The sequence below is a fragment of the Kutzneria sp. CA-103260 genome (assembly GCF_018263855.1).
GTDB lineage: Bacteria > Actinomycetota > Actinomycetes > Mycobacteriales > Pseudonocardiaceae > Kutzneria.
Genome location: NZ_CP073318.1, coordinates 748,694 through 977,355, shown reverse-complemented (window position 1 = coordinate 977,355; position 228,662 = coordinate 748,694). Strand labels below are relative to the sequence as shown.

Here is a 228,662-nt window from a genome sequence, read left to right as displayed (position 1 = left end):
TGTGCCGCAGCAGATCCAGCCGCCGGCGCACGGTCGACTCGGACAGCCGGGTCCGCGCCGCGAGTTCCGCATACGGCACGCGGCCGTCAACCGCAAGCAGCTCCAACAACGCCCGGTCGGCGGCGTCGACTTCAACCCGAGCACTCCTCGGTTCCTCCGGTCGCAGCCGCCCCACCTGATCGTCGGACAACCATCGCAGACCGGACCAGTCGGGCGGCAACGTGAAGGCGTGCAACACGGAATGCGCGCTGACATCCAGCACCCGGCCGGCCCGCGGCAGCTTCTCCAGCAGCACCGATTCCTCACCCTGCGGCAACTGGGCGTGGCACGAGATCTCCGCACCACCGGACATCACGTGCACCCACGACACATCCGACCGCTTCGCCAAGGCCTTGGCCAGCGGCAATCCGACATCGGGCGTGCAGCGCAGGCGCAGCGTCCATGCCGTCCGCCCGAACAGCACGCCGTTGACCACGCCGACCACCCGCAGCGAAGCGACGGACCGAAGCCGCTTGTACCGGCGGGCGACGGTCGTCTCCGACACGCCCAGCACGTCGGCGACCCGGGCGAACGGAACCCGGCCGTCGAGCTGCAACGCGTGCAGGAGTCCGCGATCCATGTCGTCCAGGACGACTGATTCCGTCACATCGAGCAGACTAACGCCGGAATACGCCGTCTCCCTAGGCCCCGACGCCGGCGCGAACGCAGACTGGGTGGCATGCGCAACGACTTCGACGCCTTCTACCGCGGCGCCCCGCTGGCCGCCGGCCTCAAGCACAACGGCATCCCCTGGGACATCGGGCAACCGCAGCCGGCGATCGCCGACCTCGACTACCGCGGCGACGTGCTCGACGTCGGCTGCGGCCTCGGCGACAACGCCGTTCACCTCGAGAGCCGGGGACTGACCGTCACCGCCGTCGACTGCAGCCCGACCGCGATCGCCCAGGCCCGCCAGCGCTTTCCGGACAGCGGCGTCCGCTTCGCCGTGGCCGACGCGGCCGACCTCGGCGAATTCCCCGCCTCCTTCGACACGGTGCTGAGCTGTTCGCTGTTCCACTGCCTGGTCGGGAACGACCGGATCCGCCACCTCCAGGCGCTGCACCGGGCCACCCGCCGGGACGCCGTGCTGCACCTGATCACCTTCTCCGACCGACTGTTCGACGGCCTGCCGTCGCCGTTCCCACTGTCCGAACAGGACGTGCGCAAACCGTTGTCCGACAACGGATGGATCATCACCGAGTTCGAGGAGACGACGCTGGTGGCGGCCGGCGCGACGATGGTGGCGCTGTTCGAGGCGGCCGACGTGGCGCCGCGCGACCGAGCGGAACTGGCCTGCTGGCGGGTCCGCGCGACCCGGGAGTGACCCAGGACACCGAAACTTTCCGAATGGGTCGACCGCGGGATGCGGGCTGGCACCGGGGTCCCGATAGCGTTTAAGTGGACCTTGTCGAACCGTGAGGAGCCCCCGTTGACCGACCTGAACATTCTCGGCATCTCCGGCAGCCTGCGCGCCGGCTCGTTCAACACGGCGCTGCTGCGCAACGCGCAGAAGCACGCGCCGGCCGGGATGACCGTCTCCCGGTACGAAGGGCTCGCGGACCTGCCGCACTACAACCAGGACCTGGACAACGAGGAGAGCCGGCCGGAGTCGGTGACCCGGCTGCGACAGGCCGTCGCCGACGCGGACGGGCTGCTCATCGCCAGCCCGGAGTACAACTACTCCATTCCCGGCGGCCTGAAGGACCTGCTGGACTGGGCCTCACGGCCGGCGGCCGACTCGGTGCTGCGGCACAAGCACGTCGCCGTCATGAGCTCGTCGCCGGGCGCGTTCGGCGGCGTCCGGGGTCTGCTCTCGCTGCGTCAGATGCTGCTCGCGACCCACTCGCACGTCGTCGCCAAGCCGGAGGTGATGGTGTTCGGCGTGGCCCAGCGGTTCGACGACGGCGGCAACGTCACCGACGAGATGACCATCAACCTGCTGCGCGAGCTGCTGTCCGCGCTGCACGACCAGATCCGAGGCTGAACCATGACGCGCGGTTTCGTGCACTCCCCCAGTCCCACCAGGGTCGTCTTCGGCGCCGGCACGGTCGCCGCGGTCGCCGAGGAGGTGCGGCGCGTCGGCGGTTCCCGGGTGCTGCTGCTGGCCCGGCCGCGGCACGCCGAGCGGGTCGCCGCGGCGCTCGGTGAGCTGGTCGTCGCACAGTTCGACGGGGCCCGCATGCACACCCCCGTCGAGGTGACCGCGCAGGCGCTGGACGTGTTGAAGTCGGCCGCCGCTGACTGCGTGGTCGCGGTCGGCGGCGGCTCCACCACCGGGCTGGCCAAGGCGCTGGCGGCCCGAACCGGTGTGCCGCAGGTGATCCTGCCCACGACCTATGCCGGCTCCGAGGTGACGCCGGTGCTCGGCGAGACCGAGAACGGCCGCAAGACCACCCGCCGGTCGCCGGACGTGCTGCCGGAGACCGTGATCTACGACGTGGACCTCACGCTGGGCCTGCCGGTACCGACCACGGTGACCAGCGGGATCAACGCCCTGGCGCACGCGGTCGAGGCGCTCTACTCCCCCGAGGCCAACCCCCAGGTCGATGCCGTTGCGCTGCAAGCGATCCGGAGCATCACGCACGCGCTGCCGCTGGTCGCCGCGAATCCGTCCGATGTGGACGCGCGGGCCGAGCTGCTGGAGTCGGCGTGGCTCGCCGGCACCTGCCTGTCGGTGAGCATGGGCCTGCACCACAGGCTGTGCCACCTGCTCGGCGGCCAGTTCGACCTGCCGCACGCCGAGACCCACACCGTGATGCTGCCGCAGGTCATGGCCTATATGGAAAAAGAGGCGCCGGCGGCGCTGGCCCGCGTGGCCGAGGTGTTGGACGTGCCGGACGCCGCAGCGGCGGTGTTCGACCTCGTGGTCTCGCTCGGTGGTCCGACCTCGTTGCGGGAACTGGGCTTGACTGAGTCCTCTTTGGACGGAATCGAGCCGGCGACAGTGCTGCGCGCAGCCTGGGAGGGCCGGCGGCCCGAGGGCGCGCCGGAGCTGAGCGCCCTGACCGCACAGGTGATCGGCAGCTTCGACGAGACCCCGGACCCGCGGCTCAAGCGGCTGCTCACCGACCTGGTGCGGCACCTGCACCACTTCGCCGTGCACAACGACCTCACCGAGGAGGAGTGGCTGTTCGCCATCGACTTCCTCACCCGCACCGGGCAGATCAGCGACGACAAGCGCAAGGAGTTCGTGCTGCTGTCGGACACGCTCGGCGTTTCGTCCATTGTGGACGCCCTGACCAACTCACGCAGCCCGCTGACCACGCCGTCGGCGGTGCTCGGGCCGTTCTACGTGGAGGGTCCGCCGGCCATGGAGCACGGCGCGGACATCTCCGGCGGGCTGGACGGCGAGCCGCTGTGGGTGTCGACGGCGATCACCGACGTGGACGGGACCCCGGTGCCGGGCGCGGTGGTGGACGTCTGGCAGTCCAACAAGGACGGCTTCTACGACGTGCAGCTGCCCGACCTGGACGGCCCGGTGCTGCGGGCCCGGTTCGTCGCCGACGACCAGGGCAGGTTGGAGTTCTGGACCATCCTGCCCAAGGAGTACCCGGTGCCGGAGGACGGTCCGGTGGGGCAGATGCTGGGCGGCACCAACCGGCATCCGTACCGGGCCCCGCACGTGCACTTCATGATCATGGCGCCCGGCCACCACAAGCTGGTCACCCAGCTGTTCGTGAAGGGCGGGCGGTACCTGGACTCCGACACGGTGTTCGGCGTCAAGGACGGGCTGATCGTGGACTTCCCGGTGGCCGAGGGCGCGCCGCCCGCCGGACGCGAGGTGACGGGCGGCTGGCGCCGGCTGGACTACACGTTCCGCATCGGCCGCTGACCGACGAGTTCCTTCTCCTCGCGGGGATTGAGCGCGGAGGCGAACACCACGGTCAGCACGCAGAGGATGATCGGCAGCGCGAAGGCCACGTTGAGCGGCATCAGCCGGGTCAGGCCGCCGATGACGGCCGGCCCGGCCAGCAGGCCGACGTAGCCGAGGCCGACGACCCGGGCCATCAGGGCCCCGGCCGAGCGGTGGTCGAGGTTGCCGGCGGCGGTGAACAGCTGCGGCACGCCGCCGGCCAGTCCGATGCCGAACAGCGCCCATCCCACCAGCGCCAACGGAATCCACGGGCTGACCGACGCCACGGTCAGCCCGATGGCGGCGATGGCCGCGCCGTAGCGGACGACCCGGGTCGCGCCGATCGCCGCGGCGACCCGGTCGGTGGCGAACCGGCCGATGGTCATCGCCACCGCGAACGCGCCGTAGCCGAGCGCGGCCTCGCTGGCCGAGGCGTTGAGGATGCCCTTGAGCTCCAGCGCGGCCCAGTCGTTGGCCACGCCCTCGGCCAGCATCAGCGCCAGCGCCAGGCCGCCGAGAATCCACACCAGGCTCTTCGGCGGGGCCGGCTTCGCTTCCGTGTCAACGGTTTCCTCGGTGCGGCCGTGGTGGTCGGCGTCGATGGTGAACCGCAGGGCGACCAGTGACAGCGCGGCGACGAACAGTCCGGTGATGGTCATTGTGAGGCCGGTGGGCACGTTGGCGTTCAGCACCACCGCGCCGATCAGCGCGGCGAACGCGCCGCCGATCGACCACATCGCGTGGAACGCCGCCATGATCGGCCGGTCGTAACCCCGTTCCACCACCACGGCGTGGGCATTCATCGACACGTCCAGCGCGCCGTTGGCGAAGCCCATCACGATCAGGATCAGGCCCAGCGACCACCACGACGTCAGCCAGCCGGGCACGGTCAGCGAGAGCCCGAACGCCGCCGCGGCGGCCGGGGTGAGCCGGCGCGGGCCGATCCGGTCCACCAGCGGGCCGACCACCTGCATGCCGATCAGGGCCGCGCCGCCCAGCACCAGCAGCAGCAGGCCCAGCACGCTGTGCGGGACGCCGATGTTGTGCTCGACGTTGGGCAGGTGCACCAGCCACATGCCGAGGCCGAAACCGTTGAGGCAGAAGATGAGGAAGGTGGCGAACCGGGCGGTGCGGGGCGGGGAAGTCAGGCGGTCGCTCATTGCGGCTCCTCGGCGACGACGTGCACCAGCACGCCGCGGTCGGCCAGCGCGCGGCGCTGGTCTTCGGGGGCGGTCGGGTCCGTGACGACGACGTCGGGGCGGTCGGCGGCGCAGACGTGGGCCAGCGCAGCGCGGTCCCACTTCGCGCCGTCCACCAGCACGACACTGCGGGCTGACACCGCGAGGGCCTGCTGCTTGACCTCGGCGTCGTGCAGATCGAAGGCGGTGAGGCCGGCCTCCAGGTCGAACGCGCAGGGGCTGAGCACCGCGACGTCGAACCGCAGCTTCTGCAACGACGCCAGCGTGAGCGGTCCGACCATGGCCAGCTCGCCCGGCCTCGGCTCACCGCCCGGGACCAGCAGCCGAACCCTTGGCGCGTCAAGGAGTTCGGTGACCGCGTGCAGAGATAACGGCATCACCGTTACCGCACGGTCGCGCAGCAGCCGGGCCACCTCCAGCGCCGTCGTGCCACTGTCCAGCACGATCGTCTCGCCGTCCCGGATCAGTTCCACCGCAGCCCGGGCGATCGCCTTCTTGGCCGCCGGTGCCGACACCGCGCGGGCCGCGAACGGCGGCTCCACCCCGGATGGTGTCGCCGGCACCGCGCCACCGTGCACGCGGCGCAGCACGCCGTGCGCCGCCAACACGTCCAGGTCGCGCCGCACGGTCATCTCCGACGCGCCCGTCACCTCAGCCAGCTCAGCCACGGTGACCTGTTGAGCGCCCTTGAGCCGCTCGACGATCACCCGCTGACGCTCGTTTCCCCGCACCCCTGGGATGTTTCCACCTCCCCGCTCGTTCGCACAACTTGTTTGTTCGTTCTATCACGCCGTTTGTGCCTTTCCGGCTGCGGCATGATGGATTCATGCGCGCCGTCGACACCGGGGGCTACCTGAAGGGCCGGATCCGCCGGGAGGACATCCTCTCCGCGGCGGCCGCCGCCTACGGCGAGGTCGGCTACCACGGGGCGTCGATGCGGGAGATCGCCAAGCGGGTCGGCATGTCCCACGCCGGGCTGCTGTACTACTTCCCCACCAAGGAGGCCCTGCTCGCCGCCGTGCTCGAACGCCGCGACGCCGAGGACGCCGAACGCGAGCAGCTCTCCTCCCCGCCCGGGCTCGAGGTGCTGCGCCACTACCTCGCCCTGGCCTCGCACAACGTCCGCCACCCCGGCATCGTCGACCTCTACTCCCGCCTCGCCGCCGAGGCCGTCGCCCCCGACCACCCGGCCCACGAGTACTTCCGCCGCCACTACGACGAGGCCCGCGCCGGCATCCGCGACACCTTCCGGGCCCTCGCCGAGCGGGGCCAGCTCCGGGCCGACATCGACCCCGAGCTGGCCACCGTCACCTTCATCGCACTGATGGACGGCCTCCAGGTCCAGTGGCTCACCACCCCCGACACCGTGGACCTGGTCGCCTCCCTGCGCTTCTACCTCCAGTCCCTGCTGACCGTTCCCCTCGACTAACCGCGAGTCCCGCTCTGGGGCAACCATGTGTCGAGTTCGGAACTCGACATTCAGTTGCCTGAGAGCGGGACTCGCGGGGGCTTAGAGGGTGGCGGCGTAGGGGTCCCAGTCGGCGGGGAGAGCGGGCGGGACCTCGACGGTGCTGGTGACCTCCACCGGATGCCGAGAAGTGATCGACTCCTCCACCGCCAGCATCGCGTCGAGCACGTGGAAGGCCATCTCCCCGGACGCCCGTTCCGGCACGCCGGCTCGGACGGCCCGGGCCAGCTCCAGGGCGCCGGTGCCGCGTTCGGCGGAAGGGCCTTGCGCGGCAAGGGTTTCGGCTTCGCTGCCGCGGCGGTGCAGGACGGTGTCGCCGGTGAACTGGTTGGGGTCGGGCAGGACGGCGGTGCCGCCCGGGCCGGTGACCTCGATCAGGAAGCGCCGGACGCCGGAGTCGAAGCTGAACACGGCCTGGGCGAAGCCGCCGCGTTCGAACTCGATCAGGGCGTTGACGGTGGTGGGCACGTCCACCGGGAACTCGGTGCCGGCCTTGGGGCCGCTGCCGATCACCCGCCGGTCCCGGGCCCGGCCACCGACGCCGGTGACCCGGTGGATCGGCCCGAACAGCTGGATCAGCTCGGTCAGGTAGTACGGCCCCATGTCCAGCAACGGCCCGGCGCCCGGCTGGAACAGGAACTCCGGCGATGGATGCCAGTCCTCCGGCCCGGGCGTCTGAAGCAGGGCCAGCGCCGACATCGGGGTGCCGATGGCTCCGGCGTCGATGGCCCGCCGAGCCGTCTGGAGGGCGGCGCCGAGGACGGTGTCGGGGGCGCTGGCGACCCGCAGGCCACGTTCACGGGCCCGGTCGAGCAGCTTGCGGCCGGTCTGACGGTCCATGGCCAACGGCTTCTCGGCCCACACGTGCTTGCCGGACTCCAGCGCCGCCAGGCCGACGTCGACGTGCGCGGTGGGCACGGTCAGGTTGATCACGAGCTCGATCGCCGGATTGACCAGCAGCTCGGCGACCGTGCCGGCGCCGGGCACCCCGTACTTGGCGGCCTGGCCGGCGGCACGGGTCGTGTCCAGGTCGGCGACGACCAGCACCCGCAGGTCGGGGAAGCTGGTGAGGCTGGTCAGGTACTTGTCGCTGATGACGCCGGCGCCAATCACGCCGACGCCCATCGGCCCGGTCACGGCTCCAGGCCCAGCACGAAGGCGCGGCTGGCGGCGATGCCCTCGTAGATGTCGCCGGCGTACTGGTCGAACTCGACCACCCGCAGCGCCTGCGGCGCGGCCGCGAGCACGTCGGCCACCGGGACCTGGCCCTGGCCCGCCGGCACCTGCCCGGTGGCGTTGGTCTCCAGGCCGCCGTCCTTGACGTGGATCGCGTGCACCCGGCCGCCCAGCCGGCGCAGCAGCTCCGGCGCGTTTTCCCCGCCGGCCGTCGCCCAGTAGGTGTCGACCTCCAGCACCAGCTCGGGGTCCAGCTGATCGGCGAACACCTCGAAGGCGCTGCGGCCGTCGAGCCGGGACCGCAGCTCCCACCAGTGGTTGTGGTAGCCCACGCGCACGCCGTGCTCGGCGGCCAGCTTCGCCGCCGCGTTGAGTGCGTCCGCCGTCGCGCCGATGTCGCCGGCGTTCTGCCAGTGCTCGTCGCCGACATACGGGTCGATCACCACGTCGATGCCCAGCTCCGCCGCCGCGGCGAAGACCGCCTGCTGGTCCGCCCCGATCAACCGGGCGTGCGCCGTCGGCGCGCTCAGGCCGTTGCCCGGCAGCCCGGCGCGCAGCGTCTCCAGGTTCTCCAGCACGCCGTACGGCTCGACGTGCTTGAACCCCATCTCGGCCAGCCGCGCCAACACCGCCCCGGGGTCCTCGGCGAACTTGTCCCGGACCGAGTACAGCTGCACGGAAAGCTCGCTCATCCCAACTCCTCGAGGTCGGTGACCGGCGTCACCCAAATCTCTACCACCCGGTAGAAATCTGCGCCAGGGGTTATGGAGAGACGAACCGGTTCGTATCGTGAGAGCGTGTTCACGCTGACAGGCGGCCGACTGGTCGACGCCCAGGGGCGGCCGTTCCGGTCGATCGGGATCTCCCACGCCGACGACACCAACCTGCGGTACCCGCACAACGAGGCCATCTGGCGGGAGCGGTACGGCGGGTCGCGGCGCCGGTGGCTGCGCGAGGGCCTGGCCCGGGACCTGCGGGCGTGGGGCTTCAACACCATCGGCTGGACGCCGGAGTACGTCAGCGGCACCGGGCTGGGCACCTCGGGAGTCCCGGTGGACCTGCCGCATTCGGGCGGCATCCCGGGCGAGGAGTTGGCCGAGGCGGGTATGCCGTACACATTGGCCCTGCGGGTGGCGGAGATCGAGAGCTGGAACGGACATCCGGCCTACCGGGACCCGAGGTCGAGGGATTTCGCCGAGTACTGCGACCACCTGGCTCGCACGATCTGCCGGCCGGCGGATCCGTTGCTGCTGGGCTACTTCCTGGTCGACGGCCCGGCCTGGACCGGTCACCACACGGGAAAGGGCTGGGAGGGACCGCTGGCAGAGGTCGCCGAGGCTTACTACCGGGTGGCCACGGAGGCGATCCGCCGGCACGATCCGCACCACCTGATCCTCGGCGACCGCTACGGAACCAGGGCCGGCGCGCCCGAACCGGTGCTGGACGCGATGGCGGAGCACGTGGATGTCCTTTCGGTGCAGACGTTTCCGGGACGCAAGGTGGACGAGGCGATGACGAGGATCACCCGGTGGCGCGAGCGGACCGGGCTGCCGGTGCTCATCGCCGACACGGGCAACTGGTGCCCGACGGTGATGAGTCCACATCGGACCGGAAGCGAACCGGACCAGCAAAGCCGCGCCGACGGGTACGAGCTGCTGGCCGGCACCTTTGCCGCCGAGGACTGGATTCTCGGCTGGCACTGGTGCAGCTATGTGGAGAATCCCCAGCGGGGCTTCGGATTGAAGGATCCCTGGGACGAGCCGTACGCGGAGCTTGTCGAGCGGGTCGCGGCGGTGAACCGCCGTGCCTGACGCCTCCCGCCGCAATCCCCAGTCACACCAGGCGATCCTGGACGCCACGTGGAGCCTGCTGGTCGCCGGCGGCTGGTCGGCCGTGACCGTCGACGCCATCGCGGCCAAGGCCGGCGTCGGCAAGCGGACCATCTACCGGTGGTGGACCAACAAGAACGCCGTTGCCCTGGAAGCGTTTCTGGCTCGGGCCTGGGCCACCCCGCCGCCAGGAACCACGACCGGCCTGGCCGAGACGCTACGGGCCCACGCCCGGCACTTCGTCGACCTGTACGTCGGCACGAAGCTCGGGGCCCTGCTCCGCGAACTGATCGGCGCTGCCCAAACCGATCCGGAGCTCGCCGCCGCGCTGCGGGAGCACTGGTTCCTCCCCCGGCGCGAGCCGTTGCGGGCGCTCATCGCCGACGACGACCCGGACTTGTTGCTGGACCTGGTCTTCGCGCCACTGCACTACCGTCTACTCACCGGCCACGCCCCCATCGACCACGACTTCGCGGACAAGGTCGTGGCGGCGGCTCTCCAGGCGCGCTAGTGGCCTAACGGGTCGACCGAACCGCCTGACTCAGGCCCGCAGCGCCATCGCCACCGCCTGGTCGATGGAAAGCTTGACACCACTGGAAAACGCCAGATCGTACGGCCGCTCGCCGAGCGCCTTGCGGGCCAGGGACTCGCACTGGTCGTGCGGTGCGGCGAAGTTCCGGGAGCCGAACAGCGGAACACCGACGCGGGGCCAGATGGCGGAGACAGCACCGAGCAGGGTGGCGGCCCGGGCACAATCACCGCCGAGGGCGGCGAGCAGGGCCAGCAGCTCGACGGAGACAGCGATGCCGAGCAGGTCGTTGAAGGTCTGCTTGACGGTCAGGCACTGCCGGGCGTGTGCGGCGGCCTGATCCAGGGCGCCCTCAAGACACGCGGCGAAAGCCAGGACGTAGTGGGCGTAAGCGAGGGCCCACTGCTCGCCGTGGTGTTCGGCGACGGCATGGGCCTCCTGCGCCAGGGTGACGGCGGCGGGCAGGTTCCCGGCGAAGGCGTCGGTGATGGCCAGGGCGACCTTGGTCATGATGACGTTGCTGTTGAGCTCGCCGAGCTCGGTCAGGGAGTGGCTGGCCTCGGCCAGAAACACCGAACCGGCGTCGAGGTCGTCGTCGAAGACAGCGGCGGCGCCACGGACGAAAGTGGCGTACGCCAAGGCGACACGGTCCTCGATCTGGGCGCGGCACTCGTCCAGCAGCAGCACGGCCCCGGCGGTGTCGCCCTGCAAGGTGGCGACGTATCCGTTGACCCACAAGGCCTTGTTCCGCTCCGCACCGCGATGGGGCAGCCGCAGCAACGCGTCCAGCCACCGCCGGCCCTCGGCGAACACACCGCAGCCGATCCAGTAGAACCACAGGGTCCCGGCCAGCCGCAGCCCGGCGGCCGGATCGGACTCCAGGCAGAACTCCAGGGCGGCCCGCAGGTTCAGGCGGTCGGCGTGGATGCGGGCGAAGACCCTGGCCTGGTTGGGCCCGAACCACTCCCGCTCGCCCCACTCGGCCAGCCGCTGGCACCACTCAAGGTGCCTGCGCCGCAAGGATTCCTCGGCCACCAGCTGCTCGGCGCCGAACTGGCGGAGGGTTTCCAGCAGCCGATAGCGGACGACCCCGCGCACGGTCTGGGAGGACAGCACCGACTTGTCGACGAGCCGGGCCACCAGGGCCAGGGAGTCGCCGCACACGTGCTCGACCGCCTCGATGTCGAAACTGCCGGCGAACACCGACAGTCGACTCCACAGCAGGCGTTCGTCCGGCGTGCACAGCTCGAAGCTCCACTCCACCGCGGCCCGCATGGTCTGGTGCCGGGCCATCACGCCCCGCCGGGCCCCGCTCAGCAACGCGAACCGATCGTCCAGACGGGACAGGATCTGCTGGGGTGTCAACGTCCGCAACACCAGCGTGGCCAGCTCGATGGCCAGCGGGATGCCGTCCAGCCGCCGGCACAGCTTCTCCACGACCCGCACGTTGTCGGCGGTCACGGCGAAGTCGACAACCACGGCCCGGGCCCGGTCGGCGAACAGCCGCATCGCCGCGTGCTCGACGGGCATCGGCGACACGATCAGCACCTGCTCCCCCGCCACGCCAAGGGGTTGCCGACTGGTCACGAGCATCAGCAGCCGCGGGCAGCCCCGCAACAGCGCGGCCACGAAGTCGGCGCAGGCGTCCAACAGGTGCTCGCAGTTGTCCAGCACGACCAGAACATCCTGATCCCGCAACACATCGACCAGAACGGCCAACGGGGACCGACCGGACTGGTCCCGCACGCCCAGCGCCTCGGCCACGGCGTGCGGGACCAGGGCCCGGTCGCGCAGGCCGGCCAGCTCCACCAGCCGCACCCCGCCCTGCACGGACGCCGCCAGCTGACCGGCCGACCGCAGCGCCAGCCGGCTCTTGCCCACGCCGCCGGTGCCGACCAGCGTCACCAGCCGTCCGCCGGCGAACATGCCGCCCAGCTTGGCCAATTCCTGCTCACGGCCGATGAAACTCGTCATCTCCGCCGGCAGGCCGGACACCACGGCCTGCACCGACACGGGCGGCTCGTGCACCACCGGTTCCTCGGCCAGAATGGCGCTCTCCAGTCGGCGCAGCCGCGTGCCCGGCTCAACCCCGAGCTGTTCCACCAGAGTGGACCGGGCCCGCCGGAACGCGGCCAGTGCCTCGGCCTGCCGCCCGGACCGGTACAGAGCCAGCATCAGCAGTTCCCACAGGCGTTCCCGGAACGGGTGCGACACGACCAGTCCGGACAGCTCCCCCACCGTCTCGGCGTGCCGGCCGAGGGACAGCTCCGCGGCGAACAGGTCCTCCCGCGCGTCCAGCCGGGCATCGGCCAGCCGGGCGGACTCCTGCCGGACCCACTGCCCCGGCCGGCAGTTGTCCAGGGCGTCGCCCCGCCACAGCGTCAGCGCGGCCTGCAACTGGTCGGCGGCGGCCCGGTGATCGCCGACCGACAGCGACTGGCGGCCCCGCCGGGCCAGCGACTCGAAGCGCACGACGTCCACCGAGAACGGCGGGACGCGCAGCAGATACCCGGGATCCCTGGTGACGATCATGTTCAGCACGTCGGCGGCGCGCAGGTCGCGGCGGATGTGCGCGACGTGGCTGCGCAGCGTCTTGGGCGCGGTCGGCGGCGCCTGGTCCCACAGCGCGTCGATCAACGCGGACGACGCGACGGGCTGCCCGGGACGCAGCGCCAGCCGGGCCAACAGGGTTCGGTGCCCCCTGCCCCGTAGCGCGACCGGCCCGTGCGGGCCGGCGATCTCCACGGGGCCGAGCACCCGCATTCTGATGTCGTCGGACACGAAGGCACAGATCGACGCCACGACGCGGGCACTCCATCGGCCAGCCGGGTGTAATCACCACACGTGCAGGTGATTTAGCCCGGCCGGCCGACGGATATGGTCACTCCTGGTCGATCCAGATGGCCGACGAGGGGCACACGTTGACCGCCTGCCGCACGGCCGGCTGGTCCCCCTCGCCCGGATCCACCGTGAGCGGCGCGACCAGACCGTCGTCGTCCTGGTCGAAGACGGCGGGGGCGGCCAGCACACACTGGCCGGCGCCGACGCACCGATCCCTGTCCGCGGTGATGTGCATTGGTGTTGCCTCTTCCCTCAGAAATTCACCGGCACGTGATAGATACCGTAGATGCCGGCGTCGTTCTTGTACGGCAGGTCGTCGGCCGGCACGGCCAGCGACAGGTTCGGCACCCGACGGAACAACGTCTCGAAGACGATCTCGAGTTCCAGCCGGGCCAGGTTCTGCCCGAGGCACTGGTGCACGCCGTAGCCGAAGGCCACGTGGTGCCGCGCGCCGCGGTGGAAGTCCAGCTGGTCGGGGTTCTCGAAGACGGTGTCGTCCCAGTCGGCGGCCAGGCCGGACACGATGACGCCCTCGTCCTTGCGGATGGTCACGTCACCGAGCTCGATGTCCTCGGTGGCCACCCGGGCGGTGGCGCTCTCGACGATGCTGAAGTAGCGCAGCATCTCCTCGATGGCCGAGGGCAGCAGCGAGGAGTCGGCCACGATCTGGGCCTTCTGCTCCGGGTTCTCCACCAGCGCCACGGTGCCCAGCGAGATCATGTTGGCGGTGGTCTCGTGGCCGGCGATCAGCAGCAGGATCGCGGTGCCGACGATCTCGTCGTGTGTCATCACCGGGGTCTCCCGGTTACGCGCGATGAGCCGGCCGATCACGTCGTCGGTGGGCTCGCCGGCCTCCTTCTCGGTGACCAGCCCCTGCAGGAAGTCGTTGAGGGAGTCGGCCGCCTCCATCCGCTCCTGCGGCGCGGTGGCCCGGCTGATCAGCTTGCGGGTCCACTCGTGGAAGCCGTGCCGCTGCTCGTAGGGCACGCCCAGCAGCTCGCAGATCACCAGCGAGGGCACCGCCAGCGACACGTGCTCGACCAGGTCGGCGCCCTGCCCCGCGGCCAGCAGGTCGTCGATGCTCTGGTCGACGATCTCCTGGATGCGCGGGCGCAGCGCGGCGATCCGGCGCACGGAGAACTCGCTGATCAGCATCTTGCGGTGGGCGCCGTGCTCGGGCGCGTCCAGGCCGATCATGGACCGGCGGATGCTGAGCCGGTTGTTGCGCTGGAACACCTGGCGCTGGTCGGCGGTCAGCGCCAGCGGGAACGCCGGGTGCTGCCGGTCGGAGCTGACCCGCGGGTCGGCGAGGACCTTGCGCCCCTCCTCGTGGCCGGTGACCAGCCACGCCAGCTGGCCGTCGGGCATCCTGACCCGGCTGACCGGCTCCTGCTTGCGAATCTCCCGGTACTCGGCCGGCGGGTGCATGGGGCACTCCCGCGCCATCGGGAACGACGGAACTTCGTGTTCGAGCATCTCGGTCATTGGACCCGCTCCCCAGCGTCACCTGCTACCGGCGCGTCGCCAGTTGCCTGTCACAACCAACGGTAGCGAAGCGGAGGAAAATCGTCCACATACTTCGCTACAGCCAGTCGGCAGTCCGTGACCAGGTGAGCAGATTGTCCAGTTCACCATCGACCTCGTACCGATCGACGGACCCTTGGGAGCCGGTGGCCGCGTACGCCCCGCGATAGAACAGCAGCGGCTGACCGTCCCGACACTCGCCGAGCTCGGTCACCCGGCCGACCACCACATGATGGTCACCGGCGTCGTGCACGTCCTCCACCTTGCAATCGATCCAGGTCAACACCCCTTCCAACACCGGACATCCGCTCGGTGACGGCCGCCAGCCGGTGCCGCTGAACCGGTCCGCGCCCCGGGTTCCGAACCGTCGGGAGACCGCACGCTGGTCCTCGGCGAGGACGTTCACGCAGAACAGACCGTTTTCCCTGATGGCAGGCCAGGTTCCGGACCGCTTGTCGGGGCAGAACAGCACCAGCGGCGGATCCAGGGACAGCGCCGCGAACGACTGGCAGGCGAAGCCCACCGGCGCGTCCCCGGCCATCGTGGTGACAACCGTCACACCGGTGCAGAAGTGGCCGAGGACGTGCCGGAAGCGGTCCATCTACCGGTTGCCCACGCCGAAGTCGTGCCCCCACAGGCTGACCGCCGTGCTCTCCCGGGCGATCCAGCTCTCGTCCTCGACCTGCCGGCCCTCGGTGCCGAACTCGACGTCGAAGCCGCCGGGGGTCTTCATGTAGAAGCTCAGCATCAGGTCGTTGACGTGCCGGCCCAGCGTCGCCGACATCGGCACCTTGCGCCGGGCCGCCCGGTCCATGGCCAGGCCCACGTCGTCGGCGTTGCCAACCTCGATCATCAGGTGCACGATGCCGCTCGGCGTGGGCATCGGCAGGAAGGCCAGGCTGTGGTGGCGGGGGTTGCAGCCGAAGAACCGCAGCCAGGCCGGCGGTCCGTCGGCCGGGCGGCCGACCAGCTGCGGTGGCAGGCGCATCGAGTCGCGCAGCTTGAAGCCCAGCACGTCCCGGTAGAAGTGCAGCGCCTCCTCGTCGTCCCGAGTGCTCAGCACGACGTGCCCCAGCCCCTGCTCGCTCGTCACGAAGGTGTGCCCGTAGGGGCTGACGACGCGTCGGTGTTGCAGGGCCGCGCCGTGGAAGACCTCCAGCGTGTTGCCGGACGGGTCGTCGAACCGGATCAGCCCGGCCACCCGACGGTCGGCCAGGTCGGCGTCGCTGGCCTTCTCCACCGCCACCCCGGCGGCGTCCAGCGCGGCGGCGACCTCGGCCAGCTCACCCTCGTTGGCGACCTCCCAACCCGCCTGCGCGAGGCGGTCGCGCTCGCCGGGGAAGATCACCAGGCGGGCCGGGAAGTCGTCCATGCGCAGGTAGAGCGCCTCTGGGTCGCTGCCCTGGCCCTCCACCATGCCCAGCACCCTGAGGCCGTACTCGCGCCACGCCGGCACGTCGGTGGCCTCGATCCGCAGGTACCCCAGCGACCTGATGCCCATCTCTAACCCTCGCTCAGGAAGTCGATCGCGAGCCGGTTGAACTCGTCGAACTTCTCCAGCTGCGCCCAGTGTCCGCAGCCGCCGAACACGTGCAGCTGCGCGCGCCTGATCACCTTCAGCGCGATCAGCGCGCCGTCCAGGGGGTTGACCCGGTCCTCGCGGCCCCAGACCAGCAGCACCCGCTGCCGCAGGCGGTGCGCCTCGCGCCAGAGCATGCCTTCCTCGAACGTCTCCGGCCGCGAGAAGGACGCCCCCATGGCCGCCATGGCCTGCAACGACTCCGGCTGCTTGGCGACCTCGAAGCGCTCGTCCACCAGCTCGTCGGTGACCAGCGACTGGTTGAACACCAGCGTGCGCAGGAAGGCCTTGAGCGCTTCCTTCGACGGCGCCATGCCGAAGGCGCCCAAGCGTTTCACGCCTTCGGTCGGGTCGGGGGCGAACACGTTCAGACCCAAACCACCCGGGGCCATCAGCACCAGCCGGCCGGCACGGTCGGGGTAGCGCAGCGCGAACCGCACGGCCGTGCCGCCGCCGAGGGAGTTCCCCAGCAGGTCGGCCTTTTCCACGTTCAGCTCGTCCAGCAGCGCCTTCAGGGCGTCGGCGCTGTGGGTGAAGTACTGGCCGTGCTCGGTCGGCTTGTCCGACAGCCCGAAGCCCGGCTGGTCCGGCGCGATCACCCGGAAGTGCTTGGCGAACACCGGGATGTTGCGGCCGAAGTTGCTCCACGCCGACGCACCCGGGCCGCCGCCGTGCAGCAACACCACGGGCTTTCCCTCGCCCGCGTCGTGGAAGTGCAGGCGGATCTCGGCTTTCTCGGTGTACGTCGCCTTTTCGTTGGTGGTCATAGCATCGCGTCCTGGACCGGGAGGCCGAACTCGCCGTTGCCGTACATCATCAGCGCCCGCTCCGGGTCGTTGATCGCGTGCACGCGGCCGGCGTGGGCGTCCCGCCAGAACCGCTGGATCGGCGTGCCCACGCGCAGCGCGCGGCCGCCGGAGTTCTCGAACAGCAGGTCGATCGCCTCGATCGCCCGGCCGGTGCCGCGGACCTGGTCCCGCCGGACCCGCAGCCGCAGCGGCAGCGGAATGCGCTCGCCGCGGTTCACGTGGCCCATCAGCTCGGTGATGTTGTGCTTGAGCTGCAACCAGGCCGCGTCGATCTCGCTGGCCGCCGTCGCGATGCGGACCTTGGCGAACGGGTCCTCGTTGGAGCGTTCTCCCTTGTAGGACACCCGAACCCGGGCCGCCATGTGCTGCACGTGGGCCTCGTAGGCGCCGGTGGCCATGCCGATGATCGGCGTCGTGATGGTGTAGGAGAACAGCGACCCGAAGGGCAGCTTGTACAGCGGCGAGGTGTTCACCTCCTGGCCCGGGCACACGCACTTGGCCGTGTCGGCGAAGCTCAGCGCCCGGTGCTTGGGCACGAACACCGTGTCCACGATGACGTCGTTGCTGCCGGTCCCGCGCAGGCCGACCGTGTCCCACACGTCCTCGATGACGTAGTCCTTGCGCGGCAACAGGAACGTGCAGAAGTCGACCTGCTTGCCGTCGGCGTCGGTGACGATGCCGCCGAGGAAGACCCAACTGGCGTGGTCGCAGCCGGAGGAGAAGCTCCAGCGGCCGGTCAGCTCGTAGCCGCCGTCGACCAGCTTGGCCCGGCCGGTCGGCGCGTACGAGGAGGAGATGCGGCTGTCCGGGTCCTCGCCCCAGACCTCGCGCTGGGCCTCGTCCGGGAACAGGCCCAACTGCCAGGGGTGGATGCCCACCACGGAGCTGACCCAGCCGGTGGACCCGCAGGCCCCCGCGATCAGCCGGACTGTCTCGTAGAACGTGACCGGATCGGCCTCCAGCCCGCCGTAGCGGGCCGGTTGCAGCAGCTTGAACACGCCGGCCAGCTGCAAGGCCTTGATCGACTCATCCGGCACCCGCCTGCGGTCCTCGGCCTCCTGGGCCCGCTCGCGCAGCGCCGGCAGGACATCCCGGACCGCCGCGGTCACCTGCTCGCTCATGGGGCCTAGACTAGAACGTGTTCTCGTTTGTGTCGACCGCTGACGGTAGCCATCCGCCGCCGCGAAACTATAACCTGTTCCAGTAGTCGCCTCTGGAGGTGTGATGGGTACCGACGTCCGCACGATCGAGGCCGGCGCGCCGCCGTCCCGGTTCGCCCGGGGCTGGCACTGCCTGGGGCTCGTGGACCAGTTCACCGACGGGCAGCCGCACGCCGTGCACGCCTTCGGCACCAAACTCGTGGTGTTCCAGGGCTCCGACGGCGAGCTCAACGTGCTCGACGCCTACTGCCGGCATATGGGCGGGGATCTCACGCAGGGCACCATCAAGGGCTCCGAGGTCGCCTGCCCGTTCCACGACTGGCGGTGGGGCGGGGACGGCCGCTGCAAGTCGATCCCGTACGCCAAGCGGGTGCCGCTGCGGGCCCGCACCCGGGCCTGGACCACGTGCCAGCAGAACAAGCAGCTGTTCGTCTGGAACGACCCGCAGGGTAATCCGCCGCCGCCGGAGCTGGCCATCCCCCGCATCGAGGGGGCCTTCTCCGACGAGTGGAGCGACTGGACCTGGGACTCGGTCCTGATCGAGGGGGCCAACTGCCGCGAGATCGTGGACAACGTGGTGGACATGGCCCACTTCTTCTACGTGCACTTCGCCTTCCCCACCTACTTCAAGAACGTCTTCGACGGCCACACGGCCACTCAGTACCTCAACTCCAAGGCCCGGCCGGACGTGCACGCCAACTCCAGCTACTCCGGAGCCGACGACCTGGCCACCCGCTCGGAGGCGTCCTACTACGGGCCGTCGTACATGATCGACTACCTGTGGAACGACTTCCGCGGCGCGACCGTGGAGACGGTGCTGATCAACTGCCACTACCCGGTCACGCCCAACTCCTTCGTGCTCCAGTGGGGCGCGATCGTGAAGAAGTTCCCCGGCATCGACGACGAGCAGGCCAACAAGATCGCCGCCCGGTTCGCCAAGAACACCGGCGTGGGTTTCCTGCAGGACGTGGAGATCTGGAAGAACAAGTCCAGGGTGGACAATCCCCTGCTGTGCGAGGAGGACGGTCCGGTCTACCAGCTGCGCCGGTGGTACGAGCAGTTCTACGTGGACGTGGAGGACGTCCAGGAGGACATGGTGCGGCGGTTCGAGTTCGAGGTGGACACCACGCGGGCCAACGAGGTGTGGCAGGCGGAAGTCGCCGAGAACCTGGCCCGGCGCGGCGGATGACCGTGCGCGAATCCGCCCGGTACCTGACCAAGGGGCTGCGGCCGCACGTGTGCGACGGCTGCGGGACCACAGTGCTGGTCAAGAAGAACAGCCTCCAGCACACCAGCGTGCAGTGGCAGTCCGACACCTCCGCGTGCCCCCGGCTGGGGCCGCTGGTGTCGGGTTGCACACTGCTGCGGGACAGCATCGAGCGGGCCGTGCGGGACGGCTCGATCGAGGTGCCGGCCGATGACTGAACTCCGCGTGGCCGAGGTCATCGAGGAGACGCCCGATGCCGTGTCCCTGGTGCTGGACGCCGAGCTCGACTACGCGCCCGGGCAGTTCCTCACCTTCCGGCTGCCCAACGGGCTGGAGCGCTGCTACTCCCTGTCCAGTTCCCCTTACACCGGCGAGAAACCGACCGTTACCGTCAAGCGCATGCCCGGCGGCGAGTGCTCCACGTGGATCTGCTCCTCCGTCGTCGCCGGCACTGTGCTGGAGGCCCGCCCGCCCGCCGGCCTGTTCACCCCGTCCTCTTTGGACCATGACCTGGTCCTGTTCGCCGGCGGCAGCGGCATCACCCCGGTGATGTCCGTCATCAAGTCCGCGCTGGCCGCCGGCTCGGGCCGGCTGGTCCTGTTCTACGCCAACCGCGATCCGTCCAGCGTGATCTTCGCCGCCGAGCTGCGCCGGCTGGCTTCTGACCACCCCGACCGGCTCCAGGTGACCCACTGGCTCGAATGCCTCCAGGGCATCCCCTCCCGCGCCCAACTCGCCGCCTGGGCCGCACCGTTCGCCGGTCGCGAGGCATTCGTATGCGGGCCCGGTCCGTTCATGGACGCCGTGGTCTCGGTCCTGCCGTCGGCTCGGGTCGAGCGCTTCGACGTCGTGCAGGAGACCATCACGGACGACGGCTCATCGTCCACTGTGGAGGTCTCCCTGGACGGCACGCGCAAACGCTTGACCTGGCCCTCACATCGCCGGTTGCTCGATGTGTTGCTGGACAACGGCTTGGACGCACCGTACTCGTGCCGGCAGGGCCAGTGCAGTGCTTGCGCGTGCCGCATCGTCCGGGGCGAGGTCCGTTTGCTGCACAACGAGGTGCTCGACGATGACGACCTGGCCGAGGGGTATGCCCTGGCCTGTCAGGCGCTGCCGGTGAGTGACGAGGTCGAGATCACGTACGAGGGTTAGGTTGTGTTTCGTGTGTCCGCGCCGCGCGGTTGCCGTTCGGTGGGGTGGGGGTGGTGGGTTGCGGGCCTGCGTGGACGGTTGGCCAGTTTGCTTGAGTTGGGTGGGTGGTGGCGTTGGGTGGTTTGCCGGCGGTTTGGGTGTGGGGTTGCGTTTAGGGAGGGCTGTGGACTGGGGTGAGGGGCGGGCTCGGGTGGTTATGTTGCGGTGGGGTGGGTTGCCTGGGGCGGTTGTGGTTCGGGTGTCCGCACCGCGCAGTCACAATTCACTCGGCACGGGCGTGGTTCGCGTGTCCGTACCGCGCGGTTGCCGTTGGTCGGTATGCCATTTCCCTGCCCTCGGCCCCGGGCCGCCGACCACCGGTTGCCGCCAGACTGGAAAGCGCTTGCCTAATTTTGTCACCCACACAGGTAGTCCTTGCCCCACAACAGGAATCGATCACATTAGGACGGTAGAATCGGGGGCATGGAAGCGACCCTGACCGTCGACGCCCAGTGGTGGCGCATGGTCGAGGGATCGCTGTGGGCCGCCGGCCAGCAGAGCCAGGACCGGCAGCGCGCGGAGTACGTGCGGCAGGTCGAGCTGGTCGGTGAGCTGTGGGACCGCACGGCACAAGGCAAAGACGACCAGCGGGCGCTGGTGGCGGACCTGGCGGCGCGGTGGAAGATCACTCGGGCGGAGGCGCGGGACCTGCTGCGGCACGCCCAGTTGTTCCGGCGCGAGGCGGTTCGTGAGGCGGCGCGGGCGGGGGTGCTCAGCAAGCAGCATCTGACCGTGCTGGACAAGACACTGGCCGAGGCACCTGAGCCTGACCGGGACAAGGTCGAGGCCGAGTTGCTGGACAAGGCGCGCCTGTTCGACGGGGCGGCGCTGCGAATGCTCGGACAGCGCATCCTGCAACTACTCGACCAAGACGGCAAAGAACCCAACGACCCCGACCTGGCCGAACCCGACCGAGAATTCCACTACACCAACCGGTGCGACGGCTCCATGGTGTTCCGGGGCAAGCTCGACCCGGAAAGCGGCGCACAGCTGGAAGCGATGCTCAGCCCCCTGGCCAAGCCCACCTCCGCCGACGACACCCGCACCACCGCGCAACGTCAGGGCGACGCCCTCGCCGAGATCATCGACCTGGCGGCCGGCAGCGACAGCCTGCCGGATGAGGGCGGCGAGAAGCCCCACCTGGCTCTGACCATGCCGCTGGCGGACTTCCTGGCCCAGCGCGGCACGGCCGAGATGGACGGGTCCGGGCCGCTCAACGCCGCCTCCACCCGCCGCCTCGCCTGCGACAGCACCGTTCTGCGCGTGGTCCTGGGTGCCCAGTCCCAGCCCCTGGACATCGGCCGGGCCTCCCGCACGATTCCCAATCAGATCCGCCGGGCGTTGATCATCCGAGACCGGGGATGCGCCTTCCCCGGCTGCCATCGAAGACCACGCCAATGTCACGCACACCACGTGATCCACTGGGCAGACGGCGGACCCACCAGCATGGACAACCTCGTCCTGCTCTGCGGACAGCATCATCGACTGATCCACCACAGCCACTGGTCAGTCACGATCAACGATGGTGCACCGGAGTTCGGGTGGTCAGAGGATCCAGAACGCCCGGTCGGAGATGCGGGCGCACGGCAGGAGTGAGGTGCCGGAGCCGTCGTCCTCGGTGCTGCCGCGGCGGACGGACAGGCGGTCGGCGCCGTCCACGGAGTCGACGTTCTCCAACTCGGTGGCGCGGCCGCCCAGGGCGCTGTCCCGGGGTCCGCCACTGCTGGCCGAGGCTGAAACCGCACTTCTGCTGCTCCATCAGGGACATCGCGCGGACGCCGGTGTTCGGGTCGGGGGTCAGGCAGAGGCCGTCGCTGTTCTCGATGAGGTAGTTGCCGTCCGGCTGCTTCAGGAACTCCCACCGCTGCGGAGCGTCGTACAGAGCGCATGCCCGTCGGGGGCCGGGGTGAGGGCCTCGATCTCGTTGAAGCCGGTGGGCACCGGAATGGCGTCGGCGGCGAACCCGGGTTACAGCGACTCGCGAGCTGCGGCCAGCAGCTCCACCTGCTTGAACCAGTCGCCGCCGGCGAAGCTGACCACCAGCTCCTCGGCCCCGGCGGCGAAATGGCCGGCCATGCGATCCGCCGCCTCGCGGCCGGCGCCGGTGATCGGAATGGCCTCGGCCTGCTCGACCGGCATCTTGAAACCGTTGGCGAGACTGGAAACCAGGGCCTGCCGGCTGGGCGCGCCGTCGCCGAGAGAAGCGACCACGCCGGTGGTGATGCCCGGCGTCGGACGGCCGCGCTGCTCGGCGCCCTCGCGTAGGATCTGACGGACGGCGGCCACGGAGGTCGGCGTCACCATGGACGGGAACCAGGCGTCGCCGTACTGCAACGTGCGGCGGATAGCCACCCGGCCCGCACCCCCGACGATCACGGGCGGCATGGGCGAACCGGGAGCCAGGGTGATCGTCGGTGTGCCCGGCAGGTGGCTGAGCTTGGTCGGCTTCCCAGTGACCAGGCCCGGCAGGACGGCCAACGTCGCGTCGGTCAGCCGGCCACGATCGCCCTGCGGCACGCCCACGGCCTGCCACGAGGAGACCCCGTGCGGCGTGCCGCCGGAGCCCACGCCCAGCAGCACCCGGTTGCCAGAGATCTGTTGCAGCGCGGTGATCTGCTTGGCCACCGCCGCCACCGGCCGCAGCGGCAGGATCAACACTCCGAAGCCGACCCGTAGACGCTCGGTCACGGCCGCGGCGGTGGTCAGCACGACCATGGCGTCCAACATCGGCGTGCCCGACCCGACCACGATCTGGTCGCCGGCCCACACCGCGTCCAACCCATGCTGCTCCGCGTGCCGCGCGAACGCGACCACGTCGCCAGCACTGCCGCCCCGACCCACGGTCGGCAGGAACACACCGACCCGCACGATTCACATGGTAATCCACTCCTGCCGGCGGTCACGGTCACGTACAGTCCCGCCATCCCTGCGAGCAAGGAGTCCCAGATGGGCATCTACGAGCGCAAACTGCTGACCAAGGCCAGACCGATGATGGCCGAGGACGAGCAGGTCGAGGTGGTCGCCATGGCCAAGCTCGGCTCGGTGCGGGCCAACGCCGGCCGCAGCCTGGCCGCCGGCGTGGCGGTGGCCGTGGCGACCGGCGGCGCCGGCTTCGCCCTGACGGTGCAGGCCGAGGCCTACTTCATCCTGACCGACCGGCAGGTGCTGGTGTTCCAGTCGGACCAGGGCGCGCCCGGCAAGCACCTGGCGACCATCCCCCGGCACCTCGCCCACCCCGTTGACGTCAAGGACGGGACCCTGTTCATCAAGTTCTTCCTGCACGTCGACGGCTGGCAGGACATGCTGAAGCTGACCGTGCCGCCGCTGCCCCCGCGCCTGCGCAAGCGCGCCCGGCTGTTCATCAAATCGCTGGGCGGCTAAGGAATCCGCGACGTGACCGCCACCGTCGCGTAGGGCAGGGTGAATCCGTCCTTTATGGCCGGTTCCACGCCGGCCAGGATCTCGGCCCGCCGGTCCGCGTCGAGCATGGTCATGCCGCCGTGGGTGGATAGCAGCTCCAGCCACTCGTCCCCGGTGTAGAACCGTTCCCAGTCGTACCGCCACTGCTCGGGCTCGGCGAAGCCGGCCGCGCGCAGGCCGTCGGCGGTGCGGTCGAACTGGCCCTGGTAGAGCTCCAACATGGACTTGGCGTTGTCCAGGTCGAACGGGGAGTCGGGCACGACCCGCCGATAGACGGCGGCGTACGCCCGGGCGATCGGCTTGGGCAGGTCGAAGATGTGCCAGAACGTCGCGACGCGGCCGTTGGGGCGCAACACCTCGGCCGCTTTCGCCGCGCCCTTGACCGGGTCGACCCAGTGCCAGGCGGTGCCGGAGACCACGGCGTCGAACCGGCGGCCCCGCGCGTCCCAGTCCTCAAACCTCGACACCTCGGTCTCGACGCCGGTGCCGCGGGCGAACTCGGCCATCCGGACGTCCGGCTCGACACCGAGGACCGTGCAGCCGACGGCCTGGAACTGCCGGGCCTCGATGCCCGTGCCGCATCCGACGTTCACCACCGTCCGACCGGGACTGCCGGCCACGATCCGGCTGATCAAAGCCTCGGGATAGGGCGGCCGGTTGCGGTCGTAGCGGGCCGGGTCAACGCCGAACGACTCCGCCACGGCCCGATGACTCTCAGGAGTGGGCATGCGCCCACTCTAGTGGGCGGATGCCCACTTGGATAGGGTTGCCCCGATGCCGACCGGAGTGCACATCCAGGACGCTCGCGCGCAGCTGTTCGACGCCGCCGAGCGGGTCCTGCTGCGCGACGGGCCGCACGCGCTGACCAGCCGGGCCGTCACCACCGAGGCCGGCGTGGCCAAGGGCGTGCTGCACCGGCACTTCGAGGACTTCGACGCCTTCCTCACCCAGCTCGTGCTGGACCGCATCGCCCAGCTCGCCTCGCTGGCCCCCATCCCCGGTGTCGGCGACGTCGTCGACAACCTCACCGAGACCCTGACCCGCCTGTTCTCCTCGGTCGCCGTCGCCATCGTCGCCCTGATCACCTTCCGCGACGACCTGCGGCACCGCCTGCGCCAGGCCCGCGGCACCGGCGGCGTCCCGCTGGCCACCGAAGCCGCCGCCATGATCGGCGACTACCTCCGGGCCGAACGCGACCACGGCCGCATCGCCTTCGACGCCGACGTCGACACCCTCGCCCCCACACTGATCGGCGCCGGCCACCTGCTCTTCGCCGACCGCCATGCCGGCCCACCCGACCCGGAAGCCGTGCGCCGCATGGTCGTCACAGTTCTGGCGACAGCACTCCCGTGATCTGGGCTCCCGTGACCTGACGAACCAGCTCAGCGGCCTGGTCGAGCTCGGCGAGCTCCCGCTCGGTCATGGACGGGTTGGCCCGCCGCAACCGCAGCGCCTCGGCCAGCTCGGTCACCGCGTCGACCGCCGGGCCGAACGCCCGCAACAGATCGTCGGCCAGACCGGCCAGCTCGGTGCCGCCTACCGCGACCTGGGCCAGGATCAGCGCCGACACCGCCGTGTCCAGCGCGGGCGATCCCTCGACGCTGTTGGTCCAGTCGATCACCACCGGCCCGTCCGGCCCGAGCAACACGTTGTCCGGGTGCAGGTCCAGGTGCAGGATTCGTTCTGCGCCAACGGGAATCTCGTGCAGTCGATGATGAAGATCCGCCAGTGTGGCGGCCGCATCGGCGACGTCCATGTCGCCGGCGCACAGGGCCGTGAGCATGCTCGGCCCCGCTACCCGCTGCATGATCAGGTCGGGTCCGGTGGCCTCGTAGACGGCGGGCACCGGGAAGCCGTGCCGGGCCAGCCGCACCATCACCTCGGCTTCGGCCGTGGTGTCGGCGGTGTGGCGGCTGCGGCGCAGCACCCGGCCGGAACCGAGGTCGTAGACGTCGGCTTCACGGCCGGATGCCAGCAGCTGCACGAACGGATGGTACGGGTCAATGGATCAGTTCCCGCGGCTGTCGCGCCGGAACGGTCACGTCTTCATTCACCTCAGGCAGGCCGTGGCGGTCCCACCAGCGGGCGAGCGGGGCCGGCGACCACCAGGCCCACTTGCCCAGCAGCTTCATGGTCGCCGGCACGAGAAGCCCACGGACAACGGTGGCGTCCACGATGACGGCGATGATCAGACCGACGCCGAGCATCTTCATGAAGGTGATGCCGGAGATCAGGAACCCGCCGACCACGACGACCAGCAGCAGGGCGGCGCTGGTGATGATGCGGGCGGTGCGTTGCAGCCCGACCGCCACCGACTCGGTGGTGTCGCCGCTGCAGACCCACTCCTCCCGGACCCTGGACAACAGGAAAACCTCGTAGTCCATGGACAAACCGAAGGCGATGGCGATCACCAGCACCGGGAAGTTGACGTCGACCGCCCCCACCGGCACGAAGTTCAGCGGCCCGGACAGCCACCCGTCCTGGAAGATCAGCTTGATCGCACCGAACGACGCCGACAACGACAACAGGTTCATCACCAACGACTTCAACGGCAGAACCACCGACCCGAAGGCCAGGAACATCACCACGAACGACACCAGGGCGACAAAAAGGGCCATCCACGGCATGCGGTCGCCGATCATCTGCACGATGTCCACCCGCGACGCCGGCATGCCGGTGAACGAGGCCTGAGCGCCGGGCGGCGCGGCGACGGCGCGGATGCCGTGGATCATGTCGGACGCGGCCACGGACATCGGATCAACCTTGTACCCCAAGGAGATCCGGGCCAGGTCGCCGGACGTGCCGGTGACGGCGGAGCTAGTCACGCCGGGCACCTCGGCCAGCCGCTGGGCGAAGGCCGCGGCCTGCCCGGAATCCGCCGCGCCGGGGAACTCGACCACACCGGTGACGACCTTGGCCGGATCGGCCGGGAACTGGCCGGCCATGATCTGCGTGACTTCCCGGGCGTCGGCGTTGACGGGCAGCACCCAGTCGCCGGGACGGGCCCAGTTGACGCCGAAGAACGGCGATCCCAGCAGCAGCAACACAATCACGATGCCGACCGTGGAAGCGATCGGCCGCCGCATCACGCCCTGCGCGACCCGGTACCACCGCCCCCGCCGCACATCGCCGGCCGGCCGCAACTTGCGTACCCGCAGGGCATTCACCCGAGGGCCGAGCACCCGCAACAGCGCCGGCAGCACGGTGATCGAGCTGAACGCCGCGAACAGCACGGTCGAAGCGCCGGCCCACCCCATCGACTGGAGGAACTTGGACGGGAAGACCACCAGGCCCAGCAACGAGATCGCCACCGTCACGCCGGAGAACGCCACGGTCCGCCCGGCGGTGGCGACGGTCCGCCGCACGGCGTCGTCCACCGACCGCCCGGCGGCCAGCTCCTCGCGGAACCGGTTGACCAGCAACAGCGAATAGTCGATGGCCAGGCCGAGGCCGAGGATCGACACCACGTTGATGGCGAACGTGGACAGATCGGTCACGAGCGTGACACCACGGACCACGGCCAGCGAGCCGACCGCCGCCAGGATGCCGATCACCAGCGGCAGCCCGGCCGCCACGGCGCTGCCGAAGATCACCACCAGCAGGATCAGCAACACCGGGATGGACAGCAGCTCAGCCCGGGCGATGTCCTGCCCCACCTGTTGGTTGACCTGCTGGGTCATCGGCGTCATGCCGCCGAACTTCACGGTCAGCCCGGGCGCGGCGAAGCTGCCCTGGATCGCCTTGAACTGGGTGACGCGGGTCTGGTCGTCGGCGGAGGCCAGCTGCACGCCGACGTAGGTGGAGTGCCGGTCGGCCGAGACGAAGTTCGCCGATCCGGTGCTCCAGAACGTCTCCAGCCGCGTCACGTTGGTCCGCGGCACGTGCGCGGCCGCCGCCTGCACGGCCTGGGCGAAGGCCGGGTCGTCCACCGTGGCGGTGTCGCTGTGGTAGACGGCGACCACGTCGGTGACCTGCCGGCCGAGCTGGCCGGCCAGCAGCGTGTCGGCGTGGCTGGACTGGCCGCCCGGGTCGTCGAACCCGCCGCCGCCGGTCAGCGAGCCCGGCGCTCCCGCGCCCCAGGCCCCTCCGACCAGGAGAAACGCGAGCGCGAGCAGCAGGACGAGGCGACGTCGGCGGGCGGCGAACGCGCCCAGTGCGGCGAACATGGGCATCCCCCAGGAAAGGCGATATGTCTGATAGCTGCACTATCCAGTATTCGTAGCAACACTATCCACTACCGAAAGCGGTGATGGCAAGTAAACTGTGCGGTAACCGAAGGATGGGAGCGCGCCGTGCGGATGACGGAGCTGAGCCGCGAGTCCGGCGTGCCGGTCCCGACCATCAAGTACTACATGCGTGAGGGCCTGGTCCCGCCCGGCGAGCGGACCAGCCCCAACCAGGCCCAGTACGAGCAGTCGCACGTGCGGCGGCTCAAGCTGGTGCGGGCCCTCATCGACGTCGGCGGGCTGTCCGTCGCCGCCGCCCGCGAGGTGCTGGACAAGATGGGCGCCGGCGGCGGCAATCCGCTCTACGCCGTGGGCAAGGCCCAGTACTCCACCACCACGCTGCGCGAGCACGTCGAGGACGACGCCTGGCACGAGGCCGTGGAGCGGGTCAACAAGCTCATCGCCGACCACGGCTGGCGGGTCGGCCCGACCAACCCGGCCCGCCGGGCCCTGGCCGACGTCCTGGCCACCCTGGCCCGCCTCGGCCAGGCCGACCTGTTCGGCGTGCTCGACACCTACGCCGACGCCGCCAGCCGCCTCGCCGTCGACGAGGTCGGCATGGTGCAGGGCCTGGCCGACGCCGACAGCATGGCCGAGACCGTGGTGATCTGGACCCTGCTCGGCGACGCCATCATGGCCTCGATGCGCCGCCTGGCCCAGGAAAGCGTGGCTACCAGCCCCCGGGCGGAGTGACAGCGGTGTCCTGGGCCGAGTGGATCACCGACGACTTCGCCGTCCCGCGAGAACTTCAGACCGAGCGGTTCCGCCTGGAACCCCTTGGGCCGCAGCACAACGAGCGTGACCACGCGGCGTGGACGAGCAGCATCGAGCACGTGCGGGCGACACCGGGCTTCGCGGACTGGAAGTGGCCCCCGGCCGAGGGGATGTCCTTGGCGGACAACCTCTCCGACCTGCGCCGGCACGCCGATCACTTCGCCCAGCGGGTCGGGTTCACCTACTCGGTCATCGAGACACCGGGCGACGACGTGATCGGCTGCGTGTACATCTACCCGACCCGCGACGACACCGCCGCGCGCGTGCACTCCTGGGTCCGGGCCGACCGCGCCGACCTGGACCGCCCCCTGTACGAGGCGGTGTCCGCCTGGCTGGCCACCGACTGGCCCTTCACCGCGGTGCGCTACGCGCCGCGGCTCGCCGACTGAACAGCGCTCGGCGGCAAGGGAATCCGCCGAGCGCCGAAGGAGGTTGGCGGCGGCCGTCGAGGGGGTGAAGGGACGGCCGCCGCCCGCAGGCGACCGCGCTACCGCCGCCGGCGCGCCGGGTCGCTGAGTGCCGGGTCCGCCCAGCCGGCGTCGGCGGCGTTGAGGGTGACGCCGGGCGGCACGATCTCGTCGATCCGGTCGAGCACGTCGGACGGCAGCCGGACGTCGGCGCCGACGAGCTGGCTGTCCAGGTGCTCCATGGTGCGCGGTCCGATGATCACCGAGGTGACGGCCGGATGGGCCAGCACGAAGCCGAGGGAGAGCTCGATGAGCGTGAGCCCGGACTCCTCGGCCAGCTTGGCCAGGGCGTCGGCGGCGGCAAGCTTGCGCTGGTTGCCCTCGACGGTCATGTCGTAGCGGTCGGGCAGCATGACCGACCGCCGGCTCTCGGGCACGTCGCCGATCCGGTAGCGCCCGGTCAGCCAGCCGCCGGCCAGCGGACTCCAGGTGAGCACGCCGAGGCCGTAGCGCTGGGCCACGGGAAGCACCTCGGCCTCGACGCCGCGAGCCAGGATGGAGTACGGCGGCTGCTCGGTGGTGAACCGCTCGTACCCCCGCCGCTCGGCGGCCCACTGCGCCTCGACGAGCATCGACGCGGGGAACGTGGAGGTGCCGATCTGCCGGACCTTGCCGGACCGCACGAGGTCGCTCATGGCGCTGAGCGTCTCCTCGATGTCGGTCTCGGGATCGGGCCGGTGCACCTGGTACACGTCGATCCAGTCGGTGCGCAGCCGCCGCAGGCTGTTCTCGACCGCCTTCATGATCCAGCGCCGTGAGTTGCCACGCTGGTTGGGGTCCTCCCCCATCGGGTTGTGGAACTTGCTGGCCAGCACCACCCGGTCCCGGGCGCCGGACTTCTCCAGCACCTGCCCGACGATCTCCTCGGAGCCGCCCCAGGAGTAGACGTCGGCGGTGTCGATGAAGTTGACGCCGGCGTCGAGCGCGCGGCCGACCATGGCCGCGGACTCGTCCAGTTCGGTGCCGCCCCAGGGGCCGAACATCATGGCCCCCAGGCAGATCGGGCTGACCTTGATGCCGGTCCGGCCCATGCAGCGGTAGTCCATCTCGCGGAAGTCCTTTCAGCGCAATGCAGTGTCGGACGGTGACCGGGTCAGACGGCGACCGGCTCGCGGGCGGCGACCGGGTCCGGCTCGTCGTCCTCGCGGATGCCGTGGCGCTGCCACCAGCGGGCCATCGGCGCGGGCGCCCACCAGGCCCACTTGCCCAGCAGCCGCATGGTCGCCGGCACGAGCAGGCCGCGCACAATGGTCGCGTCGACCACGATGGCGATGACCAGGCCGACGCCGATCATCTTCATCAGCGTCACCTGGGAGAGCACGAAGCCGCCGGTGACCACGACCAGCAGCAGCGCCGCACTGGTGATGATCTTCGCTGTGCGCTGCAGGCCGAGTGCCATCGACTCGGTGGTGTCGCCGGTGCGAGCGTACTGCTCCCGCACCCGGGAGAGCAGGAAAACCTCGTAGTCCATGGAAAGCGCGAAGGCGACGGCCACGATGAGCACCGGGAAGTTGATGTCCACCGCCCCCACCGGCACGAAGTTCAGCGGCCCGGACAGCCACCCGTCCTGGAAGATCAGCTTGATCGCACCGAACGACGCCGACAACGACAACAGGTTCATCACCAACGACTTCAACGGCAGAACCACCGACCCGAAGGCCAGGAACATCACCACGAACGACACCAACGCGACGAACAGGGCCAGCCAGGGCAGCCGGGAGACGATCATCTGCTGAATGTCCACACGGGACGCCGGCATGCCGGTGAACAGGGCCTGCGTGCCGGCCGGTGGCGACACCGACCGGATGTCGCGCACCATGGTCTCGGCCTGCGGCGACATCGGGTCCATCCGGTAGCCCAAGGTCACCCGGGCCAGGTTTCCGTTGCTGCCGGTGACCTTCGCGCTCGTCACGCCGTCGACCGCGCCGAGCCGCTGCGCGAAGTCAGCCGCCTGCGAGGTGTCCGCCGCACCCGAGAACGTCACGACGCCGGTGACGGTCTTGGACGGGTCGACGGTGAACTGGCTGCCCAGCACCTGCGTCACCGCGCGGGCGTCGGAGTTGACCGGCAGCACCCAGTCGCCGGGACGGGCCCAGTTGACGCCCAGGAACGGCGTGCCCAGCAGCACCAGCACCACCACGATGCCGACCGTGCTGACCAGCGGACGGCGCATCACCGCCTGGGCGATCTTGTACCAGCGGCCCTGGCGCTCGTCGGTCAGCGCGGCAGCGGAACGCCGGCGTGGCAACGGAATCCGCAGCGAGTTGACCCGCGTGCCGACGACCCTCAGCAACGCCGGCAACACGGTCAACGAGCTGATCACCGCGAACAGCACCGTGGCCACGCCGGCGTAGCCCATGGACTCCAGGAAGCGGGACGGGAACAGGGCCAGGCCGATGAACGAGATCGCCACCGCGAGGCCGGAGAACACCACGGTCCGACCGGCGGTCGACACCGTGCGCCGCACCGCCGCCTCGACCGTGCGCCCGGCGGCCAGTTCCTCCCGGAACCGGTTGACCATCAACAGCGCGTAGTCGATGGCCAGACCGAGGCCGAGGATCGTGACCACGTTGATGGCGAACGTGTAGAGGTCGACGAAGTACATGACACCGCGCAGCACGGCCAGCGAGCCGACGGCCGCGGTGATGCCGACGGCCAGCGGCAGCGAGGCAGCGACCAGGCTGCGGAACATCAGGATCAGCAGCAGGAACAGGATCGGCAGGGACACGCCCTCGGCCAGCCCGATGTCCCGCGAGGTCTGGGCGTTGATCTGGTCGATCATCGCGGTGTAGCCGCCGAACCTGACCTGGAAGCCGGGCGCCGCGAAGGAGCTCTTGATCTGGCGCAGCGCGGTGATCCGGGTCGGGTCGTCGGTGGTCCTGAACTGCACCTCGACGTAGGTGGAGTGCTTGTCGGCCGAGACGTAGGCCGGATCGTGCGTGGTCCAGTAGCTGTCCAGCCGGGCCACCCCGGCCCGCGGCACACTGGCCAGCGCCTTCTGGACCGGCGCGGCGAACTGTGGGTCGTCCACCGTCTGGTTCGGGTTCTGGTACAGCACGACGACATCGGTGCCGCCGGTGCCCAGCGGGCCGGCCAACAGGGCGTCGGCCTGGCTGGACTGGCTGCCCGGGTCGTCGAAGCCGGCCGACCCGGAGAAGCCGGAGAACGCGCCGGCGCCCCAGACCCCGGCGAACACCAGGAAGATCAGGGTACCGATCAGCACCCAGCGCCGCCTGGCGACGACAAACGCACCCAGCGCAGAGAACATGATCTCCCCTTTGCCCATCGCTGGTAGTTAACATATCCACTATCGGTACCTATACTATCCACATTGCCCGCGGGGGTGCGCAAGGTTCCGAAGACGTCCGTTTCGACGAGTTCACGCGGACGGCGCAGGCGTGAAGCGGGCACCGACACCTGGAGGAGCGATGTCCAAGCGGGGAGCCGGGCTGCCGACCTTCCTGATCACCGGCGTGGCCGCGTTCATGGCCTCGCTGGACAACCTGGTGGTGACCACCGCGTTACCCACGATCCAGCGGGATTTCCACAGCTCGCTGTCGAATCTGGAGTGGACGGTCAACGCCTACACCCTGACCTACGCGGTGTTCCTGCTGACCGCGGCGCTGCTGGGCGACAGATTCGGCCGGCGGGCCACCTTCGTCGCCGGCCTGACCGTGTTCACGCTGGCCAGCGCGCTGGCCGCGACCGCCGGCTCGATCGGCACGCTGGTGGCGGCCCGGGCGCTGCAGGGCGCCGGCGGCTCGGTGATCTTCCCGCTGGCGCTGACCCTGCTGGTCAACGCCGTGCCGGAGCGCCGCCGCGGCATGTCCATCGCCGGCCTGTCCGGCATGAGCGGCCTGGCCATCGCGCTCGGCCCGGTGGTCGGCGGCCTGATCGTGCAGTTCGGCGACTGGCACTGGATCTTCTGGGTCAACGTGCCGATCGGCGTGCTGCTGGTGCCGCTGGCCATGCTGTGGCTCAGGGAAAGCCATGGCCCGCACGCCAAACTCGACGTGCCGGGCACGCTGTTGGTCACCGGCGGCCTGCTCGGCGTGGTGTACGGCCTGATCGGCGCCGGCGAGAACGGCTGGGGCGACCCGCTGGTGGTCGTCTCGGCGGTGGGCGGGGTGGCGCTGCTGGTGGCGTTCGCGCTGTGGGAGAACCGGGCCCGCTTCCCGGTCGTGCCGCCGATGCTGTTCCGCACCAGGGGTTTCAGCTTCACCAACCTGGTCGGGCTGCTGCAGCAGGGCGGCATGTTCGGGGCGGTGTTCCTGCTCATGCAGTACCTGCAGAACGTGCTGCACTACTCCCCCCTGACCGCCGGGGCCCGCACGCTGCCGTGGACGATCATGCCGCTGGTGGTGGCCCCGCTGGCCGGCATGCTGGCCGAACGGCTTGGCGTGCACCGGCTGATGGTGTTCAGCGGCGCGGTGCAGGCGGTGGCGCTGGCGTGGCTGGCACTGGTCAGCGGCGCGACCATGAACTACCTGGCGGCGCTGCCGGCGCTGCTGCTGGCCGGCGTCGGCATGGGCATCTTCTTCGCGCTCAACGCCCGGCAGACACTGGACTTCACACCGTCGGCCTTCGACGGCGTGGCCGCCGGTGTGAACAGCTCGATGCGACAGGTCGGCGTGGTGCTGGGAATCGGTGTGCTGGCCGCGGTTTTCGCCAGCGTCGGCGGTTACGGCTCGACCCCGGCGTTCGTCGCCGGGCTACACGCCGCGCTGTGGGTCGGCGTGGCGATCCTCGTGACCGCGACGGTTCTCTCCGTGATGACGCCCAGGGTGGGCACTCGCAAGGCGGCACCGGTCGCCGAGCCGATCCCGGCCTAGAAACCAGAAAATGCCGCCAGGACACCGTCCTGGCGGCATTTCGCTATCGCTTCACACGAGCAGGACGCAGGCCGGGTGCGGCACCGCCACCGGCTCCCCCGCCGTCTCCAGGCCCGCCCCGTCCACCCGCAGCGTCACCAGCGTGCCGGCCAGCTGGTTCACCGCGAACAGCAGATCACCGGCCGGATCCAGGGCCAGATCCCACGGCAGCGTCGTCACCGGCACGCCCAACTGCTGATGCCCCACCAGGTCCAGGCCCCCAGGCCGGACGGAGAACACCGCGATGCTCTCGTGTCCGCGGTTGCCGACGAACACCTGCCGGCCGTCCGACGACACGACCAGCGCCGACGGGGCGTTCCACGACTGCGTGTTGGGCGGCAGCGTCGACACCGTGGACAGTACCGAGAGCGTGCCGGTCTCGGCCTCCCAGCGGCACACTGTGATGGTGTTGTCCAGCTCCCCCACCACATACGCGTGCTCGCCGTCCGGGTGGAACACCAGCGCGCGCGGGCCGACGCCGGAGCCGACCCTGTACTGTCCCTGCGCCACCAGCTTTCCGGTCGTCACGTCGAGCTGGTAGACGTGCACGTGGTCGTCACCCTTGTCCGGCACCAGCAGCCACTGGCCGGTCGGGTCGGCCACCACGGCGTGCGGATGCGGCCCGGCCTGCCCCATCGGGTTCGGACCGGATCCCTTGTGCTGCACGACATCCGTCACCGCGCCGACGGTCTCGTCGTCGCCGATCTCGAACACCGCCACCGTGCCCGAGTCGTGGTTGGCGACCAGCAGGTGCCGGCCGGCCGGGTGCACGGCCACGTGCACCGGCCCGGCGCCCTCGGTGGACCGGGTCCCCATCCGGGTCACCGAGCCGCCCGCGCCCAGCCGCAGCACGTGCACCTGGCCCTCGGCGACGTTGCTGGCGGCGTACACGGTCCGGCCGCTCGGCGAGGCCACGAGGTGGAACGCGTTGGGCACGTCGGCGACCGGCTCGGCCGTGCCGAGCAGGCCGGTGTCGTGGTCCAGCGCGACGCCGTGCACGGCGGCCGACGGGGTGTCGGTGCCCGCGTAGCCGCCGACGAGCAGCCGCGTCGGGCGGCGCAGATCAGTCATCGCTTTTTCCTCCTGTGGAGACCAGGGCAACCACCGCCCTGGATCTGGTCAGAACCTTCTGTCCCTGGCAGGTCACGGTGAGGTCGACACGGACCCGCCCGCCGGGCAGCACTTCGGCGACCACGGCCCGCACCACCAGCTCCGCGCCGTCCTCGTCGTCGGGCACCACCACCGGGCGGGCGAATCGGCCGGCGCACTCGACAACGCCGCCGTGGCCGCCGGCCCAGTCGGTGACCGCGCGCATGGCCACCGCGAGGGTGAGCATGCCGTGGGCGATCACGTCGGGCAGGCCGGCCGCGGCGGCGGCACGGTCACTCCAGTGGATGCGGTTGAAGTCGCCGGCCGCGGCGGCGTAACGGATCAGGTCGAGCCGGGTGATCCGGTGCCGCAGCTCGGGCAGCGCCTGCCCGACGGCCACGGCGCTCACGACGCGGCCCGCGGGCAGACGATCACCGACGTGCCGGTGCAGACCGCCTCGGCGTCCACAGTGGACACCTCGCTGGACAGCGTGAGCACGTCGTTGCCGCCGACGTCGTCGACGCCGGCCACCCGCACCGTCACGGTGAGCACGTCGCCGGGCACGATCGGCCGGTGGTGCTCGAACCGCTGGTCGCGGTGCAGCAGCCGGCCGGCGTCCAGGCCCAGCTCCGGGTCGAACATCACCCGGAACTCGGCGTTCATGGTGAGCAGCACGGCAAAGGTCGGCGGGGCGGTGAGATCGTCCGCGGGCGTGCCGCCGGTGGCGCGCACGAACTCGCGGATCTTCTCCCGGCCCACCTCGTACGGCTCGGTGGCCGGGAAGACCCGGCCGAGGAAATCGGTGTTGAGCGGCATCGGGTCCTCCCGGTCGGGCCGCTAGTCGATGAACGGCACGCCGCACGTGCCGTCGATCAGGGGCATGAAGCCGTGATCGGCCACCTGGGCCTTGGCCCACGGGTCCCTGCACAGCCAGCTGTCCTGGCCCACGAACAGGTTCTTGGTCCTGGCCGGCAGCGAGCCGTCGGCGTCGCGGTCCACCACGACGTACTGGTGGGTGTGCACCGGGAAGGTCGGGATGCCCGGCGCCTGGCCGATGTTCAGCTCCACCCGGTGGCTCTTTGGGTTGTACACGGTCGGCGGCACGCCGGCGATATCCCGCAGCGTCAGCGAACCGTGGTCGTCCTGGTGGTGGTACTCGGTCTGGGCCAGGTACTTGCCGATGGAGTAGAAGACGACGGCGTTCGGGTCGCCGGCCACCTGCGGGTCGGTGCCGCTGTCCTGCTGCACGCCCTCGCCCACGCATGGCCCCGGCTGGTCGATGCCCAGGCCGGTCTTGAGGAAGCCGAGAATGCCGACACCCACGTCGGGCAGCAGCGGCTTGATGACGGCGTGACTGGTCCCGCCGACCTGGTCCCAGGTGCTGACCTTGCAGGTGAGGATGGCCGCCATCTGCTGCGGCGTCATGGACTGCGGCGCGTTGCCATGCGCGTTGGCGGCCCACGTGATGCCGTCGCTGGCGAACGGCAGGAACTCCAGGGACTTCGGGTCGGTCGGCTGCTTGTCCCGCGTGCCGCGGGCGTAGTCCAGGCACGGCTGGCCGCTGGGCAGCGTCTGCCGGGCGGCCAGCGCGGCGATGCCGGCTGACGAGCCGTCCGGGCGGGCGATCGGCGCGCAGCCACGCTTCGGGGTCAGCGGGCTCGGGCCGCTGGAGGCGTAGCTGTAGAACCGGCTGCCGCCAGGGTGTTCGGCGTTGTAGACGTCGCCGAGGCCGTCGAACAGGGTCTCGGACATGTCGCCGCCGACGCCGACGATGTCGGTCGCCCGCGGCGCCGGCCGGTGCTCGGTGTGCGCGTCCGCAGGGGCGGCGGTGGCGACCGCGGCGGCCAGCGCCGCGGCGCAGGCCAGCGCCCTGGAGGTGGTGTGCACGGGAGAGATTTCCTTTCAGTGGGCCGGAATTACATTTCCCTTGGGCAGAAGATCCCCGGGCCGGGGGTGAGGATGTTGTGCGGGTCGTAGCGGCGCTTGCGGCGGACCAGCTCCGGCCACATCGGGCCGTAGTGCCGCTGCCAGTCCTGCCGGTCGAACTCCAGCGAGCCGATCGGGTACCGCACGCCGCCCAGCTCCCGGGCCCGGTCGAACAGCCGCCGGTTGCGGTCCAGCATCCGGCGGGCGAAGGCCGGGTCCGGGCCGGGCTTCGCCGACGAGGTCAGGATGTCGAACAGGTAGACCCAGTCGCTGCCGTCCGGCGCCGGCACCCGGAAGAACGGCCGGGTCAGGTCGGAGCGGCGGATCCGGAACACGAAGCCGACGCCGGTGGCGCCGAAGTCCTCCGGCGTCATGGTCGGCATCACCTCGCCGACGTAGCGCTCCACCGTGGAGTCCGGCATGATCACGTCCTGCCACGGCTTGATCAGGTTGTCCCAGTCGTCGGTGTCGCGCCAGCGCTGGATGATCGGGTCGTAGCGCTCGGCCCACTCCTGGTAGGTGCAGTTGACCACGGTGGCCTTGGACAGCGGCTGGCTGATGCCCCGCAGCAGGTGCGCGTCGTCGGGCTGCGCGCCGTCGTCGTAGAACGTCATCGCGTTGAGCTGGTAGGGAATCGTGCCGTTGGTCAGCGTGAACAGGTTGTAGACGCCGTCCAGCTCGCCGCGGTCCACCAGCAGCCGCAGGTCGGCGAAGAACTGCGTGTTGTCGCGGTAGAAGAACTGGTAGATCCGGGCGTGCTGGTGGGCCCGCACGGTGCGCACCGTGGCCCGCACGATCAGGCCGCACTGACCGAGGCCGGCCAGCGCCGCCTCGAACAGGTCCCGGTGCTGCGTGGCCGAGCACTCGACGAGCTCGCCGGTTCCGGTCACCACCTGGAGCTTCGACACGGTGTCGACCTGCACGCCGGTGTCGTTGCGGGCGCCGAAGCCGCCCATCGACAGCGTGCCACCGACCGACAGGCCGACGTAGGTGGTGGTCAGCGGCACGGTCAGGCCCTGCGGCAGGCCGGCCCGCACGATCTCCCGCCACAGCACGCCGCAGTCCACGTCCGCGCCCTGCGGGCCGACCGAGTGGATGGTGGCCAGCGAACGGCTCTCGATCAGCAGACCCGAGGTCAGGCCCTGGCCCTGGGTGCTGTGGCCCTGGCCGCGCATGGCCACCTTGATGCCGTGCTGGCCGCAGAACCGGACCATCTTCTGGATGTCCGCCACCGAGCCCGGCTTGAGCACGGCCAGCGGCAGCTGCTTGGCGACCCGGCCCAGGTCGACCGAGTCGGCCATCCTGGTGTCCACGTCGAAGTGCAGCGAGCCGTCCAGCCGGGGCAGCCGGTCGAACGGGGTCGCCGCGTCGGCTTCGGCCGTGCTGACCCACATTCCGGTCGCCGAGGAGAATCCCACGATCGCCACGCCCGAGCCGAGTCTGGCGAGAAAAGTTCGTCGAGTGACCATGTTTCGAACCGTAATCCCCGAATTCCGTTGCCACACCGGACCATTAGTGACATTGCGCGGCCCCCCCTTGGGGGCATCCCCCGTGACCACGGAAAAGCACGGAGAATCCGGCGGGACGCCCACGACCCGCCGGATTTCCTCGCCGGCCACGCTAAGCCAGTGACACGAGCACTCTCGGCATGGTGAGCACCCGGGCCTCGCCCAGCCGCACCGAGACCGACACGCGGACCAAGGGCGCGTCCAACACCTCCACCACGGCCGCCGACGCGACGATTTCGGCCCCCTCGCCGGTGTTCGGCATCGGCACCTGTCTCGGGAACCGGCCGCCGAAGTCCACGACCGCCGCCGGATCGCCGGCCCAGTCCGTGACCAGGGTCAGCGCCAACCCCATGGTGAACATGCCCTGCACGATCGGCGTCGCCAGGCCGGCCGCGCGGGCCATCGTGTCGTCGTAGTGGATCGGGTTGTAGTCGCAGGAGGAACCGGCGTAGCGCACCAGGTCCCGACGGTGCAGCGTGAACGAACGGTCGGCCAGGATCGGTCCGACCTCGACGCCGGCGTGCCGACGGCGGCCGGTGACGGTGGCGGTCATGCGCGCTCCTCGGGGAAGGACACGAAGGTGGAGGTGGCGACGGAGACCAGTTCGCCGTCGGCGTCGGTGATCCGGTCCTCGAAGTGCAGCACCTCGTTGTCCCCCAGGTACTCCACGTCCGTGACCTGGATCGCCACGGTCAGCCGGTCGCCGGCGTGGGCCGGGCGGCGGTGGGCGAAGCGCTGCTCCCGGTGCACCAGCCGGCGCGGGTCCCCGATGCCGAAAGAGGGGTCGTAGACCAGCTTGCGCTCGGCCTCCAACGAGATGATCATCAGGAAGCTGGGCGGGGCGATCACGTCCGGGTGGCCGAGCGCCCGCGCCGCGTCGGGGTCGTGGTAGGCCGGGTTGTCGTCCCGCAGCGCCGCCGCGAACTCCCGGATCTTCTCCCGGCTCACCTCGTACGGTAAGGCGGCGAACACCTCGCCGACCATGCTCGGGTTGATGGCCATCCCGGTTCCCCTCTCTGTGTCCCCCGATTCTCGCGTCGGCGGGACCGGCCGCGCTGTGCCACTTCGAACCCGGTCCGTACCTCCTTGGACACATGCGACACGTCCCTTGGGGACAAGCCCGTTGTCCACTGTTCTGTCGCATTGCTACAAAAGCTGCGTTGATCCGGGAGCAAGTCTCGTGGGGGGACGTCGCCCGGACGACACCAACCGGAGTGGGGGCTCTACCATGTTCGGCTTCACCGTTCTCGGACCACTGGCCATGCGCGGCGGGCAGGACCCGCACGCGCCGCGGGGCCCCAAGGTCCGTAAACTCCTTGCCCTGCTGCTGTTACGTCCCGGCAACGCGGTGGACATGTCCACAGTGGCCGAGGAGCTGTGGGACGGCAACCCGCCGCGCACCGAGCTCGCGACCATCCGCACGCACGTCTACCACCTGCGCACCCTGTTGGAGCAGCAGGGATCCGGCACCGAACGGGTCGAGTTGCTGACCACCCTGCCCGGCGGCGGATACGCGCTGCGGATCGATCCGTCCCAATTGGACGCCACCGTGTTCACCCAGCTGCTCGACCGCGGCCGCGGCCTGCTGTCCGAGGGCCGGGCCGAACGGGCCGCGCAGACCCTGCGCTCCGCGCTCGCCCTGTGGCAGGGGCCCGCACTGGCCAACGTCGTCCCCGGTCGCGTGCTCTCCCGGTACGTCGCCCACCTGGACGAACTGCGTATCCGTGCCCTGGAACTTCGCGTCGAGGCCGACATGCGCCTGGGCCGGCACCGCGAACTGGTCGCCGAGCTGCGTGGTTTGGTGTCGGTGGACCCGCTGAACGAGTGGCTGCACGCCCAGCTCATCGACGCCCTCCGCCGCTGCGGCCGCCGCGGCGAAGCCCTCGACGCCTACCGCAACCTGCACACCGTGCTCGACCGCGAGCTCGGCATCGAGCCCTCCGTCGAACTCAAGCGCCTCCAGTACGAAATCCTCGCCGCCGGCAGCCTGAGCCGGATCCCCCGGCCCGCCTTCGCCGAGACCCTCGGCGCCCAGGCCGGCTGACCCCGATGCCGCACAACCAGAAGGAGGCCCAGTGAGAGTCGACTTCCACGGCGTGACCACACCGCCCGACGTGTTCGCCGGATGGGCTCGGGAAGTCGAGGAGGCCGGCTACGACTCCCTGTGGATGTCCGAGACCCGCCACGACCCGTTCATCGGCCTCACCGCGGCCGCCCTGCAGACCGAGCGGGTGGCCATCCGCACCGGGCTGGCGGTGGTGTTCGCCCGCAATCCGATGACCACCGCGATGCTGTCCAACGACCTGCAGTTGGTCTCCGGTGGCCGGTTCAGCCTGGGTATCGGGTCCCAGTTGAAGACCCACATCACCCGCAGGTTCAGCATGCCGTGGGACAAGCCCGCGGCGCGGATGCGGGAATATGTTCGGGCCCTGCACGCCATCTGGGACTGCTTCGAGACCGGTGGCCGGTTGCGGTTTCGCGGGGAGTTCTACCGGCACACGGTCATGAGCCCCTTCTTCAACCCCGGTCCCAATCCCTACGGTCGGCCTCGGATCTTGGTGGCCGGTGTCGGGCCGTTGATGACCGAGTTGGCCGGTGAGCTGGGTGACGGCTTCCTCGCACACATCATCAGCACTCGGCGGCTGTTGGAGGAGCAGACGCTGCCGGCGTTGCGGACCGCTCGGGAGAAGGCTGGGCGGTCGATGGAGGGGTATGAGCTTCATGCCACTCCGATCGTGGCCACCGGGAGCACCGAGGAAGAGCTGCGAGCCGAAGTGGAGCGGGCCAAGGTGGAGATCGCCTACTACGCTTCGATTCCCAGCTATGCGCCGGTGTTGGAGCTGCACGGGTTGGAGGATCTGCGGGACGAACTGCACCGGTTGGCCCACCTGGGGCGCGGCGACGAAGTCGTCGACGTCATCGACGACGAGGTCGTGGAGACGTTCGCGATTGTGGGCGAGCCGGCGGTGGCGGCAAAGAAGATCCACGAGCGGTTCGACGGGATCGCCACCAGCTTGGCGTTCTTCCGGCAGCAAGGCGGGACTCCCGAGGCTTGGCGGCCGCTGTATGAGGAACTGCGGAAACTCCAGGCTTCGGCGGGGTGATCTGCTGCTGGTCGGGTGGTGTGACAGCCCCCGTGCTCGCGAAATGCGGGCGCGGGGGCTGTTTTGTCGGGTGGGTGGTCGAGGAGGAGGGGTGCGCTTCGTGTCAGGTCCGCTTCCCTTGTGTCGTGGTGGGTTGCGGGCCTGCGTGGACGGTTGGCAAGTTCGCGTGCGTCAGGTGGGTGGTGGGGTGAGGTGGGTTGCCGGCGGTGGCGTGGAGGGTGCGTTCAGGGAGGGCTTGGGACGTGGGTGGGGCGTGGGTTTCGTGGGTTGGTTGCGGTTGTGCGGGGCGTGCGTTCCTGGTTGTGCCGTGAAGGATCTGGTCGTTTGTGCGGTTGTTGCGGAAATCGCTTTCCAGCGTGTCACCCACATGGGTATTCGTTGACGTGTAAGGTAAATCGATCTCCAAGGGGAGGTAGAATGGGGGTATGACAGCAACGTTGGATCGGTCTGCCGACGCCGGGTGGCGGCGGCTGGACGAGACAGCGCTGTGGGCTACCGGGAAAGAAGCTGAAGCCTGTCGTCGGGCTGATTATGTGCGGCAGGTGGAAGTGGTGGCCGAGTTGTGGTCACGGACTGCCCGCGCCAAGGATGATCAGGCGACGATGGTGGCGGATCTGGTGGCGCGGTGGGGGATCACCCGGGCGGAGGCTCGGGATCTGCTCCGGCACGCGGAGTTGTTCGGACGTGAGGCGATCCGTGAGGCGGCGCGGGAGGGGTTGCTGAGCAAGCAGCATCTGGTCGTGATCGACAAGACACTGACGGAAGCGCCTGAAGAGCAGCGGGACGAGGTTGAGGCTGCGCTGCTGGAGAATGCCCACGAGTTTGACGGGGCGACGTTGCGGGTGATCGGCCGGCATATCCTGCAGTTGCTGGATCAGGATGGGAAAGCGCCGGATGATCGGGAGTTGGCGGAGCCGAGGCGGGAGTTGCATCTGGCCAGCCGTAAGGACGGGTCGGTGGTGTTCCGTGGGAAGATCGATCAGGAGTCGGGGGCGAAGCTGACGGCATTGCTCAGCCCGTTGGCGAAGCCGACCTCCGCCGGCGACACGCGCACTACGGCGGAGCGTCAACGGGATGCGTTCGCGGAGATCATCGAGATGGCCGCGAACAGTGCGGACCTGCCGGCGGAAGGCGGGGAGCGGCCGCATCTGGCGCTGACCATGTCGCTGAAGGACTTTCAGGAGCAGCGGGGCACGGCTGATGTGGAGGGTGTGGGGCCGATGGATGCGGCCTCGGCGCGGAGGATTGGCTGTGACAGCAAGGTGATGCGGGTGGTGTTGGGGGCGAAGTCCGAGGTGCTGGACATCGGGCGGGCCAGCCGGACGATTCCCACCAGCATCCGGAAGGCGTTGATCATCCGGGACAAGGGGTGCGCGTTCCCGGGATGTGGACGCAGACCCAGACAATGTCACGCCCATCATGTGATCCACTGGGCAAACGGCGGGCCGACGAGTCTGGACAATCTGGTGTTGCTGTGCGGAAGTCACCATAGGCTGGCGCATCACAGCCACTGGACGGTGAAGATCATCCAGGGGAGGCCGGAGTTCCAGGGATGAGACGCCGGCCGCCACCGGAGAGGGGATCAGGCGTCGGGGAAGACGATGTCGGCCTGGACGCCGTCGGGCAGGAGGAAATAGCCGAGGAAGGTCACGCCGTCGGGGCCAGCGTCGAAGCGGGCGATGCGGACGCCCTCGGGCTCGTAGAAGACGTCGCCGGGACGCAGGACCGACTCGGGGTGGCCCTCGATCTGGTAGACGGCGGAGCCGGACTCGATGCTGCCGAAGACAGGGCCGTTGTGGACGTGCAGGCCGGCGGCGAAGGAGGGGGCGATGGTGATGCGGCGGATCTCGACACGGTGGGTGGCCAGCGGGACGGGAAGCTGCTGGTCCATGACGACGACCCGGCTCAAGGGCGGCTCGGGGTGGGAAGAGCTCATGGTGGCGACCCTGCCATAAGGGAGGGCGAGATGTCCCTCCCTTATGGCAGAAGCGGTCAGCCCTCGGCGACGCCGGCGTCGGCGGGAGTGGCGTGCTCCGGAGTGAACAAGCCGATCTGGCGCAGCAGAGCGAGCTCGTCACGGGCGCCCCAGTGCTCGGCGGCCTGGCCGTCCTGCACACGATAGAAATGCAGATGCTGGACCTTGACCTCCTTGCCGGTAGGAGCGATGCCCAGGAAATCGCCGGTGTGCACGCCGCTGAACGTGACGCGGACGGCGAACTTGTCGCCGGCGGCCACGAAATCATCGGCCTGCCAGCGGGCGTCGGAGAAAGCGGAGCGCATGTAGCGGGCAGTGGACAAGTAGCCGGCGGGGCCGGTGGCGACGCCGGGAGACGCCTCGTGGTCGATGAAGTCCGCGGCGATATAACGATGCGCGGCCTCCTCGTCCAGCTCGCCGAACACGCGGGCGACACCCAGCGCCACCTCGAACAAGCCGGGCGCGACAGCGGGCTGCTCGGTGCCGATCTGCTCGGAGACCGGGGCCAGCATCTGGTCAACCTCGGACATGTGGAAACCCCTTCTAATCTTGGACGTCAGTGGCCGAGGCCCTGGCCACCGCTGACCGGCACCAGCGCACCGGTCATGAAACTCGCCTCGTCGCTGGCCAAGAAGCGCACCACCGGGGCGACCTCCTCGGGCGAGCCGGAACGGCGCAGGGCGGTGATGCTGAGCAGGTAGGCACGGTGCTCGGGAGACAGGCCGGAAATCATGTCGGTGTCGATCAAGCCGGGGTAGACGACATTGACCGTCACCTTGCGCTGGCCCACCTCCCACGCCAGCGAACGGGCGAAACCGGCCAGGCCGGCCTTGGAAGCGGCATAGTTGGTCACGCCGGGAGAACCCCACATCGCCTGCGTGGAGCCGATCAGGATGATCCGACCCCAGCGGGCCCGCACCATGTTGTGCAGACACGCCTTCACGGCCCGCATCGCGCCCAGCAGATTGGTGTCGATCACGGCGGTGAAGTCCTCTTCGGACATCGCGGCCAACAGGCTGTCCCGAGTGATGCCGGCGTTGCACACCAACACCTGCGGAGCGCCCTGCTGCGCGACCACCTCGTCGTACGCGCGCTGCACCGACTCGGAATCGGTGACGTCGCACTGCACGCCGAACAAGCCCTCCGGCGGCTCGCCGGAACGATAGGTGACGGCGACCTTGTCGCCCGCGTCGGCGAACGAACGGGCGATGGCCAGCCCGATGCCCCGGTTCCCGCCGGTGACAAGGACGGAACGGCTCACTTCGACACCTCGCTAGCGCTCGGTGTCCGCGTTCGCGGACGCTCTGCGTTGAATGGTTCGCTCGCAAGCTCGCTCACGTGGCTTCTCCCTCGATGTCGGGGCCCAGCAGGGCCGCCAGCCGCTCGACGGCGGACTCGGTGTCGGTGAACTGGATCACGTGCCAGCCGGCTGCCCTTGCCCCGTCACAGTTCTTGGGCAGGTCATCGACAAAAACGCTGTGCTCGGCGGCGATCCCGGTGCGCTGCACGGCCAGGTCGAACATGCGCCGGTCCGGCTTGCGGAAACCGACCTCGAACGACAGCAGCACCTCGTCGAACAGGCCCACGGGATCGACCATGCGGCGCCAGTGCTGGTCCCAGGCCGGCGGCATGTTGGAGATCAGCCCCACGAACAGGCCGCTCTCCCGCAACTCGCGCAGGCGATCCAGCCAGTCCTGGTTGGCCGGGCGGTCGCCGAACCAGGCGGCGGCGAAGTTGTCGATGTCGGCCTCGACGCCGTGCTCCTCGCGCAGCACGGCCCGCACCTGGGCCAGCCACTCGTCCTCGGAGACGAGCGGAGTGTCCAGCGGCAGCATGATGTCGTCGGTGCCGTAGCGGGCGGTGACCTTCATGGTGGCCGCCATCAGCGGGGCCGGGTCGAGACCCGTCTTGGTGCAGAAAGCGTTGAACGTCACCGAAAGCGGCGGGGTCAGCACACCGCCGAAGTCGGTCCACACCGCCTTGACGGTCACCGCGCCACCTCCACGGCCAGCTCGGCGATCACGTCGCCGCCCTGGTGGAACGCCACCAGCACGTCCCCGTCCAAGGCGACCTCGGCGGCCGCGGTCAACGGGGCGTCCAACTCGGCGAAGCGGTGGAACCGGCCCCGGATCCCGGCGACCACCGACGAGGCAGCGACCGCGCCGGTGCCGTCATCCACGGCCACCAACGCGAGCTGGCGGGCTGCCTCGGTAAGGGTCATGGCCGGGATGTGGTCGTAGTCGTGGTCGAACAGCGCGTGGTTGTCGTACCGAGGCGTGACAGCCGCGGTCACGAACTCGTCCGAGCGGTCCACATCGGACAGAACCACGTTCAGCGGATTGACCCGGGCCACCAGGTGCGGCGCGAGCTGCGACGCCGGCACGGCGGTGCTCACGTCCCTTGTGGACGGTGCCGGGGTGCCGCGCATGGTGTGCCGCAACGCCTCCAGCTCCGCGTACGTCACGAGCTGGCACTCCATGGTGTGGGTGCCGACCGGCATGCCGTCCAGCTCCAGCACCTGGCGGACCAGACCGCGGCGGACCCGGCCGCCGCGCTTGCGGGTCGGCTCGGTGACGGTGTCCACGACCAGCCGACCCGGCTTGCGGCCGACCAGCAGGCCACGGGGATCGTGCAGCCGCAACGAGAACTCGCCGACCAGCATCACCACGTCGTTCGGAATGCCGACCAGGTGCGCGCCGGCGATGCCGACCTGGCGGCCGACCTCCAGCAGCAGCACCGGATCGAACACCGCCGGCCGGCGGGCGTGGTCGCTGTAGTAGCCGTGGCTGAGCGGCAGCTGGGCCGCGGCCACGTGGTCGAGCTCGCCGACCACCTGGATGTCGGTGACAAAAACCTCGGCCACCGACGCGCGGTGCACCAACGCCCGGTCGATGGTGCGGTCGACGGCCAGTTCGGGCGGCCGGGCCCGGTCGGTCGGTTGTGCGACTCCGGCGGTCATGACGGAACCCCATTCCGGCAAGCATCGGCAGTTCTTTTCGTTCAGCACGCTCGCACGACGTCGTAAATCGACGATAAATGACGTCTCAAAAAGGTGAATCCACCCTCATATCCGCAGGTCAGAGGCCAGTTCACCTATTTTTAACCAGGGCCGGTACCACTTTGGAGGAATGGGGATGTTCCGTTGGCGCAGCATACCTTGAACACGACCGTGACCGGTTCGTACGGTCGAGCAACCGTTATTCGGATCGAGGGGAAGCAGACATGACTCAGGAGATCGTGGGCGGCGCCGACCTGCGGGGGCGGATCCGGGACATCATCAGCAACGAGCTGGAGCTGGCCCCCGGGGAGCTGACCGAGACCGGCAGCTTCATCGACGAGTACGACGCCGACTCGCTGTCGCTGATCACCATCATCACCCGCTTCGAGAAGGAGCTGGGCATCGTGCTGCCCAAGGACGAGGTCGCCCAGCTGGTCGACCTGAACAGCGTCTACGCCCTGGTGCAGCAGTACGCCGCCGGGGAGCCCCAGAGTGTCTGAGACGGGCCTGCGGCGCGTCGTGATCACCGGTCTCGGCGCGGTCAGCTGCGTCGGGATCGGGGTCGACGCGTTCACCGAGGCGATCAAGCAGGGCCGCAACGGGGCGTCGCCGATCCGCAGCTTCGACACCACGGAGTACCCGTACGTCACAGCGGCGGAGGTGCACGACTTCGACCCGGCGGCGCTGACCGAGGTCGTGGACCCGAGCCGGTGGGGGCGGTCGGCGCAGTTCGCCGCGTCGGCCGCCCGGCTCGCGGTCCGCGACGCCGGCATCGACCCGGCGCTGCTGGCCGGGCCGCACGCCGGCACGATCATGGGCACCACGGCCAGCGAGTCGCAGACGTTGCAGAGCCTGGTGGAGACGTGGGTCAACGACGGCCTCGCGGCCGCCGACCCGCACCTGATCCGGCAGGCGCCGGCCGGGCAGATCGCCAACGCGGTGGCGGTGGAGCTGGGCCTGGGCGGCGACGTGCAGACCATTCCGACGGCCTGCTCGGCCAGCAACTTCGCGCTGGGCTACGCCTACGACCTGGTCCGCACCGGACAGGCCGACTACATGATCGCCGGCGGCGCGGACGCGGTGAACAAGTCCTGCCACGGCGGCTTCTACCAGCTCGGCGCGCTGGCCGAGGAGGTGTGCCGGCCGTTCGACGTGGACCGGGCCGGCATCATCACCGGCGAGGGCGGCGCGGCGCTGCTGCTGGAGCCGCTGGAGGCGGCGCTGGCCCGCGGCGCCACGATCTACGCCGAGGTGCTGGGCTACGGCGTCAACTGCGACGCCAAGCACATGGTCAACCCGGACGCGACCAGCATCGCCGAGTGCATCCGGCAGGCCCACCAGGCGGCCGGGGTCAAGCCGGAGGAGATCGACTACATCTGCGCCCACGGCACCGGGACCCGGACCAACGACGTCACCGAGATCGGGGCCGTCCGAGAGGTGTTCGGCGAGCGGGTGCCGCCGGTCAGCTCGATCAAGTCGATGATCGGCCACACCATGGGCGCGGCCAGCGCGTTCGGCGCGATCATCTGCTGCCAGGCGCTGCGGCAGGGTTTCCTGCCGCCGACCGCGAACGTCACCACCGTCGACCCCGACCTGGGGCCGGGCATCGACGTGGTGCCGGGGGTGGCCCGGCCGGCCACGCCGCGGATCGTGCAGAACCAGGGTCTGGCCTTCGGCGGCAACAACGTCGTCACGGTGCTGGGGAGGGTGGCATGACCACAGCAGTCGCCACGGCGAGCCTGGCCGTGACCGGGTGCGGGGTGGTGTCCAGCGCGGGCCTCGGCCTGGACGCGCTGGGCGACCGGCTGCTCGACGGCAAGCCGGGGCACACGGTGCCGACCGCGGACATCGTGGCCGAGTTCCCGCCCCGGCCGCTGCGGGTGGTGTCGGACGAGGAAGTGCTCGGCGAGCTGGGCCGGCGCGGCCTGCGCTACGTCGACCGGCTCACCACGCTCGGCATGGTGGCCTCGGGCATGGCGCTGTCCGGTTTGGACGAGGGCGACCCGAGCGACACCGGGGTCGTGCTCGGCACCGCGACCGGCAGCATCCGCAGCATCACCGAGGTCGCGCGGGACACCCTGGTGCAGGACAAGCCGTACCTGATCCACCCGGGACGGTTCCCGAACACTGTGCTCAACAGCGCGGCCGGCCAGATCGCCATCCGCAACAAGCTGCGGGGCGTGAACGCCACGGTGGCCAGCGGCAAGCTGTCCACGCTCAGCGCGGTCCGCTACGCCGACACCGCGATCCGGCTGGGCCGCGTGAGCCGGCTGGTGGTCGGCGGCGTGGAGGAGCTCAGCCCGCCGATGGCGTGGGCCTGGCACCTGGCCGGCGAACTCGGCGAGCAGACCGCGGTCGGCGAGGGCTGCGCGATGTTCGTGCTGGAGGACGCCGCGCGGACGAGCAACCGGGTGCTGGCCGAGATCCTGGCCTGCGAGGTCGGTTTCCACGGCCGCGGCCTGGCCGACGGCCTCGCGGTCAGCGTGAGTCGAGCGCTGGACAAGGCCGGCGTGGACGCCGCGGACGTGGCGACGGTCAGTGTCAGCGCGCCGGCCGCCGACTCGGCGCTGAGCCGGGCCGAACAGCGGGGTGTCGAGGCGGCGCTGGGCCGGACCCCGGCCACCGTGAACGTGGTGGACGTGGTCGGCGAGTGCTACAGCGCCAGCGGCGCGTTGCAGCTGGCCGGGCTGCTCGCGCTGTGGCGGCGCTGGACCCCCGGGGACGGCGCGGTCGGCCTGGTCACCTCGGTGGGTCGGGACGGCAACGTCGGTTGCCTGGTGGTGCGCGACCGTCGTGGCTGAGGGTGTGGCGGGGTGTGCCGGGTTCGCGTGAACCCGGCACACCCCGCTGTTCACCGCACGGACCGGATGATCGACGCGGAGACGGCCTTGTTCACCGCGTCGATCCGGGACACCGCGTCCAGCTTGCCGAAGATGTTGCGCAGGTGGCGTTTCACCGTGCCCTCGGTGATGCACAGCTTGCCGGCGATCTGCCGGTTGCTCATGGCGCTGGCCACCAGGGTCAGCACCTCCTGCTCCCGATAGGACAGTCCGCCGGTGGTCACCGGCGCCTGGCTGAACGCGCCCTGCGAGACCAGCACGGTGACCCGTTTCAGGTCGCCGCAGGCGCTCCGGATGGCCGCGACGAGGTCCCGTCTGCTCACGCTCTTGTGCAGGTAGCCGCAGATGCCGGTCTCCAGCAGCTCCTTCACCAGCCTCGGGTCGTCGTACATGCTGAGCACGATCACCCTGGTCCGGGGCGAGGCGGCCAGCAGCTCCTGCACCGTGTTCACCGGGTGGTGTCGGGGCATCTCCACGTCCAGCAGCACGACGTCCGGCTGGGTCCGGGCCGCGACCTCGACCACCGACTCGCCGTCGGCGGCCTCCCCGACGACCCGGAAGTCGTCCTCGGCCAGCAGGACGTCCCGCATCGCCTCACGCAACAGGGTGTGGTCGTCAGCGATGAGGATGCCCACGGTCTGTGTCTCGCCCACGATCCGCGTCTGAACTGTCGTCGACATAGTTCCGCTCCAAGAGTGGTACTCGGATCTCCAGTCGGGTGCCTTGTCCGGGCGCGCTGGTCAGCGCGAAGGTCCCGCCGAGCAGCTCGGTGCGCTCGCGCATGGACACGAGGCCGTAGCCGCGGCCGCCGGCGGCGACCGCGCCGACGTCGAAGCCGACGCCGTGGTCCTCGACGACCGCGTGGACCTGACCGGGGATGGTGTTCACGAGCACAACCACACTGTTGGCCCTCGAATGGCTCAGGGTGTTGCGCAGAGCCTCCCTGATCACCAGGAACAGCTCCTGCCTGGTGCTGTCGGGCATGAGGTCGGCCGGTCCGGCGACCTCGACGCGGACAGTGATGGACGGCGGATAGGCCGCGCGCACGAAGGCCCCGATGGCGGTCGCCAGATCGGTCACCGGCGGCTGCGGTCGCAGGTCCGCGACCAGCCGCCTCGCCTCTGCGAGCACTTCGCCGAGCACCGTGCGGGCCTGCGCCACCTCATGGCCGGCGCGCGGACTGCCGGTGCCCTGGTAGATCTCGTACAGCTCCAGATGTCGGACGGCCAGGCTGATGTGGTTGCCCAGCCAGTCGTGGATCTCGCGGGCCAGGCGGCCACGGTCGGCCGCGTGGATCTCGCGGACCCGGTGCAGCGCCACGTATTCCGTGGGCACCCCGGTGACGGCCCTGGCCGCCACACAGCGGTGCAGCACGGCCGTGACCAGGCCGAGTCGTTCCGCCGCGCCCGGTTCACGACCGTGGCGCTCGCTCAGCGTCCGGACCGCGGCGGCCTGCAGCTCCGCCCAGAGTCGGGTGGTCTGCTGGCGGCCCCACAGCATGGCCAGCCGCGTCGCCTGAGCCGCTTGTTCCTCGTCAGCGGCCACCTGTCCCAGGCGCAGTCCCCGCCCGCAGTCAGCGAGCACGAAGCCGGCCTGCCGCCGGCATTCCGACCAGGCTTCCTGGTCGGCGGCCAACGGACTGTCCCACATCGCCGCCTCGAAGCGGCGCAGGATCTCGCCGACGCAGCCGTCAAGCTCATCTGCGGCGGCCGTCGGCTCCGGATTGGACATGCCCACCCCCCGTGGACCTGGTGCCGAAGCCTGTGATGGCACATATTTTCACGGACAGCAACGGAACTCTCCCCCTGAGTGATGATGTGACCGTCGCGCACGTGGCCCCCCGTCGTCGCCCCCAGCGTCGACAAGCCTCATAGCATTTCCGGTATTCGGACTCTAACACCAATTCCTGCGGCCGGGAACATCATTGAAGCATAGGACAAAAGCTCGCCCAAACGGCAGAGTGACCTCAATCTGCCATTGTTCACGTATCGCTTTCAGTCGGTTACAACGCGTATATCGGTGACCTGTTGTGATCGCGCGGATTGCCCCAGTGACCGTGCACGAAAGGGCAATGAGGGTGGTCAACGACGTGAACTACCTGGTCAGCGCGCGTTGACGTGATCGTTACGAGGTGGTCCACGGACACTGCGGCGAACGGCCCAAGGATTGCCGGCACCCGCGCGGGGACAATGACGAAAACAACTCACAATGCGAGACGTCAACGTCTTGTCGAACATAGCCGACCAGCCGGCGGCAAGAATTATGAAAGCACGGCAATGCCCATGCCAGCGGACTCCGACGCCGAGGGCTCGTCACCCGACGCGGGACGCTCCGCCGCCCCGGCCGGTCGACGGCTTGCCCCGGCCTGGTGGATAGTAGATAGTGTAGCTACGGATACTTCAGTTGTCCATTCCGGGAGGGGTGGGGCGATGTCGTCCCCAGCAGGCACGGTGGTGCGTCGGGCGCTCGGCTGGCATCCGCCGCTGATGGTGCTGTCGGCGCTGATGGTCGTGATGGCCGGCGGGTGCGCGGTCGGCGTGGCGGTGGACCCGCAGGTGCTGGTCGGCGCGCCGATCTGGCTCAAGCCGTTCAAGTTCGCGGTGTCCATCGCCGTCTACTCGGTGAGCTGGGCCTGGCTGCTGTCCCGGATGGGCCCGGCCAACCGCCGCCGGGCCGGCCTGCTGGCCACCGGCCTGGTCGGGCTGTTCACGCTGGAGTACGTGATCATCGTCGGCCAGGTGCTGCGCGGGCAGCTGAGCCACTTCAACGAGACCACCCCGTTCAACGCGTCCCTGTTCGGTCTCATGGGGACGTCCATCGTGGTCATCTGGGTCGGCACCCTGGTGCTGTCGGTGATGCTGCTGTCCGAGCGGGTCGGCGACCGCGCCACCACCCGGGCCGTCCAACTGGGAGCCCTGCTCTCCGTGCTCGGGGCCGGCCTCGGCGCCCTCATGGTCGGGCCCACCGCGGCCCAGCGCGCCGCCATGGCCAACGGCACGTTCGACGGCGTCATGGGCGCACACAGCGTCGGCGCCCCCGACGGCGGGCCGGTCATGCCCATCACCGGCTGGAACCTCGACGTCGGCGACCTGCGCGTGCCCCACTTCTTCGGCCTGCACGCCCTGCAGGCCCTGCCGCTGATCCTGCTCGCCCTGACGCTGCTCGGCCGCCGGTTCCCGCTGCTGGCCGACGTCGACGTCCGGGCCCGCCTGGTCTGGGTTGCCGCCGGCGGCTACCTCGCCGTGATCGGGCTGCTGGTCTGGCAGGCCGAACGCGGCCAGTCCGTGGCCCAGCCCGACTCCCTCACCCTGGCCGCGCTGGCGTGCATCGTGGTCGCCGTGGGCGTCGTCGCCGCCGTCACGCTCCGCCGCCAGCCGGCCCGGGCGGTGCTGACGTGACCCAGTTCCTGTTCCAGCTCGCCTTCCTGCTGGCCGTGCCGTTCTGGGCCCTGATGATCCTGGCCCCCACGTGGTCGGTCACCCACCGGGTGATCTCCTCCCCGTGGATCATCGTGCCGCCGCTGGTCGTCTACCTGTGCCTGGCCCTGCCGATCTTCGGCGACCTCTGGACCGCCGTCAGCCGCCCCTCCCTGGCCGTGTTCCAGGCCTTCCTGGCCAACCCCGCCGGCGCCGCCGCCCTGTGGGCCCAGGTCATCGCCTGGGACCTGTTCATCGGCCGCTGGATGTACCTCGACTCCCGGGAACGGGGCCTGCACCCGCTGCTGATGGCCCCGATCCTCGTGCTCACGATCCTGCTCTCCCCCATCGGCGCCCTGCTCTACCTCGGCGTCCGCTCGACCGTCCGGGTGCCTACGGCGGCGTGACGCCGCCTTCGAGCGACTGGAGGAACAGGTACATGCCGGAAGACGGATTGTCGTCGGGGAACCGGGTTCCCTCGCACTCGTGTCGCTTGGCGAGGAGCTCGGTCCGCCGGATCGCGTCCTTGCGCAGGGGCAGATAGCGGGAGGCGTCGACGCTCTTGCCGGCGCGTCCGTCTAGCGACCGGCTCAGGCTCTCCATCGCCGCCGTGTGATCGAACCTGGTGTGATCCCGGTGGTGCAGGACCAGCCAGAGTTCGAAGCACGGGTTGGAGATCGCCAGCCGGATGCCGTTCTCCTGGGCCAACGAGACCGCCGCAGCCAGGTTGGGATGATTCTTCGGCCACTCGACGTCGAAGACGCACCAGCACTCGTCGACCTCGGGATCACGGCTGCGCTCCACGGCCATCCGCACCAGCGTCAGCGGGACCCGGTGCTCGGGGTGGATCTCCACCCGCAGGGCGACATTGCCCCTGATGTGCGGCAGGCGCCTCAGGCCGTTGACGTAGTCGGGCTCGGACAGGCTGCCTTCCGTGAACACCACTATCGTCCGCAGTTCGGTGCGGTGGGCGAACGATCGCCCCAGCGGCTTGGGATGTCGCCGTCGCACGGACATCAGCCGGCCAGCCCCAGTTCGCGCAGCAGCTCGGCGCGGTCCGGCTGCGGCAACGCGCCGAAACGGCCGTGCAGGTAGGCGGTCTCCAGGTTCTGCGACTTGCGGACCCGCTCGCCGGCGAAGTCCGCGAGCGCCCCGAGTCTGGTCGAGCCGTCGGGATTCTTCTCCGTCAGCCACACCTCGTCCCGGTTAAGGTGGTTGAGCAGGCTCGTGTCGTGCGAGGTGAACACCAGCTGCGCGCCACGAGGATTGATCACGGGATCGTGGAACAGGTCGATCAGCTGGGCCGATAGGGTCGGATGCAGGCTGGCGTCCAACTCGTCGCACAGCAGCAGCGACCCGTGCCGCAACGCGGTCAGCACGGGACCGATCAGCCGGAACCAGGCCAGGGTGCCCTTGGACTCCTCGATGATGTTCAATGGCGCGCTGCCGGCTGCGGTGTTGTGCACGAACCAGATCCGCCGGAGCCCGCGCTCGGGCGCGTCGAGCACGACGTCGTCGATGCCCAGGTCGGCCAGCCTGAGCAGGGCGAGGCTCTGGCTGCGGTCGTCCCCCGCCTCGAACCACTCCACCGTGCGCTGGTGCCAGGTCTTGGGCTGGGCGAACAGTCCCTCGACGGCGATCCTGATCAGCTCGTCGGCGAAGCTGCTCACCAGCGGCTCGTCGAACCGGCGGGCGACCGACAGCGCGAGCGTGCGGTCCGTGAGCAGTTCCCTGGTTCCGGACAGCGCTCCCAGCCCGCGCTGGAGCTTCAGCTCGGTGCCCACCCGCTCGAAGATCCGACGGCGCTTCTTCTCCGGGTAGTGGAACAACGCCTCGAACTCGACCCGCCTGGCGTTGAGTTCGAGCAGGTACTCGAAGCGGACGCCGTCGATCACCGCCTCGTAGGCGAACTCGGTGGGCCGGCTCGGCCACGGCCCGAAGGCGAACGGCTCGGTCGGAATGTCCTCCTCCCAGGTCCGCAACGAGTGCGCGACGGCGTCCCGGAGCCAGCGCAGCGCGGCGGCGACGTTCGACTTGCCGGACGCGTTCGGCCCGTAGACGGCCGCCACCGGCAGCAGGCTCTCGCCGAGCATCGGCTGGTCCCGAGCGGCGGGGCGATCCCGGTCGACGGCGACCATCGACAGCTCCACGGGAGCCGCGATAGATCGGAAGTTCGTCACCTCGAAGCGGACCAACATGACCCAATGCTACACCGATGACGTCGACAGCCCCCAAATTTCGTCGAGACTCGACAAAATCACAGCCCTGTCGACACTCCCAGTGCAAGCAGCTTGAGGATGTCGTCCAGCGGCAGGTCGGGGCGGTCCTTGGCGGGGTCCCAGCGGCGCATGGTGTCGGCGGAGCCGAGGGCGAGGCCGTCGGGGAGGCCGGCGGCACGGAGGGTGGCGGCGGCTTCGAGCATCTCGGGGGCCCAGCGCCAGCCGCGGGCAGCCATGTCGGGATAGGCGTCGGTCTGCAGCAGGGGGCGGGCGTGCAGGCGCTCGGCCTCCACCAGCAGGTGGGAGCCGACGCCGTGGGCGGCGGCGAGGGCATGGGAGACGGCGGCCAGGGCCCACGTGGTCTTCTGGTACGCGGCGTAGGCGATCTTCAAGGCGGAGGCGACGCCGACCTCGCCGGGCAGGACGATGACGTCGAGGGCGGTGCCGGCGAACAGGTCGGGCACGCCGGCGGCGTCGCCGGAGAGGTAGAGGCGGGTGCTGCCGGCCCGCTGGGGCGGACCGCCGATGATGCCGCCGTCGACGACCCGGGCCGACGGCAGCAGCCCGGCGATCCGCCGCGACCGCTCGGGGGCGATGGCGTTGGCCTCGACGTAGACGCCGGTGAAGCCGGCGACCTCCCGAGCCACGTCCTCGGCGTACGCGGGCGGGCAGATGGACAGCACGACCTCGGACTCGGCGAGGGCGGAGGCGAGGTCGGGACGCTCGGCCAGCCCGGCATCGACGGCCCGCCGGCGGGTGGCCTCGCTCCGCCCGGAACCGACCCACAGCACGGTGTTCCCGGCGGACACGGCCTGCCGGCCGACGGCGGCGCCCATCGCGCCGGGATGCAGCAAGGTCATGACGGTCATGGTCGGCAGTGTGGCATTGTGGCGACATGACTGCGCGGGGGATGGCCATCGTCGGCGGGTGTGCGCTGCTGGCGGCGGTGCTGGTCTACGGCTGGGGCGCCGAGCACATGTTCACCTGGGATGTCGCACAGGCCTGCGGTTACCGCCAGAGCTACGAGATGCCGGTGCAGTACGGCAACCCCGAGTTTCTGCCGCTCAGCCTGAAGTGCAGCGCTACCAAGGATCTGGTGCCGGCCTACGTCAATCCGACCGTGCTGGCGCTGCTGGTGGTCACGGTGGCGTGCGGCGTGGGCAGCGCGTTCACCGCCCACGTCGCACGCCGCTCAGCGCGTGGCCTGACGGGCCGCTAGCTGGCGCGACCGGCGGAGCCGGTCGGGCGCGTTCGGGTCGGGCATCAGACCGGCCAGACCGCTCACGGCTGCGGCGACGCGGTGCAGCGCCGGGTCGCCGGGACGGACGTCGATCTGGAAATGTCCTTGCGCGGCAGCGGTCTTGTCGTCGCCGCCCCAGCGGACCACGCCGTCGCAGTCGGCGAGGATGTCTCGCACGACCGCGACCTGGAACGGGAACAGGCCCTCCGCGCCCGGCGGGAACAGGTCGGGCCGGATGGCGATCGCCGTGCCGGACAGGTAGTTCGACGCGGTCGGCGTGGCCACCGCCCGATCGGTGCGGTAGCCGGCGATCTGGCCGGCGGCCAGGCTCTCGATCTCGTAGTGGAACCGCCGGGCCACGTGTTCGAGGATCACAGCGACATCGCCGGCCACCACGGTCATCGTCGCGGCCGATCCCTGCACCCGCACCGTTTTCGGCGCCTGGTCCAGCACCGGCCAGCCGTTCTGCGTGAGCGCGCCGGTCCAGCGCCCGTCGGCCGCCGCCGCGGCGCCGGCATCGTTCAGGCCGATCGTGCCGGCGACCGCGACCACCGCCATGCCGGCGAGGAAATGCCGCCGCTGCAACGGGTTCTCAACGCTTGGCACGGGCGTTCTCCTGTCCGACCAGGGCCTGGATGGTGTCGGCGTATCCCTGCAGGAACGGGTCGAGCTTGTCGGCCGGCATCAGGGCCGGCAGCAGCACGTCCCAGCCGCCGGTGGACCGGATCGCCGCGGTGCGCAGCGCCTCCAGCTCGACGTCGCCGAGATCGCCTTCGAGAATGCTGTCGGCGGTCGCCTTCGCGTTGGCCACGCTGCCGCCGTAGCGCCGGTCGTAGAACTGCTTGAACCGGCTGAGATGCCCGCCGCCGGCCAGGTGCGCCCGCATGGCCTGGTTGATCGGGGTGCCGCCGCTCACCGCGGTGCCGATCAGGTAGCCGTCGACGTCCTCGATCATGTCGTCGAACGGGAACGAGGACGACACGTTCAGCTTGGCCAGCCGGTCCATGCAGAACGCGTAGCCGGAGGCGTAGGCGTCGGCGTTGTTGCGCCAGTCCCCGTAGAACGTGCAGATGTCGCCGCCCCAGCCGCCGAAGTCGCCGCGGTTGGCCACGGTGCCGGAGCCGCCGCCCTTGAGGTACACGGCGTTCGTGGTGGCGCCGAAGTGCTCCAGGTCGACGTTCACACCGTAGGACGGGTCCGGAAAACTCGACAGCCGCACCGGACCGTGCAGGTCGGCGTAGGCGATCCAGTCCCGGTCCACGTCGCCGATCAGGGTCTGCCACCCCTTGTAGAGGTCGACGTACTTGGGGTAGCGGAGGTACTCCATCACCCGCAGGCTCGGGTCGCCCTTGTTGTAGCTCTGGGCGGTGGCGTAGAGCCGGTCGATGTAGGTCAGCACCTCGTCCACCGGCGAACTCGTGCCGTTGACGTTCTCCCGGCCGACGCCGTTGTCGGCGTTCGGCCGGATGACGTCGTTGTCCAGGTCGAACGGGCCGCTGCTGGCCGCGGTGAAGGAGAACTCCTTGATCTGGGTGAACGACCAGTTGTCCGGCATCGGGAAGCCGAGGTTGCCGGAGAAGCCGTAGGACATGCCGGACACGAACGAGAAGCGCGCGAACGCCTGGTCGGTCGCGCGCGAGCACACGTTGCGCGAGCCGTAGACGCCGGCCACGTAGCGCTTGCCCTGACTGGCCAACCCGGCCTGCACGCCGTGGAAGTAGGGCAAGATGTTGCTGTCGATGTCGTCGTTGGTGGCGTCGTAGTCGACCGCGAAGTAGATCACCGTGCCGGCGTTGAAGCCGTAGCCGACGGCCCGCTGGTGGGCCAGCAGCGCATGCTGGTAGCCGGCGGTGTAGGTGAAGTCGCCCAGCTCGCGGGCGCCGTACTGCCAGATCGGAAACATTCGCAGGCCCGCGTTGAAGATGTCGTTCAGCTCGCCGGGCTGGATCTTCTTGTTCAGCGTGCTGTCCGGCGGGTCGTCCAGGTAGCGGCCGACGTGGGAGTAGCCGGCGGCGTGCATGGCCGCGCCCCGGTCCGGCGTGATCTGGAACCGGGTGTCCGAGCCGGTCGCCCGCCGGTCCGGATCGCCACACGACACCAGCAGCTGGCACCACGTCGCGTAGTCGCCGGTCGAGGTCACGGGCAGCGCCGAGAACTCCTGGAAGGCGTGCACGTACTGGCCGAGCTTGTCGTCGAAGGTGTCCTTGAACGCCGTGGTGAACGTCTCACCGTTGTTGTCGTGCACGGACCCGTTGAACACGCAGGCGGCGCTGAACAGCTGCACGAACACGCCGCTGTCGCCCTGCCCGACGGGATGGGCCCGCAGCCCGGCCTGCGTCACCGGGCCGAAGTTCCCGGTCGCGTCCCCGTCGGCGACGCCGAACTGGTACTGCAGGGCCCGCATCAGCGCCTTCTGCACGTCCCGTGAGTAATGCCCGTCACACGGGATGACGGCGAAGCTGGAGTGGTTGAGGTAGTTGCCGTTGAACCATTGCTGGATGGTGCGCACCGCGTCGCTGCCGCCGGACAGCAGCACGTAGGCGTCCATGTTGAGGATCGCTTGCGCCACCTTGGGTTGGATGGCGCTGCCGCCGGTGGTGATGCCGGCGTCACTCTTCAGGCCGAGCACCGCCTCGCCGGTGAACGAGTCGTAGACGCCGTACTCGTCCGCGCCCCAGTAGCCCTTGCAGAACAGGCCGTGCTGGAGAATCCGGATGATGTTGGCGTTGTCGTAGCCCGGCCCGATGTCGCCCTTGGCGGTGAGCTTGGCCAACGTGGTCGGCCCGAAACTCGCGGCCAGCTCGGTGATGCCCAGCTCGTGCTGCAGGCCCATGGTGAGGGCGTACATCGTGCTCCAGCCGGTGTGGCCGTCCTCGGGACAGGCCACGTAGCCGGGCACGGCGCGGTAGGTCGCGTTGACCCACTGCTGTGCGTCCAGAACCTTCTGGTCCACTCTCCGTTTCCCCCCTTGAGTGATCACTGACAGGGGGATCTTCAGCGATCACCGGGCGGCGTGGAGGGCTTTTCGCGAAGTTCGACCCAACGGCCCAGCGGCGGTCACCGTCCGCGAAGTTCGAGGGCGATGTCGATGAGCTGGTCCTCCTGACCGCCGACAAGCCGGCGTTGGCCGGCCCGCACCAGGATCTCGGGGCCGGAGACACCGTAGCGCTCGGCCTGGCGGTAGGCGTGGCGCAGGAAGCTGGAGTAGACGCCGGCGTAGCCCATGAGCAGGGCCATCCGGTCGAGCAGGCACTCCTGGTCCATCACCGGGGCGACGACGTCCTCGGCGGCGTCGAGCATCTTGAAGAAGTCGATGCCGGTCTCGATGCCGAGTTTGTCGCAGACGCCGACGAAGGCCTCGACCGGGGTGTTGCCGGCACCGGCGCCGAATCGCCTTGCGCTGCCGTCGATCTGCCTGGCGCCGGCGCGGTAGGCGATGACGGAGTTGGCCACGCCGAGACCCAGGTTCTCGTGGCCGTGGAAGCCGACCTGGGCGTCGGAGCCGAGTTCGGCGACCAGGGCGGAGACCCGGTCGCCGACCTGGTCCATGATCAGGGCGCCGGCCGAGTCCACCACGTAGACGCACTGGCAGCCGGCGTCGGCCATGATCCGAGCCTGTTGAGCCAGTTTCTCCGGCGGCTGGGAGTGAGCCATCATCAGGAAGCCGACGGTCTCCAGGCCCCGCTCGCGGGCCAGCCCGAAGTGCTGCACGGAGATGTCGGCCTCGGTGCAGTGGGTGGCGATGCGGCAGATCCGGGCCCCGTTGTCGGCGGCGATGAGAATGTCGTCCTTGACGCCGACGCCGGGCAGCATCAGGAACGCGATCTTGGCGTTTTTCGCCGTGGCCACCGCGGTTTTGATGAGCTCCTGCTCGGGGGTGTGGCTGAAGCCGTAGATGAACGACGAGCCGCCGAGCCCGTCGCCATGGGTCACCTCGATCACCGGCACGCCGGCGTCGTCCAGTGCGCCGACGATGTTGCGCACATCGTCCACAGTGAACTGGTGCCGCTTGGCGTGCGAGCCGTCCCGCAGCGAGGTGTCGGTGACACGGACGTCCATCGCTCAGCCCTTCGCCAGTTGCTCGCCGACCCGGGTGGCGGCGGCGGTCATGATGTCCAGGTTTCCCGAGTACGGCGGGAGAAAGTCGCCGGCCCCCTCGACCTCCACGAACACGCTGACCCGGGCCATGCCGCCGGTGGCGGCCGAGGGCGGGTCGAACTGGGGCTCGTCGAGCAGCCGGTAGCCGGGCACGTAGCCGGCGACCTCGGCGACCATGTCCCGAATGGACACTGCAACCAGCGCGGTGTCGGCGTCCTCAGGAATGGCGCAGAAGATGGTGTCCCGCATGACCATCGGCGGCTCGGCCGGGTTCAGCACGATGATCGCCTTGCCTCGTCGAGCCCCGCCGATCACCTCGATGCCGTGGCTGGTGGTCCGGGTGAACTCGTCGATGTTGGCCCGGGTGCCCGGGCCCGCCGACCGCGAGGACACGGTGGCGACGATTTCCGCGTAGCTGACCGGAACCGCACGGGAGACGGCCTTGACGATCGGGATGGTCGCCTGCCCGCCGCAGGTGATCAGGTTGACGTTGGGGGCGTTGAGGTGTTCGCCGAGGTTGACCGGCGGCACCACGTAGGGACCGATGGCCGCGGGGGTCAGGTCGATCGCCTTGATGCCGGCCGCCTCGTAGCGCGGGGCATTGGCGCGGTGCACGGCGGCCGAGGTCGCCTCGAACACCAGGTCCGGCCGCTCATCCTGGTCCAGCAGCCAGTCCACGCCGTCGGTGGACGTCTGGAGCCCGTGTTCCCGGGCCTGTTTGAGTCCTTCGCTGGCCGGGTCGATGCCAACCATCCACAGTGGATCGACGAGGTCGGAGCGGAGCAGCTTGTGCATCAGGTCGGTGCCGATGTTGCCGGAGCCGACGATCGCGGCCGTCGCGGTCACTGAGCGCCTCCGTTGAAGTTGAGGGAAACCCTTCCCAGCCCGGTGAAGTCGGCCTGGAAGCGGTCGTTCGGCCGGGCGTCGAAGGCCTTGGTGCACGAACCGGGCAGCACGATGTTGCCGGCCTTCAGGCGAACGCCGAAGTCGGCGACCTTGCGGGCCAGCCAGGCGACCGCGGTGACGGGATTGCCCAGCACAGCGTCGGATCGGCCCTCGGCCACCACTTCCCCGTTGCGTCTGAGCGTCGCCTCGATCTTGCGGATGTCCGGCGCCCCCGGCGGAACCCGGGCCGCGCCGAGCACGAAGCCGGCCGAGGACGCGTTGTCGGCGATGGTGTCGGCCAGGCCGATCTTCCAGTCGGCGATCCGGCTGTCGATCAGCTCGATCGCCGGCGCCAGGGCCGCGGTCGCCCGCAGCACGTCGTCCTCGGTGCAGCCCGCGCCCGGCAGGTCCGCGCCCAGCACGAAGCCGACCTCGACCTCCACCCGCGGCTGGCAGTACTTCAGCGTGGGCACGGAATTCCGCTCGTCCAGGGCCATGTCGTCGAGCAGGTGCCCGTAGTCCGGCTCGTCCACGCCCATCATCTGCTGCATGACCAGCGACGACAGCCCCACCTTGTGGCCCAGCACCGGCCGCCCGCGCCGGCGGATGTTGAGCAGCTGGATCTCGTAGGCGTCCACCACGTCGATGTCCGGCCAGCTCTCGGTGAGCGGCGGGATCGGCGCGCGGTCCCGCTCGGCGGCCCGCAGCCGGTCGGCCGCGTCGGCACGCTGGTCAGCGCTGAGCACCACGGGACCTCCTCGCCGCGGCGACGTGCCGGCCGGCCCGTCGACCCGAGTACACACAGTCGGCCAGCGACAAGCCGCTCACATACGAGTTGGAGCAGATGCCGACCGCGTTGCGGCCGGCGGCGTACAGACCGGCCACGGCATGGCCGTCGGCGGTCAGCACCTCGCCGCTGCCCTCGTCGACGACCAGGCCGCCGAGCGTGAGCATCGGGCACGGGTAGCCGATGGAACGCTTGATCGACACGTCGATCAGCGAAAACGGTGCTGTGCCGGCGAAATCGCCGATGGTGACGCCGGTGCGCCGGCTCAGCTCAGCCAAGGTCGGCGCGGTTGTTCGGGCCCGACCGAATAGGTAGTGGGTCTGCAACCGCTGGAACCACGTGGTCTGCCCGGGGATCTGCCGCTTGGCCTCGGCGAGGGTGGGCCCGTCGACCAGCAGCCAGCCCTTGCCGCCGTGCTCGGTGATCATGGCGTGCCCGACGGCCGCGCCGTAGCGGTGCAGGTCGCAGATCTCCTCGCCCCGCTCGTTGATGAGCCGGCCCTCCATCAGGGCGCTCGGCGGCGTGACGAACCGCCAGGCCGACACGTGGTCCAGTTTGGCTGTGGCGGCCCCGATCTCCGAGCCGAGGCGGATGCCGCTGCCGTCGTCGCCGAGGGTGCCCAGCGGCAGGCCACGCCGGTACGCGGGCGCGTGTTCCCGCATCATCACGGGATTGGCGACGAAGCCGCCGGCGCAGAGGATCACGCCGTCACGGGCGGAGACGGTGATCTCGGTGCCGTGCCGATTCTCGATACGGCGGATCGAGCGGTGCAGCCGTCGCCGCAGCGCCGGCACGTACAGGCCGGGCTTGGCGGCCAGCTTGCCCAGGAACTTGTGCAGCCGCGCGGGAAAACCGGTCAGCTGCCGGCAGACCACGCCGGTCACGCGGCCGTTCGGGTCGGTGACCAGCCGCTGCGCGGTGGTCTGCCGCATGATCCGCACGCCCCGGTCGACGGCCGCCCGCTCCAGCCGCTGGAACAGGAGTTTGCCCGAGGTGCCACGGCCGGCGGTGCGATGCCCACGGGGAGCCGGCTTGTCGTACAGGGTCTCGCTGCCGGAGTAGTAGAGGTAATGCCGGTCGGTCGGGTACGACGTCTTGTACGGGCAGACGCTGGCGGCGAAGGGCACGCCCTTGTCCTCCAGCCAAGCCAGCATGTCGGCGCTGTCGTCGCAGAAGGCGAGCAGGGTCTGGGCCGTGACGGCGTCGCCGACCTCGTGCGCGAGGTAGTCGTACATGGCGTCGGGTGTGTCGGTAATGCCGGCCTTGGCCTGCTGGGCGGTGCCGCCGCCGGCGTACACCACGCCGCCGGACAGCGCGGTCGCCCCGCCGCCGTCGAACCGGTCGAGCACGAGCACGTCCGCCCCAGCCTCGGCGGCCTCGATCGCGGCGCACGCGCCGGCCGCCCCGAATCCGACCACCACGACCCCGGCGAGCACCCGACCTCCCGAGTGGAACGTGTTTCAGTTTCTACCGGTCTCAACCATAGCGTTCTGGGCGTCCTTGTCTATAACCTGTTCTACATGCCAGAGTTCGACACCGTTGTCGTCGGCAGCGGGGCCGCCGGCATGACGGCCGCGCTGACCGCGGCCAAACGCGGCCTGAGCGCCGTCGTCCTGGAGAAGGCCGACCGGTTCGGCGGCTCGACCGCCCGCTCCGGCGGCGGCATCTGGATCCCCAACAACGAGGTGATCGCCCGGGACGGCGTGCGGGACAGCGCCGACGACGCCCGCGCCTACCTCGCGTCGATCGTCGGCACGGCCGCCTCGGCCGAGCGGCAGCGCGCCTACCTCGACCACGGTCCGGAGATGCTGTCGTTCGTGCTGGCCAACAGCCCGCTGCGGCTGCGCTGGGTCACCGGCTACAGCGACTACTACCCCGAGCAGCCCGGCGGCCGGCCACGCGGGCGGTCGGTCGAGCCGCGCCCGTTCGACGGGAACCTGCTCGGCGAGGACCTCCGACTGCTGGAGCAGCCGTACCTGCCGAGTCCGCTGCCGATCACCCAAGCCGACTACAAGTGGCTGACGCTGATCGCGCGCAACGTCCGCGGTCCCGTCCGCGCGGCCCGGGTCGGCGTGCGCGGGATCATCGGACGCCTGCGTGGGCAGCGGCTGTTGACGATGGGGCAAGCGCTTGCGGCCGGGCTGCGGGTGGGACTCCGCCAGGCCGGGGTGACCGTGGAGCTCGGCACGCCGATGGTGTCGCTGCTGACCGAGGACGACCGGGTCGTCGGCGTTGTCACGCCATCGGGCACCTACCGCGCGCGCTACGGGGTGCTGCTGGCCAGCGGCGGCTTCGAGCACAACGCGGCCATGCGGTCGAAGTGGCAGGACATCGGTACGGAGTGGACAGTCGGCGCGGCGTCGAACGAGGGCGACGGAATCCTGGCCGGGCAGGAACTCGGCGCGGACGTCGACCTGATGGATGACGCCTGGTGGGGACCGTCGATCCCGCTCAACCGCGGCCCGTACTTCTGCCTGTCGGAACGCACCCTGCCCGGCTGCATCCTCGTCAACGGCGAGGGGCAACGCTTCGTCAACGAGGCCGCGCCGTACGTCGACGCCGTGCATGCCATGCGGGACACCGGAAGCGTGCCGGCCTGGCTGATCTCCGACCAGCGCTACCGCGATCGCTACGTCTTCGCCAGCATTCCGCCGCGGCGGCCACTGCCCGGCAAGTGGTACAAGCACGGCGTCGTGCACAAGGCGGAGACATTGGCGGAGCTGGCATCGGCGATCTCCGTGCCCGAACAGGCCCTGCGAGACACCGTGTCCACCTTCAACGGCTACGCCAGAACCGGCAAGGACAAGGACTTCGGCCGCGGCGACAGCGCGTACGACCACTACTACGGCGATCCCCGGGTGCACCCCAACCCCAGTCTCGCCGAGCTGGTGAAGCCGCCGTTCTACGCGGTCCGGATCGTGCCCGGCGACCTCGGCACCAAGGGCGGTCTGTGCACCGACACCGAAGGCCGGGTGCTGCGGCCCGACGGTTCGGCGATTCCCGGCCTGTACGCTGCCGGCAACGCCAGCGCGTCGGTGATGGGCCACACCTACGCCGGCCCGGGCGCGACCATCGGCCCGGCGATGACCTTCGGTTACCTCGCGGCGCTGGCCATGTCGGCGGTGAAGGAGCAGCCCGGTGTCCATTGATCCCGAGATCGCCGTCGGCGCGTCCCTGGGCGTCCGCGAGTTCGAGTGGTCGTCGTCGGACGTGATCCTCTACCACCTGGCCATCGGTGCCACCGAGCTTCGCTACGCCTTCGAGCCGCAGCTCACCGTGCTGCCCACGTTCGGCATCGTCGCGCCCACGTTCCACATGACCGAGCCGCCGGCCGTGGTGTTCCCCGGCATCGACATCGACCTCGCGGACACCCTGCACGGCTCGCAGCAGATCACCGTGCACAACCTGCTTCCCGTTGCCGGCAAGGCCCGCGCCACCGGTCGGATCGCCGACGTCTACGACAAGGGCTCGGCGGCCGTGATCGTCACCGAGTACGAGGTCGCCGACCTCGCCGGCACCCCGCTCTACACCATGCGGTCGGAAATCTTCGCCCGCGGCCACGGCGGCTTCGGCGGCCAGCGCGGCCCGTCGGCCCGCACCACTGCCCCCGACGGCCCGCCGGACATCGTGCTCGTCACGAGCACCCTGCCGCAGCAGGCGTTGTGGTACCAGCTCTGCGGCGACCGCAACCCCCTGCACGTGGACCCCGACTTCGCCGCTCGCGCCGGCTTCCCCCGCCCCATCCTGCACGGCCTGTGCACCTACGGCATGGTGTACAAGTCCATTGTGGACCATTTCGGCACAGCGGTCCCCGAGTTCCAGGCTCGCTTCGCCGGCGCCGTCTTCCCCGGCGACACCCTCCGCACGCGCTTGTGGCACAACCGGTTCGAGACCTACGTCGATGACCGCCTGGTCCTCACCGGCGCCCACACCCCCGCGAGTCCCGCTCTCAGGCAGTCATGAACTCAACACATGGTTGCCTGAGAGCGGGACTCGCGAGAATCACCGGTCCCGGGTGAGCACGAGGCCGCTGGTGGGCACGCCGGTGCCGGCGGTGACCACGACGTTGTCCACGCCCCGGACCTGGTTGACGGAGCTGCCCCTGATCTGCCGGGTGGCCTCGGCGATGCCGTTCATGCCGTGAATGTAGGCCTCGCCGAGCTGGCCGCCGTGCGGATTCAGTGGAAGGGTGCCGGTGAGGCCGATGCGGCCGTCGGCGATGAACTCCTTGGCCTCGCCGCGGCCGCAGAAGCCCAGCTCCTCCAGCTGGATCAGCACGTACGGGGTGAAGTGGTCGTAGAGCACGGCGACGTCGATCTCGTCCGGCCCGAAGCCGGCCTGCCGCCACAGCTGCCGGCCGACCAGGCCCATCTCCGGCAGCCGGCTCATCTCGTCCCGGTAGTAGCTGCTCATCACGTACTGGTCGGCGGAACTTCCCTGCGCGGCGGCGGAGATCAGGGCCGGCGGCTGGGCGAGGTCCCGGGCCCGCTCGCGGCTGGTCACCACGATGGCGACGGCGCCGTCGCTCTCCTGGCAGCAGTCCAGCAGGTGCAGCGGCTCGGTGATCCAGCGCGAGGCCTGGTGGTCGGCCAGGGTGATCGGCCGGCCGTGGAACCACGCCTTCGGGTTGGTGGCGGCGTGTTCCCGCATGGTCACGGCGACGCGGCCGAAATCCTCGCTGGTGGCCCCGAATTCATGCATGTACCGCCGCGCGACCATCGCCACGGTCGAGGCCGGCGTGCCCAAACCCATGGGATACGACCAGCTGTTGTCCACCCCGGACGAGGTCGGCATGGTGGCGGCGGCCGTGGCGAACTGGCCGAACCGGTGGCCGGACCGCTCGTTGAAGGCCCGATAGCAGATCACGACCTCGGCGATGCCGCTGGTGACGGCCATGGCCGCCTGCTGCACGGTCGCGCAGGCCGCGCCGCCGCCGTAGTTGATGCGGCTGAAGAAAGTCAACTCCGGCACGCCGAGTTCCCGCGCGACGGCGATCTCGGCGTTGCTGTCCATGGTGAACGACACGAGACCGTCCACTTCGGACGGCTTGAGCCCGGCGTCGGCCAGCGCCGCCAGGGACGCCTCGGCCGCGAGGCGAAGTTCGCTGCGGCCGGAGTCCTTGGAGAACTCGGTGGCCCCGATGCCCACGATCGCGGCGGTCATGGCAGCACCACCCGGACCGTGCCGGTGACGTGGTCGCCGAGGCTGTTGCGGCCGACGACCGCGACAGTGGCCTCGGATCCCTGCTGCTCGGTGACATGCCCGCTGAGGGTCAGCGTCTCCCCGGCGTAGCAGGGGACGCCTAGCTTGATCGACACGTTGCGGACGAAGGCGTCCGGCCCGGCCCAGTCGGTGACGAACCGCTGCACCAGCCCGGTGGTGGTGAGGATGTTGAGGAAGATGTCCTGGGAACCCCGCTGCACGGCCTTGTCCCGGTCGTGGTGCACGTCCTGGAAGTCCCGGGTGGCCAGCGCGGTGCTGATCACGAACGTGGGCGTCACGTCGATGGTGAGCTCCGGTAGCTGGGTCATCGCACCTCCCAGGCCGGCAGCGTGAACTCGCCGGACGGCACGAACCGGACCCGCACCGGCAGCCCGACCTTGACCTGTTCGGGGTCGATGTCCATCAGCTCGCCCAGCATCCGCACGCCCTCCTCCAGCCCCACCAGGGCGATGACAAACGGCGTGCGCTTGCCCGGCACCTGCGGATGGTGGTGCACGACGTAGCTGTACACCTCGCCGAGTCCACTTGAGACGATGTGCGTCGGGCCCAAAGCGTTGCAGCGCGGGCACATCGGGCCCGGGGGATGTCGCAATGCCCCGCAGGCCGAGCACTTCTGGATCCGCAGCTCGCCGATCTTGGCGCCGGCCCAGAAGAACTCGGTGTCCCGGCTGACCATCGGCGGCACCGACACGCCGGCCGCCGGCTTCGGCTTGAACTTCAGCACCCGGAACATCATCTCGCCCACCGGCTCGTCGCCGGACCACCAGGTGCTGCGGGTGGTGACGAACCAGCCCTCGCCCAGCCCGGTCCGCTTGGGGCCGACGACGTCCTCCAGCCGACTGGTCACCGCCAGCCGCTCCCCCGGCTTCAGCAGCCGGTGGTAGGTCTGCTCGCTGTTGGTGGCGACCACGGAGGTGTAGCCGGCGGCGTCGAGCACGTCGATCATCCGGCCCAGCGGGTCGTCCGCGCTGCGGCCCGGGTGCAGGCCGCCCATGGTCCACACCTGGATCATCGCCGGCGGCGCGACAGCCGGGTACGACGGGTTGGCGTCGCCGAGTGCCTCGGTCCAGTTGTTGATCATCGGCTCGTTCACCGGGTCGCGGGCCAGCCGCGGCGTGCACTCGCCCTGCTCGGCCAGTTCCCGTGCGGTGGCCAGAATCTCCTGGGCGCCGGTCATCGCGGCACCCGGGGCAGCCCGAGCCCGGCGGTGGCGATCAGTTCCCGCTGCACCTCGTCCACGCCTCCTCCGAAGGTCAGCACCAGGTTGCGCTTGGCCTGCACGTCCAGCCAGCGCACCAGGTCCGCGGTGTCCCGGTCGGCCGGGTCGCCGTGCCGGCCGACGATCTCCTCCAGCTCGGCGGTGATCGTCTGGGTCCGGCCGGAGGCGAACACCTTGGTCGCCGACGCGTCCGCGACCCGGTCCATGCCGGTCGACCGGGAGCCGGCGACCTGCCAGTTCAGCAGCTCGTTGACCCGCACGACCGCCCGGACCCGGGCCAGTGTGGTGGCGACGTCCACATGGGACAGCAGGTCGTGCTTGGCCGCCCAGTCGTACACGCGGTCGTGCAAGGCGGCCATCCGCCCGGCCGGGCCGAGCATCACCCGCTCATGGTTGAGCTGCGTGGTGATCAGCCGCCAGCCGGCGTTCTCCTCCCCCACCAACCGGTTCGCCGGCACCCGGACATCGTTGTAGTAGCTGGCGTTCACGTGGTGCGCGCCGTCGCAGGTGATGATCGGCGTCCACGAGAACCCGGGGTCGGCGGTGTCCACGATCAGGATGGAGATGCCCTTGTGCTTGGGCGCAGCCGGATCCGTCCGGCAGGCCAGCCACACGAAGTCGGCGTCGTGCGCGCCGGTGGTGAATATCTTCTGCCCGTTGACGACGTACTGGTCGCCGTCGCGGACCGCCCTGGTGCGCAACGAGGCCAGGTCGGTGCCCGCGCCGGGCTCGGTGTAGCCGATGGCGAAGTGCAGGTCGCCGGACAGGATTCGGGGCAGGAAAAAGGCTTTCTGCTCGTCGGTGCCAAACGCTTGCAGCGTCGGGCCGACGGTCTGGAGCGTCACGTACGGCAGCGGCACGTCGGCCCGTGCCGCCTCGTTGACGAAGACCTGCTGCTCGATCTCGCCGAAGCCGCGGCCGCCGTACTCGACCGGCCAGCCGACACCGAGCCAGCCGTCGCGGCCCATGCGCTTGACCACGTCCCGGTAGATCTCGCCGTGCCGGACGGTCAGCATTGTCTCGCGTTCGGCCGGCGTCAACAAGCCGGAGAAGTAGGCGCGCAGCTCGTCGCGGAGCTTCCGTTGCGCGGCGGTCAGTTCGATGTGCACAGCGCCTCCAGACGGTGGCGTGCGCCGCCGATCGAGCGCACCAGGTCCTTGGCGAGCGAGTAGTAGCGGTGCAGTGGGTAGGTGACGTCGAGGCCGAGGCCACCGTGCAGGTGGTGGCAGGTCCTGATGGCCGGCAACAGTTCCTCGGCCACCCAGTGCGCGGCGATGTCCACATCGGACTCGGCGTCGAGCCCTTCGGACAGCCGCCAGCACGCGGACCAGGTGGCCAGGTGCAGGGTTCGGGCCGAGATGTAGACGTCGGCGATCTGCTGGGCCACGGCCTGGAAGGTGGCCAGCGGCCGGCCGAACTGCTCGCGGGTCGCGACGTGCTTCCTGGTCAGCTCCAACACCGCCGCCAGCAGGCCGTCGGCGGTGGCACAGGCGCCGGCCAGGGCGAATCGGTGCAGGTCGGTCAGCCCGTCGAAGGTCCGCTCGTACGGCACGTCGACCAGGTGCAGGCTGAACTCGGGGTGGCCGCTGGAAGTGGGGGCGGGATGTGGCGTGACGCCGGGCGAGGCCGGGTCGACGAGTGCGACGGCGGTACCCTCGTCGGTGGACACCGGCACCAGGATCCGGTGCGTGGCAACGGCATCCGGCACCCCGATCTTCACCCCGTTGACCACACCGCCACGTGCCGTGGTGCGCGGCCGTGACGTCATGGGATCGGACGGTTCGTGCAGCGCGGCGGTCACCAGGGCGCCCTCCGGCACCTCGATGCCGTGCCGGGCCAGCGGCAGCACGCCCAGGGCCAGGCCGGGCAGCGACACGGCGGCGCGGCCGGCCTCGGCCAGCACGACCATCGCGCTGAGCACGTCCATGTCCGGCGTGACCAACGTGGACCAGGCGGCCTCAGGGGCGTCGCGGAACACGTCGGCGGCCACCTCGCGGAGGGTGACCCGCGTGTCGTCGAGCGTGAAGTCCACCCGCACCCCCTAAACTGGAACGTGTTCTAGTTCTAGCGCAGTGTCAGCCCCTGGGCAAGCCCAGCAGCCGTTCTCCGGCCAGCGTGAGCAGCACCTGCTCGGTGCCGCCGGCGATGCTCAGGCACCGGGTGAGCAGGAACTCGTGGCTGCGGCCGCCGGTGACCGCGCCCAGCGGCCCGTCGAGATCCAGGGCCGTCTCGGCCACGTTCTGCCGGTGCCGGACGCCGACCAGCTTGTGCACGCTGGAGGCCGCGCCGGGGTCCAGGTCGGCCAGCCGGCGCAGCGTGGACCGCAGGTCGAGCACCGACAGCGCCAGGCCCTCGGCGACCAGCGCGCCGACTCGTTCCGACGGCTCGACGGCGGCCAGAACGCGTTCCACTTCCTCGCCGATGGACGAGCCGCGGCTCATCGCCACCCGCTCGTTGGCCAGAGTGGTCCGGGCCAGCTTCCAGCCGCCGTCGACCGGGCCGACCACGCACTCGTCCGGCACCACCACGCCGTCCAGGAACACCTCGTTGAACCGGGCCTCGCCGGTGATCTCCCGCAGCGGCCGGATGTCGATGCCGGGGGTGCGCATGTCGACCAGGAAGTACGTGATGCCACGGTGTTTGGGCACGTCAGGATTGGTGCGGGCGAGGCAGATGGCCCAGTCCGCCGCGTCGGCCAGCGAGGTCCAGACCTTCTGTCCGGTGAGCCGCCAGCCGCCGTCGACCCGCTCCGCCCTGGTGCGCAGCGAAGCCAGGTCGGAGCCGGCGCCGGGCTCGCTGAACAGCTGGCACCAGCTGATCTCGCCACGCAGCGTCGGCCCGGCGAACCGGTCGCGCTGGGCCTCGGTGCCGTGGGCGAGGATCGTCGGCACCGCCCACCAGCCGATCACCAGGTCCGGCCGGACCACGCCGGCCTTGTCCAGCTCCTCGTCGATGATCAGCTGCTCGGTCGGGCCGGCGTCGAGACCGTGCGGGCGGGGCCAGTGCGGGGCCAGGAACCCGCTGTCCGCCAACTGCTTCCGCTGGTCCTCGGCTTCGGCGATGACTCGGACGGCCTGTTGGACGTCGGTGCGGTCGGCGTCGATGTCGAGCCGGAGGGTCCGCCGGTGGCCGGCCTTGGCCAGCTCGGCGACCCGCAGCCGCCAGCGGGCCGTGCCGCCGAGGAGCTGGCGGGTCGAGACGGCGCGGCGCAGGTAGCGGTGGGCGTCGTGCTCCCAGGTGAAGCCGATGCCGCCGAGCACCTGGATGCAGTCCTTGGCGTTGGCCACCGCGGCGTCGATCGCGATCGCGGCGGCGGTCGCCGCGGCCAGTGGGAACTCGGCCGGCTCCTGGTCGTAGGCGCGGGCCGCGTCCCAGGCCACGGCGGCGGCCCGCTCGGACCGGCACAGCATCTCCACACACAGGTGCTTCACCGCCTGGAAAGCCCCGATGGGCTGGTCGAACTGGGTGCGGATCTTGGCGTAGTCGACGGCTGTGCGCAGGCACCAGTCGGCGATGCCGGCCGCCTCGGCGGCGGCCAGCGTGGCCAGGATGTCCTCGACCGGCAGTGGTCCCAGCCGCTGATCGTCAGTGATCGTGCCCACCCGCGGAAAGCCCAGCGGGCGGTGGAGATCCACCGGGTCGGCGGGGTCGATCACGACGTGTTGCAGGGCCCAGTCGTCACCGTCCCTGACCAGCATGGGTCCGGTTTCCCCCAGGGCAAGAGGTCCACAGTGGACCGCCACGGAGACGCTGCCGTCGGCGATACCGGGCAACAGCTTCGCGGCCAGTGGGTGGTCGGGGACTCTGGCCAGGGCGACGGCGGCGGCGAGGGTGGGCAGGACCGGGCCTTCGGCCAACAGCTCCGCGGTCGCCTCGACGGCGACGGCCAGGTCGGCGACCGGGTTGCCGAGGCCGCCGGCCTCCTCGGGCAGGGCCAGGCCGAACAGGCCCAGCGCGGCCAGCTCCGGCCAGCTCGGGCCGGCCTTGAGCACCGCGTCGCGCAGCTGTCGCCCAGCGTCATCGATGACCATCGACATCGGCCGATAATAGAACGTGTTCCAGTTGACTGGACTGCTCCAGCCGGGCGACGGGCGTCCGGGTGAGGGTCCCAGTCAGGCCGGTGAGTGGGTGACGTCACGAGAACGTGAAAATGAAACACGTTCCGATCGTGTAAGTTGAGTGCGACAACGAGTGCTGCAGGGGGCTTGATGGCTGCGACGCCACGCCAGATCGCCGAGGAGGAACTCGGCTCGTCGGCCCAGCGGGACCGGCGGCGGCGGATCATCGACGCGACGATCGCCCTGGCCTCCAAGGGCGGCTTCGAGGCCGTGCAGATGCGGGCCGTGGCCGAGCGGGCCGACGTCGCGCTGGGCACGCTGTACCGGTACTTCCCGTCCAAGATCCACCTGCTGGTCTCCGGCCTGGGCGCGCAGCTGGACCGGGCCCTGGACCGGATGCGCCGGGCCCCCATCCCCGGCGACACGCGGGGAGAGCGCATGCTGCACGTGCTCAGCCGGATCACCCGGAACATGCAGCGGGACCCGCACCTGGCCGAGGCCATGACCCGGGCCTTCATGTTCGCCGACACCTCCGCGGCCACCGAGGTCGACCACGTCGCCCACCAGCTCGAGGAACTGTTCACGCTGGCCCTGGGCAAGGACGAGCCCTCCGAGGAGGACAAGGCCATCGCCCGGGTGATCGGCGACGTGTGGCTGTCCAACCTGGTCGCCTGGGTGACCCGGCGCGCCTCGGCGACCGACGTGACCAACCGTCTGGAGCTGACGGTTCGGCTACTGATGCGCGACTGACCGGGCCGCTAGCCTTCGTCATGTGACGCGCACGCTGCTCCGCTCCGCCGCCTTCCTTGACGTCGCCGCCGGCGAGATCGTGCACGACGACGTGCTGATCGACGGGGACGTCATCGGGTCGGGGACCCAGGCCGACGAGACGGTGGACTGTCGGGGAACGCTGTTGGTCCCCGGCTTCATCGACTGCCACACCCACGTCGCCCTCACCCAGGCCCTGGGCAACGACTCGATCGACCTGCCCCGCTCCGTTCGCCCCCTGTCGGCGGTGCCCGTGCTCCGCACGCTGCTGGGCCTCGGCGTCACCACGGTCCGCGACGCCTGGGGCGCGGACGCCGGGCTTCGACTGGCCGTGGAGCGGGGCTGGATCGACGGGCCGCAGCTGCTCATCTCGCTGCGCCAGGTCTGCACCACCGGCGGCATCGGCGATCACTGGACGCCGGCGACCGGACCGTACAACGGCTACAGCGACCCGTCCATGCCCAATCCCGTGTTCGACGGCCCCGACGGCGCGCGGGCCGCCGTCCGCCGCATGGTGCAGGCCGGGGCCGACTGGATCAAGGCCACCATCACCGGCTCCATCGTCGCCGGCACCGGCGTGCACGACGTGCAGTTCACTCCGGAGGAGATGCAGGCCCTGGTCTCGGAAGCCGCCAGCCGACGGCGAAACGTCATGGTGCACGCCCATGGGGCCCGCGGCGCCGAGCTCGCCGCCCGCTGTGGGGCTCGCAGCATCGAGCACGGCGTCTACCTCGACGAAGCGGCCGTGGCCGCCATGGTCGAACACGACACCTACTACGTGCCAACGCTTTCCGCCAAGGGCAGCCCCGAGCACCTGCGGTCGGTGCGGCTGGCGCTGGAGGCCGGCGTGCCGATCGCCATGGGCTCCGACAATCCCGTCACCCCGCATGCCAACGTCCTCAACGAGATCACCTTGCTGGCCCAGGCCGGCCTCGGCTCCGTCGGCGCCCTGCGCGCCGCCACCCTCAACGCCGCCCAGCTGCTCCAACTCGACGACCGCGGCGAGATCGCCGTCGGCAAACGGGCCGACCTCGTTCTGCTCGACGGCGACGACCTCGCCGTCGACAACCTGGCCTCCCGCATCAAAGCTGTGTGGCGCAACGGAAAGAGGTTCCGCTGACCATGGCCGCCATCAAGGACCTCGTCGTCGACTGCCGCCATCCCGCCTCGTTGGCCCGGTTCTGGGCCGCCGTCCTCGATGACCACGCCGTCGCCCCGTACGACGAGGCCGCCCTGGCCCAACTGCGCGTCCAGGGCATCACCTCCCCCGAGGACGATCCCACCGTCCTGCTGACCGGTTTCCCGCGCATCTGGTTCCAGCTCGTGCCCGAGTCCAAGGTCGTCAAGAACCGCATGCACCTCGACCTCCGCACCGACGACCCCACCGAGCTCGACCGCCTCACCTCCCTCGGGGCCACCATCACCGCTCGCCGCCCGGACTGGGTGGAGCTGACCGACCCCGAGGGCAACGAGTTCTGCCTGTTCACGGACCGGTGGCTCGGCTCGGTGGGTTGACCCGGTAATTGATCCTCGCTGGTGGGTCGGGCTGGCCCCGCGGTTCAACTGTGTGTGGGCTTGTCGATCCGAGGTGTTGGTCATCCGTGAGCGGATCTGCCTGATCGCCCGGGCGTCCCCCGTCGACTGGGGTATCACCGCGTTCGCCACGTGGTCGCTGTCCACGCCAGTTCAGCACCTACTCGACCGCGGCAGCGGGTTGGCCCGTGCCACGATCGGGAACCACCGCGAAGAACCTTCCGCCGGGCAGGACCTCCACTGAGCTGCCGCGCATGGGGGCTGAGCTTTCCTCGGAGGATCAATCCAGTCTTGTTGTCCCCGGCGGTGAGGGATTTCCCCCGGTTCGGCGGTCGCGGTAAATCGGGTTGCCCGTTTCGCCTTCCCTCGGGGCTGATCGTGCAAGATCCGTTTCGAAGTCCATCGACATGAGGTACTAGTGTCATGTGGACAGTGGAAGCCGATCGTCCACATGACACAGAGGTAACTTGGAGACATGGAGGCGTTACCCGTGAAAATGGGCAAGATCAGGACTGCTTTGGTGGTTGGGGTCGCCGGGGTCAGCATTTCGCTGCTGACCGCTGGTACCGCGTCCGCCGTGGAGGTGCCGATCGCGGGTCCGTACCCCACCTTCGACGCGTGCGTACTGGCCTTGCGAGCTTTGCCGCCGGTGCAGGGTGAGCAAGGTCGGGAGTGCGACACCGGCAACGACGGCTGGTACGTGCTGTCCGACATCCCGGTGAAGTGAGTCCCATCGCTGGGTTCGCGCTACGAGCCCGTTCCTGAACCGTAGGCATCGATCGCGCGTTCCGCTCGCCGTGACTGCGGTGGTCGGTGCCGTTGAGGGCGAAGTACCGCAGTGCCACGAACTTCGGTGCGGGGAGAAGTTGTCGGCGATGACGTGCAAGCTTCTCCCCAAGCCACCGGGCGCACAGGCTCTTGGGCAGGTCGAGGAACTCCCGGTGGCGTTTGCGGTCGCGGATGTGGGCGCGCCGGCACCTAGTGGCTCGTCATGCAACCATGGTCGGGTAACGCGCCCAGGTCCGGATCGGTGAGTCAGTGGCGAACCCGGTCTTGGCCTGGGCGCGTGCGTTGCGCCAGCGGACGTAGGCCGCGATTGCGGCGTTCTGCTCGGCGTGGCTGCGATGGTCGGTCCCGTTGAGCGCGAAGTACCGCAGCGCGGCGAACTCGGCCTCGATCCAGTTCAACCACGACCCGTAGGTCGGCAGGAACACCAACTCGGCCCGGGTCACCCGTTGCAGCTTGCGGCCTTCCTCCATCGACAGCGCCCGGACGAACACCTCGGGTCGACGAGCCACAACCACCTCCCGCACTTGGCCAGCGGGACCAGCCTCGCCTACCGACGGCGAAGATCAATTAGCGGGTCGAGGTTCCGAGACGAGGCACTAGCCAGCTGCCGCCCACCCGAATTCCGGTGCACCATCGTTGATCTTCACCGACCAGTGGCTGTGGTGGATCAGCCTATGGTGCTGCCCGCAGAGCAGCACGAGGTTGTCGACGCTGGTGGGTCCGCCGTCTGCCCAGTGGATCACGTGGTGTGCGTGACATTGGCGTGGTCTTCGATGACACCCGGGGAAGGCGCATCCCCGGTCTCGGATGATCAACGCCCGGCGGATCTGGGTAGGGATCGTTCGGGTGGCACGGCCGATGTCCAGGGGCTGTGACTGGGCTCCCAGGATCACGCGGAGGACGGTGCTGTCGCAGGCGAGGCGGCGGGTGGAGGCGGCGTTGAGCGGCCCGGACCCGTCCATCTCGGCCGTGCCCCGCTGAGCGAAGAAGTCTTTGAGCGGCATGGTCAGCGCGAGGTGGGGCTTCTCGCCGCCCTCATCGGGCAGGCTGTCGCTGCCGGCCGCGAGGTCGATGATCTCGGCGAGGGCATCGCCCTGACGCTGCGCGGTGGTGCGAGTGTCGTCAGCGGAGGCGGGCTTGGCCAGGGGGCTGAGCATCGCTTCCAGCGTCGCGCCGCTTTCCGGGTCGAGCTTGCCCCGGAACACCATGGAGCCGTCGCGCCGGTTGGTGTAGTGGAATTCCCTGGCGGGCTCGGCCAGGTCTGGGTCGTCGGGTTCTTTGCCGTCCTGGTCGAGCAGTTGCAGAATCCGCTGCCCGAGCATCCGCAGCACCGCCCCATCGAACACGCGCGCCTTGTCCAGCAGTTCCGCCTCGACCTTGTCCCGGTCAGGCTCGGGCGCTTCAGCCAGAGTCTTGTCCAGCACGGTCAGGTGCTGCTTGCTGAGCACCCCCGCCCGCGCCGCGTCGTGGATGCCTTGACGTCGGAACAGCAACGCGTGCCGCAGCAGATCCCGCGCCTCCGCCCGAGTGATCTTCCACCGCGCCGCCAGATCCGCCACCAGCGCCCGCTGGTCATCCTTGCCTTGTGCGGTGCGGTTCCATAGCTCTGATACCAGTTCGACCTGCCGCACGTACTCCGCGCGCAGCCGGTCCTGGCTCTGTCGGCCGGCGGCCCACAGCGATCCCTCGTCCATGCGCCACCACTCGGTGTCGGCGGTCAGGGTCGCTTCCATACCCCCGATTCTACCGCCTCACAGTGATCGATTTCTGTTGTGGGGCAAGGATTACCTGTGTGGGTGACAAAACCAGACAAGCGCTTTCCCGCCTAGCTGCGGCGGGCTGGTAACCATTCCCGGCCAACGGTGACTGCGCGGTGCGGACGCCCGAACCACACCCCACAACAGGCAACCCACCCCACAGCAAGGCGAACAACCAAGCCCGACCCCCACCCAGTCCACAGCCATCCCTAGACGCAACCCCACAACCAACCGCCGGCAAACCGTCCAACGCCACCACCCGCCAACGGCAACCGCGCGGTGCGGACACCCGACCCACACCCACCCACTCCCCCAGGGAACAGAACCAAACGTTTGACAGACCCCGTATACCTAGGAGCGGCGGGCGAGGGTGGCCATGTCGGCAGCTATTCCTTCCAGGTACTGGGTTTCGCCGGTGGAGGCGAACCAGTCCCAGAGCTCCAGGGCGTGGTAGAGGGTGTACAGGGGCATGCGGTCGTCGGGGGTGGAGCCGTAGCCGGAGAGCAGGGCGGAAAGCTTGGTGGGATCGGAGCGGACGGCGTAGTAGTCGGCCTTGGCCAGATCGAGCCAAGGGTCGCCGGCGAGGGCGTTCTCGATGTCGATGAGGCCGGTGATGGCGCCGTCCTGGACGAGGAGGTTGCCCTCGTGGATGTCGTTGTGGCAGAGGACGGGTGCCGGGCAGCGGGCGAAAAGGTCGCAGTGGCGGGCTACATGGGTCTGGACGAGGTCGTGCAGTGCGGGATCGCCGCCCAGTTCGAGGAACTCGCTGAGCTTCCTGGCGAACTGGCGGCCCATGTAGGAAGTGTTGTCGGGAACGGGATCCAGGACACGGGTGGTGAGGTAGCCGAAGGCGGGTTGGGGAATGGCGTGGATGGACGAGAGCAGGCGGCCCAGTTGGTGGTAGATGGAGGCGATATCGGGAACGGGGGTCTCGGAAAGAGGGGTGCCGGGCAGGCGGGTCATGACGGTGAACGCACGGCCGATGAGAGACGTGGACGGCTCGATGCGGAGGATGGTGGGGACAGGAGTGATGCCATGGGCGGACAGGAGGCGGTAGACGTGGGCCTCCTTGGCCTGTTTCCAGCGCCACTTCTCGTCGTAGACCTTGACGATGGCGGACAGGTCGCCGGCCTGGACCTCGAACACCGAGCTGAGCTGACCGCCGGTCCGGGGCACGACGGCGGTGATGTCGGCATCGGGCCACAGGGGACGAAGCATCTGGTTGGCCTGGAAGAGATCCACCATCAGGTCAGGGTGGCACGGGGCGGCAAGCGAATATCAGCGCAGAGTGGGGACCTCGGCGTTGGGGTGCCAAGTAAGGGTGGCGCCGGCGGACCAGGGGGCGGCCAGCTCGGCGGCGAACCGCACGGTCGCGTCCCACGACAGGCAACGGTCCCCGGCCCACACCGAGAAGGCGTAGAACCAGCTGTCCAGACGGTCGTAGGGCACGGAATGGCGGGCGTACATGTTCTCGCCGCACACCCGCCACCCCGCCGGGATCGCGCTCGCCACCTTGCCGTGCAACGACTTCACCCACGCCCGCGACGGGTGGTGGGCCGAGTCGAGCGACCGGGCGTGCAGACCGTCCCGGTACAGCGTGGTGTTCTCGCCGTCCAGCTTCTCCGTCACGACGACCTCACGACCCGCGAACCCCGACAGGTCGGTGGTCCGCAGGTCGTCGGCGGCCGCGCCCGGCGACCACGGCAGGTGCGGCGTGCGCGGATAGTGGATCCTCACCCGGTGAGAAAACCACACCGGGGCCGGTCGGCCCCACCGAAAATCCTCAGCCCACCTTGAAACCCGGGGTGAGCACCAGGCTGGCCAGCTGGTCGCCGGTCAGCGGCGGCGTGGCCAGCCCGGGCAGGTTGGAGCTGAAATAGTCCTTGCTCTGGGCCAGGTACACCACGGTGCCGTCGGAATAACGGTATGCGGCAACGGAGTCGATGCGCTTGTCGGCGGTGTGGGCGATGAGGCCGACGGCCTTGTCCCCCACCTGCTTGACGGCGCAGTCGCCGCCCACCCCCCAAAAGGCCTGTGCCGCCTTGCAGATGTCGGTGGGAATGTCGTTGCCCGGGGCGTACACCTCGACGAGCACCCGACCGACGCCGGCCCCGCCGTTGACCGACGCGACCGGCTCGATCCCCTCGTAGCTCCAGGTGTTGGTGTCCCAGTTCTCGACCTGCGCCTGGTGCGTGCGCAGCGCGAACGCCGCCCCGCGCAGCTGCTGGTCGGTCGCCGGCGCGACGGTGGACGGCAGGACGCCGTCCAGGGTGGTCAGCAGCTGCACGCTCTTGTCGTTCTGCGGCCCGTTGGCCTGGGTGCGGTCGCCGTGCTCGGTCGACGACGTCGGCGCGGGGGTGGTGGACGTGGGCGTGGCCTGCGCGGCCATCCCCACCAGCGTCCGCGGCGCGTTGATTGTGAACGCTCCCGCCACCAGCGCGATCACGGCCACCCCGACACCGAGACCAGCCAGGTTGGCCCGACGCGCGCGACGGGCCTGCTGGGCCTTGGTCAACGCCGCGTCCGCGGTCACGGGTCGCGGCGGCACAGCGTCGGTCATCGCGTCCCGGAGTGCTTCCCGCAGGTCCTGCTCGTTCACGCGCCCCTCCTCGAACTCAGTGGTGTGACGTTCAGCAGTGCGCGCAGGGCCTGTAGCCCGCGCGCGGCCTGGCTCTTGACCGTGCCCTCGGAGCACTCCAGCAGCCGGGCCGTGTCCTCGACGGACAGGTCCTCCCAGTACCGGAGCACCAGCACCGTCCGCTGCCCGGCCGGCACCTTGGCCAGGGCCGCCAACAGGACCAGCCGGTCCTCCGGCGCGGTCCCCGGGCCGGGCCGGTCGTCGTGCTCGGCGGTGACGTGCTCGCGGCGGAACCAGCCCAGCCGACGCTCCGACAGGAACGCCCGGACCAGCACCTGGCGGGCGTAGCCGTCCAGCGCGTCCAGGTCGGTCAGCCGGTGCCACCGCCGGTACAGCTTGGTGAAGGTCACCTGGGTGAGGTCCTCGGCACGGTGCCAGTCGCCGCACAGCAGGTACGCGGTCCGCTGCAGGCTGTCGGCCTTGGCCGTGACGAACTGCGCGAACGCGATGTCACGATCGGCCATGTCCCCCTCCGTGTCGTCGGTTCCACCCATGAACACGCTCGTGGAGCCGGGCGGGGTTGCATCGCCACGGACGGGCTGGGTCAGCCGGCGATCAGGATCAGCAGCCCGAGGCCGGCGAGGATCACGCCGAGGGGGCGGCGGCCGCGCCAGAAGGCGAGCGCGCCGATGGCCAGCGGCACCAGCCCGGCGAAGCGGATCGCCTCGGGCGGGGCAAGGCCGGCCACGATGCCGCCGAGAATGCCGGCGGTCACGACGCCTCCAGGTGCATTCCCGCACCCTAGCCCGGCTGACCGGAGGGGTACAAAACTCGACCCGAATCCGACCGCCGGCGTGCCGGGGCCGCCCGGCGCTGCCTACCGTGATCACGGGGATCCACCCGTGAGAGAGGCAATTCGAGTTGAGACGTGTGCTGTCCGCCGCCGCGATCGTCGCGGCCGCCGTGGTCACCTTGGGGAACGCAGCCGCCGTCGGCGCGGCCCTCCCGCACCAGACCATCGTCTGGGGCTCCTGTTCGGGCACCACGCTGGACAACGCCGGCGCACAGTGCGGCACCCTGCAGGTGCCGCTTGACCACGCCAATCCCGGCGGCGCGAAGCTGACGCTGGCGCTGTCCCGGTTGACGCACAAGGCTTCCAGTCCGTACCAGGGCGTGATGATGGTGGCGCCGAACATGCTCGGCGGCACCGGCTACGAACAGGCCGCGCTCGGGCAGCAGCTCCCCGGCGCGGACGGCTATGACTGGGTCGGCTTCGCCCGCCGTGGCCTCGCGCCGAGTGTGCCGGCGCTGTCCTGCGAGCCGAACTACCAGGACTTCAACCGGCCGCCGTACAAGCCGACCGCACCGGCCTTCGAGGTCGACTGGCTCAACCGGGTGCAGGGCTACGCCGACGCCTGCGGCCAGGCCCAGCCGGATCTGTTGCAGCACATGAAGACCACCGACGTGGCGGCCGACATGGAGGACATCCGGCAGGCGCTGGGCGTGAGCCAGCTCAGCCTGTACGGGCAGTCCTACGGCACCTACGTCGGCGAGGTGTACAGCACGCTGCACCCGCTGACCGTGCAGCGGATGGTGCTCGACAGCCCGATCAACCCGGACGAGGTCTGGTACCGGGCGGCCAACTTCGACCAGAACCCGGGGCTGGAGCGGAACTTCCTGCTCTGGTTCGACTACCTGGCCGCCAATGACGGCACGTACCACCTCGGCGCCACGCGGGCGGCGATCCAGCAGGTGTGGGCCGACCAGATCGCCAAGGTGACGGCCCACCCGGCCAACGGCCTGATCGGCCCCTCGGAGTTCGCCGACACCTTCCTGGTGACGCCGTACTTCCAGGCCACCTGGCCGCTGTTCGCCGGCATCTTCGCCCGGTACGTGGCCAGTGGCGACGCGACCGAGATCCAGGCCACCTACTCGCAGTTCTTCCAGCACGGCAACGACAACGTGTTCGCCACGCTGCTCGCGCAGACCTGCACCGACGCGCCGTGGCCGAGCGACTGGGCGAAGTGGCGGGCCGACACGGTGGCCAGCGACGCGCAGGCGCCCGACACCACGTGGGGCAACACCTGGGCCAACGCGCCGTGCCGGGTGTGGCCGGCCAGGGCCGGCAACCCCGTGCCGGTGCTGGGTTTCGCGGTGCGCAGCGTGCTGGTGCTGGAGAACTCGCTGGACGCTGTCACTCCGCTGTCCGGCGCATTGACGGTGCGCCAGCGGTATCCGCACTCGGCGCTGGCCACCGTGAACGGGGCCATCACCAACGGCGTCGTGCCAGGCACGAATGTCTGCGTGAACACGGTGCTGGGCAACTACCTCAGCAGCGGAACCCTGCCGACCCGCAAGGCCGGCAACGTCTCCGACACGGAGTGCGCCGCCTGACCTGTTCGGCCTAGAACGCCGCCTCGATCTCGGTCGGGGCGGCGTTTTCCGTTCTGGTCTAGACCAAATCTGTCAAGGGTGAACGCTTCGCGCGAGGATCGTTCACTGTCACGATGGGCGGACGCCGCCACGGCCGATCACGTCATTACCCCTGCGATGACTGTGAGGAAAGATCATGGCGAAGACACCCCTGCGCCTGGCCGGATTATCCGCACTGGTGCTGAGTGGGCTGCTCGTCGCGGCCCCGCTGGCCACCGCCGGCACCCGGCCGGCCGACGCGCCGATGAGCCCGTCCGCGACCTGCACGCAGAAGAGCACGCTGGCCGGCACCCACCTGTCCGACCTGCAGATCGCCCAGTACGCCCGCAACAACGGCGGACTGCACGGCAACGGCCTGGTCATCTCCATCGCGGTGGCGCTGGCCGAGAGCCAGGGCTGGACCAAGGCGGTGCTGATCAACACCGACTGCAGCCACGACCGCGGCGTGTGGCAGATCAACTCGCGGTGGCACAGCGAGGTCTCGGACGCCCAGGCGTTCAACCCGGTGACCTGCGCCCAGGCCGCGGCCCGGATCTCGTCCAACGGCAGCGACTGGACGCCGTGGACCACCTACAACAACGGCGCCTACAACCAGTTCATGTCCCGGGCTCGGACGGCCGCGTCCCAGGCCGGCGGCTGAGCCGCCAGCCGCGCGCCGGCCGTCAATGACGACGGCCGGCGCGCACCCGGTCAACGCCAGTCGAACCGGTAGGCGCGGTAGGTGTTCACGCCGGTCGGGAACTTGGCGTTGAACACGACGGCCCCGTTCCGGTCGAACTCGGACAGGTAGGGCAGCGCGCCCCAGCCTACGAACGTCCGTCCGCCCGGCTCCGGCTGCGCGTTGCCCTGCGACGTGGCCTGCAATCCGGCTGGCTGGTTCTCCGTGCGCACCAGGGTCGCCGTGTGCTTCTGGAAGTCCAGCTTCACCAGGACAACCCGACTGTAGGGGTACTCGGAGACGACCCCCGTGCCGGTGTTGGCCGTGCCGGCGGCCTCGTTGTCGAAGAAGGTGTAGTACCCGTTGCCGAGCGGCTCGGGATCGTGCTGCCAGGAGACGAGAGCCCCAGCGCTGTTGAGTTCCTGTCCGGTCACGGCGAACGAGCTCGCCTTTCCGCCCAGCTGCCACCGGATTCGGCCGTCGTGGCGCGAAACCTCGTAGGCGGCCCAGGTGTCGCGGGCGTCGATCAGCAGGTTGTCGCCGTCCTGCTTGACGGCGTTGATGTGGAACCAGTCCCACGGCGTGTTCGGCGAGGCCGGCAGCGGCTGCTCGCTCTGCGAGTACGGCACGTGGTCGGCGGCGTTCCACTGGAACAGCACCTTGCCGGTGGCGATGTCGATCTCCTGCACCACGCCGTCGACGACCTGCTGGCTGGCCGGCCCGCCGATCGAGGTGAGGTCGGCGGTGGACTGCCGGTAGGCCAGGATCAGCGCTGTGTTCCTTGGTGTGATGACGAATTCGTGCCCGTCGGCCTGATAGCCGTTGCCGGCCCGGACCTCGCCGATCTTGTGGTAGCCGGCGTCATAGATCTCGTCGACGCCGACCGCGAGGCCGCCCAGTCCGGTGCCCTGCCACCAGGTCAGCACCGGCATGCCGTGGAGGGTCTGCTTGCGGAAGTCCGTCGCCGCCTGCCCGGTCGGCACGGTGTGCGACCACACCACCCTCTTGCCGTCAGGGCTGAGGATCTCCACGCCGTTGGCGTAGGTGCTGGACGTCGGCGTGATGAAGATGTCGCCGTGTCCGGCGCCGGGGGCGTCGGTGAGCACGGCGAGGGGCGGCAGCTGCGGGTCTGCGGCCGCGGGTGCGGCGGGCACGACGACCGCGGCGGTGAGGACGGCCGCCGCGAGGATGTACTGGCGCATGGCTGGCGACGGTAGAACGCGTTGTCCAGCAACGAAAGCGCGTTCAGAGTGTGGGAACTAGCGGGAATGCCTGGACAACATGGTGCTGTGCAGCACCTCGACGTGCCGGCAGATGACCGCCACCGCGGCGACGGCGTCCCGCCGCTCGATGGCCGTCACGAGTTCACCGTGCTCCCGGTTGGACTCGTGCAGGTATTCCATGGGATACGGCAGGTAGTAGCGGTAGAGCTCGCGCACGACCGCCGCGTACCGGCCGACGCCGACGGCCAGGCCGCTGGCCTCGACGACCGCCAGGTGGAACCGCGCGTCCAGCTCGTGGAACTCGGCCCAGCCGGAGGCCTTGTCCATCAACGAGACCAGGTCTCGCAGCTCCGCGACGGCGAGGTCGTCCCGGCTCACGGCGGCGAGATGCACCAGGCCTGTCTCCAACGCCAGCCGGTGGTCGATCAGCTCGTGCATCTCGGCCGCGCCGCCGGTGTAGGCGGCGATCTCGGCCACCACGCCCATAGCCGGCTCGGGGGCGACCAGGGTGCCGCCGCCGCGGCCGCGCCGGCGCTCCAGCACGCCGGCGAAGCACAGCGACTCCAGCGCCCGCCGGACGGTGATCTCCCCGACCCCGAGCGCGACGGCGATCTCCGGGCCGGGCGGCAGCGGCTCGCCCGGAGCGAGCAGGCCCAGCTCCACCGCCAGCGCGATCCGCGCCCGCACCGTGTCCAGCGCGGACAGCCGGCGGATGCCGGTCAGTGCGGGGCCGGTCAGCGCCGGGGCGCTCAGGCGGTCCATGCCGGCCACCATACCGGCTAAAACCGCTCATAATGAGCAGTTCTTGTGAAAGTGTTCAGCTTGGACTATTTTGCGCCTACCGTCACCGGCGGAAGGAGTCCCCAGTGCACCCGGGAATGTCCCTGCCCGTCGTGTTGGCGCAGGCGGAGCCGGTGCCGTTCGACCGGCCGCTGGAGGTCTTCGCCGCCGAGGTCGAAGCCCTGCTCACCGAGCATCCGGGCACTCGCCTGGTGATGTACCCCGAGCTGCACCTGTGCCGGGCCGAGCAGCCCGCCGACGCCGCCGAGCCGCTGGACGGCCCGCGCACGCGGCAACTCGCCCAGATCGCCGGCGACCTCGGCGTCTGGCTGGCCCCCGGCAGCCTGTGCGAACGCGGCCCGGCCGGCGAGCTGTTCAACACGGCGGTGGCCTTCTCCCCCGGCGGCGAGCTCGTCGCCTCGTACCGCAAGGTCTTCCCATGGCGGCCGTACGAGCCGTACGACCCCGGCGACCGCTTTGTGGTCTTCGATCTGCCGGAGGGTCGGGTCGGCTTCGCCATCTGCTACGACGCGTGGTTCCCGGAGATCACCCGGCACCTGGCCTGGATGGGGGCCGAGCTGGTGCTCAACCCGGTGCAGACCACCACCCGGGACCGGGCCCAGGAGCTGGTGCTGGCCCGGGCCAACGCGATCGTCAACCAGGTGTTCGTGGCCAGCCTCAACGTGGCCGGGCCGTTCGGCATGGGATGCAGTCTGGTCGTCGGGCCCGAGGGGCAGGTGCTGGCCGAGACGCCGGGCGCCGAGCCGGCGGTGCTCGCGCTGGAGCTGGACCTGACCGAGGTGGCGCGGGTGCGCGAGCACGGCACCGCCGGGCTGAACCGGATGTGGGACCAGTTCACCGAATCCGACGCGCCCATCGAACTTCCGCTGTACCAGGGACGAATCGAACCCGGCCGGTGGCGGCCGGGCGGAGGTGACCCGCGATGACCGCGACGAATACCACCGCGAAGCTCACGCCGCACCTGCGGCTGCGCGGCGTTGTCCTGTTCGGACTCGCCTACATGGCGCCGCTGATCGTGCTCGGCACGTACGGCATCGTCGCCGACAACACCAGCGGCACGGTGCCGACCGCGTACCTGCTGGCCACGGTGGCGATGCTGTTCACCGCGGCCAGCTACGGCCGGATGGCGTCGGTCTACCCGGTCGCCGGCTCCGCGTACACCTACGTGCGCAAGTCGATCGACTCCCGGGTCGGCTTCCTGGTCGGCTGGGCGGTGCTGCTGGACTACTTCTTCCTGCCGATGGTGATCTGGCTGATCGGCGCGGCCTACATGTCCGCCGAGTTCCCGGCCGTGCCGAGCTGGGTGTGGGTGCTGGCCTTCATCGTGCTCACCACGGTGTTGAACGTGCTGGGCATCCGGGTCGCCGTCACCGCCAACTTCCTGCTGATGGCCTTCCAGCTGCTGGTGATCCTGTTCTTCGTGATCCTGTCGCTGCGCCAGGTCGGGGCCGGCGGGCACAGCCTGTTCAGCACGATTCCCTTCTACCACAACGGTTCCTCGTTCAGCGGCATCTCCGCCGGGGCGGCCCTGGCGGCGTACGCCTTCCTCGGCTTCGACGCCGTGACCACGCTGACCGAGGAGACCTTCGAGCCACGCAAGACGATTCCCCGGGCCATCCTGCTGACCGCGCTGCTCGGCGGCGTGCTGTTCGTGATCCTGTCCTACGCCACGCAGCTCGTGCACCCCGGCTCGACCTTCCACGACACGTCGTCGGCGGCGTTCGAGATCGCCACCGACATCGGCGGCGACTTCTTCGCCGCGGTGTTCCTGGCCGGGCTGATGGTCGCCCAGTTCGCGTCCGGCATCGCCGCGCAGGCCGGCGCGTCCCGGCTGATGTTCGCCATGGGCCGGGACGGCGTGCTGCCCAAGCGCCTGTTCGCTTACCTGCAGCCGAAGTTCGAGACGCCGGTGTTCGGCATCGTCCTCATCGGACTGGTCGGCCTCGGCGCGCTGGCCCTGGACGTCACCACCTCCACGTCGTTCATCAACTTCGGGGCGTTCACCGCCTTCACCTTCGTCAACATCTCGGTCATCGCGCTGTGGCTGCGGGAACGGGGATCCGTGCTGCGGAACCTGGTGTTCCCGGTCATCGGCGCCGCCGTCGACATCTGGCTGCTCGTGCACCTGGACGGCGTCGCCGTCACCCTCGGCCTGATCTGGCTGGCCCTGGGCGTCTGCTACCTCGCCTACCTCACCCGCGGCTTCCGCCGCCCGCCGCCCGAGGTCTCCTTCGAGGAGTGATCGAGTCGCGACGGAAACGCCGGCGACAAATCCACACGTAATTAATTTACAACGAAAAAAGGGTCCGTTACCTTGGCCACATGACAATCGTCCGGGCGACCGAAGAACTGATTCCCGAACTCCTGGCGTCCGTGGGCGCGCTGTTCGCCGAGGACGGCGGCCGGCACGACCCGGTGATGGACGCCGACTGGCCACGGCGGCACGGCGCCGTCTACTACCGCGAACTGCTCGGCGACGACGCCGCGCTGATCCTGCTGGCCAGGGCCGATGCCGGGCCGGCGGGCCACCTGGTCGGCCGGCTGCGCACCAGCGAGCTCCGGCCCGGCGCGCGGGTCGCCGTGCTGGAGAGCATGCGGGTGGCCGAGCGGAGTCGCCGCGCCGGCGTTGGTTCGGCACTGGTCGCCGAATTCACCGAATGGGCCGCCGAGAACAGCGCCACCGAATTCCGGGTGACGGCTTTCGCGGCGAACGAGGCGGCGATCGCGTTCTACCGTTCGCACGGGTTCACGCCGTTCGAACTGACCCTGCGCCGGGGTTAGCCCATGGAGCGGAGCACGTCGGCCAACACCGCGGCGTGGCTGATGTCGACCGCGGTGGTGGCTGTCAGCAGCGTGACGGCGCCGGGCAGCGCACACAGGCCGTCCAGCGCGGCCCGGCGCTCGGGGTCGGCAAGCTCGGCTCGATAGCGCTCGGCGAACTCGGCGTAGCGCTCGGGATCGTGGCCGTACCAGACGCGAAGCTCGGTGGACGGGGCGACCTGCCGGCACCAGCTGTCCAACCGGGCCAGTTCCTTGCGCAGGCCCCTTGGCCACAGCCGGTCGACAAGCACCCGGGTCCCGTCCTCGGGACCGGGCTCGTCGTACACCCGAGCGACCCGCACCGTCCGCACGAGCCGGACGATAGCCCCACATCGGTGGCTTCGCCGGGGCGACATGCCCGCGAGCGGCGCGCGGAACTGGCGGTATAAGCCCAGTTACACTCGCCCAATGCTGCTCGTAAAGCTCCTGGGCGCGCTGCACGCGGAAGTCGACGGACGCGAACTGGAGTTGGGGCCGCCCAAGCAGCGGGCCCTGTTCGCGCAGCTCGCGGTCCGCCGCAACCAGGTGGTCTCCCGCACCGAGCTGATCGACGGCGTGTGGGGTGAGGAGCCGCCGGACAGCGTCCGGGGCATCATCCACACCTACGTCTCCAAACTGCGCCAAGCCCTGGCCGGGGAGCGCAAGGCGGCGGCCCGCGAGTCGCTGCTGGCCAGTGTGGGCTCGGGCTACCGGCTGACGCTGGAGCCGGACGACCTGGACCTCTGGCATTTCGAGCACGCCTTCCAACAGGCGGCGCAGGCTCGCACCGCGAACGACGTGGAGCGGGCGATCGAGCACTGGGACCGGGGCCTGCGGCTGTGGCAGGGCGAGCCGCTGCCGGGCGTGCCGGGTCCCTTCGCGGAGAGCGAGCGCCTGCATCTGGCCGAGTTGCGGCTGGCGGCGATCGAGGACCGGGCGGAGACCCTGCTGTCGCTGGGCCGCGAGTCCGAAGTGGTCGTCGACCTGCGCACCTACGTCGAGGATCACCCGCTGCGGGAGCGGTTGCGAGCCCTGCACATGATCGCCCTGTACCGGGGCGGGCGACAGGCCGAGGCGCTGGAGCACCATGATCGGCTGCGCCGCATGCTGGTGGCGGAGCTGGGCGTGGACCCGGGGGCCGAGGTGCAAGCGGTCTACCAGCAGATCCTGGCCAACGACCCGGCGCTGGGCCGGCCGAAGCCGAGGGTCACGGTGACGCTGCCGACGGAGGAGCCGCCGACACCGGCACGGGAAGGCCGCAGCCCGTATCCGGGTCTGTTGTCCTTCTCGGTCAGCAACGCGCAGTACTTCTTCGGACGTGAGCAGCTGACGGCGGCCCTGGTCGACCGGCTCGGCGATCCGCGCCGGGACGGCCCGGTGGCGGTGGTCGGGGCGTCCGGCTCGGGCAAGTCATCGCTGCTGCGAGCCGGTCTGGTGCCGACGATCGAGGGCATGGACCTGGCCACCCGCCGCTGGACGTGGCTGCTGTTCACGCCGGGCAACAAGCCGGTGGAGGCGCTGGCCTCGGCCCTGGCCCAGGGCACCGGCCAGCCGCCGTCGGAGCTGCTGGCGATCATCCGCGAGGATCCGGGCGAGCTGGCCGGCGTGCTGGACGGCTCGGAGCGCCTGGTGGTGGTGATCGACCAGTTCGAGGAGCTGTTCACGCTCTGCGAGGACGAGGCCGAGCGCCGGATGTTCGTCGAGGCGATCACCGCTTTGAACGCCGCCGTGGTGTACGGCGTGCGGGCCGACTTCTACGGCCACTGCGCCCGCTTCCCGGAGCTGGTGCCGTCGCTGGAGCAGGCAGTGGTGGTGGGTCCGATGACGGCCGCCTCGCTGCGGGAGGCGATCGAGCGGCCGGCGGCGCTGGCCGGGCTGGAGCTGGAGCCGGGGCTGAGCGACGTGCTGCTGCGCGATCTCGGCGCCGAGGAGGACACCGGCGGCGTGCTGCCGCTGCTCGCCCACACGCTGCTGGCGACGTGGCAGGTTCGCGAGGGCAATCGCCTGACGTTGCAGGGATACGCCGAGGTCGGCGGCATCCATCGGGCCATCGCCACCACCGCCGACGCGACGTATGCCCGGTTCGACCCGGTCGGCCGGGATCTGGTGCGCCGGCTGCTGCTGCGCCTGGTGCACGTGGGCGAGGGCGTGGAGGTGACGCGGGCGCGGGCCGACCGGACCGGTCTGATCGAGGGCTCGTCCGACCCGGAGACGGCGGCGGCGGTGTTGGACGCGCTGGCCCGTGCGCGCCTGGTGACGTTGGACGAGAACACCGCGGAGATCAGCCACGAGGCGCTGCTGCGATCGTGGCCACGGCTGCGCGAGTGGGTGTCGGCCAACCGCGAAGGCCTGCGACTGCACCAGCAACTGGCCCAGGACGCGCGGTCGTGGCAGCAGGCCGGCAAGGACGATTCGGGGCTGTACCGGGGCGCGAAGCTGGCGATCGCCCGCGAGTGGGCCGACGACGACGCGCTGGCCCCGATCGAACGTGAACTGCTGGACGTCAGCGCCGAGCGGGAGGCGGCGGAGCAGCAGTCGACGGTGCGCCGGACCCGGCGGCTGCGGCAGCTGGTGGCGGCGTTGACGGCGCTGCTCCTGGTGGCCGTGGGCTCCATGGTGTTCGCCCTGATCGAGTGGAACACGGCGTTGCAGCAGCGGGCCGACGCGCTGTCCAGACAGGTGGCGCTGCGGTCGAATTCCCTGCTGTCCGCCGATCCCGCGCTGGCGGCGCAGCTGAGCCTCGTGGCGTACCGGACCTCGCCGACCACCGAGGCCAGGGGCAGCCTGCTGACCTCGTCCGGCGTGCCGGCGGCGACTCGGCTGCTCGGGCACACCGACGGCGTGACCTCCTTGTCGTACGGGGGAAATCTGCTGGCGAGCGCCAGCAAGGACAAGTCGGTGCGGCTGTGGGACGCGACCTCCCGCACCGAGCTGGCCGCGGTGACGGTGTCGAGCGCCGCCTACGGCGTTGCGCTGAGCCGGGACGGCAAGCTGCTGGCCGCCGGCATCGCCGACGGCTCGGTAATCCTCTGGGATGTCAGCAATCCCCGCAGTCCGGCGCAGCTCGCGGTGGGCAAGGGCCACACCGACAGCGTGTTCTCGCTGGCCTTCAGTCCGGACGGCAAGCAGCTCGCGACCGGCAGCGGGGACAAGACGGTTCGACTGTGGCATGTGGACGGTCACCAGCTGACGTCGGCGGCAACCCTTGCCGGGCATGAGAAATCCGTCACCTCGATCGCGTACAGCCCGGACGGCAAGCTGGTCGCCAGCGGCGCCTACGACAACACCGTGCGACTGTGGAACGCCAGCACCGGTGCCCCGGCGGGCGTGCTCACCGGCCACACCAACGCCGTGACCGGTGTGGCGTTCAGCCCCGACGGGAGCCGCCTGGCCAGCGCCAGCTACGACGAGTCGGTGCGGATCTGGGATCCGGCGACCGGCGCGACCGTGTCGACCCTGCCCGGCGCCACCAGTTTCCTGGAGGCCGTCGCGTTCAGCCCGGACGGCCGGACGGTCGCGGCCGGCGGCGACGACCACATCACCCGGGTCTGGGACATCAGCGCCGGCACGCAGGTCGCCTCCTTCACCGCGCCGGCCACGATCCGCGCGGTCGCCTTCAGCCCGGACGGCACCTCGGTGGCCACCGGCGCGGCCAACTGGGCCGTGACGATGTGGGACGTCAGCTCGGCCGAGGTGCTGGGGCACGCGCAGTCCGGCTGGGGCATCGCGTACGACAAGACCGGCAAGGTCCTGGCCAGCGGCCACTACGACGGCACCGTCCGGCTGTGGGGCATGGGCGATCCGCGGCGGCCGACGGCGCTGGCCACGCTGACCGGACACAGCGGCCCGGTGACCTCGGTGGCGTTCAGCCCGGACGGCAAGACCCTGGCCAGTGTGAGCTACGACCACACGGCCAAGCTCTGGGACGTCTCCGACCCGGCCCACCCGGCGCTGCTGTCGACCGTGGCCGCCTCCACCGGGCAGTTGGAGTCGGTGGTGTTCGACCCGTCCGAGAAAGTGATAGTCACGAGTGGTGACGATCACCTGATCAGACTGTGGAACGTGACCGACCCCCGGCACGTCACGCCGATCGGGCAGCCGCTGACCGAGCACACCGACGGCGTGAGCTCGCTGGCCTTCAGCGCCGACGGCAAGACCATGGCCAGCGGCAGCTACGACGGCACCGCGCGCATCTGGGACGTCTCCGATCCGGTGCACCCGGTCAGCAAGTACCGCGTCTCCGCCGCCCGGCCGGCCGCCATCCGCGGCATCGCGCTGTCGGCCGACGGCACGCTGCTGGCCACCGGCGGCGAGGACCACGCCGTGGAGCTGTGGGACGTCAGCGGCACTCCGTCGCAGCTCAGCGCGTTGACCGACCACACCAACACGGTCACCTCGGTCGCCCTGAGCGCCGACGGCAAGTCCCTGGCCAGCGCCAGCTGGGACCGCACCGTGTCCACCTGGGACATCAGCGATCCCCGCAACCCGAAGGTGACGGCATCGCTGTCCGGGCCGACCGGCAACGTCACCGCGGTGGCGTTCGACCCGCGCGGTGGGAGCGTCGCCGCCGGTGTCGCGGACGCGCCGATCTCCTTGTGGCAGACCGATCCCGACGCGGTGGCCAAGCAGGTGTGCGCGGTGCGCGGCACCCCGGTCAGCGACGCCGAGTGGCACACCTACGTGAGCGAGGACGCGCCGACCGACCCCTGCTGATCCGCTCTCCCCCGCCCACCGTTGTGAGCGACAACTCTCCCACGGCCGCCACCGGCCGTGGAATACTCTCCCCAGCCAGGTAGTTGAGTGTTCAAGTACAGGGCGGATCGAGAGGAGCAGCGGACATGCAGTTCGGAGTGTTCACGGTCGGCGACGTGACCACCGACCCCACCACCGGCGTGACGCCGACGGAGGCCGAGCGGATCAAGGCGATGGTCACGATCGCGCTCAAGGCCGAGGAGGTCGGGTTGGACGTGTTCGCCACCGGCGAGCACCACAACCCGCCGTTCGTGCCCTCCTCGCCCACCACCATGCTCGGCTACGTGGCGGCGAGGACCGACAAGATCATCCTGTCCACCTCGACCACGCTGATCACCACCAACGACCCGGTGAAGATCGCCGAGGACTTCGCCATGCTGCAGCACCTGGCCGACGGCCGGGTGGACCTGATGATGGGCCGCGGCAACACCGGCCCGGTGTACCCGTGGTTCGGCCAGGACATCCGCCAGGGCATCCCGCTGGCGGTGGAGAACTACGCGCTGCTGCACAAGCTGTGGCGCGAGGATGTGGTGAACTGGTCGGGCAAGTTCCGCACCCCGTTGCAGGAGTTCACCTCCACGCCCCGGCCGCTGGACGGCGTGCCGCCGTTCGTGTGGCACGGCTCGATCCGCAGCCCGGAGATCGCCGAGCAGGCCGCGTACTACGGCGACGGCTTCTTCGCCAACCACATCTTCTGGCCCACCTACCACTTCCAGCAGCTGATCCAGCTGTATCGGCAGCGGTTCGAGCACTACGGCCACGGCAGCGCCGACCAGGCCATTGTCGGCCTCGGCGGACAGGTGTTCATGCGCCGCAACTCGCAGGACGCGGTGCGCGAGTTCCGGCCGTACTTCGACAACGCCCCGGTCTACGGGCACGGGCCGTCGCTGGAGGACTTCACCTCGCAGACGCCGCTGACCGTCGGCAGCCCGCAGGAGGTCATCGACAAGACGCTGACCTTCCGCGAGCACTTCGGCGACTACCAGCGCCAGCTGTTCCTGATGGACCACGCCGGCCTGCCGCTGAAGACCGTGCTGGAGCAGCTGGACCTGCTCGGCGAGATCGTTCCGGTGCTGCGCAAGGAACTCGACGCCAAGCGGCCGGCCACCGTGCCCGACGCCCCCACCCACGAATCGCTGAAGCAGAAGAAGGTGTCCGCGTGACTGCCATCGCGGTCGTGACGGCCGGCCTGAGCCAGCCGTCCTCCACGCGGCTGCTGGCCGACCAGCTGGCCGCCGCCACCCGGGAGGCTCTGGGCGGCGATGCCGAAGTGACGGTGATCGAGCTGCGGGACATCGCCGTGGACGTCACCAACAACATGCTGACCGGCTTCCCCAGCCCGAAGCTGTCCGCCGCCATCGAGACCGTGACCGCCGCCGACGCGCTGATCGCCGTCACGCCGGTGTTCACCGCCTCCTACAGCGGACTGTTCAAGTCGTTCTTCGACGTGCTGGACAAGGACTCCCTGGTCGGCAAGCCGGTGCTGATCGCCGCCACCGGCGGAACCGAGCGGCATTCGCTGGTGCTCGACTACCAGCTGCGGCCGATGTTCGCCTACCTGCGGGCCGAGGTCACCCCGACCGGCGTCTACGCCGCCTCGTCGGACTTCGGCAGCCCCTCGCTGCACGACCGGGTCCGCCGGGCCGGGGCCGAACTCGCCGACCGGGCCACTGGCCTCCGCACCACCGAGAAGCCCGCCGACACCTTCACCCCCTTCGAACAACTGCTGGCCCAGTAACCTCGCGAGTCCCGCTCTCAGGCAAGCGAATGTCGATTTCCGGCAGCGTTCGACAAAAGTAGTACGCCGCCGACCACCGTCAGATCGATGCCCGCGCACCCGGGCGGCCCCTAGCTTCGTGGCATGTCACACCTCGCACAGGCGATGAGCATCAGCCAGGACACGGCCGCCCAGGGCATCGGCATCCTCATGATGGTGGTGCTGGTGGCCGTCGGCCTGTTCCTGATCGTCTTCTTCCTGGCGGCGCTGTTCAGCATCCTCGGCGCCGACATCGGCTGCGGCGCCAAGATCCTCTGGTTCTTCGTGATCCTCTGCCTGCCGTTCCTGGGCAGCCTGCTCTGGTTCGTCGCCGGCCGCCCCCGGCCCCGCCAGGACTACTAGATTCATCAGAAGTCCGCGCCCGCGCCGCGGGAGGCGCGGGCCGCGGCGTGACCATGGCATATGGCCAACATCGCTTATCTGAGCCTGCCTCTGTACGGCCACGTCTACCCGACCCTGAACTTCGCCGAGGAGCTGGTGCGGCGCGGGCATCACGTCACCTATGCCACGAGCGAGTCGCACGCGGAAGCGGTGGCGCGAACCGGCGCCCGGCTGCTCGCCTACCCGGAGGCGATGGCCCGCAACGCCACCTTCGCCGGTATGGATGAGGTGACCACGGTCAAGGCGACCCTGATGGGCCTGCGGTTCGTGGAGCAGAGTCTGCTGCTGGTCGACGACCTGGCGGCCGGGCTGGCGGAGGAACGGCCGGACCTGGTCGTCGCCGACGCGCTGATGTTCGACGTGGCCTCCGTCCTGGCCCGGCGCTGGCAGGTGCCGGCGGTGGTGACCCACCTGCACTTCGCGTTCGACCGGAACGTGGACTGGCGGCCGCAGCGGCTGGCGCGGGCCTTCCCCGACCTGGGCGATCCGGAGCTGCTCGACCTGGCCGGCCGGCTGGGCAAGGCCAAGGCGGAGCTCGGTTTGGGCGAGGACGAGGCCGCCGCCACTCGTGAGCTGGGGTTGGCCTTCCTGCCGCCCAGCTTCCAGCCCGACCGCGAGAAGTTCGGGCCCCATCTCCAGTTCGTCGGGCCCGCGGTCGACGGTCGATCGTATGCGGGCGACTGGCAACCGCCGACCGACGGCAAGCCGGTCCTGCTTGCGTCGCTGGGATCCATGGTCCGGCAGGACGGCGACTTCATCACGTTGTGCATCGAGGCCTTCGGCGATCTCGACTGGCACATCGTGCTCTCCCTCGGCGGCGAGGACGACGGCGGCCGGGAGTACCCGCCGAACTTCGAGGTGCGCTCCTGGGTTCCGCAGCGCCCGGTGCTGTCCCGTGCCGCTGTGTACCTGAACAACGGCGGCATGGGGTCGATCATGACCGCGGTCCGCGAGGGCACTCCCCTGCTGTTGGCGCCGGAGCTGATCGACCACCAGGACGTGACGGCCGCGGCGGTCGACGCCGGCGTGGCCCGGCGGATCGACCTCAGCCAGGCCACCGCCGCCGAGCTCCAGCAAGCGGTATTGGACGTGGCCGCCGACGAGCAGATGCGGGCGGCGGTGGCCGTGCTGCGGCAGGAGATCCTCGACATGCGGGGCGCGGAACGGGCGGCCGACATCGTGGAGGACCGGCTGCGCGAGCTGGCTGCCCTGTCGGAGGTCGGTTCGACGGCGCTGGGCGTGGCCATGGCGCGGGCCGAGGAGAGCATGCGGCCCGATCGGCTCTTCGACGACGAGCTGGCCGCCGACTTCGTGCGGGCTTCCGGGATCTGGCAGGCGCAGCGGTACGACGAGGACAACACCGTGGTCCGGTCGGCGATGGGCGACTACGTCGCGCTGCGGACCCGGCTGTTCGACGACTTCCTGCTGGCCGCCGGCTGTCCCCAGGTGGTCGTGGTGGCCGCCGGCCTGGACAGCCGGGCGTTCCGGCTGCCGTGGGCCGACGGCGTGCGAGTGTTCGAAGTGGACCGGGCCGATGTGTTGCAGGTCAAGGAATCCGTATTGGGCCGGCTGGGTGCGCGTCCGTCGTGCGACCGGGTCGTGGTGACGGCCGACCTGCGGGGCAACTGGGCGCAGAGCCTGCTGGACGACGGCTTCGACCCGACGCTGCCCACCGCCTGGCTGGTCGAGGGACTGGTGGTGTACCTGACCGAGCAGGACACCGACCGGATGCTGGCGAAGATCACCAAGCTGAGCGCGCCCGGCAGCCGGATCGCCGTCGAGGCGCTGACCCGGCACATGCTGCTCACCGAGCCGGCCCGGCAGGTCCTGGCCACCGGCCAGGACGAGGCCCTGGCCACGCTGGTCTCGTTGTGGCGCAACGAGTCCACCGCCGAGCCGACCGAGTGGATCACCACTCACGGCTGGCGGGCCCACACCCGCGACCTGGCTGAGGTCGCCGCTGAGCACGACCGCCCCATGCCGCCGACCTTCGATCCCCGGCAGCCCGACACGTCCCGCGTGGTCCTGCTGTTCGGGGAGCGCTGAACCAGCGAGGGGAGCACCCGCCGGGCGCTCCCCTCGCTCGACCTAGAAGGCCAAGGACAATCGGGCTGGTCCGCGCAGGTTGATGTGCGGCCGGTAGCGCAGGGAACTCTCGTCGACCTCGACGCGGGCCACCCGCTCGGCGAAGCGGCGGAAGACGATGGACGCCTCCAACCGGGCCAGGCCGGCGCCGACGCAGTAGTGGTGGCCGCCGGAGAACGCCAGGTGCGTGGTGTCGTTGCGTTCCAACGAAAACACGTCCGGGTCGCGGTGCAGTTCGGGGTCGCGGTTGGCGGCGGCCAGCATGAGCGCGACCAGGCAGCCGCGCGGCACGTCGACGCCGCCGACGGTGGTGTCCTCGGCGGCGGTCCGGTGGGTCAGCTGCACGGGGGCGTCGAACCGCAGCGTCTCCTCGACGGCCCGACCGGCCAACGACGGGTCAGCCCGCAGACGGGACAGCTCGGCCGGATTCCGGGCCAGGGCCAGGATTCCGTTGGCGATCAGGCTGGTGGTGGTCTCGTGCCCGGCGATCAGCAGTGAACCGATGGTGGCCAGCAGCTCGCCGGTGGTCAGCTTGTCGCCCCGCTCCTCGACGTGCAGCAGCCGCGACAGCAGGTCGGAGCCCTCCTGGCGGGACCGGTCGGCGATGAGCGCGCCGAAGTAGGCGGCCAGCTCGGCGCTTGCCTGCTGGCTGGCCAGCACGGTGGGCTCGTCGGCGGCGCCGAGCGGGTCCAGGGCCCGGGTGCACGCCTCCGACCAGCCGCGCAGCAGCCGGCCGTCCTCGATCGGCACGCCGAGCCACTCGCTGATGATGAGGATCGGCAGCGGCGCGGCCAGTTCCTCGACCAGCTCCATGCCGCCCCGGTCGAGGGCGACGTCCAGGGCGGCGTCGACGATCTCGGAGATCCGCGGGGCCAGCCCGGTGACCGCCCGGGGCGTGAAGGCCTTGGTCACCAGCGTGCGCAGCCGGGTGTGGTCGGGCGGGTCGAGGAACAGGAACGACTGCGGCTCATCGGGCGGCGGCGGCTCCAGGTTCGGCCGGCTGCTCATCACCGGATTGTGCAGCGCGGCGCGGCAGTCCTGGTACGAGCCGACGGCGGCGAGCGTGCCGTCGGGAGTGACCAGCGTGCCCTGCGCGCGCAGCATGCCGTAGAGCGGGTACGGGTCGGCCCGCACCTCGGGGTCGAACAGCGCGGCCAGCGGATTGGCCGGCGCCTCGGCGATCGTCATGTCTCACTCCACATCTTGTTGGCCGGCCAGGGCTTTGTCCCGGTCGCAGGGCACGCCCTGGCGCCAGACGGCGGCGATGTCCCTGGTGGCGGTGATCTCCTCGGTCGGGTCGCCCGCGACGAGCAACAGGTCGGCCCGCCGCCCCGGCCGGATCAGTCCACGGTCTTCGAGTCCGAAGTGGACAGCCGGGCCGGCGGTGGCCGCGGTCAATGCCTGCACCGGGTTGAGGCCGGCCATGACCAACAGTTCGAGCTCACGGTGGATGCTCGCCCCGTGCACCACCGGGGCCGGCCTGAGCGGCGCGTCGTCGGCGTCGGTGCCGACCAGCAGCACCACGCCGGCTTCGTGCAGGCGTCGTACACTCTCCAGGGCGTTGGCGAAGTCGGCGTCCGGTCCCAAGTGGACACCCGCCAGGCTGTCGTGGCTCTCCCCGATCGCCGCCCGCAACCGCTCCGGCAGGTTCAGCCGTGGATCACGGGCCAGGTCGCGGCCGCCCGGTGCGCCGACGGTCATTTCCATGGTGGCCAACGTCGGGATGAACACGTGACTGCTGGCCAGGCGCACGATGTCGTCATCGAGAACTTCGGACAGCGGCACGTGGGTAACGGCATCCACCCCGGCTCTCAGGGCCAACCGCACCCCGACCGCGTCGTGGATGTGCGCGACGGTCCGTCTGCCTCGGGCCCGCGCGGCGTCGGCGACGGCCTTGATCGTGTCCAGATCCAGTGTGGGCACGGAGATGCCATGGTTCGCGCCGTTGTCGATGACGACTTTGACGTAGCGCGAGCCCTCGGCAATCCGGGCGGCGACAAAGGCTTCGGCGTCGTGGGGACCGGCCAGGGTGGGCATGTCCGGCATGACCACGCTGCCGTAGCCGCCGGGCGGGCTGACCACGGTGCCGGCGCTGAACAGCTCGGCCATGTCGGTGGCTTTCTCCGACGCGCCGCAGAGCTCGTTGGCCAGCGACGGCGGGTAGGCGAACATGTCCAGCTCGGTGGTGACGCCGTAGGCCAGCGCCTGCCGGAGGTTGTCCGCCCAGCCGAAGACGTGGGTGTGGGCGTCGATCAGCCCCGGCAGCAGGGTGTGGGTCGGCGCCCCGGGCCGCTCGGCCACCTTAGTGATCACGCCGTCGCGCACCCGCACCCGGCCGTTGCCGATCACCCGCTCGCCGTCGAAGATCCGGACGTCGTCCAGCTCGAAGTTCACCGTGTCTCCTCCGCGAGTGCGCACACCGCGGCCAGCGTCGGCGCGGCGATGATCTCGGGCAGCCGGCGCATGAACGCCGGCTCGCCGGCCGGCCCGACCACCTCGGCGCACACCGCCGCGACCATCTGGATCATGGCCACGGAGGTGCCGCCGAGCTGCGTGAAGTCGGAGTCGCCGGCGATGGCGGACGGGTCGAGGTCGAGCACCCGGGCCCAGATCCCGGCCACCGCGGCGGTGTCACCGACAGCCACGGCCTCGCCGCCGCCTTTAACCCGCTCGCTCGCGAAGGGATCCGGCAGTGCGCCGACATCCACCTTCCCGTTCCGGCTGACCGGCAGCTCCGGCAGCACGGTGATCACCGCCGGCACCATGTGCGCGGGCAACAAGCCGGCCAGGAACTCCCGTAGCAGCACGGGATCCGCCTCGGCGACGGCGTACCCGCACAGCACCTGTCCCCGCCCGCGCCGCACCCCGGTGACCACGGCCGCCCGGACGCCGGGATGGCGTTCCAGAGCGCGGGCGACCTCGTCCGGTTCGACGCGGAAGCCGTTGACCTTGATCTGGCGGTCGACCCGGCCCAGGCACTCCAGGGTGCCGTCAGGCCGGAGGCGGCCGAGGTCGCCGGTGCGGTAGGCACGAGTGCCGTCGGCGAGGCAGACGAAGCGGTCGCGGGTGAGGTCGGGCCGGCGGTGGTAGCCGCGGGCGAGTTGGGTCCCGGCCAGGAAGATCTCGCCGATGTCGCCCGGGGCCACGTGCCGGCGGTGCCCGTCGAGCAGGAAGACCTGGGTGTTGTCGCCGGGTACACCGATGGTGAGGTTGCCGGGCCCGGTCTCGCCCCGGTAGACGGCGGCGGTGCAGGCGACGGTGGCCTCGGTGGGCCCGTAGGCGTTGATGACCCGGCAGCCGAACAACTCCTGGACCCGTGCGGCGAGATCGACGGACAGCGCCTCGCCGCAGGAGACCACGAACTTGTAGCCGGACGGTTTTACGTCCATTGTGGACAGTAGGTCCAGGTGCACGGGGGTCAGCGAGGCCGCGTTCGCGCCGGACTCGGTGAGCATGCGGCGCAGCACAACGTGATCGGGCTCCTCGGGCACCAGCACCACCGTCGCCCCGGCCAGCAGCGGCGGGAACAGGGTGTTGCACATCCAGTCGAACGACATCGGCGCGATCAGCGGAATCCGGATGGTGTGGTCGAAGCCATAGGCCCGCGCGGCCCAGAGGCTGTAGTTGACGATGCCGCGGTGCTCGATCTGCACGCCCTTGGGCCGCCCGGTCGAACCGGAGGTGTAGATCAGGTACGCCAAGTCACCGGGCTCGACACTGTCCGGCGGCGCGGGCGCGTCGGGCACCGAGTCGAGGACGACCACGTCGAAGCCGGCGACCCGGTCGGCATTGCCTTGCGAAGCCAGGCAGAACCGGGCGTCGGCATCGACAAGGAGCTCGTGGAGCCGGCTGTCCGGGTGACGGGGATCCAGCGGGAGAAAGGCAGCCCCAGCCTTCAACACGCCCCAGATGGCGGCGATGGTGGACGGGGTTCGGTCGGCGACGATGCCGACCACGGTGTCCGGCCGCACGCCGCCTGCGAGCAGCACCGCCGCCACGGAGGCAGCTTGGCGATCCAGCTCCGCGTAGGTCATGGGCCCCTGCGGGCCGTCGAGCGCCACCGCGTCCGGAGTCCGCGCCACCTGCTCGGCGAACAGGGTGGTCAGCGTTGGCGACGCCGGCAGGTCGCGCTGGGTGTTGTTGCCGGGCCACTGTCGGAAAGCAGCTGGGGCCAAGGCTTCGGCGATGGCGTCGAGCAACGAGTCGACCCGGTCCGTCAGGCCGGGCCCGTCGTACCAGGTGGCCACGATCTCGGTGCGGCCGTCGAACTCGGTGATGTCGAACAGCGGGAAACCGGCGTAACCCTGGCTCGGTAGACCGTACACAGTCGTCGCCTCGAACGACTCGGTGGACACCTCGGCCGTCGTGTACCGGCCCACGTGCGAGACCGCGGCGCTGCCGCCGTAGCGGTCCGCGGTGATCCGGACGGCCTCCTGCTCGTTGCTGTCGAAGAACTCCAGGACTGCCGCCAGCGGGGCCGCGGCCAGGTCGTCGAAGTCCAGTTGCTGAAGCAGCTCGCAGTTGTCGGACAGCGTGGCCAACAACCGGTCCTGCACCTGTTCCCAGCTCTCACCCCACCAGGTCCGCAGCGGGACGATCCGGACCAGGTTGGCTGTCGACCGCAGCCCCGGCACGTGCCGGCGCAGGTCCACCGGCACCCAGAACACACCCTGCTCCACGCCGCCAAAGGCGGTGAGCGCGGCGGCGACCTTGGCTACCGCGGCGGGGTGGTTGCCGGGAACGGTGCGCCGACGCCAGAAGTGCCGGCGCTCGGTGAACTCGGCCGGCCGGGGCAGCAGGGACGGCTCCGGCTCCAGCGGCTCCGGTTCACCGTCGGGCACGGGCAGTTCGGCCACCAGCTCGTCGATGTTGCGCGCATCGTCGGCTCCGACGGGAGATTCCCCGCGCAGGGCCCGGAACACGTCGAGAATCCAGGTCCGGACGCCGATCCCGTCGGCGACGGCGTGGTGTGCCCGGAACAGCACTGTCGGGTCAGGACCGTCGATCAGCACGACCTCAGACGTGGGACCGCCTTCCGTCACCAGGCCCTCGCTGACCCAGGGCGCGTCCAAGGTGAACGACGCGGCGTTCACGACCCGAACCTGGGGCGCGACACCGGTGTCTCGCCACACCGGCTCCTCCGGAGTCAGCGCCAGCCGCATTCCGGGACACGCCTGCGCGGCAAGGGAAACGGCCTCGGACAGCCGGGCCAGGTCGATTCGGCCGACACCCTCGACGAAGGTGTTGACCATGGCGGTCATCCGCGGCGGCAGCACGAGGTGGCTCAGCTTGTCGCTGACGGCGAGCCGCCGCGCGAAGGCGGTTTCCGTGGTTGTCATGACCGTCCAAGGGAAATCCGCGCGCCCGCGGCCTCGACCGGAATGGCCGAGCAGCCACGGATGTTGCGGGTCTGCTTGTAGCGCACGGTCCCCGCCGGGGCCAGGTCGGGCCGCCGCCGGAACAAGCCGTCCAGGGCGGCAGTGGCGGTGATCCGGGCCAGGCCGGCGCCGAGGCAGTAGTGCGCGCCGACGGAGAAGGCGAGGTGTTCCCGCACATTCGCCCGGGTCGGGTCGAAGCGTGTGGGATCAGGGAACATCAGCGGATCGCGGTTCGCGCCAGCGAGCAGCACCACGAGCATCGCGCCCGGGGCCAACTCCTGCCCGGCCACCTCCACCGGCTCCAAAGCCTTACGTAGGGTGAACTGGACCGGCGGCTCCAGCCGCAGCGTCTCCTCGACGATCGGCGCCGCCAGCTCCGAGTCGTCCAGCAAAGCGGCCCGCAGCTCGGTGTCACCCATCAGCCGCAACGCACCGCTGCCGATAGCGTTCACGGTGGTCTCGAAGCCGGCGACCAGCAACAAGCCGACCAGCGCGACCAACTCCCGCACGCCACCCTCGCCGGGCTCGGTGTGGGCCAACCTGCTCACTAAGTCGTCACCGTGGCCGATTCGGCGGCGGGCCAACAGATAGCTCAGGAACTCCGTCATCTCGGAGACGGTCCGGTGCACCGCGCGGCGCTCGCTCAGGGTGCGGATGCCGTCGAGGGTGCCGGCCAGCACGCTGCCCCAGCGCGCGAACTGGAACCGGTCGGCGGCGGGGATGTCCAGCAGGGCGCTGATCACCTCGACCGGCACTCGGCTGGCGTAGTCGGTGACCAGGTCGAACCGGGGCCGCGCGACCAGGTCGTCCAGCGCGTTGTCGACGATCTCCTGCGCTCGCGGGGTGAACTCGCGCAGCGCCGACGCCGTGAACCACGGGGCGACCAGGCGCCGCAACCTGGTGTGCTCGGGCGGGTTCATGGTGAGGATGGACTGCTCCATCGGGTGGGCCAGCCGTTCGGCGTCGCCCGCGTCGATGTTCCAGTCCACGCCGACGTGATCGACCGCCGGCTCGACGCCGAACCGGGGATCACGCAGCACCGACTTGGCGGTGCCGTGCCCGGCCGTGAGGTAGAGGCCGACCAGGTGCCGGCTCACCTCGCCGCGCGCCCGAATCCGTTCATAGTGCGGGTAAGGATCAGCCAGCGCGGTGCGGCCGAGGACCGTGGCCACCGGGTCGCGGGTCAGCGTGAGCCCGCGCACGAAGGACCGCATGGCCAGCGTCTTGAGGCCGATCTTCAGTTCCCGCAGGGGATTCATCGCGACTCCTCGGTGGTCCGCACGAGCCGTTCCACGGCGGCGACCACCCGGCCCGCGCCGTCCTCGGCCCGCAACTGACCGGCGAGCTCCAGCGCCCGGTCGCGGTAGGGCCGGTGTTCGACGGCAGCACGGATGGCCGCACCCAGGCGCTCGGCGGTGAGCTTGCGGTGCGGCACCGGCCGGGGGCCGACGCCGAGCATCGCCAGCCGCCCGGCCCAGAACGGCTGGTCGGCGACTACGGGCACGCCGACGGTGGGGCGACCGGCGAGCACCCCGGCGGCGGTCGTGCCGGCGCCGGCGTGGTGCACCAGCGCGGACATCTTGGGGAACAGCCAGGAATGTGGGGCCTCGCCGATGGTGATCGACCGGTTCGACCGGGCCCGCAGGTCCGACCAGCCGGCCTGGATCACCCCGCGCACACCGGCCATCGCCAGGGCGTCGTCGACCAGGCGGCTCAGGCGCGGCGCGTCGCCGAACACCCGACTGCCGAAACCCACGTACACCGGCGGCGGCCCGTCGTCGAGGAAAGCCGTCAGCTCGGCTGACGGTTGCCAGCCGGGATCCACCGCAGGCCACAGGAATCCGGCCACGTCCAGCTCCGGCCGCCAGTCCCGGGGCCGCGGCAGCAGGGTCGGGCTGTACCCGTGCTGCACCGGCCACGCCGACATCACCCGGGTCACCTCGGCCGAGCTCAGCGCCGGCAAGCCCAACCGGGCCCGCACGGTTCTGATGGCCCGGGCGAAGATCAGGCCCATCGTGCCGACCACGACCTGGCCGGCCACCCGGTTGCCCACCGGGCCCAGCGACCGGCCGAACCCCAGCAGGGACGGCGGGTGCTCGGCGGTTGGGAAGGCCGGTTGCAGGAAGACACCCATGCTGGGTCGGTCCAGGTGCTCGGCGACGTGGTAGCCCAGCGTCGCCGGCATGGACAGCAGCAGCACGTCGGCGCCGAAGTCGTTGGCGGACCGGCGAATCGCCTCGGCCAGCGCCACCATCTCGTCGGTCATCATGGACATCAGCCGGGCCAGCCCGAACGGCCCGGTGCCGACCTTGCCGCCGTGCTGGAGCTGGGCCCAGGAGTTGGCGTCCCGCGGATCGCCCGGCAGCGCCAGGAACTCGGCCCCGGCGGTGGTGACCAGCTCGGCGAACGGGCCGTAGGCAGCGATCGCCACCTCGTGCCCCCGCGCGGCGAACGGCGCGGCCAGACCGGTGTAGGGGGCGACGTCGCCGCGCGTCCCCACGGCCACCACCAATACCCGCATAAGGACCCCAGTCAGTCTCGTATTGGGTGAATATTCCCCCGAAACACATCCAGTCGTACCACCGGATCCGGACCGGCGACAACTAGGTCTTTCCCTAGGCAAAGGTATGGCAAACAGGTTTAACACCGGTTGACGAGACGCCCTCGCGCACCCACTGGAAAGAGCATCCGTGATCACTTCACACAGCAGTAGCGACGAGGCCGGGCGACTGGCCGGCGGCAAGGGCCGCAGCCTGCACGTGCTCAGCGAAAACGGCCTGCCCGTGCCGGAGTGGGCGGTGCTGGGATCGGACCTGTTCGCCCGAATGCTCGAATCCGGACTGCGGCAAACCATACACGAACGATTGCAGGATGTCTCGATAAACACCGTTGACCAGGTCAGCTCCGACATATCCGAACTGATTTTCGACACACGGCTGGACGCCGACGTCGAGGCCGAGATCGAGCGGGCGTACCGGGCCGTCGGCGGCGGCCGGGTCGCGGTGCGGTCCTCCGGCGTGGACGAGGACGGCGACTCGATGTCGTTCGCCGGGCAGTTCGCCACCCGCCTCAACGTGCGGGGATCGGCCGCGGTCCGGGAGGCGGTGCTGGCCTGCTGGGCGTCGGCCTTCAGCGCCCGTTCGCTGACCTACCGGCTGGCCAACGGCGGTCCGGTCGAGGTCGGGGCGATGGCCGTGGTGGTGCAGCGCATGGTCGACGCCGAGCGCAGCGGGGTGCTGTTCACGATCAACCCGCTCACCGGCGACCAGGACGAATGCGTGGTCAGCGCGGTGTACGGGCTGGGCGAGTCGCTGGTGTCGGGCGCGGTCGACGCCGACACCGTGACCCTGCGCAAGGACACCGGCCAGGTCCTCGACACCGTCATCGGGGACAAGGCTCAGCGGCTGGACGCGGACGGCGTCCACGAGGTGCCCGAACAACTGCGGGCCCGGCCCGCGCTGGCCGAGGCCGATCTCGCCGGGCTGCGCGACCTCGCACTGCACGTCGAGCACGTGTACGGCGCGCCGCAGGACGTGGAGTGGGCGATCGACGCCGACGGCCGCCTGTGGCTGCTGCAGAGCCGGCCGGTCACCGCCAGCGCTGCCGCCTTCACCGGGGGCGAGCTGCGGATCTGGGACAACTCCAACATCATCGAGAGCTTCAGCGGCATCACCTCGCCGCTGACCTACTCGTTCGCCGCCGACGCCTACGCCAAGGTCTACCGCGGCTACGCCAAGGCGCTGCGGGTGCCGGCCGCGCAGCTGCGCCAGATGGACGACTGGCTGCCGTCGATGCTCGGATATTTCCATGGCCGGGTCTATTACAACCTGCTGCACTGGTACCGAATGGTGCGACTGGCGCCGGCCTACCCGCTGACCCGGCGGGTTCTGGAAGTATCACTAGGCGTCGAGGAGTCGGTGGACCCGGAGTTGGCCGACACCCTGTATCCGTTCACATTCCGCACAAAAACGGGCCGACGACTGTCCAGTATTGTTCAGAAATGTGAATTCACCCGCCGGTTCTTCACCATGGGCCGCGCGGTCGACCGGTTCATTGCCGACTTCTACCGGGCCTACGAGGTATTCGACAACGAGGACTACGACGCGATGACAGGAGCGGCGACGTATCGCCGATTCCGGGAGCTGGAACGGGACCTGCTGGAGAAGTGGGGCCCGATGATGACACTGGACGCGACCATCCTGCTGTCGTTCGGCGGACTGTACCTCTTGACCCGGAAATGGTTGCCCGATGCGCCGGAGTGGTTCAACTGGGCGGTGGTCAACCCGGGGGCCGGCATCGAGTCGGCCGAGCCGGCGCTGGCCCTGGCCGAGCTGGCCGCGACCGTGCGGGCCGACCCGGCGCTGACCGAGCTGGTCACCACCACGCCGCCGGAGCGGACCCGGAAGGCCCTGGAGGACGACGGACACCGCCAACTCCTGGCCGAGATCGACCGGTACGTGGCCAAGTACGGCTACCGCAGCCCGGACGAGCTGAAGCTGGAGGTGCCGGACCTGCGCGAGGACCCGGCGATGCTGTTCACGATGCTGCGCGACGCGCTGCCGGAAAGCGTTTCCCCGCAGGCGGACAGCGCCCAGGAGTACCTGGACGCGCACCTGCGCGGCCCGCGCCGCTGGGTCTACGAGCTGGTGCGCCGCAAGACGCGGACCAGCCTGGCCAACCGGGAACGCCTGCGGTTCTGCCGCACCCGCGCCTTCGGCTCGGCCAAGCGCATGCTGCGGGCCATGGGCCGGGACCTGGCGGCCATGGGCGCGATCAACGAGTGGACCGACGTGTTCCAGCTGCGCATGGAAGAGGTGCGCGGCGCGTTCGAGGGCACGATCTCGCACACCGAACTGCCCGAACTGGTGGCGATGCGCAAGGCGCAGCGCCAGGCCGACGAGCGTCTACGCGCGCCGTCCCGGTTCACCACGCGCGGCGCGGCCTACTGGAACGGCAACCTGCCGGCCGGCGGCTGGGTGCTGGACAGCGACGACCGCAAGGGGCGCAAGCACTTCCGGGGCACGCCGTCGTGCCCGGGAATCGCCGAGGGCGAGGCCGTCGTCACCGACAAGCCGGAGCAGGTCAACGGCGGCATCCTCGTCGCCTACCGCACCGACCCCGGCTGGGTGGCCGCGCTCGCGTCGTCGGCCGGGCTGGTGATCGAGCGCGGCAGCCCGCTGACCCACGTGGCGATCGTGGCCCGGGAACTGCGGGTGCCGACCGTGGTGCAGATCAAGGACATCACCCGTGAGCTGCGCAGCGGCATGCGGGTGCGGATCGACGGCTCCACCGGCGAAGTGCTGGTGCTGAGCGACGAGCGCGAACAGGAACCCGTGTCGTGACGGCGAAAGAACTGACCGGCTGGCTGAGCGAGCCACGGGCCGGCCGCGGCGTGCGGATCGCCGGCGCCGACTGGGAACTGCGGGAGTACCCGGAGATCGCCCGCTCGGCGCGGCGGGTGGCTGCCGCGCTGATCGAGGACGGCGTGCGGCCGGGCGATGTGGTCTGCGTGCTCGTGCCGACCGGATTCGACGCCCTGGCGGCGTTTTTCGGGGTGTGGGTGGCCGGCGCGACGCCGTGCCTGATCAGCCCGCCCACGTTCACCGCCGAGGACGGCTACGCCGCGCACGTCGCCGCCGTGCTGGCCCAGGCCGCGCCGCGGCTGGCCGTGACCTCGCCCGACCTGGCCCCGATCACCGCGCGGGCCATGACCGAGGCCGGGTTGGCCGGCGAGCCGTGGACGCTGCGCGAGGCGGAAACCGAGGCGGCGCAGGTGGAACCGGGCGAGCTGGCGCTGTTGCAGTTCACCTCCGGCTCCAGCGGCTCGCCGCGCGGGGCCCGGGTGACCTGGGCCAACCTGGCTGCGAACATCGCATTGATCCGGGACTGGCTGGACTGGCGGGACGGCGACGTCACGGCGTCGTGGCTGCCGCTCTACCACGACATGGGACTGATCGGCTGCCTGCTGACGCCGATCACCGCCCAGTGCGACCTGTGGCTGATGCGGCCCAACCAGTTCATCCGGGAACCGTTGCGGTGGCTGGAATGCATGGCCGTCGCCCAGCACACCGCCGCCCCGCCGTTCGCGCTGGACTACACGGTGCGGCGGGTGCGGCCCGAGCAGATCGAACACCTTGACCTGTCCGGCTGGCGCAACCTGATCGTCGGCGCGGAGCTGATCGACCCCGAGGTGCTGGCCCACTTCGCGCGACTGACCGAACCTGCCGGTTTCCGACGCGGCGCGTATCGCACCGCCTACGGGCTGGCCGAGGCAACCCTGGCGGTGACGGCCCACTGCGGAGACATCGCGCCCCTGGCCGTGCGGCCGGAGGTGGCCACGCTCGGCGCGGGCCAGCCGGTGACGATCACCGGGCTGGGTCGCGTCGGCGAGGAGCTGCCGGGCGACCGTGCCGGCTGGGTGGTCGGCTGCGGCCGGCCGCGCGACGGCTTCGCCGTGCGGATCCTGGACGACGAGGGCAACCCGTTGCCGGCCCGGTATCTCGGGGAGATCGCCGTCACCGGACCATCCGTTGTGGACGGATACCACGCCGGCCGGGCCGGTGGCTCGACCCGGTTCGCCGGGGCCGAGCTGCGCACCGGGGACGCCGGTTTCCTGCACGACGGCCAACTGTTCGTGCTGGGACGGATGGGCGACAGCCTCAAAGTGCGCGGACGCAGCGTCTACGTCGAGGACCTGGAGGCGGCCGTGGCGCAGGAAACAGGCTTGGCCCGCAACCGATTCGCGGTGGTCAGCGCCCCGACAGCCGGCGGCGCGCGGGTCGCGCTGCTGGCCGAGTCCGCGCCGGGCGACTGGGTGCCGACGGCCCGCAAGGCGCTGACGGCGCGGCTGGGCCAGGACGTCGCGGTCACCGTGGTCAGCGGGCGCAGCGGACTGGTCGCCCGGACCACCAGCGGCAAGCCGCGGCGGGCGCTGCTCGGCTCGCTGCTGGCCGGCGGGCTGCCCAAGGACGCACAAGTGCTGCTGCCGGAACACGAAGCGGCTGGAGGAAGTCGATGATTCTGTCCGAGGACCAGCTGCGGCGGATCGCCGAGCAGACCCTGGAGCAGGTGGCCGCCGCGCCGGACTGGGCGATGGTGCTGGAGGGCTCGATCGCCGAGTGCTTCGGCAACCCGTCCTCGGACGTCGACTTCCTGCTGATCGCCGAGGACGACGGCGAGCTGCCGACCATGCCGTCGATCCTGTTCGTGGACGGCCGCCGGGTCGAGGTGCGCACCCGCACCACCGGCCAGATCGCCGCCCAGTTCGCCGAGCTGCGGGCCAAGGCCGCGCGGCGGGTGTCCACGCTGCACGAGGATCTGCTCAACCGGTGCCAGCGGCTGCTCGGCAGCCACGTGATCCGCGGCGATGCCTTGGTGGCCAAGGTGAAGGCCATGCTGCCGGCCGACGAGTTCGCCGGGGTGATGGCCCGCTGGTGGGGGCACTACGCCCGGCAGTCGGCGCGGCAGGCCATCGCGCTGGGGGCGCTGGGCCAGCACGAGGAGGCCGCCGCGTGGGCCCGGTCCGGGCTGGTGCAGGCGGTCAAGGCGTGGGCGGCCCGGCAGGGCGAGACGTACCTGGAGCCCAAGTGGCTGTCGATGCAGCTGGATCGGATCGGCGACGCGGAGACGGCCGCGCGCTACTGGTCACTTTCGGAAGGATCCGGCCAGCAGTATCTGAGCGACTGCATACAGTTGACCGACGACCTCGGCGTCACGGGCTGTGCCGGCGGCGTCGGCCAGCTCAGCGTGGAGCGGGTCGCCGGCGTCACCACCTGGCAGACCGGCGATCGCGTGCACGTGGTGCGGGACAAGCGGGACGTCTTCGCATTGGGCTCGACGGCCGGCCGGATGTGGCGCTCGATCGTGTTCGGCCGCTCGCTGCCGGACACCCTCGCCGCGGTGACTGCCGTGGACGACCCCGGTGAGCTGGTCGCCGACTTCCTGCGGCTGGGCCTGGTCCGGCTGGCCTGGCGGGGCGGCGGCACGGTCTCCCCCGCCCTGCCGCTCGGCGCGCCCACCGGCCCGATCAGCCCGCCGCCCAGCCGGGCACGGCCGTCGGTCCAGCTGCACGGGGCCGAGGTCGGGGATGACCGCGCGGTGGAGCTGGTGCCGCTGCCGGCGACCCGGTTCGGGGCCGCCGCGATGAACCTGATGTGGTCCAACGTGCTGATCGAGAACGTGCTGGAAGACCTGTCCGGCGCGGTCGCCCGCGGCCAGTGGCGGGTTGCGCAGCTGTCGGCCCACCGGGTGCTGCTGGTGTGCGCCCGCGGCCTGCTCAGCGCGTACGGCGTGAACCCGCTGCCGCCCGACTCCGACGTCGTGCGGCGGCTGCGGCTGCTGCCCGAAGAAGTGCAGCCGATCCGCGCCCTGGCGGCGTCCATCGACACTTCCGAGCTGGGCAGCCCCGAGCAGGCGAAGTCGTTGCTGGCGGACCTGAAACGGCTGGTCGCCCTCACCCGCACGGCCACCGGCTCGCTGGTGTTCCCCTCCTCGTTCGACTCCACGCGGGCCTGGGAGCAGACCCTGGCCATCGGCTACGACTGGCTGCGGCTGGGCGCCTACCTGGACGCCGACCTGCCCATCGACGAGGCCCGCGACCTGTTGACCAGCGGCGGCCGCCAGCCGCACGTGGCCTGAAGGGGATCGACATGACCAACACCGAGGTGCACGCCATCGTGGCCGCGATGGCGCCGAGCCCGCGCGCCGAGCTGCGCGCCGACACCCGCCTGGTCGCCGACCTCGCCTACGACTCGGTGCGGCTGATCGAGCTGTCCATCGCGCTGGAGCGGCACTTCGCCCTGGCCGCCCTGGACGAGAGCCGGCTGGCCGCGGTGACCACCGTCGGCGACGTCGTCGACCTGGTGGCCGAACAACTGGCGGCCGGGGATCTGGGGGCCGGGGATTTGGGGGCGGTCCGATGACCGTCCTGGTGACCGGGGCGTCCGGCCTGGTCGGGGCCGAGGTGGTGGCGCGGCTGCTGGCCGCCGGGCACGACGTGCTCGGGGTCGTGCACCGCGTTCCGGAGCTGATCGGCAACAACGGCCGCCCGCTGCGTGCGCCCAAGGACCGCCTGCGGCTGGTCAACGGCGATGTCACGAAGCCGGGGCTCGGCCTGGAACTGCCCGGCCGCGTCGACCACATCGTGCACTGCGCGGCGATCACCGACTTCGGCCGGCCCGAGGCGCTGTACCAGCAGGTCAATGTGGACGGCACGCGGCACGTGATCGAGCTGGCCCGTACGCACGCCACTCCCCTGGTGCACGTGGGCACGGCCTACGTGTGCGGCGAGCGCTCGGGCACCATCGCCGAGAGCGAGCTGGACGTCGGGCAACGGATGGGCAACCACTACGAAGAGAGCAAGCTGCGTGCGGAAACGTTGGTGCGCAAGGCTTCTGCCGACGGCTTGCCGGTGGCGGCGGTGCGTCCGAGCATCGTCGTCGGCGCGGCCCGCACCGGCGTGGTCCGCGACTTCAAGAACATCTACGTGGTGCTGAAACTGACCACCCAGGGCCGGGTCCGGTCCGTTCCCGGCCACTTCGACGCCATGCTGGACCTGGTGCCGGTCGATCACGTCGCCGACGTGGTCACCGCGACGGTCGACCGGTTCGGCGAGGCCGAGGGGCGGACCTTCCACGCCGTCGGCGGCGGCCTGAGCCTGCGTGATTTTTCCGATGTGCTGGCCGAGTTCCCGTCCTTCCACGTACCCCGGTTCGTCTCGCCCACAGCGTTCGACCCGCAGCGGCTGCCGGCCAGCGAACGGGCCTACCACGACAAGGTGGTCGTGCTCTACGAGAGCTACTTCCGCCGGCGGATCACCTTTGACCGCAAGGAAACCGAACGCTTCATGACGACAAAGCCGCCCGCCACCGGCCAGGCCTTCCTGCGCCGGCTGCTGGAGCACGCGGTGAAGGCTGGTTATCTCGGCACGCCGCTGCCGGACGTGGACCAGGTGCTGGCCGGGCTGAGGGGGAACTGATGCGGGGCATGCACGGCCCGGTGCTGTCGGAGTCGTTGAGCCGCAACGACCGCAAGCGCGAGCTGTTCGGTGCCGACACGTACTTCCAGGAATCCCTGGATCAGCTGGCCGAACTGACCACCGACCCGGAGGACTTCGCTTACCGGCACGGTTTGCTGCTACTCAAGCCGGACGCGGTGGTGTCGCGCCAGCTGCTGACCACAGTGGACTGGTTGGCCCGCAGCGGTTTCACCGTCGTGGCGGCGACCAAGGCACCGCTGACACCAACCGTGGTCCGGTCCCTGTGGTACTTTCAGTGGAACCTGGCCACGGCCTATCGCCGCCGCATCGCCGACCTGTTCACGATGACGGTTCCCGCGCTGCTGCTGGTGATCCGCAAAGACGGCACCGACCGGCCGGTGTCCACGCTGCTGACCGAGCTCAAGGGGCCGACCGACCCCGACCGCCGCCGGCCCGGCGAACTCCGTTACGAACTGGGCAAGTTCTCCTTCCTGCTCAACCTCGTGCACACCGCCGACGAGCCGGCCGACGTGATCCGAGAACTCGGCGTGCACCTGGACTATGCGACGCGCGGCGAGGTGCTGCGGGAAGCGCTGGCCGGCGTGGACAACAGCGCGCGGGCCCGGGCGCTGGCCGAGAAGCTGTACGCCGCCGCGCCGGCGCGGGACCTGTCGTTCGAGCCGGCCGCGGAACGGCTGCGGGCGCAGGCCGGGCGGGTGACCGGGCCGGCGCAGGGTGAGTTGCAGACTTCCCTTGCCGTACCAGGAGATGAGGGACTTCGTGCGCTGCTCAGAACGGTGTGGCGACACGGGCTCGCGCTCGATCCCTGGGACGTGACCGTCGTGGGATCGACCGTGTTCCCGATGAAGGACAAGACCTTTGAGCCGGTGATCGCCGCGGTGACCGCGGCCGACTGGCAGCCGGCCGCCGCCGGTCGCTGAACGGAAGGACCGACCATGGATTTCTCGCGCACGCTGGACAAGGCCGTGGTGCACCGGGTCGCGGTGGCCGAGGTGTTCACCACCGCGGCCGAGCCGGTGTCGGCCGACGAGTTCCGGATCGCGGTGCAGGTGCCCCGCCACCACGGCCTGTACAGCGATGTCCGGCGGCCGACCGGCGGGCACGACCCGATGTTCTTCCTGGAGGCCTGCCGGCAGTCCTACTACGTGGTGGCCCACCTGTTCCACGACGTGCCGATGGGCCGCAACTTCATCCTGCGCGACGTGAACCTGCGGGTGGCCGACGCCGACCGGCTGGCCTTCGGCGAGACGCCGACCGAGGCCGTGGTGCACGCGACCGTGAAACGGCGGCTACGCAATCGGGAGCGGGCGCTGGCCGGGATGCTGATGGCCTTCCAGGTGGTGATCGACGGCGGCATCGCGGTGGAGTGCGAGATCAACGCCTCCTGGATCACCGCCGCGGAACACGAGGCGCTGCGCACGAAGTCCCGGGAGAGCCTCGGTCTCAGGCCGACGCCGACCGCCTGCCCGGTTCCGCCGCGAGCGGCCGCCGAGCTGGTCAACCGCCGGTCGCCGCTGAACGTCGTGATCTCCGAGCCGCGCATGGACGAGGAGGGCGGCCCGCTGGCGGTGCTGATCGCCGACACCACCCACCCCAGCCTGTTCGACCATCCGCTGGACCACCTGCCCGGCATGCTGGAGGTGGAGGCGTGCCGGCAGCTGGCGCTGGCGACGCTGGGCGCGGGCTGGCGGCTGGACACGCTGTCGGCGCGGTTCCGGGAGTTCGCCGAGTTCGACCTGCCCGCGCACTGCGTCACCGACTTCTCCGGCCCCCGGCCGGTGGAGGCGGTGCGGGTGCCCGCGAAGGTCGTGCAGGCCGGCCGGTGCGTGCTGGAAGCCCAGCTGGGCCTGGTGGCCGTGCCGGCCGACTCGGCCGAGTTCGACCAGGTTCCGATGGCCCTGGTGGCCTCGGCGTGACCGACTCGCTGCACGAGGTCCTGACCACGACGCGCACGGTGCGGCGTGGTCTGGACTTCTCCCGGCCGGTCGACCCGGCGCTGCTGATGGAATGCCTGGACCTCGCCTGTCACGCCCCGAACGGCGCCAACCGGCAGAACTGGCGCTTCCTGCTGCTCGACGATCCCGCCGTGAAGGCCGGGGTCGCCGAGCACTACCGGCGGGCGTTCCGGGAATACCTGGCCGGCAGCGACCTGGCCGACACCCCGATGGGTCGGTCGGGGACGGCGCTGGCCGAGCGGTTGCACGAGGCCCCAGCGCTGGTGTTGGCCTGCCAGCTGGGGCGGCTGGGCCCGGATGCCTTGCCGGCCAAGCAGTCCAGCTTCTTCGGGTCGGTCTATCCGGCGCTGTGGGGATTCATGCTGGCCGCCCGCGGCCGCGGCCTGGGCACCGCGCTGACCACCGTGCACCTGGCGTACGAGCGGGAAGTGGCCCAGCTGCTGGGCATTCCGTACGACCGGGTGACCCAGGTGGCGCTGGTGGTCGTCGGCCACCTGAGCTCGCCGCCGAAGCCGCCCAAGCGCGGGCCGGTGGCTGACGTGATCGCGCACAACACGTGGCGGTGGGAGTGATCGGGCGGCTGGCACGGTTCGTACAGGTGATGTTCCCGCTGGGACTGCACCTGACCTACGGTCTACTGTGGACGGTGTCGTTCGAGGGAACCGCTGTGCTGCTGGCCGGTTCCGGCCCGTGGTCGCCCTCCTGGGCCACGGCCGCGCGGTTCGCGACCGTGGTGCTGACGCTGCTGTTCATGCGGATGCTGGACGAGCAGAAGGACTTCGACTACGACGTCGTGCACAACCCGGACCGACCGCTGGTCACCGGCGCGATCACCACCGGCGAGCTACGGACGGCCATGACCGTGATCGCCGCGGTGTTGTTGGGGCTCAACGCTTTGGTGTCGCCGCTTTCGGCGGTGGCGGTGGCCGTGGTGCTGGCGTACGGCTTGGTGCTGTGGGCAGCCGAGACGGCGTTTCCGGCCGTGCGCGAGGACATCCTGCTCAACCTGGCCGCCGCCCTGCCGATCCAGGCGCTGATCAACGTCTACCTGTGCGTGTCCCTGTACGGCACCGGACAGGTGCGGCCGAATGCCGTGTTGATCGGACTGCTCGTGTTGTACGCCTGCGTTTTCGTACACCTGGAGTTTGCCCGAAAGACCAGACAGGGTGGGACCGACGAGCGGCTGTACTCGCAAGTCCTTGGTGTGCACGGCAGTGCGGCCTGGACGCTGGCGCTGGCCCTGGTGGCCGTCGGACTGGATCTCGCGCTGGTGCTGCCGCTCCTACCCGTTCCGGTGGCACTACTTCCCACCCTGGCCGCAGTGTTCCCGCTGGTCGGCGCGTGGCGGTACTGGGGTCCGGGCCGCCGGAACTGGCCCAGGGGCACCGCCGTCGGCTTCGTGGTCGTGCTGTGCGCTGGACTGACCGTGCAGGCCGTCGTGGGTTTCTAGCCGTCGCAGCGCGTGCCTCAGCTCGGCGATCTCGCTGTCGTAGCGGACCATTCGCCGACTCAGGCTCGCTACCTGCGACTCCAGGATCTCGATGCGCCCGACCGGTTCCACCAGCTCGCGCTGGCGTTCGAACTCTTCCCGGAGATGCGCGTACGTGGTGTACAGCGCGCCCCGACCGACCTGAGCGACCCTCGCCAACGTTCGGACGTCGCACTTGCCGCCGAGCGGCAGGTCACCGGCCAGCAGCGCCGCCATGGCCGTGCGGATCCGCTCCTCGGTCTGACGCCGCTGTTCCTGCGTGATCCTCACGTGTGGTTACCCCCGGTGCGCTCGAAGGGCTCCTGCCGTTTCGAGCGTACCGGGGGTGCCACAAGAATCGGTTAAACGTGCAGTCTGGCCGAAACTGTGGGTTCAGTTGATGCAGGGCACGCCGTCGGCGGTGATCGTCGAGCTGGACGAGGACGACGTCGGCGCCGCGGCGGCGTAGGTGTTGAGCTGCATCTGGGCATTGCCGGTGAAGCCGTACTTGGTGTTGTAGTCGGTGCCCAGGTACACCCGCACGTGCCCGGCGGTGAGCGAGTCGTCGGCGATCAGCGGCACCCCGCCCAGGGCAGTGGAGACGGCCTGCGCGGCCGCCTTCGCGCTGGACGGGTAGTTGATCGAGGAAGCCTTGCGGGCGGTGGCGGTTCCGACGTCGCCGCGGCCGAATCCCTTGGCCACCAACTTGTCCAGCACGCTGGCGGCCAGGCCGGAGACGCTGGAGGCGTTGCGAACGTCCACAGTGGTCGCCGAGTAGTCCACCGAGTTCGGGCTGGCGGCGCCGGACGACGGGGCGCCGCCGGAGGTGGTCGCGCCGATGGTCTGCTGCACGAACTGCTGCACCTGCTGGGGATCGACCTCGACGGCGTCGCCGTCGTTGGGGGTCTGCAGGGTGATGCTGACGATCGGGATGGTGACGAACTTGATGTTGCCGGTGCTCATGCCCTGCAACTGCTCGGCGAACTGGAGCACGTCCCAGCCCTGGTCGATGATCACGGCCTTCTTCACCGCGGCGATCAGGTCGTTGAGCTTGCCGGGGTTGGCCAGCGTGCCGGCCGACAGCACCGTCTTGGCCATGCTGGACATGAAGGCCTGCTGCCGGCGGATCCGGTCCAGGTCGCCGTTGGGCAGCCCGTGCCGCTGCCGCACGAAGGCCAGTGCGGCCGAGCCCTCCACGGTCTGCTGGCCGGCCTGGAAGTTGGCGCCGGAGAAGGAGTCCTTGACCGGGTTGATCAGGCACACCGGCACGCCGCCGATGGCCTGGCTGATGAAGTAGAAGCCGGCCAGGTTGACCGCGGCGTAGTGGGTGATGGTCAGCCCGGTGAACTGCTGGACGGTCGCGATGGAGACCTTGGCCCCGGCCTCGGCCGCCTTGTTCTCCCGGTCGGCCCCGGTGACGCCCTGCTTGGTCAGCGTCGAGTAGGCGTCGTTGCGGCCGTAGCTGTAGGCCGAGTTGATCTTGTGCTTGCCGTAGCTCGTGCCGTCGCTGCCGATGACCTGCACGTAGGAGTCGCGCGGGATGGAGATCGCCGACGCGGCCCCGCCGCCGGCCGGGATGTGGATCACGATCATGGTGTCGGTGGTGTCGCCGCCGTCGTCGCCACCGCCGGCGTGCAGCTGGTTGAGCACGTCCGCGGGCAGCGGCTGGCCCTGCGCGTCGGTGCGGGTGTCCAGGCCGACCATCAGGATGTTCTGCTCGGCCAGCGGGGACACCGTCTTGCCGATCACGTTGGCCGTGGTCAGGCCGTTCAGCTTGGCCAGCTGCGACCACGCGTACCAGGTGCCCCCGAAGACCACCATCGACACCACGACCAGCAGCACCTGGAAGGTGCGCAGGGCCGGTCGGGTGCGGCCCGCGGCGGCGGGCCGGGGGTGTCCGGCCGGCTGCGGCGTCCGCCGCACGTCGAGGCGCTCCGGCATCGGGCGACCTCCCCCTTCACGTTCAAATACGGCCTGGTCATACGCTGGTCAAACGCTGGTCGCCCGGTGGTGCGACCACTGTCCTTAGGACGTCCATAGTGCCTTGCCGTTGCCCGGCCGGTGGTGGGGACCGCCCATCCGTGGGCACGACACCGACAGAACTCCCGAATCACCGTCACACAATGTGACGAAGTCACCTCATCGAGTCAGTGGCAGGCCGAAGTGCACCGGCACGCCCGGTGACCAGAGCACGCTCACCGGCGGCTCGGCCGGCCGGGGCACGCCGGCGGCGGCCAGCAGGCCGTCCTCGATGTCCAGCAGCTCGGCGCGGTGCAGCGGCCAGGCCGGGTGCTCGTTGGGCAGGTAGATGGTGCGCCCGTGCCAGGACACGTGCAGGCCCCAGCGGGCGGTCAGGAAGTGTTCCAGCTCACTCGGCTCGTCGATGGGCGCGCCCGACAGCACCCGGATCCGGCTGCTCGGGCCGCCGCCGCGCCGTCGGCAGACATAGGTGACGACGTCGCCGTCGCGCTCGATCCGCATCGACGCCCACCGGTACGGCAGGCAGAAGCCGAGCCGGGCGATCAGCACCGGCAGCAGCCGGGCCGCGTCCAGCGAGCGGAACACCACGCCGCGGCGGCCATGACCGTCCACTGAGTACAGTCGCACGTTCGTCTCCGGAAACGTGCCCAGATAAGGCGTCCGGAGCACCTTGCTCATCCGGAACGGCACGAGTCCCACATAGGTGACGCCGTCGAGGGTGTCCGGCACTGTGCCGGCCGGCAGCAGCGGGGCGATGAGGTCCGGCTCCATCGGCCAGTGCAGGAAGGTCAGCTCGCGCCAGGACTGGGTGAGCAGCGCCCGCCGCAGCGGCCGCGGCGTGGTGACGGTGACCGGCTCGACATCCACTCCCCCAGCATAAGCCGGTTGCCCGAACCTACCTGGTCGACGGAGACTCAGGGGCAACCAGTGTGGACCGGACAGCCTTGTGTCGCAACGAATCCTGGCCGTTCTACGTAGATGTGCGTATACGCCTGGTCGGGTCGGCCGCCACAGGATGGCGTGGTGGGTCAGAAGGCAAGCAGATACCTGGTCGTCAGCGAAGCGGCCTACACCGACGGCGGCGGCCAACCGGTCCGGCTCGTGCTCAACACACGCACCTCGCGGGTCAGCACGGTTGACGACGCGGTGGCTCGAACGCTGGGCCGTGAAACGCTGCCGGCCGCCATCGCCGAACAGCTGTCCGACCCGAGCATCCTGGTGCCGTCGGACCGGGACGAGCTGACCGACGTGCTCGACGAGCAGCGGGCCCGGGCGCGGTCGCTGGCGTCGCTGAACTACGTGCTGGTGCCGGCCGGGTTCTGCAACATGGGCTGCGAGTACTGCGGCCAGGTGCACGTGCGGGGCAAGTCCACGGCCAATCACCGCGACGCGGTGCGGGATCGGGTGCTGCGGGGCATCAACCGGCCGAGCACCGAGGAGGTGCGGATCGGCTGGTTCGGCAACGAACCCCTGCTGTCGTACGCCATCGTGCGTGAGCTGGCCGCCCAGTTCGTCGAGGCCGCCGACGCCGGCGGCGTGCGCTACACGTCAACGCTGAGCACCGGCGGCTCGCTGCTGACCCTGCGTCGGCTTCGTGCTCTGTACGAGGAATGCCGCATCCACACCCTGCGGATCACCATCGACCCGCAGCGGCCTTACCACCGGATCCTGTCGACGCTGTCCGAGCTGGCATCGGACGAGTTTCCCTTGCTCCGTTTGATGATCCACAGCGATCTGGCCGACGTCGACCAGGGGGACGCGTTCCTCGACGCCGCCGTGGCCGCCGGGCTGAACCGCCCGATGTTCGAGTTCGACCTGCGCGAGGCCCCGGCCTGGCGTCGTGGCGAGCAGCGGTTCGCCGCCGCCGAACCCCGGTGGCTGCGCCGGATGCACGAAGTCGGCCTGGTCACCGGAAACCTGATCCCCGCACAGCTGACCGGGCCGCTCTGCCCGGCGGTCACCCGCACCGCCGAAGTGATCAGCAGCAGCGGCGGCATCTTCTCGTGCACCGAACATCCGCTGGTGTCCACGCACGAGCAGGACGATGTGCTGGAACTCGTCGAGCAGGCCGACCACGATCGGCAGCGGCCGGCCGGGCGCTACGACGACTGGCACGACCGGGTCAACCGTGGCGAGCAGAAGTGCTCCGGCTGCGTTTTTCTGCCGGTGTGCGGCGGCAGCTGCCCCAAGCGGTGGGGCGAGGGCACTTCGGCATGCCCCAGCTACACGCACAACATCCAGCAGCGGCTCGACCTGGTGGCCGCTCGATCCGGCCTCGTGCCGTGCTCTTGACGCCGCCCGGTCCGCCTCGGTACTGAGGTAGGCATGGCCATTGAGGGACATGCCGCGTTCGGCGATCACCAGACCTGGTACCGGATCACGGGTGAGCTCGGCTCGGGTGGCGTGCCCCTGGTCGTGCTGCACGGCGGGCCGGGCTGCACACACGACTACCTGCTCCGGCTGGCCGACCTGGCCGGTGACCGGGCCGTGGTGCACTACGACCAGCTCGGCAACGGCAAGTCCACCCACCTGCCGGACGCGTCACCCGACTTCTGGACGGTTGAGCTCTTCCTGGCGGAGCTGGACAATCTGCTGCGGACGCTGGGCATCGCCGACCGCTACGCGCTGCTCGGCCAGTCGTGGGGCGGCATGCTGGCCGCCGAGCACGCCGCGCGCCGGCCGGCGGGCCTGCGCGGGCTGGTGATCGCCAACTCGCCCGCGTCCATGTCGCTGTGGCTGGCCGCCGCGGACCGGCTGCGCGCGGAACTCCCGCCGGAGGTGGAGAAGACACTGCGGGCCCACGAAGCCGACGGCACCACCGACAGCCAGGCGTACAAGGACGCCGTGCAGGTGTTCTACGAGCGGCACCTGTGCCGGGTGGTGCCGATGCCGGCGGAAGTGGCCTTCGCGCTGGCGGAGATCGACCGCGATCCGACCGTGTACCACGCGATGAACGGGCCCAGCGAGTTCCACGTGATCGGCAGCATTCGCGACTGGTCGATCATCGACCGGGTCGACGCGGTGTCGGCGCCCACCTTGCTGGTCAGCGGCCGGCACGACGAGGCGACGCCGGAGACCGTGCAGCCGTACTTCGACCGGATTCCCGACGTGCGCTGGGAGATCTTCGAGGAGTCCAGCCACATGCCGCACGTCGAGGAGCCCGCCCGGTTCACCGAGGTCGTCGGCGGCTTCCTGCGGACGCTGTCATGAGCGAGCTCTCCGACTTCGGCTACCGGCAGGAGCTGCGGCGTTCGCTGCGGCTGCGGGACCTGTTGGTGTACGGGCTGATCTTCATGGTGCCGATCGCCCCGTTCGCCATCTTCGGCGTGGTGTTCAACGCCGCCAAGGGCATGGTGCCGCTCACCTACGTCATCGGCCTGGTGGCCATGGTGTTCACCGCGCTGAGCTATCGGGAGATGAGCCGCGCCTTCCCGGTCGCCGGCTCCGTTTACGCCTATGCCGGCCGGGGTATCGCGCCGTGGGTCGGTTTCCTGGCCGGGTGGGCGATTCTGCTCGACTACCTGCTCGTGCCGACCCTGCTCTACGTCACCGGCGCCGCCGCCCTCGGCACCGTGCTGCCGGCCGTGCCGCAGTGGCTGTGGGTGGTGTTTTTTGTCGTGCTCAACACCGTGGTCAACCTGGCCGGCATCGAGACCACCGCCCGGGTCAACCGCTGGTTCCTCCTCGGCCAACTGCTGGTGCTGGCCATCTTCGTGGTCGCCGCCGTGATCGCCGTGTCCGCTCGCGGCGGCTGGTCGTTCACGCCGTTCTTCAACCCCGCGGAGTTCTCCCCCAGCCTGGTGTTCGGCGCTCTGTCGGTGGCGGTGCTGTCCTTCCTCGGCTTCGACGCCATTTCCACCCAGTCCGAGGAGGTCCAGGGCGGGCCTCGGGTCGTCGGCCGGGCCACCGTGCTGTCGCTGTGTCTGGTGGCCGTGCTGTTCATCGTGCAGACCTGGCTCGCCGCGCTGCTGGTGCCGCCCGGCACCACCGAGTTCGTCGGTCAGGACGCCACCAACCAGGCCTTCTACCAGGTCGCCGGCCTCGCCGCCGGGCCGTGGCTCACCGTGCTCGTGGCCGTCACCTCCGCGCTGGCCGCCGCCGTCGCCAACAGCCTCGTCGCCCAGAACGCCACCGCCCGCCTGCTGTTCTCCATGGCCCGCGACCGCACGCTGCCGCCCTTCCTGGCCCACGTCAACGAAAAGCGCCGCGTCCCCGAACGCGCCGTCCTCCTCGTGGCCGCCGTCAGCCTCGTCCTCGGCCTCTTCTTCGTCGGCCAGATCGAGTTCCTCTCCACCCTCGTCAACTTCGGCGCCCTGTTCGCCTTCCTCATGCTGCACGTCTCGGTGTCCGTCTACCACCTCGTCAAACGCCGCCAGCGCAGCTACGGCATGCACCTCGCCGTCCCCCTCGTCGGCTTCGTCATCATCGGCTACGTCCTGTGGAACGCCGACCCCGACGCCAAGATCGGCGGCCTCGTCTGGCTCGCCATCGGCATCGTGGTCATCGTCGTCCGCAAGCTCACCGGCCGAGAGATCACCCTCAACCTCAACGAAACCACCCGCGCGGACTAGCTGTCGCCGGTCATGACGTTGTCGGCGGCGTTCCGATGGCTGCGAAGCCGCTCTCGCCGGCTGGGGTGAGTCGGACGCTGCGGGGAACGGTCCCGCGGCTGATCCAGCCGAGTTCGAAGAGCCGGTTGGTGATGGCGGTGCCGAGTGGTCCGGCGAGGTGGTGGGCTTGTTCGGTCCAGTCGACGCAGTAGCGCAGGGACCGTTCTTGGCTGAGCACGCCGGCCGGGAGGCCCCATCGGCTCAGTGCTGTCGCACCGCGACTGGTGAGCCGGTATCGGGTGCTTTTGCCGGGGGCCGAGAGTCGATCGCCGGCGATCGTGGGGTCGTGGCGCGCATCGCCGCCGGTGATCCAGTCGGCGTGGAGCAGCTGGCGGAAGAGGCGGACGCCGAGTTGTCCTGCGAGGTGGCGGTAGCAGGTGCGTGCGTTGCGGAGGGCTGCCGCCTTGGTGTGTTCGCGTAGCGAGGTGATCGGGGTCCGGGGCGCGAGCCGTGCGAGGGCTTCGAGAACGCCTTCGACCTCGGTGCCGGCCAGGCGGTAGTACCGGTGTCGTCCCTGCTGCTCGACGGTGACGAGTTGGTGTTCGAGCAGGATCGCCAGGTGGTTGCTGATCGTGGACGCGGCCACCCCGGCTTCCTCGGCCAGCCGCCCGGCGGGTAGGGCTCGGCCGTCGGCCAGCGCCATGAGCACCCGTGCGCGCCTGGCGTCGGCGAACGCACTGGCCAGGTGGGCGATATCGGGGTCGCCTGCCTCCGCTCGAGGGTCGTTGCCCATGTCCCGATGGTAGGCGCGATTCGTTTCGACGCTGGCTGAAGCTTTTCGGCGCGAGGATCAACGCATGCGGCACAACGGCGACGAGGTGACCACCCAGCGAAGTGACAGCACCAGAACGACTTGGCTGCTGCCCCTCGGACTGTGCGCGGGCTACTTCCTGGTGCTGTTGGACGTGACCGTGGTCAACGTGGCGCTCCCGCGACTCGACACGGACCTGCACGCCGGTGCCGGGCTGGCGTGGGTGGTCGACGCCTACACAGTGCCGCTGGCCGCGTTGCTTCTTGCCGCTGGCGCGGTGGGCGACCGGATCGGCCACCGCCGCATGGTCCTGACCGGATTCGCCGGGTTCGGGGTCGCCTCGATCGTGTGCGCGCTCTCCCCCACCAGCGGTGTCCTCATCGCCGGTAGGGCGCTGCAGGGCACCGCGGCAGCATTGATGCTGCCCGGCACGCTGGCGATGCTGTCGCAGGCAGCACCCAGTGAGAAAGCCCGCGCCAGCGCAATCGGCCGGTGGGCCGCGGTGGGCGGTGCGGCGCTGCCGGCGGGTCCGGTGTTCGGTGGACTGCTGGTGCAGGCCGCAGGCTGGCGCGCGGTGTTCTGGCTCGGCGTCCCGGTCATCATCGCGGTCCTGGCTGCCGTGCTCACCTCGACAACCGGATCACCCCGGCCGGCGCGGCACCCGTCCGAGCGATCGTCCTCGCCACCCAACCGCATTCTCGGGAGAACTGTCGACTGGCCCGGCGCGATCCTTCTCACCGTCTTATTGGGGTGCGCGGTCACCGCGATCATCCAGGGGCCCAGCAACACCGCGCTGGGCGGTGCCATGGTTGCCACCGCGGCCTGTGCCGGGTCCGCGCTGTGGCTCGTCGAGCGACGCGCCCCGCAACCGCTGCTGCGGGTTCCTACGGTGGCCCGTCAACCGCTGGTGCGTGCGTGTGGGGTCGCTGCGGTGATGAACCTGTGCGCTCAGGGTGCGCTGTTCGTGCTCACGCAGGTCTTCCAGGCCGTGCACGGGCTCAGCCCCCTCGTGGCGGGCATGGTGATGCTGCCTGCGATGGTCCCGCTACCTCTGCTCGGTACGACCTCCGGCAGGCGCACGAACAAGGTCGGTCCCTGGCGAACCAGCGCGCTCGGGCTCCTGATCGCCGTTGTCGGATTCGGCGGCTTGGCACTCAGCCTCCGCGCCGGGAACGGCCCCGTGGACTACCCGATACTGCTGTGCTCTCTTGCGGTGTGGGGCTGCGGAATCGGTGTCCTGACACCGGGGATCGTCACGGCCGCGATGCGCGCCGTTCCGGACTCGCCGGGGACCGCGTCCGGTGCCAGCAACACCTCCCGCCAAGCAGGCGGAGCGATCGGGGTGGCGCTCTTCGGTGCCATCGCAGGAACACCGACAGGGGCCGGGTTCGCCGACCATGTCTCAGCCCTCATGTGGGGAGGCGCAGCCGCGTTCCTCCTCGCCGCTGTGCCGTGCGTTCTCCCGATCCGCTCGCCGGGGCACGACCAGGGATGACGGCCGAGGGATCTGGCCGATGATGACGTCCTGCGCGCTGGGCAGCTGCTGCATGACCCCGACGACGACCCGCTGTTTACGCATGTGAACCGCCCTTCGCCGGTCTAGGGGATGGGACGAGGCCGGGGCGTAACCGGTTCAGGAGGCCCGTTGCGAACGGCCTATTGAAACAGGCTGTAAACGTTTGTAGCCTCCGAGCCATGGACCGGGTGAGTCGACGTCGCATCGTCACGCTGGGGGCCGCGGGCGCGGCCGCTATGGCACTGCCGCTGGCCGGCACCGCCGCCGCAGAGCCGGCCGCACCGACCGGTCCGGCCGGGAAACTGTTCGACGTCACGGAGTTCGGCGCCCGTGGCGACGGCGTCACGATCGACACCGCGGCGATCAACCGCGCCATCGACGCGGCGTCCAGGCACGGTGGCACCGTGTTCTTCCCGGCCGGCACCTACGCCAGCTACTCCGTGCACCTCAAGAGCAACGTCGCCCTGTACCTGGGCCACAACGCGACCCTGCTGGCGGCCGCGCCGGCCAACGGCAAGGGCTACGACCCGGCCGAGCAGCCCGGCGCCGGCAACAGCTACCAGGACTTCGGCCACAGCCACTGGCACAACAGCCTGATCTGGGGCGAGAACCTGGTCAACGTGACCATCGGCGGCCCGGGCACGATCGACGGCAAGGGCCTGGTCAGCGGGGGCAGCCAGGAGTCCCAGCCGCTGCAGGGCAACAAGGCGATCGCGCTCAAGCTGTGCCGCAACGTGGTGATCAGGGACGTCACCATGGTCAACGGCGGGCACTTCTGCATCCTGCCCACCGGCGTGGACAACTTCCGCATCGACAACGTCGTCATGGACACCAACCGCGACGGCATCGACATCGACTGCTGCAAGAACGTCCGCATCTCCAACACCACCGTCAACTCCCCCAACGACGACGCGATCGTGCTCAAGGCCTCCTACGCCCTGGGCTACGCGCGCGACACCGAGAACGTCACCATCGACAACTGCTTCGTCAGCGGCTACGACCTGGGCACGCTGGTCGACGGCACGTACAAGACGGCGGCGTTCGGCCGCACCGGCCGGGTCAAGTGCGGCACCGAGTCCAACGGCGGCTTCAAGAACATCGCCATCTCCAACGTCGTCTTCGAGCACTGTCGGGGCCTGGCCTTCGAGACGGTGGACGGCGGCGGCCTGGAGGACATCACGGTCAGCAACATCACCATGCGCGACGTGCAGATGCCGATCTTCTTCCGGCTCGGCTCGCGGATGCGCGGACCGGCCGGCGTCCCGGTCGGCACGCTGCGCCGGGTCAGCATCGCCAACCTGATCGCGCACAACGCCGACCCGCGCTACCCGTCGGCGATCGCCGGCATCCCGGGCCACCGCATCGAGGACGTGCGGATCAGCAACGTGCGCCACCACATGGTCGGCGGGCTGTCCATGAACGGCGTGCCGGAGAACCCGCCCGAGGTGGAGAACGCTTACCCGGAGCCGACCATGTTCGGCACACTGCCGGCCTACGGCTTCTTCATCCGGCACGTCCAGGGCGTCACGCTGGACAACGTCGAGGTGCGCTACGAGCAGCAGGACACCCGGCCCGCGTTCGCGCTGCGGGACGTGGTCGACGCCGACTTCCACCACGTCAAGGCGGACAAGGCGCCGACCGCGCCGACCTTCGTGCTGGACGACGTGTCCGACTTCCGGGTGACCACCAGCCGCCCGGTGGCCGACACGCAGGTGGACCAGACCGGTCACACAGAGCTCTGACAGGGCGAAACGACCGGTCACGGCCTATCGTGACCGGTCGTGGACCTTCCAGTGATGCCACCGGTGCGGCCGATGCTCGCCAAGGCCGTGCACGAGGTGCCGACGGCGGACGGGCTGCTGTACGAGCCCAAGTGGGACGGCTTCCGCTGCATCGTGTTCCGTGACGGGGACGAGATCGAGCTCGGCTCCCGCAACGACCGGCCGCTGACCCGGTACTTCCCGGAGCTGGCCGAGCTGCTGCTCGAGGTGCTGCCGCCGCGGTGCGTGGTGGACGGCGAGATCGTCGTGGTCACCGGCGACGGCCTGGACTTCGACACGCTGCAGAACCGGCTGCACCCGGCCGCGTCGCGGGTGCGGAAGCTGGCGGTGGAGACCCCGGCCAGCTTCGTCGCCTTCGATCTGCTGGCCCTCGGCGACGACAGCCTGATGGACGAGCCGTTCACCCGGCGGCGTGAACTGCTGGAGGGCGTGCTCGGCGGGGATCTGGCGCGGATCCACATCACGCCGCTGACCCGGGACCCGGCGGTCGCCGCCGACTGGTTCACCCGGTTCGAGGGGGCCGGTTTCGACGGCGTCATGGCCAAGCCCGGCGACCTACCGTACGAGCAGGACAAGCGGGTGATGTGGAAGGTCAAGCACGAGCGGACCGCGGACTGTGTGGTCGCCGGTTTCCGCTGGCACAAGGACGGCAACGGGGTCGGGTCGCTGCTGCTCGGCCTGTACGACGACGACGGCACCCTGCACCACGTCGGCGTGGCCAGCAGCATGACCGCGGCCCGGCGCAAGGAACTCGTCGACGAACTGGCGCCGTGGCGCGAGAACGCCCTGGCCACGCATCCGTGGCGGCAGTGGGCCGAGGCGCAGTCCGAGGCCGGCGGTCGGATGCCCGGCGGACAGAGCCGGTGGAGCGCCGGCAAGGATCTCAGCTGGGAGCCGCTGCGGCCGGAGCTGGTGGCCGAGGTGCGGTACGAGCACGTGATGGCCGGGCGGCTCCGGCACGGCGGGCGGCTGGTGCGGTTCCGGCCCGACCGGACTCCCGAGTCGTGCACCTACGGCCAGCTCGACCAGATCGCGCCGGCCGAGTTGAAGGCGATCTTCCGGACATGAGCTCGGTCGAGGTCGAGGGCGTCACCATCACGCACCCGGAGAAGGTGTTCTTCGGCAGGATCGGGGCCACCAAACTGGACCTGGTGCGGTACTACCAGGCCGTCGCCGAGCCGTTCCTGGCCACCGTGCGCGGCCGGCCGCTGCTGATGGAGCGCTATCCCGAAGGCGCGGGCGGCAAGTCCTTCTTCCAGAAGCGGGTCCCCAAGTCCGCGCCGGACTGGCTGCAGACCACGGTGGTGTCCACGCCGAACGGCACCACCAGCGACGCCCTCGTCGCCGCCGACCTGGCCCATGTGCTGTGGGCCGTGAACATGGGCTGTCTCGGTTTTCACGTGTGGCCCGTCCATGCCGCCAACCCCGAGGTCACCGACGAGCTGCGGATCGATCTCGACCCGTCGCCCGGCATCGGCTTCCCCCAGATCCAGGAGGCCGCGCTGCTGGTGCGGGACTTCCTGGCCGAGGACGGCATCAAGGCGTACCTGAAGACCACCGGCTCCCGGGGCCTGCACATCTACGTGCGCCTTGCGGAACGCTGGGACGGCTACCAGGTCCGGGCCGCTGCGGTAGCTCTGGCCCGGGAGTTGGAGCGCCGGCATCCTGCTCTGATCACCGCCCAGTGGTGGAAGGAGGAGCGCGGCACTCGGGTGTTCGTCGACTTCAACCAGAACGCCCCGCACAAGACCGTGTTCGGGGCTTGGTGCGCACGGCCCCGGGTCGGCGGGCAGGTGTCCACGCCGATCTCCTGGGACCAGCTTTCGGCCGTGGATCCCGATTCCCTCACCATCCGGACCATTCCGTCCTTTGTGGACGAACACGGGGACGCCTGGGCGGGCATGAACGCGGAGCCGCAGTCGCTGGAGCCGTTGTTGGCACGGTCGGAACGGGACATGGCCGCCGGAATGATGGACGCGCCCTGGCCGCCGGTGTATCCGAAGATGCCGAACGAGCCGCCACGGGTCGCCCCCAGCCGCGCCCGCGCCGCCGACACCTGAGCCACCCCGCAGCTCCCCCGGGATTTGCCACATGCGCTTCCCACTTGGCATCTGAACGCAAATGGGAAGCGCATGTGGCACAAGGTCGGGTGCCTCAGCGGCGGCCGGCGAGCGAGTTGCGACCCGCGTACTCGGCCTGCGAGCCCAGTTCCTGTTCGATGCGGATGAGCTGGTTGTACTTGGCGGTCCGGTCGGACCGGGACAGCGAGCCGGTCTTGATCTGGCCGCAGTTCACCGCCACCGCGAGGTCGGCGATGGTGGCGTCCTCGGTCTCCCCGGAGCGGTGCGACATGACCACCGAGTAGCCGGCCTTGAAGGCGGTGTTCACGGTCAGCAGCGTCTCGGTGAGCGTGCCGATCTGGTTGACCTTGACCAGGATCGAGTTGGTGATGCCCAGATCGATGCCCTTGCGCAGCAGCTCGACGTTGGTGCAGTACAGGTCGTCGCCGACCAGCTGGCAGCGGTCGCCGATGGCGTCGGTGATCTGCTTCCAGCCGTCGAAGTCGTCCTGGGCCATCGCGTCCTCGATGGACACGATGGGGAACTTGTTGACCAGATCGGTCAGGTAGGCGACATGTTCCTCGATGGAGCGCTTGCGGCCCTCGCCCTTGTAGTCGTACACGCCGTCGGCGTAGAACTCCGACGCGGCCGGGTCCAGCAGCAGCGCGACGTCCTCGCCCGGGGTGTAGCCGGACTTCTCGATCGCGCCGACGACGAACTCCAGCGCCTCGTCCGCGGAGTTCAGGTTCGGCGCGAAGCCGCCCTCGTCACCGACGTTGGTGTTGTGGCCGGCGTCGTGCAGGGTCTTGCGCAGGGTGTGGAACACCTCCGAGCCGATCCGCACGGCCTCCTCGACGTTCTCCGCGCCGACCGGTGCGATCATGAACTCCTGGAAGTCGATGGCGTTGTCGGCGTGGGCGCCGCCGTTGATGATGTTCATCATCGGCATCGGCAGCACGTGCGCGAACACGCCGCCGACGTAGCGGTACAGCGGCTGGCGGTGCGCGGCGGCGGCCGCCTTGGCCACCGCCAGCGAGACGCCGAGGGTGGCGTTGGCCCCGAGGCGGCCCTTGTTGGGCGTGCCGTCCAGCTCGATCATGGTCCGGTCGACCACGGCCTGGTCCTCGGCGTCGAGGCCGCGCACGGCGTCGGCGATCTCGCCGTTGACCGCGTCGACCGCCTTGCGCACGCCCTTGCCGTGGTACCTGGCCTTGTCGCCGTCACGCAGCTCGACGGCCTCGTTGACGCCGGTCGACGCGCCAGAGGGCACCGCGGCGCGGCCGAACGAGCCGTCCTGGAGCTGGACATCGACTTCGACAGTCGGGTTGCCGCGGCTGTCCAGGACCTGCCGTCCCACAACGCGCTCGATCGCGGTCATCTCACTCCTCGGGTGGGGTGTATCGGTCAAGAACCATGGTGGCACCTGCCCGGCGCAACAAGCCAGCACCGTCTCCACACTCGCCCGCTTCAGCGATCGAGGGCGGGTCCGCCTACCGTGAGAACGGACAACAAGCGGCGGGCGTTCGCCACATGCGCTTCCTAGGCGGCGGACCGTTTGGTGGCACACATTCGGCGCTATGGGCGCGGAACTGCGTGACGAGTTTCGTGACATCGCGGGCACGCCCGATCATCTGCTCTGCTGCCCAGGAGTGCCGGCCTGGCCGCGATGGGTAGAGTGCCGCTAATCAGCAGGGGTGACGAGGATATGGACGAGCAGCAGCCCAACCCAGCCACTGACGGCGGTCCGCGTAGGCGTTCGGCACGGCTGCTACCAGTCGTAGTTGCTCTGGTTTGCGCCGGCTGCGTGTTGGTCGCGCTCGCGCCGACCACGACCACCAAGACGACCACAGCGACGACGACGCAGCGCCCCGAGGGGCCGGTCAAGCTCGACCTGTTCATGCAGATGCTGAACGCGTCCAGTTCCGCCACCTTGCGCGGACTCGGCCCCGACAACGCGGTCATGTTCGCCGGCATGGTCTGCGGTGCCGAGACACCAACACGCGACGGCCGGGCCGCGCTGCTGATGGGCAGCAGCTCGCTGGACCCGACCGACGCATACGCTTTCGTGGACGCCGCCGTCGGGGCCTACTGCTAACGGGGCTGACGTGCGGCCCCTGGCACCCCTTCCCTCTGGTGCCAGGGGCCGCCTCATCCGCGAAAGTCAGGACCCCACAGAAACGAACGCGCTGCGCTCACAGGTGGGTGGGCCCCTGGGCTACTGCACCGCGCCGGCAGTGGTGACCATGGTCTGGTACCAGGCGGCCCAGGGGGTGTTGGAGGCCGGGTAGTTGGCCAGGGGTGTGGTGGCCAGGTTGGCGGAGTCGAAGTCCCAGCCGCGGACGATGTGGCCCGACTGCCGGGCGGAGACGATGAACGACGAGTCGGTGGCGGGGGCGGCGTAGAACAGGGCGCCTTGCTGGAGCTGGGCGCTGTCGCCGTTCTGGTACTCGTCGAAGGCGGTCTGCTGGTAGCGGATGCGGCCGCCGCTGACGGTGGAAGTGTTGTAGCGCAGGGTCTGCGCCTCGGTGGGACCGTCGGAGGCGTTGTAGACGGTGACGCTCCGGCCGGCGGACGAAGCCGACGACTTGTTCAGCAGAGCGTTGCTGGTCTTGGCGTTGCCGGTCCACGAGACGGTGGCCCCGGACAGGGTGCCGTTCCAGGTCCAGTTCTGGCTGTTGCTCTGGCTCTTGTGGATCTCGACCAGGGTGTTGGCGCCGGTGAAGGCGACGGTGGGGGTGACGCCGGAGTCGTACTGGTGGCTGTCCTGCCAGGTGATCTCGCCGTCCGACCCGAGCTGCCCGACGTGGTACCAGAGCGTGGTGGCGACCGGCGCCTGGTGCACCTCGACGACCTGCCCGGCGTCGTTCAACGCCACGGCCGGAGTGGTGCCGGTGTCGAACTTGCCGTGACGAAGCCAGGTCACGGTGCCGTCCGAAGCGACGACACCGGTCCAGTACCACAGGGCGCCGGCGCCGGAGTCGTGCACTTCGACGATCTGGCCCCGGCTGTTGATGGCGACGGCCGGGTGGTAGCCGACGTCCCGCTTGTACTCGGTGCGAGTGCCGGCGTCGCCGGACAGCAGGGGCAGCACCCGGCCCCGCAGCGAATCGACCGACGGCGAGCCGACGTAGTCGGCGGGGTGCAGCAGGCTGGCCCCGAACGCGGTCTGGAGCTCCTGGTTCAGGGCGGTCAGGTTGCCGGCGGCGAAGTTGGGGTTGTCGGTGAGGTCGTCCTTGAGGTCGAGCATGACGACCAGCGGCGCGTGCGTGGGATGCGCGTCGGACCAGCCGGCGATCATGGCCAGCCAGTCGTGCAGCAGGTTGGACGCTGGGTTGCCGGCGTGGTCGACCAGGTCGCCGGGGCTGCTGTGGCCGATGGAGTAGTCGTGGTTGGCGGCGTAGTCGTTGTCGTGCACGTCCAGTTCGACGAACCGGACGCCGTGGTCGAGCTGGTACGGGATGGAGTTCTTGGCCCCGTCGACGTTGCCGGAGTAGCTGTTGTGGGTGGCCAGGAACACGGAGTTCACGAACGGTTGGCTTGCCTGTGGGCTGGCGGTCAACGCGGCGGCTGCGGTCAGTGCGGTCAGGTACGCGCCGAGGCGGTTCATCCTGCGTCCTCGCTGGTCCGAATGGTCATGGCGAGGCCAATCCTGGGGCGTGACCGGCGGCGGCAGCCAGGGGCCTGCCTGAAGAGGCGGCCCCCCGCTGCCGTCGTGAGCGGACCTCAGGAGAGGAACTTCAGCACCTCCGGGTAGAACACCTCGGGTCGCTCGACGTGGGCCAGGTGGCCGCAGTTCTCGATCACCCGCAGCCGCGAGGTCGGCATCGCCTGGTGTAGCTGCCGGGCCCACTTGGGTCCGCAGATGAAGTCCTGCTCCCCCACGATGATCAGCGCCGGGTCGGTGAGCCGGGGCAGTTCGGCCCGCACGTCGAACGGGGCGTCCTGGCCGCGGGAGGGGGCGCTCCAGATGCGCAGGGCCGCCCGGAGCGGCTCGAACTCCACCCGCCAGTCGGCGAAGTAGGCCGGCATGATGGTGCGCAGCACGGCGGTCAGCTCGTCGTCGGTCATCGACGGGTGCTGCGCGGTGAAGGCGGCCAGGATCTCCGGGCCGGCCTGCTGGATGTTGGCCACGGCCTCGCCGAAGAACTCGGCGCCGGTGACGGGCGAGGTGTCGTACAGCACGAGCGCGTCGACCGGGTGGGCCAGCGCGTACTTCTGCGCGGCGAAGCCGCCGTGCGAGTGGCCGAGCAGGGCGATCGGGCCGGCGCCCAGGTCCTCGACGACGGCGTGCAGGTAGCGGACGTAGGTGTCCAGGGTGTAGTCGGCGTCGTCGGCCAGCCGCCCGGACTCGCCGGTGCCGACCGGCTCGACGTACACCATGGTCAGGTGCTCCTCGAGCGGCCGCATCCGCAGGTACTCCCAGCCGATGCCGGGCCCGCCGGAGTGGGCGACGCAGATCGGGCCGTTGCCGGCGACGTGGTAGCGCTGCTGGACGCCGTCCAGCTCAACGGTGTGCGTGTTCATGCCGGCAAGATGCGGTCCCGGCCGGAAAGTTCGATCCGACGGAAGTGACCGTGGTCACGCCGGATGGAACAGTCGGAGCTTGGCCACCCGGCCCTGCCGACGGGTCATCACCCACACCACGCCCGGCGGGCAGTGCTCGGGGTCGTCCGGCGGGTTGACCAGGTCCATGGTCCAGATCGTCACGTCCCGGCTCGCCACCGCCTGCACCAGGCGCTGCCGCACGCCGGCGGTCAGGTCGCTGTCCATGCCGTACAGGGCGAGGTCCCGGCCGCCGCGGATCACGCCGTTGCCGGCGACGAACTCGAACTCCGGCAGCCAGCGATCGGCGACCAGGGCCGGGAACTCGCCGCGCTCGGCGACGGCCAGCGTCTCGACGGCCTCACGCGCGCTGGCGGCGTTGACCGCGCCGGCGTCGGCATGCGCTTGGTCGGCGGTGGCCCGCAACGCCTCGGCCAGCTTGCCGCGAGCCTGGCTGAGCCGGCTGCGCACGGTGCCGACCGGCACCTCCAGCACTTCGGCGATCTGCTCGTACGAGTTGACGTCGGTGAAGTAGCGCAGCAGCACGGTTTGGCGCAGCGTCGGCGACAGCTCGTCGATGGAGTGCCAGATCCAGTCACGGGAGGCGTGCGAGTCGAGGACGCGATCCGGCGACAGCAGATCGGCCGGCGTGGCCGGCTCGGCCACCGGCACCACACCCTGGGCCGCGCGCAGCCGCTGCCGGCAGGCGTTGCGCACGATCATCCGTAGCCACGGCCCGACCGACTCGGGGTCCCGCAAGTCGCCGATCCGCCGCAGGGCCGCCAGCGAGGCGTCCTGCACGGCGTCCTCGGCGTCGGGGCCGTAGCCGAGCAGACTCAGCGCGACCGCCCGCATGCCGGCCTCGTGCCGCGCCAGCACCAGCCCGAGGGCGCCGACGTCGCCGCCACGCGCCGCCCGAACCAGTTCCACGTCAGAGAGCACTCGCCATCCTGTCCACCGCCAACTCCAACACCTCGGTGCTGGTGCCGAAGTTCAACCGCACGTAGCCACTGGTCTCACCGAACCTCGTTCCGCCCTCCAACGCCACCCCGGTGGCCAGGAACCGGTCGCGCGGCTCGTTTCCGCTGCCCAAGCTGCGGCAGTCCAGCCAGGCCAGGTACGTCGCCTCCGGCGGCCGCCAGCTCAGCGCGGGCAGCCGGTCGCGGATCAGCTTGCCCAGCAGGGTGCGGCGGTCGTCGAGGGTGACCAGCAAGCGGTCCAGCCACTCGTCGCCCTCGTTGTAGGCGGCGATCGAGGCGATGACGCCGAAGTGGCCGCTGCGCCAGCGGATGTCGTGCGGCAGCCTCGACACCACGTCCTGCATGCGCGGCGACGCCGTGACGACGGTGGCGCACTTGAGGCCGGCGAGGTTGAAGGCCTTGCTGGTGGACACCACCGAGACGCCGACCTCGCCGGCGCCGGGCACCGTCAGGAACGGCGTGTAGGTCGCCCCGGGCAGCACCAACGCGGCGTGGATCTCGTCGCTGACCACCGGGACCCCGTGCCGGGCGGCCAGCTCGACGACCGCGGCCAGTTCCTCGGGCGTGTGCACCCGGCCGACCGGGTTGTGCGGGTTGCAGAGCACGTAGGCCGCCGGCTTGGTGGCGAACGCCCGGTCCAGCGCCGGCAGGTCGAGCCGCCCCTCCCGCAGCGGCACGGCCTGCAGTTCGGTGCGGGCCTCCTGGAGCCAGTCGAAGAACGGCGCGTACACCGGCGGGTTGATCACGACCCGGTCCCCGGGGTTGGTGAACAGCCGCAGCATCTCGACCACGCCGGCACTGACGTCGGTGGCGGCGGTGACCGCGGCCGGGTCGATCCGCCAGCCCCAGCGCCGCTCCGCGAACCCGGCCAACGCCTCGCCCAGGCCCTCGGTGGGCATCGCATAGCCGGTGTCGGAGCGCTCGACCGCGTCGGCCAGGGCGTCTTTCACGGTGTCGGGCAGGGCGAAGTCCATCTCGGCGATGGTCAGGGGCAGCACCTCGGGGCCGAAGGCCCGCCACTTGGTGCTGCGGCGGGCCCGCAGTCGGTGCAGCGGCTCATCGGGCAGCAGGTCGGTCATGGCCTCATTCTCACGGGCCGTTTGACAGCCATAAGACGACTAGTCATATTGATGACATGCCACGTCACAGCGTCCGCGACGTCATCGTCGAGACCGCGCTCGGCGAGTTCCACCGCACCGGCTACAGCGCCTGCTCGGTGGACACCATCACGCGGGCCGCGGGCGTGCCCAAGGGCTCGTTCTACAACCACTTCAAGAGCAAGGAAGAGCTGGCCGTCGAGGTCGTGGCCAAGTACACGGCCGAGGCCGAGTGGAGCAGTGTCACCGACCCGGCGCTGACGCCGCTGGCCAAGCTGCGGGCCCAGTTCCAGGTGATGGCCGACGTGTTCGCCGGCTACGGTCACAGCCGGGGCTGCATGATCGGCAACATGGCCGAGGAGCTGGCCGACCACAGCGAGCCGATGCGGGCCCAGGTGCGGGCCTGCCTGGGCGGCTGGAGCGAGGGCATCGGTGCGACGCTGCGGGCGGCCCGGGAGGCCGGCGAGCTGACCACCGACGCGGATCCGGACACGCTCGGCCGGTTCGTGCTCGACGCCTGGGAGGGCGCGCTGCTGCGGGCCAAGGCGCTCAAGAACGACGAGCCCGTCAAGGACTTCTTCACCATGGTGTTCGGGCACTTGTTGCACTGAGTTTTGTTCACCATCGCGTTGTCCACGTGGTGTCCCCGACACCGAACACCGGAGTTCGGCTAGAAATACCGGGTTCGCACCAATCCGTGGGGAGAGCAACGTGACCTTGTTCCGAGGACGGCGCGCGGCCGCGACCGCCCTGGCGGTGACCGCGGTGCTGTTCGGCGGCGTCGCCGCGCAGGCGGCGCCCGCCGGCGGCAGCCCGCTGGCCGACGCGCTGCGGCAGGCCGTGGACAACCAGAACTTCAAGGACGTCATCGACCTGACACCGCCCGAGCAGGGCCGGTCCATGCACGCGCCGGCGGTGGAGAAGTACGACCCGACCGACATGCCCAGGGCGCCACGGGTGTTCGGGCCGATGACGCCGGCGCCGATCCACCAGACGCCCAACATGGACGCCGCGGTGATCGAGCTGGACGGCTCCGGCCGGCCGACCTCGATGGCCGACGTGCTGCTCAGCCCCCAGTACCCGCACGGCGTCGTGGTGCCGGTGAACCAGAAGCAGCTGGGCACCGACCAGATCCGCTACCGCTGGTGGGACGACGACGAGTGGGACCGCAACGGCGGCCAGGGCACCCGGGACGTGCTGGCCGGGCGGGAGCAGGCCGCGCTGGACTTCAGCTCGCCCTATCCGGCCTCGGTGCTCAAGCTGATGGTCGGCTTCGGCCTCATGCGGCTGGCCGACCAGCACCGGATCAACCTGGACGCGACCTACGACTACCGGCCGGTGACGATCAACCCGACCTGCGGGGACGCCACCAGCAAGCCGATCCGGCAGTACTTCGACGAGATGATCACCGTGTCGAAGAACGAGTCGACCTGCGCGCTGATCAAGCTGCTGCACGACCAGAACTACATCGACACCCTCAACGCCACGTTCACCCAGCTGGGCATGCCGACGCTGATGATCACCGGCACCGACGCGGGCAACGGCGGGCACTGGATCGGCTCCAACATGAGCTCGATCGACACCGCCAAGCTGCTGCTGATCGTCAACGGCGGCCCCGGCACGCTGTGGACCAACCCCGACGGCTCGCGCGTCACCCGTGACGTGCTCAGCGCCTCGTCCCGGCAGCTGTTCCTCAAGACGCTGGGCGACCAGGGGCACAACGAGATGCTGTCCACCACCAACTGGTGCGGCCGCGCCTATCCCGCGCCGGGCATCCCGCAGGTGACGCCGCAGCGCTGGATCGACCCGAACGACGGCACCATGACCGTGGACGGGCTGTACTACGGCCAGGACGTGCGGCCGTGCAACGCCGCCGCCGAGGTCACCATGTCGCACAAGACCGGCTGGGTCGACACCACCGGCAGCGACGCGGCCATCGTGCATTCGCTGCCGGGCAAGAACAAGCGCAACTACATCGTCGTGGTGTTCTGCAACCTCGGCACCGACTACGTGGACGTCAACCGCCCCGCCGACCCGCCGGGCGTCTACCCGGTGCCGTACACCCAGAAGTACGGCCAGCTGGGCAAGGCGATCGACCAGATCGTGACGGGCCTGCAGCGCTGAGCCCGGGCGGCCCGGCCGAGCGTTATTCGCTTTGCCGGGCCGCATTTCCCCGATATTCTCGTCCGCCGCGAATTCGGACGAGGGGGAAGCTGTGACCGCCGAGCAGGAGCTGCAGTCCGAACGGGACTATCTGGACCACGCCCACGTCTGCCTGAAACAGAGCCGCGAACAACTTCGGGAACTGGCCGAGCGGGCCCGCAACCGGGCCGGCGACGAATTGATGGTCGAGTGGCTGGAATGGCGGGCCGACCAGCTGCGCGACGCCAACTCCTCGCCCCTGTTCTTCGGCCGGATCGACGGCCCGGAGCCGAAGCCCTGCTACATCGGCCGCCGCTACGTCAGCGACGAGCGGGACGAGCCGGTGGTCATCGACTGGCGCACCGACATGGCCTCCCGGTTCTACCGGGCCAGTCCGTCGAACCGGATGGAGGTGACGCTGCGGCGTCGCTTCGGCTTCGACGGCACGGTGCTGACCAGCTTCGACGACGAGCCGCTGACCGAGGACACCGTCGAGGCCGGGCTGAGCCGGCTGGTGATCGCCGAGATCGAGCGCAGCCACTACGGCCCGATGCGCGACATCGTGGCGACCATCCAGCCCGACCAGGACGAGATCGTCCGCACCGAGCTGGCCAGCACGCTGATCGTGCAGGGCGGCCCGGGCACCGGGAAGACGGCGGTCGGCCTGCACCGGGCCGCCTACCTGCTCTACGAACACAGCCGGCTGCGCCGCGAGGGCGTGCTGGTGGTCGGCCCGAACGACACCTTCGTCCGCTACATCTCCCGCGTGCTGCCGACCCTCGGTGAGAGCCACGTGGTGCACAGCTCGGTCGACGGCCTGGTGGCCGACGGCAAGAAGCCCGGCGCGGACGAGCCGGAAGTGGCGACGTTGAAGGGCGACGCGCGGATGGCCGAGGTGCTGCGCCGCGCGGTCTGGGGCGGGCTGGCGCTGCCGGCCGAGGACGTGGTGGTCCGCGAGACCAGCCCGTACGTGCGGATCCCGCCGTACGTGGTGGCCGAGCTGTGCGAGGACCTGGTGGCCCGGCAGGTGCCGCTGACCCGGGCCCGTGAGCACCTGACCGAGCGGGCCGTCAGCTATGTCCGGCGCAACCTGGAGGAACGCGGCCACGCCCTCACCGACGGCGAGGCGCGGCGGCTGATCCGGGCGAAGTCGTTGCGGGACTTGGTCAGTTCGGTGTGGCCGGTGGTCAAACCGGCCCAGGTGCTGTTCACGCTGCTGACCGACGCCGACGCCCTCAACCGGGCGGCCGACGGCGTGCTGACCGCCGAGGAACAGTCACTTCTGCTGTGGCCGACCATCCCGGCGTCGGCGGGCCGGGCCAGGTGGTCGCCGGCCGACCGGTTCCTGATCGACGAGATCACCGGCCTGATGACCCCGCCGGACCGCTACGGCCACGTGGTGATCGACGAGGCCCAGGACCTGTCGCCGATCCAGCTGCGGTCGATCATGCGCCGCTGTCTCGGCTCCGCGACCCTGTTGGGCGACATGGCCCAGCGCACCACGCCGTGGGCGGTCGGCAGCTGGGAGGCGGTGGCCGCGCACCTGGGGTCGACGACCGACCTGGTCCGGCTGACCACCAGCTTCCGGGTGCCGCGGGAGATCATCGCGGTGGCCAACGCCCTGCTGCCGTTCATCGCCGACGACCTGCCGCCGACCGTCTCCGGCCGGCATGTGCCCGGCGCTCTGGTCACGGTGGAGTGCGAGGACGTGCTGGCCGAACTGGTGTACGTGCTGCGGGCCGCCGAGCAGCTGCCCGACAGCGTCGGCGTCGTGCTCGACGACAGGCGTTTCACGGCCGTGCGCAAGCACTTGGCCAAGGCCGGCATCGACACCGGGCTGCCGCACGAGGACGATGCCGACCACAAGGTGTCCCTGGTGCCGGTGGGGCTGGCCAAGGGGCTCGAGTTCGACCACGTCGTCGTGCTGGAGCCGGCCGAGATCACCGCCATCGGCGAGGACGGCCTGCGCCTGCTCTACATCGCCCTGACCCGAGCCATCTCCCGCCTCACCGTCCTCCACGCCGACCCCCTCCCCACCCAGCTGAACCCCGGCGAGTCACGCTCTCCGGCACACCGAATGTCGGTTTGAGGCAGAAGCGGCGCGCCGGGAGACGGCGCGCCGCCGGAACATCAGTTGGCCAGCACGTAGGCCTGGGAGCCGCCGCCGATCACGGCGGTGACCCGGGCGCCGTCCAGGCCGGGCACCCTGGTCGGCGTGTACTTGATCGACATGCCGGGCGCGATGACCTGGCCGGCGGAGTAGGAGCCCCACATCCACACCGCGCCGTCGCCGGTCAGGGCCAGCCCGTACTGCCAGCCGCCACCGGCCACGTCGGTGACATTGGCCAGGCCTGGCACCCGGGTCGGGACGCGCACTTCGTACGGACCGCCGCTCGGCATGTCCTGGCCGGTCAGGAACGCGCTGCCCCATGACCACAGCGTGCCGTCGGACTTGATCGCGTAGGCGGCCCCCGACCGGGCGGCGACCAGCTTGGTCACCGAGCCGAGACCGCTGACCTGAGTGGGTTGGACGATCACGTTCTGGTCGGAGCCGACGCCCAGCTCGCCGTCGTAGTTGGAGCCCCAAGCCCACACTGTGCCGTCGTCGCGGACGGCGTAGCCGGACTGGCTGCCGCCGGCAATGGACACGATCCGGCCCGGCACCGGCACCTGGATCGGGTTCGGCGCGGACTGCGCCGGCGTGCCCAGCGCGCCGTTGGTGCCGTCGCCCCAGGCCCAGACCGTGCCATCGCTGCGCAGCGCGTAGTGCGTGCGGGAACCGCTGGCCACCTGCGTGATCCCCGACAGGCCGCCGACCTGGGTCGCGGTCAGCGAGTCGCCCCACGTCCAGACCGAGCCGTCGGACCGCACGGCGAAGCCTTCACGCCAGCCGGCCGCGATGGAGCCGACCCCGTCCAGGCCGCGGATCTGCGTCGGCTGCGGGCTGTGCTGGTTGGTCTCGCCGGTGCGACCGACCACCCACACGGTGCCGTCGGCACGCAGCACGTAACCGGCGTCCATGGCGCTGGCGGCCTGCTTCACCGAGGCGATGCCGGCCACCTGGCCGACGACGCGGGAGCCGTGGGTGACGGTGGTTCCGTCACCGAGCTGGCCGTAGTCGTTGCCGCCCCACGCGTACAGGCACGACTGACCGTCGCACGGCGTGGGCGCGGGGCCGAAGTAGCCGGCGATGTCGGTGATCAGGTCGACCCGGCCGGCGTTGTTGCGCAGCGCCAGCCGGCCGCCCGCGCCGAGCGGGGTGACGGCCAGGTTGGGCGCGGTCTGCCCGGCGACCAGGTTGAGGTTGGAGGTGTTCGGCACCGACGTGCCGGCCGGGTAGCCGGTGACGAAGGTGGCCGACGTCGGGTTGGTGGCGGTCAGGTTGTAGACCACGGTCTTGGCCGAGGCCGGCAGCCACGGCGACAGGTCCAGCGCCCGGGACTCGCCGGGGCCGAACGACGGGCCGGTGCGGCTGTCCATGGTCCGCACCGGTGACACCGTGAAGAACGGGTCGCCACGGTCGGTCGCGTAGTAGCCGGCCACGTCCACGATCAGGTTCACGTCGCCGACGTGGTTGTTCAGGTCCACCTTGCGGTCCGGGCCGACGGCCACGGTGACCAGGTTGGGCCGGGTGTCGCCGGGCTCCAGGTTGAGGTTGGACGCCGTCGGCTGCGGGGTGCCGTGTGGCCAGGCGGTGACCACGGTGGAGCCGGTGGTGTCGGTGCCGGTCAGGTTGAACGTGACCGCCGTGGCCGTGGCCGGCAGCACGCCCGACAGGTCGACGGTGATCGTTCCGTTCGGGCCGACCAGGCCGCCCTGGGTCCGAGTGTCCAGCACCCGCTGCGGCGTGCCCGCCGTGAACCGCGAGCCCGAGGTGTCGTTGACGTAGTAGCCGGCCAGGTCGGCGACCAGGTCCACGTTGCCGTTGTGGTTGACCAGCTCCACCCCGCCCTGCCACGGCTCGCTCTGGCCGAGCGCCACCGTGACCAGGTTGGCGCGGGTCTCCCCCGGCGCCAGGTTCAGGTTGGACGACCCGCTGGAGTCGCCCGTGAGCGTGGGCGTGGCCCGAACCGAGGTGGCCTCGGTCGGGTTGGTGCCGGTCAGGTTGAACACCACCGCCGACGCGTTGGCCGGCACCAGGTTCTTGAAGTCCAGCGAGACGAACTTCTCCGGACCCACCGGCCCGTGGCCCTCACGGGTGTCGAGCAGCCGCTTCGGCGTCACCGGCACGAAGGTCGCCCCCGCCGGCACCGGTGGCGCCGTGGCCGCCGCCGCGACCCCCGGCAGCAGCGTCGCCGCCGTCGCGGCGGTGACGCCGGCGACCGCGAGCATACGAAACACAGTCACTGTCCCCCCTGATGGAGCATGCGTGCGAAACGCCCAAACCGTACCTCACGCCCCCGACAGTTTTCGCACGTCAGACCGGGTCAGATAATTCCCGGCCGCTCGGCCCGGGGACCGACGGTCAGCGCCGGACCGCGGCGGCCGCGTAGGCGCTCGCCGGCCAGCGAGGCGGCCTCCGTGCGGGTGCGGGCGGGCAGCTTGACCAGGATGTTGGAGACGTGGTTGCGGACGGTCTTCACGGTGATGCCGAGGTGCCGGGCGATGGCGGCGTTGCCGGCGTTGCGCACCAGGAGTTCCAGCACGTCTTGTTCACGCGCCGTCAATTGCGGGAAGAACGAGTCGGCCCGGGCGGCGCGGCGGCGGCCACGGACGAGGGCGGCGATGTCGGCTGGGGCATAGAGCTCGCCTCGGGCGACGACGCGGATGGCGGTGAGGACGTCCTCGGGGCGGGACTGCCGGGTCACGTAGCCGGCGGCGCCGGCGGCCATCGCGACGACGATGTCGGCTTCCCGGGTGGAGCCGCCGAGCACCAGCACGGCGGCGTTGGCGGCGGCGCTCTCCACGAGATCGAGTCCGATGCCGAGCACCACCACGTCGGCGCGGGCGATCCGGAGCCGGTCGACGAGTTCCGCCCGGGTGCCGGCGATGGCCACGATGTCGAGGTCCGGGGTGCTGGCCACGTGCCGGCACAGCATGTCGACCACCACCGGTTGGCTGTCGGCCAGCAAGATTCTTGTCATACTGGAAAGGCGTGACACGGCGTGTGCCGCGGGGCGTCACGTATCCCGGTGTATCCCGTGGTCTCATCTATACGCGTGGACCGATTCGTCGGCAGGACAACGGAGTTGCGCCGTTTGGAGTACGCGTGGCGCAGCGCCGCCAGGGGGCGGCTGGTGACGGTGACCGGCCCGGCCGGGGTGGGCAAGACCAGGCTGTGCGAAGAGGCGTCGGACCGGGCGCGGGCGGCCGGGCTGCGGGTGCTGTGGGGCCGTTGCTGGTCGGACGGCGGCGCGCCGGCGCTGTGGCCGTGGCAGCCGATGCTGGCCGAGCTGTGCGGCCCGGAGACCGCGCAGCTGCTCAGCAGCGAGGCGGAAACCGTTCACCCGGCCCGTTTCTCACGGTTCCAGGCCGTCGCCGACCGGCTGGCCCGTGCGGTCGCGGAGACGCCGACCATGCTGGTGATCGACGACCTGCACGCGGCCGATCCGGGGGCGCTGCTGCTGACCCGGTTCATCGCCCGGGCCCGGCTGCCGCTGACCATGGTGATCACGCAGCGGACGCCGTCGCCGCTCGGCGAGGCCAGCGACGAGATCGCGCTACGGCCGTTCGACCCGGCCGAGACGCGGGACTACCTTGCCACCAACGGGATCGAGCGGCTGGAGGCGCCGCTGACCGACACCATCCACCGGCTGACCGACGGCAGCCCGCTGTTCCTGCGCCGGCTGGTCGCGCTGGGCGAGGCCGACTTCGTGGGCGGGCTGCGGGAGGCGATCGACCAGTCGTTCGCCCGGATCGCCCCGGAAACCGCGCGGCTGCTGGCGATCGGCGCGACGCTGGGCGACTCGGTGTCCTGGGCCGAGGCGGCGGCGCTGCTGAACATGCCGGCGGCCCGAGTCATCGACACCATGGATGGCGCGGTGCAGGCCGGGCTGGTGACCGCAAACGGCACGGAATCGTTCGCCTACAGCCATGATCTCGTCCGGCGGGCGGCACTGGCCCGGCTCACCGCGGCCGAGTTGCTGGACGCCCACGCCCGCGCGGTGGACATCGTCGGGCACAGCGCCCGCAAGGCCCATCACGCGGTCAACGCGGCGCCGCGGTCGCCGGAGGATGCCCGGCGGGCGATCGAGGTGTGCCGGGCGGCGGCGGCGAAGATGGTGCGGCGCTTCTCGTACGAGCAGGCGGCTTCCCTGTTGGCGCAGGCCGTCAGTTTCGGCGAGCCGTCGGCCGAGCTGATGTTGGAGTGGTCGGACGCGGTGCTGGCCTCGGGCCGGCTGGCCGAGGCGCGGGTGTTGTACGACCAGGCCGCCGATGCCGCGTGGGACGAGCAGGATCCATTGCGGTACGCCCGGGCGGCGCTGGGAATGGGCGGCATCTGGCTCAACGAACGCCGTGATCAGGTGGAGCGGCACCGAATTCTCGGCAAACAACGCAAGGCGCTGGCGTGGCTGCCCGAGAGCGAAGCGGCGCTGCGGCTGCGCTTGGAGCTGCGGCTCGCGGCCGAGCAGGTGTACGGCGGCGGCCCGGTCGCCGACGTGCTCAAGACCTTGGAGGAGATCCGGCTGCTGGGCGACCACGGCGCGCTGGCCGAGGCGCTGTCGCTGAGCCACCACGCGATGCTGACGCCCGAGTACGTCCGGGAGCGGCTGGCCATCGCCCGGGAGCTGATCTCGGTGGCCGCCGCGGCCGGCATCGACATCCTTGCCCTGCAGGGACTGTGCTGGCAGACCGTGGACCTGTTCCACCTCGGCGACCCGCGGGCCGACCGGTCGCTGGCCGAGCTGCGGGTCCGGGCCGACCTGATGGAGAGCCACAGCGTCCGGTTCATCGTCGCCGAGATCGACGTGATGCTGCTGATCAGGGCCGGGCGGCTGGCCGAGGCCGAGGAGCAGGCGGCGCGGTGTCTGGCCATGGGCGAGGAGGTCGGCGACGCGGATGCAGCCGCCTACTACGGCGGGCACCTGCTGGCGATCCGGTGGTTGCAGGGTCGAGGGGCCGATCTCCTCGACTTCGCCGTGGAAGTCGCCAACTCGCCGCTGCTGGCCGAGGGCGAGTTCGCGTTCCGGGCCATGGTGGCGAATCTGGCCGCCGAAGCCGGCCGGCACGAACTGGCCCGGTCGACGCTGGCCCAGCTGGCGGCGGCCGGCCTGGACGCGCTGCCCCAGTCGAGCACATGGCTGTCCGGCCTGCTGGCGATCGTCGAGGCGACCGTCTCGCTCGGCGACGCCCAGCTGGCCCGGGAGGCCTACGAGCTGATGCTGCCGTTCGCCGAGCTGCCCACGACGCCCTCGCTGGCCATCGTGTGTTTCGGCTCCACCGAACGGGGTCTGGGCCTGGCCGCCGCCACCTTCGGCGACCTGGACCGGGCCGAGGCGCACCTGCGGCGGGCCGTGGCGGCGAACCTGCGGCTGGGCCATCTGCCGATGGCCGCGTGCAGCAAGGCCAATCTGGCGACCGTGCTGCGCCGGCGCGGCGAGCACCGGGCGGCCGAGGAGCTGTTGGACAGCGCGGTGAACGACGCCAACGCCATGGGGATGGAGGCGCGGGCCCGGGCCTGGGCCGCCGACCTGGTGTCCCGGCACATCACCCTGCGGCGGCGGGAAAACCGTTGGCTGGTCGGGTTTCCCGGGCGGGAAGTACTCGTCGAGGATCTGATCGGGATGCGGCACCTGGCCCAGCTGCTGGCCCATCCCGACGTGCCGATCCCGGCCGTGTCGCTGGCCCACGGCGGGGCCGAGGCCATGTCGGAGCAGTCCATTCTGGACGATCAGGCTCGGGCCGCCTACACCGCCCGGGCCCGCGAGATCGCCCACCTGATCCCCGAGTCCTCGCCCGCGCGGGCCGAGGAGCTGCGGCGGGAGCTGGACGCCCTGGCCGCCGAACTGGGCGCCACCACCGGGTTGGGCGGCCGTGGCCGCACGTTCGCCGGTCCGGCCGAGCGGGCCCGCACCTCGGTGCGCAAGGCCATCAAGCGCGCGATCGACGTGGTCCGCGCGGCCGACCCGGCGGTGGCAGCCGTGTTGGACAGCACGATTTCGACCGGCTACCAATGCGTCTACACGCCGGACCGCTGACCCATGGGGGTGGCCAGCGGTCCGGCGCGGCTCAGCCGATCTTCGTCGCGAACACGTGCAGCCGGGCGTTGTTGGGCAGGCTCACCGACACCACCTGCTTGCCGGCCGTCAACGGGACCGACGTGGCGTAGAGGCTGACCGCGTGGTCGGCCGGCAAAGTGCTGCCGGCCGGTCGGTTCCAGTGCGAGGCGGTCACGACCAGCGTGCAACCGGGCACGGCGGCGTTGCTGTACCAGTCGGCGAGGGTGATGGTCCCGGTGGAAGTGGTGCCGTCAGCGTAGGTGACCGTCACTGATCCGGACTGTGTGCCGTTGGTTCCGGTGCCGAGGAACGACAGTGTGCCGCCGGCGCCGGATACCTGCACCAACTGACCGCCGGTAGTGACGGTGTTCGGTTGTCCGGCCGGCATATTCGGCCAGGTGAAGCCGCCCACGGTGGCACCTGGCGTGACGCCGACGGCGGCCAGGGCCTGGGCCGAATAGCTGTAGCCGGAGCCGTCCAGGTTGCCGACGGCCGGGTTGGCGTCGTCGCTCACGCCGACATCGGTGTAGGCGGCGGCGAGGTTCTGGTACGCCACCTGCACTGTGGCCGTGCCGTCGCCGGGTGAAGTGCGGCCGGAGCCCTGATACCGGGTGCTGCCCTTGAGCGTGGTCGCGCCGGCGGTGGCGCCGGTCGGCACGGTGACAGCCCAGGTCGTGGACACGGACTGTCCGGAGTGGACAACACGGAAGCTGGCAGACGACTTCGCAGTGGCCTTCCAGCCGGCTGGCACGGTCAGCGAGGTGACGGCGTCCCGAACGTCCTCGGTGGCCCCGTTGGTGAACGTCGTGGTCACCGACAGGGTCGTGCCACCGAGGGCGGTGGCCGGCGCGGCAACCTTGGTGTAGCGCGGGCCGGTGGTGCGGTCGACCCGAAAGTCACCGGACAGCGGGAGATTCCGCGACGAGTCTCCGATGCGGACGGTGTACCTGCCGGCACCCAGCGTCCAGGCCTGGGCGTCGGAGTTCCAGTACGAGGCGTCCTGGGCGGTGATGTCGAAGGTCACCCGCTTGGTCTGGTGCGCCTGGAGGTCAACCTTCTGGAAGCCCTTGAGCTGGCTGGCCGGCTCGCCTGTGGCGGCCGGGGCGCCCAGGTACAGCTGCGCCACCTCGGCCCCGGCCCGGCTGCCGGTGTTGGTGACGTCGGCGCTGACCCGGATCTTCCCGTTCTCCCGCAGGGTGTTCCCGTCGACTCGCAGGTGCGAGAACCGGAAGGTGGTGTAGGACAGGCCGTAGCCGAACGGGTAGACCGGCGTCAGGTTCTTCGCGTCGTACCAGCGATATCCGACGTCCAGCCCTTCCGAGTACTGCACCTGCCCGTTCACGCCGGGCCACTGTGCGGCGGTCGAGGCCGGCACCTGGTCCAGCGAGGTCGGGAAGGTCACCGGCAGCTTGCCGGACGGGTTCACGTCGCCGTAGAGCAGCCGGGCGATGGCGTTGCCCGATTCCTGGCCCGGATACCAGGCCTCGAACACGCCCTTCACCTTGTCCAGCCACGGCATCACGACGGCGGACCCGGTGTTGAGCACGACGACGGTGTTGGGGTTGACTGCGGCGACCGCCTCGATCAGCTGGTTCTGCGTGCCGGGCAGATCGATGTTCGCCAGGTCGCCGCCCTCGGCCTCATAGTCGTTGGCGTACACGACAGCCACGTCCGACTTGGCCGCCAGTGCGACGGCCTGGCCCTGAAGGTCCTGGTTCGGCACCGCCCAGCCGAGGTTGACGGTGGCGTCGCCGCCGGCCTGGTAGTAGTCCACCTCGATCTGCGCGGGCGTGCCGGCGGTCAGGTCGACCGTGGCGGTCTCGGTGTGGCTGGCCTGGTCCCGCCAGTTGTCGATGACCTGCTGGCCGTTGACGAACAGCCGGCTGCCGTCGTCACTGGTCAGGCCGAACGTGTAGGTGCCGGTGTCGGGCGGCGTGAGCGTGCCGGTCCAGCGCACCGAATAGTTCGTTGTGGACAGTCCGGACGCCGGCGACTTCCCGGTCCAGTCAAAGGACACGGTCGGATCGGTCCGGGTGGCGACGGGCGTGCCGGACAGGGTGGTGTTGTTGAAGTACTCGCCCTTCAGGCCGCCGCCGAAGTACGCGGGGTCGACGGTCGGCAGCTGGCCGTTGGGGCTCAGGTTGCCTTGCGCGTACTGGACGTCGACGCCGGAACCGGCACGGGTCTTGATGCCGTCGAACGGCGTGACGGTCCCCGTGCCGGCGACGGCCGCGCTGCCGCCGCCACCGGTGACGGCGTGCTCGCCGGCCCCGTCGCCGATCACGGCGATCGAGTGCACCTTCTTGGCGTCCAACGGAAGCAGGCTGTCCTGGTTCTTCAGCAGCACCGCGCCGTCCTCGGCGATCTTCCGCGCGGTGGCCACATTGGCCGGCGTCGACGCGACCGCGCCCGGGGTGTCCGGCGACGGGTGGTCGAACAGCCCGAACCGGAACTCCTCGCGCATGATCCGCGCGACCATGTCGTCCACCCGGGACTGCGGCACCTTTCCGTTCTGCACGGCGGTCTTCAGCGCCGCGCCGAAGTAGGTGTCGTCGGGCATCTCCATGTCCATGCCGGCGTTGGCCGAGGCGGCCGTGCTGTGCGTGCCGCCCCAGTCGGAGGTGATGAAGCCGTCGAAGCCGAACTGGTTCTTCAGGATGTTGTTCAGATACGTGTTCTCACAGGCGTAGACGCCGTTGATCGACGAGTAGGAGCACATCGCCGACGAGGGCCGGGCCTGGTCGATGATCGCGCCGAAGGCGGCGGTGTAGACCTCGTGCACGGTCCGGTCGTCGACGATCGCGTTGTCGGACACGGTGTTGCGGTTGGTCTCCTGGTTGTAGACGGCGTAGTGCTTGACCTGCGCCATCACCCCCTGGGACTGCACGCCCTGGATGTCGGCGGCGCCGATCTGGCCGGTGAGGTACGGATCCTCGCTGTAGCTCTCGAAAGCCCGGCCCCAGCGCGGGTCGCGGACGATGTTCACGGTCGGCCCGAGGTCGACGTCGACGCCCTTGGCCTTGTCCTCCGACCCGATCACCTTGCCGTAGCTGTGCGCCAGCGAGGGGTCGAAGGTCGCCGCGAGGTCGCTGGCGGCGGGCAGCTGGGTGGTGTCGGGCATTCGGACGCCGACCGGCCCGTCCTGCATCTTCAGCGCGGGAATGCACAGCCGGGCGTCGCCGGGCACGTAGCCGACGTAGGCGGAGCCGGCCGCCCCGTGCACCATGGCGATCTTCTCGTCGAGGGTCATCTGTCCGAGCACCTGCGCCACCTTGGCGCCGATCGGCGCGTGCGAGCCCACCCAGGGGCACGCCGGGTTCGGACCATTCGCCGGCGCGGCCGCCGCCGCGCCCGGGACGGCCGTGCCGAGCACGAGCACAGCGCCGACCGCCAACACTCTTCGCAGTTTCCGCATGAGGCCCCCTTGCCTGCCGCGACCACGTCAAACCAGTGGTACGACGTGGTCACGCGCCAGACAAGAGGGTCGGGGCGACTTGTCTGGAACCGGTCACGGAACCGGTGCCGGCCAAGGTGTGGCCATCGGGTGGGCAATCCCACCGTTTTCGGTCAGGTGCAGGACCGATCACCGGTTCATCGTCACCACGACGCGTGGCGTGCGGGCCTCGACCGACCAGGCGTCCCCAACCTCGGTGAGCGAAAAAGCTCGTGTGGCGACGTGAAAACCGGCAGCCGGCGCCGCGTTCATCAGCCTGCCCAGAATGCCCATGATCGCGGTGGGGTGGACGCTGCCGACGCCGCTTCCCATGATCTCGATGGCGGAGGAATGCAGCAGGTCACCGGGCACGGTGATGGTGCGCGCGCTGGCAGTTCCGATCTGGATGAACCGCATCGGGCGATCGGCGCGACCGGCGCCTGCCGCGGCGAGGATGCTTTCGGCGCTGCCGCCCCACAGGTAGTCGAGCACGATGTCCACGCCGCGTTGAAAGGCGGCGCGCAAGGCCGCGTGCAGCGGTTCACCCTCGGCCAGTTCGATGATCTCGTCGGCACCGTGGTCGAGCAGGGGCTCCAACGCGTCGCGGCGTCGGCCGGTGACGATGACCGTGCTGGCTCCCAGGTGCTTGGCGATCTGCACCGCGAGCCCGCCGGCCGTCCCGGTGGCGCCGTTGATCAGGACGGTTTCACCGGGTGTCAGTTTCGCGCGCACCTCCAGTGCAGCCCACGACGACATCCCGGGGTCCGCGATCGCCGCCAGCGTGATGTCATCGACCCCGTCGGGGACCGGGACACACCGGGACGATGGGACGACCGCAGCCTCGGCCAGGCCGCCAAACGGTGCGCGGGGGAACAGGAAGTAGACACGGCGTCCGTCCTCGCTTCGCCCGATGCCGTCGATCCCCGGGATGAACGGGGGCGGGGTGGCGGCGCTGTAGTGCTTTCCGGCCGCGCGCAGCTTGGTGAAGTTGGTCAGTGCCGAGGCCGTCACCGCGACCCGGACCTCGCCTTCGCCTGCTTCAGGGGTCTCGAAGTCCTCCAGGACTGGAGTGTGCCCCCACTCGTGGACCACGGCTGCCTTCATCTCGATGGCCTTCCTGTTCGCGGCACCCCGACGAGGCGCCTAAACTTATGTCTAGCATAAGTTTATGTCGGATCAAGATCAGCAGTAGGATGTGCCCATGGCGAGTGGGCTACGTCACCAGCGCAAGCAGCGAACCCGGGACACCCTGTCCACGGCCGCGATGACCCTGTTCGCGGAGCGAGGCTTCGACGAGGTCACGATCCCGCAGATCGCCGACGCGGCCGGGGTGTCGAAGATGACCGTGACGAACTACTTCCCACGCAAGGAGGACCTGGTCTTCGACCAGGCCGAGGCGACCATCCGCAGCCTCGCCGACGCCGTCGCCGCGCGTGCTCGCGGGGAGAGCATGCTGACCGCGATCCGCCGTGACTGCACGCACCGGATCGCCGCGGGCGATGTCACGCTCGGCCCGCCCGGCGCCGTCTTCGCCCGGATCGTCGACGACAGCCGGGTACTGACCCATCGCGCCCGCGAGATCGCCGACCTGCGAGAGCGCGCCCTGGGCGATGCCATCGCGGCCGAGACCGGCGAAGACAGTCTCCGGCTGCGGGTCATCGCCACTCAGCTCGCGTCGGTGCATCGCGCGTTGTTCACCGAAACCAGCAGGCGCGTGCTGGCCGGTGAACCACGCGACGCGGTCTTCGCCGAACTGGCCACGACCGCCCCACGAATCTTCGATCTCATGGAGCCGTCACTGGGCGAGTTCTGCCGCAGACGTGACCTGCCGCCAGGTCCAGCGGAACAGGCATGACCCGCTAGCGTCAGGGGTTTCCCGCACTGCGGGGCCGTCCCTCCGACACTGCCCGCGCGAGCAGGTCGAGTGCCGCCTGTGATGGTGAGTCCGGCTCCGCGGTGACGATCGTCAACGTGTGCTCCGGGGCGTGGGCGAGCAGGAGCGGCTGCTGGTTCACCGTGAGGTCTCCGACCAGCGGATGACGCATCCGGTGCCCGGCGGTGCTGCACGTGCGCACCCGGTGATCCGCCCACATGGTCGCGAACTCGGGGCTGCTGGTGACCAGTTCGCCGATGAGCGTGTTGAGTTCACGGTCCTCCGGGTGACGGCCGGCGACCAGCCGGAGGTTGCCGACCACCGCGCGGGCCTTGGCTGTCCATTGTGGATAGAGCTCGCGGGTGTGCGCGTCGCGGAAGACCAGCCGGGCCATGTTCGGACGTTCCTGCGGGCGCGAGGGAGAGTCGGGGTCGAGATGTCCGGCGAACAGGGCATGGCCGAGCGGATTCCAGGCGAGCACGTCGTTGCGCCGCCCCAGCAGGACCGCCGGCACGTCGCCCAGGGCGGCCATCAGTTCCGCCGTGGCGGGCGCGACCCGTTCGGCCGGCGGCCGTGGCGCGGCCGATTGTCGCGGCGGCCGGGCCAGGGCGCGCAGGTGCTCGTGCTCGTCGGGGTCGAGCCGCAGTGCCCGGGCAATGCCGTCGATGACCTCGGTCGAGGCGTTCAACGACTGGCCCTGCTCCAGCCGGACGTAGTACGACGTGCTGACCCCGGCGAGGCCCGCGACCTCCTCGCGGCGCAGTCCGGGCACCCGGCGCCGCTCGCCGTAGGTGCCGAGGCCGACGTCCTCCGGCCGCAGACGCGACCGGCATGCCTGTAGGTACTCGGCCAGCCGACCCGTTCCGCTCATGACGTCCAGTATGCGACGCGTGGCCGAGGCCGAGCCTGACCATGCCGGTGGTAGGACAACGCTGGTCTGGCTGGGCCCGAGCATCCGGGACGAGGGTGGACGAGTCCGCTGCCGCGGGCTTTTCCCACCGTTCAGAAAGAAGCAGAACTCGCCCATGTCACCGATCGATCTTGGCTCCGTCACCCTCACCCGTGTCCCGGAGTTCTTCGGCTCCGTGGAGCTCACGCCCGAGACGTTCTTCCCCGACAGCACCCCGTCGATGTGGCAGGACAACGAAAGCTGGCTCGTGCCGCACTTCCTCGACAACGACGCGGGCATGGTGCGGTCCGCGATCCAGACGTGGGTGCTGCGCAGCCAGGGCCGGACGATTCTCATCGACACCGGGGTCGGCAACGGCAAGGAGCGGCCGTACGTCCCGTTGTGGGGGCACCGCCGCTCGAACTTCCTCGCCGACCTGGCCGCGGCCGGGGTGCGCCCGGAGGAGGTGGACATCGTCGTCAACACCCACCTGCACAACGACCACGTCGGGTGGAACACCGTGCTGGCGGGGCGGGAGTGGGTACCGACCTTCCCCAACGCCCGCTATCTCATGCCGGCGCGGGACTTCGAGTACTGGAACCCGGCCGGCGGGCACGTCCCGGCCGGCGGCTCGCACAACCAGAACGTCTTCGAGGACAGCGTCGCACCGGTGCACCGGGCCGGGTTGGTCGACCTGTGGGAGGGCGAGCACGTGATCGATGACGGCATTCGGTTGGCCGCGGCGCCCGGGCACACGCCGGGCTCGTCGGTCGTCCTGGTCGAGTCGGCGGGAACCCGGGCCATGTTCGTGGGTGATCTGGTGCACAGCCCGCTGCAGTTCCTCCACCCGGACGTGAACAGCTGCTTCTGCGAAGACCCCGAGCAGGCGCGGGCGACGCGCCGGGATCTGCTGGCCCGTGCGGCCGACGAGCATTCACTGGTCTTTCCCGCGCACCTCGGCGGTGGCGGCGGGGTACGCGTGCGTGCGGAAGGCGCGGGGTTCGCCTTGCGGGACTGGGCACCGTTCTCAGCGCCGGAGCGGACCGGGGACGAGTGATGTCCTTGTCCCACTGGGAAGTCGCCCTCGACTCGGGCGCAGTGCGCGGGCGTGTGTCCGACGATGTCGCCGTGTTCCACGCGATTCCGTATGCCGCCGCACCTCAGGGGCCCGGCCGGTTCGCGGCACCGCAACCGCCGGCACGCTGGCCAGACGTCCGGGATGCCACGGTGCCGGGACCCACCGCACCGCAACCACAACGCGGCGCGTTCGGTGAGCTCGACATGTCGCCGTACTTCGGGTCGGGTTGGGTTCCGGGCGAGGAGTACCTGTCCGTCGATGTATGGACGCCGGCCGGCCGTCACGCTGACCTGCCCGTGATGGTTTTCGTGCACGGGGGCGGGTTTTCCGCCGGTTCGACGCGCAGCCCACTCTACGACGGAACCGCCTTCGCCCGGGACGGCGTCGTGCTGGTCACCGTCAACTACCGGCTGAACGTGGCCGGGTTCCTGCACCTGCCCGACGCACCCGACAATCGCGGCCTGCTCGACGTGCTGGCGGCGCTGCGATGGGTCAGCCGCAACATCACCGCGTTCGGCGGCGACCCCACGAACGTCACGGTGTTCGGCCAGTCCGCGGGGGCGACCCTGATCGCCGCACTGCTGGCCGATCCTCGGGTGGACGGCCTCGTTCGCCGCGCGATCCTGCAAAGCGGCAGCGGCACCGGGGCGTTCAGCCGGAACCAGGCGAAGCTCGTCACGCGACAACTCGCACTGCGGCTCGGCGTGCCCGGCACCGCCACCGCCCTCGCCGCGATGTCGGACGCCGATCTGGTGTCGGCCTGTTCGGCACTGGCCGGACTCGATCTGACCGTCGACGGCACGCCGGACCCGCTGATGGGACTCAGCCCGTTCAGCGTTGTCGCCGACGAGCAGCCGGCGGCCGCCTTGGCCCGTGGCCGGGCCGAGGGGGTCGATCTCCTGCTCGGCACCAACAGCGACGAGGGCAGGCTCTACGTGATTTCCGGTGCCACCACTTGGAAGGACGTGCATGACACCGCCGCGATGATGTCTCCCGAGCCGGCGAAGACGGTCGCCGCGCACCGGCAGACGCGGCCGGACGCGTCGGCGAGGGAGATCCGGGCCGCCCTGCTGACCGAGGGACTGTTCGGTTCGGGCACCCGGGCCCTGGCACGGGCCCACCCGCCGCACAACACCTACCGGTACGAGTTCACCTGGCAGTCCTCGGAGCTCGGGGCCGCACACGTCATGGAGCTGCCATTCGTGTTCGACCTCCCGCACCTGCCCACGTTGTCCGGCCACGGCAAGCTCTTCGGCACCGCCGTGCCGCCCCCGGACCTCGCCCGGCGGATGCACGGCGCATGGGTCCGATTCGCGATGACCGGCGCCCCCGGCTGGCCGGCGTACGGCGAGCACGGCGTCGGGATGCGAATCGGCGACACCTGGCAGGAGGCAACCGACTCCGCCTGATCTAGTCTCGGCGGCCCACGTCGGGCCGCCGAGACTCAATCCCTATGGCTGATCCGCGCGCTGCCCAGCGGCGGGCGGATCGGCAGGGTGGCGGGATCCGCCCGGTCGACCGGAAGGGTGAGCGTTGCACAGTCCGCAATGGAGTCTTCTTCGCAGGGATGCCAGGAAAGCGCTCCCACCCCGGCGACCGCCGGGGTCCGACCCCGCACGAGCAGCGCCGCGACAAAGGCGAGCAGCACTCCGTTCACCCGATTGCCCGTCTTGACCGATTCAAGGTCAAAGTCACGTCTTGTCAGACATCGGTGACTGCTCCTACAGTCAGCTGCTAGTTAGGAAAGTTTCTTAACCGTTTACCCGAAGTTCATCTGCGTCGTCCGCCGCCCGCCCCCGCCAAGGCCCCTGAAGGAGCGCGACGTGTCGTCCACCCGCCTACGGCCACTCGGCCGGTTAGCCCCTGTCCTCGCCGCGGTGTTGCTGTTACCCGCGGCCTTCGTCGCGGCCGGCGCCAGCCCGTCCGCCGATGTGCTGCTCTCCCAGGGAAAACCGGTCGCCACCTCGACCGTGGAGAGTTCCTCGTACGCCGGCTCGAAGGCCGTCGACGGCAACACCACCGGCACCCGCTGGGCCAGCGTCGCGGGCGCCGACCCGCAGTGGCTGCGCGTCGACCTGGGCCAGGCCGCCACCGTGCACCGCGTGGTGATCAACTGGGAAGCCGCCTACGCCAAGCAGTACCGGATCGAGGTCTCCGACGACGGCACCAACTTCACCACTGTCACCGCCGTCGACAGTGGCGACGGCAAGACCGACGACCTCACCGGTCTGTCCGGCCACGGCCGCTACGTGCGCTTCGTCGGCCTGGCCCGGGCCACCAGCTACGGCTACTCCTTCTACGAGATGCAGGTCTTCGGCGTCGCCGACTCCGCCGGCGACACCCAGGCGCCGACCACGCCGACCGGCCTCACCGCCGGCCAGACCAGCGCCACCAGCGTCGCCCTGTCCTGGAACGCCGCCACCGACAACGTCGCCGTCGCGGGCTACGACATCCTGCGCAACGGCGCGGTCGTGGCCAGCAGCGAGGACCCGACCTACAGCGACATCGCGCTGGCGTCCGACACGACGTACACCTACGCCGTGCGGTCCCGGGACACCGCCGGCAACGTGTCGCCGGCCAGCGCGCCGATCACGGTGCGGACCAAGGCCGGCGGCAGCGGGGCGTTCGTCCTCGCCGCGGCCGGCGACATCGCCGAGCAGTGCACCGCCAGCGACTCGAACTGCGTGCACGTCAAGACGGCCAAGCTGGTCGACCAGATGAGGCCGGCGGCGCTGATCACCATGGGCGACAACCAGTACGACGACGCGCACCTGTCGGACTACCGGAACTACTACGACAAGACGTGGGGCAAGTTCAGGAGCATCACCCATCCCGTGCCCGGCAACCACGACACCTACGACGAGCCGAAGTACAACGGCTACGACACGTACTTCGGGTCCGTCGCCAAGCCGAACGGCCAGCGCTACTACAGCTGGGACATGGGCAACTGGCACTTCATCGCGCTGGACTCCACCGCCTACATGACGCACGACGACTTCGCCCCGGACGACAGCGGAGCCGACCAGATCGCCTGGCTGAAGCAGGACCTGGCCAAGAACACCAAGGGCTGTGTGGCCGCCTACTACCACCACCCGAGGTGGAGCTCCGGCGACCACGGCGACAACAAGGACAGCGTCCAGCTGTGGAACATCATGGTGGACAACAAGGTCGACCTGGTGCTCAACGGCCACGACCACGACTACGAGCGGTTCGTCCCGCAGAACGCCAGCGGCAAGGCCGACGCGGCAGGCCCGGTCGAGATCGTCGGCGGCTCCGGCGGCGCCAACCTCTACGACCTCAGCGCCAAGCACCCGACCACCGCGAAGCTGCTGAAGACCTACGGCGTCCTGAAGCTGTCGATGACGGACTCCACGTTCCAGACGCAGCTGATCGGCGTCGACGGCAAGACGCTGGACAGCAGCCCGACCTACACCTGCCACTAGGGAGGAGCCGGCATGTACATCGCGACAAGCCGTGCCTCGGACCTGGCGGCCGGGACGGAGCGGAAACCGGCGCTGCGGCGGGTCGCCGCCAACGTGGTGGCGCTCGGGCTGGTCAGTCTGGTCACCGACGTGTCGTCGGAGATGGTCACCGCCGTCCTCCCGCTCTACCTGGTGCTGGGCCTGGGTTTGAACCCGTTGCAGTTCGGGTTGCTGGACGGGCTCTACGCCGGCGCGACCGCGGTCGTGCGGGTGCTCGGCGGCCATCTCGCCGACCGGTGGCGCCGGCTCAAGGCGGTCGCCGGGTTCGGGTACGGCTTGTCCGCGGTGTGCAAGCTCGGGCTGATCGCGGCCGGCTCCTCGGTCGCGGCGATCGGCGTCGTGCTCGCCGCCGACCGCACCGGCAAGGGACTCCGCACCGCGCCGAGGGATGCGCTGATCTCGCTCAGCAGTGAGCCCGGGACGCTCGGGCGGTCGTTCGGGGTGCACCGCGCCCTGGACACCGTTGGCGCGTTCCTCGGGCCACTGGTGGCGATGGCGGTGCTGGCGCTGAGTTTCGGCGACTACAGCTCGGTGTTCTTCACCAGCTTCTGCGTCGCCGGGATCGCGGTGCTGCTGCTGGCGCTGTTCGTCCGCGACCGCCCCGGCTCGATGGACCGGGCCGCGGTGTCGCTGCGGGCGGCAGCCAACCTGTTACGGGCCAAGGACTTCCGGCGCGTCACGTGGTGGGCGGCGCTGCTGGGCCTGGTCACGGTCGGCGACTCGTTCGTCTACCTCGTCCTGCAGCGACAGTGGGACGTGGCGGCGACGTACTTCCCGCTCCTGCCATTGGGAACGGCCGGGGTCTACCTGCTGCTGGCCGTGCCGCTCGGCCGGCTGGCCGACCGGATCGGCCGGTGGCCGGTGTTCCTCGGCGGCCACGCCGCCCTGTGTCTGGCGCTGGTTCTGTTGTGTGGTCCCCAGGCCGGCTTCTGGCTCGCCGTGCTCGCCCTAGGCCTGCACGGGGTGTTCTACGCGGCCACCGATGGCGTGCTCATGGCCGCGGCCGGACCCCTTGTGCCGCAAGACCTGCGGGCCACCGGACTGGCCGTGGTCCAGACCGGGCAGGCGGTGGCGCGCATGCTCTCGTCCGTCCTGTTCGGACTTTCCTGGACGCTGTGGGACCTGAAGCCCGCTGTGCTCGTCGCCGCGGCCGGCCTGGCCGCGGTTGCCCTCGCCGCCGCATTCGTGAGGCCGGTGCGCACATCATGAAGAAGATCATCCTTGCCGTCGCCGGCACCGTGCTCCTGGTCGTCGCGGCCGTCGTGTACACGGTCAGCGCCCGGCCCCACACCGCGGATGCGGTGCCGGCCGCGCAGCTCACCCTGGCCCCCGGCCAACTCCTGTACCGCGACGTCTCCACCGGCCGCATCGCCGCCGCCCCGCTGGCCAACCCCGGGGCGAAGCCCCAGGTCAGCGGCCTGAAGTGCGATCGGTTCGCGGTGGCGGCGCGGACCGCGGTGTGCCTGGCCGTGCGGCCGGGCACGCTCCCGGCGCTGACCGACGTGATCGTCCTGGACGACCACCTCAACGTCCGCCACACCGAGACCCTGCCCGGCACGCCGAGCCGCGCCCGCGTGTCCCCGGACGGCAAGCTCGTCTACTGGACGCTGTTCGTCACCGGGGACTCCTACGCGGCAACGGGTTTCTCCACTCGGGCCGGGATATACGAGGTGGCGACCGGCACCCTGGTCAAGACGGTCGAGGAACTGGCGGTGTTCGTCGACGGCAGCCGGTACACCGCCTCCGACGTCAACTACTGGGGCCTCACCTTCGCCCCGGACGGCAACCGGTTCTACGCCACCCTCGGCAGCCGGGGCAAGACCTATCTGATCGAGGGCGACTACGCCCACTACCGTGGGAAAGCCCTGCGGGAGAACGTCGAATGCCCGTCGCTGTCCCCGGACGGCTCGCGGGTGGCGTTCAAGAAGAAGATCAGCGACGGCGTCTGGCGGCTGTCCGTCCTCGACCTGGCCACGCTGCGCGAGACCGAGCTCGCCGAGACCCGCAGCGTGGACGACCAAGCCCTCTGGCAGGACGACCACACCGTCCTCTATGGACTGGACAACGCGGTGTGGGCGGTCCCGGCGGACGGCTCCGGCCCGCCCCGACGGCTGGCCGCCGGCGCGTCCTCGCCGGCCGTGACGGGGTGAGGCCGGTGGCCCTCGGCCCGCCAGCCGAGGGCCACCGGGGCTGATCAGGCCTTCCGGCGGCCCGCGAAATGCGCGGCGTCGATCAGCGACTCACGCCCGGATGCCGCCATCGGCGCCTCGTACAGGGCCTCGACCGCCTCGGTCACCAGGGCGTCGATGGTGTACTCCAGCTCGTCCACGGCCCCGGTGCGGGTCAGCAGCGAACGCATCGTGGCCAGGTCGACCGGCTGGTCCGCCAACCGGTTCAGCAGCTCGCGGTCGCGGCCGACGGCGCGGGTGCGGGCGATGTCCAGCAGGCGCGTCGCCTTGTGGTGCGTGATGTCGCCGCCCACCGGCTTGCCGGTCTCGGCCTCCTCGCCGAACACGTCCAGCAGGTCGTCACACAGCTGGAAGGCCTGGCCCACCGCCCGGCCGTAAACCTCAAGCGCGGACTGGATTTCCCGGCCCCGCGGGGCCAGCGCGGCGCCAATCAGCAGCGGGCCCTCCACGGTGTAGCTACCGGTCTTCAGCCGCGCGGTGCGGGCCGCGGTCTCGCCGTCGAACTCGCCGGTGGCGGTCGTCTCCAGGTCCAGGTACTGGCCGTGCATCAGCTGGGTGGCGGCCCGGTAGAAGGTGCGCATGGCCGGCCGGGGCAGCATCGCGGCCAGCTCCGTGCACAGCAGGAAAGCGAAGTCCCCCAACAGGATCGCCATGTTCTCGCCGTAGCGCTCGGGGCAGCCGCGCATCCCCAGGGCGCGGTGCCGGTCGGCAAACGTGACCTGCAGCGTCGGCAGGCCGCGGCGGGTCGGCGACTCGTCCATCACGTCGTCGTGCACGAGCGCGAAGACGTGCAGCAGCTCCAGCACCGAGCCGGCGTCGATGGCGCGGTTGTCGTCGGGATCCCCGCCGCCGGCGACGAAGGCCCAGTGCACGAAGGCCGGTCGGATCCGTTTGCCGCCGGCCAGGGCCATGCCTCGTAACTCGGACAGCCCGTACCGGCTGGGTCCGGATTCCTCGGCGATGGCGCGATCGAACAGCGCGGACAACTGCCGGTCGGCCCGGCGGCGGACGCGGTCGAGGTCGGTCCGGAAACGGTCGAGCGTGCTGACCTGGTTCACCCTTGCCTCCACGACTAGAGACTGGCTACACCGGCGCGGGCACATCCGGGGACGACCGCCCCCGCGTTCGTGACATCTGGTCAAGCCACCCCAGTGCTTGTGCGTGCCCATGGTTGCCTACCCGCGATCACTCATACGCCATCCAGACTGGGTAAACGCATAGTTCCCGCGAGTCCCGCTCTCAGGCAGCCATGTGTCGACTTCCGGAACTCGACATTCAGTTGCCCGAGAGCGGGACTCGCCGGGGTGCCCGGGCGTCGGGTCTGTGCCTAAGATCGCGAGCATGGCGAGTGCGGAGCCGCAGGCAGTGCTGACGCCGCTGACCGAGGCGGCCATCTTCCTGGTGGCCACGGTCGGCGACGGCGGCGAGGAGGCGGTCCGCGACCTGCTCGCCGACGTCGCCGGCCTCACCCGGTCGGTGGGTTTCCGGATCGCCGACGGCGGGCTCACCTGCGTGGTGGGCGTCGGCTCGTCGGCCTGGGACCGGATCTACCCGGGCGTCGGGCGGCCCGCCGGCCTGCACCCGTTCACCGAACTCGTCGGCGACCGGCACACCGCGCCGTCCACACCCGGCGACCTGCTGTTCCACATCCGGGCCATGCGCATGGACCTGTGCTTCGAGCTGGCCGAGCACCTGACCACCCGGCTCGACGGGGCGATCACCGTGGTCGACGAGGTGCACGGCTTCAAGTACTGGGACCGGCGCGACCTGCTGGGCTTCGTCGACGGCACCGAGAACCCGACCGGCGGCGCGGCCGCGGCGGCGGTGACGATCGGCGACGAGGACCCGGACTTCGCCGGCGGCAGCTACGTGATCGTGCAGAAGTACCTGCACGACATGACCTCCTGGAACCGGCTGTCGATCGAGGAGCAGGAGCGGGTGATCGGCCGCACCAAGCTGGCCGACCTGGAACTGGCCGACGACGTGAAGCCGGCCGACTCCCACGTCGCGCTGAACACCGTCACCGACGACAACGGCGAGGAACGGCAGATCCTGCGGGACAACATGCCGTTCGGGCGGGTCGGCAGCGCCGAGTACGGCACCTACTTCATCGGCTACGCCGCCGATCCCGGCGTGATCGAGCAGATGCTGCGCAACATGTTCATCGGCCGGCCCGAGGGCAACACCGACCGGGTGCTGGACTTCTCCACCGCCGTCACCGGCACGCTGTTCTTCGTGCCCACGGCCGATTTCCTCGAGGACCCGCCGGAATCCGAGCAAGCACAGGACGAGGAGCCCGCTGAACGTGTGACAGTCTCGCTCCGCGTCGGCAGCCTGAAAGGAACACCGTGAACAACCTGCACCGGGAGCTCGCGCCGATCTCCGAGTCGGCGTGGGCCGACATCGAGGCCGAGGCGCGCCGCACGTTCACCCGGCACGTGGCCGGCCGCCGCGTGGTCGACCTGTCCGGGCCGGCCGGCGAGACCCTGTCCGCGGTCGGCACCGGTCACCTGAGTGAGCTGGAGTCGGCGGCCGAGGGCGTGCGGCTGCGCCGCCGTGAGGTGCAGCCGATCGTGGAGATCCGGGTGCCGTTCACGGTCAGCCGGGCCGCCGTGGACGACGTGGAGCGCGGGGCCAAGGACGCCGACTGGGATCCGGTGAAGGAGGCGGCCAAGCGGATCGCCTTCGTCGAGGACCGGGCCATCTTCGAGGGCCTGTCCGGCGCGGGCATCGACGGCGTGCGGGCCGCCACCACCAACGAGGCGCTGGCGCTGCCCTCGGACGTCCGCGAGTACCCGAACGTCGTCGCGCAGGCGCTGAGCGCGCTGCGGCTGGCCGGCGTCGATGGGCCGTACAGCCTGCTGCTGTCGGCCGACGCCTACACCGCCGTCGAGGAGACCACCGACCACGGCTACCCGATCCGGGAGCACCTGTCGCGGGTCATCCACGGCGGCGACATCATCTGGGCCCCGGCCATCGACGGCGCGTTCCTGCTGTCGGCCCGCGGCGGCGACTACGAGCTGCACCTCGGGCAGGACCTGTCCATCGGCTACTCCTCGCACGACGCCCAGAGCATCGAGCTGTACTTCCAGGAGTCGCTGACGTTCCAGGTGCACACCGGCGAGGCCGGCATCGCCTTGCGCGTTTAGATCCTTTTGTGGCGGTGCAGGTCGTCCACGATGGCGTGGACGACCGGCGCCGTCTCGGCCATCGCCGTGTACTCGGCGTACGTGTAGTAGCCGCACTCCTCGATCTCCGAGCAGGCCGCCGGCTCGCCGTCGAACTCCCCCTCGTAGCAGTTGATCTGCACCTGCGTGCCCGGCGGCTGGTCGTGGGCGTCGCCCTCGAAGACGCCGTGCCGGCGCACCGTCTCCGGCCGCAGCCGGCAGCCGATCTCCTCGGCCACTTCCCGGGTCAGCGCGGCCAGGTCCGTCTCCCCCGGCTCGTACTTGCCGCCGGGCAGGTAGAACGCCTTGCGCCCGTGCGAGCGGACCAGCAGCACCGTCGAGTTCCTGACGTGCACCAACGCCACGGTCTTGATCACGCCTGGCACGCTACCGGGCCGAATAATCAGTACCGCGCCCGCGCGATCCAGCTCCGGTAGTACAACACTAATCTACGCATGATCGTTGAAAGTTTGCGCATCTCTATGCATATCTTGCTCTCCCCTGTCGTTCTGCCTACAGTTCGAGGTCCCTGCCCATCTCGTGCAATGACGGACGAGAGGAACACCCGTGACCATCTCCCGCAGGACGTTCCTAGGCTCCACCGCCGCGGTCACCGCGCTGGCGGCCCTCCCCCTGAGCACCAGCCAGGCCGGCGCGGCCAGCCCGGCCGGTGATGTCGTCGGCAAGATAACCGTCGGCTACCAGGGCTGGTACGCCTGCATCGGCGACGGCGCGCCGATCAACACCTGGTGGCACTGGAGCCAGGACGCCAGTCAGACCCCGTCGCCGACGAACAACAACAACATCAAGGCCTGGCCGGACATGCGCGAGTTCAGCAAGGGCTACCAGACGGCGTACTCGAACCTCGGCAACGGTCAGCCGGCCACCCTGTTCTCCCAGTACGACGCGCAGACCGTGGACACCCACTTCGCCTGGATGAGCCAGTACGGCTGCGACACCGCGGCGCTGCAACGCTTCAACCCCAACGGCAGCGAGGGCCCGACCCGCGACGCGGTGACCGCCAAGGTGCGCACGTCGGCCGAGGCCCACGGCGTGAAGTTCTACATCATGTACGACGCCACCGGCTGGACGAACATGCAGTCGGAGATGAAGGCCGACTGGACCGCCAAGATGTCCGCGTACACGGCGTCGCCGATGTACGCGCGGCAGAACGGCAAGCCGGTGGTCGGCATCTGGGGCTTCGGCTTCAACGACAACAACCACACCTGGGACGCCGCGACCTGCCTGGACGTCATCAACTGGTTCAAGGGCCAGGGTTGTTACGTGATGGGCGGCGTGCCAAGGGAATGGCGGGTCGGCGGGGCCGGCACCCGGACCGGGTTCATCGACACCTACCACGCGTTCAACATGATCTCGCCGTGGATGGTCGGCGCCATCGGCAACATCGGCGACTCCGACAACATCTACAACACCATCAACGTCGGCGACCAAGCCGACTGCAATAGCCACGGCATCGACTACCAGCCCTGCGTGCTGCCCGGCGACGTGTCCGGTCGGCAGCGGGCGCACGGCGACTTCATGTGGCACCAGTTCTACAACATGGTCCGCGTCGGTGCGCAGGGCATCTACATCTCCATGTTCGACGAGTTCACCGAGGGCAACCAGATCGCCAAGTCGGCCGAGAGCTCCGCGACCACACCGACCAACTCCGGCATGCTCGCCCTGGACGAGGACGGCACCCCGTGCTCGTCCGACTACTACCTGCGGCTCACCGGCGACGGCGGCCGCATGCTCAAGGGCCAGATCGCTTTGACGGCAACCCGTCCGACCCCGCCGATGGTCGGCGGCGGCGACACCCAGGCCCCGTCCGTCCCCAGTGGACTGCACGCCACCGCGCACACCGCCACCTCGGCCACCCTGGCCTGGACCGCCGCCACCGACAACGTCGGCGTCACCGGCTACCGGATCTTCGCCAACGGCTCCCAGGTCGGCACCACGGCGTCAACGTCCTTCACCGCCAACGGCCTGACACCGTCCACAACGTACAGTTTCACCGTCACCGCCCAGGACGCCGCCGGCAACTCCTCCCCCGCCTCGGCCGCCGCCTCCGTCACCACCGACGCCGGCGGAAGCACCAACCTGGCGCTGAACCGGCCCACCGCCGAGTCCAGCCACACCCAGGTCTACGCCTCCGGCAACGCCGTCGACGGCAACTCCGGGACCTACTGGGAAAGCGCTAACAACGCGTTCCCGCAATGGCTTCAGGTCGACCTCGGCGCATCGACCCCGGTGAGCCGCATCGTGCTCGCCCTGCCGCCACTGTCCGCCTGGGGCGCTCGCACCCAGACCCTCACCGTCGCCGGCTCCACCGACGGCAGCACCTTCAGCACGCTCGTCGGCTCCGCCGGCTACACCTTCGACTCCAACACCGGCAACACCGTCACCATCCCCGTGCCCGCGGGCAGCCGGCGCTACCTGCGGCTGACCTTCACCGCCAACACCGGCTGGCCCGCCGGCCAGGTCTCGGAGTTCCAGGTCTACGCCTGAGCCCCCCGCGGGAACCGCCGGGTTTGATCCCGGCGGTTCCCGCGTGGCCCCGCACGTTTCGCACACCCGTTCGCCCGGGCCGCCTCGTTCACTGTGGCGCTGGCCGTTGAGATCGCTCACCATGGGGTACACGCAGGTCACCGGGCCTGGGAGGGGTGAGCGCCATGCGGGCGATGTGGAAGGGCACGGTGGCCTTCGGGCTGGTCGCCATCCCGATCAACCTGTACGCCGCGACCGAGAACAAGGGCGTCACGCTGCGGCAGGTGCACGAGGCCGACGGCGGACGGATCCAGTACAAGCGGTACTGCTCCGTTGAGGACGCCGAAGTGCCGTACGCCGAGATCGCCAAGGGCTACGAGCTCGACGACGGGCGCATGGTCGTGCTCACCGACGCTGAGCTGTCCAGCCTGCCGCTGCCCACCCAGAAGACCATCGACGTGCTCGAATTCGTGCCGCTGGCCGCGATCGACCCGCTGTTCTTCGACAAGGCCTACTACCTGGAACCGCAGAAGTCCGCCGTCAAACCCTACGTGCTGCTGCGGGACGCCCTGCACAAGTCCGGGCACGTCGCCATCGCCAAGGTCGCACTGCGGCAGCGGGAAGTGCTGGCCGTGCTCCGGGTGCACGCCGACGTGCTCACCATGTCGACGATGCTGTGGCCCGACGAGGTCCGGACTCCCGATTTCTCGTTCCTGCAACAGGATCCGCCCCAGGTGCGGGAGCAGGAGCTGACCATGGCCGGGCAGTTGATCGACTCCCTGGCCGAGCCGGTGTTCGAGCCCGACCGGTACCAGGACAGCTACCGCCAGGCCCTGGAAAACCTGATCGACGCCAAGATCGAAGGGGATGAGGTCGCCACGCCGCCGGGGGCTGAGCCGACGGCGGAGGTGGTGGATCTGATCAGCGCGTTGCAGGCGAGCGTGAAGGCTGCGGGGAAGGCGAAGACGCCGGCCCCCAAGGCCCGCAGTACGCGCAAGCCGGCCGAGAAACCGGTCGAGAAGCCGGCGGAGAAGAAGGTTCCGGCCAAGCGGCGGTCGAGTCGGAGTGCGTGAGTTCGGGGTAATGAGTGGCGGGCGGCTTGGCGTTCGGGGGTAGATTTCTGGGTTGCTCCGGGTGGATTTTGCGTGGAGCCTCTGGGCGATGGCATCGAGGCAAAGAACCGGGCAGGCTGCGCCTGCCTCGATCGCCGACAGCTTATGCCATCGCCCCCCTCCACACAAAATCCACCCTCCGAGGTAAGGGGCGGGCGTCCTTGGGGTAGGCCGGTTAAGCCTTCCGAATTCACCCATTAGTGAGTCGAGTTCGATCATGTGTGCGAGTATTCTGGAGGCATGAAGGAAATCACCCGAGAGCTGGAGTCCATGGAACCCTCAGGGGTCATGATGGACCTGCTCCTGGGTGTGGACGTGGAGAGCCTTACCGATGACCAGAAGCTCACCCTGCTCATTCTGACCCGCAAGGCCATGGCGGCTCTCCACTACGTTGAACTCAGCCTCGTACACGGGATCGAGGACACCGCCGAGATCGCCATGGCCGTTCGTGAGCCGGAGCAGTCGGTAGTCCGTCAGAAAGAATACAGCGACGTCCTAGACCGGCTACCCCAGTGCGCGGAGCTACTGAGGCGTGGGGAGATCGACCCCCGCCGGCTCAAGACCGTGGATGATCGAGTGGTTCACCTGACCGACCCCGAGCTGGTCGCCCAGGTGGATGAGGCCCTGGCGGAAGTAGCCCCTGAGCTGACCCGCACTCAACTGGCTCGCCGCGCTACCAAAGCAGTCGCTGAGGCCGACCCTCTCGGCTACGACCAGCGCCGCCTGAAGGCCCGCGAGGACCGGCGGGTCGAGTTCACCCCGCTACCCGACGGCATGGCCCAGCTCAGCATCATCCTGCCCGCCATCGACGCCCGCCAGGCCTACGACCTCCTGACTCAGGATGCCCGAGCCCTGGCCAAGGACGACCGCACCACCGACCAGAAACGAGCCGACGCCTTCCTCGACCGGTTCCTGGGCTACGGCGTCGACCGCAAGGTCCAGGTGCATGTGACCATCCCGGTGGAGACCTTGATGGGATTGACCGAGGACCCCGGCCTGCTGGACGGCTACGGGCCCATCGCCGCCGACTCCGCCCGCGAACTGGCCATGCACGGCCCCTGGCGCGGCCTCCTCCTGGACAACCGCCGCCACGCCGACTCCATGACCACCCACAAATACCGGGCCGACGCCCCCACCCGCGAGTTCATCAAAGTCCGCGACGGCGGCACGTGCACCGCCCCCGGCTGCACCACCCCCATCCAAGAACTCGACCACACCGTTCCCTGGCCGGTCGGCAAAACCACCGCCACCCAACTCAAGGGCTACTGCGCCCACCATCACCACCTCAAACACCGCGACTACACCGCCACCCTCGACCCCGACGGAACCCTCCACTGGCACACCCCACAAGGCCGCCACTACACCACCCACCCCCACCAATACTGACCACCCGTTCCTTGACAACTCCACAGCGAAACCGCACCCGAAAAAGCAGAAGAACTGGCCAACGAAGGGTGAGGCCGGAAGGCCGGGTTTGAAGTGAAGGCCAGCAAGAGGGTGGCGAGAAGGCAGCCCGAGTGAAGAGCGGGAAATGGATGCGACAGAGGCCGGTAAAAGGTGAAGTGGATCCAAATCCAGCCAAAGCGCCAGCACTGAAAAGCGCGACCGCCCAAGCAACCCCCACTCCAAACCTCGGAGGGTGGATTTTGCGTGGAGGGGGGCGATGGCATAAGCTGTCGGCGATCGAGGCAGGCGCAGCCTGCCCGCTTCTTTGCCTCGACTGCCATCGCCCAGAGGCTCCACGCAAAATCCACCCGGAGAAACCAAGAAATCCCACCCAGAGCCACCCAACAATAATCACGCCACCCCGGCGCATCGACTCGAAGACTGCTCAATCCCCCGCCGCCAACCAAACGACCCACCCACACGTCCCGCCCGCCCCTCATACACCCTCCGCCCCGCCGCCACCCGCCCTCCCCCTGGCACGACACGCCGGGCGGTTGTGCGAGACTCTCCGGCCTCGCGGTGGTAGCAAGAGTCACCGGGAGAGTCAATCGCACGGAGGATGTAACGATGGAGTGCGGGAACTGCACTCGGGGTCTGGACCACTGTCACGGCACGCTGATCGTGCACACCACCGAGTTCACGGAGTGCACCGAGCCGATGTGCGAGGACCTGGACGAGGTCCGCCACTTGGCGATCGTGGACTGCAGCGCGGTGGACGGCGGCTGCGACTGCGTGTCGATCATGGACGAGCAGATCGTCCACGACAACGTGGCCTAAAGACGACGTGGCCTAAAACCTGACGACCCGAACAGCAGCGAGGCCGGACCGGGGACCGGCCTCCGAACTGGGGATCACGAAGCGCGCTGGTAGCTGTGCACGATAACGCCGTGCGGCAGCATGAGGGTGTCGACCAGCTTGAGGGCCCGTCGCGGCCCGGGCTGGAACAGCGGGAGCTGGCCGTCGCCCAGGATCACCGGGAAGATCATGAAGCGGTACTCGTCGATCAGGTCGTGCTGGGCCAGCAGCTTGAAGACCTGACCGCTGCCGGCCAGCAGCAGGTCGCCGCCCTGGCCGTCGACCAGCTTGCGGATGCCGTCGAGGCCGTCGACGAGCGTGGAGTTCCAGGTCAGCGTGGTCAGCGTGCGGGAGAGCACGTGCTTGGGCATCGAGTTCATGCGCTCGCCGAACTCGCCGGTGTCGGTCATGGTCGGCCATGCCGCCGCGAAGCCCTCGTAGGTGTGCCGGCCCAGCAGCATCGCCTCGGACTCCTGGAGCTCCTGCCATTTGAACGCGCCGGCCTCGTCGGAGAAGTACGGCATCGACCAGGCGCCGGGCTCGTCCATGAAGCCGTCCAGGCTCACGTACTCGGTGGCGACGATCCTGCGGGCCATCTCGGTTCCTCCTCGTTCGGCGTGTTCCTGCCTACGCGTCGAGCGGCCCGCGAACCGCTCGACACACCGGGGATGTGACGCCGGTCACTCTGAAAGGATGCCCCGAACGAACAGGGCCTGGCCGGCGTGCTGGATGTCGTCGTCGAGCACGCTGACCAGCCGCACGCCGAGCGTCACCGCCGGATTCCAGCGGCGGTCGACGACACGGTCGAGGTCGGGGTCGGTCAGCGTGGCGACGTAGGCAATGGTCCGTGCGTAGACGGCGTCGAAGTAGCCGGCGAGCAGGTCGCCCTCGGCCCGCACGGCGGCGACGTCGTCGGAGTCATGGCCGTAGCCGGTGGCGTCCTCGGCGAAGGGCAGCGCGAACCGGCCGACCCAGCCGTCCTCGATCCACGTCTGCGCCACGCCGGCGACCTCGGAGACATGGTCGTCCTGCACACGCGTGAGGTGCCACACCAGCCAGGCGATGGAGTTGGCCTCGGGGGTGACCCGCCACGCCAGCTGGTCGGCGCTCAAGCCGCCCAACGCCTCGTGCACCTCGCCGTGCACCCGGTCGAAGCCGTCGGTGAGCAGCTCGGCGATGTTCACTGCGCCTCCCCGTGAGCCTTGAAGACGGCGGCCATGTCGCTGGAGCCGTGCCCGGCCTCGGCGGCTGCGCCGTACTGCTGGTGCAGGGCGGTCATCAGCCGGTCATCGGCGCCGGCGGCCCGCAGCGCGGCGGCGATGAGCCCGGCGTCCTTGACCGCGCCGTCCAGGCTGAACGAGGCCGGGAACTCGTCGGCGATCATGGCCCGGCCCTTGAGCTGCGCGTACGGGTTGTCCAGCCCGCCGCCGGCGATGAGGTCGAGGAACAGCTGCGGGTCGAGCCCCTGGTTGCGGGTCAGGGCCAGGGCCTGCGCGGTGCCGGCGGTCAGGGACAGCACCCACGAGTTGGCGGCCAGCTTGAGCCGGTGCCCGTCGCCGATGCGCGGCCCGACCCACAGGGTGCGGGCGCCGATGGCTTCGAACACCGGGTCCACCGACGGGCGCAGCGCCGGGTCGCCGCCGGCGAGCACGATCAGCTTGCCCTCCTCGGCCGGCTGCCGGGTGCCCAGCACCGGCGCGTCCAGGAACGGCACATTGTGCTTGGCTGCCAACGCGGCGAGAGCTTCCACGCCGTCAAGGCCGACGGTGGCGCTCTGCACCCACACCGCTCCAGGCTTGAGGGATCCGATCGCCTCGGCCATCACCTCTTCGACCGATTCGGCGTCGAACAGCATGGTCACGACGACGTCGGCGCCGGCCACGGCGGACACCGGGTCGGCCGCGACGGTCGCGCCGTCGTCGGCCAGCGGCCGGGCCTTGTCCGCGCTGCGGTTCCACACCGTCACGGCCAGGCCGGCCCGGAGCAGGCTGCGGGCCATGCCGGCCCCCATCAGCCCGGTGCCGAGCAGCGTCACTGCCTTGGTCACGACCAGGACTCCTTCCCCACGCGAGCGGTACAGCTGTACCGCAGCGCCGGCGTCACGGGCAAGATCGTTGCAGCGCTGGGGCCGCGCCGCACGCGGCGCGAGCGTAGGCCCGTGAGGTGTCGGCGGCCACCCGTTCCCACGAATACCGCGCACAGGCCCGGTCCCGCCCGGCCGCGCCGAAAGCCTCGCGCAGAGCCGAATCGACCAGGAGGTGACGAACAGCACGGGCCAGTTCGGCCGGCCGCAGCGGCGGCACCAGCAGCCCGGTCACCTCGTTGACGACGGTGTCGGACAGCCCGCCGACGGCGGCGGCGATCACCGGCACACCGCTGGCCATCGCCTCCAGGGCGATGGTGCCGAAGGTGCTGCGGGCCGGGGTGCACACGACGATGTCGGCGGAGCGGTACAGCGCGGGCATGTCGTCGACCGGGCCGAGCAGGTGCATCCGGTCCTCGACGCCGTAGTGCCGGGCGCAGCGGATCAGCCGGTCGGCTTCGGGGTTGTCCTCGATAGGGCCGCCGGCCAGCACGAACTCGGTGTCCCCGAACGCGGCGAGCACGCTGATCGGGAGATCGAACCGGTGGTGCGTGACGACGTCACCCACGCCGAGCAGCCGATACCGGGCGCCCTTGCGCGGGCGCGCCCCGCACGGCGCGAACAGCTGGTGGTCCACGCCGTGCGGCACGACGGTGATCTGGCTGCGCGGCACGCCCAGCGCGGCGATCCGGCGCACCTGGGTGCTGCCGGCCGCCAGCACCCGGTGCACCCGCCGCCACACCAGCCGTTCCAGCCGCTGCACGTCCGGGTCGACGTTCGTGGTGGTCGGCACGGACAGCACCTTGGCGATCGGCCGGTCGCCGACGGCCAGCGCGGTCGCCATGCCCGACAGCCACGAATGCGCGTGCACCACCTCGGGCGGCTCGTTCCGCCAGGCGGCACGCAGCCGATCCACGAGGTCGCCGTCGACCTCGTCGTGCGCGTGCACGACCACTTCATGCCCCAACGCGGCCAGTGCCTCCGTCAACGCGCCAAGTGGCCGCGACGGCTGGCCGACCATAGCCACTCTCACTTGTTCGGGCTTTCCGTTATTCCTTCGGCCAAAACATCACTGGTCCATTCGGGACAGGTGTGGCCTGGTGCTGCCGGGGTAGTCTCCCGCCGCGAACGCAGGAGGTGACCAGGCAATCGCCATGACCAGCCCGAAACTCACGGTAGAGGTGGCGCGCCGTGGGCACGCCGCCATCGTCCGGCTCACCGGCGAACTCGGGCTGCACACTGTCGACGAGGTCCGGTCCGCGGTGCTGCGGTGTCTGGCCGACGAACCCTCGGGACTGGTCGTCGAGCTGGCGGAGACAACCGTGGCCGCGCCGATCGCGCTGGGCGTCTTCGGCACGCTGGCCCGCCGGGCGGCCGCGTGGCCGGGGGTGCTGGTGGTGCTGGTGGTGCCGGCTGGACCGGTGCGGGAACTGTTGCGCCGCATGGCTTTGGACCAGGTGGTGCCGACGTTCGGCTCGGTGGCCGAGGCCGTCCGGTCGCTGGGCGGGGTGTTGCCGCGTCAACACGACTCGGTGGAGCTGCCGGCCGAGGTCGGCAGCGCCGCGCTGGCCCGCCGCTTCGTCACGGACACGTGCACCGACTGGGGCGTGGGCGATCTGGCCGAGGACGCGTGCATCATCGCCTCGGAACTGGTGGAGAACGCTGTGCTGCACGGGCATTCGCACGCGCGGCTGGGTCTGGAGCTGCGCCGCGGGATCCTCACCATCGCCGTCCGCGACGACAATCCCGAACGGCCGGAGTGCCGCACCGTGGGCACCGCGCCGACCGGCGGCCGCGGCGTGTTCCTGGTGGACGCCATCGCCCGGGCCTGGGGTTATGCGCCGACCTGGGCCGGCGGCAAGGTGGTCTGGGCGGTGCTGGCCACCACTGCTTGCGCCGACAATCACCCGTAAGGGTGGATTGGACCGGCGCTCCCCGGTCCAATTCGGACAGTGGTGCGACGCTGGTGATCCACGCGGAGGAGGTCGCCCATGCGAATCGGCCGCATCCTGTCCCTGGTCACGGTGCTGGTGGTGACGGTGGCGGTCCCGGTCGTCCGGGCCGGCGCCGACCAGGCCCTGCCCGAGCCGGGCGTCGCCGCGCCGCTGCCGGCGGACCCCACGACCACCGCCGCCGGCGCCACCTCATCCGCAGCCGCCGCGCCGACGACCTCCCCCACGCCCAGCACCCCGGCGCCACCCACGGATCCCGTGCCGCCCACCACAACTCCGTCGCCCACGGCCGAACCCGGGCCGCCGCCCCCGGTCGCCGGCGGCTCCAACTACGACTTCTACTACCTCAACGGCTGCTACCGCGAGCCGTACAACGTGATCAACGGCTTCGCCAAGGCCCCGGACCTGATCAAGTACCAGCTGGGCCGGATGCGGGCCGCCGGGCAGGACCGGCTGACCATCGGCGTGTTCCACCAGCACGGGGCCGAGAGCGGCGCGGTGATGGACTCCACCGGCGGCACACTGTCCGAGGCCGACCTGCGCAACTTCGCCGACCTGCTGGCCGCGGTCAAGGCCGCCGGCTTCGCCGAGGTGACGGTGGCGTTCAACCCCATCTTCGCCAACAGCCCCAGCGGCTGGCGCAGCTGGCAGCAGAGCCTGTACGACGAGAACTGGCAGCTCGTGCAGAAGGTGCACGACGTGGTGACCGCCGCGAACCTGCCGTACCGGATCGATCTGGGCAACGAGCTGACGCCGTCCACCGGCCAGAGCCTGGTGGTGCGCTACGACCAGCAGCTGTGGAAGGCCTACACCGCCAAGTACGGCCGGACCGACACGGTCGGATTCTCGGTCAACAGCAACGATCCCGGCCAGATCCCCAACGTGGCCAAGGTCTACGGCAGCACTCCGCCGCCGGTGTTCGACATCCACGTCTACGGCGACGAGTACAACCAGTTCGTCGGCGACGACCAGCAGCTGCGCCGGCAGGGCTACACCACCCAGCCGGTGATCATCGGCGAGTCCTACTACAACGACCCGGCCGCCGCCGACGGCTTCGCCCGGGGCAGCAAGGACAGCGGCCGGCGCATCCTCTACCTGACCCAGTGGCCCAAGACCCGGGCCAACGCCCCGCAGTGCGACCAGGTCGACGTGGCCCCGCCGCTGGACTTCTCCGCCTACCGCTCAGCCGGTTTCTGATTCTTCGTATAGTCGACACCGTGCCCAACCGTCTCGGCGACTACCTGCGGGCCCGGCGGGAGCAGATCCGCCCGGCCGACGTCGGCCTGCCCGCGGGCGGCGGGCGGCGGCGGGTGCAGGGGCTGCGCCGGGAGGAGCTGGCCCTGCTGGCCGGCATCAGCAGCGACTACTACATGCGGCTGGAGCAGGGTCGCGACCAGCACCCGTCCGGCCAGGTGCTGGACGCCCTGGCCACGGTGCTGCGGCTGGACCCGGAGGCCACCGCCTACCTGCACGAACTGGCCCGGCCGGTGGCGCCGAGGCGCAGCGAGCAGGTGCCGGCCAGCATCCTGCAACTGATCGACAGCTGGCCGGCCACGCCGGCGTACGTGGTGGACCGGCTGACCAACGTGGTCGCCGCCAACAAGGCCATCGCCGTGCTGTCGCCGTGCTACGCGGTCGGCGAGAACCTGCTGCGGTCGGTGTTCCTGGACCCGGCCGAGTGGGCGCTGCGGCCGGACTGGGACGAGACCGTCGCCGAGGGCGTGGCCATCCTGCGCGGCGAGTTCGGCGCCGACCTGGACGACCCGGACCTGGTGGAGCTGGTCGCCTGCCTGTCCGAGGGCAGCGAGCGGTTCCGGGAGCTGTGGGCCCGGCACGACGTGAAGTCCCGCTCCGGCCACATGATCCGGTTCGCGCACCCGGTCGCCGGCCGGCTGGAGCTGCACAGCGAGAAGCTGCCGATCGGCGGCACCGCGCTGACCCTGGTGGTGTTCCACGCCGAGGCCGGCTCGCCCAGCGCCGACGCGGTGGCCCGGCTCACCCAGTCGTTGCCGGCACAGGCCTAGAAGGCTTGTGTCGCAGGGCCGGCCGCTCCACGAACCGCCAGCTGAGCGCGGCCAGCGCCAGCACGATCACCGCCGTCAGGGCCGCGTTCGCGGCGGCCGGCAGCCCGGACAGCAGTTGCTGCAGGGGAAACGCCAGCAGATAGGTGCCGTACGACAGGTCGTAGCCGCCGGTCGGGCGCTGCACTGCCGCCGGGGCACGGAAAGCGATCGTGTACGTGAGGGCGGCGACGAACGGGATCGCCCCGACCGGGGCCGCCGGCGTGATCCACAGGGCCGCCCAGACGAACGCCGTCACCGGCAGCGTCCACCACGGCGGCGGCTGGGCGCCGATGAACTCCCGGTACGCCATGCCCACGCCAAAGTACGCGATCGGCACCGCCGCCTGGTAGTCGAGCAGCCCCGGCAGCAGCAGGCCGTGATAGCCGGACACCTCGACGACGGTGGCCACCAGCATCAGCGCCGCCGCGACCGAGAGCAGAATCCAGCGGCAGCGCAGGAAACCCAGCAGGCCCAGCGCCGCGACGCCGACGTAGCACAGCACCTCGACCCGGATCGTCCACAGCGATCCGTCGACCGCGTTCGGATACGGGTTGCCGGCGAACACCCCGGGCAGGTCGAACTGCACGTGGAAGACCGACAGGTTGCCGAGCAGAAACTGCCAGGTCCCGCCGCCGAACAGGTACTCCCCCGTGGTCAGCGTCGTGACCAGCGGCCCCAGCAGAAACGTCAGCACCAGCACCACCAGCGCGTACGCCGGGTAGATGCGCAGCGCCCGGCGGGCGGCGAACCGCTTCAGCGAGGGGTCGCTCAGCCAGCTCGACGACACCAGATAGCCGCTGAGCAGGAAGAACACCCCGACGCCGAGGTCGCCGGCGTTGGTGCCGGACAGGAACGTGAGCGGGTCCACGTGACCGGTCAGGACCCAGCTGTGGCCGACCACCACCAGCAACGCCGCGGCCAGTCGCAGCAGGTCGAAGGCGTTGCCCCGGTGGCTGTTCACCGGGGCACATTAGCGATTGCCCTTCGTTGACCGATCGGGTGATGCAGAGTGAGGCCATGCGGAAGTGGGGGGTGGCCGCCGGCCTCGGGTTCGCGCACACGTGCGTCCTGGTGGCGGTCAGCATGCTGGTGCCGGCGATCTGGGCTGCCGCTGTGGCGCTGTGGCAGTGGTGGGGCGGCAATCCGTGGTCGTGGATCGCCCCGTTCGTGTGGGCCGCCATCGGCACGTTCGCGCTGGCCCGCCCGGTGGGCCAGCTGTTCCGCCACCTGGTCTCGCGGTGGACGGGCGTCGAGATCGCGGACGGGTACCGGGAGCTCGGGACCGTGACGCAGCTGTCGACCGGGCACTGGTGGAACGGCTACTCCTACTCGAAGACGCGCCGGGACGCCCGCCAGGAACTCTGGTGGCGCACTCGGTTCCGGGATCCCGCCGGCTGGCGCGACCTGCGGTTCGTGGCGATCGCCCCGTTCACGGTGGGCCTGGTCGCAGCCGTGCCGCTGGGCGGCATCGCGCTGGCCGTCCTGGTCAATCCGGTGCTGGGCGTCGTCGTGACGATCGCCAGTTCTCCCTACGCCTGGCGGATCATCGTGCCGATGGCGGCCCTGCTGCGGCCGCCGACGACGACGGCTCGGGTCGAGGAGCTGACCGTCCAGCGCGCCGACCTGACCGTCACCCAGGCCGCCGAGCTCCGACGGATCGAACGGGATCTGCACGACGGGGCGCAGGCCCGGCTGGTCGCGCTCGGCATGTCCCTGGCCACCGCCGAACGGCTGCTGAAGACCAACCCGGAGCAGGCCGTGGAGCTGTTGCGCGAGGCTCGGGCCGGCGCCGCCGCGTCGCTGACCGAACTCCGCGACCTGGTGCGGGGAATCAGCCCGCCGGTGCTCACCGAACGCGGTCTGGTCGACGCCGTCCGGGAACTCGCCCTGGACTGCCCGCTCGACGCGTCCGTCGAGGCGGAGCTCGGACCGCGGCCGGAGCCGCCGATCGAGGCCGCTCTCTACTTCGGGGTCGCCGAGCTGCTGACCAACGCCGCCAAGCACGCGCACGCCTCGCGGGTGCGGATCCGCATCGCCCGCGAGGGCGTTCTCCTCGTCGTCGACGTCGAGGACGACGGCCGGGGCGGGATCGCCGAGACCGGAGCCGGCGGGCTGGCCGGCCTACGCCGCCGGCTGGCGGTGTTCGACGGCCGCCTGGACATCACCAGCCCCGCCGGCGGCCCCACCCTCATCCGTCTCACGCTCCCGGCCTAGTCCCAACATGAAGGGCCCCTTCCTCTCGTTCAACGTCATGAAGGACCCCTTCACGACGTTGAGCGTCGTCGTGAAGGGGTCCTTCATGACATTTCCCGTCGCCGAGGGTCAGCGGTATTCCTCCGGATCGTCCGGTACCGGCGGCTCCAGCTCCTCCGGCGCGTCCGGGTCGTCCGGCGGGACCGGGCCTGAGCCGTGCCCCGGCCGGGGGTCGCCGATGGGTCGGTACTCATCCGGCTGGGGCTCGGGGTCGATGGGCGGGATGGTCACGGGTGAATCCAAGGGCTCGTCGGGCCCGGCATGCCCGGGAAGACGGGGCGGACGTCGTCCACCGCCGGGTCGTGCTCAGGCGATGGGTGCGGCGTCGGGGTCTGGGGCGGGGCGTCGATGTTGCCGCGCCAGGCGCCGGTCTCGTGGCCCTGCTCCTCGATGTACTCCTTGAACCGGTGCAGATCGCCGTTGACCCGGCCGCTGACCAGGCCCAGCGCCACGCCGGCCGCCTCGGCCAGCCCCGAGGGCTCGAACTCCATCCGCAGGCTCACCCGGGTGGAGTGCTCGTCGAGCCGGTGGAAGGTGACCACGCCGCCGTGCGAGGGGCCTTCGGTGGTGTGCCAGGCGACCCGCTCGTCCGGGTGCTGCTCGGTGATCTCGGCGTCGAACTCGCGGTGCGCGCCGGCCACGGTCGTCTCCCAGTGCGTGGTCCGGTCGTCGAGCTGGATGACTCGGTCCACGCCCTCCATGAAGTACGGGAACGACTCGAACTGGGTCCACTGGTTGTACGCGGTGCGCACCGGCACCCGCACGTCGATGGTTCGCTCGATGGTGGTCATCGTTCACGCGCTCCTTCCGTCGTACAGTCGGGGTACCACGGGTCGCCGCCGCTCAATCGTCGGGCGTTTCCGCCGGTCGGGAACGCGGTATCCGGACGCTGGCGGTCCGGGCGACCCGGACCCGGCGGGTTGAAGTGGAGCGGTCGATGCTGAGCAACGACGAACGCCGCGAACTGGAGCAGATCGAGCAGCGGCTGACCAGAGACGATCCCTTGTTAGCGCAGAAGCTGGGGCGGGACTGGGTGGCTCGGCACCGGTGGCTGGTGCTCGCCACGGGTATTCTCGGCCTCGCCCTGTTCGTGCTGGGCTGTGTCTGCGCGAGCGGCACGCTGGCCATCTGGGGGTTCGTGATGGCCGTGGCGTGCACCGGGCTGCTGTACCGGTACCACAGGCGTAGCCGACGGGAGTGACCCCATGCTCGGTGTCCCGGAGTCCATCAGGGCTCTGCTGTTCGACATGGACGGAGTGCTGACCAAGACCGCGGTGGTGCACGCGAAGGCCTGGCAGCGGGCCTTCGACGAGTTCCTGGCGTCGCGGGGCGACCCCTACGAGCCGTTCGACCCGGTCGTGGACTACGACGAGTACGTGGACGGCAAGCCGCGAGCCGACGGCGTGCGCTCCTTCCTGGCCGCCCGGGGCATCGAGTACGACGAGGACCTGGTCCGCCGGATCGGCGACCACAAGAACGACCTGGTGCAGGAGCTGATCCACAAAGACGGCGTGGAGGCCTACGAGGGCACTCGGCGCTACCTGGACGCGGCGGTGGCGGCCGGCCTGCCCCGAGCAGTGGTCTCCTCCAGCGCCAACACCAGCGAGGTCCTGCAGGCCGCCGGCCTGGACGGCTACTTCCAGGCCCAGGTGGACGGCATCGTCGCGGCGGTGCGGCGGCTGAAGGGCAAGCCCGCGCCGGACACGTTCCTGGCCGCGGCCAAGGAGCTCGGGGTGGAGCCGTCGCAGGCCGTGGTGTTCGAGGACGCGCTGGCCGGCGTCGAGGCCGGCCACGCCGGGAAGTTCGGCTTCGTGGTCGGCGTCGACCGGGTCGGGCAGGCCGAGGCGTTGCGCCAACACGGAGCCGACATCGTCGTGAAGGACTTGGCGGACCTGCTGTGATCCCGAACCCCGACTTCCTGGTCGAGCCCTGGCGGCTGCGCGAGTCCACGCTGAACCTGGACCTGCTCGCGCAGAGCGAGTCCCTGTTCGCGCTGTCCAACGGCCACATCGGCTGGCGCGGCAACCTCGACGAAGGCGAGCCGCACTCGCTGCCCGGCAGCTACCTCAACGGCGTGCACGAGGTGCGGCCGCTGCCCTACGCCGAGCGCGGCTACGGCAACCCCGAATCCAGTCAGACCGTCATCAACGTGACCAACGGCAAGGCGATCCGGCTGCTCGTCGACGACGAGCCGCTGGACGTGCGCTACGGCACGCTGGTCAGCCACGAGCGGACGCTGGACTTCCGCACCGGCACCCTGACCCGCGAACTGCACTGGGTGTCGCCGGCCGGCAAGGCGGTGAAGGTCCGCTCCACCCGGCTCGTCTCGTTCACCCAACGGGCCGTGGCCGCCATCGGCTACGAGGTGGAGGCGGTCGACCAGCCGGTCCGGGTGGTGATCCAGTCGGAGCTGATCGCCAACGAGGAGATGCCGGCGGCCCAGGACGACGACCCGCGGGCCTCGGCCGTGCTGGAGCGGCCGATGAACGCCGTCGTGCACGCGGCCAGCAACGCCAAAGCCGTGCTGGTGCACCGGGTCGAGAACAGCGGCCTCGGGGTGGCGGCGGCGATGGACCACATCGTGTTCGGCGACGAGGACCCGCCGAGCCTGACCGAGGTCGAGCCCGACCTGGGCCGGTTCACCGTCGGCACCCTGCTGGCCCCGGGCAAGCGGCTCGGTTTCGCCAAGTACGTGGCCTACGGCTGGTCCAGCACCCGGTCCGTGCCGGCGTTGCGGGACCAGGTGGAGGCGGCGCTGTCGGCGGCCAAGCAGACCGGCTGGGACGGCCTGCTGGCCGAGCAGCGCGACTTCCTGGACGCGTTCTGGCGGGACGCCGACGTGGAACTGGACGGCGACGCCGAGGTGCAGCAGGCGGTCCGGTTCGCCCTGTTCCACGTGTTGCAGGCCGGGGCGCGGGGCGAGCGGCGGGCCATCGCCGCCAAGGGTCTGACCGGTCCCGGTTATGACGGGCACGCGTTCTGGGACACCGAGATGCTGGTGCTGCCGGTGCTCACCTACACGTATCCGGAATCGGTCGCGCACGCGTTGCGGTGGCGGCAGGACACCCTGCCGCTGGCCCAGGAACGGGCCGCACAGCTGGGTTTCGAGGGCTCGGCGTTCCCGTGGCGGACGATCACCGGCGCGGAGTGCTCGGGCTACTGGCCCGCCGGCACCGCCGCGTTCCATCTCAACGCCGCCATCGCCGCCGCCGTCACCCGGTACGTGCGGGCCACCGGGGACGAGGAATTCGCCGCCACCGCGGGGATCGAGCTGCTGGTGCAGACCGCGCGGCTGTGGCGGTCGCTGGGGCACCACAACAGCGAGGGCCGGTTCTGCATCGACGGCGTGACCGGTCCCGACGAGTACAGCGCCATCGCCGACAACAACGTCTACACCAACCTGATGGCCAAGCGGAACCTGATCGCCGCCTACGAGTACGTGCACCGGTTCCCGGACCGGGCCCGCGAGCTCGGCGTCGACGAGGAGGAGGCCGCGGCCTGGCACGACGCCGCCAAGGCCGTCATGATCCCGTACGACTCGGCGCTGGGCGTGCACCCGCAGTCCGAGGGCTTCACCCGGCACCAGGTGTGGGACTTCGAGCACTCGAAGTACCCGCTGCTGCTGCACCACCCGTACTTCGACATCTACCGCAAGCAGGTGGTCAAGCAGGCCGACCTGGTGCTGGCGATCATGCAGTGCCCGGAGGAGTTCACGCCCGAGCAGAAGACCAGGGACTTCGACTACTACGAGCGCATCACCGTCCGGGACTCGTCCCTGTCGGCGTGCGTGCAGGCCGTGGTGGCCGCCGAGGTCGGCCAGCTCCAGCTGGCCCACGACTACCTGGCCGAGGCCGCCCTGATGGACATCGCCGACCTGGAGCACAACACCGCCGACGGCCTGCACATCGCGTCCCTGGCCGGCGCGTGGATCGCCCTGGTCATGGGCCTGGGCGGCCTGCGCCAGGACGGCGGCGACCTGTCCTTCACGCCCCGGCTGCCGCCGGGCCTGTCCCGGCTGCGTTTCACCGTGCGGCAACGGGAATCGCGGCTGCGGGTGACCATCACGCCCGGTTCGGCCCGGTACGAGGTGGACGGTCCCGACACCCTCACCATCGTCCACCATGGACGGACCGTGCACCTCGGTTCCCCGCAGGAGCTGCCCATTCCGCCCGTTCCGCGGGTCCGTCCCAGCGAGCAGCCGCCCGGCCGGGCGCCACGTCGCCGCGACCAGGCCACAGCCGAGGAGTAGCCATGGCGCGGTGGAACGACCTGAGCCCGCACCGGCGGCGGCAGCTGGTCGCCCTCGGCTTCGTTCAGATCGTGCTGGCCCTGGCCGCCTGGCTGGATCTCGCGATCCGCCCGGCGGCCCGGGTCCGCGGCCCCAAGTGGGCGTGGACGCTGGCGATCGGCGTCAACTTCTTCGGCCCGGTGGCCTACTTCGGCTGGGGCCGCCGGCGCTCCGCACAACGCGATCTTCACGACGGTGAGGTCGGCTTTACTGATCAGTGACGGCTTGGTCACTACCTGTCCCGTCCACCCCTGCTCCACTGTGACGCGCACAACGGCGAACGAACGGAGCAGTCCGCTCCGTCCGCCGGGCGGCAGCGGGGAGCGGACACGTGTACTCCTTACGGCGCGAGCATGTGGTGGCGGCGAGCCTGGTCGGCTCGGTGGTCGTGGTCCTGGGATTCGCCTCCGGCCTCGGCCTGCACCACACCAGCACCACCGTGGCGGCGCCGCCGGTCACCACCGGCACTCCCCCGCCGCCGGCCACCGAGGCCGGCGGCGGCGTTGATCAGACCGGAGACGGGCAGCAGTCCGCGGGCTCTTCGGGCCCCGTCGACAACCCTTACGTGGCAACGACAACCTCGACACCCGCGCCCACCGTGACCGGCACGGCGGCACCCACCACCCCCACCACGACAACGCCGGGCGCCACGACGAGCACCACCGGGCCGACCTGCACGCCCGGCCTGGCGCCGTTGGTCGTCGACTCGCTCACCACTGGTGTGCAAGGACTTCCGCTGCTCGGCCCGGTGGTGTCGGGCATCGGCCTGCCGCCGCTGGTGGACACGCTGCTGGGCTCGTGCCCGACGGTCACGACGACCACCACCGCTCGGTGAACGTCGACGCGGCACGGTCCTGGTACGTGCTGGCCAGGCTCGTCGACTACCTCGGCATCGCGCTTTTCCTCGGTGGCAGTGGTTTTGTCGCCCTGCTGTGGCCGACCGGCAGCGCGGTGCGCGCCGTCCGGCGCGTGATCACCATCGGCTGGCTGCTCGGCGTCGCCGGCGCGGCCGCGACCATCGTGCTGGAGGGCGTGTGGGCCGGCGGCGGCCCGATCGGCTGGCCGCTGGTGGCGGGCGTGCTGGCCACCGACTTCGGCCGGGCGTGGCTGGCCATCGCGCTGCTGTGGCTGCTCGGCGGCGTGGTGCTGGCGGACCTGTTGCAGCGCAAGGAAACCGCTGCTCGATCGCCGGCGTGGCGGATCGGCGCGCTGGCCGTCGGGCTGGGCCTGCTGCGAGCGGTCGGCCTGACCGGGCACACGTCCGACGCCGGCACCGTGCTGGTGGAACTCGCCGACCTCGTGCACCTGCTCGGCATGGCGCTGTGGATCGGCGGTCTGGCGGTGCTGCTGTTCGGCGTGCTGCCCCGCCGGCGTCCGGACGAGCTGGCCCGGGTGGTGCCCCGCTACTCCCGGCTGGCGATGGTCAGCGTGGCCGCGGTCGTGGTGGCCGGTGTCGTGCTGGCCTGGCACTCGCTCGGGTCGGTGGATGCCTTGCTGCGCACCGACTACGGCCGGATCCTGCTGATCAAGATCGGTGTGCTGGCCGTGGTGCTGGCCGCGGCCCAGGCCAGCAAGAGCTGGGTCGGCCGGCGGCTGGACTTCGCCGTGGTGCTGCGCGGCGATGTGCGCACGGTCCGGCCGTTCATCTACTCCGTCACCGCGGAGACCGTGCTCGTGGTGTTCGTGCTGGTCGCCGCGAGCGTTCTCGTCACGGCCAGTCCCGGCCGCTGACGCCCCACCGGGAAAGGAAAACCGAAGTGGACCAACCACCCCTGCCGGCGCGCCGACGCGGCCTGCTGCTGCCCGCGCTCGCCCTGCTCGCCGTCGCCGGATCGGTCTTCGCGCTCACCTCGCTGCGCGCCGACGACCAGCGCACCACCAGCCCGGAGCCGGCCGCGCAGACCGCGACCCTGCCCGCCTCCGTCGTGGACGCGCAGAAAGCCGCCGTCGCCCAGTACTCGCCGGCCGCCGAATCCTCGGCGATCGCCGTGGACATCAAGAACTACACCTTCACTCCGGCCAGCATCACGGTGGCGCCCGGGAACACCGTGACCTGGACCAACGAGGACACCGCCCCGCACACCGTCACCGTGTCCAGCGGTCCGGTCATGTTCGCCTCGCCGACCCTGCAACAGGGTCAGACGTTCAGCTACACCTTCACCCAGGCCGGCACGTACTCGTACTACTGCGCCGTGCATCCCGACATGAAGGCCAGCGTCACCGTCCAGGGCGCCACTCCCCCGCCCACCACCACGACAACGCCGCCGCCGACGACCACCGCGCCCACGACCACGATGACCATGCCGACTTCCACGCCGGGCAGCGGTTGCGCGGTGAAGGAGGCGCTGGCCCCGTTCATCGCCCACCTCAAGGCCGCGCACCTGGAGGAGTCGCTCGGCCAGCAGGTCAGCGACGCGCTCGACCTCGACCAGTACATCAAGACCCACACCGTGCTGATCGAGAACATGCTCACCCCCATCCTCAACGGTGACGCCGACCAGACGGTCAAGGACGTGCTCACGCCGTTCCTGGCCCACCTGAAGGCGGCCCACCTCGACGAGTCGCTCGGGCAGCAGGTCAGCGACCTGCTCAACGTCGACCAGTACGTCAAGACGCACACCGTGCTCGTGGAGAACATGCTCGAGCCGGTGTTCAACCAGCTGACCTGCTGATTCCGGTCCGCAGCGGCCAGCGTCGCCCGCTGCGGTCCATCTCGTCGAAAGGACCCGTCCATGCCCGACACCGCAGTGCTGCCGGTCGGCGACGCGACGCTGCCGCCGACCGGCACGTACCGCCTCGCCGGCTGCGTCCTCGAACGGACGCCGTTTCCCCTGCTGCACCGCCGGATCCCCACCCACGGCGGTTCCCTGTCCATCGGCGACGAGACCACGCTGACGCTGACCGACCTGATCACCGCCACTGTCACCGTGGAACGGCGGCGCCGGATGCGCGTCACCGGCTGGCTCGACCTGCGCGGCCGGCGGCACACCCTTCGGCTGACGGCTCGCGTCGTGCACGTGGACGACGACGGCCTGGTGGTCGCCGCCACCGGCACGGCGGTGGCGTCCGGCCGCCGCCGGCTCCGGATCGAGACCGCGATGGAGTTCACCCGATGACCCGCAGACTCCTCTCCGTGCTGCTGGTGCTTCCCCTGCTCACGCTGCTGGCGCCGATATCGGCCGCCGCCGGTCAGGCCGTCACCATGGCCCAGTACGCCTTCGCCCCCGCCGCGCTCACCGTGCACGTCGGCGACACCATCACCTGGACCAACCAGGATCAGGCGCCGCACGACGTCACCACCACCAGCGGCCCCGTCTCGGTGCACTCGCCGACGCTGTCCACCGGCCAGTCGTGGACCTACACCTTCACCCAACCCGGCGCCTACTCCTACATCTGCTCCATCCACCCCGACATGAAGGCCCAGATCACCGTCCTCGCCCCAGCCCCGACGACGACGCGGCCCACCACCGCCGCCGCCACCACCGCGGCGCGGCGGCCGGCCACCGCGGGCGCGCCCGTCGAGGTCATCCGGCCGACCACGGCAGTCGCGCCGCCCACCACCACCGCGCCGGCTACTTCCGACTCCCCGCAGGCGATGCAGGCCATGGCCCCGACCGAACAGTCCACATTGGATCCGATGCTGCTGGTGGCCGGCCTCGTCGCCGCGGTGGCGACACTGTGCCTGCTGCTGATCGCCTCACGTCCGGCTGAGTAGCTGATGAGTTCCCGTGGCGAGCTCCCGGCACAGTTCCCGCACGCTCTCGATCCCGGTGTCCGCGTCCGGCGCGTCCAGCATCCGACGCACGATCGCCGAGCCCACGATCACGCCGTCGGCGAAACTGGCCACTTCCTTGGCCTGCTTGCCGCTCGACACGCCCAATCCCACGTACACCGGCAGCTCGGTCACCGCCCGGATCCTGGCCACCAGGTCCGATCCGCCCACGCCCGACCGCATCCCCGTCACGCCCAAGGTCGACGCCGCGTACACGAATCCGGTGCTGGCCTCGGCGATTTCCCGCACCCGCCGGTCCGTCGAGCTCGGCGCGGCGATGAACACGCTGTCCAGGCCCCGACTTCCGGCCGCCTGCCGCCACGGCTGCGAGTGCTGCACCGGCAGGTCCGGCAACACACAGCCCGCCCCGCCAGCGTCGTGGAGCCGATCCGCGAACCGCTCGATCCCGTACTGCTCAACGGGATTCCAGTACGTCATCACCAGCACCGGCACCCCGGTCCTGGCCGCAACCCGCTCGACGACCCGCAGCACGTCCTCGGTCCGGGTCCCGTTGCGCAGCGCCGCCGTGCTGGCCGCCTGGATCGCCGGCCCGTCCATCACCGGGTCGGTGTAGGGCAGTCCGATTTCCAGGACGTCGCAACCACTCTCGGCCATCGCGATCAGCGCCCGGGCGCTGTCGTCCACGGTCGGGAAGCCGGCGGTGAGATAGCCGACGAGAGTCTTCACTTCTCCCCCACCAACTCGAAGTAGCTCGCCGCCGTGTCCATGTCCTTGTCCCCACGGCCGGACAGGTTGATCAGCACCACTTCACCCAGTTCGGCCCCCAGCTTGATGGCGCCGGCCAGGGCGTGGCTGGATTCGATGGCGGGGATGATGCCCTCGGTGCGGGCGAGCAGCCGCATCGCGTCCATGGCCTCGGCGTCGGTGACCGGCACGTACTCGGCACGGCCGGCGTCCCGAAGATGTGAATGCTCGGGGCCGACGCCGGGATAGTCGAGCCCGGCGGAAATGGAGTGGGTCTCGGCGGTCTGACCGTCGACATCCTGCAGGAAGTACGAGCGGGAGCCGTGCAGCACACCGATTCGTCCACCGGCGAGGGCGGCGGCATGGCGGCCGGTCGCGACGCCGTCGCCGCCGGCCTCGCAGCCGATCAACCGGGTGGGATCGTCCAGGAACGGGTGGAAAGCGCCGATGGCGTTGGAGCCGCCGCCGACGCAGGCCAGCACGGTGTCAGGCAGCCGGCCGGTGCGGCGCAGGATCTGCTCCCGCGCCTCGACGCCGACAACCCGTTGCAGGTCACGGACAATCGTCGGGAACGGGTGCGGCCCGGCGGCGGTGCCGAACAGGTAGTGCGTGGTGTCCACATTGGCCACCCAGTCCCGGAACGCCTCGTTGGTGGCGTCCTTGAGGGTGCCGGCCCCGGTCGGCACGGCGACGACCTCGGCCCCGAGCATGCGCATGCGGGCCACGTTCAGCGCCTGTCGTTCGGTGTCGAACGTTCCCATGTAGACGGTGCATTCGATGTCCAGCAGCGCGCACGCGGTCGCGGTGGCCACACCGTGCTGGCCGGCCCCGGTCTCGGCAATGATCCGCGGTTTTCCCATGCGCTGGGCCAACAACGCCTGCCCGAGCGCGTTGTTCAGCTTGTGCGAGCCGGTGTGGTTGAGGTCCTCCCGCTTGAGGAAGACCCGCGCGCCACCGACCGCCTCGGCGAAGCGCGGGACCTCGGTCAGCGGCGTTGGCCGGCCCGCGTAGTCGGCAAGCAGGCTGTTCAGGTCCGCGGCGAAGTCCTCGTCGGTGCGGGCCTTGTCGTAGGCGGCGGCGAGCTCGTCGATGGCGGCGACCAGGGCCTCGGGCACGTACTGGCCGCCGAAGCGGCCGAAGACGCCCGTCCCGTCGCCTTCGGCGGGGTGGAAGAAGGTGTCCATATGGGGTTTGTCCTTACGGGTGAACGAAAGCGGGCCGACGATTGGTCAGCCGTGCCATCGCATCCCGCGGACCTGCCCCGGTTCGCAGCCGATGTGGTACCGCACCCGGCGGCCCTTGATCCGACGCGCGGGCGAGCGCGAGCCCCGCGGGGCCCCGCCGAAGCGCACGTCGTTCGTCACGAGGCGGAGGGTAATACGGCGACCGACAGCGACACAACCGGTCACGGGTTGCCGGGGCGGGCCGACGCGGGGATCGTGGTGCCATGGAACGGGACGGTGTCGCGCTGACCAATCTCGACCAACCCCTGTTCGACGGGGCCGACGCCACCAAGGGCGACCTGGTCGACTACCTCGACGCCGTGCACACCCGGCTGGTGCCGGTGCTCGCCGACCGGCCGCTGTCGGTGATCCGGGCGCTGCGCGACCAGCCGTCGTTCATGCAGAAGAACCTGCCGAAGTACACCCCGCCGTGGGTGCGGCGGCAGCCGATCTGGGCCGAGGCGTCCAAGCGTGAGATCTCGTACGCGCTGTGCAACGACCGGCGGACCCTGCTGTGGTTCGCCAACCAGCGGGCCGTCGAGTACCACCCCACACTGTTCCAGCTGGACCAGTGGGCCCGTCCCACCCACATGGTGCTCGACCTCGACCCGCCCGCCGGCGATTCGTTCGGTCTCGTCGTGCGGGCCGCCCACCTCATCCGCCAGGCCCTCACCGACTGCGGGCTCAGCGGCGCTGTGAAGACCAGTGGCTCCAAGGGGGTGCACATCTTCGTGCCAGTCGACTCTTCGGCTGGCGGCGAGGATGTCGCCGCCGCCACCCGGGCCGTCGCCGCCCGCGCCGAACGCCTCGATCCCCAGCTCGCCACCACCGCCTTCATCGTCGAGGACCGACACGGCAAGGTCTTCCTCGACTCCACCCGGGCTGGCGGCGCCACCGTCGCCGCCACCTACAGTCCCCGCCTGCGCCCCGGCGTGCCGGTGTCGTTCCCCGTCTCCTGGGACGCCCTCGACGACGTCACCCCCGCCGACTTCACCATCCGCACCGCCCCCGACCTGCTCGGCTCATCCGATCCTTGGGCCGATTCCATGCCCGCGCCCCAAACCCTGCCCGCCGATCTCATCGCCGAGGGCCACACCATCCCCGTCGCCCGCGTCCAGGCCATGCACGAGGGCAAACGCCGCGCCCGCGCCCGCCGCCCCTAACCCCCGCGAGTCCCGCTCTCCGTCACACCGAACCCCGCTTTCCGCCACATCCGAAAGCCACATGTGGACCACATTCGACTCCCAGAGCCACATGTGGACCACATGTGGCAGTAAATCGTGGCGGCGGGGGCTGCCAGGTTCGCCGCGTAGGCTTGATTCGGGGGCCTGCTCAGGCCGGCAGCACCAGGGTCAGGTAGACCATGCCCAGCACGCCGCGCCAGCCCTTGAGTCGCCACTCGCGCTGCTGGTCGGCGCGTTGCCGTACCTCCGTGTCCTCGGGATGGGCGAGCAGCCAGCGCTCCCGGGCGACGGCGTGGGCGGACTCGAACTCGTCCCACTCGTCCTGGTTGGCCTGCGACAGCCACAGCAGGCGATAACCGTGCTCCATCGCCAGATCCACGAGCTCGGCGACGGTGCCGTACTGCTCAAGCGGAACCGGCATGGCGGCCAGCTGGGCGGCGGTGGGCTCGCGTTCCCAGAAACCTTCGCCGAGCAGCAGACGGCCACCGGGGCGCAGGAAGCGGCGGCCGGCTTCGAGGGCGTTCGCGGTGTGGGTCAGGGGATCGCCGCCGAAGACCTGGGTGGAGCCGTTGACGATCAGCACGTCGGCCTTCCCCGACCACGCGCCGGCGTCGCCGACCTCCAGGGTCACCCGGTCGGTGAGCCCGCGTTCGGAGGCCAGCTTCCGGCCGTGGGCGATGGCCTCGGCGTCCAGGTCGACACCGTGGCCGCTGGCGCCGGCGGTGACGGTGCGTAGCAGGAGTTCGGCCCAGCCGCAGCCGAGGTCGACGACGTGCTGGCCGGCGAGCCGCCCCAGCGAGCGAACAAGCAGGTCGGCGCGGGAGGAGGACATCGGCCCGTGGAAGACCAGGTCCTCGTGCAGTGGAGGCAGCGTCACCCTCACAGCGTCCCGACGACCGCAACCGGATTTCAGCCGGTCACGACGGCGACGACGGCGCTGCCCTCGGGGAATTCGCCGGCGTCGACCCGGGTGAACACGCCGTGCAGCATCTTCGCCACGTACACCCAGTCCAGCGCGACGTCGTGCCGTTCCCGGAAATCGGCGACAAACGTGTCCAACTCGGGGGTGCGTTTCGCGTAACCGCCGAAATGGGAGCCGAAATCGATGGACCAGTTGCCGGTCTCGGCCCCGAACGCCTCGATCTGCAGCCGCCGGACGTCGTTGGCCAGGAATTCGCCGCCCTTCAACGCCGAGAACCCGAGCGCACGCTGGCCGGGCCGCAGGCCGGCGGCCAGGCCGGCCAGCGTGCCGCCAGTGCCGCAGGCGCAGCACAGCACGTCGAAATCGGGGGCGATCTCGGCCGGCAGCTCCATGCAACCCCGTAACGCCAACGTGTTCGTGCCGCCCTCGGGCAGCAGGTAGAAGTCGCCGAACTCGGCGGCAAGCGTGTCGAGAACGTCGGGATCGGTCTTGCGACGATAGGTGGCACGGTCCATATAGGTCAGTCGCATGCCGTGCGAAACGGCCTGGGACAGCGACCCGTTGAGCGGCCGGTGTTCCTCGCCGCGAATGACGCCGATGGTCGCGAACCCGAACCGCGCGCCGGCCGCGGCGGTGGCCCGGATGTGGTTGGAGTAGGCGCCGCCGAAGGTGAGCAGCGTGTCGTGTCCCCGCTCGCGGGCGGCGATCAGGTTGTACTTGAGCTTGCGCCACTTGTTGCCCGGCAGGTCGGGGCTGATCAGGTCGTCCCGTTTGAGATAGAGGCGGACGGCCCTGGCCCGAAGCCGCTCGTCGCGCAGCTCGGTCAGCGGGGAGGGAACCTGCACGGTGCGACTCTACGACCACCCGCTCGTGTCGTCGGCAGGCGAAATGTCAGACCCCGCTGCGACGATGCTCACGTGTCGGGACGGCCCCCGCCGCCCCGCTGATCATGAGGAGCCACGCATCATGAGCGCAGCAGCACCGGGCGTGCCCGGCTGGATCGACCTCGGCTCGCCCGACCTGGACGCCACCAGATCCTTCTACACCCAGCTGTTCGGCTGGACCGCCCACACCGGCGGCCCGGAGTTCGGCGGCTACACCATCTTCAACCTCGGCGACGACCCGGTCGCCGGGGCGGGCCCGCTGTTCAGCCCGGACCAGCCGACCGTGTGGACCACCTACGTCATCACCGAGAGCGCGGACGAGACCGCGGCCAAGGTCGAGGCCAACGGCGGCAAGGTGCTGATGGCCCCCGGCGACGTCGGCGAGAACGGCCGCATGGGCATGTTCATGGACTCCGGCGGCGCGGTGTTCGCGGTGTGGCAGCCGGGCACCATGCCCGGCGCGACGGTGTTCAACACGGCGGGCGCGCTGAGCTGGAACGAGCTGCTGACCCGCGACGCGGCCGGCGCGAAGTCCTTCTACGAGGGCGTTTTCGGCTGGGGTCACGACGACAGCGACAACGGCGGCGTCACGTACACCTCGTGGATGCTGAACGACGCGCCCGTCGGCGGCATGATGCAGATGGACAGCGACAATTTCCCGGCCGAGCTGCCGGCGCACTGGATGGTGTACTTCGCCGTCGAGGACACCGACGCCACCGTGGCCAAGTGCACCGAGCTCGGCGGCTCGGTCGCGGTGCCGCCGACCGACATCCCGCAGGGCCGGTTCGCCGTGCTCATGGACCCGCACGGCGCGGCCTTCTCGGTCATCAAGCTCACGATGTGACGGTGTGCCAGGGCGCTTCGCCCCGGCTGCGGACGGCGCTCACCGCCGCGACCAGTCCGATCAGGACGATCGCGGCGGCCAGCGCCCACGCCGCGCGGGTGAGCAGCACCAGCGTCGCCCCGACGAGCGCGCCCAGGAACATCGCGAACACCGCCAGCGCCCGCCGGGCCGCCGCGACCCGGCCCTGACGTCGACTGTCCGCGGCGAACCCGGACAGCGTCGACGTGAGCACCGTGGTCGTCAGGTCCGGCACCGCCAGCCGCCGGGCCGTCGAGTTCTGCAGGCCCATCGCGATCGCCAGCAACGCGGCCTGCGCCGTCGTCGAGGCGTCGCCGACGGTCAGCAACGAGAGGAGGAACGCCACTGTCGCCAACCCCAACTCAACAAGCGCGACGTTGCGCAGCAACCGACCCCGGTGCGTGTGCCGCCGGGCCAGCCGGCCGCTGAGGAACGCGCCGGCCAGAAAGCCCAGCAACGCCAGCACCGACGCCGCCAGCGCGAAGTCCGGCACCCCGGCCAGCGCGAACGCCACGAACACGACGTTGCCCGTCATGTTGGCGACGAACACCCGGCCGAGGGCCAGCACACTCACCGCGTCCACCACACCGGTCGCCACCGTCAGCAGGATCAGCAGCACCGGCAACGGCCCATGCTTGTCGCCGCGGGCGAGTTCGTTCCACACGCGCTGGGGCACCCGCCGATCCTGGCAGACGACTACGCGGGACCGCCGTACAGCAGCACCGTGCCACCGGCCGTGCTCGCCGTGATGCCGCACTGGATCTTGTGGCTCGCCAGGTCGGCGGTGACCGCCAGCGTCGGTGTGGTCGTGCCGTCGACCGGCAGGTACAGCTCGAAGCCGTCGGGCTCGACCTTGTTCTGGTACCAGGCGTAGTCGACCTTGTCCGGCGTGCCGGCCGTCCACTTCGGCGACTGGCAGGTCAGCGTCGAGCCGGCGGCCTTCGTCCCGGCGATCGTCGGCTCCGCCGCCGGCATCGGGGCCAGTGTCGGATGCGGCTGGGTGGCGAACGGCCGCAACGCCGCGGCGTCGGCGAAGCCGTCCGCGTAGCCGTCCTGGCCGCACTGCTTGCCGAGGACCTCGCCGGCGAAGCTGACGATGCCGACCAGTCGTGGCCCGTAGGCGGTCCGCTCCACCAGCGGCCCGCCGCTGTCGCCCGAGCACACCGTGGTCGTGGCCCGCGTGCACAGCACCGACGGGGCATCGACCATGCCGGGCATCGCCGCCTGGCACGCCTGGTCGTCGATGACCTTGAGGTCGCCGCGCTGGAGCACGTCGCCGATCGACGCCTGCGGGTTGGCCGGGTCGACCGGCTTGATCAGGCCGTGCCCGTACACGCTGACCGCGGCCCCGATCTTGGGCGCCTCGGTCGCCACCGGCAGCACCGGCACACCGTGCACCGGCTGGGCCAGCTGGATCACCGCGATGTCGTTGGCCACGCTGGACCGCTCGAAGTCGCCCGGCGCGTCCGGCGACGAGATCAGCCGGTAGCCGGGGTCGATGGACCAGCCCTTGAACGGCAGCACGCGGCCCGGATCGGCGGACAGCGTCGCCGCGCCCAGGTGCAGCTCCAGGTGCGTCGGGTCGACGTGGTCCAGGCAGTGGCCGGCGGTCGCCACCCGGTCCGGGGCGATCAGCGCCCCGCCGCACTCCTCGCGCTGCGGCAGCGGCCCGTCGCCCTTCACCGCGATGGTCACCATCCACGGCGCCGCCACCGGATCGGGCGTCGGCTGGCCGCCGTACACCGCGAACGCCGGCGCGGCCGCCACCGTGCTCGCCGCCGCGGCGACGACCAGCACGGTCAGGGTCTTGCGTATCAAGGGAAACCTCCTAGCGTCGGACCGCTCCGAGGCTAGGAATGGGCCGTGTGCGCGGACATCGGACCGTGGTGGGCCCGCTCCTACGCCTTTCGGCTAGTCCGGCGGTGAGGGGGCGGCCAGCGCGTGCCGGACGGTCGGCTCGCCCTCGGCCAGGCGGCGGGCCCGCTCCAGCACGTCGTGGTCGGCGCCGGTGTAGCGGGAGTGGTGCTGGGCGAGGTGCTCCGACCAGGAGGGCACCTGGAACGTCTCCAGGAACAGGGCCGGGTCGGCGATGTCGCGGTGCAGGCCCCAGCTGGTCGCGCCGGTGCGCCGGCGGGAGCGTTCGACCACGGTCATGGCCTGGGTGAAGTCGTCCACGTTCTCGTCGGGCACCCGGTACTCGATCTGCACCAGCACCGGCCCGTCGGTCGGCCGGAGTTCTAAAACCAGCGAGGGGTCGGCCCAGCTGGCGGCGACCGAGCGGTCCAGGTTGCCGCCGTCGTAGAGCGGCCACCACCAGCCGGTGGCGGCGCCGAGCAGCAGCAGCCCGGCCGCGACGAACATGGTGATCGGCAGGCCCACGTAGCCGGCGACGACACCCCAGATCGCCGCGCCGAAGGCCTGGCCGCCCATGAACACGATCAGGTAGAAGGCCAGGCCGCGGGCGCGCACCCAGCCGGCCAGGGTCAGCTGCATCGCGGCGTTCAACGTCGACAGCACGCCGATCCAGGCTGCCCCGGCCAAGATCAGCGGGCCGGCCGCGACCAGGCCGTTCGGGCAGAACGGCAGCACCGCTGTGACGGCGGCGAACACCGCCCCGGAGACCATCAGCATCGCCGTGCCGCTGACGCGTTGTGCTGCTGCCGGCAGGCCCAGCGCGCCGGCGACCGCCCCGACACCGAGGGCACCGAGCATCAGGCCGTAGCCGCTGGAGTCGAGGTGCAGGACCTTGGCCGAGACCGTCGGCAGCAGCGCCCACAGCGCCGACGCCGCCGGCACGAACAGCAGTGAGCGGAACAGGATCCGCCGAATACCCGGGGCGTGCCGTAGGTAGCGCACGCCGGCCCGCACCGCCGCGACCGCGTGTTCGCGCTCGGTCTCGTTCGGCCGGGCCTGCGGGGGCCGCCGCCACAGCAGCAGCGCCAGCAGGATCACCACGAACGACACGGCGTTCAACGCGAACGTCCAGCCGACGCCGGCCAGCGACACCAGCACGCCGCCCAGCGCCGGGCCGACCGCGCGGGCGATGTTCATGTTCACCGCGCCCAGCGCCGACGCCTGCTTGAGCTGCTCACGGGGCACCAGCTCGGGCTGGATCGCCTGCCAGGCCGGGCCCACCAGCGCGCTGCCGCAGCCCAGCAGGAACGTCAGCGTCAGCAGCAGTCCCGGCGTCATGCCGCCGGTGAACGTCGCCACCGCCTGCAACGCCGCCACGACCGCCATGCCCAGCTGCGCCCACATCAGCAGGCGCTTGCGGTCGGCCAGGTCGGCCAGCACCCCAGCCGGCAGCGCGAACAGGAACACCGGCAGCGAGCCCGCCGTCTGGACCAGCGCCACCACCGTCGGCCCGTGGTCGAGCAGCAGCCACTGCGCGCCCACCGACTGCACCCAGGTGCCCATGTTCGACGCGAACTGCGCCAGCCACAGCGCTCGGAACGTTCGGGCGGCCAGCGGCGCCCAGGGGGACGTGGTGCTGCTCGGTGCGGCCAAGGTCGGCTCATTTCGCCTGCGGTCGGGGCGGGGCCACCAACCTACTGGTCGCCGCCCCCGCCCGACCGGATCACGCGCCGTCACCCCCGGCGAGTCCCGCCCACAGTCACACCGAATGCGTGAAACGGATTCATACATTTCGCTGTGACGCTGAGCGGGACTCGCCGGGGTTCAGGGGCGGTAGCCGGGGCCGGGTTCGGGGGTGACGGCGGTGGTGGTGATCTCGCCGCCGCAGTGCCGGCAGGCCAGGAACGGGTCGGCGTGGTGACCGCAGTCGTTGTGGCGCAACACGATCGGCGGCCCCGCGGGGGCGGGCAGGTAGGTGTCACCCCAGTTCATCAGGGCGACGACGGCCGGGAACAGGCCCTTGCCGGCGTCGGTGAGCCGGTACTCGTGCTTGTCCTCCTCGTAGGCGACCTTCTCCAGCAGCCCGGCCTCGACGAGCCGCTTGAGCCGGGTGGACAGGGTCGGCCGGGGAATGCCGAGGTTGCGGGCGAGCTGCCCGTACCGCCGCACGCCGAAGAAGGCCTCGCGCAGGATGAGCAGGGTCCACCGCTCTCCGACGAGCTCCAGCGCGCGGCCGACGGACTCGGCGGTGAACCGGTGCCGGAACTCCTGCTCGGCGGTCATCGGCGGCCCAGTTCCGCGAGCAACCGGGCGCCGCAGGGGTCCTCCGCGGTGGGCGGGACGATGCCGACGTGGTCGGCGCCGGCGGCGTGGAACTCGGCGATGCGGGCCAGCACCTCGGTCTTGGAGCCGACAGCGCCGACGGCCGCGATGAGCGAGGTGGGGATGTCGGCGGCGAGGGTCTTGCGTGGCTCGCCGGCCCGGGCACGCTCCACGAGCGAGGAGTAGCCGAGGGCACTGAACATCTCGCCATAGCCGGGTGGACTCAGGTAGACGGCGGTCTGGGCGGCGGCCTGGCGCAGAGTCGCGGGACCGGGTTCCAGAGCGGCGAGAATCCAGACGGCGAGCCGGGGCGGGGTGCGGCCGACAGCGGCGGCATGGGCGTCCACGGTTCGACGCACGGAGGCGACGTGCTCGGGCGACACGAGGTTGAGCACGACCTCGTCGGCCACCTCGGCGGCCACCCGGGTCATGGCCGGACCGAACGCGGCGACGGTGATGGGCAGCCCGGGCAGCGGCCGTCGCAGCCGGAATCCCTTGCTACGGATATGTTCGCCGGCGAAGTCGGCCCGACCACCGTCCAGAATGGACCGAAGGACGCCGACGGCCTCCCGCATCCGGCCGGCGGCGTGCTGCCAGGGACGATCGTGCCAGCCGCTGACGATGAACGGGCTGGAGCCGCCGAGTCCAATGCCGGCGATCGGCCGTGCGAGGTCGGCGACGGACGAAGCGCCGAGGGCCACGGACACCGGCGTGCGAACGGAAATCGGCAGCGGACCGATGCGCAGGCCGATCCGCTCGGTGCGCAGACCCACTGCGGTGGCCAGGGAAAAGGCGTCGTAGGTGGCCATCTCGCCGAGCCACATGGTGCCGAAACCGTTGCGCTCAGCCTCAAGCGCGATGCCGACGACCTCGGTGTCCGGACGGTCCAGCCAGTACGGCGCGACGACGCCGATGTCGTTCACAGCTGGGCCGTCTCGGTCGGCAGGCCCAGCAGCAGGCGGCCGGTCAGCTCGAAAGTGGCCGGGTTGACCTGGAAGTGCGCGGTGGCGGTGTGCGCGTCCCGGAAACGGCGCTGTAGTGGGGAATCCTCGTAGATGGCGGAGCCGCCACCCAGGTCGTACACGGCACCGACGACCTCGGCGGCGGTGCGCACGGCGTGCGTGCAGGCCAGCCGCAGCGAGGTCCGCAGCTCGACGGACACGGGCTCGTCCAACGCGGCTGCGGCCCAGGCGTCGTCGATGGCTTGGTAGTACAGGCCTCGCGCGGCCCGCAACGACGCCTCGGCGGCGGCGAAGGCGCTCTGCGTGGCCGACCGCTCGGCGGTGCTGCGGCTGGATCCGGACGGCTTGCGCACGGTCGCCAGCTCGGTGAACTCGGTCATCGCGCCACGGGCGTTGCCCAGCGCGGCGGCGGCGATCGAGGCGGCGAAGAAGCCGAACAACGGGAACCGTTGCAGCGTGCGGGATCCGGGCGGTGGGCCGTCGAGCACGGAGAAGACGCGGTGATCCGGGACGAAGACATCCCTGGCGACGCAGTCGGTGCTGCCGGTGCCACGCAGGCCGGACGTCTTCCACGTGTCCAGGACTTCCAGCTCCGACACCGGGAACGCGGCGGTGCGGATCCGGCCGTCCTGGACGAAGCCGAAGAAGATCCAGTCGGAGTGGCGGACGCCGCTGCAGAACGACCACCGGCCGCTGACCCGCACGCCGCCGTCGACCGCCTCGCCCTTGGCCCGCGGGGCCCACACGCCCGCGGCCACCGAGCCGGGGTCGCCGAACACCTCCCGCCCGCCTTCGGCCGGCAGGTACGCGCCGAGCAGGCTGCTGGTCGCGGCGATGGACACGCACCAGCCGGCCGACGCGTCGCCCTCGGCGATGGTCTCGGCCGTCTCCAGGATCTCGTGGGCGGTCGGCTCGGCCCCGCCGAGGTCGGCGGTCAGCCCGATGCGCAGCAGGTCCTGGGCCCGCAGCTCGGCGACGAGGCCGGGGGCCAGCTGCCGGCCCCGCTCGGTCTCCTCGGCCAGGCCCCGCGCGACGGCGGCGACCTTCCGGGCAGTCGACAGCATGCGCCCTCCAACCGGTTCAGTTCCGTTACCGGTTCAATATTGTTACCGACGACCGTCGGTGTCAACCATCGAGACCGGTTGGCCGAGACCAGTTGGCACATGGCAGATCAGCGGTACGGTGCGTAACGGGAGACCACTGCGGGCGAGGGAGTGGGCTGATGACCACACATGTCGACGTCCTGATCGTCGGCGCCGGCCTGTCGGGGGTGAACGCGGCCTACCGGCTGCGCACCCAGGCGCCGCGCCGGACGTACACGATTCTCGAGGCACGGGACGCGATCGGCGGCACCTGGGACCTGTTCCGCTATCCCGGCATCCGCTCCGACTCCGACATGTTCACACTGGGCTATCCGTTCCGCCCGTGGCCGAATCCGCAGGCCATCGCCGACGGCCCGTCGATCCTGAAGTACGTGCGCGACACCGCGGCCATGAACGGCATCGACCGCAAGATCCGGTTCCGCCACAGGGCAGTCGCCGCGTCATGGTCCACAAAGGACGGACAATGGACCGTCGAGGCCACGCACGACGGCGAGCCGGTGACCTTCACCTGCAACTTCCTCTACCTGTGCAGCGGCTACTACAGCTACGACCGCGGGCACGTCGTCGACTTCCCCGGCCAGGGCACCTTCCGCGGCACGGTCGTGCATCCGCAGTCCTGGCCCGAGGATCTGGACTACACCGACAAGAACGTGGTCGTGATCGGCAGCGGCGCGACCGCCGTGACCCTGGTGCCGGCGATGGCCGACAAGGCCGCGCACGTCACCATGGTGCAGCGCTCCCCCAGTTATGTGGTGTCCCGGCCGGAGCGGGACGAGTGGGCCAACCGGATCCGCGAGGTGCTGCCGGAACAGCTCGCGCACCGCCTGGCCCGTACGAAGAACGTGGTGCGGGGCGCCATCTTCTACCAGCTCATGCGCCGTTTCCCGGACCGGGCGGCCAAGACGCTGCGGGAGGCGGCCGCCGCCGAGCTGGGCGAGGCCGTGCCGGTCGACCCGCATTTCGTGCCCAGCTACAACGTCTGGGACCAGCGGCTGTGCCTGGTGCCGGACGGCGACCTGTTCAAGGCGTTGCGGCACAAGCGGGCCAGCATCGTCACCGACCACATCGAGACGTTCACCCCGGACGGCCTGCGCCTGCGCTCCGGCCGCGAGCTGCGGGCCGACGTCATCGTCACCGCCACCGGCCTCAAGATGGTCGCCCTGGGCGGGCTGCGGATCAGCGTCGACGGCCGCGACGTCGACCCGAGCCGGACGACCGTCTACAAGGGAATGATGTTCGGCGGCGTGCCCAACCTGGCGTGGTGTGTGGGCTACACCAACAACTCCTGGACGCTGCGCGCCGACCTGACCTCGCGCTACGTCTGCCGGCTGCTCAACCACATGGACCGCGGCCGGTACACCGTGTGCACACCCACCCTGTCCGCCGGCGACACCGGCCACGGCCGGCCGATCCTGGACCTCACCTCCGGCTACATCAAACGCGCCGAGAACGTCCTGCCCAAGCAGGGCTCGCGCCGCCCGTGGCGGACGCGCCAGAACTACATCCTCGACTACCTCGACCTGAGCCTCACCCCGGTGGCCGACCGCGCCATGCGCTTCGGCCGGGTCTGATCCCCCGCGGGGAGGGGGGCTTTCCCGGCATTCAACGCAAGGAAAGCCCCCTTCCCAGCATCCCCGGCCCTAGCGCTGCTTCCGTCCGGGTGGGGAGGGCTGGTCGCGCAGGCGGTCCACGTGCCGGCGCTGGATGTCGGTGACGGTGCGCAGGAAGTCGACCACCAGCGCGAGCTGTTCGGCGCTGTACTTCGCCGCCACCTCGCGGCCGCCTTCCTCGATCAGCGGCGTCATCAGGTCGAGGGCACGCCGAGCGCCGCACTCGGTGACGCGCACCGTCACCTTGCGCCGGTCGGTGGGGTGCGGCGCACGGGCCAGCAGGTCCAGCTTCTCCAGCCGGTCGAGCATCACCGTGACGCTGCCGGTGGTCAGGTTGAGCTGCCGCGCTAGCTCACGCGGGGTGAGCTCGCCGGCGGTGATGAGCAGTTCCAGGCAGCGCTGGTCGGTGCCGTTGACGCCGAGCAGCCGCGCCGCTTCCCGGTCGAAGTCCTCGACCGCGGCCTGATATGCCTGCGTGGCCTGGCCCAGCTCGGCGAGCACGTCATCCGACATACCGCCACCCTAGCCGGTCGCTTGACAATCAAGCTACTTCACGGGCATTCGGCGGCCGCCTCCGCGAACACCGACAGTGCCACGTCCGGCCGGTAGGCGGTCACGATGCGGCTCGACCGCCGGAGGGCTTCGACGGCGTGCCGACGGCAGGCCGGCACCGCCGGATGTCCGGCATCGAGCAGTTCGACGATCGGCTCCGAGGGGCAGTCGCGGGTGCCACAGGCCTTGACGGCCGGGCTGATCAGGGCTGAATGGCCGTTGGTCGCGGCATACGAGTCAGCGGTAAGCGCGGCGAGGAGGCCGACCAGGCCCGGGTCGGCGGGGGCGTTCAGCGCGACGGCATGGGCGTCGATCATCATCAGGTCGAGCACGTCGAGACGCAGGGTCGAGGCGGCATCGATCTCGGCCAGTCGTACGCGAAGGCTGTCCAGCCACGGAAGTTCCGCCTGTCCCCCAAGGCTTTCGACCACGGCCCGGACGCAGTCCACGAACTCGTCACCGTGGGCGGCCCACCAGGTCAGCTTGCGCTGGCGACCGTCGGACAGACCGGCAAGGCCGGGCCACTTGCGGCGGGCCCCCTGCCTGGTCATGCCGGCGGCCGCGCCGATGGCCGGATAGTCGGCGCCGTGTTCGGCAGCCGAGAGCGCGGCGGAGGCGGCCAACCGCTCGGCACTGTCCCGGATGGCCAGCAGTGAGCCGAGCGTGGCCAGCCACAGCTGCCGAGGCTCGGCATCTGTTTCGGAGCCAAGGGTTTCCCGCGCCGTGGCCCACGCCAGTCGCTCGACGGCGCCAGCCAGGTCGGCGCGTTGCTCGTTGGACAGATCCGACACCGGCGGCTCCTTGACAACATCTGTTTACGACCCGACCATGGTCGTCCTCGACAACATCTGTTGTCAACCAGGGGAGGAAACCATGAGACTGCTGGTCATCGGCGGCACGTCCTTCGTCGGACGCGCGATCGTCGGCGACGCCCTCGGCCGCGGGCACCGGGTCACGACCTTCAACCGCGGACTGACCGGCCCCGATGTCGACGGAGTGGAGGCGCTGCGCGGCGACCGGTCCACCGACGACGGGCTCAGGCCGCTGGCCGGCCGGACCTTCGACGCCGTCCTCGACCCGGGCGGCCAGGTGCCGGCTCACCTGCTGCGCACCGCGCGGGCCATGACCGGGGCCGCCCCGTTCTACGCGTTCGTCTCCACCACCGCCGTCTACCAGGCCTTGACCACACCGGGGACGGACGAGTCGGCGGCGACCTGGCCGGGCGTGGCCGACGAGGACAGCGACCCGGCCGACCTGGCACGGCTCGGTGCGCGCAAACGGGGCTGCGAACTGGCGGTCACGCAGGCTTTCGGACCGGAGGCCAGTCTGGTCGTGCGGGCCGGCATGATCGTCGGCCCGCACGACAACGTGGGCCAGTTGCCCTGGTGGCTCAACCGAATCGCCCGGGGCGGCCGGGTGCTCGCGCCCGGCGATCCCGACCGCGGCCTGCAACTGATCGACGCGCGCGACCTGGCCGCGTTCGTGCTGGACCAGGTCGAGGCCCGGGCCGGCGGCCTCCACAACGCAGTCCCGGACGAGCCGAACACCACCATGGGCCAGCTGGTCGACGCCTGCGCGCAAGCCACCGGATCGGCCGTCACTCCGGTGTGGACGGACGAGAGTTTCCTTTTGTCCCAAGGCGTCCATCCCTGGGCCGAGCTTCCGCTGTGGATCCCGGACGGCCCGGGCACCACCGGCTTCTGGGCAGTGTCGGGGGCCAGCGCGAAGGCCGCCGGCCTACGCATCCGACCGTTCACCGACTCCGTCCGGGACACCTGGGACTGGCTGCGTTCCGGCGGCCGGGTCCACGCTGTCGCCGGTGCCTTGCCGTTCGGCCTCGCAGCGGCGAAGGAACGGCAGGTGCTCAAGGCGTGGGACTCGGCCGCCTGATCACCAGCGGTCGATGTGCAGGACCTCGTCGAGGGGCTGGCGCGGGGCGGGCTTGAAGCCGTCGCCGGTGTAGTAGGCGGTGGGGATCAGCGCGGCCTGGTGCACGTCGGACGGCAGGCCGAGGATGTCGGCGACCTCGGACTCGTAGCTCAGGTGCAGGGTGGTCCAGGCGGTGCCGAGGCCGCGGGTGCGGGCGGCGAGCATGTAGCTCCAGGCGGCGGGGAGCAGAGAGCCCCACAGGCCAGCCTGGTTGCCGGAGGACAGTTTGGCGGCGCGCAGGCAGGGCAGCACGAGCACGGGGACCTGCCCCATGGTGTCGGCGAGGGCTGCGACGGAGGAGTGCACCCGCTGCTGCACGGCGGACCGCTCGAGGTCGTCGGCGAACAGCTTGCCGGCGGCGGCCTCGGAGGCCAGGTATTCGTTGCAGGCCTTGCGGTACACCTCGCCGATCGCGGCCCGCTGGGCCTGGTCGGTGACGACGATCCACTGCCACTGCTGGCGGTTGGAGCCGCTGGGGGCCTGCAACGCGATGGTGAGGCAGTCCCGCACCACGGCCAGGTCCACCGGCCGGGTCAGGTCCAGCCGCTTGCGCACGGACCTGGTCGTGGTGAGGACGGTCTCCGCCGACATTTCGCTCATGCCCCCATGACTACCAGCGGCGTCCAGGCACCGCTGCTTCACGTGGCCTGTAGCCGGCCTTCACAGCAGCTTGTCGAGGGTGATGGGCAGGTCGCGGACCCGCTTGCCGGTGGCGTTGTGCACGGCGTTGGCGACGGCCCCGGCCACGCCGACGATGCCCAGTTCGCCGATGCCGCGGGCGCCGAGCGGGCTGAAGACGGTGTCGGGGTAGTTGAGGAACCGGACGTCGACGGGCGGGATGTCGGCGTTGACCGGCACCAGGTAGGCGGCCATGTTGGCGCCGGCGTAGCGGCCGGTGTCGGGCTCGACCCGGCTGTCCTCCAGCAGCGCGCCGCCGATGCCCATCACCACGGCCCCGAGGATCTGGCTGCGGGCGGTCTTCTCGTTGACGATCGTGCCGCCGTCGACCACGGTCAGCCACCGCGACACCCGCGGCTCGCCGGTCCAGCGGTTGACCCGAACCTCGCAGAAGTGGGCCCCGAACGACAGGTAGCCGTAGCCCTTGGGGGTGCCGCTGGGCAATGCGGCGGTGCCCTCGACAGCCGGGCTGTCCATGGCGGTCAGCAGGCTGCCGAAGGTCATCGACACGCCGTCGGCGCTGACCTGGCCGGCGTTGTAGGTCGGGGTTTTGCCGTAGAACGGCGACTGCGGATTCTGCGCGGCTTGCGTCAGCAAGGCGGACTTCGCCGCGTCGACGGCGGCTAGCACGGCCGGGCCGTTGCTGGACGTCGAGGTGGAGCCGCCGGCCGGAGTTGCCGGCGGCAGCGAGGAATCACCCAGCTCCGGGACTATCGACGCCACGGGAATGCCGAGGGCCTGGGAGCCGAGGATGGCGAAGACAGTGAACTGGCCGGTGCCGAGGTCGGCGCCGGTGCCGGAGATGACGGCGGTGCCGTCGGCCTGCAACCGGACCTTCATCGTCGACTTGGAGCGCCCGGCCGGATAGGTGGCGGTGGCCACGCCGAGGCCGACGAACCAGTCGCCGTCACGGACCGATCCCGGCACGGGATTGCGCTTGCCCCAACCGAAAGCGTCCGCCCCGGCCTGGTAACACTCGTCGAGATGCTTGCTGGACCAGGGATTGCCGGTGTTGGGCACTTTGGTCGCATAGTTCTTCTGCCGAAGCGCCAACGGATCCACGCCGAGTTTGAACGCCAACTCGTCCATGGCGCTCTCCAGCGCGAACGCCCCGTGCGTCTCGCCGGGAGCCCGCATCGGGGTCATCGCCGACACGTCCAGCGGCACGAAGGACCGGGTCACGTGGATGTTCGGCGAGGCGTAGGTGGTCAGCGACTGGTTGGCCACGTTCTCCATGGACGGCCCGGACTGCGACTTGCCGGACACGCCCTCGTGCTTGATCGCCACGAGCGTGCCGTCCTGGGCCGACCCCAGTGTCACGGTCTGGTACGACGGCGGCCGGTGTCCCGACACGGCGAACGTCTGCTCGCGGGTCATCGCCACCTTCACCGGCCGGCTCAGCGCCCGCGCCGCGGCGGCGGCCAGCGGGACATGGGCCCAGTTGCCGATCTTGCCGCCGAAAGCGCCGCCCACATAGGGATTGACGACGTGCACTTTGGACTGATCGACACCGAGGGCCCGCGCCACATGGGTGAGCACGTTCATCACGCCCTGGGTGGCCGTGTACAGGGTCAGCCGGTCGTCGGTCCACACCGCGACGGCCGCGTGCGGCTCCATCGGATTGTGGTGCTGGTGCGGGGTTGTGTAGGTGGCCGACACCGTCACCGCGCTCGCCGCCAGGGCAGCGTCGATGGAGGTGACACCAGGGGCCAGCACCTCGGCCACGGGACTGCTGGTCGGGGTCGCGGTGGGGACACCGGCGGCGAAGTCCACCTTGGCCGGCTGGGCCGAGTACACCGGCGAGACCAGCGAGGCGGCGTCGCGGGCGTGCTCGAAGGTGTCGGCGACGACCAGACCGATCACCTGGCCGTGATAGCGAACGTTGTTGTCCTGCAACACCGGCGCGGTCTCGTCGGTGGAGTTGTCGCCGTAGCCGAAGAGCTTCAGCGGATTGAACGGCGTGTACACCGCGAGCACACCCGGCGCGGCCAACGCCGCGGCAGTGTCCATAGTGGTCACGGTGCCGAACGCGATGGTGCCGGTCAGCAGATGTCCGTAGGCGGTGGCGGTGTTGTCGGCCGCGTAGACCGCGCCACCGGTGACCTTGAGGTGGGACTCCACTCGGGACAGTGACACAGTCATCGCGCACCTGCCAGCGCTCGCGCGATGGTGCGCTGCACCAACGGCACCTTGAACCCGTTGTCCGCCAACGGCTTTGCCCCCACCACCGCCAACTTCGCCGCCTCCAGGTAACTGTTCTCGGTCGCCGGCCGACCGCGCAGGGCCTGCTCCACCGACTGCAACCGCCACGGCCGGGTGCCGACGCCGCCGACGGCGATCCGGGCGTCCCGCACCACTCCGCGGTGCACGTCCACCGCCACGGCCGCCGAGGCCAGCGCGAACTCGTAGGATGACCGGTCCCGCACCTTGACATAGGTCTGCGGCCAGTCGCAGGCCGGCACGATCACCTCGGTGATCAGCTCGCCCGGCCGCAGCTGGTTCTCCACTGCCGGCGTGTCGCCGGGCAGCCGGTAGAAGTCGGCGAGCCGCACGACCCGCTCGCCGTGCCAGTCCTGCAACCGGATCGAGGCGTCCAGCGCCATCAGCGCCACGGCCAGGTCGCTGGCGTGGGTGGCCACGCACGAGGCGCTGGTGCCGAGGATGGCGTGCATCCGGTTGTCCCCGTTGACCGCCGGACAGCCGCTGCCCGGTTTGCGCTTGTTGCACGGCATGCGCACGTCACGGAAGTAGTCGCAGCGGGTGCGCTGCAACAGGTTGCCGCCGATGCTGGCCATGTTGCGCAGCTGCGGCGAGGCACTCAGCTGCAACGCCGTGGACACCATGGACCAGCGCGAGGCCACCTCATGGTGCACAGCGACGTCGGCCATCCGCTCCAGTGCGCCGATCCGCAGACCCTGCGGCGTGCACTGGATGCCGCGCAGTGGCAGGGAGTTGATGTCGACGACGTGGGCCGGCGTCATCACCTCCAGCTTCATCAGGTCCACCAGCGTGGTGCCGCCGGCCAGGAAAGAGGTGCCGTCGCCGCCTGCGGAAAGCGCTTGCCGTAAACTGGACACCGAGGCGAATCCGTATGTCTTCACCGGTGGCCTCCCTGGCACTGCTTGATGGCGTCCACGATGTTGGAGTAGGCCCCGCACCGGCAGATGTTGCCGGACATGGCCTCCCGGATGTCCTCGTCGGTGCGAGCAGTGCCCTCGGCCACCACCTCAACGGCGGACATGATCTGTCCCGACGTGCAGAAGCCGCACTGGAAGCCGTCACAGTCCACGAAGGCCTGTTGCACGGGATGCAACGCCGCGCCGTCAGCGATGCCCTCGATCGTGGTTATCTTCTTGCCCGCACAGGCGATCGCCAGCGTCAGGCAGGACACCACCCGCCGGCCGTCCACATGCACCGTGCAGGCCCCGCACTGGCCGCGATCGCAGCCCTTCTTGGTGCCGGTCATGCCCAGTCGCTCACGCAGCGCGTCCAGCAGCGTGACCGTCGGATCGGCGTCGATCTCGTACGCCTTGCCGTTGACACTCAACTGAATCCGGTCCGGCGACGCGCCGTCGGCCCAGGCCCGACCAGGGGCCAGTGCCACCGTGCCGGCCACGGACGCGGCCGCCGCGCCGCCCAGAAATCCGCGCCGGGACACACTTCCAGCCATGCGACCTCCCAGGATGGTGGTCGACGCGGCGGAATCGACGTCACTGTCGGTGAGGCTAGCAGCACGCGCGATTGACAGTCACCGACGTGCGTAGTGAGATGACTGCACCGCCGCGTCCCCGTGATCGAGGAGGACGACATGAGGGTCGCTGCGACGTTGGTCGCCAGTCTGACCTTGAGCACGACCGTGTTGGTCGGACAGGCTGCGGCCGACACCGTGCCCGCGACCTGCCCGGTCGTCGCGCCGATGTACACCGCCGCCGACTACTGGCTGGCCAACGGCACCGACCTGGCCTCGGCCAGCTGGAAGAACGCCGTCTTCCACGTCGGGAACCTGGCCATGGTGCTGACCAGCGGCCAGTCCAACCACAAGACCCTGCCGTGGGCCCAGGCCCTGAACTACCAGCTGCCGACCGATCCGGCCAACGAGTTCGCCCCGGCGAACGAGGCCGCCGGCGAGGCGTACCTGGACCTGTACACCTACTTCCACCCGGAGCCGCCGATCCTGGCCGCGCTGCGGCAGCGGGTCGCCGACGAGGTGGCGGCCGTGCAGGCCGGCAACACCAGGTACTGGACCTCCGTGGACGCGCTGAACCAGGCGTGGCCGCAGTTCGTCCGGTTGGCGGTGCTGGACAACAAGCCGGAGTACATCAAGGCCGCCCAGCAGCTGTTCCACTACACCGAGAAGCGCGAGGGCGGCTTCGGGCTGTTCAACGAGCTCACCGGCCTCTGGTACCACGACGCCGGCAAGGTCGGCTCGCTGGAGTTCTGGTCCCGTGGCAACGGCGAGGCGATGGCCGCGCTGGCCACCGTGCTGCAGTGGCTGCCCAAGGACGACCCGAACCGGGCGGAGTACGTGCGGGTGTTCCAGAAGATGGCCAATACCCTTCGGCTGGTCCAGCGATCCGACGGGTTCTGGAACACCGATCTGCTCAACCCCTTCGACCACTCGGGTCCGGAGAGCAGCGGCACCGCCTTCTTCGCCTACGCCATGGGTTGGGGTGTCAACAACGGCGTGCTGGACGCCAAGAAGTTCACGCCGGCCGTGACCAAGGCGTGGAACGCCCTGACCACCAAGGCTTTGCAGCCCAGCGGGCTGTTCGGCTACGTGCAGGGCGACGCCTCCGGCCCGCGCGGCGCGCAGCCGGTCAAGGCCACCGACACCGCCGCCTATGGCGTGGGCGCCTACCTGATGGCCGGGCAGCAAGTGGCGAAGCTGACCCCCGGCTGCTGATCTTGCCGCTAGTCTGCGCGGTATGACCGCGTTCGACGCTCTGGACGTGCCCGGCGGGTCATGCCCGCCGGGCACTGTCGTCTGATGGGCACCCGCCGCGCGCTGATCGTGGCCACCGGCGGCTACGAGCATCCGGGCCTGCGCCGGCTGGCCGCCCCGGCGCACGACGCCGACGCGTTGCGGGCCGTGCTGGCCGATCCGGAGCTGGGCGGTTTCGACGTCGAGGTGGCCCGGGACCTGCCATCGCACCAGATCCAGCGCCGGGTGGCGGACTTCCTGGCCGCGGCCGGCCGGGATGACGTGCTGCTGCTGCACTTCTCGTGCCACGGACTGAAGAACGCCGCTGGTGAGTTGTTCCTGGCCGGTACCGACACAGTGCCGAACCGGCTGTCCGCGACCGCTGTGGCCGCTCGCTTCGTCAACGACGAGTTGGCCGAATGCCGGGCCGCGCATGTGGCGCTGCTGCTGGACTGCTGCTTCGGCGGCGCGTTCGCCAAGGGCACGGTTTCCCGTGCGGTGGACGAGGTCGACGTGGAGGAGTCGTTCCCGCTGCGGCCGGGACGCAGCCGCGTCGTGATCACGGCGTCCAGCGCAACGGAGTACGCCTTCGAGGGCGAGGAGCTGGCCGAGTCGGGCCGGTTGCGGCCGTCGGTGTTCACCGAGGCGGTCGTGCAGGGCCTGCGCACCGGCGACGCCGATCTCAACGGCGACGGCTCGGTCGACTTGGACGAGCTGTACAAGTACGTCTACGCAAGGGTTGTGGCCACCACCGCACACCAGACGCCGCACCAGTCCGGCGGCGGTCACGGGGCGTCGCTGCTGGTCGCCCGCACGCCGCTGGCCCGCCGGATCACGCCGGTTGACGTGCCCGAATCCCTTGCCGCGCGGGCGAAGGATCTTGACTCGACGAGCAGGGTGGCCGCGGTCGGCGAACTCCGGGCGCTGCTGGTCGGCGACGACGTGTCGGCGGCCGCCGGGGCACTGACGCTGTTACAGGCGTTAGCCGCCGACGACAGCAATGCCGTGCAGAACGCCGCCAAGGAAGCGCTGGCGGTGGCGCAACTGCGGGCTTCGCCGACGACGGTCGAGCTCAGCGAGGAGACCGAGCGGCTGGTGGCGCTGGCCGGCGCGCCGCTGGCGCGGATCTTCCACGTGACCACGGAAACCCGGTGGCTACGGGTGTCGCGGGACGGCGCATCGGTGCTGGTCCGGACCGATCCGGCCGCCTACCCCGAGGGCTACGGCGAGCTGCGCGGGGAGTTCACCGTGACCACGCCGCTCGGGCCGGTGGTGGTGCCGGTGGTGTGCCGGCCGGCCGGGCGACTGTGGGCGCGGGCCGCGATTCCGGTGCCGGACCTGGCGTGGTTCCACGACTGGCGGGTGCTGGCCGGCATTGCTGTGGCGCTCATGGTGGTCGCGCTCGGCGCCGGCGGCGACATGCTGAGCCAGGCCACCTTCCTCGGCTTCCTCTACGAGGCGTTGCGGTTCGGGCCGCTACTCGTCGGCATCCGGCTGCTGGACCGGGACGGCCCGCGGCGGGTTGTCGGACACGGCCTGGTCGCGGCCAACTCGGCGTTCCTGCTGGCCGACGCCCTGGCCGGGGTGTACTCGGTCGGCAGCGCGTGGTCCTGGCTGCAACTGGCGCTCGCGGCGGCGCTGGTGGTGGTGCTGGCCATCCGGCTGTGGCCGTTCGACCAGGTGCCGCGCCGGTTGAGCCTGGTGCCACCGACGAAACGGCCGATCGCGTGGGTGACGATCGGCGCGGCCCTGGTGGAGCTGATCCTGCTGGTGTCGGCCGTGCCGACGGAGGACGGCACGTTCACCATCAGCCGCGTGATCGGGCTGATCGCCGGCCTGCTGGTGGTCGTGCCGTGGGCGGCGCTGTGCGTGCTGACCGTGCTGACGCGGGCGCTGACGGCGGCGCAGCGGCTGTTCGTGACCGCGGCGATCGTCGCGTACGCCGGGCCCGAGATCTACTACATGCTCGGATCGCTGCTGCTCGGGGCCAACTTCACCTACGTCGGCGACGACGTGTGGGACGGCCACGGCACGGTCGTGTGGTTCCCGCTGCTGCACGCCGTGGTGACGGCCGCGGTGGCCGGCTCGGCCGTCGTCAGGGTTTACAGGCAGGTGTGACGCGGGTTACCGTCGGACTCTGGAAGCGCTTCCAGACGTCCATGGGCCGCCACCCAGTCCCCTGCGAAAGGCTCACCCATGTCCGGAGCACGCCTGCGACGACTCGCAGTGGCGGCACTGGTAAGCGCCGGTGCCATGTTGGTGCCCGTTGCCACCGCCCATGCCGCGACCACCACCTGCGAACCCCAGGGTTCGATCAGTGCCAACGGCGGCGAGTACACCATCCAGGCCAACGAGTGGAACTCGTCGGACCGGCAGTGCATCACCTACAACTCCGGCACCTCGTGGTCGGTCAGCACCGCCAACTTCAACCTGTCCGGCGGCGCGCCCGCCACCTATCCGTCCATCTACAAGGGCTGCCACTGGGGCGCCTGCACCGCCGGCAGCGGCCTGCCGATCCAGGTCAGCAAGCTGGCCAGCGCCACGTCGTCCTGGAACACCACCCAGCCGGCGACCGGCGCCTACGACGTGGCCTACGACCTGTGGACCAACTCCCAGGCCACCACCGGTGGGCAGCCCGACGGCAGCGAGATCATGATCTGGCTGAACAGCCGGGGCGGTGTGTCGCCGTTCGGACAGAAGGTCGCGTCGGCGAACATCGGCGGCCTGAACTGGGACGTGTGGACCGGGCGGCAGACGTCCTGGAACATCGTGTCCTACGTGCTGCAAGGCGGCGGCACGGCGTTCAACAACCTCAACGTGAAGGCACTGATCGACGACTCGGTGGCCCGCGGCGTGACCAACGCCAGCCACTACCTGCTCGACGCCGAGGCCGGCTTCGAGATCTGGCAGGGCGGGCAGGGGCTGGCCACCAACAGCTTCTCCTTCAGCGCCACCGCCGGTTCCGGGGCCAGTGTTCCACTGTCCCAGGGCAAGCCGGTCACGGCGTCGTCGGTCGAGAACGCCTCATACCCGGCGTCGAACGCCGTGGACGGCAACCCATCGACCCGGTGGAGCAGCGCTTTCCAGGACGGGCAGTGGATCCAGGTTGACCTCGGCTCCGCGCGGCAGATCAACCAGGTGGCGCTGAACTGGGAAGCCGCCTACGCCCGGCAGTTCCGGGTCCAGGTGTCGAACGACCCGAGTTTCGCCACGTCCACGGATCTTTACGCCACATCGGCCGGGACCGGCGGCGCCCAGACCCTGGCGGTGGCCGGCAGCGGCCGGTACGTCCGCCTGCTCGGCCAGACCCGGGCCACCCCGTACGGCATCTCGCTGTGGGAGTTCCAGGTCTTCGGCAGCTGAAGTTACGGTGATCGGATGCGAGCTGTCGTGTACGAGTCGTTCGGCGATCGGCCCGAGGTCCGGGACGTGCCCGATCCCCTGCCCAAGCGGGACGGGGTGGTGATCGGGGTGCGGGCCACCGGGCTGTGCCGCAGCGACTGGCACGGCTGGCAGGGGCACGACTCCGACATCACCGAACTGCCTCACGTGCCCGGGCACGAGCTGGCCGGAGAGGTGCACGCGGTCGGCGACGACGTCACCCAGTGGCGTGTCGGCGACCGCGTCACCGTGCCGTTCATCAGCGCCTGCGGGCGGTGCCCCTCGTGCTCCGCCGGGGACCAGCAGGTGTGCTCCCGGCAGACCCAGCCCGGCTTCACGCACTGGGGGTCGTTCGCCGAGTACGTCGCCATCGACCACGCCGACGTCAACCTCGTCGCCCTGCCGCCGGAGATGACCTACGCCACCGCCGCCGCGCTGGGCTGCCGGTTCGCCACCGCCTTCCGATCCGTTGTGGCCCAAGGCCGGGTGCGCTCCGGCGAGTGGGTGGTCGTGCACGGCTGCGGCGGCGTGGGCCTGTCCGCCGTCATGATCGCCGCCGCCTGCGGCGCCCAGGTCGTCGCCGTCGACGTCAACCCCCGGGCCCTCGACCTGGCCAAGCAGTTCGGCGCCTCGATGTGTCTGGAAGCGGTTCCAGACGTGGTTTCCCGGGTTGTCGAGGTCACCGGCGGCGCCCACCTGTCGTTGGATGCCCTCGGGCACCCCGTCACCGCCGCCAACTCCGTCCTGTCCCTGCGCCGCCGCGGCCGTCACGTCCAGGTCGGCCTGCTGCCCGGCGGCGCCACTCCCCTGCCCATGGACCGGGTCATCGGCTGGGAGCTGGAGATCCTCGGCAGCCACGGCATGGCCGCCCACGCCTACGGCCCCATGATGGACCTCGTCGCCACCGGCGCCCTGCGGCCCGACCTCCTGGTCGCCCGCACCATCGGCCTGGCCGAAGCCGCCTCCGCCCTGGCCGAGATGGACCGGTCCGCGGCCGCCGGCATGACCATGATCGAGCCCTGACCCCTGCCCCCAAGATCAACGCTCCAATCCTCTCGTTGAACGTCAGGAAAGGCGCATTCCTGACATCGAACGAGAGGAAGGGGGCTTTCCTGACGTTGAACGCTAGGAAAGCCCCCTTCCGAGCATGGGAGGGCGTCAGAGCTTGTACTCGTTGACGCCGCCCAGGGCGTGCAGCTTGTTCAGCTCCTCGGCGACCTTCTTCCACTCCCCGGCCCGGCGGGCGCCGTAGGCGTCGTCGGTGTCGGGCTTGCCGCCCAGCGGCAGGATGGCGTCGGTGACGCCGTGCTCCAGGCGGTAGACGATCACGTTGTGGGCGGCCTTGGCCCAGGGCTCGGGGTTGGGCTTGGGCACGGAGCCGACGGCGCTGGTCAGCCACACCGGCAGCGGGTCACCGGCGGCCATGGCGTCGTTGAGGCGCTGCTTGGCGACGACGCTGATGCGGGCCTTCGCCGCGGTGACCTGGTCCTTGTCGGGGCCGCCCTTGCCGATGCCGAGCGCCTCCAGCTTCTGCGTGTCGGCCTCGACCGAGCGCTGGGCCGCCTCGATGCTCGCCCACTTGGGCTTCACCTGAGTGGGTGTCATGTTGACGAAGCCGGTGCCGCCGCCGAACCGCCGGCTCTGCGACTTGGACAGCTGGGTCTTCACCTCGCCGACCCGTTTGCGCAGCGCGTTGGCCTGGTCCAGGGTGAGCTGCCGGCGCTCGGCGTCGTGGGCCTGTGCCAGCGTCCTGACCGCGTCGGCCAGCTCCTCGGTCACCTCGTCCAGCCCGGGACGCGCCCGCCCGCCGCGCTTGACCAGCGCCGCGAGTTGCTCCCTCAGTTCACCGATCTGCGCCTGGAGCTGGTCGATGCTGGCCTCGGTCACAGTCCCACCTCGCTGGCGCTCGGCGAGTCTGCGACCAAAGCCGCTGTGTTGAATGGTGCCCTCGCAAACTCGGCCACGGCCCCCACCTCGCTGGCGCTCGGCGAGTCTGCGACCAAAGCCGCTGTGTTGAATGGTGCCCTCGCAAACTCGGCCACGGCCCCCACCTCGCTGGCGCTCGGCGAGTCTGCGACCAAAGCCGCTGTGCTGAATGGTGCCCTCGCAAACTCGGCCACGGCTCCTCCTCACCTCGATCCGATCTTGCCGGACATCGTCGTGCCGTGGGGCGCGACTTGGCCGCCCGTTCGGGGGAAGCTGGCCGGTGCGATGCTGATGGGCGTGAGCAGGGACGCGACCGGGCTGCGCCGGGGATGGACCACCGGCGCGTGCGCGACGGCCGCCACCAAGGCCGCCTACACGGCGCTGCTGACCGGCTCGTTCCCCGATCCGGTGGAGATCACCCTGCCCAAGGGCCAACGGCCGGCGTTCGCCCTCGCGGTGGAGTCGCTCGGCGACGGCTCCTCGGCCACCGCCGGCATCGTCAAGGACGCCGGCGACGACCCCGACGTCACCCACGGAGCCCTGATCCGCTCCACCGTCCGGGCCGGCGAGGCCGGCTCCGGCGTGATGTTCCGGGCCGGGCCCGGCGTCGGCACCGTGACCAAGCCCGGGCTGCCGCTGGCCGTCGGCGAGCCGGCCATCAATCCCGTGCCGCGCCAGCTGATGCGGGAGGTGGTGGCCGAGGTCGCCGCCGCGTTCGGCGGCAGCGGCGACGTGGTGGTGGAGATCTCCGTCGACAACGGCGAGGAGATCGCCCGGCAGACCTGGAACCCGCGGCTCGGCATTCTCGGCGGGCTGTCCATCCTCGGCACCACCGGCGTGGTCGTGCCGTACTCCTGCTCGGCGTGGATCGACAGCATCCGGCGGGGCATCGACGTCGCCCGCGCCGCCGGGCACCGGCACGTCGCCGGCTGCACCGGCAGCACCTCCGAGCGGGTCGTCACCGAGATGTACGCCCTGCCCGAGGACGCCCTGCTCGACATGGGCGACTTCGTCGGGGCCATGCTCAAGCACCTGCGCCGCCACCCCGTGCCCCGCCTCACTATCGCCGGCGGCGTCGGCAAGCTGGCCAAGTTCGCCGACGGGCACCTCGACCTGCACTCCGGCCGCTCCCAGGTCAACCACGCCCTGCTGGCCGACCTGGCCACCGCCGCCGGCGGCTCCCCCGAACTCGTCGAGGCCGTCCGCACCGCCAACACCGCCCTCGGCGCTTTGCAGCTGTGCCAACGGGAAGCGCTCCCCCTGGCCGACCTCATCGCCGACCGCTGCCGCACCACCGCCGACGACATCCTGCGCGGCGCGGGCATCGAGGTGGACATCGTCGTCATCGACCGCGCCGGCACCGTCGTCGGCCGCAGCCCCGCGACGCCCCCGGCCTGATCAGGCGGCCGGGGCCCGCTCGCTGGCGGCCGGGGAAATGGCATGATCCGTCCCATGCCTGACTTCCGTGAGAAACCCGTGCTCGCCGGCGAATCCGTGGTGCTGCGCCCGGTCATCGCCGACGACGCGGTCGACATGCTGGAGGTGCTGGCCGACGGCGACGTGCTGCGGCTGACCGGTTCGCACGGCACGCTGTCGCCGGACGACCTCGAACCCATGCGTGAGTGGTACGGCAGCCGCGCCGAGCATCAGGACCGGCTCGACCTCGCCGTGGTCGACCGCGCCACCAACCAGTACGTCGGCGAGGTCGTGCTCAACGAGCTGGACGCCAACAACAACTCCTGCTCGTTCCGCATCGCGCTGGGGGCGCGGGGCCAGGACCGCGGGTTCGGCACCGAGGCCACCCGGCTCGTGCTGCGCTACGCGTTCGAGCGGGTCGGGCTGCACCGGATCAGCCTGGAGGTCTACGCCTTCAACCCCCGCGCCCGGCGGGTGTACGAGAAGGTCGGTTTCAAGGCCGAAGGCGTGCTCCGGGACGCCCTGCTCTGGGAGGGCGAGCGCTTCGACGCCCATGTGATGTCGATCCTCGCCCCGGAGTGGCAGGACCACCACGGCCACCCCGAGATCCCGGTCCAGAAGAGCAGCCCGGCCCACTAGTCGGCCCCGCCATCTCGCCGCTGCTGGCTGGCCCCGCGATCCGGCCACGCGTTGGCCGGCAGCATCATCCCTCCCACCGCCATCCAGGCCAGCTGGCTGCCGACGTCCCCAGCGCAGGCTCAGCCCGGCAGCCCCAACTGCTCCCGCAGGGTTTCCACCGCGGTGGCCAGCGAGGGGCCGTACCAGGTGAGCAGGCGGCCGCTGACCAACCTGACCCGGTCGCCGGGGAAGCATTCGGGGCCGTCTGCGGGGGTGAAGACGTAGGGCTCGTCGGGCAGCACGACGAGGTCGGCGCCGGCGGCGAGCAGCTGGTCCAGGTCCTGCTTGGGGTAGCGGTCGGAGTGGTTGGCGTAGACGTTGGCGACGCCGATCCGGGCCAGCAGGTCGGTGGCGAAGGTGCGGCTGCCGACGACCATCCACGGATCCCGCCAGATGCAGACCAGCGCGGACGTCCGAGCGGCCGGGGCAGCGGCGTCCAAGGAGCGGTGGGCCTCGGTGAGCCAGGGCGGGACGGGGCGGCGCAGGGCGACGGTGAGCAGGCGGTCGAGCGAGGTCAGGGCGGTGTCAACGTCCTCGATGACGGTCACCCACACGGGCACGCCGGCCTGTTCCAGCCGGCGGACGTCGATCTCGCGGTTCTCCTCCTTGTTGACCACGACGAGGTCGGGCCGCAGCTCGGCGATCCGGCGGGTGTCGGGGTTCTTGGTGCCACGCACCCGCTCCACGTCGAGGTCGGCGGGATGGGTGCACCAGTCGGTGGCGGCAACGAGCAGGCCGGGGTCGGTGGCGGCGATGGCCTCGGTGAGCGAGGGCACCAGCGACACGACGCGGCGCACCTGGGCGGGCAGCGTCACCGCCCGGCCGAGATCGTCACGTTCGGTACGGGCCACCCGGCCAGGCTATCGTGCGGCGATGGGCAGGACCGTGCTCGTGCTGGGCGGCACCAGCGAGGCGCGCCGGCTGGCGGAGGCGTTGGCCGGGCGGCCTGACCTGCGCGTCGTCACCTCGCTGGCCGGGCGGGTGAGCAGCCCTCACCACCCGCCGGGCGAGGTCCGGATCGGCGGCTTCGACGGTGTCGAGGGCCTGACCGCGTGGCTGCGTGCCGAGGACGTGGACGCGGTGGTGGACGCCACGCACCCGTTCGCGGCGCGGATCACCGAGTCGGCGGCCGCGGCAACCTCGGCGCTCGGGTTGCCACTGCTGGTGCTGCGCCGCCTGGGCTGGCGGGAGGTCGACGGCGACGACTGGCGCTGGGTCGGTTCGGTGGCCGACGCGGCGGAGCTGTTGCCCTCGGTCGGCACCAGGGCGTTGCTCACGGTCGGCCGCCAGGAGCTGGCCCCGTTCACCGAGCTCACCGGCCTGTGGCTGCTGGCCCGGTCGATCGAGCAACCGAACGTGCCGGTCCGGGCAATCCTCGGCCGTGGACCCTTCACCGTCGAGGCCGAACTGGCTCTGCTCCGGGAGCACGCCATCGACGTTCTCGTCACCAAGGACAGCGGTGGCGACGACGCCAAACTGGTCGCCGCGCGCCGGCTCGGCGTGCCGGTGGTGATCGTGCGACGACCCCCGCCACCTGCGGTTACCGCTGTGTCCACAGTGGATCAAGCCGCCAACTGGGTGATCTACGGACACGCTCCGGTGGAAACAGTCGGCGCAGCGGGTGCTCATGCCCTACGCTTCGGGCTCGCGCGGCGAACGCAGTAAGCAGGGCGGCTCCACATTCCCTCAGCAACTGACTACGACCGTCTCAGCGTCCTCACAGGCGAGTCCGCGAACCTGGTCGTGTGCGGTGGTCTCCCACCGCCGAGTTCGGGGAGGAGATCGCCGTGCAGCACGATCTCGACATCCGCTGGGACACCGCCAGCGAGCGCAACCTGCGCGCCGTCAACGCCGACGCCGTGGCCACCCGGCGCGACCCGGCCACCGGCGAGCTGGTGTTCGCCGTCGCCGACGGCATCGGCGACACGTCGCGCTCCGCCGAGGCCGCGCGCAAGGCGGTCGCCGCCGCCGTCGCCACGCCCATCGAGCAGGGCACCATCCAGGCGATGCTCGCCGCCCAACAGGCCCTGCTGTTCGAGCAGGAGGACTGCGTGCTGATCGTGGCCATGCCGTTCACCGACCGGGTCAGCAGCGGCTACCGCATCGCCTGGGTCGGCGACTGCCGCGCCTACCTGTGGGACGACCAGACGCTGCACCAGCTCACCTCGGACCAGACCGTCGCCGCGTACCTGCGGTCGCAGCTGCGGCCCACCACGCCGCGCATGGAGCACATCGTCACCAACACGGTGCGCACCACCTCCACCGACCAGATCGGCTGGACCCAGGTCCGCGCCAACGGCTCGGGTCTGCTGCTGGCCACCGACGGCGTGCACAAGGTGGTGCCGGCGATCGCCATGCACCGGGAGCTGACCACCGCCGCCCGGCCCGCGCAGGCCCTGATCGACGCGTCCAGCGCCCTCGGTGGCCGGGACAACGCCAGCGCCGCGGTGATCGACTGGTCCACGGCCCGCCGAGAGCCGCCACCGGTTCCCCGGCAGGGCACCCCGCCGCTGGTGCACCAGTAGCGTTCCCGCCTCCCCTCGGGGGTCGTTGCGGCACAAGGAACTGTCGGGCCTGCCGGCCCGGGATCCCGACCCGGCAGGCACTTCACGGCAGCTCGGTTACGACACCGTCACTGCCCCCACGAGGACGGGGCCCTTGGTCGGGTCGAGCTGGGACGCCGGCAGGGTGTCCATGGCCTTGGGTGCCGTCGCCGGATCGATGTGGCAAATGGGATCGGCGCTGTTGGGCGCGCAGACCCCGAACTGGTAACCCTGAGGTGTGGCGGCGAACGACCGGGCCTGGTCGGTGTTGAAGCCGTCCTGTCCGGTCAGGACCACGGAGAAGGTCCAGCCGGGACCAGGAGTGCCGAACGCCGCCTTGGGTAAGGCCACGGTGATGGTCTTGGTGTCGGCCGAGGCCACGGCGGCGCTGGGTGTCCCGACCTGGTGGCCGGCGGCGTCGAGCCAGGACGGCGCGGCGAAGCCCTGGAGCTCGATGCGTTGGGACCACGGGGAAACCTGGTAGTTGCGGGACGGGAACGGCGCGGCGTCCGAGGTCGGTTGACCTGGGGTGCCGACGTAGATGTCCAACAGTTGCGCGCCCATGGTGCTGCCGAAGGTCGGCACGAGATTCCGCAGAGTGGTGCGGAGATAGACGGTGTCGTCGAGGGTGACGACCTGGAACCGGGTCAGGTCGAACGAGCCGGGGACGAAGTCCGCGGCGGTCGGGTACTGGTAGGTGCCGGGGCCGTTGTCGTCGCCGGACGGGTCGGCGGCGTCGAGAACGCTGGTGCCACCAACCAGATCGCCGGTGACGGTGGTGTGGGCATAGCCGGTTCGGTTGCCGCTGGCCGAAACGCCGACGGTGATGGAGTTGGAGCCGAAGCCGACCGGCACGCTGACGGTGTAGGCACCATCAGAACCGGCGGTGGTGCTGACCGTTCCGGCCTTGCCGGCGGTGTCGGTGGCGACAGCCTGCACGCTGACATCGGCGCCGGGCAGGGTCTTGCCGGTGACCGAGGCGGTGCCACCGCTGGCGGTGGCGGCCACGGTCACGTCGACCTTGCCGGGGGCGGCCTGGGAGACGTAGCGGTCGGTGGTGATGGACGGTCGGTCGAGCACACGGCCGGCCCGGAGGTCGGCGGCCAACCGCAGCCGTTGCGCCTGGGCCCAGGTCAGCGGCGAGGCGGAGCCGGCCGCATGGCCGTTGGCGAAGCCGATGGACGCGGTGGTCGGGTCCGTGCCGTACGGCGAGGCCGCCAGGTCCGGGTTCTCCCACGCCTGCTCGGGCACCAGGCCGACGCCGGAGGCGGAACCGAACATGCTGTCCAGCAACGACTTCGCGGCTTTGCCGTCGCCGAGCGTCAGAGCCGACTCGGCGCGTTCACCGGACAGCACGGGCCACAGGTGCCCGGTGCCGGTGTCGGTGGTCGGCCACGGCTGCCCCTGGCCGGCGCAGCTGCTCTGGCTGGGCTGGTAGCAGTCGCCGTAGCCGTCGGCGCTGCCGGCGGAGGCCGATGTGCCGTAACGGTAGTAGCCGACGCCGGTGGCGGTCCGCACGGAGATCTGCTTGTCCAGCACGGCCAGTGAGGCGGTGAAGTCCTTGTCCTGTGGGGAGAGCTCGCCCAACCGGACCAGTTCCTGGAAGCCGCCGTCGACCACGGCTCGCTGGTCCACGGTCGGGCCGCCGTTGCCGAGGCTGTAGCTGACGGCCGAGTTGGGGTCGCCGTTCTTGGTCAGCCGCACGAAGTAGGACGGCCCGTAGGGTCCGGTGGTGGTGACGGTCCAGGACTTGATGTCGCGCTGGAAGTCGTCGGCGGCGGCCCGGTAGATCCGGGCGTCGGCGTGATCACCGTGCTGGTCGGCGAGGACCCCGGCGGCGACCAGGCCGGCGATCTCGGCGGCGATGGTGGAGGGCGAGTAGCCGGACTGCTCCTCCCACCGTTCGACGCCGAACGACGGGCCGTGCGAGAGCAGATAGTCCGCGGCCGGCTTGATGTGCCGCGTCCACAGGGCGTTGTCGGCGAGCCCGGTCAGCTGGGCCATCAGGATCGGATACGCGGTCTCGTCGAGTTGGTCGCCGCCGGTGTCGGGGGCGATCTTGCCGTTGACCAGCGAGTTGCGGGGCAGCTCGCCGGTCGGCAGCTGCTGCTTGGTCAACAGGAACGTCGCGATGTCCCGGGCGGTGGACTTGTCGCCGGCGGCCAGGAAACCGGTGAAGGCCTCGTAGGCGTCCCGGGCGAACACCTCACGGTAGGAGCCGAAGTAGGCCGGCTTGTCGGCCTTGACCGCCTGCCCCCACGGGCTGGCCAGCGAGGCCACCACCGCGCCGGGGAAAGTCTTGTCCACGCTGGCTTTCAGCACGTTCGCGTCGAGCGGGAGGGTGCCGCGGACGAGGCTGCGGTCGTAGTCCCGCCAGCCTTCGCTGTAGTCGCCGCGCAGCCGCTCGAACGAGGACCGGGCCGACGTGCGGGCGGTGGCGACCGCCTGGTTCTGGTCGCGGCCGAAGCCCAGCGCGAGCGTGAAGTCCCGCCCGGTCACGTCCTGGGTCGCGGTCACGTGGCCGTTCGGCGCCGAGGTGTAGCGGGTGATGCCGTGGGTGGCGTCCAGCTGGGTCAGGCCGTCGCTCGCGCTGCCGGCGTAGCCGACGGTCGACGATTTCGTCGATGTGCCAACGAGTGCCATGAAGGTGGGCACCGCGTAGTCGCGGTTGGTGGCCTGGCTGACCGTGTCGGTGTCGGAGAGCACCGGCACGCCGTCGACCACCGCGGCGTTGTCCCCGCTGTTGCCGTTCACGTGCCCGTCCAGGCGCGCGTACACGCGCAGGTCCGGCGGGCCGTCGACGGTGGTGTGCATGACCACCGAATCCCGGGCGGGATCGGTGATGTAGGTGGTGGTCAGCCGATACCGGTGCTTTGCGCTGGTCGACGTGACGGTGCAGACCATGCCGGTGTCGTCCGCGCGGACGGTGTAGCTGGTGTCCCGGGTCTGCAGGTCGGTGAACGTGCGCCCGTCGGTCACGACGTATTGCAGGGTGTCGACGTTGGTGTTGTCGATCGTCGGCTCATAGACGTCGGACAGCACGCCGTTCGCGACGGTGTACCAGACCTTGGATCTCGTGTTGCGGGCCGTGCCCAGGCAGTCCTTGCGCGCCAGGTCGAAGTACGCCGTGGCCCCCGGCGCGCCCGGTGGCACCGGATCGGCGTGCGCCGCCGGCAGCGGTGTCGCCAGCTGTGTTGTTGCCAGCAGGGACGCCAGGATCACCGGCGTCAGCACTCGCAGCATGTATTGCCCCTCGCCTTCGAGTCGGACATCGGACCGACCTTAGCGAGGGTGGACCTTCAATTGGCACTGAAGTTATCGAGCTTTGAGAAGAGGGGCCAGAGCCCGGGTCGCGGCGGTGATGGCGGCCGCCGCGTCGGCGGCGTTTCCGCTGCTCGGGGCGCTGCTGAGGACGACTACCACATATCGTTGGCCGCTGCCGACGAGTCCGGTGGTGTGCAGAACTCGATCAGGACGGCAGCAGCCCCAGCCCTGTTTCACCCACCACTCGGCGGCCCCGGCCGACGGGATGCCGAAGGACTGGTCGAAGCCGTCGGCGGCGGTGGCGGGCACGTGGTGCAGGGCCTTGATGATCGTCTGCTGGTCGCTGGACTCGAGGTACCGGTAGATCCGCACCACGTCGTCCGCGGTGGTCGTGGTGTCGCCCCACCGGCCGGCGTCCGGCGGCGGACTGGTGTGCCGCAAGTGAAGTTGCGCGGCCAGGGTGGTGACGATCTTCGGGCCGCCGCCGGCCGACCACAGCGTGTCGGCGATGGAGTCGTCGCTGCGGGCCAGCATCTCGGTGATCTTCGTCGCGGTGGTCCGGTGATGGTTCAGCGCGTCCAGCGCGATGAGCAGCTTGACCACGGATTCCGCCGGGAACGGCCGGTCCTGGCCGGAGGCGAGCAGCGTGGCGTCGGCGGTGCGGTCGTAGACCTCGATGCCCAGCGTCGCCTGCGGCGCGGCCTGCTGGGCCGCGGTCGCCACGTCCCCGATCAGACCCCGGATCAGCACGAACACGCAGACCAGCGCCCCCACCACCGCCAGCCACAGCGGCAGCGCCCCTCGACTCCCCAGTCTCATACCAAGGAGGTGCCTGATCATGGGGCGAGGTTGCCCGCACTGCTCCAATCGAGATCTGAACCGCCAGCGGGCTCGGCGCGTATCGACTCCTGACGCCCCTGCTAAGGAGACACCGGCCAGTGAAGAACCCCTACAAGCACGTGCTCGGCGCACTCGGCGTGACGTTGGCGGTCATCAGCCTCACCCCGGCCTCGGCGCTGGCAGACCCGCCGACCAACGCCAACGACGCCCTGGCGCAGCTGCACGACGCCAGCCAGAAGCAGGAGTCGCTGGGCGAGCAGTACAACGCGGCCCAGCTGACCTACCAGGCGCGGCAGGCCGACGCCCAGAAGGCCGAGGCCGAGCTGGCCACCGACCAGCAGGCGGTCAAGCAGGCGCAGTCGGAGGAGGACCGGTACCGCGGGGACGTGGACCGGTGGGTGTCGGCCACCACCGAGGGGGCCGACCTGAGCAGCATGTCGGCGCTGCTCACCGGGCAGTCGCCGAGCGACTTCCTGGACCGGGCCTGGCTTCTGCAAGAGGTCAGCAAGTTCAACGGCGACGCCATGGACGGCCTGAGCCGGTCCCTGGACAAGGCCAACGCGGCCAGCAAGCAGGCGCAGCAGGCCCAACAGAAGGCCAACGACGCGGCCGCGCAGGCCAAGCAGGTCGCCGACGGCTTGCAGGCCCAGAAGACGGCCGCGCACCAGGCCCAGGCGGCCGCGCAGGCCGCGTACGACAAGCTGACCGGGACGCAGAAGACGCAGCTCAAGTCGGACAAGGGCCTGCCGTTCGACACCAGCAACGTGCCCGCCGGGGCGGCCGGCATCGCGGTGAAGGCCGCGCTGGGCCAGGTCGGCACGCCTTACGTCTACGGCGGCAACACCCCCGGCCAGGGCCTGGACTGCTCCTCGCTGGTGCAGTACGCGTACCGGCAGGCCGGCGTCAGCCTGCCCCGTGTCACCACCGAGCAGGTGCTGGTCGGCACGCCGGTGGCGAAGGCCGATCTCATCCCCGGCGACCTGCTGTTCTTCGGCACCGCGAGCAACGTGCACCACGTGGCGATGTACATCGGCGGCGGCAACATCGTGCACGCCCCGGACGTGGGCCAGGTCGTCAAGGTGGTGCCGATCAGCGGCGGCGGCAGCGACTACTACACCTCGCGGCGCGTCGTGAACGGCTGATCTCCCGAACCCGGCCGGTGCGTGCGTTCCGCGCGGCGCACGCACCGGCCGTACACGGCCACAAGTAGCCTCGACATGTGGCGATCCTGCTGTTCAACGACGCCCCGATCCGCACGGCGGAGCCCGGGGACGAGGACGTCGTGCTCGACGTGCTGTCCGACGCGGCGGCCTGGCTGCGCGAGCGGGGCATCGAGCAGTGGCCGGAGCGCTTCTCCGCGGATTCGGTGACCGGCCAGATCACCCGGGGCCAGGCGCTGCTGGTGGGCGACCCGGCGGTGGCGACGGTGGTGGTCACCGACAGGGAGCCGGAGCTGTGGGGCGAGAACGCGGTGCCGGCCTACTACATCTCGCGATTAGCCGTCACGCGCGAGGCGGCCGGCCGCGGCCTGGGCTACCGCATCCTGGACTGGGTGCAGGCGGCGGCGTTCGCGAAGGGTTGGCGGTACGTGCGGTTGGCCACGTCGAGGGACAACCCGGGACTGCGCCGGTACTACGAGAAGGCCGGGTTCCTGCACGTCAGCGACCCGGAAGAGGCCCGCTGGCCGACGAGCCTGTACGAGCGGTACCGATAGCCTGACGGCCATGGCGACTTGGGAGGATGTGCGCCGGATCGCGCTGGCGCTGCCGGAGACCGGCGAGAAGCTGTCCTGGGGCACGCCGCAGTGGCATGTGAAGGGCAAGGGCTTCGTCTGGGACCGCCCGCTGCGCAAGTCGGACCTGGCGGCGCTGGGCGTCGAGGACCAGGAGGGCCCGGTGCTGGGCGTCCGGGTCGCCGACGAGGGCGTCAAGCATGCCCTGGTGGCCGACGACCCGGACATCTACTTCACCATCCCGCACTTCGACGGCTATGCCGCGGTGCTGGTGCGGCTGGACCGGATCGGGGTGCCGGAGCTGGAAGAAGCGATCACCGAAGCGTGGCTGCTGAAGGCTCCTCGGAAGCTGGCGCAGGCGTACCTCGACGGCCGCTGAGGTGCACGAGGTGCCGGATTAGTGCCACCAGTGCAACGAAGGCGACAAACGTGGCAACGGCGATCCAGCCGAACAGGTCGTAAAGCTGCACGCCCAGCCACGAGCCGAGGGTGCCGCCGAGGAACGAGCACGTCATGTAGGCGGTGTTGAGCCGTCCGCGCTCCTCGGGCTTGAGGGCGAAGATCCGCGACTGGTTGGCGACCTGCCCGCTCTGCACGGCGAGGTCCACCAGAATCAGGCCGGCGACCAGGAACACCAGGCCGGCGACGCCGCCGAGCAGGCCGAACGCGAGGATCACGGCCGACACGACGGCCCCGAGGATGGAGATCATGTTGACCGGGTCCGGCCCCTTGCGGTCGATCCACCGCCCGGCCACCGGCGTCACGAACACGCTGACCGCGCCGGCCAACCCGATCAGGCCGACCGTCTCCGCGCCGAGCCCGTAGCGGGGACTGCTGATCAGCAGCGCCAGGCAGGTCCAGGCGGCGCTGAAGCCGCCGAACAGCAGGGCCTGGTACAGCGCGGACCGGCGCAGCTCGGGCTCGCGCCGGAACAGGCGCAGCGATTCCGCCAGCAGCGACGGGTAGTTGTGCTTGGCCGCCGGCGTGGTGTGCGGGGCGGTCACCGCGAGCACCGCCGCCAGCAGCAGGATGATCACGGCCGCGACGATGTACGGGGCCCGCCAGCCGAGCCACTCGCCGATGGTGCCGCCGAACGTGCGGGCCAGCAGGATGCCGCCGAGCAGGCCGCCCAGCACCGTCCCGACGGCCGCGCCGCGCCGGTTGTCCGGGACCAGGCCGGCGACCATCGGCATGATGATCTGCGGCACCACGGTGAACACGCCGGCCAGGCTGCCGGCGACCAGCAGCACGGCCAGGTTCGGAGCCGCGGCGGCGATCAGCAGGCAGACGCCGGTGAGCGCCATCAGGGTCACGATCAGCGGCCGGTTGCGCAGCCGGTCCCCCAGCGGGACCAGCAGGAAGATGCCGAGCGCGTAGCCGAGCTGGGCGCCGGTGGCGGTCTGCGCCGCGGCGCTGGGCGACACGCGCAGGTCAGCGGCGATCAGCGGGCTGATGGCCTGGGGGAAGTAGATCGCCGCCACGCACACGGCGCAGGCCAGCGCGAGCAGCGGAAGCATACAGCGGTTCTGCACGACACCCCTCCGAAGCGAACCAACTAGTTCGATCGTATCGTACGACAGCGAGCGAACGAACCGGTTCGGTAAATTGAGGGTGTGGGCTACGACTCGAAGGCGACCAAGGAGCGGATCCTGGCCGCGGCGACCACGGAGTTCGCCGAGCACGGCGTGGCCGGCGCCCGGGTCGACCGGATCGCGGTGGCGGCGGAGGCCAACAAGCGGGCCATCTACGACTACTTCGGCGACAAGAAGGCGCTGTTCGCGGCGGTGCTGGAGCGCATGCTGTCGCGCTGCGCCGACGCCGTGCCGGTCGAGCCCGACCTCGCCGCCTACGCCCGCAAGCTGTTCGACTACCACGCGGCCAACCCGGAGGCGCTGCGCCTGCTGATGTGGGAGGCGCTGGAGATGGGCGGCCGCGAGGTGCCGGCCGAGGACGTGCGCACGTCCGAGTACCAGAAGCGGGTGGCGTCGATCGACGGCCAGGTGCCCGACGCCGCGATGGTCTACTTCTTCACGCTGGGCCTGGTCAACTGGGGCAAGGCGATGCCACAGCTGCGCCGCATGGTGCTCGGCGCGGACTTCCCGCAGGACAAGCTGATCGAGGCGACGGTGGCGGCGGTCAGGACCCTGACGGAACGATGACCTGGCGCACCGCCTCGCCGCCGGCCAGCTGGTCGAAGCCCTCGTTGACCTGGTCCAGGCGCAGCCGGCCGGACACCAGCTCCGGCACCGGCAGCAGCCCGGCCTGGTAGAGCCGCACGAAGCGCGGGATGTCCCGGCGCGGCACGCTCGACCCCAGGTAGCTGCCGCGCAGCGTGCGCTCCTCGGCCACCAGGCTCAGCGCCGGCAGCACCAGCTGACGGTCCGGGTGCGGCAGGCCGACAGTCACGGTCGTGCCGCCGATCCGGGTCGCGTGATACGCCTGCGCCAGCACGTGCTCACTGCCGGTGGTGTCGATGACCTTGTCCGCGCCGCCGCCGGTGAGGTCGCGGACCTCGTCGACCGCGTCCGGGCCGCCGACGACGGCGTGACTTGCTCCCAACCGTGCAGCCAAGTCCCGCTTTCCTCGCACGATGTCGACCGCCACGATCTTGCTCGCGCCCGCCGCCCGCGCCGCCAGCAGCGCCGCCATGCCGACGCCGCCGAGGCCGAACACCGCGACGCTCTCCCCCGGCTTCACCTCGGCGCTGTGGAACGCCGCGCCCGCGCCCGTCAGCACCGCGCAGCCGAACAACGCCGCCAGCTCCAGTGGGAGTTCCGGATCCACCCGGACCGCGGACTTGCTGGACACGACGGCGTACTCGGCGAACGCCGACACCCCGAGGTGGTGGTGCTCCCCGCCGCGCCAGCGCCGCTCCCCCGACAGCAGCGTGCCGGCGCGGTTGGCCACCGCCCCCGGCTCGCACAGCGCCGGCCGCCCGGCCAGGCACATCCGGCACGAGCCGCAGGCCGGCACGAACGCCAGCACCACGTGGTCGCCGACCTGAAACTCTGCGTCCGGGCCGACCTCGACCACCTCGCCCGCCGCCTCGTGCCCCAGCACCATCGGCAGCGGACGCGGTCGGGAGCCGTTGATCACCGACAGGTCGGAGTGGCACAGCCCGGCCGCCCCGATCCGCACCAGGATCTCCCCACGGCCCGGCGGATCCAGCTCCAGCTCCGTCACCTGCAACGGCCGCGAGTCGGCGTACGGCCGCTCCACGCCGGAGGCCACCAGCACTGCCGCGTTCACCTTCATGCGTTCACCAACTTCGCCAGTTCGGTCCGCATGGGCTCGGCGATCGGCACCGGCCGGCGGGTCTCCCGATCCACGAACACGTGCGTGAAGGTCCCCTCGGCGACCAGGGTGCGGTCGGCACGGAACAGGCCCGTCTCGTAGCGGACGCTGCTGGTGCCCAGGTGGGCGACGCGCAGGCCGACGGAGATGACGTCGGGGAAGGACACGGAGGCCTTGTACACGCAGTGCGACTCCACGCAGAGGCCGATCGGGCCGGCGCCGTCCAGGTCGAGGCCGGCGCGCTCGATCAGCCAGGTGTTGATCACGGTGTCCATCACCGAGTAGTGCACCGCGTTGTTCACGTGCCCGTAGTGGTCGTTGTCCTTCCACCTGGTCGGCACGTCCTGCCAGTACCCGTACTCGGTCATGTCCCCATCTAACCCTCCAGCACGTGCAGGCCGCGGGCCCGGTCCAGCGGGTCGTACCGGTCCAGCCAGGCCACCCGCTCGGCCAGCGTCCCGCCGTCCAGCCCCAGAATGGCCAGATTCGGCAGGTTCACCCGCGTCCACCGGTCCTTGTCGAGGGTGAGCATGCGCAGCGCCGGCAAGTCGGCCAGCGCCTCGATGTTCGTCACCTCGACGCCAGACAGGTCCAGGCGGATCAGGGAGCTGATGGTGGCGATGACGCGGGCGTCGACCGGGTGCTCCAGGCCGCGCAGCGACAGGCTCCACAGCGCGGTGGTGCCGGCCAGCGGCGTTGGGTCGAACTCACGGGCGTTGAGGTCCAGCGCCTCCAGCGAGGGCAGATCGGCCGCGAGGACACGGTCGGCCCCGGTGACGGTCAGCTCACGCAGCATCGGGAACACGGTGAGGGCCGCCATGTCCACCTCGGCGACGGCATTCGTCCGCAGCAGCTGGAGATCCGGTGCCGGAGTGAGGTCGAGAGTGCCGTTGGCGATGCGCTTGGGCTCGGGCTCGTCGGGTGAGGTCCACGGCGACAGCAGGCGCTCGACGGAGTCGGCGACGTAGCCGGCGATCTCGGTGTTCTCATCGAACCGGAGCACTTGCCCGGGCTGTCCGGCCGGGGCCGGGTCGAGGTCGACGGCGAGGAACTCCCAGTCCTCGCTGACCGCGAACGGGAGCCACCAGTCGTTGCGGCACAGCCGTTTCACGTGCCCGTAGGGCCGGAGCTCGGGCACGGTCCCGGACGCCGTCGGGCCGTCCTCGTGGTCCCAGCCGCCGAACGTGAAGTCGTCGCCGGCGTGCCATTCGACCAGTTCGTCCAGGCTGCCCAGCCGGTAGTCGCCGAGGCCGGGGTGGCCGACGCGGTACAGCGCCCGCAGCGCCTCGGGCAGGCGCGCACCCAGTTCCTGTTCCGTGGCAAGGATTTCCGCCTCGCTGTGACCGTCTCCGACACCGGCCAGCACGCCCGGGTCGGTCGGCGCGTCGGTGACCTCCGCGTGGTCCGGCATCGGGACACTGCCCGGCAGCGGGTGGCCGGGGAGCCAGAAGTCCTTGTCCCGCACGATGAACGGGCTTGGCGTGCGGTCCAGGTCGTGCGTGTGGCTGAAGCGGAACTCGCCGGTCGAGCGCACGATCAGCTCGTAGACGGCATGGTCGGCTTTCGCCAGGAGCGCGTCGGCCACATTCTGGCACAGGTCCCGTGCGCCGCTCATCCAGCCGTTGTCGTACCGGGACTGGCCGGACCACCCGCTGCGCGCGCAGCGGTAGAACATGGTCGCCGTGCGCCAGCCCGTCGGCCCGTTCGCGTGGACGTGACTGACCAGCGCTTGTACCGCATCCCCCAGTTCCATGGCGAGAAGCCTATATGCCCTGGGGAAACGCGAAGACGCGATCGGGATCGTATTTCCGGGCCACAGCTTCGAGTCTCGGCAGGCTCTCGCCGTAGTAGGCCCGCCGCCAGTCCGGCAGCTCGGGGTCGATGTAGTTGACGAAGCCGTTGGCCCCGAACCATTGTCCGAGCTGGTCCCGCACCGGCGCGAGCTCCCGGCTGGCCTGTTCGACGGTGTCGGCCCGGTTGGTCACCTGGATGCTGGCGATCGCGTCCCGGTGCGGGAAGGCGCCCTCGCCGCGGGCGATCGCGCCGCCGAAACTGTCGATGAGGCACCACATCCGCGGTTCACTGGTGACCAGTTCGGCCATCGCCTGGGGATCCATCGGGCCGGTGAGCATCCGGGACATCGAGGCGAAGGCGACCCGCTCGCCGTTGCCTTCGGCGAAACACCGCATGGTGTCAAGGAAATCCAGCTCGCGCTGCACCCGTTCGCGCGGACGGGCCCCGATCCGGCGGGCCAGGTCGTCGATGTCGCTGGTGTCCGTGCCGACGAGGCAGCCGCCGATCTGCGCGACTCCCTCCGGCATGCCCAGGCGGCACTGCGACCACATCTCCTCGGGCACATCCGCCTGCCACGACTGCCAGGCGTCAAGGATCGCCGGCTGAGTGTCGGTGGTGTAGTCCAGCCACCACACCGTGAGCGGCTCGGCCGGGATCGTGCGGAACGTGAACGAGGTGACGACACCGAAGTTGCCGCCGCCACCGCCCCGGAGCGCCCAGAACAGCTCCGGTTCCCGGGTGTCGGAGACGGTGCGCAGCACGCCGTCGGCGGTGACGAGGGTGGCCGCGACGAGTTGATCGCTGGCCAGGCCGCATTTGCGGCCCAGGGCACCGATTCCGCCACCCAGCGTCAGGCCGGCGACGCCGACGGTCGGGCAGGTGCCGGCCGACATCATCCGCCCGGCGCGGCCGACCGCCTCGAAGACGCCGGCCAGCAGCGCGCCGCCGCCGACCACCACGGTCCCGTCCTCGCGGACCTCGACCGTGTCCAGCCGGGAGACGTCGATGATCAGGCCGCCCTCCGGCGTGGAGTAGCCGGCATAGCTGTGGCCGCCGCTGCGCGCGGCGACCGGAATCCCTTGCGTGGCCGCGAATTCCACGCAGCGCTGGACGTCGGCCACGGACTCGCACAACGCGATCGCCGCCGGGCGGCGATTGTCGTACCAGGTGAGGAAGGCGAGCTTGGCCCGCGCGTAGTCGGAGTCCGCCGGGAGCAACAGCCGGCCGGTGAGCGCGCGAGCCAAGTCGTCCATCCAGCCACGCTACTTGCGGCGGAACGACACGCCCAAGTCCTTTTCCAGGTACACCTCGATGAAAACTCGCAGATACGGGTCCTCCCCCATCTTCGTGAACACGTCCACCAGGTGCTGGTCGACCGCCTCGGTGAGCACCATGATCCGCCACAGGTTCAGCGGCCGGTTCTCGGCGCCGGCCACCGAGTGCTCCACGTGGAAGAGGGGCTGGTCGGTGGTCGCCTCGACGTCCCGGAACTCGCTGTCACCGACGAAAAACGCCCGCTGGTGGCCGTGGTCGAGGCGGACGTGCTCGATGATCGTGCCGAACCGGTCGCGGTCGCCCCACAGCCGCTGGTCCGACACTCGGGTGAAGTCCTCCAGCTCCTCGTGCCGGGTGCTCGGGAACTTGGTGGCGCTGCCCGGCGCGACGACCGTCGGGATGTAGACGTCGGGGGCGGCCGCCTTGCGCGCCTCCATGTCCCACAACATGGTGCGGGTGAAGGTCAGCTCGCGGTCCAGCTCGTAGTGGTCGGCGAGGACCTGGTTGACGTCCACCGCCGGCAGCTCGATCGCGGTGACTCCCGGCGTGTGCCAGGCGTTGTCCAGTACCTTCTCGTGATCCATGTCAGGCCAGCCATTTCCGGACGATGTCCCAGGTCGGGTGGTTCGGGTCGATGACGTCGAAGTGGTTGGCGCCCGGCGCTTCCACCGTCGAACGGCTGTATTTCGCCGGCACCACGTCGTCCTCGGCGCCGTGGATGCTCAGCAGGGGCACGGTCACGTCCGGCGTGACCTGCGCGTAGCGGTCGGGCACCTCGTCGTGGTGGCCGCCGAGCAGCCAGCGTGGGATGCCTTCCCCGGCCTCGGCGGCGATGGCCGGCGCGAACTCGGGGTTCGAGGCCGGCGGCGCGCCGGCGGGTTCCGGGGCGGTCGGGTCGGCCAGCGCCAAGCCGAGCCGGTCGACGTCGGCGGCCCGCAGGTCGAGG

General features: G+C 70.4%; 216 protein-coding genes (2 of these 216 running past the window's edge). 103 read left to right on the top strand and 113 right to left on the bottom strand.

Annotated elements, in window-relative coordinates:
* A protein-coding gene (locus tag JJ691_RS04250) for an Lrp/AsnC family transcriptional regulator (protein ID WP_249227669.1) crosses the window boundary here: on the bottom strand, positions 1-646 show its 5' portion. The gene continues 296 nt to the left of window position 1, outside the view; only the first 646 of its 942 coding nucleotides appear in the window; it begins with the start codon at positions 644-646; the stop codon falls past the left edge of the window.
* A gap of 72 nt (positions 647-718) precedes the next feature.
* On the opposite strand from JJ691_RS04250, the gene JJ691_RS04245 reads away from it, so the two are divergent.
* The 3 genes from JJ691_RS04245 (at position 719) to JJ691_RS04235 (ending at position 3,871) form a co-directional block, all read left to right on the top strand.
* Complete coding sequence (locus JJ691_RS04245; RefSeq protein ID WP_211767493.1) at positions 719-1,363, top strand: class I SAM-dependent methyltransferase; 645 nt, start codon at positions 719-721, stop codon at positions 1,361-1,363.
* Between the two features lie 105 nt (positions 1,364-1,468).
* On the top strand, positions 1,469-2,023 hold the full coding sequence (locus tag JJ691_RS04240) for an NADPH-dependent FMN reductase (RefSeq protein WP_249227668.1): 555 nt from the start codon (positions 1,469-1,471) through the stop codon (positions 2,021-2,023).
* 3 nt (positions 2,024-2,026) lie between these two features.
* A complete protein-coding gene (locus JJ691_RS04235; RefSeq protein WP_211767491.1) occupies positions 2,027-3,871 on the top strand; it encodes a maleylacetate reductase and hydroxyquinol 1,2-dioxygenase domain-containing protein in 1,845 nt (614 codons plus the stop codon).
* Here the strand turns inward: JJ691_RS04235 and JJ691_RS04230 are convergent.
* Positions 3,847-5,052, bottom strand: coding sequence for an MFS transporter (locus JJ691_RS04230; RefSeq protein ID WP_211767490.1), 1,206 nt, complete (start codon positions 5,050-5,052; stop codon positions 3,847-3,849). The two genes, JJ691_RS04235 and JJ691_RS04230, sit on opposite strands and share 25 nt — an antisense overlap.
* On the bottom strand, positions 5,049-5,798 hold the full coding sequence (locus tag JJ691_RS04225) for a DeoR/GlpR family DNA-binding transcription regulator (RefSeq protein ID WP_211767489.1): 750 nt from the start codon (positions 5,796-5,798) through the stop codon (positions 5,049-5,051). Before JJ691_RS04225 ends, JJ691_RS04230 begins: the two co-directional genes overlap by 4 nt.
* Positions 5,799-5,917: 119 nt before the next feature.
* On the opposite strand from JJ691_RS04225, the gene JJ691_RS04220 reads away from it, so the two are divergent.
* Positions 5,918-6,520, top strand: coding sequence for a TetR/AcrR family transcriptional regulator (locus JJ691_RS04220; RefSeq protein WP_211767488.1), 603 nt, complete (start codon positions 5,918-5,920; stop codon positions 6,518-6,520).
* 81 nt (positions 6,521-6,601) lie between these two features.
* Here the strand turns inward: JJ691_RS04220 and JJ691_RS04215 are convergent, their stop codons facing one another.
* On the bottom strand, positions 6,602-7,696 hold the full coding sequence (locus JJ691_RS04215; RefSeq protein WP_249227667.1) for a Gfo/Idh/MocA family protein: 1,095 nt from the start codon (positions 7,694-7,696) through the stop codon (positions 6,602-6,604).
* Positions 7,693-8,427, bottom strand: coding sequence for a sugar phosphate isomerase/epimerase family protein (locus JJ691_RS04210; protein ID WP_211767487.1), 735 nt, complete (start codon positions 8,425-8,427; stop codon positions 7,693-7,695). The genes JJ691_RS04215 and JJ691_RS04210 overlap by 4 nt, the downstream gene beginning before the upstream one ends.
* A gap of 105 nt (positions 8,428-8,532) precedes the next feature.
* Here JJ691_RS04210 and JJ691_RS04205 point away from each other — a divergent pair, with 105 nt between their 5' ends.
* Positions 8,533-9,546 (top strand): agarase, encoded by a 1,014-nt coding sequence (locus JJ691_RS04205; protein ID WP_249227666.1) that lies wholly within the window; start codon positions 8,533-8,535, stop codon positions 9,544-9,546.
* The gene (locus JJ691_RS04200; RefSeq protein WP_211767485.1) at positions 9,539-10,075 is read left to right on the top strand and encodes a TetR/AcrR family transcriptional regulator; all 537 of its coding nucleotides are present in this window, start codon (positions 9,539-9,541) and stop codon (positions 10,073-10,075) included. Before JJ691_RS04205 ends, JJ691_RS04200 begins: the two co-directional genes overlap by 8 nt.
* Before the next feature lie 30 nt (positions 10,076-10,105).
* Here JJ691_RS04200 and JJ691_RS04195 read toward each other — a convergent pair whose 3' ends face one another.
* The 7 genes from JJ691_RS04195 to hsaA all read right to left on the bottom strand — a co-directional run bounded on the left by JJ691_RS04195 (position 10,106) and on the right by hsaA (position 17,967).
* Complete coding sequence (locus tag JJ691_RS04195) at positions 10,106-12,895, bottom strand: BTAD domain-containing putative transcriptional regulator (RefSeq protein ID WP_211767484.1); 2,790 nt, start codon at positions 12,893-12,895, stop codon at positions 10,106-10,108.
* A gap of 79 nt (positions 12,896-12,974) precedes the next feature.
* Entirely contained in the window at positions 12,975-13,169 is a 195-nt protein-coding gene (locus tag JJ691_RS04190) for a ferredoxin (protein ID WP_211767483.1), read from the bottom strand.
* Positions 13,170-13,186: 17 nt separating this feature from the next.
* The gene (locus JJ691_RS04185) at positions 13,187-14,419 is read right to left on the bottom strand and encodes a cytochrome P450 (protein WP_211767482.1); all 1,233 of its coding nucleotides are present in this window, start codon (positions 14,417-14,419) and stop codon (positions 13,187-13,189) included.
* Between the two features lie 97 nt (positions 14,420-14,516).
* On the bottom strand, positions 14,517-15,059 hold the full coding sequence (gene hsaB / locus JJ691_RS04180; RefSeq protein WP_211767481.1) for a 3-hydroxy-9,10-secoandrosta-1,3,5(10)-triene-9,17-dione monooxygenase reductase subunit: 543 nt from the start codon (positions 15,057-15,059) through the stop codon (positions 14,517-14,519).
* Positions 15,060-15,959 carry an iron-dependent extradiol dioxygenase HsaC gene (hsaC, locus tag JJ691_RS04175; RefSeq protein WP_211767480.1) on the bottom strand — a complete coding sequence of 300 codons (900 nt, stop codon included), beginning with the start codon at positions 15,957-15,959 and terminating at the stop codon, positions 15,060-15,062.
* Positions 15,960-15,961: 2 nt separating this feature from the next.
* Complete coding sequence (gene hsaD, locus JJ691_RS04170) at positions 15,962-16,804, bottom strand: 4,5:9,10-diseco-3-hydroxy-5,9,17-trioxoandrosta-1(10),2-diene-4-oate hydrolase (RefSeq protein ID WP_211767479.1); 843 nt, start codon at positions 16,802-16,804, stop codon at positions 15,962-15,964.
* Positions 16,801-17,967, bottom strand: a complete 1,167-nt coding sequence (hsaA, locus tag JJ691_RS04165) for a 3-hydroxy-9,10-secoandrosta-1,3,5(10)-triene-9,17-dione monooxygenase oxygenase subunit (protein ID WP_211767478.1) — start codon at positions 17,965-17,967, stop codon at positions 16,801-16,803. Before hsaA ends, hsaD begins: the two co-directional genes overlap by 4 nt.
* A gap of 103 nt (positions 17,968-18,070) precedes the next feature.
* On the opposite strand from hsaA, the gene JJ691_RS04160 reads away from it, so the two are divergent.
* From JJ691_RS04160 to JJ691_RS04145, 4 genes are all read left to right on the top strand, one after another.
* Positions 18,071-19,195, top strand: coding sequence for a Rieske 2Fe-2S domain-containing protein (locus tag JJ691_RS04160; protein WP_211767477.1), 1,125 nt, complete (start codon positions 18,071-18,073; stop codon positions 19,193-19,195).
* Positions 19,192-19,431: a hypothetical protein gene (locus JJ691_RS04155; protein WP_211767476.1), complete on the top strand. Its 240-nt coding sequence runs from the start codon at positions 19,192-19,194 to the stop codon at positions 19,429-19,431. The genes JJ691_RS04160 and JJ691_RS04155 overlap by 4 nt, the downstream gene beginning before the upstream one ends.
* Positions 19,424-20,368 (top strand): ferredoxin--NADP reductase, encoded by a 945-nt coding sequence (locus JJ691_RS04150; protein WP_211767475.1) that lies wholly within the window; start codon positions 19,424-19,426, stop codon positions 20,366-20,368. Before JJ691_RS04155 ends, JJ691_RS04150 begins: the two co-directional genes overlap by 8 nt.
* Before the next feature lie 462 nt (positions 20,369-20,830).
* Entirely contained in the window at positions 20,831-22,003 is a 1,173-nt protein-coding gene (locus JJ691_RS04145; RefSeq protein WP_211767474.1) for an HNH endonuclease signature motif containing protein, read from the top strand.
* A 372-nt stretch (positions 22,004-22,375) separates the two neighbouring features.
* Here the strand turns inward: JJ691_RS04145 and JJ691_RS04140 are convergent, their stop codons facing one another.
* Positions 22,376-23,275, bottom strand: a complete 900-nt coding sequence (locus JJ691_RS04140; protein ID WP_211767473.1) for an LLM class flavin-dependent oxidoreductase — start codon at positions 23,273-23,275, stop codon at positions 22,376-22,378.
* A gap of 78 nt (positions 23,276-23,353) precedes the next feature.
* On the opposite strand from JJ691_RS04140, the gene JJ691_RS04135 reads away from it, so the two are divergent.
* The gene (locus tag JJ691_RS04135; RefSeq protein WP_211767472.1) at positions 23,354-23,788 is read left to right on the top strand and encodes a hypothetical protein; all 435 of its coding nucleotides are present in this window, start codon (positions 23,354-23,356) and stop codon (positions 23,786-23,788) included.
* On the opposite strand, the gene JJ691_RS04130 is transcribed toward JJ691_RS04135, so the two are convergent.
* Entirely contained in the window at positions 23,785-24,555 is a 771-nt protein-coding gene (locus JJ691_RS04130; protein ID WP_249227665.1) for a class I SAM-dependent methyltransferase, read from the bottom strand. The two genes, JJ691_RS04135 and JJ691_RS04130, sit on opposite strands and share 4 nt — an antisense overlap.
* 46 nt (positions 24,556-24,601) lie before the next feature.
* On the opposite strand from JJ691_RS04130, the gene JJ691_RS04125 reads away from it, so the two are divergent.
* Positions 24,602-25,180 (top strand): TetR/AcrR family transcriptional regulator, encoded by a 579-nt coding sequence (locus tag JJ691_RS04125; RefSeq protein ID WP_211767471.1) that lies wholly within the window; start codon positions 24,602-24,604, stop codon positions 25,178-25,180.
* On the opposite strand, the gene JJ691_RS04120 is transcribed toward JJ691_RS04125, so the two are convergent.
* Positions 25,152-25,811, bottom strand: a complete 660-nt coding sequence (locus JJ691_RS04120) for a phosphotransferase (RefSeq protein WP_211767470.1) — start codon at positions 25,809-25,811, stop codon at positions 25,152-25,154. The genes JJ691_RS04125 and JJ691_RS04120 overlap by 29 nt on opposite strands.
* Positions 25,812-25,827: 16 nt before the next feature.
* On the bottom strand, positions 25,828-27,993 hold the full coding sequence (locus JJ691_RS04115) for an MMPL family transporter (protein WP_211767469.1): 2,166 nt from the start codon (positions 27,991-27,993) through the stop codon (positions 25,828-25,830).
* Between the two features lie 132 nt (positions 27,994-28,125).
* Between JJ691_RS04115 and JJ691_RS04110 the strand changes: the two genes are divergently transcribed.
* Together JJ691_RS04110 and JJ691_RS04105 are read left to right on the top strand one after the other, a co-directional pair.
* Positions 28,126-28,746, top strand: coding sequence for a MerR family transcriptional regulator (locus JJ691_RS04110; protein WP_249228185.1), 621 nt, complete (start codon positions 28,126-28,128; stop codon positions 28,744-28,746).
* A 5-nt stretch (positions 28,747-28,751) separates the two neighbouring features.
* Positions 28,752-29,216: an N-acetyltransferase gene (locus JJ691_RS04105; protein ID WP_211767467.1), complete on the top strand. Its 465-nt coding sequence runs from the start codon at positions 28,752-28,754 to the stop codon at positions 29,214-29,216.
* A 98-nt stretch (positions 29,217-29,314) separates the two neighbouring features.
* Here the strand turns inward: JJ691_RS04105 and JJ691_RS04100 are convergent, their stop codons facing one another.
* Both JJ691_RS04100 and JJ691_RS04095 read right to left on the bottom strand, forming a co-directional pair.
* Entirely contained in the window at positions 29,315-30,340 is a 1,026-nt protein-coding gene (locus JJ691_RS04100) for an aldo/keto reductase (protein WP_211767466.1), read from the bottom strand.
* 47 nt (positions 30,341-30,387) lie between these two features.
* Positions 30,388-32,562 (bottom strand): MMPL family transporter, encoded by a 2,175-nt coding sequence (locus JJ691_RS04095; protein WP_211767465.1) that lies wholly within the window; start codon positions 32,560-32,562, stop codon positions 30,388-30,390.
* A gap of 160 nt (positions 32,563-32,722) precedes the next feature.
* Between JJ691_RS04095 and JJ691_RS04090 the strand changes: the two genes are divergently transcribed.
* On the top strand, positions 32,723-34,126 hold the full coding sequence (locus tag JJ691_RS04090) for an MFS transporter (protein WP_211767464.1): 1,404 nt from the start codon (positions 32,723-32,725) through the stop codon (positions 34,124-34,126).
* Positions 34,127-34,177: 51 nt separating this feature from the next.
* On the opposite strand, the gene JJ691_RS04085 is transcribed toward JJ691_RS04090, so the two are convergent.
* The 7 genes from JJ691_RS04085 to JJ691_RS04055 all read right to left on the bottom strand — a co-directional run bounded on the left by JJ691_RS04085 (position 34,178) and on the right by JJ691_RS04055 (position 39,690).
* Positions 34,178-35,236, bottom strand: a complete 1,059-nt coding sequence (locus JJ691_RS04085) for a lactonase family protein (protein WP_211767463.1) — start codon at positions 35,234-35,236, stop codon at positions 34,178-34,180.
* Positions 35,229-35,663: a MaoC/PaaZ C-terminal domain-containing protein gene (locus tag JJ691_RS04080; RefSeq protein ID WP_249227664.1), complete on the bottom strand. Its 435-nt coding sequence runs from the start codon at positions 35,661-35,663 to the stop codon at positions 35,229-35,231. Before JJ691_RS04080 ends, JJ691_RS04085 begins: the two co-directional genes overlap by 8 nt.
* Positions 35,660-36,070, bottom strand: coding sequence for an FAS1-like dehydratase domain-containing protein (locus JJ691_RS04075; protein ID WP_211767462.1), 411 nt, complete (start codon positions 36,068-36,070; stop codon positions 35,660-35,662). Before JJ691_RS04075 ends, JJ691_RS04080 begins: the two co-directional genes overlap by 4 nt.
* A gap of 21 nt (positions 36,071-36,091) precedes the next feature.
* Complete coding sequence (locus tag JJ691_RS04070) at positions 36,092-37,141, bottom strand: substrate-binding domain-containing protein (protein WP_211767461.1); 1,050 nt, start codon at positions 37,139-37,141, stop codon at positions 36,092-36,094.
* A gap of 29 nt (positions 37,142-37,170) precedes the next feature.
* Positions 37,171-38,649 (bottom strand): FAD-binding protein, encoded by a 1,479-nt coding sequence (locus JJ691_RS04065; protein ID WP_211767460.1) that lies wholly within the window; start codon positions 38,647-38,649, stop codon positions 37,171-37,173.
* A gap of 151 nt (positions 38,650-38,800) precedes the next feature.
* A complete protein-coding gene (locus JJ691_RS04060) occupies positions 38,801-39,241 on the bottom strand; it encodes a MaoC/PaaZ C-terminal domain-containing protein (RefSeq protein ID WP_211767459.1) in 441 nt (146 codons plus the stop codon).
* Positions 39,238-39,690, bottom strand: a complete 453-nt coding sequence (locus JJ691_RS04055; RefSeq protein ID WP_211767458.1) for an FAS1-like dehydratase domain-containing protein — start codon at positions 39,688-39,690, stop codon at positions 39,238-39,240. The genes JJ691_RS04060 and JJ691_RS04055 overlap by 4 nt, the downstream gene beginning before the upstream one ends.
* Here JJ691_RS04055 and JJ691_RS04050 point away from each other — a divergent pair.
* From JJ691_RS04050 to JJ691_RS04040, 3 genes are all read left to right on the top strand, one after another.
* Complete coding sequence (locus tag JJ691_RS04050) at positions 39,671-40,732, top strand: AfsR/SARP family transcriptional regulator (protein ID WP_306291351.1); 1,062 nt, start codon at positions 39,671-39,673, stop codon at positions 40,730-40,732. The two genes, JJ691_RS04055 and JJ691_RS04050, sit on opposite strands and share 20 nt — an antisense overlap.
* Positions 40,733-40,763: 31 nt before the next feature.
* A complete protein-coding gene (locus JJ691_RS04045) occupies positions 40,764-41,792 on the top strand; it encodes a TIGR03617 family F420-dependent LLM class oxidoreductase (protein WP_211767456.1) in 1,029 nt (342 codons plus the stop codon).
* A 425-nt stretch (positions 41,793-42,217) separates the two neighbouring features.
* On the top strand, positions 42,218-43,348 hold the full coding sequence (locus tag JJ691_RS04040; protein ID WP_211767455.1) for an HNH endonuclease signature motif containing protein: 1,131 nt from the start codon (positions 42,218-42,220) through the stop codon (positions 43,346-43,348).
* Positions 43,349-43,374: 26 nt separating this feature from the next.
* Here JJ691_RS04040 and JJ691_RS04035 read toward each other — a convergent pair whose 3' ends face one another.
* From JJ691_RS04035 to JJ691_RS04015, 5 genes are all read right to left on the bottom strand, one after another.
* A complete protein-coding gene (locus JJ691_RS04035; protein WP_211767454.1) occupies positions 43,375-43,728 on the bottom strand; it encodes a cupin domain-containing protein in 354 nt (117 codons plus the stop codon).
* Positions 43,729-43,784: 56 nt separating this feature from the next.
* Positions 43,785-44,297, bottom strand: a complete 513-nt coding sequence (locus JJ691_RS04030; RefSeq protein WP_211767453.1) for an ester cyclase — start codon at positions 44,295-44,297, stop codon at positions 43,785-43,787.
* 26 nt (positions 44,298-44,323) lie between these two features.
* Positions 44,324-45,028, bottom strand: coding sequence for a 3-oxoacyl-ACP reductase FabG (gene fabG, locus JJ691_RS04025; RefSeq protein WP_211767452.1), 705 nt, complete (start codon positions 45,026-45,028; stop codon positions 44,324-44,326).
* Between the two features lie 73 nt (positions 45,029-45,101).
* Positions 45,102-45,758, bottom strand: coding sequence for an HAD family hydrolase (locus JJ691_RS04020; RefSeq protein WP_211767451.1), 657 nt, complete (start codon positions 45,756-45,758; stop codon positions 45,102-45,104).
* Entirely contained in the window at positions 45,755-46,726 is a 972-nt protein-coding gene (locus tag JJ691_RS04015; protein ID WP_211767450.1) for an AfsA-related hotdog domain-containing protein, read from the bottom strand. The genes JJ691_RS04020 and JJ691_RS04015 overlap by 4 nt, the downstream gene beginning before the upstream one ends.
* A 263-nt stretch (positions 46,727-46,989) precedes the next feature.
* Here JJ691_RS04015 and JJ691_RS04010 point away from each other — a divergent pair, with 263 nt between their 5' ends.
* The 3 genes from JJ691_RS04010 to JJ691_RS04000 are packed head-to-tail and all read left to right on the top strand — an operon-like array spanning position 46,990 to position 49,566.
* Positions 46,990-47,265 (top strand): acyl carrier protein, encoded by a 276-nt coding sequence (locus tag JJ691_RS04010; RefSeq protein ID WP_211767449.1) that lies wholly within the window; start codon positions 46,990-46,992, stop codon positions 47,263-47,265.
* Positions 47,258-48,481, top strand: coding sequence for a beta-ketoacyl-[acyl-carrier-protein] synthase family protein (locus tag JJ691_RS04005; RefSeq protein ID WP_249227662.1), 1,224 nt, complete (start codon positions 47,258-47,260; stop codon positions 48,479-48,481). The genes JJ691_RS04010 and JJ691_RS04005 overlap by 8 nt, the downstream gene beginning before the upstream one ends.
* The gene (locus JJ691_RS04000) at positions 48,478-49,566 is read left to right on the top strand and encodes a beta-ketoacyl synthase N-terminal-like domain-containing protein (protein WP_211767448.1); all 1,089 of its coding nucleotides are present in this window, start codon (positions 48,478-48,480) and stop codon (positions 49,564-49,566) included. The genes JJ691_RS04005 and JJ691_RS04000 overlap by 4 nt, the downstream gene beginning before the upstream one ends.
* Before the next feature lie 50 nt (positions 49,567-49,616).
* On the opposite strand, the gene JJ691_RS03995 is transcribed toward JJ691_RS04000, so the two are convergent.
* Together JJ691_RS03995 and JJ691_RS03990 are read right to left on the bottom strand one after the other, a co-directional pair.
* Entirely contained in the window at positions 49,617-50,258 is a 642-nt protein-coding gene (locus JJ691_RS03995) for a response regulator transcription factor (protein WP_211767447.1), read from the bottom strand.
* Positions 50,221-51,336: a sensor histidine kinase gene (locus JJ691_RS03990; protein WP_211767446.1), complete on the bottom strand. Its 1,116-nt coding sequence runs from the start codon at positions 51,334-51,336 to the stop codon at positions 50,221-50,223. The genes JJ691_RS03995 and JJ691_RS03990 overlap by 38 nt, the downstream gene beginning before the upstream one ends.
* Positions 51,337-52,034: 698 nt before the next feature.
* On the opposite strand from JJ691_RS03990, the gene JJ691_RS03985 reads away from it, so the two are divergent.
* The gene (locus JJ691_RS03985) at positions 52,035-53,003 is read left to right on the top strand and encodes a hypothetical protein (protein ID WP_249227661.1); all 969 of its coding nucleotides are present in this window, start codon (positions 52,035-52,037) and stop codon (positions 53,001-53,003) included.
* Entirely contained in the window at positions 53,000-53,428 is a 429-nt protein-coding gene (locus JJ691_RS03980) for an ABA4-like family protein (protein WP_211767445.1), read from the top strand. Before JJ691_RS03985 ends, JJ691_RS03980 begins: the two co-directional genes overlap by 4 nt.
* Here JJ691_RS03980 and JJ691_RS03975 read toward each other — a convergent pair.
* The 3 genes from JJ691_RS03975 to JJ691_RS03965 are packed head-to-tail and all read right to left on the bottom strand — an operon-like array spanning position 53,415 to position 56,109.
* Positions 53,415-54,038, bottom strand: a complete 624-nt coding sequence (locus tag JJ691_RS03975) for an RloB family protein (RefSeq protein WP_211767444.1) — start codon at positions 54,036-54,038, stop codon at positions 53,415-53,417. The two genes, JJ691_RS03980 and JJ691_RS03975, sit on opposite strands and share 14 nt — an antisense overlap.
* Positions 54,038-55,219 carry an AAA family ATPase gene (locus JJ691_RS03970; protein ID WP_211767443.1) on the bottom strand — a complete coding sequence of 394 codons (1,182 nt, stop codon included), beginning with the start codon at positions 55,217-55,219 and terminating at the stop codon, positions 54,038-54,040. The genes JJ691_RS03975 and JJ691_RS03970 overlap by 1 nt, the downstream gene beginning before the upstream one ends.
* Before the next feature lie 59 nt (positions 55,220-55,278).
* The gene (locus tag JJ691_RS03965) at positions 55,279-56,109 is read right to left on the bottom strand and encodes an NAD(P)-dependent oxidoreductase (protein ID WP_211767442.1); all 831 of its coding nucleotides are present in this window, start codon (positions 56,107-56,109) and stop codon (positions 55,279-55,281) included.
* A gap of 26 nt (positions 56,110-56,135) precedes the next feature.
* On the opposite strand from JJ691_RS03965, the gene JJ691_RS03960 reads away from it, so the two are divergent.
* Entirely contained in the window at positions 56,136-56,459 is a 324-nt protein-coding gene (locus tag JJ691_RS03960; RefSeq protein ID WP_211767441.1) for a hypothetical protein, read from the top strand.
* On the opposite strand, the gene JJ691_RS03955 is transcribed toward JJ691_RS03960, so the two are convergent.
* The 6 genes from JJ691_RS03955 to JJ691_RS03930 form a co-directional block, all read right to left on the bottom strand.
* A complete protein-coding gene (locus JJ691_RS03955; protein ID WP_211767440.1) occupies positions 56,433-57,086 on the bottom strand; it encodes a hypothetical protein in 654 nt (217 codons plus the stop codon). The genes JJ691_RS03960 and JJ691_RS03955 overlap by 27 nt on opposite strands.
* The gene (locus tag JJ691_RS03950) at positions 57,073-59,433 is read right to left on the bottom strand and encodes a glycoside hydrolase domain-containing protein (protein ID WP_211767439.1); all 2,361 of its coding nucleotides are present in this window, start codon (positions 59,431-59,433) and stop codon (positions 57,073-57,075) included. The genes JJ691_RS03955 and JJ691_RS03950 overlap by 14 nt, the downstream gene beginning before the upstream one ends.
* Positions 59,434-59,537: 104 nt before the next feature.
* Entirely contained in the window at positions 59,538-60,539 is a 1,002-nt protein-coding gene (gene dmpG / locus JJ691_RS03945) for a 4-hydroxy-2-oxovalerate aldolase (RefSeq protein ID WP_211767438.1), read from the bottom strand.
* Between the two features lie 3 nt (positions 60,540-60,542).
* Positions 60,543-61,424, bottom strand: a complete 882-nt coding sequence (locus tag JJ691_RS03940) for an acetaldehyde dehydrogenase (acetylating) (protein ID WP_211767437.1) — start codon at positions 61,422-61,424, stop codon at positions 60,543-60,545.
* Positions 61,421-62,212, bottom strand: coding sequence for a 2-keto-4-pentenoate hydratase (locus tag JJ691_RS03935; protein WP_211767436.1), 792 nt, complete (start codon positions 62,210-62,212; stop codon positions 61,421-61,423). The genes JJ691_RS03940 and JJ691_RS03935 overlap by 4 nt, the downstream gene beginning before the upstream one ends.
* Positions 62,196-63,686 carry an FAD-binding protein gene (locus JJ691_RS03930; protein WP_211767435.1) on the bottom strand — a complete coding sequence of 497 codons (1,491 nt, stop codon included), beginning with the start codon at positions 63,684-63,686 and terminating at the stop codon, positions 62,196-62,198. The genes JJ691_RS03935 and JJ691_RS03930 overlap by 17 nt, the downstream gene beginning before the upstream one ends.
* 84 nt (positions 63,687-63,770) lie before the next feature.
* Between JJ691_RS03930 and kstD the strand changes: the two genes are divergently transcribed.
* Together kstD and JJ691_RS03920 are read left to right on the top strand one after the other, a co-directional pair.
* Positions 63,771-65,399, top strand: coding sequence for a 3-oxosteroid 1-dehydrogenase (gene kstD / locus JJ691_RS03925; protein WP_211767434.1), 1,629 nt, complete (start codon positions 63,771-63,773; stop codon positions 65,397-65,399).
* On the top strand, positions 65,389-66,213 hold the full coding sequence (locus JJ691_RS03920) for a MaoC/PaaZ C-terminal domain-containing protein (RefSeq protein ID WP_211767433.1): 825 nt from the start codon (positions 65,389-65,391) through the stop codon (positions 66,211-66,213). The genes kstD and JJ691_RS03920 overlap by 11 nt, the downstream gene beginning before the upstream one ends.
* A 39-nt stretch (positions 66,214-66,252) precedes the next feature.
* Here JJ691_RS03920 and JJ691_RS03915 read toward each other — a convergent pair whose 3' ends face one another.
* From JJ691_RS03915 to JJ691_RS03890, 6 genes are read right to left on the bottom strand one after another with little or no spacing between them, the layout of a single operon-like run.
* Positions 66,253-67,413, bottom strand: coding sequence for a lipid-transfer protein (locus tag JJ691_RS03915; protein ID WP_211767432.1), 1,161 nt, complete (start codon positions 67,411-67,413; stop codon positions 66,253-66,255).
* Positions 67,410-67,781: a MaoC family dehydratase gene (locus JJ691_RS03910; protein ID WP_211767431.1), complete on the bottom strand. Its 372-nt coding sequence runs from the start codon at positions 67,779-67,781 to the stop codon at positions 67,410-67,412. Before JJ691_RS03910 ends, JJ691_RS03915 begins: the two co-directional genes overlap by 4 nt.
* The gene (locus tag JJ691_RS03905) at positions 67,778-68,650 is read right to left on the bottom strand and encodes a bifunctional MaoC family dehydratase N-terminal/OB-fold nucleic acid binding domain-containing protein (RefSeq protein ID WP_211767430.1); all 873 of its coding nucleotides are present in this window, start codon (positions 68,648-68,650) and stop codon (positions 67,778-67,780) included. The genes JJ691_RS03910 and JJ691_RS03905 overlap by 4 nt, the downstream gene beginning before the upstream one ends.
* Entirely contained in the window at positions 68,647-69,801 is a 1,155-nt protein-coding gene (locus tag JJ691_RS03900; RefSeq protein ID WP_211767429.1) for an acyl-CoA dehydrogenase family protein, read from the bottom strand. Before JJ691_RS03900 ends, JJ691_RS03905 begins: the two co-directional genes overlap by 4 nt.
* Positions 69,786-70,724 carry an acyl-CoA dehydrogenase family protein gene (locus JJ691_RS03895; RefSeq protein ID WP_211767428.1) on the bottom strand — a complete coding sequence of 313 codons (939 nt, stop codon included), beginning with the start codon at positions 70,722-70,724 and terminating at the stop codon, positions 69,786-69,788. Before JJ691_RS03895 ends, JJ691_RS03900 begins: the two co-directional genes overlap by 16 nt.
* A 43-nt stretch (positions 70,725-70,767) precedes the next feature.
* Positions 70,768-72,729 (bottom strand): acyl-CoA dehydrogenase, encoded by a 1,962-nt coding sequence (locus JJ691_RS03890; RefSeq protein WP_211767427.1) that lies wholly within the window; start codon positions 72,727-72,729, stop codon positions 70,768-70,770.
* 171 nt (positions 72,730-72,900) lie between these two features.
* Between JJ691_RS03890 and kstR the strand changes: the two genes are divergently transcribed.
* The 4 genes from kstR (at position 72,901) to JJ691_RS03870 (ending at position 75,778) form a co-directional block, all read left to right on the top strand.
* Positions 72,901-73,500 carry a cholesterol catabolism transcriptional regulator KstR gene (gene kstR / locus JJ691_RS03885; protein ID WP_211767426.1) on the top strand — a complete coding sequence of 200 codons (600 nt, stop codon included), beginning with the start codon at positions 72,901-72,903 and terminating at the stop codon, positions 73,498-73,500.
* Between the two features lie 22 nt (positions 73,501-73,522).
* A complete protein-coding gene (locus JJ691_RS03880) occupies positions 73,523-74,638 on the top strand; it encodes a metal-dependent hydrolase family protein (RefSeq protein ID WP_211767425.1) in 1,116 nt (371 codons plus the stop codon).
* Positions 74,639-74,640: 2 nt separating this feature from the next.
* Complete coding sequence (locus tag JJ691_RS03875) at positions 74,641-75,033, top strand: VOC family protein (RefSeq protein ID WP_211767424.1); 393 nt, start codon at positions 74,641-74,643, stop codon at positions 75,031-75,033.
* Between the two features lie 493 nt (positions 75,034-75,526).
* Positions 75,527-75,778, top strand: a complete 252-nt coding sequence (locus JJ691_RS03870) for a hypothetical protein (protein ID WP_211767423.1) — start codon at positions 75,527-75,529, stop codon at positions 75,776-75,778.
* Positions 75,779-76,040: 262 nt separating this feature from the next.
* On the opposite strand, the gene JJ691_RS03865 is transcribed toward JJ691_RS03870, so the two are convergent.
* From JJ691_RS03865 to JJ691_RS03835, 7 genes are all read right to left on the bottom strand, one after another.
* Entirely contained in the window at positions 76,041-76,349 is a 309-nt protein-coding gene (locus tag JJ691_RS03865; protein WP_211767422.1) for a hypothetical protein, read from the bottom strand.
* 87 nt (positions 76,350-76,436) lie between these two features.
* On the bottom strand, positions 76,437-77,573 hold the full coding sequence (locus tag JJ691_RS03860; RefSeq protein WP_211767421.1) for an HNH endonuclease signature motif containing protein: 1,137 nt from the start codon (positions 77,571-77,573) through the stop codon (positions 76,437-76,439).
* 375 nt (positions 77,574-77,948) lie between these two features.
* Entirely contained in the window at positions 77,949-78,842 is an 894-nt protein-coding gene (locus tag JJ691_RS03855; RefSeq protein ID WP_211767420.1) for a phosphotransferase family protein, read from the bottom strand.
* Between the two features lie 33 nt (positions 78,843-78,875).
* Positions 78,876-79,334, bottom strand: coding sequence for an RNA ligase family protein (locus JJ691_RS03850; protein ID WP_211767419.1), 459 nt, complete (start codon positions 79,332-79,334; stop codon positions 78,876-78,878).
* A 46-nt stretch (positions 79,335-79,380) separates the two neighbouring features.
* Entirely contained in the window at positions 79,381-80,196 is an 816-nt protein-coding gene (locus tag JJ691_RS03845) for a hypothetical protein (RefSeq protein ID WP_211767418.1), read from the bottom strand.
* A complete protein-coding gene (locus JJ691_RS03840) occupies positions 80,193-80,699 on the bottom strand; it encodes a SigE family RNA polymerase sigma factor (protein WP_211767417.1) in 507 nt (168 codons plus the stop codon). Before JJ691_RS03840 ends, JJ691_RS03845 begins: the two co-directional genes overlap by 4 nt.
* A gap of 80 nt (positions 80,700-80,779) precedes the next feature.
* Entirely contained in the window at positions 80,780-80,950 is a 171-nt protein-coding gene (locus JJ691_RS03835; protein ID WP_211767416.1) for a hypothetical protein, read from the bottom strand.
* Positions 80,951-81,105: 155 nt separating this feature from the next.
* Between JJ691_RS03835 and JJ691_RS03830 the strand changes: the two genes are divergently transcribed.
* Entirely contained in the window at positions 81,106-82,569 is a 1,464-nt protein-coding gene (locus JJ691_RS03830; RefSeq protein ID WP_249228182.1) for an alpha/beta fold hydrolase, read from the top strand.
* Positions 82,570-82,744: 175 nt separating this feature from the next.
* Complete coding sequence (locus JJ691_RS03825) at positions 82,745-83,248, top strand: hypothetical protein (protein ID WP_211767414.1); 504 nt, start codon at positions 82,745-82,747, stop codon at positions 83,246-83,248.
* A gap of 50 nt (positions 83,249-83,298) precedes the next feature.
* On the opposite strand, the gene JJ691_RS03820 is transcribed toward JJ691_RS03825, so the two are convergent.
* Together JJ691_RS03820 and JJ691_RS03815 are read right to left on the bottom strand one after the other, a co-directional pair.
* A complete protein-coding gene (locus tag JJ691_RS03820; protein WP_211767413.1) occupies positions 83,299-84,468 on the bottom strand; it encodes an arylsulfotransferase family protein in 1,170 nt (389 codons plus the stop codon).
* A 57-nt stretch (positions 84,469-84,525) separates the two neighbouring features.
* Positions 84,526-85,251 carry a FadR/GntR family transcriptional regulator gene (locus tag JJ691_RS03815; RefSeq protein ID WP_211767412.1) on the bottom strand — a complete coding sequence of 242 codons (726 nt, stop codon included), beginning with the start codon at positions 85,249-85,251 and terminating at the stop codon, positions 84,526-84,528.
* A gap of 104 nt (positions 85,252-85,355) precedes the next feature.
* Between JJ691_RS03815 and JJ691_RS03810 the strand changes: the two genes are divergently transcribed.
* From JJ691_RS03810 to JJ691_RS03800, 3 genes are all read left to right on the top strand, one after another.
* Positions 85,356-86,216, top strand: a complete 861-nt coding sequence (locus JJ691_RS03810; RefSeq protein WP_249227660.1) for a carbon-nitrogen hydrolase family protein — start codon at positions 85,356-85,358, stop codon at positions 86,214-86,216.
* Positions 86,213-87,532, top strand: coding sequence for an APC family permease (locus JJ691_RS03805; RefSeq protein ID WP_211767411.1), 1,320 nt, complete (start codon positions 86,213-86,215; stop codon positions 87,530-87,532). Before JJ691_RS03810 ends, JJ691_RS03805 begins: the two co-directional genes overlap by 4 nt.
* Positions 87,533-87,612: 80 nt before the next feature.
* A complete protein-coding gene (locus JJ691_RS03800) occupies positions 87,613-88,071 on the top strand; it encodes a GNAT family N-acetyltransferase (protein WP_211767410.1) in 459 nt (152 codons plus the stop codon).
* On the opposite strand, the gene JJ691_RS03795 is transcribed toward JJ691_RS03800, so the two are convergent.
* Entirely contained in the window at positions 88,068-88,421 is a 354-nt protein-coding gene (locus tag JJ691_RS03795; protein ID WP_306291350.1) for a DUF488 domain-containing protein, read from the bottom strand. The two genes, JJ691_RS03800 and JJ691_RS03795, sit on opposite strands and share 4 nt — an antisense overlap.
* 97 nt (positions 88,422-88,518) lie before the next feature.
* Between JJ691_RS03795 and JJ691_RS03790 the strand changes: the two genes are divergently transcribed.
* The 5 genes from JJ691_RS03790 (at position 88,519) to JJ691_RS03770 (ending at position 97,045) form a co-directional block, all read left to right on the top strand.
* A complete protein-coding gene (locus JJ691_RS03790; protein ID WP_211767408.1) occupies positions 88,519-92,802 on the top strand; it encodes an nSTAND1 domain-containing NTPase in 4,284 nt (1,427 codons plus the stop codon).
* 125 nt (positions 92,803-92,927) lie between these two features.
* Positions 92,928-94,004 carry an LLM class flavin-dependent oxidoreductase gene (locus tag JJ691_RS03785; RefSeq protein ID WP_211767407.1) on the top strand — a complete coding sequence of 359 codons (1,077 nt, stop codon included), beginning with the start codon at positions 92,928-92,930 and terminating at the stop codon, positions 94,002-94,004.
* Positions 94,001-94,579 carry an FMN reductase gene (locus tag JJ691_RS03780; protein ID WP_211767406.1) on the top strand — a complete coding sequence of 193 codons (579 nt, stop codon included), beginning with the start codon at positions 94,001-94,003 and terminating at the stop codon, positions 94,577-94,579. The genes JJ691_RS03785 and JJ691_RS03780 overlap by 4 nt, the downstream gene beginning before the upstream one ends.
* 123 nt (positions 94,580-94,702) lie before the next feature.
* Entirely contained in the window at positions 94,703-94,960 is a 258-nt protein-coding gene (locus tag JJ691_RS03775) for a PLD nuclease N-terminal domain-containing protein (protein WP_211767405.1), read from the top strand.
* 60 nt (positions 94,961-95,020) lie between these two features.
* Complete coding sequence (locus JJ691_RS03770; RefSeq protein ID WP_211767404.1) at positions 95,021-97,045, top strand: macrolide family glycosyltransferase; 2,025 nt, start codon at positions 95,021-95,023, stop codon at positions 97,043-97,045.
* A gap of 42 nt (positions 97,046-97,087) precedes the next feature.
* Here JJ691_RS03770 and JJ691_RS03765 read toward each other — a convergent pair whose 3' ends face one another.
* The 5 genes from JJ691_RS03765 to JJ691_RS03745 are packed head-to-tail and all read right to left on the bottom strand — an operon-like array spanning position 97,088 to position 104,983.
* Positions 97,088-98,272, bottom strand: coding sequence for a cytochrome P450 (locus JJ691_RS03765; RefSeq protein ID WP_211767403.1), 1,185 nt, complete (start codon positions 98,270-98,272; stop codon positions 97,088-97,090).
* A 3-nt stretch (positions 98,273-98,275) separates the two neighbouring features.
* Entirely contained in the window at positions 98,276-99,478 is a 1,203-nt protein-coding gene (locus tag JJ691_RS03760) for an amidohydrolase family protein (protein ID WP_211767402.1), read from the bottom strand.
* Positions 99,475-102,423 carry a non-ribosomal peptide synthetase gene (locus tag JJ691_RS03755; RefSeq protein ID WP_211767401.1) on the bottom strand — a complete coding sequence of 983 codons (2,949 nt, stop codon included), beginning with the start codon at positions 102,421-102,423 and terminating at the stop codon, positions 99,475-99,477. Before JJ691_RS03755 ends, JJ691_RS03760 begins: the two co-directional genes overlap by 4 nt.
* On the bottom strand, positions 102,420-103,721 hold the full coding sequence (locus JJ691_RS03750; RefSeq protein WP_211767400.1) for a cytochrome P450: 1,302 nt from the start codon (positions 103,719-103,721) through the stop codon (positions 102,420-102,422). Before JJ691_RS03750 ends, JJ691_RS03755 begins: the two co-directional genes overlap by 4 nt.
* On the bottom strand, positions 103,718-104,983 hold the full coding sequence (locus tag JJ691_RS03745) for a glycosyltransferase (protein WP_256449362.1): 1,266 nt from the start codon (positions 104,981-104,983) through the stop codon (positions 103,718-103,720). Before JJ691_RS03745 ends, JJ691_RS03750 begins: the two co-directional genes overlap by 4 nt.
* A gap of 169 nt (positions 104,984-105,152) precedes the next feature.
* On the opposite strand from JJ691_RS03745, the gene JJ691_RS03740 reads away from it, so the two are divergent.
* The 10 genes from JJ691_RS03740 to JJ691_RS03695 are packed head-to-tail and all read left to right on the top strand — an operon-like array spanning position 105,153 to position 116,248.
* Positions 105,153-107,804, top strand: coding sequence for a phosphoenolpyruvate synthase (locus tag JJ691_RS03740; protein WP_211767398.1), 2,652 nt, complete (start codon positions 105,153-105,155; stop codon positions 107,802-107,804).
* Positions 107,801-109,480, top strand: coding sequence for an AMP-binding protein (locus JJ691_RS03735; protein WP_211767397.1), 1,680 nt, complete (start codon positions 107,801-107,803; stop codon positions 109,478-109,480). Before JJ691_RS03740 ends, JJ691_RS03735 begins: the two co-directional genes overlap by 4 nt.
* Positions 109,477-111,099, top strand: a complete 1,623-nt coding sequence (locus tag JJ691_RS03730; RefSeq protein WP_211767396.1) for a hypothetical protein — start codon at positions 109,477-109,479, stop codon at positions 111,097-111,099. Before JJ691_RS03735 ends, JJ691_RS03730 begins: the two co-directional genes overlap by 4 nt.
* An 11-nt stretch (positions 111,100-111,110) precedes the next feature.
* Positions 111,111-111,383, top strand: a complete 273-nt coding sequence (locus JJ691_RS03725; RefSeq protein ID WP_211767395.1) for an acyl carrier protein — start codon at positions 111,111-111,113, stop codon at positions 111,381-111,383.
* A complete protein-coding gene (locus JJ691_RS03720; RefSeq protein ID WP_211767394.1) occupies positions 111,380-112,438 on the top strand; it encodes an SDR family oxidoreductase in 1,059 nt (352 codons plus the stop codon). Before JJ691_RS03725 ends, JJ691_RS03720 begins: the two co-directional genes overlap by 4 nt.
* A complete protein-coding gene (locus JJ691_RS03715) occupies positions 112,438-113,379 on the top strand; it encodes a nucleoside-diphosphate kinase (RefSeq protein ID WP_211767393.1) in 942 nt (313 codons plus the stop codon). Before JJ691_RS03720 ends, JJ691_RS03715 begins: the two co-directional genes overlap by 1 nt.
* Positions 113,380-113,394: 15 nt before the next feature.
* Positions 113,395-114,375, top strand: coding sequence for a ScbA/BarX family gamma-butyrolactone biosynthesis protein (locus JJ691_RS03710; protein ID WP_211767392.1), 981 nt, complete (start codon positions 113,395-113,397; stop codon positions 114,373-114,375).
* Entirely contained in the window at positions 114,372-114,986 is a 615-nt protein-coding gene (locus JJ691_RS03705; protein ID WP_211767391.1) for a nitroreductase family protein, read from the top strand. The genes JJ691_RS03710 and JJ691_RS03705 overlap by 4 nt, the downstream gene beginning before the upstream one ends.
* The gene (locus JJ691_RS03700; RefSeq protein WP_211767390.1) at positions 114,971-115,864 is read left to right on the top strand and encodes a hypothetical protein; all 894 of its coding nucleotides are present in this window, start codon (positions 114,971-114,973) and stop codon (positions 115,862-115,864) included. Before JJ691_RS03705 ends, JJ691_RS03700 begins: the two co-directional genes overlap by 16 nt.
* A gap of 12 nt (positions 115,865-115,876) precedes the next feature.
* Positions 115,877-116,248, top strand: coding sequence for a hypothetical protein (locus JJ691_RS03695; RefSeq protein WP_211767389.1), 372 nt, complete (start codon positions 115,877-115,879; stop codon positions 116,246-116,248).
* A 27-nt stretch (positions 116,249-116,275) separates the two neighbouring features.
* Here JJ691_RS03695 and JJ691_RS03690 read toward each other — a convergent pair whose 3' ends face one another.
* Positions 116,276-117,823, bottom strand: coding sequence for an LCP family protein (locus JJ691_RS03690; protein WP_249227659.1), 1,548 nt, complete (start codon positions 117,821-117,823; stop codon positions 116,276-116,278).
* A 198-nt stretch (positions 117,824-118,021) separates the two neighbouring features.
* Positions 118,022-118,729 (bottom strand): YqjF family protein, encoded by a 708-nt coding sequence (locus JJ691_RS03685; protein WP_211767388.1) that lies wholly within the window; start codon positions 118,727-118,729, stop codon positions 118,022-118,024.
* A gap of 156 nt (positions 118,730-118,885) precedes the next feature.
* Between JJ691_RS03685 and JJ691_RS03680 the strand changes: the two genes are divergently transcribed.
* From JJ691_RS03680 to JJ691_RS03670, 3 genes are read left to right on the top strand one after another with little or no spacing between them, the layout of a single operon-like run.
* Positions 118,886-120,154 (top strand): radical SAM/SPASM domain-containing protein, encoded by a 1,269-nt coding sequence (locus tag JJ691_RS03680; protein WP_211767387.1) that lies wholly within the window; start codon positions 118,886-118,888, stop codon positions 120,152-120,154.
* 33 nt (positions 120,155-120,187) lie between these two features.
* Positions 120,188-121,072, top strand: coding sequence for a proline iminopeptidase-family hydrolase (locus tag JJ691_RS03675; protein WP_211767386.1), 885 nt, complete (start codon positions 120,188-120,190; stop codon positions 121,070-121,072).
* The gene (locus JJ691_RS03670; protein ID WP_211767385.1) at positions 121,069-122,433 is read left to right on the top strand and encodes an APC family permease; all 1,365 of its coding nucleotides are present in this window, start codon (positions 121,069-121,071) and stop codon (positions 122,431-122,433) included. The genes JJ691_RS03675 and JJ691_RS03670 overlap by 4 nt, the downstream gene beginning before the upstream one ends.
* A 10-nt stretch (positions 122,434-122,443) precedes the next feature.
* Here the strand turns inward: JJ691_RS03670 and JJ691_RS03665 are convergent, their stop codons facing one another.
* Positions 122,444-123,205: an ArsR/SmtB family transcription factor gene (locus JJ691_RS03665; protein WP_211767384.1), complete on the bottom strand. Its 762-nt coding sequence runs from the start codon at positions 123,203-123,205 to the stop codon at positions 122,444-122,446.
* A 64-nt stretch (positions 123,206-123,269) separates the two neighbouring features.
* Here JJ691_RS03665 and JJ691_RS03660 point away from each other — a divergent pair, with 64 nt between their 5' ends.
* The 4 genes from JJ691_RS03660 (at position 123,270) to ligD (ending at position 128,580) form a co-directional block, all read left to right on the top strand.
* A complete protein-coding gene (locus JJ691_RS03660) occupies positions 123,270-124,718 on the top strand; it encodes an MFS transporter (protein WP_211767383.1) in 1,449 nt (482 codons plus the stop codon).
* A gap of 200 nt (positions 124,719-124,918) precedes the next feature.
* Positions 124,919-126,481: a rhamnogalacturonidase gene (locus JJ691_RS03655; protein WP_211767382.1), complete on the top strand. Its 1,563-nt coding sequence runs from the start codon at positions 124,919-124,921 to the stop codon at positions 126,479-126,481.
* Between the two features lie 39 nt (positions 126,482-126,520).
* A complete protein-coding gene (locus tag JJ691_RS03650; protein ID WP_211767381.1) occupies positions 126,521-127,588 on the top strand; it encodes an ATP-dependent DNA ligase in 1,068 nt (355 codons plus the stop codon).
* On the top strand, positions 127,585-128,580 hold the full coding sequence (ligD, locus tag JJ691_RS03645; protein WP_211767380.1) for a non-homologous end-joining DNA ligase: 996 nt from the start codon (positions 127,585-127,587) through the stop codon (positions 128,578-128,580). Before JJ691_RS03650 ends, ligD begins: the two co-directional genes overlap by 4 nt.
* A 94-nt stretch (positions 128,581-128,674) precedes the next feature.
* Here the strand turns inward: ligD and eno are convergent, their stop codons facing one another.
* On the bottom strand, positions 128,675-129,958 hold the full coding sequence (eno, locus tag JJ691_RS03640; RefSeq protein ID WP_211767379.1) for a phosphopyruvate hydratase: 1,284 nt from the start codon (positions 129,956-129,958) through the stop codon (positions 128,675-128,677).
* A 426-nt stretch (positions 129,959-130,384) separates the two neighbouring features.
* Here eno and JJ691_RS03635 point away from each other — a divergent pair, with 426 nt between their 5' ends.
* Positions 130,385-130,675 carry a DUF732 domain-containing protein gene (locus JJ691_RS03635; RefSeq protein WP_211767378.1) on the top strand — a complete coding sequence of 97 codons (291 nt, stop codon included), beginning with the start codon at positions 130,385-130,387 and terminating at the stop codon, positions 130,673-130,675.
* Between the two features lie 120 nt (positions 130,676-130,795).
* Here the strand turns inward: JJ691_RS03635 and JJ691_RS03630 are convergent, their stop codons facing one another.
* The 4 genes from JJ691_RS03630 to JJ691_RS03615 all read right to left on the bottom strand — a co-directional run bounded on the left by JJ691_RS03630 (position 130,796) and on the right by JJ691_RS03615 (position 135,181).
* A complete protein-coding gene (locus JJ691_RS03630; RefSeq protein ID WP_211767377.1) occupies positions 130,796-132,187 on the bottom strand; it encodes a hypothetical protein in 1,392 nt (463 codons plus the stop codon).
* A gap of 116 nt (positions 132,188-132,303) precedes the next feature.
* On the bottom strand, positions 132,304-133,104 hold the full coding sequence (locus tag JJ691_RS03625; protein ID WP_211767376.1) for an alpha/beta fold hydrolase: 801 nt from the start codon (positions 133,102-133,104) through the stop codon (positions 132,304-132,306).
* 54 nt (positions 133,105-133,158) lie between these two features.
* Positions 133,159-134,064, bottom strand: coding sequence for an RNA polymerase sigma factor (locus JJ691_RS03620; RefSeq protein ID WP_211767375.1), 906 nt, complete (start codon positions 134,062-134,064; stop codon positions 133,159-133,161).
* A complete protein-coding gene (locus tag JJ691_RS03615) occupies positions 134,054-135,181 on the bottom strand; it encodes a MalY/PatB family protein (RefSeq protein WP_211767374.1) in 1,128 nt (375 codons plus the stop codon). The genes JJ691_RS03620 and JJ691_RS03615 overlap by 11 nt, the downstream gene beginning before the upstream one ends.
* Before the next feature lie 56 nt (positions 135,182-135,237).
* Here JJ691_RS03615 and JJ691_RS03610 point away from each other — a divergent pair, with 56 nt between their 5' ends.
* From JJ691_RS03610 to JJ691_RS03600, 3 genes are all read left to right on the top strand, one after another.
* On the top strand, positions 135,238-135,810 hold the full coding sequence (locus JJ691_RS03610) for a TetR/AcrR family transcriptional regulator (protein WP_211767373.1): 573 nt from the start codon (positions 135,238-135,240) through the stop codon (positions 135,808-135,810).
* A gap of 100 nt (positions 135,811-135,910) precedes the next feature.
* Complete coding sequence (locus JJ691_RS03605; protein WP_249227658.1) at positions 135,911-137,323, top strand: serine hydrolase; 1,413 nt, start codon at positions 135,911-135,913, stop codon at positions 137,321-137,323.
* Between the two features lie 91 nt (positions 137,324-137,414).
* Positions 137,415-139,430: a HelD family protein gene (locus JJ691_RS03600; RefSeq protein ID WP_211767372.1), complete on the top strand. Its 2,016-nt coding sequence runs from the start codon at positions 137,415-137,417 to the stop codon at positions 139,428-139,430.
* A gap of 41 nt (positions 139,431-139,471) precedes the next feature.
* Here JJ691_RS03600 and JJ691_RS03595 read toward each other — a convergent pair whose 3' ends face one another.
* The gene (locus tag JJ691_RS03595; protein WP_211767371.1) at positions 139,472-141,688 is read right to left on the bottom strand and encodes an RCC1 domain-containing protein; all 2,217 of its coding nucleotides are present in this window, start codon (positions 141,686-141,688) and stop codon (positions 139,472-139,474) included.
* A gap of 80 nt (positions 141,689-141,768) precedes the next feature.
* Complete coding sequence (locus JJ691_RS03590; RefSeq protein WP_211767370.1) at positions 141,769-142,413, bottom strand: response regulator transcription factor; 645 nt, start codon at positions 142,411-142,413, stop codon at positions 141,769-141,771.
* A gap of 87 nt (positions 142,414-142,500) precedes the next feature.
* Here JJ691_RS03590 and JJ691_RS03585 point away from each other — a divergent pair, with 87 nt between their 5' ends.
* Positions 142,501-145,479: an AAA family ATPase gene (locus tag JJ691_RS03585; protein WP_211767369.1), complete on the top strand. Its 2,979-nt coding sequence runs from the start codon at positions 142,501-142,503 to the stop codon at positions 145,477-145,479.
* A 31-nt stretch (positions 145,480-145,510) separates the two neighbouring features.
* On the opposite strand, the gene JJ691_RS03580 is transcribed toward JJ691_RS03585, so the two are convergent.
* Together JJ691_RS03580 and JJ691_RS03575 are read right to left on the bottom strand one after the other, a co-directional pair.
* Positions 145,511-148,915, bottom strand: coding sequence for a glycoside hydrolase family 3 C-terminal domain-containing protein (locus JJ691_RS03580; RefSeq protein ID WP_211767368.1), 3,405 nt, complete (start codon positions 148,913-148,915; stop codon positions 145,511-145,513).
* 168 nt (positions 148,916-149,083) lie between these two features.
* Positions 149,084-150,037 carry a quinone oxidoreductase family protein gene (locus JJ691_RS03575; protein WP_249227657.1) on the bottom strand — a complete coding sequence of 318 codons (954 nt, stop codon included), beginning with the start codon at positions 150,035-150,037 and terminating at the stop codon, positions 149,084-149,086.
* A 160-nt stretch (positions 150,038-150,197) separates the two neighbouring features.
* On the opposite strand from JJ691_RS03575, the gene JJ691_RS03570 reads away from it, so the two are divergent.
* Positions 150,198-150,788, top strand: a complete 591-nt coding sequence (locus JJ691_RS03570) for a TetR/AcrR family transcriptional regulator (protein WP_211767367.1) — start codon at positions 150,198-150,200, stop codon at positions 150,786-150,788.
* Between the two features lie 10 nt (positions 150,789-150,798).
* Here JJ691_RS03570 and JJ691_RS03565 read toward each other — a convergent pair whose 3' ends face one another.
* Positions 150,799-151,677, bottom strand: a complete 879-nt coding sequence (locus tag JJ691_RS03565) for a helix-turn-helix domain-containing protein (protein ID WP_211767366.1) — start codon at positions 151,675-151,677, stop codon at positions 150,799-150,801.
* A gap of 154 nt (positions 151,678-151,831) precedes the next feature.
* Here JJ691_RS03565 and JJ691_RS03560 point away from each other — a divergent pair, with 154 nt between their 5' ends.
* Positions 151,832-152,752, top strand: a complete 921-nt coding sequence (locus JJ691_RS03560; protein WP_211767365.1) for an MBL fold metallo-hydrolase — start codon at positions 151,832-151,834, stop codon at positions 152,750-152,752.
* The gene (locus tag JJ691_RS03555; protein ID WP_211767364.1) at positions 152,752-154,182 is read left to right on the top strand and encodes a carboxylesterase/lipase family protein; all 1,431 of its coding nucleotides are present in this window, start codon (positions 152,752-152,754) and stop codon (positions 154,180-154,182) included. The genes JJ691_RS03560 and JJ691_RS03555 overlap by 1 nt, the downstream gene beginning before the upstream one ends.
* A gap of 35 nt (positions 154,183-154,217) precedes the next feature.
* Here the strand turns inward: JJ691_RS03555 and JJ691_RS03550 are convergent, their stop codons facing one another.
* Positions 154,218-154,421, bottom strand: a complete 204-nt coding sequence (locus JJ691_RS03550) for a hypothetical protein (RefSeq protein WP_211767363.1) — start codon at positions 154,419-154,421, stop codon at positions 154,218-154,220.
* Positions 154,422-154,596: 175 nt separating this feature from the next.
* Here JJ691_RS03550 and JJ691_RS03545 point away from each other — a divergent pair, with 175 nt between their 5' ends.
* From JJ691_RS03545 to JJ691_RS03535, 3 genes are read left to right on the top strand one after another with little or no spacing between them, the layout of a single operon-like run.
* The gene (locus JJ691_RS03545) at positions 154,597-156,216 is read left to right on the top strand and encodes a galactose-binding domain-containing protein (protein WP_211767362.1); all 1,620 of its coding nucleotides are present in this window, start codon (positions 154,597-154,599) and stop codon (positions 156,214-156,216) included.
* A 12-nt stretch (positions 156,217-156,228) separates the two neighbouring features.
* Positions 156,229-157,464: an MFS transporter gene (locus tag JJ691_RS03540; RefSeq protein ID WP_211767361.1), complete on the top strand. Its 1,236-nt coding sequence runs from the start codon at positions 156,229-156,231 to the stop codon at positions 157,462-157,464.
* On the top strand, positions 157,461-158,405 hold the full coding sequence (locus tag JJ691_RS03535) for a PD40 domain-containing protein (protein WP_211767360.1): 945 nt from the start codon (positions 157,461-157,463) through the stop codon (positions 158,403-158,405). The genes JJ691_RS03540 and JJ691_RS03535 overlap by 4 nt, the downstream gene beginning before the upstream one ends.
* Before the next feature lie 44 nt (positions 158,406-158,449).
* On the opposite strand, the gene JJ691_RS03530 is transcribed toward JJ691_RS03535, so the two are convergent.
* On the bottom strand, positions 158,450-159,514 hold the full coding sequence (locus JJ691_RS03530; protein WP_211767359.1) for a polyprenyl synthetase family protein: 1,065 nt from the start codon (positions 159,512-159,514) through the stop codon (positions 158,450-158,452).
* Between the two features lie 271 nt (positions 159,515-159,785).
* Between JJ691_RS03530 and JJ691_RS03525 the strand changes: the two genes are divergently transcribed.
* Complete coding sequence (locus JJ691_RS03525) at positions 159,786-160,796, top strand: Dyp-type peroxidase (RefSeq protein ID WP_211767358.1); 1,011 nt, start codon at positions 159,786-159,788, stop codon at positions 160,794-160,796.
* Positions 160,793-161,593 carry a family 1 encapsulin nanocompartment shell protein gene (locus JJ691_RS03520; RefSeq protein WP_211767357.1) on the top strand — a complete coding sequence of 267 codons (801 nt, stop codon included), beginning with the start codon at positions 160,793-160,795 and terminating at the stop codon, positions 161,591-161,593. The genes JJ691_RS03525 and JJ691_RS03520 overlap by 4 nt, the downstream gene beginning before the upstream one ends.
* On the opposite strand, the gene JJ691_RS03515 is transcribed toward JJ691_RS03520, so the two are convergent.
* A complete protein-coding gene (locus JJ691_RS03515; RefSeq protein ID WP_249227656.1) occupies positions 161,590-161,988 on the bottom strand; it encodes an NUDIX hydrolase in 399 nt (132 codons plus the stop codon). The two genes, JJ691_RS03520 and JJ691_RS03515, sit on opposite strands and share 4 nt — an antisense overlap.
* A 190-nt stretch (positions 161,989-162,178) precedes the next feature.
* Here JJ691_RS03515 and JJ691_RS03510 point away from each other — a divergent pair, with 190 nt between their 5' ends.
* The 4 genes from JJ691_RS03510 (at position 162,179) to JJ691_RS03495 (ending at position 167,433) form a co-directional block, all read left to right on the top strand.
* On the top strand, positions 162,179-164,119 hold the full coding sequence (locus JJ691_RS03510; protein ID WP_211767355.1) for a discoidin domain-containing protein: 1,941 nt from the start codon (positions 162,179-162,181) through the stop codon (positions 164,117-164,119).
* 164 nt (positions 164,120-164,283) lie between these two features.
* Entirely contained in the window at positions 164,284-165,171 is an 888-nt protein-coding gene (gene ku / locus JJ691_RS03505) for a non-homologous end joining protein Ku (RefSeq protein WP_211767354.1), read from the top strand.
* A gap of 279 nt (positions 165,172-165,450) precedes the next feature.
* A complete protein-coding gene (locus JJ691_RS03500; RefSeq protein WP_211767353.1) occupies positions 165,451-166,596 on the top strand; it encodes a DUF222 domain-containing protein in 1,146 nt (381 codons plus the stop codon).
* 627 nt (positions 166,597-167,223) lie between these two features.
* Entirely contained in the window at positions 167,224-167,433 is a 210-nt protein-coding gene (locus JJ691_RS03495) for a hypothetical protein (RefSeq protein ID WP_211767352.1), read from the top strand.
* A gap of 74 nt (positions 167,434-167,507) precedes the next feature.
* Here the strand turns inward: JJ691_RS03495 and JJ691_RS03490 are convergent, their stop codons facing one another.
* From JJ691_RS03490 to JJ691_RS03475, 4 genes are all read right to left on the bottom strand, one after another.
* Positions 167,508-168,047 (bottom strand): dihydrofolate reductase family protein, encoded by a 540-nt coding sequence (locus tag JJ691_RS03490; protein WP_211767351.1) that lies wholly within the window; start codon positions 168,045-168,047, stop codon positions 167,508-167,510.
* A gap of 84 nt (positions 168,048-168,131) precedes the next feature.
* Complete coding sequence (locus tag JJ691_RS03485; protein ID WP_211767350.1) at positions 168,132-168,635, bottom strand: mycothiol transferase; 504 nt, start codon at positions 168,633-168,635, stop codon at positions 168,132-168,134.
* Positions 168,632-169,498 (bottom strand): NAD(P)-dependent oxidoreductase, encoded by an 867-nt coding sequence (locus tag JJ691_RS03480; protein WP_211767349.1) that lies wholly within the window; start codon positions 169,496-169,498, stop codon positions 168,632-168,634. Before JJ691_RS03480 ends, JJ691_RS03485 begins: the two co-directional genes overlap by 4 nt.
* Before the next feature lie 52 nt (positions 169,499-169,550).
* The gene (locus JJ691_RS03475) at positions 169,551-170,522 is read right to left on the bottom strand and encodes a glycosyltransferase (RefSeq protein WP_249227655.1); all 972 of its coding nucleotides are present in this window, start codon (positions 170,520-170,522) and stop codon (positions 169,551-169,553) included.
* 166 nt (positions 170,523-170,688) lie between these two features.
* Here JJ691_RS03475 and JJ691_RS03470 point away from each other — a divergent pair, with 166 nt between their 5' ends.
* The 3 genes from JJ691_RS03470 to JJ691_RS03460 all read left to right on the top strand — a co-directional run bounded on the left by JJ691_RS03470 (position 170,689) and on the right by JJ691_RS03460 (position 173,510).
* On the top strand, positions 170,689-171,447 hold the full coding sequence (locus JJ691_RS03470; protein WP_211767348.1) for an STAS domain-containing protein: 759 nt from the start codon (positions 170,689-170,691) through the stop codon (positions 171,445-171,447).
* 78 nt (positions 171,448-171,525) lie between these two features.
* Positions 171,526-172,683, top strand: coding sequence for a hypothetical protein (locus JJ691_RS03465; RefSeq protein ID WP_211767347.1), 1,158 nt, complete (start codon positions 171,526-171,528; stop codon positions 172,681-172,683).
* A 20-nt stretch (positions 172,684-172,703) separates the two neighbouring features.
* Entirely contained in the window at positions 172,704-173,510 is an 807-nt protein-coding gene (locus JJ691_RS03460; RefSeq protein ID WP_211767346.1) for a helix-turn-helix transcriptional regulator, read from the top strand.
* On the opposite strand, the gene JJ691_RS03455 is transcribed toward JJ691_RS03460, so the two are convergent.
* Positions 173,482-174,510 (bottom strand): acyltransferase family protein, encoded by a 1,029-nt coding sequence (locus tag JJ691_RS03455; protein ID WP_211767345.1) that lies wholly within the window; start codon positions 174,508-174,510, stop codon positions 173,482-173,484. The two genes, JJ691_RS03460 and JJ691_RS03455, sit on opposite strands and share 29 nt — an antisense overlap.
* Positions 174,511-174,566: 56 nt before the next feature.
* On the opposite strand from JJ691_RS03455, the gene JJ691_RS03450 reads away from it, so the two are divergent.
* The gene (locus JJ691_RS03450) at positions 174,567-175,763 is read left to right on the top strand and encodes a sensor histidine kinase (RefSeq protein WP_211767344.1); all 1,197 of its coding nucleotides are present in this window, start codon (positions 174,567-174,569) and stop codon (positions 175,761-175,763) included.
* A gap of 108 nt (positions 175,764-175,871) precedes the next feature.
* Here JJ691_RS03450 and JJ691_RS03445 read toward each other — a convergent pair whose 3' ends face one another.
* Together JJ691_RS03445 and JJ691_RS03440 are read right to left on the bottom strand one after the other, a co-directional pair.
* Positions 175,872-176,033, bottom strand: a complete 162-nt coding sequence (locus JJ691_RS03445; RefSeq protein WP_211767343.1) for a hypothetical protein — start codon at positions 176,031-176,033, stop codon at positions 175,872-175,874.
* Positions 176,030-176,593, bottom strand: coding sequence for an SRPBCC family protein (locus JJ691_RS03440; protein WP_211767342.1), 564 nt, complete (start codon positions 176,591-176,593; stop codon positions 176,030-176,032). Before JJ691_RS03440 ends, JJ691_RS03445 begins: the two co-directional genes overlap by 4 nt.
* A gap of 146 nt (positions 176,594-176,739) precedes the next feature.
* Here JJ691_RS03440 and JJ691_RS03435 point away from each other — a divergent pair, with 146 nt between their 5' ends.
* The 9 genes from JJ691_RS03435 (at position 176,740) to JJ691_RS03395 (ending at position 183,805) form a co-directional block, all read left to right on the top strand.
* Positions 176,740-177,003, top strand: a complete 264-nt coding sequence (locus tag JJ691_RS03435) for a DUF3040 domain-containing protein (protein ID WP_211767341.1) — start codon at positions 176,740-176,742, stop codon at positions 177,001-177,003.
* Positions 177,004-177,007: 4 nt separating this feature from the next.
* A complete protein-coding gene (locus JJ691_RS03430) occupies positions 177,008-177,703 on the top strand; it encodes a beta-phosphoglucomutase family hydrolase (protein WP_211767340.1) in 696 nt (231 codons plus the stop codon).
* Positions 177,700-180,051, top strand: coding sequence for a glycoside hydrolase family 65 protein (locus JJ691_RS03425; protein ID WP_211767339.1), 2,352 nt, complete (start codon positions 177,700-177,702; stop codon positions 180,049-180,051). The genes JJ691_RS03430 and JJ691_RS03425 overlap by 4 nt, the downstream gene beginning before the upstream one ends.
* A 2-nt stretch (positions 180,052-180,053) precedes the next feature.
* Positions 180,054-180,311 (top strand): PLDc N-terminal domain-containing protein, encoded by a 258-nt coding sequence (locus JJ691_RS03420; protein ID WP_211767338.1) that lies wholly within the window; start codon positions 180,054-180,056, stop codon positions 180,309-180,311.
* Between the two features lie 110 nt (positions 180,312-180,421).
* Complete coding sequence (locus tag JJ691_RS03415) at positions 180,422-180,925, top strand: hypothetical protein (RefSeq protein WP_211767337.1); 504 nt, start codon at positions 180,422-180,424, stop codon at positions 180,923-180,925.
* Entirely contained in the window at positions 180,889-181,821 is a 933-nt protein-coding gene (locus tag JJ691_RS03410; protein WP_249227654.1) for a copper resistance D family protein, read from the top strand. Before JJ691_RS03415 ends, JJ691_RS03410 begins: the two co-directional genes overlap by 37 nt.
* 26 nt (positions 181,822-181,847) lie before the next feature.
* Entirely contained in the window at positions 181,848-182,762 is a 915-nt protein-coding gene (locus JJ691_RS03405; RefSeq protein WP_249227653.1) for a cupredoxin domain-containing protein, read from the top strand.
* A 60-nt stretch (positions 182,763-182,822) separates the two neighbouring features.
* Positions 182,823-183,206, top strand: a complete 384-nt coding sequence (locus tag JJ691_RS03400; RefSeq protein WP_211767336.1) for a hypothetical protein — start codon at positions 182,823-182,825, stop codon at positions 183,204-183,206.
* Entirely contained in the window at positions 183,203-183,805 is a 603-nt protein-coding gene (locus tag JJ691_RS03395; RefSeq protein WP_211767335.1) for a cupredoxin domain-containing protein, read from the top strand. Before JJ691_RS03400 ends, JJ691_RS03395 begins: the two co-directional genes overlap by 4 nt.
* On the opposite strand, the gene trpA is transcribed toward JJ691_RS03395, so the two are convergent.
* The 3 genes from trpA to trpM are packed head-to-tail and all read right to left on the bottom strand — an operon-like array spanning position 183,788 to position 185,931.
* Complete coding sequence (gene trpA, locus JJ691_RS03390; RefSeq protein ID WP_211767334.1) at positions 183,788-184,549, bottom strand: tryptophan synthase subunit alpha; 762 nt, start codon at positions 184,547-184,549, stop codon at positions 183,788-183,790. The genes JJ691_RS03395 and trpA overlap by 18 nt on opposite strands.
* Positions 184,546-185,751 carry a tryptophan synthase subunit beta gene (trpB, locus tag JJ691_RS03385; RefSeq protein WP_211767333.1) on the bottom strand — a complete coding sequence of 402 codons (1,206 nt, stop codon included), beginning with the start codon at positions 185,749-185,751 and terminating at the stop codon, positions 184,546-184,548. Before trpB ends, trpA begins: the two co-directional genes overlap by 4 nt.
* A gap of 45 nt (positions 185,752-185,796) precedes the next feature.
* Positions 185,797-185,931: a tryptophan biosynthesis modulator TrpM gene (gene trpM, locus JJ691_RS52885; RefSeq protein ID WP_256449361.1), complete on the bottom strand. Its 135-nt coding sequence runs from the start codon at positions 185,929-185,931 to the stop codon at positions 185,797-185,799.
* Positions 185,932-186,014: 83 nt separating this feature from the next.
* Between trpM and JJ691_RS03380 the strand changes: the two genes are divergently transcribed.
* Entirely contained in the window at positions 186,015-186,953 is a 939-nt protein-coding gene (locus tag JJ691_RS03380; protein WP_211767332.1) for a DNA polymerase domain-containing protein, read from the top strand.
* Positions 186,954-187,122: 169 nt separating this feature from the next.
* Here the strand turns inward: JJ691_RS03380 and JJ691_RS03375 are convergent, their stop codons facing one another.
* Together JJ691_RS03375 and JJ691_RS03370 are read right to left on the bottom strand one after the other, a co-directional pair.
* Positions 187,123-187,851, bottom strand: a complete 729-nt coding sequence (locus JJ691_RS03375) for an SAM-dependent methyltransferase (protein ID WP_211767331.1) — start codon at positions 187,849-187,851, stop codon at positions 187,123-187,125.
* 32 nt (positions 187,852-187,883) lie between these two features.
* The gene (locus JJ691_RS03370) at positions 187,884-188,741 is read right to left on the bottom strand and encodes a 1-aminocyclopropane-1-carboxylate deaminase/D-cysteine desulfhydrase (RefSeq protein WP_211767330.1); all 858 of its coding nucleotides are present in this window, start codon (positions 188,739-188,741) and stop codon (positions 187,884-187,886) included.
* Positions 188,742-188,862: 121 nt separating this feature from the next.
* Between JJ691_RS03370 and JJ691_RS03365 the strand changes: the two genes are divergently transcribed.
* Positions 188,863-189,624 carry a VOC family protein gene (locus JJ691_RS03365; protein ID WP_211767329.1) on the top strand — a complete coding sequence of 254 codons (762 nt, stop codon included), beginning with the start codon at positions 188,863-188,865 and terminating at the stop codon, positions 189,622-189,624.
* On the opposite strand, the gene JJ691_RS03360 is transcribed toward JJ691_RS03365, so the two are convergent.
* The 6 genes from JJ691_RS03360 to JJ691_RS03335 form a co-directional block, all read right to left on the bottom strand.
* Positions 189,614-190,318 carry a YoaK family protein gene (locus JJ691_RS03360; protein ID WP_249227652.1) on the bottom strand — a complete coding sequence of 235 codons (705 nt, stop codon included), beginning with the start codon at positions 190,316-190,318 and terminating at the stop codon, positions 189,614-189,616. The genes JJ691_RS03365 and JJ691_RS03360 overlap by 11 nt on opposite strands.
* Positions 190,319-190,338: 20 nt before the next feature.
* The gene (locus JJ691_RS03355) at positions 190,339-191,460 is read right to left on the bottom strand and encodes a S1 family peptidase (protein WP_211767328.1); all 1,122 of its coding nucleotides are present in this window, start codon (positions 191,458-191,460) and stop codon (positions 190,339-190,341) included.
* 93 nt (positions 191,461-191,553) lie between these two features.
* Positions 191,554-193,149 carry an MFS transporter gene (locus JJ691_RS03350; protein ID WP_211767327.1) on the bottom strand — a complete coding sequence of 532 codons (1,596 nt, stop codon included), beginning with the start codon at positions 193,147-193,149 and terminating at the stop codon, positions 191,554-191,556.
* Between the two features lie 171 nt (positions 193,150-193,320).
* Positions 193,321-193,779, bottom strand: a complete 459-nt coding sequence (locus tag JJ691_RS03345) for a winged helix-turn-helix transcriptional regulator (RefSeq protein WP_211767326.1) — start codon at positions 193,777-193,779, stop codon at positions 193,321-193,323.
* A complete protein-coding gene (locus JJ691_RS03340) occupies positions 193,776-194,741 on the bottom strand; it encodes an LLM class F420-dependent oxidoreductase (RefSeq protein ID WP_211767325.1) in 966 nt (321 codons plus the stop codon). Before JJ691_RS03340 ends, JJ691_RS03345 begins: the two co-directional genes overlap by 4 nt.
* Positions 194,738-195,844, bottom strand: coding sequence for an acyl-CoA dehydrogenase family protein (locus JJ691_RS03335; RefSeq protein WP_211767324.1), 1,107 nt, complete (start codon positions 195,842-195,844; stop codon positions 194,738-194,740). Before JJ691_RS03335 ends, JJ691_RS03340 begins: the two co-directional genes overlap by 4 nt.
* Before the next feature lie 158 nt (positions 195,845-196,002).
* On the opposite strand from JJ691_RS03335, the gene JJ691_RS03330 reads away from it, so the two are divergent.
* Complete coding sequence (locus tag JJ691_RS03330) at positions 196,003-197,454, top strand: flavin-containing monooxygenase (RefSeq protein ID WP_211767323.1); 1,452 nt, start codon at positions 196,003-196,005, stop codon at positions 197,452-197,454.
* A 69-nt stretch (positions 197,455-197,523) separates the two neighbouring features.
* On the opposite strand, the gene JJ691_RS03325 is transcribed toward JJ691_RS03330, so the two are convergent.
* The gene (locus JJ691_RS03325; protein ID WP_211767322.1) at positions 197,524-198,006 is read right to left on the bottom strand and encodes a MarR family winged helix-turn-helix transcriptional regulator; all 483 of its coding nucleotides are present in this window, start codon (positions 198,004-198,006) and stop codon (positions 197,524-197,526) included.
* A gap of 38 nt (positions 198,007-198,044) precedes the next feature.
* Positions 198,045-198,836 (bottom strand): hypothetical protein, encoded by a 792-nt coding sequence (locus JJ691_RS03320; protein ID WP_211767321.1) that lies wholly within the window; start codon positions 198,834-198,836, stop codon positions 198,045-198,047.
* An 82-nt stretch (positions 198,837-198,918) separates the two neighbouring features.
* Here JJ691_RS03320 and JJ691_RS03315 point away from each other — a divergent pair, with 82 nt between their 5' ends.
* On the top strand, positions 198,919-199,935 hold the full coding sequence (locus JJ691_RS03315) for a reductase (RefSeq protein WP_211767320.1): 1,017 nt from the start codon (positions 198,919-198,921) through the stop codon (positions 199,933-199,935).
* Here the strand turns inward: JJ691_RS03315 and JJ691_RS03310 are convergent, their stop codons facing one another.
* The 4 genes from JJ691_RS03310 to JJ691_RS03295 all read right to left on the bottom strand — a co-directional run bounded on the left by JJ691_RS03310 (position 199,936) and on the right by JJ691_RS03295 (position 204,322).
* Entirely contained in the window at positions 199,936-200,565 is a 630-nt protein-coding gene (locus tag JJ691_RS03310; protein ID WP_211771244.1) for a nitroreductase family protein, read from the bottom strand.
* Between the two features lie 69 nt (positions 200,566-200,634).
* Positions 200,635-202,794 carry a xanthine dehydrogenase family protein molybdopterin-binding subunit gene (locus JJ691_RS03305; RefSeq protein ID WP_211767319.1) on the bottom strand — a complete coding sequence of 720 codons (2,160 nt, stop codon included), beginning with the start codon at positions 202,792-202,794 and terminating at the stop codon, positions 200,635-200,637.
* Positions 202,791-203,729, bottom strand: coding sequence for an FAD binding domain-containing protein (locus JJ691_RS03300; protein WP_249227651.1), 939 nt, complete (start codon positions 203,727-203,729; stop codon positions 202,791-202,793). Before JJ691_RS03300 ends, JJ691_RS03305 begins: the two co-directional genes overlap by 4 nt.
* Before the next feature lie 20 nt (positions 203,730-203,749).
* Entirely contained in the window at positions 203,750-204,322 is a 573-nt protein-coding gene (locus JJ691_RS03295; RefSeq protein WP_211767317.1) for a (2Fe-2S)-binding protein, read from the bottom strand.
* Positions 204,323-204,460: 138 nt separating this feature from the next.
* Here JJ691_RS03295 and JJ691_RS03290 point away from each other — a divergent pair, with 138 nt between their 5' ends.
* The 4 genes from JJ691_RS03290 to JJ691_RS03275 all read left to right on the top strand — a co-directional run bounded on the left by JJ691_RS03290 (position 204,461) and on the right by JJ691_RS03275 (position 209,977).
* Positions 204,461-205,555, top strand: coding sequence for a glycoside hydrolase family 88 protein (locus JJ691_RS03290; RefSeq protein ID WP_211767316.1), 1,095 nt, complete (start codon positions 204,461-204,463; stop codon positions 205,553-205,555).
* 84 nt (positions 205,556-205,639) lie between these two features.
* A complete protein-coding gene (locus tag JJ691_RS03285) occupies positions 205,640-207,691 on the top strand; it encodes a caspase family protein (protein WP_211767315.1) in 2,052 nt (683 codons plus the stop codon).
* A gap of 135 nt (positions 207,692-207,826) precedes the next feature.
* A complete protein-coding gene (locus JJ691_RS52065) occupies positions 207,827-208,936 on the top strand; it encodes a GH12 family glycosyl hydrolase domain-containing protein (protein WP_249227650.1) in 1,110 nt (369 codons plus the stop codon).
* 15 nt (positions 208,937-208,951) lie between these two features.
* A complete protein-coding gene (locus JJ691_RS03275; RefSeq protein ID WP_211767314.1) occupies positions 208,952-209,977 on the top strand; it encodes a zinc-dependent alcohol dehydrogenase family protein in 1,026 nt (341 codons plus the stop codon).
* 135 nt (positions 209,978-210,112) lie between these two features.
* Here the strand turns inward: JJ691_RS03275 and JJ691_RS03270 are convergent, their stop codons facing one another.
* Positions 210,113-210,841: a hypothetical protein gene (locus JJ691_RS03270; protein WP_211767313.1), complete on the bottom strand. Its 729-nt coding sequence runs from the start codon at positions 210,839-210,841 to the stop codon at positions 210,113-210,115.
* 330 nt (positions 210,842-211,171) lie between these two features.
* On the opposite strand from JJ691_RS03270, the gene JJ691_RS03265 reads away from it, so the two are divergent.
* Positions 211,172-212,278 carry a cobalt-precorrin-5B (C(1))-methyltransferase gene (locus JJ691_RS03265; protein WP_211771242.1) on the top strand — a complete coding sequence of 369 codons (1,107 nt, stop codon included), beginning with the start codon at positions 211,172-211,174 and terminating at the stop codon, positions 212,276-212,278.
* 54 nt (positions 212,279-212,332) lie between these two features.
* Positions 212,333-212,935, top strand: a complete 603-nt coding sequence (locus tag JJ691_RS03260) for a GNAT family N-acetyltransferase (protein ID WP_249227648.1) — start codon at positions 212,333-212,335, stop codon at positions 212,933-212,935.
* Between the two features lie 119 nt (positions 212,936-213,054).
* Here the strand turns inward: JJ691_RS03260 and JJ691_RS03255 are convergent, their stop codons facing one another.
* Entirely contained in the window at positions 213,055-213,825 is a 771-nt protein-coding gene (locus JJ691_RS03255; protein WP_211767311.1) for a helical backbone metal receptor, read from the bottom strand.
* A 22-nt stretch (positions 213,826-213,847) separates the two neighbouring features.
* Between JJ691_RS03255 and JJ691_RS03250 the strand changes: the two genes are divergently transcribed.
* Together JJ691_RS03250 and JJ691_RS03245 are read left to right on the top strand one after the other, a co-directional pair.
* Positions 213,848-214,639: a cobalt-precorrin-6A reductase gene (locus JJ691_RS03250; protein WP_211767310.1), complete on the top strand. Its 792-nt coding sequence runs from the start codon at positions 213,848-213,850 to the stop codon at positions 214,637-214,639.
* An 80-nt stretch (positions 214,640-214,719) separates the two neighbouring features.
* Positions 214,720-215,499, top strand: a complete 780-nt coding sequence (locus tag JJ691_RS03245) for a PP2C family protein-serine/threonine phosphatase (protein ID WP_211767309.1) — start codon at positions 214,720-214,722, stop codon at positions 215,497-215,499.
* Between the two features lie 96 nt (positions 215,500-215,595).
* Here JJ691_RS03245 and JJ691_RS03240 read toward each other — a convergent pair whose 3' ends face one another.
* Positions 215,596-218,760, bottom strand: a complete 3,165-nt coding sequence (locus JJ691_RS03240; RefSeq protein WP_211767308.1) for a glucodextranase DOMON-like domain-containing protein — start codon at positions 218,758-218,760, stop codon at positions 215,596-215,598.
* A gap of 72 nt (positions 218,761-218,832) precedes the next feature.
* Positions 218,833-219,621 (bottom strand): hypothetical protein, encoded by a 789-nt coding sequence (locus JJ691_RS03235; RefSeq protein ID WP_211767307.1) that lies wholly within the window; start codon positions 219,619-219,621, stop codon positions 218,833-218,835.
* Between the two features lie 98 nt (positions 219,622-219,719).
* Here JJ691_RS03235 and JJ691_RS03230 point away from each other — a divergent pair, with 98 nt between their 5' ends.
* The 3 genes from JJ691_RS03230 to JJ691_RS03220 all read left to right on the top strand — a co-directional run bounded on the left by JJ691_RS03230 (position 219,720) and on the right by JJ691_RS03220 (position 221,732).
* The gene (locus JJ691_RS03230) at positions 219,720-220,763 is read left to right on the top strand and encodes a C40 family peptidase (RefSeq protein ID WP_211767306.1); all 1,044 of its coding nucleotides are present in this window, start codon (positions 219,720-219,722) and stop codon (positions 220,761-220,763) included.
* Positions 220,764-220,840: 77 nt separating this feature from the next.
* A complete protein-coding gene (locus JJ691_RS03225; protein WP_211767305.1) occupies positions 220,841-221,335 on the top strand; it encodes a GNAT family N-acetyltransferase in 495 nt (164 codons plus the stop codon).
* A gap of 10 nt (positions 221,336-221,345) precedes the next feature.
* A complete protein-coding gene (locus JJ691_RS03220) occupies positions 221,346-221,732 on the top strand; it encodes an MmcQ/YjbR family DNA-binding protein (protein ID WP_211767304.1) in 387 nt (128 codons plus the stop codon).
* Here the strand turns inward: JJ691_RS03220 and JJ691_RS03215 are convergent.
* Positions 221,668-222,870 (bottom strand): MFS transporter, encoded by a 1,203-nt coding sequence (locus tag JJ691_RS03215; protein ID WP_211767303.1) that lies wholly within the window; start codon positions 222,868-222,870, stop codon positions 221,668-221,670. The genes JJ691_RS03220 and JJ691_RS03215 overlap by 65 nt on opposite strands.
* A gap of 96 nt (positions 222,871-222,966) precedes the next feature.
* On the opposite strand from JJ691_RS03215, the gene JJ691_RS03210 reads away from it, so the two are divergent.
* Entirely contained in the window at positions 222,967-223,512 is a 546-nt protein-coding gene (locus JJ691_RS03210) for a TetR family transcriptional regulator (RefSeq protein WP_211767302.1), read from the top strand.
* Here JJ691_RS03210 and JJ691_RS03205 read toward each other — a convergent pair.
* The 6 genes in view from JJ691_RS03205 to JJ691_RS03180 are tightly spaced (at most 10 nt apart) and all read right to left on the bottom strand, a layout consistent with a single transcriptional unit that may run on beyond the window.
* The gene (locus JJ691_RS03205; protein ID WP_211767301.1) at positions 223,490-224,608 is read right to left on the bottom strand and encodes a zinc-dependent alcohol dehydrogenase family protein; all 1,119 of its coding nucleotides are present in this window, start codon (positions 224,606-224,608) and stop codon (positions 223,490-223,492) included. The genes JJ691_RS03210 and JJ691_RS03205 overlap by 23 nt on opposite strands.
* Positions 224,605-225,015, bottom strand: a complete 411-nt coding sequence (locus tag JJ691_RS03200; protein WP_211767300.1) for an acyl-CoA thioesterase — start codon at positions 225,013-225,015, stop codon at positions 224,605-224,607. Before JJ691_RS03200 ends, JJ691_RS03205 begins: the two co-directional genes overlap by 4 nt.
* A gap of 8 nt (positions 225,016-225,023) precedes the next feature.
* Positions 225,024-226,400 carry an SMI1/KNR4 family protein gene (locus JJ691_RS03195; RefSeq protein WP_211767299.1) on the bottom strand — a complete coding sequence of 459 codons (1,377 nt, stop codon included), beginning with the start codon at positions 226,398-226,400 and terminating at the stop codon, positions 225,024-225,026.
* A 10-nt stretch (positions 226,401-226,410) separates the two neighbouring features.
* The gene (locus JJ691_RS03190) at positions 226,411-227,694 is read right to left on the bottom strand and encodes an FAD-binding oxidoreductase (protein WP_211767298.1); all 1,284 of its coding nucleotides are present in this window, start codon (positions 227,692-227,694) and stop codon (positions 226,411-226,413) included.
* Positions 227,695-227,703: 9 nt separating this feature from the next.
* On the bottom strand, positions 227,704-228,300 hold the full coding sequence (locus tag JJ691_RS03185; RefSeq protein WP_211767297.1) for a hypothetical protein: 597 nt from the start codon (positions 228,298-228,300) through the stop codon (positions 227,704-227,706).
* 1 nt (position 228,301) lies between these two features.
* Positions 228,302-228,662 carry the 3' portion of an alpha/beta hydrolase family protein gene (locus tag JJ691_RS03180; RefSeq protein WP_211767296.1) on the bottom strand. Its footprint extends 695 nt past the window's final position, so the window shows 361 of its 1,056 coding nt (coding positions 696-1,056); its start codon lies beyond the right edge, outside the window — the gene reads right to left on this strand; the stop codon is at positions 228,302-228,304.

Coding starts and splice junctions, on each gene's coding strand:
- JJ691_RS04095 (WP_211767465.1), bottom strand. CDS start 32,562: ATGTTCTCTGCGCTGGGTGCGTTTGTCGTCGCCAGGCGGCGCTGGGTG.
- JJ691_RS03465 (WP_211767347.1), top strand. CDS start 171,526: ATGCGAATCGGCCGCATCCTGTCCCTGGTCACGGTGCTGGTGGTGACG.
- JJ691_RS03905 (WP_211767430.1), bottom strand. CDS start 68,650: ATGACCGGCGCCCAGGAGATTCTGGCCACCGCACGGGAACTGGCCGAG.
- JJ691_RS04030 (WP_211767453.1), bottom strand. CDS start 44,297: ATGTCCGAGGTTGACCAGATGCTGGCCCCGGTCTCCGAGCAGATCGGC.
- JJ691_RS04245 (WP_211767493.1), top strand. CDS start 719: ATGCGCAACGACTTCGACGCCTTCTACCGCGGCGCCCCGCTGGCCGCC.
- JJ691_RS03805 (WP_211767411.1), top strand. CDS start 86,213: ATGACCGCGACGAATACCACCGCGAAGCTCACGCCGCACCTGCGGCTG.
- JJ691_RS03205 (WP_211767301.1), bottom strand. CDS start 224,608: ATGAAGGTGAACGCGGCAGTGCTGGTGGCCTCCGGCGTGGAGCGGCCG.
- hsaC (WP_211767480.1), bottom strand. CDS start 15,959: ATGGGCATCAGGTCGCTGGGGTACCTGCGGATCGAGGCCACCGACGTG.
- JJ691_RS03975 (WP_211767444.1), bottom strand. CDS start 54,038: ATGTCCGTGCGACGGCGACATCCCAAGCCGCTGGGGCGATCGTTCGCC.
- eno (WP_211767379.1), bottom strand. CDS start 129,958: ATGACCGCGATCGAGCGCGTTGTGGGACGGCAGGTCCTGGACAGCCGC.
- JJ691_RS03965 (WP_211767442.1), bottom strand. CDS start 56,109: ATGACCGTCATGACCTTGCTGCATCCCGGCGCGATGGGCGCCGCCGTC.
- JJ691_RS03220 (WP_211767304.1), top strand. CDS start 221,346: ATGGCGACTTGGGAGGATGTGCGCCGGATCGCGCTGGCGCTGCCGGAG.
- JJ691_RS04055 (WP_211767458.1), bottom strand. CDS start 39,690: ATGGCCATCAACCCGAGCATGGTCGGCGAGGTGTTCGCCGCCTTACCG.
- JJ691_RS04235 (WP_211767491.1), top strand. CDS start 2,027: ATGACGCGCGGTTTCGTGCACTCCCCCAGTCCCACCAGGGTCGTCTTC.
- JJ691_RS04065 (WP_211767460.1), bottom strand. CDS start 38,649: ATGGTCACTCGACGAACTTTTCTCGCCAGACTCGGCTCGGGCGTGGCG.
- JJ691_RS04110 (WP_249228185.1), top strand. CDS start 28,126: ATGACGGAGCTGAGCCGCGAGTCCGGCGTGCCGGTCCCGACCATCAAG.
- JJ691_RS03655 (WP_211767382.1), top strand. CDS start 124,919: ATGGACCGGGTGAGTCGACGTCGCATCGTCACGCTGGGGGCCGCGGGC.
- JJ691_RS03335 (WP_211767324.1), bottom strand. CDS start 195,844: ATGCTGTCGACTGCCCGGAAGGTCGCCGCCGTCGCGCGGGGCCTGGCC.
- hsaB (WP_211767481.1), bottom strand. CDS start 15,059: ATGGACCGCTTCCGGCACGTCCTCGGCCACTTCTGCACCGGTGTGACG.
- JJ691_RS03400 (WP_211767336.1), top strand. CDS start 182,823: ATGCCCGACACCGCAGTGCTGCCGGTCGGCGACGCGACGCTGCCGCCG.
- JJ691_RS03240 (WP_211767308.1), bottom strand. CDS start 218,760: ATGCTGCGAGTGCTGACGCCGGTGATCCTGGCGTCCCTGCTGGCAACA.
- JJ691_RS03305 (WP_211767319.1), bottom strand. CDS start 202,794: ATGACTGTGTCACTGTCCCGAGTGGAGTCCCACCTCAAGGTCACCGGT.
- JJ691_RS03215 (WP_211767303.1), bottom strand. CDS start 222,870: ATGCTTCCGCTGCTCGCGCTGGCCTGCGCCGTGTGCGTGGCGGCGATC.
- JJ691_RS03765 (WP_211767403.1), bottom strand. CDS start 98,272: ATGACGATCGCCGAGGCGCCGGCCAATCCGCTGGCCGCGCTGTTCGAC.
- JJ691_RS03290 (WP_211767316.1), top strand. CDS start 204,461: ATGAGGGTCGCTGCGACGTTGGTCGCCAGTCTGACCTTGAGCACGACC.
- JJ691_RS03755 (WP_211767401.1), bottom strand. CDS start 102,423: ATGACAACCACGGAAACCGCCTTCGCGCGGCGGCTCGCCGTCAGCGAC.
- JJ691_RS03365 (WP_211767329.1), top strand. CDS start 188,863: ATGAGCGCAGCAGCACCGGGCGTGCCCGGCTGGATCGACCTCGGCTCG.
- JJ691_RS03785 (WP_211767407.1), top strand. CDS start 92,928: ATGCAGTTCGGAGTGTTCACGGTCGGCGACGTGACCACCGACCCCACC.
- JJ691_RS03275 (WP_211767314.1), top strand. CDS start 208,952: ATGCGAGCTGTCGTGTACGAGTCGTTCGGCGATCGGCCCGAGGTCCGG.
- JJ691_RS03615 (WP_211767374.1), bottom strand. CDS start 135,181: ATGACCGACCTGCTGCCCGATGAGCCGCTGCACCGACTGCGGGCCCGC.
- JJ691_RS04060 (WP_211767459.1), bottom strand. CDS start 39,241: ATGACCGCCACCGTCACCGGCCGCCGTCGGCACGCCGGCGTCGAGGTC.
- JJ691_RS03395 (WP_211767335.1), top strand. CDS start 183,203: ATGACCCGCAGACTCCTCTCCGTGCTGCTGGTGCTTCCCCTGCTCACG.
- JJ691_RS03525 (WP_211767358.1), top strand. CDS start 159,786: ATGGCGAGTGCGGAGCCGCAGGCAGTGCTGACGCCGCTGACCGAGGCG.
- ku (WP_211767354.1), top strand. CDS start 164,284: ATGCGGGCGATGTGGAAGGGCACGGTGGCCTTCGGGCTGGTCGCCATC.
- JJ691_RS04035 (WP_211767454.1), bottom strand. CDS start 43,728: ATGAGCTCTTCCCACCCCGAGCCGCCCTTGAGCCGGGTCGTCGTCATG.
- JJ691_RS03825 (WP_211767414.1), top strand. CDS start 82,745: ATGGCGAAGACACCCCTGCGCCTGGCCGGATTATCCGCACTGGTGCTG.
- JJ691_RS03660 (WP_211767383.1), top strand. CDS start 123,270: ATGCGGCACAACGGCGACGAGGTGACCACCCAGCGAAGTGACAGCACC.
- JJ691_RS03710 (WP_211767392.1), top strand. CDS start 113,395: ATGGATTTCTCGCGCACGCTGGACAAGGCCGTGGTGCACCGGGTCGCG.
- JJ691_RS03720 (WP_211767394.1), top strand. CDS start 111,380: ATGACCGTCCTGGTGACCGGGGCGTCCGGCCTGGTCGGGGCCGAGGTG.
- JJ691_RS04100 (WP_211767466.1), bottom strand. CDS start 30,340: ATGGACTACCGCTGCATGGGCCGGACCGGCATCAAGGTCAGCCCGATC.
- JJ691_RS03490 (WP_211767351.1), bottom strand. CDS start 168,047: ATGGCCCGCAGGATCGTCGCCACCGAGTACGTGAGCCTGGACGGCTTC.
- JJ691_RS03420 (WP_211767338.1), top strand. CDS start 180,054: ATGGCGCGGTGGAACGACCTGAGCCCGCACCGGCGGCGGCAGCTGGTC.
- JJ691_RS03890 (WP_211767427.1), bottom strand. CDS start 72,729: ATGTCGATGGTCATCGATGACGCTGGGCGACAGCTGCGCGACGCGGTG.
- JJ691_RS03820 (WP_211767413.1), bottom strand. CDS start 84,468: ATGCGCCAGTACATCCTCGCGGCGGCCGTCCTCACCGCCGCGGTCGTC.
- JJ691_RS03690 (WP_249227659.1), bottom strand. CDS start 117,823: ATGCCGGAGCGCCTCGACGTGCGGCGGACGCCGCAGCCGGCCGGACAC.
- JJ691_RS03745 (WP_256449362.1), bottom strand. CDS start 104,983: ATGCGGGTATTGGTGGTGGCCGTGGGGACGCGCGGCGACGTCGCCCCC.
- JJ691_RS04075 (WP_211767462.1), bottom strand. CDS start 36,070: ATGCCGCTCAACACCGATTTCCTCGGCCGGGTCTTCCCGGCCACCGAG.
- JJ691_RS03325 (WP_211767322.1), bottom strand. CDS start 198,006: ATGTCGGATGACGTGCTCGCCGAGCTGGGCCAGGCCACGCAGGCATAT.
- JJ691_RS03200 (WP_211767300.1), bottom strand. CDS start 225,015: ATGACCGAGTACGGGTACTGGCAGGACGTGCCGACCAGGTGGAAGGAC.
- JJ691_RS03285 (WP_211767315.1), top strand. CDS start 205,640: ATGGGCACCCGCCGCGCGCTGATCGTGGCCACCGGCGGCTACGAGCAT.
- JJ691_RS03435 (WP_211767341.1), top strand. CDS start 176,740: ATGCTGAGCAACGACGAACGCCGCGAACTGGAGCAGATCGAGCAGCGG.
- JJ691_RS04125 (WP_211767471.1), top strand. CDS start 24,602: ATGCCGACCGGAGTGCACATCCAGGACGCTCGCGCGCAGCTGTTCGAC.
- JJ691_RS03295 (WP_211767317.1), bottom strand. CDS start 204,322: ATGGCTGGAAGTGTGTCCCGGCGCGGATTTCTGGGCGGCGCGGCGGCC.
- JJ691_RS03265 (WP_211771242.1), top strand. CDS start 211,172: ATGGGCGTGAGCAGGGACGCGACCGGGCTGCGCCGGGGATGGACCACC.
- JJ691_RS03235 (WP_211767307.1), bottom strand. CDS start 219,621: ATGATCAGGCACCTCCTTGGTATGAGACTGGGGAGTCGAGGGGCGCTG.
- JJ691_RS03345 (WP_211767326.1), bottom strand. CDS start 193,779: ATGACCGCCGAGCAGGAGTTCCGGCACCGGTTCACCGCCGAGTCCGTC.
- JJ691_RS03725 (WP_211767395.1), top strand. CDS start 111,111: ATGACCAACACCGAGGTGCACGCCATCGTGGCCGCGATGGCGCCGAGC.
- JJ691_RS03870 (WP_211767423.1), top strand. CDS start 75,527: ATGGAGGCGTTACCCGTGAAAATGGGCAAGATCAGGACTGCTTTGGTG.
- JJ691_RS04185 (WP_211767482.1), bottom strand. CDS start 14,419: ATGACCGAGATGCTCGAACACGAAGTTCCGTCGTTCCCGATGGCGCGG.
- JJ691_RS04085 (WP_211767463.1), bottom strand. CDS start 35,236: ATGACTGATCTGCGCCGCCCGACGCGGCTGCTCGTCGGCGGCTACGCG.
- JJ691_RS03665 (WP_211767384.1), bottom strand. CDS start 123,205: ATGGGCAACGACCCTCGAGCGGAGGCAGGCGACCCCGATATCGCCCAC.
- JJ691_RS03190 (WP_211767298.1), bottom strand. CDS start 227,694: ATGGACGACTTGGCTCGCGCGCTCACCGGCCGGCTGTTGCTCCCGGCG.
- JJ691_RS04135 (WP_211767472.1), top strand. CDS start 23,354: ATGGGCATCTACGAGCGCAAACTGCTGACCAAGGCCAGACCGATGATG.
- JJ691_RS03440 (WP_211767342.1), bottom strand. CDS start 176,593: ATGACCACCATCGAGCGAACCATCGACGTGCGGGTGCCGGTGCGCACC.
- JJ691_RS04150 (WP_211767475.1), top strand. CDS start 19,424: ATGACTGAACTCCGCGTGGCCGAGGTCATCGAGGAGACGCCCGATGCC.
- JJ691_RS03875 (WP_211767424.1), top strand. CDS start 74,641: ATGGCCGCCATCAAGGACCTCGTCGTCGACTGCCGCCATCCCGCCTCG.
- JJ691_RS03730 (WP_211767396.1), top strand. CDS start 109,477: ATGATTCTGTCCGAGGACCAGCTGCGGCGGATCGCCGAGCAGACCCTG.
- dmpG (WP_211767438.1), bottom strand. CDS start 60,539: ATGGACGTCCGTGTCACCGACACCTCGCTGCGGGACGGCTCGCACGCC.
- JJ691_RS04210 (WP_211767487.1), bottom strand. CDS start 8,427: ATGAGCGAGCTTTCCGTGCAGCTGTACTCGGTCCGGGACAAGTTCGCC.
- JJ691_RS03560 (WP_211767365.1), top strand. CDS start 151,832: ATGTCACCGATCGATCTTGGCTCCGTCACCCTCACCCGTGTCCCGGAG.
- JJ691_RS03535 (WP_211767360.1), top strand. CDS start 157,461: ATGAAGAAGATCATCCTTGCCGTCGCCGGCACCGTGCTCCTGGTCGTC.
- JJ691_RS03970 (WP_211767443.1), bottom strand. CDS start 55,219: ATGTTGGTCCGCTTCGAGGTGACGAACTTCCGATCTATCGCGGCTCCC.
- JJ691_RS52065 (WP_249227650.1), top strand. CDS start 207,827: ATGTTGGTGCCCGTTGCCACCGCCCATGCCGCGACCACCACCTGCGAA.
- JJ691_RS03790 (WP_211767408.1), top strand. CDS start 88,519: ATGCTGCTCGTAAAGCTCCTGGGCGCGCTGCACGCGGAAGTCGACGGA.
- JJ691_RS03575 (WP_249227657.1), bottom strand. CDS start 150,037: ATGAAGGCAGCCGTGGTCCACGAGTGGGGGCACACTCCAGTCCTGGAG.
- JJ691_RS04040 (WP_211767455.1), top strand. CDS start 42,218: ATGACAGCAACGTTGGATCGGTCTGCCGACGCCGGGTGGCGGCGGCTG.
- JJ691_RS03670 (WP_211767385.1), top strand. CDS start 121,069: ATGAGCGAGCTCTCCGACTTCGGCTACCGGCAGGAGCTGCGGCGTTCG.
- ligD (WP_211767380.1), top strand. CDS start 127,585: ATGAGCTCGGTCGAGGTCGAGGGCGTCACCATCACGCACCCGGAGAAG.
- JJ691_RS04160 (WP_211767477.1), top strand. CDS start 18,071: ATGGGTACCGACGTCCGCACGATCGAGGCCGGCGCGCCGCCGTCCCGG.
- JJ691_RS03315 (WP_211767320.1), top strand. CDS start 198,919: ATGAGACTGCTGGTCATCGGCGGCACGTCCTTCGTCGGACGCGCGATC.
- JJ691_RS04115 (WP_211767469.1), bottom strand. CDS start 27,993: ATGTTCGCCGCACTGGGCGCGTTCGCCGCCCGCCGACGTCGCCTCGTC.
- JJ691_RS03310 (WP_211771244.1), bottom strand. CDS start 200,565: ATGTCGGCGGAGACCGTCCTCACCACGACCAGGTCCGTGCGCAAGCGG.
- JJ691_RS03260 (WP_249227648.1), top strand. CDS start 212,333: ATGCCTGACTTCCGTGAGAAACCCGTGCTCGCCGGCGAATCCGTGGTG.
- JJ691_RS03330 (WP_211767323.1), top strand. CDS start 196,003: ATGACCACACATGTCGACGTCCTGATCGTCGGCGCCGGCCTGTCGGGG.
- JJ691_RS03675 (WP_211767386.1), top strand. CDS start 120,188: ATGGCCATTGAGGGACATGCCGCGTTCGGCGATCACCAGACCTGGTAC.
- JJ691_RS04190 (WP_211767483.1), bottom strand. CDS start 13,169: ATGCACATCACCGCGGACAGGGATCGGTGCGTCGGCGCCGGCCAGTGT.
- kstD (WP_211767434.1), top strand. CDS start 63,771: ATGCCAGAGTTCGACACCGTTGTCGTCGGCAGCGGGGCCGCCGGCATG.
- JJ691_RS03630 (WP_211767377.1), bottom strand. CDS start 132,187: ATGAACCGCCTCGGCGCGTACCTGACCGCACTGACCGCAGCCGCCGCG.
- JJ691_RS04230 (WP_211767490.1), bottom strand. CDS start 5,052: ATGAGCGACCGCCTGACTTCCCCGCCCCGCACCGCCCGGTTCGCCACC.
- JJ691_RS04145 (WP_211767474.1), top strand. CDS start 20,831: ATGGAAGCGACCCTGACCGTCGACGCCCAGTGGTGGCGCATGGTCGAG.
- JJ691_RS03960 (WP_211767441.1), top strand. CDS start 56,136: ATGACTGCGCGGGGGATGGCCATCGTCGGCGGGTGTGCGCTGCTGGCG.
- JJ691_RS03250 (WP_211767310.1), top strand. CDS start 213,848: ATGGGCAGGACCGTGCTCGTGCTGGGCGGCACCAGCGAGGCGCGCCGG.
- JJ691_RS03625 (WP_211767376.1), bottom strand. CDS start 133,104: ATGAACACGCACACCGTTGAGCTGGACGGCGTCCAGCAGCGCTACCAC.
- JJ691_RS04050 (WP_306291351.1), top strand. CDS start 39,671: ATGCTCGGGTTGATGGCCATCCCGGTTCCCCTCTCTGTGTCCCCCGAT.
- JJ691_RS03540 (WP_211767361.1), top strand. CDS start 156,229: ATGTACATCGCGACAAGCCGTGCCTCGGACCTGGCGGCCGGGACGGAG.
- JJ691_RS03380 (WP_211767332.1), top strand. CDS start 186,015: ATGGAACGGGACGGTGTCGCGCTGACCAATCTCGACCAACCCCTGTTC.
- JJ691_RS03775 (WP_211767405.1), top strand. CDS start 94,703: ATGTCACACCTCGCACAGGCGATGAGCATCAGCCAGGACACGGCCGCC.
- JJ691_RS03715 (WP_211767393.1), top strand. CDS start 112,438: ATGCGGGGCATGCACGGCCCGGTGCTGTCGGAGTCGTTGAGCCGCAAC.
- JJ691_RS04000 (WP_211767448.1), top strand. CDS start 48,478: ATGACCACAGCAGTCGCCACGGCGAGCCTGGCCGTGACCGGGTGCGGG.
- JJ691_RS03555 (WP_211767364.1), top strand. CDS start 152,752: ATGTCCTTGTCCCACTGGGAAGTCGCCCTCGACTCGGGCGCAGTGCGC.
- JJ691_RS04090 (WP_211767464.1), top strand. CDS start 32,723: ATGTCCAAGCGGGGAGCCGGGCTGCCGACCTTCCTGATCACCGGCGTG.
- JJ691_RS04130 (WP_249227665.1), bottom strand. CDS start 24,555: ATGCCCACTCCTGAGAGTCATCGGGCCGTGGCGGAGTCGTTCGGCGTT.
- JJ691_RS03195 (WP_211767299.1), bottom strand. CDS start 226,400: ATGGAACTGGGGGATGCGGTACAAGCGCTGGTCAGTCACGTCCACGCG.
- JJ691_RS03750 (WP_211767400.1), bottom strand. CDS start 103,721: ATGAATCCCCTGCGGGAACTGAAGATCGGCCTCAAGACGCTGGCCATG.
- kstR (WP_211767426.1), top strand. CDS start 72,901: ATGGCTGCGACGCCACGCCAGATCGCCGAGGAGGAACTCGGCTCGTCG.
- JJ691_RS03430 (WP_211767340.1), top strand. CDS start 177,008: ATGCTCGGTGTCCCGGAGTCCATCAGGGCTCTGCTGTTCGACATGGAC.
- JJ691_RS03840 (WP_211767417.1), bottom strand. CDS start 80,699: ATGGCCGATCGTGACATCGCGTTCGCGCAGTTCGTCACGGCCAAGGCC.
- hsaD (WP_211767479.1), bottom strand. CDS start 16,804: ATGACCACCAACGAAAAGGCGACGTACACCGAGAAAGCCGAGATCCGC.
- trpB (WP_211767333.1), bottom strand. CDS start 185,751: ATGGACACCTTCTTCCACCCCGCCGAAGGCGACGGGACGGGCGTCTTC.
- JJ691_RS03450 (WP_211767344.1), top strand. CDS start 174,567: ATGCGGAAGTGGGGGGTGGCCGCCGGCCTCGGGTTCGCGCACACGTGC.
- JJ691_RS03800 (WP_211767410.1), top strand. CDS start 87,613: ATGACAATCGTCCGGGCGACCGAAGAACTGATTCCCGAACTCCTGGCG.
- JJ691_RS03565 (WP_211767366.1), bottom strand. CDS start 151,677: ATGAGCGGAACGGGTCGGCTGGCCGAGTACCTACAGGCATGCCGGTCG.
- JJ691_RS03610 (WP_211767373.1), top strand. CDS start 135,238: ATGCCACGTCACAGCGTCCGCGACGTCATCGTCGAGACCGCGCTCGGC.
- JJ691_RS04015 (WP_211767450.1), bottom strand. CDS start 46,726: ATGACCGCCGGAGTCGCACAACCGACCGACCGGGCCCGGCCGCCCGAA.
- JJ691_RS03185 (WP_211767297.1), bottom strand. CDS start 228,300: ATGGATCACGAGAAGGTACTGGACAACGCCTGGCACACGCCGGGAGTC.
- JJ691_RS03570 (WP_211767367.1), top strand. CDS start 150,198: ATGACCCTGTTCGCGGAGCGAGGCTTCGACGAGGTCACGATCCCGCAG.
- JJ691_RS03990 (WP_211767446.1), bottom strand. CDS start 51,336: ATGTCCAATCCGGAGCCGACGGCCGCCGCAGATGAGCTTGACGGCTGC.
- JJ691_RS03770 (WP_211767404.1), top strand. CDS start 95,021: ATGGCCAACATCGCTTATCTGAGCCTGCCTCTGTACGGCCACGTCTAC.
- JJ691_RS03495 (WP_211767352.1), top strand. CDS start 167,224: ATGGAGTGCGGGAACTGCACTCGGGGTCTGGACCACTGTCACGGCACG.
- hsaA (WP_211767478.1), bottom strand. CDS start 17,967: ATGAGCGAGCAGGTGACCGCGGCGGTCCGGGATGTCCTGCCGGCGCTG.
- JJ691_RS03910 (WP_211767431.1), bottom strand. CDS start 67,781: ATGACCCAGCTACCGGAGCTCACCATCGACGTGACGCCCACGTTCGTG.
- JJ691_RS03860 (WP_211767421.1), bottom strand. CDS start 77,573: ATGGAAGCGACCCTGACCGCCGACACCGAGTGGTGGCGCATGGACGAG.
- JJ691_RS03580 (WP_211767368.1), bottom strand. CDS start 148,915: ATGCGGAAACTGCGAAGAGTGTTGGCGGTCGGCGCTGTGCTCGTGCTC.
- JJ691_RS03985 (WP_249227661.1), top strand. CDS start 52,035: ATGTCGTCCCCAGCAGGCACGGTGGTGCGTCGGGCGCTCGGCTGGCAT.
- JJ691_RS04010 (WP_211767449.1), top strand. CDS start 46,990: ATGACTCAGGAGATCGTGGGCGGCGCCGACCTGCGGGGGCGGATCCGG.
- JJ691_RS03470 (WP_211767348.1), top strand. CDS start 170,689: ATGACCAGCCCGAAACTCACGGTAGAGGTGGCGCGCCGTGGGCACGCC.
- JJ691_RS04155 (WP_211767476.1), top strand. CDS start 19,192: ATGACCGTGCGCGAATCCGCCCGGTACCTGACCAAGGGGCTGCGGCCG.
- JJ691_RS03915 (WP_211767432.1), bottom strand. CDS start 67,413: ATGACCGCCGCGATCGTGGGCATCGGGGCCACCGAGTTCTCCAAGGAC.
- JJ691_RS04220 (WP_211767488.1), top strand. CDS start 5,918: ATGCGCGCCGTCGACACCGGGGGCTACCTGAAGGGCCGGATCCGCCGG.
- JJ691_RS03500 (WP_211767353.1), top strand. CDS start 165,451: ATGAAGGAAATCACCCGAGAGCTGGAGTCCATGGAACCCTCAGGGGTC.
- JJ691_RS03815 (WP_211767412.1), bottom strand. CDS start 85,251: ATGGACCGCCTGAGCGCCCCGGCGCTGACCGGCCCCGCACTGACCGGC.
- JJ691_RS03855 (WP_211767420.1), bottom strand. CDS start 78,842: ATGGTGGATCTCTTCCAGGCCAACCAGATGCTTCGTCCCCTGTGGCCC.